The organism is Paenibacillus hamazuiensis, assembly GCF_023276405.1.
In the GTDB taxonomy this organism is placed as follows: Bacteria; Bacillota; Bacilli; order Paenibacillales; family NBRC-103111; genus Paenibacillus_AF; species Paenibacillus_AF hamazuiensis.
In genome coordinates this window covers 1095759-1326444 of record NZ_JALRMO010000001.1, presented here as the reverse complement: position 1 = coordinate 1326444, position 230686 = coordinate 1095759, and the positions used below count along the sequence as shown (strand labels likewise).

General features: G+C 53.2%; 231 protein-coding genes, 2 tRNA genes, 1 riboswitch and 1 other annotated feature (2 of these 235 only partly in view). Of the genes, 104 read left to right on the top strand and 129 right to left on the bottom strand.

Annotated features, from left to right (window positions below; translation table 11 throughout):
* From MYS68_RS05590 to MYS68_RS05575, 4 genes are all read right to left on the bottom strand, one after another.
* Window positions 1-86, bottom strand: the 5' end (the start) of a protein-coding gene (locus MYS68_RS05590; RefSeq protein WP_248924879.1) for a YjfB family protein. It extends 91 nt beyond the left edge of the window; the window shows 86 of its 177 coding nt (coding positions 1-86); it begins with the start codon at window positions 84-86; its stop codon lies off the left edge, out of view.
* Between the two features lie 66 nt (window positions 87-152).
* On the bottom strand, window positions 153-770 hold the full coding sequence (locus MYS68_RS05585) for a class I SAM-dependent methyltransferase (RefSeq protein WP_248924878.1): 618 nt from the start codon (window positions 768-770) through the stop codon (window positions 153-155).
* A gap of 372 nt (window positions 771-1142) precedes the next feature.
* Window positions 1143-1685: an NADPH-dependent FMN reductase gene (locus tag MYS68_RS05580; RefSeq protein ID WP_248924877.1), complete on the bottom strand. Its 543-nt coding sequence runs from the start codon at window positions 1683-1685 to the stop codon at window positions 1143-1145.
* 78 nt (window positions 1686-1763) lie between these two features.
* Entirely contained in the window at window positions 1764-1970 is a 207-nt protein-coding gene (locus tag MYS68_RS05575; RefSeq protein WP_248924876.1) for a DUF3906 family protein, read from the bottom strand.
* 150 nt (window positions 1971-2120) lie between these two features.
* Between MYS68_RS05575 and MYS68_RS05570 the strand changes: the two genes are divergently transcribed.
* Entirely contained in the window at window positions 2121-2576 is a 456-nt protein-coding gene (locus MYS68_RS05570; protein WP_248924875.1) for a peroxiredoxin, read from the top strand.
* A 392-nt stretch (window positions 2577-2968) separates the two neighbouring features.
* Here the strand turns inward: MYS68_RS05570 and pfkA are convergent, their stop codons facing one another.
* The 4 genes from pfkA to MYS68_RS05550 form a co-directional block, all read right to left on the bottom strand.
* Entirely contained in the window at window positions 2969-3937 is a 969-nt protein-coding gene (gene pfkA / locus MYS68_RS05565) for a 6-phosphofructokinase (RefSeq protein WP_248924874.1), read from the bottom strand.
* A 67-nt stretch (window positions 3938-4004) separates the two neighbouring features.
* On the bottom strand, window positions 4005-5030 hold the full coding sequence (locus MYS68_RS05560; protein ID WP_248930825.1) for a tetraprenyl-beta-curcumene synthase family protein: 1026 nt from the start codon (window positions 5028-5030) through the stop codon (window positions 4005-4007).
* Window positions 5031-5070: 40 nt separating this feature from the next.
* Window positions 5071-5676, bottom strand: coding sequence for a hypothetical protein (locus tag MYS68_RS05555; RefSeq protein ID WP_248924873.1), 606 nt, complete (start codon window positions 5674-5676; stop codon window positions 5071-5073).
* Between the two features lie 74 nt (window positions 5677-5750).
* Window positions 5751-6116 (bottom strand): hypothetical protein, encoded by a 366-nt coding sequence (locus tag MYS68_RS05550; RefSeq protein ID WP_275983433.1) that lies wholly within the window; start codon window positions 6114-6116, stop codon window positions 5751-5753.
* A 193-nt stretch (window positions 6117-6309) separates the two neighbouring features.
* Between MYS68_RS05550 and MYS68_RS05545 the strand changes: the two genes are divergently transcribed.
* Both MYS68_RS05545 and MYS68_RS05540 read left to right on the top strand, forming a co-directional pair.
* Window positions 6310-7635, top strand: coding sequence for a multi antimicrobial extrusion protein MatE (locus tag MYS68_RS05545; RefSeq protein WP_248924871.1), 1326 nt, complete (start codon window positions 6310-6312; stop codon window positions 7633-7635).
* A gap of 76 nt (window positions 7636-7711) precedes the next feature.
* Window positions 7712-8872: an MFS transporter gene (locus tag MYS68_RS05540; RefSeq protein ID WP_248924870.1), complete on the top strand. Its 1161-nt coding sequence runs from the start codon at window positions 7712-7714 to the stop codon at window positions 8870-8872.
* 116 nt (window positions 8873-8988) lie between these two features.
* Here the strand turns inward: MYS68_RS05540 and MYS68_RS05535 are convergent, their stop codons facing one another.
* Entirely contained in the window at window positions 8989-9891 is a 903-nt protein-coding gene (locus MYS68_RS05535) for a glycosyltransferase family 2 protein (protein ID WP_248924869.1), read from the bottom strand.
* Window positions 9892-10075: 184 nt separating this feature from the next.
* Between MYS68_RS05535 and MYS68_RS05530 the strand changes: the two genes are divergently transcribed.
* A complete protein-coding gene (locus MYS68_RS05530) occupies window positions 10076-10705 on the top strand; it encodes a DUF1796 family putative cysteine peptidase (RefSeq protein WP_248924868.1) in 630 nt (209 codons plus the stop codon).
* Window positions 10706-10838: 133 nt separating this feature from the next.
* Window positions 10839-11486, top strand: coding sequence for a nitroreductase family protein (locus MYS68_RS05525; protein WP_248924867.1), 648 nt, complete (start codon window positions 10839-10841; stop codon window positions 11484-11486).
* Window positions 11487-11550: 64 nt separating this feature from the next.
* Here the strand turns inward: MYS68_RS05525 and MYS68_RS05520 are convergent, their stop codons facing one another.
* Together MYS68_RS05520 and MYS68_RS05515 are read right to left on the bottom strand one after the other, a co-directional pair.
* Window positions 11551-12876: an ABC transporter substrate-binding protein gene (locus MYS68_RS05520; protein WP_248924866.1), complete on the bottom strand. Its 1326-nt coding sequence runs from the start codon at window positions 12874-12876 to the stop codon at window positions 11551-11553.
* A gap of 193 nt (window positions 12877-13069) precedes the next feature.
* The gene (locus tag MYS68_RS05515) at window positions 13070-13861 is read right to left on the bottom strand and encodes a helix-turn-helix domain-containing protein (protein ID WP_248924865.1); all 792 of its coding nucleotides are present in this window, start codon (window positions 13859-13861) and stop codon (window positions 13070-13072) included.
* Window positions 13862-13990: 129 nt separating this feature from the next.
* Here MYS68_RS05515 and pyk point away from each other — a divergent pair, with 129 nt between their 5' ends.
* Window positions 13991-15040, top strand: coding sequence for a pyruvate kinase (pyk, locus tag MYS68_RS05510; protein ID WP_248924864.1), 1050 nt, complete (start codon window positions 13991-13993; stop codon window positions 15038-15040).
* 387 nt (window positions 15041-15427) lie between these two features.
* Here pyk and MYS68_RS05505 read toward each other — a convergent pair whose 3' ends face one another.
* Complete coding sequence (locus tag MYS68_RS05505; protein WP_248924863.1) at window positions 15428-15625, bottom strand: cold shock domain-containing protein; 198 nt, start codon at window positions 15623-15625, stop codon at window positions 15428-15430.
* 93 nt (window positions 15626-15718) lie between these two features.
* On the bottom strand, window positions 15719-16423 hold the full coding sequence (locus MYS68_RS05500) for a methyltransferase domain-containing protein (protein ID WP_248924862.1): 705 nt from the start codon (window positions 16421-16423) through the stop codon (window positions 15719-15721).
* A gap of 174 nt (window positions 16424-16597) precedes the next feature.
* Here MYS68_RS05500 and MYS68_RS05495 point away from each other — a divergent pair, with 174 nt between their 5' ends.
* Window positions 16598-16831 carry a hypothetical protein gene (locus MYS68_RS05495; RefSeq protein WP_248924861.1) on the top strand — a complete coding sequence of 78 codons (234 nt, stop codon included), beginning with the start codon at window positions 16598-16600 and terminating at the stop codon, window positions 16829-16831.
* Between the two features lie 275 nt (window positions 16832-17106).
* Window positions 17107-17928 carry a YjbE family putative metal transport protein gene (locus MYS68_RS05490; RefSeq protein ID WP_248924860.1) on the top strand — a complete coding sequence of 274 codons (822 nt, stop codon included), beginning with the start codon at window positions 17107-17109 and terminating at the stop codon, window positions 17926-17928.
* 138 nt (window positions 17929-18066) lie between these two features.
* Here MYS68_RS05490 and MYS68_RS05485 read toward each other — a convergent pair whose 3' ends face one another.
* The gene (locus MYS68_RS05485) at window positions 18067-19746 is read right to left on the bottom strand and encodes a thiamine pyrophosphate-binding protein (RefSeq protein ID WP_248924859.1); all 1680 of its coding nucleotides are present in this window, start codon (window positions 19744-19746) and stop codon (window positions 18067-18069) included.
* Between the two features lie 187 nt (window positions 19747-19933).
* On the opposite strand from MYS68_RS05485, the gene MYS68_RS05480 reads away from it, so the two are divergent.
* The gene (locus MYS68_RS05480) at window positions 19934-20113 is read left to right on the top strand and encodes a hypothetical protein (RefSeq protein ID WP_248924858.1); all 180 of its coding nucleotides are present in this window, start codon (window positions 19934-19936) and stop codon (window positions 20111-20113) included.
* A gap of 65 nt (window positions 20114-20178) precedes the next feature.
* Here MYS68_RS05480 and MYS68_RS05475 read toward each other — a convergent pair whose 3' ends face one another.
* Window positions 20179-20439 (bottom strand): hypothetical protein, encoded by a 261-nt coding sequence (locus tag MYS68_RS05475; RefSeq protein WP_248924857.1) that lies wholly within the window; start codon window positions 20437-20439, stop codon window positions 20179-20181.
* Between the two features lie 48 nt (window positions 20440-20487).
* Here MYS68_RS05475 and pepF point away from each other — a divergent pair, with 48 nt between their 5' ends.
* From pepF to MYS68_RS05460, 3 genes are all read left to right on the top strand, one after another.
* Window positions 20488-22275: an oligoendopeptidase F gene (pepF, locus tag MYS68_RS05470; RefSeq protein WP_248924856.1), complete on the top strand. Its 1788-nt coding sequence runs from the start codon at window positions 20488-20490 to the stop codon at window positions 22273-22275.
* A 98-nt stretch (window positions 22276-22373) separates the two neighbouring features.
* Window positions 22374-22700 (top strand): LapA family protein, encoded by a 327-nt coding sequence (locus MYS68_RS05465; RefSeq protein WP_248924855.1) that lies wholly within the window; start codon window positions 22374-22376, stop codon window positions 22698-22700.
* Between the two features lie 566 nt (window positions 22701-23266).
* Window positions 23267-25747, top strand: coding sequence for a beta-propeller domain-containing protein (locus MYS68_RS05460; protein WP_248924854.1), 2481 nt, complete (start codon window positions 23267-23269; stop codon window positions 25745-25747).
* A gap of 73 nt (window positions 25748-25820) precedes the next feature.
* Here the strand turns inward: MYS68_RS05460 and MYS68_RS05455 are convergent, their stop codons facing one another.
* The 3 genes from MYS68_RS05455 to MYS68_RS05445 form a co-directional block, all read right to left on the bottom strand.
* Complete coding sequence (locus MYS68_RS05455; RefSeq protein WP_248924853.1) at window positions 25821-26069, bottom strand: DUF7667 family protein; 249 nt, start codon at window positions 26067-26069, stop codon at window positions 25821-25823.
* A 99-nt stretch (window positions 26070-26168) separates the two neighbouring features.
* A complete protein-coding gene (locus MYS68_RS05450; RefSeq protein ID WP_248924852.1) occupies window positions 26169-26474 on the bottom strand; it encodes a Dabb family protein in 306 nt (101 codons plus the stop codon).
* 254 nt (window positions 26475-26728) lie between these two features.
* The gene (locus tag MYS68_RS05445; protein WP_420852093.1) at window positions 26729-27553 is read right to left on the bottom strand and encodes a DUF92 domain-containing protein; all 825 of its coding nucleotides are present in this window, start codon (window positions 27551-27553) and stop codon (window positions 26729-26731) included.
* Window positions 27554-27676: 123 nt separating this feature from the next.
* Between MYS68_RS05445 and MYS68_RS05440 the strand changes: the two genes are divergently transcribed.
* Entirely contained in the window at window positions 27677-28876 is a 1200-nt protein-coding gene (locus tag MYS68_RS05440; RefSeq protein WP_248924850.1) for an HD domain-containing phosphohydrolase, read from the top strand.
* A 454-nt stretch (window positions 28877-29330) separates the two neighbouring features.
* Here MYS68_RS05440 and MYS68_RS05435 read toward each other — a convergent pair whose 3' ends face one another.
* Complete coding sequence (locus MYS68_RS05435) at window positions 29331-29960, bottom strand: fumarylacetoacetate hydrolase family protein (protein WP_248924849.1); 630 nt, start codon at window positions 29958-29960, stop codon at window positions 29331-29333.
* 44 nt (window positions 29961-30004) lie between these two features.
* Entirely contained in the window at window positions 30005-31282 is a 1278-nt protein-coding gene (locus MYS68_RS05430) for a CapA family protein (protein ID WP_248924848.1), read from the bottom strand.
* 233 nt (window positions 31283-31515) lie between these two features.
* Between MYS68_RS05430 and MYS68_RS05425 the strand changes: the two genes are divergently transcribed.
* The 6 genes from MYS68_RS05425 (at window position 31516) to MYS68_RS05400 (ending at window position 37915) form a co-directional block, all read left to right on the top strand.
* Window positions 31516-32829 carry an ABC transporter substrate-binding protein gene (locus MYS68_RS05425; protein ID WP_248924847.1) on the top strand — a complete coding sequence of 438 codons (1314 nt, stop codon included), beginning with the start codon at window positions 31516-31518 and terminating at the stop codon, window positions 32827-32829.
* A 2-nt stretch (window positions 32830-32831) separates the two neighbouring features.
* Window positions 32832-34523, top strand: coding sequence for a methyl-accepting chemotaxis protein (locus MYS68_RS05420; RefSeq protein WP_248924846.1), 1692 nt, complete (start codon window positions 32832-32834; stop codon window positions 34521-34523).
* 337 nt (window positions 34524-34860) lie between these two features.
* Entirely contained in the window at window positions 34861-35637 is a 777-nt protein-coding gene (locus MYS68_RS05415; protein ID WP_248924845.1) for an ABC transporter permease, read from the top strand.
* On the top strand, window positions 35634-36425 hold the full coding sequence (locus MYS68_RS05410; RefSeq protein ID WP_248924844.1) for an ABC transporter permease: 792 nt from the start codon (window positions 35634-35636) through the stop codon (window positions 36423-36425). Before MYS68_RS05415 ends, MYS68_RS05410 begins: the two co-directional genes overlap by 4 nt.
* Window positions 36426-36465: 40 nt before the next feature.
* A complete protein-coding gene (locus MYS68_RS05405) occupies window positions 36466-37434 on the top strand; it encodes an ABC transporter ATP-binding protein (protein WP_248924843.1) in 969 nt (322 codons plus the stop codon).
* A gap of 22 nt (window positions 37435-37456) precedes the next feature.
* On the top strand, window positions 37457-37915 hold the full coding sequence (locus MYS68_RS05400) for an NUDIX domain-containing protein (RefSeq protein WP_248924842.1): 459 nt from the start codon (window positions 37457-37459) through the stop codon (window positions 37913-37915).
* Between the two features lie 11 nt (window positions 37916-37926).
* Here MYS68_RS05400 and MYS68_RS05395 read toward each other — a convergent pair whose 3' ends face one another.
* Complete coding sequence (locus MYS68_RS05395; RefSeq protein WP_248924841.1) at window positions 37927-38742, bottom strand: DUF6492 family protein; 816 nt, start codon at window positions 38740-38742, stop codon at window positions 37927-37929.
* 258 nt (window positions 38743-39000) lie between these two features.
* On the opposite strand from MYS68_RS05395, the gene MYS68_RS05390 reads away from it, so the two are divergent.
* Window positions 39001-39747 carry a metallophosphoesterase family protein gene (locus MYS68_RS05390; RefSeq protein ID WP_248924840.1) on the top strand — a complete coding sequence of 249 codons (747 nt, stop codon included), beginning with the start codon at window positions 39001-39003 and terminating at the stop codon, window positions 39745-39747.
* A gap of 82 nt (window positions 39748-39829) precedes the next feature.
* Here MYS68_RS05390 and MYS68_RS05385 read toward each other — a convergent pair whose 3' ends face one another.
* Complete coding sequence (locus MYS68_RS05385; protein ID WP_248924839.1) at window positions 39830-40498, bottom strand: spore coat protein; 669 nt, start codon at window positions 40496-40498, stop codon at window positions 39830-39832.
* A gap of 159 nt (window positions 40499-40657) precedes the next feature.
* Here MYS68_RS05385 and MYS68_RS05380 point away from each other — a divergent pair, with 159 nt between their 5' ends.
* The 3 genes from MYS68_RS05380 (at window position 40658) to hisC (ending at window position 43472) form a co-directional block, all read left to right on the top strand.
* Complete coding sequence (locus tag MYS68_RS05380) at window positions 40658-41878, top strand: MFS transporter (RefSeq protein WP_248924838.1); 1221 nt, start codon at window positions 40658-40660, stop codon at window positions 41876-41878.
* 143 nt (window positions 41879-42021) lie between these two features.
* A complete protein-coding gene (locus MYS68_RS05375) occupies window positions 42022-42204 on the top strand; it encodes a hypothetical protein (RefSeq protein ID WP_248924837.1) in 183 nt (60 codons plus the stop codon).
* A 164-nt stretch (window positions 42205-42368) separates the two neighbouring features.
* A complete protein-coding gene (hisC, locus tag MYS68_RS05370) occupies window positions 42369-43472 on the top strand; it encodes a histidinol-phosphate transaminase (protein ID WP_248924836.1) in 1104 nt (367 codons plus the stop codon).
* A gap of 129 nt (window positions 43473-43601) precedes the next feature.
* Here hisC and MYS68_RS05365 read toward each other — a convergent pair whose 3' ends face one another.
* Window positions 43602-44237 (bottom strand): O-methyltransferase, encoded by a 636-nt coding sequence (locus MYS68_RS05365; protein WP_248924835.1) that lies wholly within the window; start codon window positions 44235-44237, stop codon window positions 43602-43604.
* Window positions 44238-44438: 201 nt separating this feature from the next.
* Between MYS68_RS05365 and MYS68_RS05360 the strand changes: the two genes are divergently transcribed.
* A complete protein-coding gene (locus tag MYS68_RS05360; protein WP_248924834.1) occupies window positions 44439-45605 on the top strand; it encodes a THUMP domain-containing class I SAM-dependent RNA methyltransferase in 1167 nt (388 codons plus the stop codon).
* 121 nt (window positions 45606-45726) lie between these two features.
* Here MYS68_RS05360 and MYS68_RS05355 read toward each other — a convergent pair whose 3' ends face one another.
* The 8 genes from MYS68_RS05355 to thrC all read right to left on the bottom strand — a co-directional run bounded on the left by MYS68_RS05355 (window position 45727) and on the right by thrC (window position 52910).
* Entirely contained in the window at window positions 45727-46578 is an 852-nt protein-coding gene (locus MYS68_RS05355; protein ID WP_248924833.1) for a nucleotidyltransferase family protein, read from the bottom strand.
* A gap of 158 nt (window positions 46579-46736) precedes the next feature.
* Window positions 46737-47651, bottom strand: coding sequence for a DHH family phosphoesterase (locus MYS68_RS05350; RefSeq protein ID WP_248924832.1), 915 nt, complete (start codon window positions 47649-47651; stop codon window positions 46737-46739).
* A gap of 169 nt (window positions 47652-47820) precedes the next feature.
* The gene (locus MYS68_RS05345; protein WP_248924831.1) at window positions 47821-48624 is read right to left on the bottom strand and encodes a DUF2935 domain-containing protein; all 804 of its coding nucleotides are present in this window, start codon (window positions 48622-48624) and stop codon (window positions 47821-47823) included.
* Between the two features lie 99 nt (window positions 48625-48723).
* Window positions 48724-49002, bottom strand: coding sequence for a hypothetical protein (locus MYS68_RS05340; RefSeq protein WP_248924830.1), 279 nt, complete (start codon window positions 49000-49002; stop codon window positions 48724-48726).
* Between the two features lie 69 nt (window positions 49003-49071).
* Window positions 49072-49158, bottom strand: a riboswitch (cyclic di-GMP riboswitch).
* A 201-nt stretch (window positions 49159-49359) separates the two neighbouring features.
* Window positions 49360-50853 carry an esterase-like activity of phytase family protein gene (locus MYS68_RS05335; protein ID WP_248924829.1) on the bottom strand — a complete coding sequence of 498 codons (1494 nt, stop codon included), beginning with the start codon at window positions 50851-50853 and terminating at the stop codon, window positions 49360-49362.
* Window positions 50854-51000: 147 nt separating this feature from the next.
* Window positions 51001-51225: a YuzB family protein gene (locus MYS68_RS05330; RefSeq protein ID WP_248924828.1), complete on the bottom strand. Its 225-nt coding sequence runs from the start codon at window positions 51223-51225 to the stop codon at window positions 51001-51003.
* Window position 51226: 1 nt separating this feature from the next.
* Window positions 51227-51529 carry an iron-sulfur cluster assembly accessory protein gene (locus tag MYS68_RS05325; RefSeq protein ID WP_248924827.1) on the bottom strand — a complete coding sequence of 101 codons (303 nt, stop codon included), beginning with the start codon at window positions 51527-51529 and terminating at the stop codon, window positions 51227-51229.
* 103 nt (window positions 51530-51632) lie between these two features.
* Window positions 51633-52910, bottom strand: coding sequence for a threonine synthase (gene thrC / locus MYS68_RS05320; RefSeq protein ID WP_248924826.1), 1278 nt, complete (start codon window positions 52908-52910; stop codon window positions 51633-51635).
* Between the two features lie 125 nt (window positions 52911-53035).
* On the opposite strand from thrC, the gene MYS68_RS05315 reads away from it, so the two are divergent.
* From MYS68_RS05315 to MYS68_RS05300, 4 genes are all read left to right on the top strand, one after another.
* Window positions 53036-53932 carry a LysR family transcriptional regulator gene (locus tag MYS68_RS05315; protein WP_248924825.1) on the top strand — a complete coding sequence of 299 codons (897 nt, stop codon included), beginning with the start codon at window positions 53036-53038 and terminating at the stop codon, window positions 53930-53932.
* Between the two features lie 523 nt (window positions 53933-54455).
* Window positions 54456-54818, top strand: a complete 363-nt coding sequence (locus tag MYS68_RS05310) for a winged helix-turn-helix transcriptional regulator (protein WP_248924824.1) — start codon at window positions 54456-54458, stop codon at window positions 54816-54818.
* A 35-nt stretch (window positions 54819-54853) separates the two neighbouring features.
* A complete protein-coding gene (gene ytvI, locus MYS68_RS05305; protein WP_248924823.1) occupies window positions 54854-55951 on the top strand; it encodes a sporulation integral membrane protein YtvI in 1098 nt (365 codons plus the stop codon).
* 46 nt (window positions 55952-55997) lie between these two features.
* Entirely contained in the window at window positions 55998-56570 is a 573-nt protein-coding gene (locus MYS68_RS05300) for a Uma2 family endonuclease (protein ID WP_248924822.1), read from the top strand.
* Between the two features lie 106 nt (window positions 56571-56676).
* Here MYS68_RS05300 and MYS68_RS05295 read toward each other — a convergent pair whose 3' ends face one another.
* The 6 genes from MYS68_RS05295 to MYS68_RS05270 all read right to left on the bottom strand — a co-directional run bounded on the left by MYS68_RS05295 (window position 56677) and on the right by MYS68_RS05270 (window position 62627).
* Window positions 56677-56913: a hypothetical protein gene (locus tag MYS68_RS05295; RefSeq protein WP_248924821.1), complete on the bottom strand. Its 237-nt coding sequence runs from the start codon at window positions 56911-56913 to the stop codon at window positions 56677-56679.
* 138 nt (window positions 56914-57051) lie between these two features.
* Complete coding sequence (locus MYS68_RS05290; protein ID WP_248924820.1) at window positions 57052-58254, bottom strand: M14 family metallopeptidase; 1203 nt, start codon at window positions 58252-58254, stop codon at window positions 57052-57054.
* Between the two features lie 94 nt (window positions 58255-58348).
* Window positions 58349-59158, bottom strand: coding sequence for a glutamate racemase (gene racE / locus MYS68_RS05285; protein ID WP_248924819.1), 810 nt, complete (start codon window positions 59156-59158; stop codon window positions 58349-58351).
* A 160-nt stretch (window positions 59159-59318) separates the two neighbouring features.
* Window positions 59319-60467, bottom strand: coding sequence for a polysaccharide deacetylase family protein (locus MYS68_RS05280; protein WP_248924818.1), 1149 nt, complete (start codon window positions 60465-60467; stop codon window positions 59319-59321).
* 231 nt (window positions 60468-60698) lie between these two features.
* Window positions 60699-62000 carry an alpha-glucosidase/alpha-galactosidase gene (melA, locus tag MYS68_RS05275; protein ID WP_248924817.1) on the bottom strand — a complete coding sequence of 434 codons (1302 nt, stop codon included), beginning with the start codon at window positions 61998-62000 and terminating at the stop codon, window positions 60699-60701.
* A 198-nt stretch (window positions 62001-62198) separates the two neighbouring features.
* Entirely contained in the window at window positions 62199-62627 is a 429-nt protein-coding gene (locus tag MYS68_RS05270) for a disulfide oxidoreductase (protein WP_248924816.1), read from the bottom strand.
* An 86-nt stretch (window positions 62628-62713) separates the two neighbouring features.
* On the opposite strand from MYS68_RS05270, the gene MYS68_RS05265 reads away from it, so the two are divergent.
* Window positions 62714-63574 (top strand): helix-turn-helix transcriptional regulator, encoded by an 861-nt coding sequence (locus MYS68_RS05265; protein WP_248930824.1) that lies wholly within the window; start codon window positions 62714-62716, stop codon window positions 63572-63574.
* Window positions 63575-64113: 539 nt separating this feature from the next.
* Here the strand turns inward: MYS68_RS05265 and MYS68_RS05260 are convergent.
* The 3 genes from MYS68_RS05260 to MYS68_RS05250 form a co-directional block, all read right to left on the bottom strand.
* The gene (locus tag MYS68_RS05260) at window positions 64114-65556 is read right to left on the bottom strand and encodes a glucose 1-dehydrogenase (protein WP_248924815.1); all 1443 of its coding nucleotides are present in this window, start codon (window positions 65554-65556) and stop codon (window positions 64114-64116) included.
* A complete protein-coding gene (locus tag MYS68_RS05255) occupies window positions 65553-67925 on the bottom strand; it encodes a glycoside hydrolase family 15 protein (RefSeq protein ID WP_248924814.1) in 2373 nt (790 codons plus the stop codon). Before MYS68_RS05255 ends, MYS68_RS05260 begins: the two co-directional genes overlap by 4 nt.
* A 156-nt stretch (window positions 67926-68081) precedes the next feature.
* Window positions 68082-68519: a hypothetical protein gene (locus MYS68_RS05250; RefSeq protein ID WP_248924813.1), complete on the bottom strand. Its 438-nt coding sequence runs from the start codon at window positions 68517-68519 to the stop codon at window positions 68082-68084.
* Between the two features lie 175 nt (window positions 68520-68694).
* Between MYS68_RS05250 and MYS68_RS05245 the strand changes: the two genes are divergently transcribed.
* The 7 genes from MYS68_RS05245 to MYS68_RS05215 all read left to right on the top strand — a co-directional run bounded on the left by MYS68_RS05245 (window position 68695) and on the right by MYS68_RS05215 (window position 76539).
* Window positions 68695-69363 (top strand): helix-turn-helix domain-containing protein, encoded by a 669-nt coding sequence (locus tag MYS68_RS05245; RefSeq protein WP_248924812.1) that lies wholly within the window; start codon window positions 68695-68697, stop codon window positions 69361-69363.
* Window positions 69364-69401: 38 nt separating this feature from the next.
* Complete coding sequence (locus MYS68_RS05240; protein ID WP_248924811.1) at window positions 69402-70049, top strand: hypothetical protein; 648 nt, start codon at window positions 69402-69404, stop codon at window positions 70047-70049.
* A gap of 1148 nt (window positions 70050-71197) precedes the next feature.
* Entirely contained in the window at window positions 71198-71746 is a 549-nt protein-coding gene (locus MYS68_RS05235) for a CPBP family intramembrane glutamic endopeptidase (protein WP_248924810.1), read from the top strand.
* Between the two features lie 785 nt (window positions 71747-72531).
* Complete coding sequence (locus tag MYS68_RS05230) at window positions 72532-73077, top strand: accessory gene regulator B family protein (protein WP_248924809.1); 546 nt, start codon at window positions 72532-72534, stop codon at window positions 73075-73077.
* Between the two features lie 31 nt (window positions 73078-73108).
* Window positions 73109-73234 (top strand): cyclic lactone autoinducer peptide, encoded by a 126-nt coding sequence (locus tag MYS68_RS05225; protein WP_248924808.1) that lies wholly within the window; start codon window positions 73109-73111, stop codon window positions 73232-73234.
* A gap of 229 nt (window positions 73235-73463) precedes the next feature.
* The gene (locus MYS68_RS05220) at window positions 73464-75275 is read left to right on the top strand and encodes an EAL domain-containing protein (protein ID WP_248924807.1); all 1812 of its coding nucleotides are present in this window, start codon (window positions 73464-73466) and stop codon (window positions 75273-75275) included.
* A gap of 100 nt (window positions 75276-75375) precedes the next feature.
* On the top strand, window positions 75376-76539 hold the full coding sequence (locus MYS68_RS05215) for a phosphodiester glycosidase family protein (RefSeq protein WP_248924806.1): 1164 nt from the start codon (window positions 75376-75378) through the stop codon (window positions 76537-76539).
* 86 nt (window positions 76540-76625) lie between these two features.
* Here the strand turns inward: MYS68_RS05215 and MYS68_RS05210 are convergent, their stop codons facing one another.
* Together MYS68_RS05210 and MYS68_RS05205 are read right to left on the bottom strand one after the other, a co-directional pair.
* Window positions 76626-76979: a YtxH domain-containing protein gene (locus MYS68_RS05210; RefSeq protein ID WP_248924805.1), complete on the bottom strand. Its 354-nt coding sequence runs from the start codon at window positions 76977-76979 to the stop codon at window positions 76626-76628.
* Window positions 76980-76981: 2 nt separating this feature from the next.
* On the bottom strand, window positions 76982-77464 hold the full coding sequence (locus MYS68_RS05205) for a DUF948 domain-containing protein (RefSeq protein ID WP_248930823.1): 483 nt from the start codon (window positions 77462-77464) through the stop codon (window positions 76982-76984).
* Window positions 77465-77697: 233 nt separating this feature from the next.
* Here MYS68_RS05205 and MYS68_RS05200 point away from each other — a divergent pair.
* Window positions 77698-79055 (top strand): IS1182 family transposase gene (locus tag MYS68_RS05200; protein ID WP_248924449.1). Its coding sequence is split into 2 segments (ribosomal slippage): window positions 77698-78262 and window positions 78262-79055, totalling 1359 coding nucleotides; the frame shifts between segments, so codons are not numbered across the junction.
* A gap of 99 nt (window positions 79056-79154) precedes the next feature.
* Here MYS68_RS05200 and mnmH read toward each other — a convergent pair.
* Both mnmH and selD read right to left on the bottom strand, forming a co-directional pair.
* The gene (gene mnmH / locus MYS68_RS05195) at window positions 79155-80210 is read right to left on the bottom strand and encodes a tRNA 2-selenouridine(34) synthase MnmH (RefSeq protein WP_248924804.1); all 1056 of its coding nucleotides are present in this window, start codon (window positions 80208-80210) and stop codon (window positions 79155-79157) included.
* Window positions 80211-80242: 32 nt separating this feature from the next.
* Window positions 80243-81301: a selenide, water dikinase SelD gene (gene selD / locus MYS68_RS05190; RefSeq protein ID WP_248924803.1), complete on the bottom strand. Its 1059-nt coding sequence runs from the start codon at window positions 81299-81301 to the stop codon at window positions 80243-80245.
* Between the two features lie 156 nt (window positions 81302-81457).
* Between selD and MYS68_RS05185 the strand changes: the two genes are divergently transcribed.
* A complete protein-coding gene (locus tag MYS68_RS05185; protein ID WP_248924802.1) occupies window positions 81458-82090 on the top strand; it encodes a bifunctional 4-hydroxy-2-oxoglutarate aldolase/2-dehydro-3-deoxy-phosphogluconate aldolase in 633 nt (210 codons plus the stop codon).
* A gap of 144 nt (window positions 82091-82234) precedes the next feature.
* On the opposite strand, the gene MYS68_RS05180 is transcribed toward MYS68_RS05185, so the two are convergent.
* The 5 genes from MYS68_RS05180 to thiD all read right to left on the bottom strand — a co-directional run bounded on the left by MYS68_RS05180 (window position 82235) and on the right by thiD (window position 85630).
* A complete protein-coding gene (locus MYS68_RS05180; protein WP_248924801.1) occupies window positions 82235-82417 on the bottom strand; it encodes a hypothetical protein in 183 nt (60 codons plus the stop codon).
* Between the two features lie 202 nt (window positions 82418-82619).
* Window positions 82620-83345 carry a DUF899 domain-containing protein gene (locus MYS68_RS05175; protein ID WP_248930822.1) on the bottom strand — a complete coding sequence of 242 codons (726 nt, stop codon included), beginning with the start codon at window positions 83343-83345 and terminating at the stop codon, window positions 82620-82622.
* A gap of 174 nt (window positions 83346-83519) precedes the next feature.
* Window positions 83520-84152 carry a helix-turn-helix transcriptional regulator gene (locus MYS68_RS05170; protein WP_248924800.1) on the bottom strand — a complete coding sequence of 211 codons (633 nt, stop codon included), beginning with the start codon at window positions 84150-84152 and terminating at the stop codon, window positions 83520-83522.
* Between the two features lie 117 nt (window positions 84153-84269).
* Window positions 84270-84695, bottom strand: coding sequence for a DUF86 domain-containing protein (locus tag MYS68_RS05165; protein WP_248924799.1), 426 nt, complete (start codon window positions 84693-84695; stop codon window positions 84270-84272).
* Window positions 84696-84823: 128 nt separating this feature from the next.
* Entirely contained in the window at window positions 84824-85630 is an 807-nt protein-coding gene (thiD, locus tag MYS68_RS05160; protein ID WP_248924798.1) for a bifunctional hydroxymethylpyrimidine kinase/phosphomethylpyrimidine kinase, read from the bottom strand.
* Between the two features lie 176 nt (window positions 85631-85806).
* On the opposite strand from thiD, the gene MYS68_RS05155 reads away from it, so the two are divergent.
* Both MYS68_RS05155 and thiO read left to right on the top strand, forming a co-directional pair.
* Window positions 85807-86445 (top strand): thiamine phosphate synthase, encoded by a 639-nt coding sequence (locus MYS68_RS05155; protein WP_248924797.1) that lies wholly within the window; start codon window positions 85807-85809, stop codon window positions 86443-86445.
* Window positions 86442-87542, top strand: a complete 1101-nt coding sequence (thiO, locus tag MYS68_RS05150) for a glycine oxidase ThiO (protein WP_248924796.1) — start codon at window positions 86442-86444, stop codon at window positions 87540-87542. Before MYS68_RS05155 ends, thiO begins: the two co-directional genes overlap by 4 nt.
* A gap of 5 nt (window positions 87543-87547) precedes the next feature.
* Here the strand turns inward: thiO and MYS68_RS05145 are convergent, their stop codons facing one another.
* Both MYS68_RS05145 and MYS68_RS05140 read right to left on the bottom strand, forming a co-directional pair.
* Complete coding sequence (locus MYS68_RS05145; RefSeq protein WP_248924795.1) at window positions 87548-88210, bottom strand: tetratricopeptide repeat protein; 663 nt, start codon at window positions 88208-88210, stop codon at window positions 87548-87550.
* Between the two features lie 63 nt (window positions 88211-88273).
* On the bottom strand, window positions 88274-90721 hold the full coding sequence (locus MYS68_RS05140) for a S9 family peptidase (protein ID WP_248924794.1): 2448 nt from the start codon (window positions 90719-90721) through the stop codon (window positions 88274-88276).
* A gap of 133 nt (window positions 90722-90854) precedes the next feature.
* On the opposite strand from MYS68_RS05140, the gene MYS68_RS05135 reads away from it, so the two are divergent.
* Together MYS68_RS05135 and MYS68_RS05130 are read left to right on the top strand one after the other, a co-directional pair.
* Window positions 90855-90926: transfer RNA gene (locus tag MYS68_RS05135), tRNA-Gln, on the top strand.
* A gap of 99 nt (window positions 90927-91025) precedes the next feature.
* Window positions 91026-91301, top strand: coding sequence for a hypothetical protein (locus MYS68_RS05130; RefSeq protein WP_248924793.1), 276 nt, complete (start codon window positions 91026-91028; stop codon window positions 91299-91301).
* Window positions 91302-91381: 80 nt separating this feature from the next.
* Here MYS68_RS05130 and MYS68_RS05125 read toward each other — a convergent pair whose 3' ends face one another.
* From MYS68_RS05125 to MYS68_RS05115, 3 genes are read right to left on the bottom strand one after another with little or no spacing between them, the layout of a single operon-like run.
* Window positions 91382-91693, bottom strand: coding sequence for an ArsR/SmtB family transcription factor (locus MYS68_RS05125; protein ID WP_248924792.1), 312 nt, complete (start codon window positions 91691-91693; stop codon window positions 91382-91384).
* A 5-nt stretch (window positions 91694-91698) separates the two neighbouring features.
* Window positions 91699-92223, bottom strand: a complete 525-nt coding sequence (locus MYS68_RS05120; protein WP_248924791.1) for an SRPBCC family protein — start codon at window positions 92221-92223, stop codon at window positions 91699-91701.
* Window positions 92224-92242: 19 nt separating this feature from the next.
* Window positions 92243-92722 carry an SRPBCC family protein gene (locus MYS68_RS05115; RefSeq protein ID WP_248924790.1) on the bottom strand — a complete coding sequence of 160 codons (480 nt, stop codon included), beginning with the start codon at window positions 92720-92722 and terminating at the stop codon, window positions 92243-92245.
* Between the two features lie 620 nt (window positions 92723-93342).
* On the opposite strand from MYS68_RS05115, the gene MYS68_RS39040 reads away from it, so the two are divergent.
* From MYS68_RS39040 to MYS68_RS05105, 3 genes are all read left to right on the top strand, one after another.
* Window positions 93343-93546: a DUF6431 domain-containing protein gene (locus MYS68_RS39040; protein ID WP_420852092.1), complete on the top strand. Its 204-nt coding sequence runs from the start codon at window positions 93343-93345 to the stop codon at window positions 93544-93546.
* Between the two features lie 739 nt (window positions 93547-94285).
* A complete protein-coding gene (locus MYS68_RS05110) occupies window positions 94286-95308 on the top strand; it encodes a hypothetical protein (protein WP_248924789.1) in 1023 nt (340 codons plus the stop codon).
* Window positions 95309-95788: 480 nt separating this feature from the next.
* Window positions 95789-96568: a stalk domain-containing protein gene (locus MYS68_RS05105; RefSeq protein WP_248924788.1), complete on the top strand. Its 780-nt coding sequence runs from the start codon at window positions 95789-95791 to the stop codon at window positions 96566-96568.
* 516 nt (window positions 96569-97084) lie between these two features.
* Here the strand turns inward: MYS68_RS05105 and MYS68_RS05100 are convergent.
* Window positions 97085-97366, bottom strand: a complete 282-nt coding sequence (locus tag MYS68_RS05100) for a hypothetical protein (protein ID WP_248924787.1) — start codon at window positions 97364-97366, stop codon at window positions 97085-97087.
* A 140-nt stretch (window positions 97367-97506) separates the two neighbouring features.
* On the opposite strand from MYS68_RS05100, the gene MYS68_RS05095 reads away from it, so the two are divergent.
* Complete coding sequence (locus MYS68_RS05095) at window positions 97507-97761, top strand: hypothetical protein (protein ID WP_248924786.1); 255 nt, start codon at window positions 97507-97509, stop codon at window positions 97759-97761.
* A gap of 102 nt (window positions 97762-97863) precedes the next feature.
* Entirely contained in the window at window positions 97864-98475 is a 612-nt protein-coding gene (sigW, locus tag MYS68_RS05090; RefSeq protein ID WP_248924785.1) for an RNA polymerase sigma factor SigW, read from the top strand.
* 113 nt (window positions 98476-98588) lie between these two features.
* Here sigW and MYS68_RS05085 read toward each other — a convergent pair whose 3' ends face one another.
* Both MYS68_RS05085 and MYS68_RS05080 read right to left on the bottom strand, forming a co-directional pair.
* Window positions 98589-100847 (bottom strand): FAD-dependent oxidoreductase, encoded by a 2259-nt coding sequence (locus tag MYS68_RS05085; RefSeq protein ID WP_248924784.1) that lies wholly within the window; start codon window positions 100845-100847, stop codon window positions 98589-98591.
* Between the two features lie 118 nt (window positions 100848-100965).
* Entirely contained in the window at window positions 100966-101409 is a 444-nt protein-coding gene (locus MYS68_RS05080) for an NUDIX domain-containing protein (protein WP_275983430.1), read from the bottom strand.
* A gap of 279 nt (window positions 101410-101688) precedes the next feature.
* On the opposite strand from MYS68_RS05080, the gene MYS68_RS05075 reads away from it, so the two are divergent.
* Window positions 101689-101895, top strand: a complete 207-nt coding sequence (locus MYS68_RS05075; protein ID WP_248924783.1) for a hypothetical protein — start codon at window positions 101689-101691, stop codon at window positions 101893-101895.
* A 312-nt stretch (window positions 101896-102207) separates the two neighbouring features.
* The gene (locus MYS68_RS05070; RefSeq protein ID WP_248924782.1) at window positions 102208-102942 is read left to right on the top strand and encodes an HAD family hydrolase; all 735 of its coding nucleotides are present in this window, start codon (window positions 102208-102210) and stop codon (window positions 102940-102942) included.
* A gap of 56 nt (window positions 102943-102998) precedes the next feature.
* Here the strand turns inward: MYS68_RS05070 and MYS68_RS05065 are convergent, their stop codons facing one another.
* Window positions 102999-103952 (bottom strand): carbohydrate kinase family protein, encoded by a 954-nt coding sequence (locus tag MYS68_RS05065; protein WP_248924781.1) that lies wholly within the window; start codon window positions 103950-103952, stop codon window positions 102999-103001.
* A 161-nt stretch (window positions 103953-104113) separates the two neighbouring features.
* Between MYS68_RS05065 and MYS68_RS05060 the strand changes: the two genes are divergently transcribed.
* Window positions 104114-104278 carry a hypothetical protein gene (locus MYS68_RS05060; protein ID WP_248924780.1) on the top strand — a complete coding sequence of 55 codons (165 nt, stop codon included), beginning with the start codon at window positions 104114-104116 and terminating at the stop codon, window positions 104276-104278.
* Window positions 104279-104348: 70 nt separating this feature from the next.
* Here the strand turns inward: MYS68_RS05060 and MYS68_RS05055 are convergent, their stop codons facing one another.
* From MYS68_RS05055 to MYS68_RS05045, 3 genes are all read right to left on the bottom strand, one after another.
* Window positions 104349-105740 carry an MFS transporter gene (locus MYS68_RS05055; RefSeq protein WP_248924779.1) on the bottom strand — a complete coding sequence of 464 codons (1392 nt, stop codon included), beginning with the start codon at window positions 105738-105740 and terminating at the stop codon, window positions 104349-104351.
* 74 nt (window positions 105741-105814) lie between these two features.
* Window positions 105815-106450 carry a TetR/AcrR family transcriptional regulator gene (locus tag MYS68_RS05050; protein ID WP_248924778.1) on the bottom strand — a complete coding sequence of 212 codons (636 nt, stop codon included), beginning with the start codon at window positions 106448-106450 and terminating at the stop codon, window positions 105815-105817.
* A 63-nt stretch (window positions 106451-106513) separates the two neighbouring features.
* Window positions 106514-107266 (bottom strand): MerR family transcriptional regulator, encoded by a 753-nt coding sequence (locus tag MYS68_RS05045; RefSeq protein WP_248924777.1) that lies wholly within the window; start codon window positions 107264-107266, stop codon window positions 106514-106516.
* A gap of 140 nt (window positions 107267-107406) precedes the next feature.
* Here MYS68_RS05045 and MYS68_RS05040 point away from each other — a divergent pair, with 140 nt between their 5' ends.
* Together MYS68_RS05040 and MYS68_RS05035 are read left to right on the top strand one after the other, a co-directional pair.
* Entirely contained in the window at window positions 107407-108627 is a 1221-nt protein-coding gene (locus tag MYS68_RS05040) for an MFS transporter (protein ID WP_248924776.1), read from the top strand.
* Window positions 108628-108698: 71 nt separating this feature from the next.
* Window positions 108699-109493, top strand: coding sequence for a DUF6597 domain-containing transcriptional factor (locus MYS68_RS05035; protein WP_248924775.1), 795 nt, complete (start codon window positions 108699-108701; stop codon window positions 109491-109493).
* A 32-nt stretch (window positions 109494-109525) separates the two neighbouring features.
* On the opposite strand, the gene MYS68_RS05030 is transcribed toward MYS68_RS05035, so the two are convergent.
* The 9 genes from MYS68_RS05030 to MYS68_RS04990 form a co-directional block, all read right to left on the bottom strand.
* A complete protein-coding gene (locus MYS68_RS05030; RefSeq protein WP_248924774.1) occupies window positions 109526-111088 on the bottom strand; it encodes a 2-isopropylmalate synthase in 1563 nt (520 codons plus the stop codon).
* Window positions 111089-111181: 93 nt separating this feature from the next.
* Window positions 111182-111412 (bottom strand) — a binding site (T-box leader).
* A gap of 64 nt (window positions 111413-111476) precedes the next feature.
* Window positions 111477-111884 (bottom strand): DoxX family protein, encoded by a 408-nt coding sequence (locus tag MYS68_RS05025; RefSeq protein WP_248924773.1) that lies wholly within the window; start codon window positions 111882-111884, stop codon window positions 111477-111479.
* Window positions 111885-111990: 106 nt separating this feature from the next.
* Complete coding sequence (locus tag MYS68_RS05020; RefSeq protein WP_248924772.1) at window positions 111991-112335, bottom strand: winged helix-turn-helix transcriptional regulator; 345 nt, start codon at window positions 112333-112335, stop codon at window positions 111991-111993.
* Window positions 112336-112591: 256 nt separating this feature from the next.
* Complete coding sequence (locus tag MYS68_RS05015) at window positions 112592-113080, bottom strand: DinB family protein (protein ID WP_248924771.1); 489 nt, start codon at window positions 113078-113080, stop codon at window positions 112592-112594.
* Between the two features lie 124 nt (window positions 113081-113204).
* Window positions 113205-113972, bottom strand: a complete 768-nt coding sequence (locus tag MYS68_RS05010) for an ArsR/SmtB family transcription factor (RefSeq protein WP_248924770.1) — start codon at window positions 113970-113972, stop codon at window positions 113205-113207.
* 204 nt (window positions 113973-114176) lie between these two features.
* A complete protein-coding gene (locus MYS68_RS05005; RefSeq protein ID WP_248924769.1) occupies window positions 114177-114560 on the bottom strand; it encodes a hypothetical protein in 384 nt (127 codons plus the stop codon).
* Between the two features lie 125 nt (window positions 114561-114685).
* Complete coding sequence (locus tag MYS68_RS05000; protein WP_248924768.1) at window positions 114686-115726, bottom strand: FUSC family protein; 1041 nt, start codon at window positions 115724-115726, stop codon at window positions 114686-114688.
* A gap of 132 nt (window positions 115727-115858) precedes the next feature.
* A complete protein-coding gene (locus MYS68_RS04995; protein ID WP_248924767.1) occupies window positions 115859-116245 on the bottom strand; it encodes a YmaF family protein in 387 nt (128 codons plus the stop codon).
* Window positions 116246-116472: 227 nt separating this feature from the next.
* Window positions 116473-116799: an ArsR/SmtB family transcription factor gene (locus tag MYS68_RS04990; protein WP_248924766.1), complete on the bottom strand. Its 327-nt coding sequence runs from the start codon at window positions 116797-116799 to the stop codon at window positions 116473-116475.
* Between the two features lie 103 nt (window positions 116800-116902).
* Between MYS68_RS04990 and MYS68_RS04985 the strand changes: the two genes are divergently transcribed.
* From MYS68_RS04985 to MYS68_RS04970, 4 genes are all read left to right on the top strand, one after another.
* Window positions 116903-118339 carry an MFS transporter gene (locus MYS68_RS04985; RefSeq protein ID WP_248924765.1) on the top strand — a complete coding sequence of 479 codons (1437 nt, stop codon included), beginning with the start codon at window positions 116903-116905 and terminating at the stop codon, window positions 118337-118339.
* Window positions 118340-118599: 260 nt separating this feature from the next.
* Window positions 118600-119466, top strand: a complete 867-nt coding sequence (locus tag MYS68_RS04980) for a LysR family transcriptional regulator (protein ID WP_248924764.1) — start codon at window positions 118600-118602, stop codon at window positions 119464-119466.
* Window positions 119467-119607: 141 nt separating this feature from the next.
* Window positions 119608-120270 (top strand): type 1 glutamine amidotransferase domain-containing protein, encoded by a 663-nt coding sequence (locus MYS68_RS04975; protein ID WP_248924763.1) that lies wholly within the window; start codon window positions 119608-119610, stop codon window positions 120268-120270.
* A gap of 6 nt (window positions 120271-120276) precedes the next feature.
* Window positions 120277-121476 (top strand): MFS transporter, encoded by a 1200-nt coding sequence (locus MYS68_RS04970; protein WP_248924762.1) that lies wholly within the window; start codon window positions 120277-120279, stop codon window positions 121474-121476.
* Between the two features lie 164 nt (window positions 121477-121640).
* Here the strand turns inward: MYS68_RS04970 and MYS68_RS04965 are convergent, their stop codons facing one another.
* On the bottom strand, window positions 121641-122990 hold the full coding sequence (locus MYS68_RS04965) for an aminotransferase-like domain-containing protein (RefSeq protein WP_248924761.1): 1350 nt from the start codon (window positions 122988-122990) through the stop codon (window positions 121641-121643).
* A gap of 168 nt (window positions 122991-123158) precedes the next feature.
* Between MYS68_RS04965 and MYS68_RS04960 the strand changes: the two genes are divergently transcribed.
* The 4 genes from MYS68_RS04960 (at window position 123159) to MYS68_RS04945 (ending at window position 126741) form a co-directional block, all read left to right on the top strand.
* Entirely contained in the window at window positions 123159-124112 is a 954-nt protein-coding gene (locus MYS68_RS04960) for a DMT family transporter (RefSeq protein WP_248924760.1), read from the top strand.
* A gap of 1 nt (window position 124113) precedes the next feature.
* A complete protein-coding gene (locus tag MYS68_RS04955) occupies window positions 124114-124761 on the top strand; it encodes a nitroreductase family protein (protein ID WP_248924759.1) in 648 nt (215 codons plus the stop codon).
* Between the two features lie 282 nt (window positions 124762-125043).
* Window positions 125044-125646, top strand: coding sequence for an NAD(P)H oxidoreductase (locus tag MYS68_RS04950; RefSeq protein ID WP_248924758.1), 603 nt, complete (start codon window positions 125044-125046; stop codon window positions 125644-125646).
* 75 nt (window positions 125647-125721) lie between these two features.
* On the top strand, window positions 125722-126741 hold the full coding sequence (locus MYS68_RS04945) for an NADP-dependent oxidoreductase (protein ID WP_248924757.1): 1020 nt from the start codon (window positions 125722-125724) through the stop codon (window positions 126739-126741).
* Window positions 126742-126819: 78 nt separating this feature from the next.
* On the opposite strand, the gene MYS68_RS04940 is transcribed toward MYS68_RS04945, so the two are convergent.
* Window positions 126820-127680: a DMT family transporter gene (locus MYS68_RS04940; protein WP_248924756.1), complete on the bottom strand. Its 861-nt coding sequence runs from the start codon at window positions 127678-127680 to the stop codon at window positions 126820-126822.
* Window positions 127681-127820: 140 nt separating this feature from the next.
* Here MYS68_RS04940 and MYS68_RS04935 point away from each other — a divergent pair, with 140 nt between their 5' ends.
* Window positions 127821-128273 carry a MarR family winged helix-turn-helix transcriptional regulator gene (locus MYS68_RS04935; RefSeq protein ID WP_248924755.1) on the top strand — a complete coding sequence of 151 codons (453 nt, stop codon included), beginning with the start codon at window positions 127821-127823 and terminating at the stop codon, window positions 128271-128273.
* Window positions 128274-128406: 133 nt separating this feature from the next.
* On the opposite strand, the gene MYS68_RS04930 is transcribed toward MYS68_RS04935, so the two are convergent.
* From MYS68_RS04930 to MYS68_RS04920, 3 genes are all read right to left on the bottom strand, one after another.
* On the bottom strand, window positions 128407-128892 hold the full coding sequence (locus tag MYS68_RS04930; protein ID WP_248924754.1) for a hypothetical protein: 486 nt from the start codon (window positions 128890-128892) through the stop codon (window positions 128407-128409).
* 16 nt (window positions 128893-128908) lie between these two features.
* A complete protein-coding gene (locus MYS68_RS04925; RefSeq protein WP_248924753.1) occupies window positions 128909-129457 on the bottom strand; it encodes a serine hydrolase domain-containing protein in 549 nt (182 codons plus the stop codon).
* Window positions 129458-129715: 258 nt separating this feature from the next.
* The gene (locus MYS68_RS04920; RefSeq protein WP_248924752.1) at window positions 129716-130186 is read right to left on the bottom strand and encodes an Lrp/AsnC family transcriptional regulator; all 471 of its coding nucleotides are present in this window, start codon (window positions 130184-130186) and stop codon (window positions 129716-129718) included.
* A gap of 149 nt (window positions 130187-130335) precedes the next feature.
* Here MYS68_RS04920 and MYS68_RS04915 point away from each other — a divergent pair, with 149 nt between their 5' ends.
* On the top strand, window positions 130336-131355 hold the full coding sequence (locus MYS68_RS04915) for an oxidoreductase (protein ID WP_248924751.1): 1020 nt from the start codon (window positions 130336-130338) through the stop codon (window positions 131353-131355).
* A gap of 159 nt (window positions 131356-131514) precedes the next feature.
* Here MYS68_RS04915 and MYS68_RS04910 read toward each other — a convergent pair whose 3' ends face one another.
* From MYS68_RS04910 to MYS68_RS04880, 7 genes are all read right to left on the bottom strand, one after another.
* Window positions 131515-133284 (bottom strand): S-layer homology domain-containing protein, encoded by a 1770-nt coding sequence (locus MYS68_RS04910; protein ID WP_248924750.1) that lies wholly within the window; start codon window positions 133282-133284, stop codon window positions 131515-131517.
* Window positions 133281-134075, bottom strand: coding sequence for a copper amine oxidase N-terminal domain-containing protein (locus MYS68_RS04905; RefSeq protein ID WP_248924749.1), 795 nt, complete (start codon window positions 134073-134075; stop codon window positions 133281-133283). Before MYS68_RS04905 ends, MYS68_RS04910 begins: the two co-directional genes overlap by 4 nt.
* Window positions 134076-134137: 62 nt before the next feature.
* Window positions 134138-137467 carry an ATP-binding protein gene (locus MYS68_RS04900; RefSeq protein ID WP_248924748.1) on the bottom strand — a complete coding sequence of 1110 codons (3330 nt, stop codon included), beginning with the start codon at window positions 137465-137467 and terminating at the stop codon, window positions 134138-134140.
* 191 nt (window positions 137468-137658) lie between these two features.
* Window positions 137659-140286 carry an S-layer homology domain-containing protein gene (locus tag MYS68_RS04895; protein WP_248924747.1) on the bottom strand — a complete coding sequence of 876 codons (2628 nt, stop codon included), beginning with the start codon at window positions 140284-140286 and terminating at the stop codon, window positions 137659-137661.
* A gap of 148 nt (window positions 140287-140434) precedes the next feature.
* A protein-coding gene (locus MYS68_RS04890; protein WP_248924449.1) for an IS1182 family transposase occupies window positions 140435-141792 on the bottom strand; the annotation gives its coding sequence in 2 pieces (ribosomal slippage) (window positions 140435-141228 and window positions 141228-141792; 1359 coding nt in all).
* A 56-nt stretch (window positions 141793-141848) separates the two neighbouring features.
* The gene (locus MYS68_RS04885) at window positions 141849-143459 is read right to left on the bottom strand and encodes an RCC1 domain-containing protein (protein WP_248924746.1); all 1611 of its coding nucleotides are present in this window, start codon (window positions 143457-143459) and stop codon (window positions 141849-141851) included.
* Between the two features lie 105 nt (window positions 143460-143564).
* On the bottom strand, window positions 143565-145097 hold the full coding sequence (locus MYS68_RS04880; protein ID WP_248924745.1) for an MDR family MFS transporter: 1533 nt from the start codon (window positions 145095-145097) through the stop codon (window positions 143565-143567).
* 170 nt (window positions 145098-145267) lie between these two features.
* On the opposite strand from MYS68_RS04880, the gene MYS68_RS04875 reads away from it, so the two are divergent.
* Together MYS68_RS04875 and MYS68_RS04870 are read left to right on the top strand one after the other, a co-directional pair.
* Entirely contained in the window at window positions 145268-145759 is a 492-nt protein-coding gene (locus MYS68_RS04875) for a MarR family winged helix-turn-helix transcriptional regulator (RefSeq protein WP_248924744.1), read from the top strand.
* 14 nt (window positions 145760-145773) lie between these two features.
* On the top strand, window positions 145774-146628 hold the full coding sequence (locus tag MYS68_RS04870) for a sugar phosphate isomerase/epimerase family protein (protein WP_248924743.1): 855 nt from the start codon (window positions 145774-145776) through the stop codon (window positions 146626-146628).
* A gap of 165 nt (window positions 146629-146793) precedes the next feature.
* Here the strand turns inward: MYS68_RS04870 and MYS68_RS04865 are convergent, their stop codons facing one another.
* The 3 genes from MYS68_RS04865 to MYS68_RS04855 all read right to left on the bottom strand — a co-directional run bounded on the left by MYS68_RS04865 (window position 146794) and on the right by MYS68_RS04855 (window position 148943).
* Window positions 146794-147786, bottom strand: coding sequence for a glycerophosphodiester phosphodiesterase family protein (locus tag MYS68_RS04865; protein WP_248924742.1), 993 nt, complete (start codon window positions 147784-147786; stop codon window positions 146794-146796).
* Complete coding sequence (locus tag MYS68_RS04860) at window positions 147779-148363, bottom strand: TetR/AcrR family transcriptional regulator (RefSeq protein ID WP_248924741.1); 585 nt, start codon at window positions 148361-148363, stop codon at window positions 147779-147781. The genes MYS68_RS04865 and MYS68_RS04860 overlap by 8 nt, the downstream gene beginning before the upstream one ends.
* A gap of 121 nt (window positions 148364-148484) precedes the next feature.
* The gene (locus tag MYS68_RS04855) at window positions 148485-148943 is read right to left on the bottom strand and encodes a winged helix-turn-helix transcriptional regulator (protein ID WP_248924740.1); all 459 of its coding nucleotides are present in this window, start codon (window positions 148941-148943) and stop codon (window positions 148485-148487) included.
* 92 nt (window positions 148944-149035) lie between these two features.
* Here MYS68_RS04855 and MYS68_RS04850 point away from each other — a divergent pair, with 92 nt between their 5' ends.
* From MYS68_RS04850 to MYS68_RS04840, 3 genes are all read left to right on the top strand, one after another.
* Window positions 149036-149530 carry a VOC family protein gene (locus tag MYS68_RS04850; RefSeq protein ID WP_338043551.1) on the top strand — a complete coding sequence of 165 codons (495 nt, stop codon included), beginning with the start codon at window positions 149036-149038 and terminating at the stop codon, window positions 149528-149530.
* Window positions 149531-149548: 18 nt separating this feature from the next.
* Window positions 149549-150112 (top strand): dihydrofolate reductase family protein, encoded by a 564-nt coding sequence (locus MYS68_RS04845; protein ID WP_248924739.1) that lies wholly within the window; start codon window positions 149549-149551, stop codon window positions 150110-150112.
* A 140-nt stretch (window positions 150113-150252) separates the two neighbouring features.
* Entirely contained in the window at window positions 150253-150906 is a 654-nt protein-coding gene (locus MYS68_RS04840) for a transcriptional regulator (protein ID WP_248924738.1), read from the top strand.
* Between the two features lie 278 nt (window positions 150907-151184).
* On the opposite strand, the gene MYS68_RS04835 is transcribed toward MYS68_RS04840, so the two are convergent.
* Together MYS68_RS04835 and nrdR are read right to left on the bottom strand one after the other, a co-directional pair.
* Window positions 151185-151257, bottom strand: a tRNA-Ala gene (locus MYS68_RS04835).
* 71 nt (window positions 151258-151328) lie between these two features.
* Window positions 151329-151808, bottom strand: a complete 480-nt coding sequence (nrdR, locus tag MYS68_RS04830) for a transcriptional regulator NrdR (RefSeq protein WP_248924737.1) — start codon at window positions 151806-151808, stop codon at window positions 151329-151331.
* A 111-nt stretch (window positions 151809-151919) separates the two neighbouring features.
* On the opposite strand from nrdR, the gene MYS68_RS04825 reads away from it, so the two are divergent.
* A complete protein-coding gene (locus MYS68_RS04825; RefSeq protein WP_248924736.1) occupies window positions 151920-152144 on the top strand; it encodes an alpha/beta-type small acid-soluble spore protein in 225 nt (74 codons plus the stop codon).
* 35 nt (window positions 152145-152179) lie between these two features.
* Here the strand turns inward: MYS68_RS04825 and MYS68_RS04820 are convergent, their stop codons facing one another.
* The 5 genes from MYS68_RS04820 to polA all read right to left on the bottom strand — a co-directional run bounded on the left by MYS68_RS04820 (window position 152180) and on the right by polA (window position 157721).
* A complete protein-coding gene (locus tag MYS68_RS04820; RefSeq protein WP_248924735.1) occupies window positions 152180-152806 on the bottom strand; it encodes a lytic transglycosylase domain-containing protein in 627 nt (208 codons plus the stop codon).
* Window positions 152803-153399, bottom strand: coding sequence for a dephospho-CoA kinase (coaE, locus tag MYS68_RS04815; protein WP_248924734.1), 597 nt, complete (start codon window positions 153397-153399; stop codon window positions 152803-152805). Before coaE ends, MYS68_RS04820 begins: the two co-directional genes overlap by 4 nt.
* Window positions 153400-153417: 18 nt before the next feature.
* Window positions 153418-154092 (bottom strand): sporulation membrane protein YtaF, encoded by a 675-nt coding sequence (gene ytaF / locus MYS68_RS04810; protein ID WP_248924733.1) that lies wholly within the window; start codon window positions 154090-154092, stop codon window positions 153418-153420.
* Window positions 154093-154180: 88 nt separating this feature from the next.
* Entirely contained in the window at window positions 154181-155026 is an 846-nt protein-coding gene (mutM, locus tag MYS68_RS04805; protein ID WP_248924732.1) for a DNA-formamidopyrimidine glycosylase, read from the bottom strand.
* 25 nt (window positions 155027-155051) lie between these two features.
* Window positions 155052-157721, bottom strand: a complete 2670-nt coding sequence (gene polA, locus MYS68_RS04800; protein ID WP_248924731.1) for a DNA polymerase I — start codon at window positions 157719-157721, stop codon at window positions 155052-155054.
* Window positions 157722-157866: 145 nt separating this feature from the next.
* On the opposite strand from polA, the gene MYS68_RS04795 reads away from it, so the two are divergent.
* A complete protein-coding gene (locus MYS68_RS04795) occupies window positions 157867-158619 on the top strand; it encodes an HAD family hydrolase (RefSeq protein WP_248924730.1) in 753 nt (250 codons plus the stop codon).
* On the opposite strand, the gene MYS68_RS04790 is transcribed toward MYS68_RS04795, so the two are convergent.
* The 9 genes from MYS68_RS04790 to MYS68_RS04750 all read right to left on the bottom strand — a co-directional run bounded on the left by MYS68_RS04790 (window position 158612) and on the right by MYS68_RS04750 (window position 168879).
* Window positions 158612-160444 (bottom strand): bifunctional diguanylate cyclase/phosphodiesterase, encoded by a 1833-nt coding sequence (locus MYS68_RS04790; RefSeq protein ID WP_248924729.1) that lies wholly within the window; start codon window positions 160442-160444, stop codon window positions 158612-158614. The genes MYS68_RS04795 and MYS68_RS04790 overlap by 8 nt on opposite strands.
* Before the next feature lie 104 nt (window positions 160445-160548).
* Window positions 160549-161085, bottom strand: a complete 537-nt coding sequence (locus MYS68_RS04785; RefSeq protein WP_248924728.1) for a chromate transporter — start codon at window positions 161083-161085, stop codon at window positions 160549-160551.
* Window positions 161086-161224: 139 nt separating this feature from the next.
* Complete coding sequence (locus tag MYS68_RS04780) at window positions 161225-161863, bottom strand: chromate transporter (protein ID WP_248930819.1); 639 nt, start codon at window positions 161861-161863, stop codon at window positions 161225-161227.
* Between the two features lie 621 nt (window positions 161864-162484).
* Window positions 162485-163144, bottom strand: a complete 660-nt coding sequence (phoU, locus tag MYS68_RS04775) for a phosphate signaling complex protein PhoU (protein ID WP_248924727.1) — start codon at window positions 163142-163144, stop codon at window positions 162485-162487.
* A gap of 30 nt (window positions 163145-163174) precedes the next feature.
* Window positions 163175-163951 (bottom strand): phosphate ABC transporter ATP-binding protein PstB, encoded by a 777-nt coding sequence (pstB, locus tag MYS68_RS04770; RefSeq protein ID WP_420852205.1) that lies wholly within the window; start codon window positions 163949-163951, stop codon window positions 163175-163177.
* Window positions 163948-164805 carry a phosphate ABC transporter permease PstA gene (gene pstA / locus MYS68_RS04765; protein WP_248924725.1) on the bottom strand — a complete coding sequence of 286 codons (858 nt, stop codon included), beginning with the start codon at window positions 164803-164805 and terminating at the stop codon, window positions 163948-163950. Before pstA ends, pstB begins: the two co-directional genes overlap by 4 nt.
* The gene (gene pstC, locus MYS68_RS04760) at window positions 164802-165638 is read right to left on the bottom strand and encodes a phosphate ABC transporter permease subunit PstC (RefSeq protein WP_275983743.1); all 837 of its coding nucleotides are present in this window, start codon (window positions 165636-165638) and stop codon (window positions 164802-164804) included. Before pstC ends, pstA begins: the two co-directional genes overlap by 4 nt.
* 308 nt (window positions 165639-165946) lie before the next feature.
* Complete coding sequence (gene ltrA / locus MYS68_RS04755) at window positions 165947-167272, bottom strand: group II intron reverse transcriptase/maturase (RefSeq protein WP_248924450.1); 1326 nt, start codon at window positions 167270-167272, stop codon at window positions 165947-165949.
* Between the two features lie 695 nt (window positions 167273-167967).
* Window positions 167968-168879, bottom strand: a complete 912-nt coding sequence (locus MYS68_RS04750; RefSeq protein WP_248924723.1) for a phosphate ABC transporter substrate-binding protein — start codon at window positions 168877-168879, stop codon at window positions 167968-167970.
* A 224-nt stretch (window positions 168880-169103) separates the two neighbouring features.
* On the opposite strand from MYS68_RS04750, the gene MYS68_RS04745 reads away from it, so the two are divergent.
* Window positions 169104-171155: a methyl-accepting chemotaxis protein gene (locus MYS68_RS04745; RefSeq protein WP_248924722.1), complete on the top strand. Its 2052-nt coding sequence runs from the start codon at window positions 169104-169106 to the stop codon at window positions 171153-171155.
* Window positions 171156-171679: 524 nt separating this feature from the next.
* On the opposite strand, the gene MYS68_RS04740 is transcribed toward MYS68_RS04745, so the two are convergent.
* Window positions 171680-172732 carry an SGNH/GDSL hydrolase family protein gene (locus MYS68_RS04740; RefSeq protein WP_248924721.1) on the bottom strand — a complete coding sequence of 351 codons (1053 nt, stop codon included), beginning with the start codon at window positions 172730-172732 and terminating at the stop codon, window positions 171680-171682.
* Between the two features lie 265 nt (window positions 172733-172997).
* Between MYS68_RS04740 and MYS68_RS04735 the strand changes: the two genes are divergently transcribed.
* The 3 genes from MYS68_RS04735 to MYS68_RS04725 all read left to right on the top strand — a co-directional run bounded on the left by MYS68_RS04735 (window position 172998) and on the right by MYS68_RS04725 (window position 177860).
* A complete protein-coding gene (locus tag MYS68_RS04735; RefSeq protein WP_248924720.1) occupies window positions 172998-175490 on the top strand; it encodes a S1C family serine protease in 2493 nt (830 codons plus the stop codon).
* A gap of 814 nt (window positions 175491-176304) precedes the next feature.
* A complete protein-coding gene (locus tag MYS68_RS04730) occupies window positions 176305-177105 on the top strand; it encodes an SDR family NAD(P)-dependent oxidoreductase (protein WP_248924719.1) in 801 nt (266 codons plus the stop codon).
* 452 nt (window positions 177106-177557) lie between these two features.
* The gene (locus MYS68_RS04725; RefSeq protein ID WP_248924718.1) at window positions 177558-177860 is read left to right on the top strand and encodes a hypothetical protein; all 303 of its coding nucleotides are present in this window, start codon (window positions 177558-177560) and stop codon (window positions 177858-177860) included.
* 17 nt (window positions 177861-177877) lie between these two features.
* Here the strand turns inward: MYS68_RS04725 and MYS68_RS04720 are convergent, their stop codons facing one another.
* The gene (locus MYS68_RS04720) at window positions 177878-178387 is read right to left on the bottom strand and encodes a metallophosphoesterase (protein WP_248924717.1); all 510 of its coding nucleotides are present in this window, start codon (window positions 178385-178387) and stop codon (window positions 177878-177880) included.
* Between the two features lie 173 nt (window positions 178388-178560).
* Here MYS68_RS04720 and MYS68_RS04715 point away from each other — a divergent pair, with 173 nt between their 5' ends.
* Complete coding sequence (locus MYS68_RS04715) at window positions 178561-179340, top strand: ABC transporter ATP-binding protein (protein ID WP_248924716.1); 780 nt, start codon at window positions 178561-178563, stop codon at window positions 179338-179340.
* Between the two features lie 591 nt (window positions 179341-179931).
* On the top strand, window positions 179932-181131 hold the full coding sequence (locus MYS68_RS04710) for an S-layer homology domain-containing protein (protein ID WP_248924715.1): 1200 nt from the start codon (window positions 179932-179934) through the stop codon (window positions 181129-181131).
* A 440-nt stretch (window positions 181132-181571) separates the two neighbouring features.
* Here the strand turns inward: MYS68_RS04710 and MYS68_RS04705 are convergent, their stop codons facing one another.
* Window positions 181572-182255: an SOS response-associated peptidase gene (locus MYS68_RS04705; RefSeq protein ID WP_248924714.1), complete on the bottom strand. Its 684-nt coding sequence runs from the start codon at window positions 182253-182255 to the stop codon at window positions 181572-181574.
* 203 nt (window positions 182256-182458) lie between these two features.
* Here MYS68_RS04705 and MYS68_RS04700 point away from each other — a divergent pair, with 203 nt between their 5' ends.
* Complete coding sequence (locus tag MYS68_RS04700; RefSeq protein WP_275983428.1) at window positions 182459-183721, top strand: DNA polymerase IV; 1263 nt, start codon at window positions 182459-182461, stop codon at window positions 183719-183721.
* A gap of 125 nt (window positions 183722-183846) precedes the next feature.
* On the top strand, window positions 183847-184800 hold the full coding sequence (gene corA / locus MYS68_RS04695) for a magnesium/cobalt transporter CorA (RefSeq protein WP_248924713.1): 954 nt from the start codon (window positions 183847-183849) through the stop codon (window positions 184798-184800).
* Between the two features lie 489 nt (window positions 184801-185289).
* On the opposite strand, the gene MYS68_RS04690 is transcribed toward corA, so the two are convergent.
* Window positions 185290-185631 carry a hypothetical protein gene (locus tag MYS68_RS04690; protein ID WP_248924712.1) on the bottom strand — a complete coding sequence of 114 codons (342 nt, stop codon included), beginning with the start codon at window positions 185629-185631 and terminating at the stop codon, window positions 185290-185292.
* 89 nt (window positions 185632-185720) lie between these two features.
* Window positions 185721-186281, bottom strand: coding sequence for an SLOG family protein (locus tag MYS68_RS04685; RefSeq protein WP_248924711.1), 561 nt, complete (start codon window positions 186279-186281; stop codon window positions 185721-185723).
* A gap of 156 nt (window positions 186282-186437) precedes the next feature.
* Here MYS68_RS04685 and MYS68_RS04680 point away from each other — a divergent pair, with 156 nt between their 5' ends.
* Entirely contained in the window at window positions 186438-186614 is a 177-nt protein-coding gene (locus MYS68_RS04680; protein ID WP_248924710.1) for a hypothetical protein, read from the top strand.
* A 151-nt stretch (window positions 186615-186765) separates the two neighbouring features.
* On the opposite strand, the gene MYS68_RS04675 is transcribed toward MYS68_RS04680, so the two are convergent.
* From MYS68_RS04675 to MYS68_RS04660, 4 genes are all read right to left on the bottom strand, one after another.
* Window positions 186766-187173: a c-type cytochrome gene (locus MYS68_RS04675; RefSeq protein WP_248924709.1), complete on the bottom strand. Its 408-nt coding sequence runs from the start codon at window positions 187171-187173 to the stop codon at window positions 186766-186768.
* Window positions 187174-187243: 70 nt separating this feature from the next.
* Window positions 187244-187465, bottom strand: a complete 222-nt coding sequence (tatA, locus tag MYS68_RS04670) for a twin-arginine translocase TatA/TatE family subunit (RefSeq protein ID WP_248924708.1) — start codon at window positions 187463-187465, stop codon at window positions 187244-187246.
* Window positions 187465-189180 carry a GMC family oxidoreductase gene (locus tag MYS68_RS04665; RefSeq protein WP_248924707.1) on the bottom strand — a complete coding sequence of 572 codons (1716 nt, stop codon included), beginning with the start codon at window positions 189178-189180 and terminating at the stop codon, window positions 187465-187467. The genes tatA and MYS68_RS04665 overlap by 1 nt, the downstream gene beginning before the upstream one ends.
* An 18-nt stretch (window positions 189181-189198) precedes the next feature.
* Window positions 189199-189972, bottom strand: coding sequence for a gluconate 2-dehydrogenase subunit 3 family protein (locus tag MYS68_RS04660; protein WP_248924706.1), 774 nt, complete (start codon window positions 189970-189972; stop codon window positions 189199-189201).
* A 121-nt stretch (window positions 189973-190093) separates the two neighbouring features.
* On the opposite strand from MYS68_RS04660, the gene MYS68_RS04655 reads away from it, so the two are divergent.
* Together MYS68_RS04655 and MYS68_RS04650 are read left to right on the top strand one after the other, a co-directional pair.
* Window positions 190094-190813: a hypothetical protein gene (locus tag MYS68_RS04655; protein WP_248924705.1), complete on the top strand. Its 720-nt coding sequence runs from the start codon at window positions 190094-190096 to the stop codon at window positions 190811-190813.
* 261 nt (window positions 190814-191074) lie between these two features.
* Window positions 191075-191962, top strand: coding sequence for a glycosyltransferase family 2 protein (locus MYS68_RS04650; RefSeq protein WP_248924704.1), 888 nt, complete (start codon window positions 191075-191077; stop codon window positions 191960-191962).
* Window positions 191963-192018: 56 nt separating this feature from the next.
* Here the strand turns inward: MYS68_RS04650 and MYS68_RS04645 are convergent, their stop codons facing one another.
* From MYS68_RS04645 to MYS68_RS04615, 8 genes are all read right to left on the bottom strand, one after another.
* Window positions 192019-192915, bottom strand: coding sequence for an aminoglycoside phosphotransferase family protein (locus MYS68_RS04645; protein ID WP_248924703.1), 897 nt, complete (start codon window positions 192913-192915; stop codon window positions 192019-192021).
* 39 nt (window positions 192916-192954) lie between these two features.
* Window positions 192955-193437, bottom strand: a complete 483-nt coding sequence (locus tag MYS68_RS04640; protein ID WP_248930817.1) for a DUF4214 domain-containing protein — start codon at window positions 193435-193437, stop codon at window positions 192955-192957.
* 154 nt (window positions 193438-193591) lie between these two features.
* Window positions 193592-193921 (bottom strand): DUF1904 family protein, encoded by a 330-nt coding sequence (locus tag MYS68_RS04635; protein ID WP_248930816.1) that lies wholly within the window; start codon window positions 193919-193921, stop codon window positions 193592-193594.
* A gap of 45 nt (window positions 193922-193966) precedes the next feature.
* Window positions 193967-194293 (bottom strand): hypothetical protein, encoded by a 327-nt coding sequence (locus MYS68_RS38810; RefSeq protein ID WP_338043550.1) that lies wholly within the window; start codon window positions 194291-194293, stop codon window positions 193967-193969.
* Between the two features lies 1 nt (window position 194294).
* Window positions 194295-195038 carry a Gfo/Idh/MocA family protein gene (locus tag MYS68_RS04630; protein ID WP_338043549.1) on the bottom strand — a complete coding sequence of 248 codons (744 nt, stop codon included), beginning with the start codon at window positions 195036-195038 and terminating at the stop codon, window positions 194295-194297.
* A gap of 340 nt (window positions 195039-195378) precedes the next feature.
* The gene (locus MYS68_RS04625) at window positions 195379-197142 is read right to left on the bottom strand and encodes a cache domain-containing sensor histidine kinase (protein WP_248924702.1); all 1764 of its coding nucleotides are present in this window, start codon (window positions 197140-197142) and stop codon (window positions 195379-195381) included.
* Entirely contained in the window at window positions 197135-197545 is a 411-nt protein-coding gene (locus MYS68_RS04620; RefSeq protein ID WP_248924701.1) for a helix-turn-helix domain-containing protein, read from the bottom strand. The genes MYS68_RS04625 and MYS68_RS04620 overlap by 8 nt, the downstream gene beginning before the upstream one ends.
* A gap of 2 nt (window positions 197546-197547) precedes the next feature.
* The gene (locus tag MYS68_RS04615; RefSeq protein ID WP_248924700.1) at window positions 197548-197898 is read right to left on the bottom strand and encodes a response regulator; all 351 of its coding nucleotides are present in this window, start codon (window positions 197896-197898) and stop codon (window positions 197548-197550) included.
* Between the two features lie 102 nt (window positions 197899-198000).
* On the opposite strand from MYS68_RS04615, the gene MYS68_RS04610 reads away from it, so the two are divergent.
* From MYS68_RS04610 to MYS68_RS04560, 11 genes are all read left to right on the top strand, one after another.
* Window positions 198001-198621 carry an HD-GYP domain-containing protein gene (locus MYS68_RS04610; RefSeq protein WP_248924699.1) on the top strand — a complete coding sequence of 207 codons (621 nt, stop codon included), beginning with the start codon at window positions 198001-198003 and terminating at the stop codon, window positions 198619-198621.
* 31 nt (window positions 198622-198652) lie between these two features.
* Window positions 198653-198904: a hypothetical protein gene (locus tag MYS68_RS04605; RefSeq protein ID WP_248924698.1), complete on the top strand. Its 252-nt coding sequence runs from the start codon at window positions 198653-198655 to the stop codon at window positions 198902-198904.
* Between the two features lie 120 nt (window positions 198905-199024).
* Window positions 199025-199450, top strand: a complete 426-nt coding sequence (locus MYS68_RS04600) for a MerR family transcriptional regulator (RefSeq protein ID WP_248924697.1) — start codon at window positions 199025-199027, stop codon at window positions 199448-199450.
* A 23-nt stretch (window positions 199451-199473) separates the two neighbouring features.
* On the top strand, window positions 199474-199824 hold the full coding sequence (locus tag MYS68_RS04595; protein WP_248924696.1) for a DUF1904 family protein: 351 nt from the start codon (window positions 199474-199476) through the stop codon (window positions 199822-199824).
* Between the two features lie 32 nt (window positions 199825-199856).
* On the top strand, window positions 199857-200864 hold the full coding sequence (locus MYS68_RS04590) for an LLM class flavin-dependent oxidoreductase (protein ID WP_248924695.1): 1008 nt from the start codon (window positions 199857-199859) through the stop codon (window positions 200862-200864).
* 139 nt (window positions 200865-201003) lie between these two features.
* Complete coding sequence (locus MYS68_RS04585; RefSeq protein WP_248924694.1) at window positions 201004-201627, top strand: GntR family transcriptional regulator; 624 nt, start codon at window positions 201004-201006, stop codon at window positions 201625-201627.
* An 88-nt stretch (window positions 201628-201715) separates the two neighbouring features.
* On the top strand, window positions 201716-202927 hold the full coding sequence (locus MYS68_RS04580; RefSeq protein ID WP_248924693.1) for an MDR family MFS transporter: 1212 nt from the start codon (window positions 201716-201718) through the stop codon (window positions 202925-202927).
* A gap of 141 nt (window positions 202928-203068) precedes the next feature.
* Window positions 203069-204199, top strand: coding sequence for an ABC transporter ATP-binding protein (locus MYS68_RS04575; RefSeq protein WP_248924692.1), 1131 nt, complete (start codon window positions 203069-203071; stop codon window positions 204197-204199).
* The gene (locus tag MYS68_RS04570) at window positions 204196-204849 is read left to right on the top strand and encodes an ABC transporter permease (RefSeq protein WP_248924691.1); all 654 of its coding nucleotides are present in this window, start codon (window positions 204196-204198) and stop codon (window positions 204847-204849) included. The genes MYS68_RS04575 and MYS68_RS04570 overlap by 4 nt, the downstream gene beginning before the upstream one ends.
* Before the next feature lie 31 nt (window positions 204850-204880).
* Complete coding sequence (locus tag MYS68_RS04565) at window positions 204881-205777, top strand: glycine betaine ABC transporter substrate-binding protein (protein ID WP_248924690.1); 897 nt, start codon at window positions 204881-204883, stop codon at window positions 205775-205777.
* 184 nt (window positions 205778-205961) lie between these two features.
* A complete protein-coding gene (locus MYS68_RS04560; protein WP_248924689.1) occupies window positions 205962-207065 on the top strand; it encodes an ATP-binding protein in 1104 nt (367 codons plus the stop codon).
* A gap of 45 nt (window positions 207066-207110) precedes the next feature.
* Here the strand turns inward: MYS68_RS04560 and MYS68_RS04555 are convergent, their stop codons facing one another.
* Entirely contained in the window at window positions 207111-207536 is a 426-nt protein-coding gene (locus MYS68_RS04555) for a universal stress protein (protein WP_248924688.1), read from the bottom strand.
* A 17-nt stretch (window positions 207537-207553) separates the two neighbouring features.
* On the opposite strand from MYS68_RS04555, the gene MYS68_RS04550 reads away from it, so the two are divergent.
* From MYS68_RS04550 to MYS68_RS04540, 3 genes are all read left to right on the top strand, one after another.
* Window positions 207554-208894 (top strand): MFS transporter, encoded by a 1341-nt coding sequence (locus tag MYS68_RS04550; RefSeq protein WP_338043664.1) that lies wholly within the window; start codon window positions 207554-207556, stop codon window positions 208892-208894.
* 95 nt (window positions 208895-208989) lie between these two features.
* Window positions 208990-209778 carry a hypothetical protein gene (locus MYS68_RS04545; RefSeq protein ID WP_248924686.1) on the top strand — a complete coding sequence of 263 codons (789 nt, stop codon included), beginning with the start codon at window positions 208990-208992 and terminating at the stop codon, window positions 209776-209778.
* The gene (locus tag MYS68_RS04540; RefSeq protein ID WP_248924685.1) at window positions 209775-210275 is read left to right on the top strand and encodes a hypothetical protein; all 501 of its coding nucleotides are present in this window, start codon (window positions 209775-209777) and stop codon (window positions 210273-210275) included. Before MYS68_RS04545 ends, MYS68_RS04540 begins: the two co-directional genes overlap by 4 nt.
* A 36-nt stretch (window positions 210276-210311) precedes the next feature.
* On the opposite strand, the gene MYS68_RS04535 is transcribed toward MYS68_RS04540, so the two are convergent.
* Window positions 210312-210608 carry a DUF6509 family protein gene (locus MYS68_RS04535; protein ID WP_248924684.1) on the bottom strand — a complete coding sequence of 99 codons (297 nt, stop codon included), beginning with the start codon at window positions 210606-210608 and terminating at the stop codon, window positions 210312-210314.
* 138 nt (window positions 210609-210746) lie between these two features.
* Complete coding sequence (locus MYS68_RS04530; protein WP_248924683.1) at window positions 210747-212831, bottom strand: LTA synthase family protein; 2085 nt, start codon at window positions 212829-212831, stop codon at window positions 210747-210749.
* Window positions 212832-212982: 151 nt separating this feature from the next.
* Between MYS68_RS04530 and MYS68_RS04525 the strand changes: the two genes are divergently transcribed.
* Complete coding sequence (locus MYS68_RS04525; RefSeq protein WP_248924682.1) at window positions 212983-213849, top strand: hypothetical protein; 867 nt, start codon at window positions 212983-212985, stop codon at window positions 213847-213849.
* 73 nt (window positions 213850-213922) lie between these two features.
* On the opposite strand, the gene MYS68_RS04520 is transcribed toward MYS68_RS04525, so the two are convergent.
* Entirely contained in the window at window positions 213923-214183 is a 261-nt protein-coding gene (locus MYS68_RS04520; RefSeq protein WP_248924681.1) for a hypothetical protein, read from the bottom strand.
* Window positions 214184-214386: 203 nt separating this feature from the next.
* Between MYS68_RS04520 and MYS68_RS04515 the strand changes: the two genes are divergently transcribed.
* The 4 genes from MYS68_RS04515 (at window position 214387) to MYS68_RS04500 (ending at window position 217653) form a co-directional block, all read left to right on the top strand.
* A complete protein-coding gene (locus tag MYS68_RS04515; protein WP_248924680.1) occupies window positions 214387-214572 on the top strand; it encodes a hypothetical protein in 186 nt (61 codons plus the stop codon).
* Between the two features lie 118 nt (window positions 214573-214690).
* Window positions 214691-216133 (top strand): MFS transporter, encoded by a 1443-nt coding sequence (locus MYS68_RS04510; protein ID WP_248924679.1) that lies wholly within the window; start codon window positions 214691-214693, stop codon window positions 216131-216133.
* A 51-nt stretch (window positions 216134-216184) separates the two neighbouring features.
* Complete coding sequence (locus MYS68_RS04505; RefSeq protein ID WP_248924678.1) at window positions 216185-216397, top strand: YrzA family protein; 213 nt, start codon at window positions 216185-216187, stop codon at window positions 216395-216397.
* Between the two features lie 5 nt (window positions 216398-216402).
* A complete protein-coding gene (locus tag MYS68_RS04500) occupies window positions 216403-217653 on the top strand; it encodes a DUF445 domain-containing protein (protein WP_248924677.1) in 1251 nt (416 codons plus the stop codon).
* A gap of 111 nt (window positions 217654-217764) precedes the next feature.
* On the opposite strand, the gene MYS68_RS04495 is transcribed toward MYS68_RS04500, so the two are convergent.
* Entirely contained in the window at window positions 217765-218619 is an 855-nt protein-coding gene (locus tag MYS68_RS04495) for a LysR family transcriptional regulator (RefSeq protein ID WP_248924676.1), read from the bottom strand.
* Window positions 218620-218761: 142 nt separating this feature from the next.
* Between MYS68_RS04495 and MYS68_RS04490 the strand changes: the two genes are divergently transcribed.
* Window positions 218762-219418, top strand: a complete 657-nt coding sequence (locus MYS68_RS04490) for a flavodoxin family protein (protein WP_248924675.1) — start codon at window positions 218762-218764, stop codon at window positions 219416-219418.
* 46 nt (window positions 219419-219464) lie between these two features.
* Here the strand turns inward: MYS68_RS04490 and MYS68_RS04485 are convergent, their stop codons facing one another.
* Window positions 219465-220454: a zinc-dependent alcohol dehydrogenase family protein gene (locus MYS68_RS04485; RefSeq protein ID WP_248924674.1), complete on the bottom strand. Its 990-nt coding sequence runs from the start codon at window positions 220452-220454 to the stop codon at window positions 219465-219467.
* A gap of 93 nt (window positions 220455-220547) precedes the next feature.
* Complete coding sequence (locus MYS68_RS04480; RefSeq protein WP_248924673.1) at window positions 220548-220925, bottom strand: MerR family transcriptional regulator; 378 nt, start codon at window positions 220923-220925, stop codon at window positions 220548-220550.
* A gap of 186 nt (window positions 220926-221111) precedes the next feature.
* Between MYS68_RS04480 and MYS68_RS04475 the strand changes: the two genes are divergently transcribed.
* Both MYS68_RS04475 and MYS68_RS04470 read left to right on the top strand, forming a co-directional pair.
* Window positions 221112-221960: an SDR family oxidoreductase gene (locus MYS68_RS04475; RefSeq protein WP_248924672.1), complete on the top strand. Its 849-nt coding sequence runs from the start codon at window positions 221112-221114 to the stop codon at window positions 221958-221960.
* Between the two features lie 61 nt (window positions 221961-222021).
* Complete coding sequence (locus MYS68_RS04470; RefSeq protein ID WP_248924671.1) at window positions 222022-222966, top strand: alpha/beta hydrolase; 945 nt, start codon at window positions 222022-222024, stop codon at window positions 222964-222966.
* Window positions 222967-223002: 36 nt separating this feature from the next.
* Here the strand turns inward: MYS68_RS04470 and MYS68_RS04465 are convergent, their stop codons facing one another.
* A complete protein-coding gene (locus tag MYS68_RS04465) occupies window positions 223003-225135 on the bottom strand; it encodes a GMC family oxidoreductase (protein WP_248924670.1) in 2133 nt (710 codons plus the stop codon).
* 328 nt (window positions 225136-225463) lie between these two features.
* On the opposite strand from MYS68_RS04465, the gene MYS68_RS04460 reads away from it, so the two are divergent.
* Both MYS68_RS04460 and MYS68_RS04455 read left to right on the top strand, forming a co-directional pair.
* A complete protein-coding gene (locus MYS68_RS04460) occupies window positions 225464-225946 on the top strand; it encodes an NUDIX hydrolase (protein WP_248930815.1) in 483 nt (160 codons plus the stop codon).
* 156 nt (window positions 225947-226102) lie between these two features.
* Window positions 226103-227209 carry a glycoside hydrolase family 88/105 protein gene (locus MYS68_RS04455; RefSeq protein ID WP_248924669.1) on the top strand — a complete coding sequence of 369 codons (1107 nt, stop codon included), beginning with the start codon at window positions 226103-226105 and terminating at the stop codon, window positions 227207-227209.
* A 162-nt stretch (window positions 227210-227371) separates the two neighbouring features.
* Here MYS68_RS04455 and MYS68_RS04450 read toward each other — a convergent pair whose 3' ends face one another.
* The 3 genes in view from MYS68_RS04450 to MYS68_RS04440 are tightly spaced (at most 24 nt apart) and all read right to left on the bottom strand, a layout consistent with a single transcriptional unit that may run on beyond the window.
* Window positions 227372-228697: an ABC transporter substrate-binding protein gene (locus tag MYS68_RS04450; protein WP_248924668.1), complete on the bottom strand. Its 1326-nt coding sequence runs from the start codon at window positions 228695-228697 to the stop codon at window positions 227372-227374.
* 19 nt (window positions 228698-228716) lie between these two features.
* Window positions 228717-229871 (bottom strand): efflux RND transporter periplasmic adaptor subunit, encoded by a 1155-nt coding sequence (locus MYS68_RS04445; RefSeq protein ID WP_248924667.1) that lies wholly within the window; start codon window positions 229869-229871, stop codon window positions 228717-228719.
* 24 nt (window positions 229872-229895) lie between these two features.
* A protein-coding gene (locus MYS68_RS04440; protein ID WP_275983736.1) for a carbohydrate ABC transporter permease crosses the window boundary here: on the bottom strand, window positions 229896-230686 show its 3' portion. Its footprint extends 34 nt past the window's final position; the window shows 791 of its 825 coding nt (coding positions 35-825); its start codon lies off the right edge, out of view; it ends in the stop codon at window positions 229896-229898.

Here is a 230686-nt window from a genome sequence, read left to right as displayed (position 1 = left end):
TCATTCGCCATGCTGAGGAGGCGTATGCCTACGGCATCGCTTAGGCGGCTTATCTGCATTTGCGTGGAAAGCGCTGCGATATCCATTGCTTGTCCTCCGTTTATGTATTTCCCTAAATTATAAGCCATGTCGGCGCTGTGAAGCAATCATTTTCATTTCGTCGCGACAATGCAGTGGAATTCCAGCGAGCCTTTCCGGTTCGTATGCACCTGTACATCCTCGTAATTTGCCTGCTGAAAAAGCCGGGCCACTTCATCCGCATCGTACAGCGTAAAATCGTACTTGGTGAAGCGAAACTTCTCCATGTTTTCCTTCGACCGGATCGCGACAAATAATTTGCCTCCCGGCTTAAGAACGCGCCATATCTCCACGATGCCGGCACGCACATCGGGCCAAAAATAAATCGTGTTGACTGTAAAAACTTTATCGAAGGCTAATTTGGCGTAAGGTATTTGTTCGACGGAAGCAAGCTGAATATCCACGGTGCCTTCCTCGATAAAAGTCCGGTTGCTTTTGATTGCCTCCTGCACCATCGTTTCGGAATAATCGATCCCCGCTACGAGACCGTCTTTCACATGCGGCGCCAGCTCGGCGATATATTTGCCGTTGCCGAAACCGATCTCCAAAATCGATTCCCCCGGCTGCACATCAAGCAAGCCGAGTGTGTACCGATACATCGCATCGTTACCCCGGTTCATCATCCGGCCGACCATTTTACCGATAAAACCGCTAGGCTGCCTTAAATGCTTCGCGAGTAACTTAAAGACCACCAGCATCCCTTCCTTTGCCCGTGCGTAACCGATATAGGAAATAACAGGAATTATTATAGCATATTTTGCTAATTTTCAACAAAAAACACGTGGGAGCGACTGCATGCCTCTTTATGCCGCGTATCTGTATGATTAAGGTGAAAGCGGATATTCCCGCTCTCGGACTGTGCTGCCCGAGCTCAAATGTGCCGAGAGACGGTGTTTCGCTCTCTCGGCGCTCATTTGCTCCTTCCGGCCCGTGCAAATAGGCCCGAGAGCAGCTTTTTTGCGCTCTCGGGCCACGTCATTGATCTTCGGCAGAGCTGAGAGGCGGTTTTTCCCCCTCTCAGCCTACTGCTTTCCAACCGGTAATTCCCAGCCGACATAATACGTTTAAACAGTCGACTTTCTAAAAGTCCGGCTCATTTGCAGGAAATATCCGAGCACTCTATCGATGCGCTGCCGCGTCTTCTCGTCCTCCGGCATGCCGTCCGCGGAGAACCGCCGGGCCTCGCCGCCGATCGAAATCCATTCGGGGCAGTTGATGCCATGCACATTGCGCACGACGGTTTGCAGGTGCGTGAGCGAGCTGACGGCGACTGCGCCGCCGGCCGAGCTGACGGATAAGACGACTTTCCCGTCAAAATAATCAAAGCCGAGGAAGTCGAGCGCATTTTTAAGAACGCCGGATAATGTTCCGTGATACTCGGGCGTTGCCAAAACGACTGCATCCGCTGCCATCACCGTGCTCTTAAGCAGCTTCAGGTTGGCATCCTCGTACTCCAGATCCGGATTATAAAAAGGAAGCGGACGCTCGTAAAGATCGTAAAGCGTCACCTCACAGCCTTGCTCTTGCAAAAGCTTCCCGATATATCGGCACAGCTTCGTGCTGGATGCGTTTTGCCGATTGCTTCCGGCGATCATCGCGATTTTCATATCATCTCACCTTTCCGATTCACACTTTACATACATTTTAGTATCAAATGTATATAAAGTCAAGCGGGTTAATTACAATTATTTTCCGGTTTCAATCACGTATCCGTTGCCTTTGGCCGCCCGTTTTTTCTCAACGATGCTGGCTTCCATCACTTCCGGGTTGTACACGAAATGGCGTACCAAATGCTCCTCCACCGTATCGAACGCCTGGTCGTCATTTTCCGCAAGCACGACCAAATTGACGGTCTGGTCCTTTAAAACAATTTCCAACTTATACAAGTACATATTTCAACATCTCCTCTGCGGAAATTCTTCTCGTAAGGACTCGTTACATAAGCTTACCAAATCCGGCAGCATATTGCACCTTGCCGTTTTACAGGCAGGCACCGGTCCGTTACAATAAAGCTGACACATTAAAAACGGAGTGATTCCTTTATGCTGAGTTTGGGACAGCAAGCCCCGGCCTTTACAGCGGAAAGCACGCAGGGTCAGGTACGCCTGGGCGATTCGCTCGGCAAACGGCCGATCGTGCTTATCTTTTACCCGAAAGACGATACGCCCATATGTACCAGGCAGCTGTGCGCCGTCCGAGATTCCAAAGCGAGATATGCCGCGTACGATGCGCTCGTTCTCGGGATCAATCCGGGAACGCTCGACGAACATCGCCGGTTTTCCGCCAAACACCATTACGATTTCCCACTCGTGTCCGACCCGGATCAAGCGATCCGGCAGAAATACGATGTCGGGGAAACGCTGTTCGGTCTGCTCGGCCAGCAGCGCATCGTCTATGTGATCGACCGGCAAGGGAAAATCGTTTACGCCCGCAAAGGCAACCGGCCGACGGACGAAATCGTAGCGGCGCTGAAATCGGCATGCGCCCCGCGAGGATGAAACCGCCCGCATGCCTGCCCCTCAGGGTAGATCCAATATGCATCGCTCCGCTTGTCCCGGTCCCGGGTTCATAAAGGAACTACAGTGCGCTATAATGAACATTTCGAGCGGTTTGCCAAGATTAAGGGAACTCAGATGCGTTATTTGCATCGTTTTCTAACCCTCACGCCGTGTTTCACCGATTTAGCGCATCTCAGTTCCTCTAATATTGCGGATATGCCCTTTTACCCGAGGATAGCGAACATCAGTTCCTTTATACGCACGAACAACGAACATCAGCCCGGACGGACCTTCGACCCGGACCCGGGGGGCCGGATCCGGCCGCACGCTGCAGTAAAAACAAAACGGAGCTATGTAGAATCCACACGATTCTCCATAGCTCCATTTTTAATTTACTGCGACAAACGCATCGCCAACTGGTACAGACTCAAATCAAAGTCTTTCTTCGAATTGACGACCTTGTCGATATCGGTGACGACGAGCTCGTTGCGGATAACGCCGCACGCTTTGCCGGAATCGCCTTCGATCAGCTTGCGCACGGCGAAGTCGCCGAGGCGGCTGGCGAGAATACGGTCGTTATGCGTCGGCGTGCCGCCGCGCTGAATATGGCCTAGCACGGTGACGCGCGGCTCGATGCCGTTGCGGCGGGTAATTTCTTGGGCGATATCTTCGCCTTTGCCGACGCCTTCGGCTACAAGGATGATGCTGTGGCGCTTGCCTTGGTCGAAGTTGCCTTTCATCCGGCTCGCCACCTCGTCGAGGTCGAATGGCACCTCCGGCACGAGAATCGTTTCCGCCCCACTGGCAAGCCCCGCATACAGCGCGATATCTCCGCAGTGGCGGCCCATCACCTCGACGACCGAAGAACGCTCGTGAGAGCTCATCGTATCGCGCAGCTTGTTGACCGCATCGACCACGATGCTGACCGCCGTATCGAAGCCGATCGTATAGTCGGTGAACGGAATGTCGTTATCGATCGTACCCGGCAGCCCCATCGTCTTGATGCCGAGTTTGCTCAGCTTGTTGGCCCCCTGATAAGAGCCGTCTCCGCCGATGACGACAAGCCCGTCGATGCCGCGCTTGCGCAAATTATCCGCGCCGAGCTGCTGGCCTTCCGGCGTCATGAACTCCTTACAGCGGGCCGTCTGCAAAATCGTGCCGCCGCGCTGAATAATATCGCCGACGCTGCGCAGGTCCATTTGCCGGATGTCGTCGTTGATCAGCCCGGCATAGCCCCGCTGCACCGCATATACCTCCAAGCCGTGAAACAATGCGCTTCTTACGACGGCGCGCACCGCTGCGTTCATCCCCTGGGAATCGCCGCCGCTCGTGAGAACCGCTATCGATTTAACTGCTGACATGTCACTGATCCTCCCATGCTCTAAAAAAAATACATACAGCCATTTTACTTGAAAACCGGCTTGTCCGCTACGAAATTTTTCGTATCCAAATGCTGTTAATAAAGAAGAAGATGCGCATCCACGGACTGTTTTTCATCAGCTGCCGCGAAATGATCCTTACCTCAGGCTGCTTGCGCACCTTCGGATCGGACAAATACAACGCGAGCAGCCCTTCGATGATCATCCGGTGAAAGCCGGCGCCGTCCAGCCGGATGGCCCTTTTGCGCGCCTCTTCGGCAATTTCGGCGATCCGCCTGACGGTCACATCGATATTTTCATAGTAGCTGCAAAAATTCAAATCCCCGCCGATCCGATCCTCTTCCTGATCGATTAAATAATCGAGCAAAATGTGGAGCCCGCATACATACGGAAAATACGCTTCATAAATCTCCTCCGCCGCAGCCTCAGGCAAATCCGGCCCCGCGGCGGCCAAAAACAGCATAAACACACCGAGCGTCGAACCTGTCGCCGCGGCGAACTCGTTCCAGCGTATGTCCGGAAACTTCCCGCTGTGCTGCCGCCACCAGCTGTCGAGCTCCGCCTCCCGCAAATCGTGGCGAATGTGCTTGTACACCTGCAGATCGCAGTACAAGCCGACCAGCTCCCGCACGCGCCGGGCCACCCGCCCGTAAGAGGGCAGCATGCAGATGCACGACTGGCACGTCTTCACGAGGGAGACGAGGTAGCCGCCGTCCTCCTTCTCCTGCCTGAACGCATAATAATCGTGGAGCGGCGCCTCCGGAGCGACCGCATCCAGCATAGACTGGTGCAGCCGGCGAAAATCTTGCGGGTCAAGCGATGTGCTGCGGTCGCACAAGTTGTCCAAATAATCGCTAATGGTCTGAAAAGCGACAATCAGCGGAATGAGCACGTGCCGCATCGGCAAATTGGCAGCGGCGTAAACCGCCCCGCCCTCGCAGTGAAACTGCTTCGTCGTCATGCTGGCGATCGCCTGCTGCCGCAGCTCCGGATCGGGGATCCGCTCCGCCGTCTCACGCCACATGCGGAGCTGGCTGCGCACTTCCGGCAGCACGTAGCGATACACTCTCATCATCAGTCCCAGAGGCCTATTGGGAACGGTTGCCATGCGCGGTTTAGCCGAATTCAAGCGACGTACCTCCACCGATTTGTTCCCAGCAATATTCCAGCAGCAGTCCCATCTCCAGCCGCTGCAGCCGCCGAAGCACCGTTTCCGCCGCGGGATCGCGGGATATGCTCACCTGGTTTTCGACCAAATCCACGAACAAATAAGGATCCCAGGAAGCCCCTTCCACAAGCCGTTCCAGCATGCTCCGCAGGCGGACCGAGGCAATGCCGTTCGCAGCCGCAGCCCCCCCCTGCTCCCAATAACTCCGCACGGCATGCCAAAGACGGCCGTACACCGGATGACTACGGACTTGATGAAACCAATATTTTGCGTTGCTGTAGTCGCCTTCCATCCGGTGCATGATGCCGTGCCAATAGCTGCCTGTCGGCGTTTCGATGCTTTGCGACAGCGTGTGCGAGGCGTCCAGACTGTCGTTCCACAAATGCAGCCCCGCCTTGAACGCAAGCGCAAACGACGCCCCTTGTCCGGATCCGTCCCCGAAAGTCAGCTTTGCGATCCGGATGTCCAGCAGCTCGTCCCATTCCTCGGCCGGATACAGCTCCGGCTCGCGGGAAAGCAGCTTACTTACGATGCTTTGAAGCGCTCCCGACACCGGCGGCACCTCCTTTTCGTTTCTTTTCATTTCATTATAGTATATACGCCGCGCAAGCCCCAATCAAATGCGCTTTAATGATGAGCCGCTCCGGCGGTAATGTCCTGATTGACCCGAAACCATAAATGCAGATCGTTGATCGTGCTGGCCAGTTCCGCGATCTCGCTGTTGAGCCGGCACGACACCGCAAAATTATCCTCCAAGTTCAGCTGCTCCTGCTTGACGATGATGATCCGCTCAAGCGCCTTGATGCGGTCCGGTATCGTACCGCGGATTTCTTCCCAACGCAGCAGGATGTCCGCCCGATCCTCTTCGCTGTAATCCTCCCAGTCGAGCTGAAGCTCGGGCAGCATGATGCCGAGCCGTTCATCCATTACAAAGTCGTAATTCACGAGTCTCTCCCTCCCGGTCAATTGAATCTTTTTCGCCACCGCTCGCATTCACTTTATGGTAACATGAACGCCGGAGCGCCCGCCACATCTTCACCGAAAAAAAATCATCCCATACGCTGTGCCGCGTGGTATAATCGAAAAATGATCATTTCGGAAGAAAGCCCCCTATCATTGATGTGTTGCCCGCGTCGTTCCGGGCGCTTTCGGGGGCGCCGCCGCAATAAAAGAAAGGGTCCTGCATATGTCACACAGCCGAGAGACCCGCGTCTCTTTGAAACAACTGCTGGCTTTCTTTTTGCCGCTGGGCATATCCGCCAGTCTCGTTACGATCTCGCACGTCATTATCAACAGCACGCTGGCCCGCTCCGCTCATCCTGAAATCATTATCGCCAGCTACGCGCTGCCGATGAGCCTGCTCGGCATTACGGAAAGGCCGGCGGTGCTGCTCAGGCAAACCTGCTCCGCGCTCGTCCGCGACCGCGTATCGTTTCGGGCCATGTCCAGGCTCAGCATCTACGTGCTGGCCAGCATCCTGGTCATGGGCCTTATCGTTTCCTATACGCCGATCGGCAAATACTCATTTATGCAGCTGATGGGTGTGGGGCCCGAGCTGATCGATGAGGTGCTGAGCGTTTACCGCGTGCTGATGTTCGTGAGCATCTTCTCCGGCCTGCGCTGCGTTTTTCACGGGGTCATCATCTTTAACATGCGTACGAAGTGGCTGACCATCGGCATGATCGTCCGGCTGCTCGCGATGTACCTGCTTTCGCTCTTTTTTATCCATACGAATTCGGTGACAAGCGGCATGGTGGGAGCGATCATCTTCCTGACCGGCATGACGATCGAGTGCGCGGTCAGCTTCTGGGAGGGACGGTCGCTGCTGAAAAAGGTCATTCCCGAGAAAAAGGAAGACCATCCCATCGAAACGGCAGGGCAAATATTCCGCTTCTACAGGCCGCTGCTGCTGTCCTCGGTCATCGCGGTCGTCATCGGTCCGTCCATCAACGCGGTGCTCGGAAAAACCGACGACGCCCAGCTTGCGATCGCCTCGTTTGCGATTGCTTCCAGCCTGACCCAGCTGGTGCAAAGCTTTTTCAGCTATATTCATCAGATCGTGCTCAACTTTTATAAAAAAGACCGCACCCAGGTCGTCCGTTTCGCGCTGCTCGTCGGCTTTATCCCGACGCTGCTTATCGCAGGACTGACGTACACCCCGCTCGGACCGTGGTTTATGGAAAACGTGATGGGCGTAAACGAGCGTCTGATGAATGCAAGCCTTGAAACGCTTCGCGTATTTATGCTGACGACGCTGATTTTCCCCTGGCTCGATTTTGGAAACGGCATCATCATGCTGCGCGGCGAAACGAAGGTGATGGTTTGGTCCCAGGCCGCCAACGTTTCCGCCACGCTGATTTCGCTGATCGCATGCATTCTCGTCAGCCACGGCTGGAGCGGCGTGATCGGCGCCTTGGCGCAATCGCTCGGCGTCGCGGCCGAAGCCGCCATCATTTTCTATGTGCTTCGCCAGACGCTGCGGGAAAACAAACCGCTGCAAGCTTCCATGTAAACGTGTTCCGTCGCAATTGCCGATTTTATCGGGGCAGCGGCGTCGGGTTCATTTTCAGATAAAGCGAGTGATTCATATGAAGCCAGTCTCTCACGAAAACGTGCTCCGGACGTTTTCGTTTTCTTTTTACATGACGATGGCCGTAGTAACATCGTATTTCCCGCTCTATTTCCAGTCGCGGGGCCTTAGCACGATGCAGATCGGCCTGCTCTATTCGACGGGACCTTTGATCGGCATTTTCTCCAATCTGTTCTGGGGAATCGTCAGCGACAAGTGGCGCACCGTCAAAAAGCTGCTCATTATCGTGCTGGCGGGCCAGCTGCTGATGTCGTTCATCATGTTCCGAAGCGATCATTTTCTCGTGTTGACCGTCATGGCGACGTTGTTTTATTTTTTTCAAACGCCGACGAACTCGTTGACCGACAGTTTGACGTTGCTTACCATCTCCGGCACAAAAAAAAGCTACGCCTCGTTTCGTGTGTTCGGCTCGCTCGGCTTTGCCGTCGCCGCTCTTGTTTTCGGTATGTATTTGAAAAAAACGGGAGCCTCCCAGACGGCAACACTATATCTTGGAGTCGTCGGCATCACCCTGCTCGTGTCTCTTATGCTGCGGGACGCCCGCGGCAGCGTAAAGAAGCTGGAATTTACCGGCCTCCTGAAGGTTATCGCGAGAAAGCGGTTCGTTTTGTTCATGCTGACGGTGCTGGTCGCATCGGTCAGCACCCGGTTTAACGATACGTTCCTCGCCTTGTTTATGCAGCGACTCGGAGCCGACCCGTCACTTGTCGGCTGGTCCTGGATGACATCGGCGGTCAGCGAAATACCGGTGTTTTTTTTCCTTGCCAAATACGGCCACCGGTACAAGGAGCTGCCGCTGCTCGTCATCGCCGGGCTCATGTTCGGTCTGCGCTTTTTGCTTATGGGCTTCGTGAACGACCCGCTGTGGATCATCCCGCTTCAGGCGCTGCACAGCTTGTCGTTCGGCATTTTCCTGCCGACCGTCATCCGCTGCATGCAGCAGTTCGTGCCGGATCAATACCGGGCAACCGGTCAGGCGCTCTACGCAGTCATCTGGTCCGGCGTGTCCGGGCTGATCAGCGGCTCGGCCGGAGGCTGGATTTTTCAGCAAGCCGGCCCCCACTCCGTCTACTTCACGGGCTCCGTGCTCGGCTTTGTCGCGATGGCGGGCTTTTGGGCGCTTCACGTTACGGGCCGGCAAGCCGATACGGAGCCTTAAGAGCCGCGGCAGACCGGTTCATCTTCAAAGGCGATCCCAAAGAGAAAAGAGCGGACGAGGGCAGGCCCTGTCCGCTCTTTGTCTGTAAAGTACCCATATTCGGGGTCATTTCACACTTACTGCTGCAGCCGGGCGGATATTTGAAAACACTCGCCCAAAAAATCCTTTAATTTTTGCGGATGGTAAATACCTCTCCCGGCGTTGGCGTCCATGATCTTGTGAGCCCAGAGCGCTGCTTTCGCGTGCATAACCGGGTCATGAACCTTGATCCGGTACGAAGCAAAATCCAGATGAATGCTAAACTCCTCGGGGGTCGGTTCGATCCCAAGCTCCCGAAGCTGCTCTATGCGGATCAGGTTGGCGACATGATCCTGAAGAGGTTTATGGGCGACCGAAACCTGCGCGGGATGGTCCCGTTTCACGACGAGTACGTCCGGCAAATTCACAAGCCCGCATACTTTGGCGAGCCGGTTCCACAGATCGTAATCTTCCGCGTGAGGATAGGGCTGGTAGCGGATGCCGTACTGATCCAGCACCGATTTTCGCATCATGACGCTAGGATGGGTGAACGCACACCAAAACAGCTGGAAGCATTTGATCTGCTCGTGATCGAGGGGATTTGTCGTTATTCTTCCGGTACCCGTGTAACTGGCCTGTCCCCCGCAAACCCCTATTTCCGGATGAGCCTCCATAAACTCCACCTGCCTTTGCAGCCGGTGCGGCAGGCATACATCGTCCGCATCCATTCTCGCGATATATTTGCCGGTAGCCAGAGACAACCCTTCGTTCAACGAAGCGATTAATCCTCTGTTTGTTTCGTGGACGACGACTTTTATCCTTCCGTCCCTCGCCTGCCATCCCTGAAGCAGCTGCAATGTTCCATCCCGCGAACCATCGTCGATCAAAAGAAATTCAAAGTCAGTGAAAGTTTGTGATAAAACGCTGATTATTGCCTCCTCAATATAAGGAATCCCGTTAAATACAGGCAATAGTACGGTAACTGTTGCCAAAGGATCCACCCCTTTGCTCGGTATTTGTACAAACAGAGTTTGTACAGACAGTGGTTGTACAGACTATTCCGATTTTTTTCCGTTGGTCAGTTGCAATGGCCCATACTGCGATTTTATGTTCCGGAAAGTCCAAGCAAACCTCGTCCCCGGCTAATTTAATATACAAAGAAGCTTTAGGGAGGAATCGATAGCAATGAATTTCCAGCAGCTTGCAGGCACATATGATATTATTTTCAGCCTGGGCCACAATTGTTTGCCGGCCACGCAGTTATCGCGTTACATGATAAGAAAGATCGGCGGCGTTATCGATTGGATGGAGTCTCCGCAGTTATCTTCGGTCAATTATTTGCTTCACAACCGGTTTGCAAATTTTATGGAGCTGCCCCATTTGACGGTGGACGGCATTAATAACGACGCCGGCTGCTACATTGTCAGGGATACGATGTACAACATCTTGTCCCATCACGATTTTCCGGTAGAGAGCAACCAACCTTGGAGCTTGAACAGCTACCCGGAGCTGCGGGAAAAAGTAAACCGGCGCGTTCCCCGGTTTCTGGAAACGCTGCAGCAGGCGGGCCGGATCCTTTTCATCCGAACGGAAGCGACGCCGGAGGAAACGGCGGAACTTCTTGGCGTGTTAAGAGGTCTGGTCAAAAACGAATTCAATGTGCTTGTCGTCAACCATGCCGCTGTTCCCGGGATCATAGAAACTCCTTGGCCTTTCGAGAACGTCTGTGCGCTGCAGATTCCGTGGGTTCCGGATATGTTCAGACAGAACAACTTCTGGTGGGACGTTCTTATGAGCCAATTAAAAGTCTCCTGATCTTTCGGCGGAAAAATGGATTGGCTTTTTGCAGGCAAACGTTTTATAATCGGTATGAACTATTAGTACCAAGTATAAAATTAAAACAATATTCGTAATTTCAAGCCGCAAAAAGCAGCCGGAAGGTGATCGTATGGACTACACGCAATTTAAAGAAATCGTGCTCGAACGCAGGAGCATCCGCAAGTTTACCGATCGGGAAGTAGCCGTGGAGGATATCCGCGAAATCATCGATTGCGCGCGTTATGCTCCGAGCGATACGAATTCGCAGACATGGGCGTTTATCGCCGTGATGAACAAGGAAAAGATCAAAAGGATCGAAGAGATGACGTGGGAGGAGCTGCACAAAAGAGCGGAGGAAGCCGGGCAAAAAGGACTTTCGCGCGAAGGCCGGCTGCTCGTCAAGTCGTTCGGACCTTACGCCACTGCGTTCTCCGACGCTCCGGTGCTGATCGTCTGCCTCGCCACCCCCTACCAATCCAAATTCCGGGAAAAAATATTCGATCCGCTCGAATTTGCGGATGAATCCGTCTGGAAAGAGGAAGGCATCAAGAGCAGCTGCCTCGCCGCGCAAAATCTGATGCTCGCCGCTCACGCGCGCGGCCTCGCGACCTGCCCGATGACCGGGCCGGTACTGCTCGCACAGCAGCAGCTTCGCGACTATTTGCAAATTCCGGAGGAGAGCCAGATCAACATGGTCATCGCGCTCGGCTACCCGGCCGAGCATCCGGGCCGCCTGCCGCGCAAAGAGGTCGACGACATATTGACGATCGTGAAATAATTCAAAAGCAGCCCCATGCATCGGATCGATGCACGGGGCTGTTTTTTCGCTGCCTTCGGTCCGCCTATTTATTTTCCTGAATATATTTGTTGGCCTTCTCCTCCGCTTCCCTAAGAACCGAGTTGATATCCTTCTTCTCATAGGCCATGTTTTTGGCCGCTTCGTTCAGGAACGGATACAACTTCACGTCATATTTGGTTGCTTTCGGCAGAGGAGCCGGCTTGACCGCAAACATCCCTTGCAAGTTTTTCCCCTCATACAGCTTCGTATCGACGGATACTTCTTTTTTGAGTGCGGGATCGTTCAGAACGGTAATTCGCGTCCCCCGGTTCATCGCCCTTTGAAATTCCTCGCTGACCATCGTTTTAATGACGGCATAGGCCGCTTGCTTATTTTTGCTGTTCGGCGTGACCATCGCCAGATGAAAATCGACCTCTCTGCCCAAACCCGGTTTGTCGTCGAATGACGGGAAGGAAACGATGTCCCAGTTGAAGTCTTTGCCGGTTTCCTTCAGTTGGGGCAGACGGGCGGTAATGGCGGAATGCCAGTACGGAAACATCGCCGTTTTCTGATCCTTCAGGAAGTAATCGATGCCGAAGGAATATTTTTTGCCCGGCTCCACGCTCCCCGGAATGCTGTAATTTTGCTCATAAATCCCGAAAACCCGCTTGTAGTCGTCGGTCGTCAGAACGGCCTTTTCCTGCTTTTCATCGACAACGCCGAGCCCGTAAGGCCGGGTGAGCAGCGTCGGATTTTGCAAATCAAGCCCGATATACTGTACGCCCTGATCCTGCTTCGTCACCTTTCTCGCCAGCTCAATCACCTGGCTCCAGGTCATGCCGTCCTTCGGGTAAGGCACCGCAAATTTATCGAAAATATCTTTGTTGTACAGCAGCACTCCGTAGTTCATCGCGTAAGGAATTCCGTAAAATTCCCCTTTTTCGCCAAAGCTTTTCATCACCCGGATCGTTTCCGGCTCGAATTTGGTGAAATCGATATTCTCCCGCTTGATGAAGTCGTTCAAATCCGACCCCAAGCCCAGCTGCAGCAGGTCAAGCAAATAATAGTTGCTGGTCAAAATGACATCCGGAACTTCGCCGGCCGCGATAAGCGTATCCAGCTTGATGTTCGGTCCGGAAACCAGCTTCGGCGTTATATTCGGAAATTTCGCCTGAATCGGCCTCGTGATCAGCGCATCCAGGTCCGCATCGGCCAAAACGCCGGCATTGTGGGAATAAAACGTCAGCGTCACCGGCTCGTTGTTATATGCGTCCGGATTGGCCTGAGCCGGCTTATCCCCGGCAGGAGCTACATCTCCGCAGCCCGCAAGCGCCACCGCGCCAACAATAGACATGCACACGCAAACCGGATTCGCTTTCTTCAAGTTCATGATGGACCCCTCCTCAAAAAAAATAAACCCGGAATGCGGTTCAAGCCGCTTCGTCCGGATGTTATATCCGAAAAGCAAGCATGAACTGACGCACTCGGGTTTCTCCTGGTCTCCGCCCCAGTCATCGTTTACCATCATTATATTTCAGAGGTCCTTTATTCTTGCCAAATTTACAAAATATTTGTACAGACAGTCAAAGCTTTCTCGCTTCCCGGCGCTTCGTGTAATCGGACGGAACCTGACCCAGTTTCATTTTGAAAATCCGGTAAAAATACGACACGTCCGCATACCCGACATATTCGGAAATATCCTCAACGGTCATACCGGACTCCACGAGGAGCGACTGAGCCGCTTTCACCCGCGCTGTATGCACGTAATCGCCGATCGTTTGACCCGTCATTTCGCGGAAGAGGGACGCTGCATAATTCGGGCTTTTGCCGATAAAGGCGCCGATCTCGTGTTTGGTCACTTTTTCCCGGTAATGGTTATGAATATACGATTTCATCAGTTCGGCAAGCTCGCTTTTTGCAGATTTGCGGTCTCTTCCGTCCCATTCCGCCTGCAGCAGCGCGAGCATCTCCAAAAGAATGCCTGCGCATAGCGCCTCCCGGTATGCAAACGGCTCGCCCCAACGCTCATGCATTTCTTTAAACCTCTGCGCCATCAGGCTGATCTGATGCGGTTTCAAAAGCAGGACGCGCTCCGCGCCCAGCATCGGCAGCAGACTGCGGTCCGCCCCCGCGGCTAACGTGAAGCCGGCCGTGTATTTGTCGTGCGTCACCGTAGGGATGCTTTTGCCGTAAAAGAAGGCGTTGTCCGGAATGAGCAGCACATCCCCTTTCTCCGCGATAATTTTGTCCGCACTGATCCGGTACAAGCATTTGCCGTAAGTGACAATAACGACCTGGAACAAGCCGTTCCCCGGCTCCGCCTCCTCAAACCATTCCGCGCCTTTATCGCGCCTCACATATTCGACATGTATCATAACCGCCACTCCGAATCGTACTATTTTTCATATATGTTACTAAATTTCATGGTAAGAAACAACGAGATTCGCTTACAATGAGGCAAAACAGTGCATTTACCAAACGAGCATATAAGAGGAGCGAGCATCATGCGCAAAACGAGCATCGTATGTACTCTCGGACCGGCGATCCGTTCCGAATCCGTATTAGATCAGGTTATCCGCGCGGGAATGAACATTGCCCGCGTCAATTTCGCCCACGGCGAAATGGCCGACCATTTGGCCGCGATCGAGACCGTTCGGCAAGCGGCACGGAAGGTTAACGCCCCCGTCGGCATCTTGCTGGACATCAAGGGACCGGAAATCCGACTCGGCAAGCTGAAGGCCGATTCGTTCGAGCTGGCGGACGGCCAATCGTTCGTACTGACGGCCGAGCAGATCATCGGGGATTCGCAGCGCGCTTCCGTTACGCATCCGAACCTTCCGGCGGAGGTGGCGCCCGGATCGGTCGTGCTGATCGACGACGGGATGCTGGAGCTGATCGTGGAGAAAGTCGAGGGTCAGGACGTCGTCTGCCGCGTCGTGCACGGAGGCAAGCTCAAGCCGAGAAAAGGAATCAATTTGCCCGGCGTACGGACCTCCCTTCCGGGAGTCACGGAGAAAGACCGCGAGCACATTTTGTTCGGCATTCAGCACAATGTCGACTATATCGCGATGTCATTCGTCCGCAAGGCGGAGGACGTCGAGGAAGTCCGGGCCATGCTCATGCGGCATAACGCGGAACGGATTCAAATCATCGCCAAAATCGAAAACGCCGAAGGCATCGACAACCTGGACGCCATCATTGCCGCCGCCGACGGCATCATGGTCGCCCGCGGCGACCTCGGCGTGGAAATTCCGATCGAGGACGTTCCGCTCGCCCAGAAGCGGATGATCGGCAAATGCAGAGCCGCCGGAAAAATGGTCATCACGGCGACGCACATGCTCGAATCGATGCAGTTGAACCCGCGTCCGACCCGCGCGGAAGCTTGCGACGTCGCCAATGCGATATGGGACGGCACCACAGCCGTCATGTTGTCCGGCGAAACCGCGGTCGGGAAATATCCGGTCGAGGCGGTCAGCTGCATGGCGCGCATCTCCGAACGCGCGGAGCTCGCCCTGGCGCAGCATGAGCTGCCGGCGCCGATGGTTGCCGTGTAACGGCACAAATGTCCGGCTTTTACGGAGGAACCGTCCGAGCAGCGACTGAACGGACAAGCGGAAAAACCTGCAGATCCTGCCCCGAGGAGGGCACGACTGCAGGCTTTTTCTATTTGGTATGCAAACGTGGATCAATGAATATCGGGCATTTCGCGGAACAGTTAAAATAACGGGAAGAAAAAAAGGCGATTTCCCGAAACCCGGGAAATCGCCTTGCGCTATGACACTAATATATGAAAAGCTTCTGACCGAAGCCCTTTCGACCAAGATACATTCGTGTCTAAGCGGAAGCTTTTCTTGCGAATCAGACGTTTAACGCCTCCGGCTTATAAATTCTGATTCATTACAAAATCGTCAGCGGCGCCTCAAAGCACCGACCAACCGATCTTATAACTTGATGACGTTAGCTGCTTGAGGACCACGGTTGCCTTGCGTGATGTCGAATTCAACCTGTTGGCCTTCTTCCAAAGTTTTGAAACCTTCGCCTTGGATTGCGGAGAAGTGTACGAATACGTCGTCGCCACCCTCAACTTGAATGAATCCGTAGCCTTTTTCTGCGTTGAACCATTTAACTGTACCTTTCAAGTAAACAACCTCCTAAAAATATCGCCTTCGAGTGCGAATAGTAAAATTATATCACCACTAATAAGATAAATCAACGTTCTAAAAAATATTCGCTCATTTCTTTACAATGAGCAGCAGTTCGTTCGAACCGGGAATAAACGGAAGTCCGGAAGGGATAAACGCCGCCTCGGCTCCAAGCTCCTTCAAATCGTTCATAAGCTGGTCCATATGCGGATAACGGTCCCATTTCAAAGTGAATACCGGGTATATGCGTATCTCTCCGCCGGGGCTGCAGACGCGAAGCATTTCGCGGACGGCGTCCCGGTGGAACGAATAGTCGAACTGCTCATGGTACAAAAATAAAAAATGGCTGCACAGCACAAGACGAAACTGCCCGTCATCAAAAGGAAGCTGCGGCAAACGCCCTGACTTGTATCGTTCTCCCGCGTCCGGCGCCGAATAATCGGCGATAAACGCATTGAGGGAAGCGATACGTCCTTCTTTGTGGCTTACCGGATCACCGTAATAACTCCAATCGAAGTGCTCCTGAAGTTTCTCCAGCTTGGCGGTAGACGTCTCAATCTCCGCACGGCCGTGTTCAAAAATCGCCTCCCGCCCCATATCGTACAGCGGATCGGCGGCCTGTGCCCGAAAGCCGCGGCTGCTGGCTTCCGCCGTAAATGAGGAGGCTCCTCCGGCAATGTCCAGTATGCGCCCTTCTCCAAGCTGCGATTCTTCCAGCGCAAACATGCGCTTATACTCGGCGAACGAACGGCATGTCATCGCCACTCCAACTTGCTCATAACGGGGTTTACTCATCCCACATCTCTCCTCTTCTACGCTCAGACTCGGCTCATCTCCCCAAATGGGAAGAGACGGCATCCTCGATGCCGTAGGAGAATCTTACCATCGATTTTCCTTTTTGACAACCGGAAATATTCAAGGTATCATTCTGGCATAAAGCGAATTCCGATCAGAATGGAGCCGAAAACAATGATCAAAACACACCAGATATACAAAAAAGACAAATGGAACATGATGACCGTCGAAGTCAACGGAAAAACGATCATCCTTCGCGAAATTTCCGATCAATGGGGCGAGGAATGCCATACTTTTCTCAGCCGTCCGGCGATGATGCAATGGGTAAGCGAGCGTTTTCCCAAGGAGAAATACGAAGGCAATGAAGAGGAATGGAACGAAATTATGGACGCCTTCAAGCAGGTTTAGGCAATCGTAAATATGTCCGCTTGACTTCGGGCTTGTCCTCCTACTATAATGTAGATAACTTCATAAGACGTCCTCCAAAGGGGAGTAGCTGATACAGTAAAGTCGTCAATTCGGGTTTTCAGGTTTCCTGTACCCCGGCTTTACTGGCAACGAATGCGTTGTTAGCAAGACCTTTGCCATGCTGATGGTAAAGGTCTTTTCTTGTTCACGGCCTTTACCGACCATCGGTAGAGGCCGTTTTCTATTATCCCTGAAAAAAAAGGAGTGTTACGCGGATGGAGTGGTTTACTGCGGATTGGCTTGCTGCACTATTCAGCATCATTATGATCGATTTGGTTTTGGCCGGGGACAACGCGATTGTCATCGGTCTCGCCGCCCGGAACTTGCCGGGCGAGCTGCAAAAACGCGCCATTTTATGGGGAACGGCGGGAGCTATTCTCATCCGGACGTTGGCGACGCTTGGAGTCGTTTGGCTGCTAAGGATACCGGGCCTTCTCTTTATCGGAGGGCTGCTGCTCGTCTGGATCGCCTACAAGCTGCTGGCGGATAAAAAGGATCACGACATTCCGGCCAAAAACCGCCTCGGTGCCGCAATCTGGACGATTGTGATGGCCGACGCGGTCATGGGCTTCGACAATGTCATTGCCGTTGCCGGCGCCGCTCACGGCGAATTCGCCCTCGTGGTCATCGGGCTGCTTGTCAGCGTGCCGATCGTCGTTTGGGGCAGCAAGCTTTTTATTCACCTGACCGAACGTTACCCCATCATTATATACGTGGGGGCCGGCGTGCTTGGGTTTACAGCCGGCAAAATGCTGACCGGCGATTTGCTGGTGAAGTCGTTTTTCGAAGCTAATCCGATCGCCAAGTGGGGACTCGTCGCGGCGATAACCGCCGGCGTCCTGATTGCCGGGCGGTGGAAGCAGATGCTTGATTCTTTGGCGCGGATCAACGACCAGGGCGAGCTTACGATCCCGAAGCAGCTCGGAGATGCCGCCGGTATTAGGCCCGACGACCGGTTTACCGTACGTACGGATGCGCGAGGACAGCTTGTGCTCGTAAAGCAGGCAGACGACGATTACGCGCAAAACGCTGGGTAAAGGGCGACAGCAAGCGAGCATGCGGGTTAAGCGAGTATATGATCAGGGTACGGAGCTTGCTCCGTTGTTCATACCAAACAGCGCAGCCTTTTTTTCGGGGCTGCGCTGTTTTTTTCAAGCCGGCTGTTTTCATCGTCGTCAAATCTTCGTGTGCGGCACGACGGTATCGGCGGTCGCTACCTGAATCAGCGTCGGTTTTCCCGAGGACAACGCCTCCTTCAGCCGCGCCTCCAGCTCATTCGCGGTGGAAGCCTTCATGCCGACTCCGCCGCAAGCCTCGGCCAGCTTGGCAAAATCGGGATTTCGGATCGAGCTGCCGAGCGGATTCAAACCGGCGAGCTCCATCCGGTTTTTTTCCATCGCGTAAGAGCCGTTGTCCAGCACGAGCAGTACGAGGGGAGCATTCTCCTGCACGGCCGTCTGGAACTCCATGATCGTTTGCACCGCCCCGCCGTCTCCCGCAATTGCGACCACCTGCCGCCCGGGGTGCGACAGCTGTGCCGCGATGGCGGCCGGCAGCGCGAAGCCGAGCGTCCGCCAGCGGCCGGATACCAGAATGTCCTGCCGTTTCGCCTGGAAAATCCGATTGAACCACAGCGTATGGTCCCCGGTATCGACGCAGACGATCGCGTCCTCGGCGAGCTGGTCCGCGATCGTTTTCATGACGCGCTGCGGAGCGATCGGCGAGCTGTCATCGGCCGCTTCCCGCTCGATGCGCGCCTTCCATTCGCCTTTCAGCTGCGCGATCCGCCGCTTCCAGCCGCTGCGGTCCTTGCGGCTGCGCTCCGCCTCCTGCAGCAGCTGCGGCACGATGTGCGTCAAGTCGCCGACGACGCCTTTTTCCACACTGTGGCCGATTCCGATATTGGCCGGGGCCATATCGAACTGCACGATCCGTGCCTGCGCCGGCACGTACTCGCGGGGCCACCATGTCGCACCGAGCATCGCGATCAGGTCGCTTTCCGCAAGCACCGCGCTCGCCGCCTCGCTGCCGCCTTGGCCGAGGCCGCCGGCGTACAGCTCGTGGTCGTTTGGCAGCAGCGGGCGCGCCGGATAGGTCGTGACGACGGCGGCCCCCAGCGTCTCCGCCAACCGGCGCACCGGCTCGGCGGCGGCTGCGGCGCCCCGGCCGAGCAGCAGCACCGGCCGCTCGGCGCCGCACAGCAGCGCGGCGGACTCGGCGATCGCCGGCGGCGGAGACAGCAGCGGCTGGTGCAGATGCGCGCTGTAAGGGGTTACCACGCCGTTCACCTTGGCGTGGTACAAATCTTTCGGGACGCTGAGATGCGTCACCGTCCCTTGCGTTTGCGCTTGCACGAGACACGCGTGCAGCAGCTCCGGCAGCGCGTCCGGATGGGCGAGCAGCTCCGAGGTGTGAACCGCGGCGCCGAGCAGCTGCTGCTGGTTCACATATTGTTTCGCGTGCGTGCCGATTTGCGCGGTGCCGACCTGACCTGTGATCGCGAGCACCGGCGCGCGGTCCATGTATGCATCGGAGAGGCCGTTCAGCAGATTGGCCGCCCCCGGTCCGCTCGTCGCGAGACAGACGGCGACCTTGCCGGTCAGCTTCGCTTCCGCGGAAGCCATCAGAGCGGCGGCTCCTTCGTGGCGGCAGGGCACGTAGCGGATGCGGTTCTGTTTGCCCAGCTCATCCAATAAATATAAAGTAGCGTCGCCGATGACGCCGTATATTCGCTGCACCCCCCACCCGTGAAGCTGCTCCAAAATAAACTGCGCCACATTCAGCCCCGAGGTCGGCGGCCGCTGTCCGGTGTTGATCGGCTCGCTTTTCACCGGCGCAAGCGTAGTCTGGGCCATACATGCACATCCTTTCGATTAAATTCGCTCACGATCGGGAAAATCGTGCAAACAAGGTTATTTTCCCCTCGCCTCCCGTTTGCATTCTTTGGAAAAAATGTTCCGAAAAAAAGGATTTCCGCAATTGCGGGGCGAACTGTTTCAGCATAATCATGCTTACCACCTCCATGTGGAAGGAGTTTCAGTTTTGAACAACGGCGCATCGATTTTGACCTTTATCATCGTTTCGTTTGCCCTCGCTCTTATTTTGATCATGAAAAAAGACTCGCTCCCGAGCAGTATGAAACGCCCGCTGGCGCTGCTCGCTTTGGTTATGATTTCGTTTTCGTTCGGGCTGATCATCTACAGCTTTTTCGGGCTTTCGTAGCGGTTTATTCGCGGTCGCTCATCGCTGAGTGACTTCGGTGGAAGTTTTTCTTAACGATAAAGAATTTAAAAGTTATCAGCGTAGCTGATGAAATTCTTTATCACAAGAAAAACTACCGCTATAACGCGGTCGCTCATCGCCGAGTGACTTCGGTGGAAGTTTTTCTTATAATAGGAAAAAGACGCTGCGGGTAAACTATGGGAATCGAAACCAATCCGAGGAGCGTGAGCTTTTGGATGAAAGTGATTCCCGTCACCGTCGCCTGCAGCATGATATTCTGCTTGCTGGCGTCCGCCGGCGCCGCTCAGGATGTTCAAGATGCTCATAGCCATTACACGCAGAACAAACCAAAATCGTCGACAAGGAGGCTTCCCATGAATCAAGTACAACGCAAGGATGTACCCGCCGAGCACCAATGGAAGCTCGAGGACCTGTTTCCTAACCAGCAGGCTTGGGACAAGGAATTCCAGGAGGTTAAAGAGTCGCTCCAGAAGGTGCGCGGCTTTCAAGGCAAATTAAGCGATCCTCAGGCTCTCAAACAATGCTTCGAACTCGAAGACGATATCTCCTTACATACCGAGAGACTTTACGTGTACGCGAACATGAAGCATCACGAAGATACCGCCGATCCTACATATATGGCCTTATCCGATAAAGCAAAAAAGCTGAGCGTCGAGGTCGGCGAAGCGCTGTCGTTCATCTCCCCGGAAATATTGTCCCTCAGTGACGAGCAGCTTCAGCAGTTCGTAAACCATCCGGATTTGCAGTTTTATAAAAGATCGCTCGAAGAGCTCATCCGCCAGAAGCAGCACGTGCTCAGCCAGCAGGAAGAAGCGCTGCTCGCCCAGGTCGGCAACCTGTCGCAGGCGCCGGGGACGATTTTCGGCATGCTCAACAATGCGGATATGAAGTTCCCGAAAATCAAAAACGATGACGGCGAAGAGGTCGAGCTTACCCACGGCCGCTATATCCAATTCCTTGAAAGCCGCAACCGCGAGGTGCGCAAAAATGCATTCGAAGCGATGTACGCGACCTACGGCAAACAGAAAAACACGATTGCCGCAACACTCGCGGCGAACGTGACGAAAAACGTATTTTATGCCAAGGTGCGCAAGTACCCTTCCGTTCTGGAAATGTCGCTGTTCGGCGACAACATCAAGAAGGAAGTATACACGAACCTGATCGATACGATCCACGATTCCTTGCCGCTGATGCACCGTTACATGGAGCTGCGCAAAAAGCTGCTGAAGCTGGATGAGCTGCACATGTACGATTTGTTCGTTCCGCTTGTCGAGGAATTCGACATGAAAATCACTTACGACGAAGCAAAAAAGACCGTCCTGGACAGCCTGAAGCCGCTCGGCGACGATTACCTGAAGGTGCTGCAGGAAGGCTTTAACGGCCGCTGGATCGACATTTACGAAAACGAAGGCAAGCGCAGCGGAGCCTACAGCTGGGGCGCTTACGGCACACACCCTTACGTGCTGCTCAACCACAAGGACAACCTGAACAGCATGTTCACCTTGACGCATGAGATGGGCCACGCGCTGCATTCGTATTATTCGGACACGAACCAGCCTTACCGTTACGCGCAGTACACGATTTTCCTCGCCGAGGTCGCTTCCACGCTGAACGAGGCGCTGCTGATGGATTACATGCTCAAGAAATCGACCGACCCGAAGGAAAAAATGTACCTGCTCACCTACTACATGGACCAGTTCCGGACAACGGTGTTCCGGCAAACGATGTTCGCCGAGTTCGAAAAGATCATCCACGAGAAGGCGGAAGCGGGCGATTCCCTCACTCCGCAGGAGCTGAGCAAAATTTACTACGACCTGAACGTGCAGTATTACGGCAAAGACATGGTCGTCGACAAAGATATCGAGATGGAGTGGGCGCGCATTCCGCATTTCTATAACAGCTTCTACGTGTACAAATATGCTACCGGCTTCTCGGCGGCGACCAGCTTTGCGAAACAGATTTTGACGGAAGGCCAGCCGGCCGTCGACCGTTACCTCGGCTTCCTGAAGAGCGGCGGCAGCGACTACTCGATCAACATCCTGAAAAAAGCCGGCGTCGACATGTCCACGCCGGAGCCGATCAAGCAGGCGATGAGCGTCTTCAAGAGTTTGCTCGATCAAATGGAGCAGCTGGCGAAATAAATCCTTCTAGGCGAATATGGAAATTTTTTGCCGAAACGCTGAGAATCATGATACCATGGTCTCAGCGTTTTCTTTTTAAGAGAAGGGGCGGTGAATGGATGAAAACACAGTGGATTTTGATCAGTACGCTCGTCTTCGCCTTGGTAACGGCGGTTTTTGCCGTCATTAACGTGGAGAAAGTGCGCGTCAACTTTTTATTTGCGGAAACGGATTTGCCGCTTATTTTGGTCATTCTCGGTTCGACGCTGCTCGGCGGATTGATCGTCGGAACGTTCGGCATCGTACGCCAATTCAAGCTGCAGCGCACGATAAAGCAGTTTGAGAAGCAGCTGCTCGCCTGGCAGAATGCTACCGGTTTAAGCGAGCCCCCATCTCCGGAGACGGACGATCCGCAATCCGCAGAGGCGTCTTCCGCTTCAGTCTAGGCCGGCAAGGCCTGAGTCGAACGGGAACTTGCCCGAGCGCTCCGCGGCTGGGGCAAGGTACCCGGCAGGTATGATTAGACTGGTCGTCTCGTCGGCCGGTTCGGTTCGTACAGGCGAACGGTCGTCTTATAACGCCGGCAAACATGCCGACGCAATCGACGCTGCCTTTATGCGCATATTTTTGCGGCATAAAGGCTTTTCCCTATTACATTCTTAGTCGCACCCCGCTCGCTTCTGTGCGATTAAAGCAACTTCATGGCGTTCGTGCTGTGCCCTCAAAGAGGAACTATTTTCCTCTATTCCGGCAAACCCGGAGCCTCCATGCAGAAAAAATGGGCCAAATAACGAACGCCAGCTCCTCTATTTTTCCTTTGACCTTAAAATCATGATAATAGCGCACCTTAGTTCCTCTAATCCAGTCAGGAACCGCTGCCCCTCCCCCCTCCGTCCCCTCGCACCGGACTCATTTTTTTTCAAATAATCCCTCCAAGCTGAAACAAATTACCGAATCCGTTCGTCAATAGGGTCAAAATCCATTGTTATTTTTTTCATACGGAGGGAATGGGATGAAGAAGATTGCGTTACTAACATCCTTGATCGCCCTTGGCATGGTGCTGAGCCCGTCGGTGCTGCCTCAAGCGACCGTCAAGGCGTCGGAGGAGGTGAAGCTGACCTTGTCCGGACAGCCGCTGACGTTCTCCTTGCAGCCGCGGATGCTCAATGGCACGCTGTTCGTTCCGCTGCGCGAATTGACAACGGCGCTCGGCGCCGATGTATCGTGGAACGAAGACAGCGGCTCGGTCACTGTTTCCAAGTCCGGAACAAGCCTCACCTTTACGGTCGGCAGCCATGTGGCGGTGCGCGGAGACGCGCAAATTCAGATGAGCGCCGCTCCCGTTATGGAGCAAGGGCAGATGCTCGTGCCGCTTCGGCTGATCAGCGAATCGTTCGATTTTAACGTTTATTGGGACGGCGCGAATTTAACGGCGGATATTATGAACGCTGCCGAAAGTCTTCCCACGGTCGGCTCAGCGGACAAGCTGAAGGAGCTGCTGCAGGAGGCGTCTGCCGACAGCCCTGCGTACGTGGGCGACGGGATCGCCGTGCGCGCTATGAAGGTTCCGATATCCGTGGGGATTAAAGAAAAGGCAAAGTCGTCCGCCGATTCCGCGCCGGAGTCCCCGGCGGCTCCCACTGCCTCCGTTGCGGCAAATGCCGAATTCTCCGGCACCCTCAAGGTCATCGATCAAAACGGAGCGCCCGACTACTCCAAAACCAACGTGCAGGTGCAGGTCGTGGACGAAGCGGATGTCATCAAAACGGACGGCAAGTACATTTACCAGGTGAACCGCGGGCGCATCGTCATCGCCGAGGCTTACCCCGCCGATAACATGAACGTCGTCAGCACGCTCCAGTTTGAAAACAGGCAGCTGTCTCCGATCGAAATGTACGTGGACGACAAGTATTTGATCGTGATCGGAAACGCCAGCAAAAACGTCGCTTATCCGGCTGAGGAAGCCCGAAGCGTCGACTCGCCGGTCGGCGCAAAAATTAAAATCGCCGTTGTCCCGGAAAATCCGCAAGTCACGAAAGCGGTGATTTACGACATCAGCGACAAAACCAATTTGCACAAAGTGCGCGAGTTCGAGCTCGAAGGCGGATACGTCACTTCGCGTAAAGTCGGCTCTTCCTTGTATCTTGTCGCCAATAAATACATCAACAGGTACCGCATTTTGCAGCAGCAAGGCGCAGCAGGCGAGCAAGCTCAGGCTGTGGAGACCCCTTCCTACCGGGATTCGCTTGCCGGAGACAGCTACATCAAAATCGGACTGGAGGATGTCCGGTATTTTCCGAAATCGATCGAACCGAACTATCTTCTTGTCGCCGGTCTTAACCTGGATCAGCCCGATCAGAAGCTGGCCGTTCAGTCCTACCTGGGAGCCGGTCAAAACGTGTACGCTTCCCCAAACAACCTGTACGTGACGATGCAAAAGTACGAACCGGTAACCGAGCCGGCCGATGCCGACGGCAGCGGTGCCGAACCTGCCGCCGAGCGTCCGGCTATGCCGATCGTCGCGATGAATACGACCAGCACGATTTACAAATTCGCTTTGGATCAAGGTAAAATCCGCTATTCGGCTAAAGGAACGGTTCCGGGGCGGGTGCTGAATCAGTATTCGATGGACGAACAAAACGGGTACTTCCGCATCGCCACCACAACCGGCGAAGAATGGCGTCAAGACGAGCATACGTCCAAGAACAACCTGTACGTGCTGAACGAAAAACTCGAGCTGTCCGGCAAAATCGAAGATATTGCTCCCGGAGAGCGCATTTATTCCGTCCGTTTTATGGGCAATCGCGCCTATATGGTCACGTACCGTACGGTCGATCCGTTTTTCGTCATCGATTTGGCGGATGTGAAAACTCCAAAAATTCTCGGCCAGCTGAAAATTCCGGGCTACAGTAATTACCTGCATCCGTATGATGAAAATCACATCATCGGCTTCGGCAAGGATACGGAAGAAGTAAGCAATTACGGAGGTTCCGCGGCAAACGGCGCTCCTTCGACGACCGCGTATTATCAAGGCATGAAGCTGGCCGTATTCGATGTGACGAACGTCGGCGAGCCGGTAGAGATGTTCAAGGAGATCATCGGCGATCGCGGCACCGATTCCCCGCTGCTGAACAATCCGAAGGCGCTGCTGTTCTCGAAGGAAAAAGGGCTGCTTGCATTCCCGGTTACCGTGATGGAAATCAAAAACAAATCCGCTTCCCCGACGGCAAAAGAGGTGGCGCAATACGGGCAGTTCGCCTTCCAGGGCGCCTACGTATACCACCTGGATCTGAAGGATGGATTTAAGCTTAGAGGAAAAATCACTCACCTGACCGAGGATGAGCTCGCCAAGGCCGGAAACCGGTATGGCGGAGACCGCAGCATCCAGCGCATTTTGTATATCGGCGACAACCTGTACACATCTTCGCAAAGCATGCTGAAAGCTAACAGGCTGGATACGCTGGAAGAAATTAAATCTATCGAAATTAAATAGCCATGCAAAAAGAACCTCCGCCCGCTGCAAACGGGAACGGAGGTTCTTTCCGCTTTTCTCTCATCGAAAAAGGCTATTGCGAACTGCCGGATATGTGAAGCTGGCTTTCCAATTCCTCGATCTCGCGGCAAATCTCGTGCTGCCACTCCGCATCGCCGATAATCGACGCGGCATATGACCAATTGTGCAGCTCCGCAAGCTTCCTGGCAAAGTTCGCGTTCAGCTGCAGGCAAAGCGACATTTCCTGCTGTTCCGAGCCCGTCAAGGGCCGGTATTGCTGAACGGTCCACAGCTCCGCTAATCTCCAATGGGCACCTAACATATCGGATTACCACCTACTAGATAGAGTCGATATACCCCATTCTTGACCAAATCCCGGATTTTCAATCGTAAGTTTAGGAAAATATCTATTTTTTCGTTTTCATAGTTCAAATGGATAGTCAACGACAACGACGCTGTCCAGCAAACCGTCCAGCATGCGGACGAATTCCTGATGCAGCGGATGGGGCGAATATTGGCGCAGCGCCTCCCGGTCGCTGAACGTCACCCGCAGCCCCAGGTTAAAGCCGTGCCGGTTTTCCGTCTCTTCCGTCACGTTTATTCCCGCGCTGAGCTGGACGATGCCCGGAATACGTCCCTTGAACGATTGCAGCTTGTCCAGGAGCTCCTGCTCCATCTGCGCCGTCACGTTTTCCTTTAGCTTGAAAACAACCAAATGCTCGTACATTAAAAAACCTCCGTTCATGCTAATATAATAGATTTTTTTCTCATAAATCATGTACAATAGGAAGACTGGCGGAAAACGGCGGGAAATTCCGTTTTCCTTGTGGAAATGTAAGGAGGTTAATCCATGGTAGGCATTCTCATTTTTTCTCTTCTGCTCGTGGCGGGTATGCTCTGGCTGCTCATCTGGGTGCTCAAAAAAGCTTACTCCGGGCGAGACAAGGATTCGGCGGACTGATCGCTCTGATCGCTCGCGGCCTACAGCAGCCCTGTCAGCAGCAAGCCGGCAGCACCGCCGACCAGTGAGCCGATGACGTTCACCGTATCGTTCGTGCATAAAGATAAACCGCGAATGCGCACAGCGGGCTGGCCGCAGTGCGATTTTTTTTCGATTTCCTTGCCGCAGGAGCTGCAGCGGTACATGACCTGCCCCGTGGCGCCGATCAGCGAATCGGCTAGCGACCCGGCGAGACCGCCGGCGAGGCCGAGCAGCAGTAAAGCCGCCAGCGAACCTGGCGTTTCCTCCGAAGCGCCGAGCCTCATCAGCGCCCAAGCTGCGGCGCCGATAAATAGCCCACCGGCCGCGGAGGCGGCTAGGCCGAGCGGCGTCACCCCGCCGGAGGTGCCTGCCGGCACCTTGCGGCCGCTCACGATCGAGCGGGGCTGCGCACGGCTTAAGCCGCCTATCTCTGTGGCCCACGTATCCGCGTTGACCGCAGCCATCACGCCGATGAACGCCCCCCATAAGAAAGGGTGCGGCAAGGCTGCGTAAGCCGCGCAAAGCACGGCACCGAGCGCGCCGTTGGCAAATACCTGGCCCGCATCGCGCCGCCCTGTTTTCGCATACCCGCTTTCCGCGGACGCCTTCCGTTTCTTTTTCCACTTGGACCAGAAGGTCGACGATATGAAAAACGCAATCAGCGTTCCGAACCAGGCGAGGCTGCCCAAAGCGTACATGACGGTGCCGACGCCGGCCGCAGCGATTGCGCCGGAAGCGGACAGCGATTTTTTCCAATAGGCGAGTCCCGCAATCGCCAAACTGCAGCCGAATCCTATCAGCCAATCCACCGATGATCCCTCCATCCGACTTTCAGACTAAAACCAATATACTCTTTTCGGAAAAATACGGCAAACCCCGTTTACAGACTAATGGCCTATATAATATGATTTGAATATATTGTTGAGACGCGATGGAGAGTGAGCCCGGTGTACGAAGTAGACGAGTTTCTTACCGCGAAGATCAAGAAAGATCTTGAGCCCGAAGAAATGCTGAAGGTGATTTTTGACTATGCCGCAAGGATAGCCAATGAGCGGAAGCTTGATAATTTGCTCATGCTGATGGCGGATATGGGACGCGAGATGATCGTGGCCGACCGCTGCACCGTATGGCTGCTGGACAGGGCGAAAAACGAGCTGTATTCCACCGTTGCCCATGGCGTGCCGCCGCTTCGTCTGCCGAGCCATCACGGGCTCGTCGGACATGCCGTGACGACAGGCCAGCCGATTTTTATCGACGACGCGTACACGAACCTGGAATTCAAGCCGGTGCTGGAGAACGGCGCGATTAAGATGGACCAGCAAACCGGCTACCGGACGAAGGCGATTCTCGTTATCCCTTTCCGCAACAACGAAGGCGAAATTATGGGCGCTTACCAGGCGATTAACAAAATGACGGACGCCGAGTTATTTTCGCAAAAAGATCTTGAATATTTGACCCTCGCCGCTTCGTATGCCGGAAAATCACTTGAATCGGCGCTGCTCACATACGAGATCGAAGAAACGCAAAAGGAAATTATTTTTACGATGGGCGAAATCGGCGAAAGCCGTTCGAAGGAAACCGGAAACCATGTCAAGCGGGTGGCGGAGTATTCGTATATTTTGGCGCTGGGCCTCGGGATGAGCGAAGATGAGGCGGAAATGCTGCGCATCGCTTCTCCGATGCACGATATCGGCAAAGTCGCTATCCCCGATTCCGTGCTGAAAAAACCGGGCAAGCTGGATGAGGAAGAATTCGCGGTCATGAAGACGCATACAACGATCGGCTACAGCCTGCTTCGCAATTCCAGCCGCCGCCTGCTGAAAATGGCCGCCATCGTCGCCTACGAGCATCACGAAAAATGGAACGGCAAAGGCTACCCGCGCGGCATCGCCGGCGAGGATATTCACATTTACGGCCGCATTACGGCGATTGCCGACGTCTTTGACGCGCTCGGCAGCGACCGGGTGTACAAGAAGGCGTGGGAGCTCGACCGCATATTAAACCTGTTCAAGGAGGAACGCGGCCACCATTTCGACCCGAAGGTTGTCGACGTTTTCATGGAGCAGCTCCCGAAAATATTAAAGGTTCGCGATCAATATTCGGACGCAAATTTGGAGGAGCTTGAGAAGAAGGATCCCCTCGCCTAAAAGCATCCCCCCTAAGGGGGAGCCAGGCGCTCGGGCGCAAAGTTGTCAGGTAACAGGCAAGCACGAAATCGAGAGTTGAACGGTTGAAAAAGACTAAACGACGCTAGAAATTGTTAAGAAGCTTATAAACATAGCGGAACTCACGTTCGTTATTCTCAGAAAAACGGGCACTTCGAAAAAATAGAGGAACTGAGGTGCGCTATATCGTTGGAAAAAGACTTGAGGGTTGGGAAAACCGACAAATAGATCACCTGAGTTCCGCTAATTTTCAAAAAGACCCGAAATTGCCCCACTTAGCGAACCATAGTTCCGCTATGGTCCCGCATGACCCGACAACATTGGCCCGTTCGCCCTGGACCCGTAAAAAAACCTATGCCGGCTCCGCTCCTGCATGCTTTGTTAGATTGAGCAGCTACGACAAAACCCATATTTACAATAAAAAAAGGAGGGGCTGCTACCCCTCCATTTTCACTGTAAATTCCCCGAATTTTTCGCTGCCCCACAGGAGCTCCAGCCGATCGCCGTGCTTCACAGCCGCAACGCCCGCGGGAGTTCCGGTGAAGATGATATCGCCGGCGCCGAGGCCGAAGTTCGCCGCGATATAATCGATAATCACCTGCAGATTGAAAATCAGATCGTTCAAATTGCCGCGCTGCGCCTCCGCTCCGTTTTTACGCAGCACAAACTCCGTTTGCAGCACCTCGTCTTCGCCGGGAAACGGCCTGAACTCCGTGATCGGCGCCGATCCCAGAAACCCTTTGGCCAAAAGCCAGGGGTGCCCCTTCTTTTTCAGCTCGGACTGGACATCGCGAAGCGTAAAATCGATGCCGAGCGCCATCGCGTCCACCAGTTCGTCCACCTGCATGCCGGGGCGGTAGTCCCTCCCGATACGAATGACGAACTCCGTCTCGTAATGCACCTCTCCCCTGCCCGCCGGCAGCTCGATCGGCTGTCCGTTCATCGGGACGAGCGCATGTGTCGGCTTCATGAAAATCATCGGCTTGTCCGGCACCTCATTGCCCAGCTCGGCTGCATGCAAACCGAAATTGCGTCCTACGCAGTAAATGTTGCGAATTGTCGTCATCGTCGTTCATCCTTTCAGCTATAGGTTCGTCTTCACTGTCCCGCTTACCGCGCAGCGACCTTGCCGTTTTCATCCACCCGCGCATTGATTGAGATTTTCGTCAGACGGTTAAACAGCTTCGCGCCGTCCTCCTCGGACATGCGTACGGGCTGCGCCCATTTGGTCTGCACCGGAATAAGCTCCATGCCGCATTCTCTCTGTTTTGTGCAGGCTGCGTTTAATATGACCGTTTCCCAGGTTGCGGGAACGTCGTTGGTCGTAAAAATAAAATTGCCGAGGCTGTACGCGATCCATTTTCCGTTATATTGCTCGAAGCCCTGCATGACGTGCGGATGGCTTGCGACGACAAGATCGGCTCCGCCGTCGATATACTGGTGCGCCAGGTTGACCTGATCCTTGCCCGGCTTATCCTGCCGTTCGACGCCCCAATGCGCCATCACGACGACAAGATCAGCGTCTTCCCTCGCCTTCTTGATCGCTTCCAAGGCCAATGTTGTCGTATACGTTTGTGCAACGCCCGGCTGTTTGACCGTCGCGTACCAGCTTTGGTCCTCCGCGACCCGGCTGAAACCGAGCACCGCGATTTTCATGCCTTTGACTTCCAGGATCGCAGGGCGGTACGCTTCGTGAATATCTCTTCCCGCTCCCGTGTATTTGAGACCCGCTTTGTCGAGCTGATCGAGCGTGTCGACAAGCCCTTCCTTGCCGTAGTCCAAAATGTGATTGTTCGCCAGATTGACGACGTCGAAACCGGCTTTCATAAATTCCGGAAGCGCTTCGGGCGACGAACGGTAAACGTAATCCTTCTTTAAAGGCTTTCCTTTGGCCGTGACGGGCGTTTCCAGATTGGCGAGCGTAATATCCGCCGCCTCCAGGTACGGCTTCACCTCGCGATACGGGAAGTCGAACCCTTTCTCCTTCATGAGCGACTCGACCCTGCTCGCCCACATCACATCCCCGACGATCGCGAGCCTGATCTTATCCGTTTCCGCAGCCGGCTTTGTCTGCTGTGCGGGATCCACGGATGCCGCCGGCATCTGCGCTGCAGGCTGCGCAGACTGCTGCTGCCCAGCCGGCTGATCTTGACCCGCGGAGGAATTGGCCCCGCTTCCGGCCCCCAACCCACCCGGCTTGTCCGCTGCAATGGGGCTTGACGCAGCTTCAGGCGGCTGCGTGAGCGCCTTCTGATCTTCCCGGTTCATCAGCCAATAAAGCAAGGAGCTGAATGCGGCCAAAATCAGCACCGACAAAATGCCTATGGTGATGAACGGGTTCCATTTTTTCTTAACGCGCCGACCGTGTCGGACCGATCTTGATTCCATGGTTCTCCCCCTTTGGCGTAAAATGGAGCGAATGCGGAGGGCAATGAACCCATTATACCAGAATTTCTCGGGTTTGATCATAGGATTAACGCACTATGTCAGAATGGTTGCTGCAAAAAGTCGAATTTTAAGAAAATTTTACTATACTTTTGTCGAGTTTTGAACTAACATATTCGTTGGCATGTTTATGTCAGATAAACGAACACATCGGAGAAAAAGAGGAGAATATCTGGATGAAATTAAGCAATCGACGAAATCTTTTCATCACCCTGGCTTTCACCTTGGCTATAGGAGCCGCAGGCTGCGGCGGCCCCGAGGCGGGAATGAAAACCAAAGAAACCGAAGGGCCGGTCAATTTAAAATTCGCCTGGTGGGGAAATGCCCAGCGTAAAGAGCAGACTTTAAAAGTGATCGAGCTTTTCCAAAAGAAATATCCGAACATCAAAATACAACCTGAAGATTATTCCGGAACCACTGCACTCACGACGCAATTGGCGATGAATGTCGCAGACCAGGCAATCCCCGATCTTATTCAGATGGATTACTCATTCCTTAACCAGTATAGCGACAAAAAACTGATTGCGCCGCTTGATCCCTTTGTGAAACAAGGAATATTGAACTTAAACGACGTCGATCCGGCTTACTTGGATAACGGACGGAGAAACGATCAACTCCTGGGCGTTACATTGGGATTGAACAGCCCTGTCTATGCTTACGACCCTTCCATATTTGAAAAAGCGGGAGTTCCCGTCCCCAAACCCGAATATACGTTCGACGATTTGTATAATACCGCGCGGGAATTAAAAGCAAAAATCAAAGACAAAGATTTTTATCCGATGACCGGTTTCCCTGATTTTGCCTATTATCTTCGCGGCAAAGGCGTCTCCTACTACAATAAGGAAGGCACCGCACTCGGCTACGACAACGACCAATATTTCGCGGAATTCGTATCCATGCAAAAAAAGTGGAAGGAAGAAGGATTGATTGGTACGGACGGTTCGAACGGCAACGGCAATAATGACCTGCTTATTGTCCAGGGGAAAGCCGCTCTGTTTCATACTTCCAGCAATCTGGTGAGCGGGATAAGCCAAAGCGCGAAGCGTCCGATCAAGATCTTACCGGATCCTGCCGTTCCATCCGGCCAAGAGGCCAAGAACCTTAAAGCATCGATGCTCCTGGCGGTTTCCAACTTTTCCGATCATAAGGCGGAAGCTGCGAAATTTATCGATTTCTTTATTAACGACCCGGAAACGAACGATATTTTGCTCGGCGAACGGGGAGTACCGATATCGTCCAAAATAAGGGAAAGACTGATGGGCAAGATCAAAGAGACCGATAAAGACCAGTACCAGCTGGTCGATTACTTAAAAACACATTCCAAACCGATCGATCCTCCCGCCCCCGGCGGCAGCGGCGTTGTGAACAATTTGTTTAAAATCTATTCGGAGCAAGTTATGAGCGGGATGAAAACGCCGGAGTCGGCTGCCAAAGAATTCCGTTCCGAAGCAAACAAAGCCTTGAATCCGCTCGCCCAGGAGGACAACTAATCATGAAAATGACGATCAGCAGGAAGTTGTACGGCGGATTTGCGGCAATATTGATTCTTGCAGTAGCCATAGCTTCGGCTAACTATTACTTCATCGCCAAAGTGAACAGCGGTTATGCGGCCCTCGTGAACGAACGTGCGGCGAAAGTCAGCCTGATCAAAGATCTGAATACTACGATCGGCGATGAGCAGACCAGCGTGAACAGCTACTTGCTTACGGGGAATGAGACCGATTTTAAAAATTATGCCAAAGCCCAAGCAGCATATAAACAAATCAGCAGCAAGCTGGAGCAATCGATTACCGAACCCGACCAGTGGCAGATCCTGCAGGGGCTTGCTTTACTGCAAGGATTATACATAAGCTCTGCGGATCAAATGATCGATGCCAAGAAACAAAACAATATGGAGAAGGCCATCCAAACCGTAACGGCCCAGCAGCCCGTCATCCAAAAATTCAATGCAGCGTCAGATAAACTGGTACAAATCCAGGAAGACCTGATGAAAAAGGAACAACAGGCTATCGATAACATGGTGCTTTCCTCCAAAATATCGTCTGTTGTTATAACTGTCATCGCACTTTTACTCGGCATCGGAATTGCTTACGGAATCAGCCGGGCTATTTCCAAGCCGATCATACTGCTTTGCACATCCGCGGAAAAAATTTCATCCGGAGACCTGTCGGTCAAAGAAATCGCCGTTAAAAACCGCGACGAGATCGGCGATTTGGCCAAAGCTTTCAACCTGATGAAAAACAACCTGCGCCGGATTATTCAGGAGGTCGGACTGAGTGCGCAGCAGGTTGCGGCATCGGCGGAAGAACTTACAGCCGGAGCCGACCAAACGAGCAAAGTGACCGAACATGTGGCAAGTGTTACGGAGGAAGTCGCCACCGGTACGGAACGTCAGGTGAACAGCATTCAGGAAAGTCTGAACTCCGTTCAGGAAATGGATGCGGACGCCCAGGAAATCGCCTTCAAGGCCCAAAACGTATCCGAACACGCCCAGCAAACGTCCCAGATTGCGGCCGATGGAAATGCAGCGGTGGAAACCGCCATGAACCAAATGACCTCGATTCGCTCCACCGTACGCGAAATTGCTGAAGTAGTCCGCGGCCTCGGCGAACGTTCGGAGCAGATCGGTGAAATCATCGGGTTTATTACGGATATCGCCAATCAAACCAACCTGCTGTCGCTTAATGCCGCCATTGAAGCAGCAAGAGCAGGAGAAGCCGGAAAAGGCTTCGCGGTCGTTGCCTCGGAGGTGCGGAAGCTCGCGGAGCAAACCTCCTTATCCGGCCAAAAAATCGCCGAAGTCGTCAGCGGCATCCAGCATGAAGCGGCGGCCACCGTTAAAGCCGTCATGGACGGTTCCAAGGAAGTGGAAGCAGGCATGGATGCGGTGAGCAAGGCCGGGGAAGCTTTCCGTCATATCAATGAAGCGATTCGGGGAGTAACGGAACAAATTCAGGACGTCTCCTCCGCAACCGAATCGATGACGGCGGAAACGAAAATGATGGTCGTCACTTTTGAAACCGTCATGGAAATTGCCAATTTAACCGCTGAAGGGACGCAGAGCGTTTCGGCTTCCGCCGAACAGCAGCTGGCCACTATGCAGGAAATCACCGGTGCCGCGTCCTCTTTGACCAAGATGTCGGAGGAGCTGCTTGAATTGATAGCCAAGTTTAAGCTCGCCTAAATTCTTATCCGAAAAAAGAACATTGGAGCTGCCTCCCGCCTGTTTTGCGATGGGGGCAGCCCTTTTTCATCCGAATTTTTTTCAAAAAAAGATTGCCAAACCGTTCCACTTTTTGGTATGATGTTCTTCGTCTCTCGTTACGCCTCTACGCATTTCACCCAACTTCAAGTCACTTCAAAGCTTCCTTTCAACGCAGATCCGATCTTCACGTTCACCTGTTTTCTGACATTCGGCTAGTCGAAACGATGATTTCGATGCAGCCTTTTTTGGCTGCGCAAAAAAGCTCAGTATCGCTTTCGAAGCAAGTTTTGCTTCGCAAATCTCTCAGGAGGTGCCCATGCTCTTCTTCACGCTTGTAAAAAAAGCGTACGCCCGCAATTTGCAGTACCGGGCTTCGCATGCGATCAACACGTTTGCCAGCATCGTGTTCGGCCTCGTCTACGTCTGCATTTGGAGAGGAATCGGTGAAAATCAGCCGCTCGGCGCCTATGGCCTGCAGGGAATCGTCCACTATGTGGCCTTTAACCAGGTATGTTTGTTTATAACGACGTTTTTGACAAACGGCCTCGGGCTGCAGCAGTCGGTGCGAACCGGGCAAATCTCGCTTGAGCTCATGCGGCCGGTCCATCTGTTTTATCAGCTGATGGCCAAGGAATGGGGCCAAATCGGGTACCAGGCGCTGTACAAATCGCTGCCTATTTATCTGGTTTACGCAGCTATGTTTTCGATGCCGGTGCCGGCAAACCCGATCCGCTGGTTGGAAACGCTTGCAGCGCTTGCTTTGGCCGCTTATATCTCCATTTGCATCAACTATTTGATCGGCGTCGCCGCTTTATGGACGACCGAATCGGGCTGGCTGCATTGGACCAACATTTCCATGTCGATGGTATTCTCCGGCTATCTGATTCCCGTCGAATGGCTGCCGGGTCCGTTCCGGGACATCAGCCGCTTCTCCCCGTATCCGTATATCCAATATTATCCGACCAAAATATTTTTGGGCATGGAGCATGCGGACGTGCTGCCAGGCTCGCTCCTCTGGTGCGCGGTCTTTACGGCGCTCTGCCTTCTCTTTACAGCCATGGTCCGCAGCAAAGTGGAGGTGCAGGGCGGATGAACACCATACGCATGTATGCCATATTGGTCAAAGCCAGCGTACGCAGCCGCATGCAGTACAAGTTCAATTTCTGGTTCAGCTCGCTGCTTGCGTTCGTCATCAACACGATGGAATTTTTGCTGGTGGCGCTGCTGCTGTATCGGTTCGGCAGCATCAAAGGCTGGAGCCTGCACGAAATCGGCTATCTCTATGCGGTTATAACCTTGTCCAAAGCGATTTACCGGACGCTCGCCAACGACGTTCATCACCTGGAAAAATATTTGGTGACCGGCGATCTGGACCAGCTGCTGCTTCGTCCGGTGCCGATCCTGCTCGCGCTGATGTCGCAAAATTTCCGCATCATGATGGGCGAATACATTCAGGGAGGCGTTGTCCTCGTCTGGGCGATCTCGGTTTTGATGGCCTCCGGCCAGCTCACGTGGTGGGTGGTCCCGCAAACGGCGGCCGTAATCCTGACCGGCGCGGTTATTTTATTCTCCATCGGGTTCGGCACAGCCACGTGCGGCTTTTGGCTGACGAGGCTGAGCGAGCTGCAAAATCTGACGGAGGACGCCGCCCATTTTTCCGTCAAATATCCGCTTGAGCTGTACCCGAAGTGGCTGCAGGGCATTTTGCTCACGATCGTACCTGTCGGCGTCGCCAACTACCTGCCCTCTCTGTATGTGCTGAGGGACGAATACGGCGCTTGGCTGCTGGCGGGAACGGCAGGTTTCGCTATCTTTTTCCTATGGCTGATGATGAAATTTTGGATGTTTGGCTTAAGCCGTTATCAGAGCACCGGCAGTTGATGCCAACGCCCCACTTTAATATAGAAAGCGAGGATTCCCTTTGATCGAAGTAAACCATATTCGTAAAACGTTTTATACGGCGGCCCCTGCGGCAGGCCGATTCCACAGCTTAAGAGCGCTGTTTTCGCGGAGCAAAATGGAGAAGGCGGCGGTCGACGACATCAGCTTCCGGGTGGAAAAGGGCGATTTTGTCGGCTATATCGGACCGAACGGCGCAGGCAAATCGACGACGATCAAAATATTGACCGGCATCCTCCACCCGACCTCCGGCGAAGTTAAAATAGGCGGCTACAGCCCGCAAAAACACCGCAGGCACGTCGTCCGCCAGCTCGGCGTCGTGTTCGGACAGCGCAGCCAGCTGTGGTGGGACCTGCCGGTGCGCGATTCGTACGACATCCTCGCAGCGATGTACAACATCGGCGATGCCGACAAACGGCGAAGACTCGCGGATATAAGCGACCTGCTCGCCTTGGACGAATTCATCGATACGCCGGTGCGCAAGCTGTCGCTCGGTCAGCGGATGCGGGCCGATCTGGCCGCTTCGATGCTGCACGATCCGGATATTTTGTTCCTCGACGAACCGACCATCGGCCTTGACGTCGTCGCCAAACGGAGCATCCGCAGTCTGCTCAAAGTACTGAACCGCGAACTCGGCAAAACGATTCTGCTCACCACGCATGACATGGACGATATCGAGGAGCTGTGCGAGCGAGTCATCGTCATCAACCACGGCAGAATCGGGTATGACGGATCGATCCCCGACCTGCGGCAGCGCATCGGCTTGCCGACGGTCATGAAGGTGACCTTCCGCCGCCCCATTGAGCCTCCCGGGACACCGCCCGAATCGTTCCGCATCGTCAGCGTAAGCGGAACCGAGCTCACCGCCCTGTGCAACCGCCAGGAAATCCAGGCGATGGAGGTGCTGCGCCAACTTGACCTTTGGGGCGACATTGAAGACGTCCATATGGAAGAGCCCGATTTTGAAGATGTAATCCATAAGATTTATTAAGAAGAAGGAGAGTGTGATTCGGATGAACTATCATATCCGTATCCGAGCGTGTGCGCTCATTATTGAAAACGATGCCGTACTGCTGATCGAATTTGACGAAAACGGCATTCATTACAATTTGCCCGCCGGCGGCATGGAACCGGGGGAGGCGGTCCGGCGCGAGGCGCGCGAGGAAGCTTCCGTTGACGTGGAAGTCGGCCCCCTCGCTTTCGTTCATGAACGCGCTCCGCATTTGACCCAAATGGATCCTGGCGCACCGCATCAGATCAGCCTGATGTTCGACTGCCGGCTGAAGCCGGGCTCCGTTCCGAGACTGCCGGATCGCCCGGATCCTAACCAGATCGGCGTCAAATGGGTGCCTTTGGATCGGCTGCACGAAGTGAAGCTGTACCCGAATATCGGCAGCCGCATCGTGGAATATGCCCGCGATCGCTCCCGAAACCTGGAGCTGATCGAGCATCATACGCTGCAAAGCTATTAATAACCGGTTTTTTAACCGAACGCGCCTCTTGCGTAAATTTTCCGTTTGTGAAATGAGAGCGACCGGTACTTCTTGGCCAGCGTCTTTGCTCTTGCTTCGGATATCGCGGATGCGCTGGTGCTCAAGCTTTTGTTCAGGCATTTGCGAAAGACGATGCCGCCCGGATCCCGCGTATGAAGATAATTGCCGTAGGTTTCAAATTCGGAAAAACCGAACTGCTTCGTTTTGTCGATGCTGCGGATGATCGCGGAGTACCATGCCTCCTGGTGGCGCTCCTCGATGTCCCTTTTTAGCCGGGCCAGCTTCGTTTTGTCGAACAGCATGTAGTGCGCCACAAACGAACGGCGTGACGACTTCTTCCTTCCCATCAGCTTGGCGTACGTCCGATAATATTCGGGCTGGCTCCAGTCCCGGTAATAAAACACGGTTTTATCTCCCGAACGGAAAATGTGCGGGCGAATCAATACGGTGTCGGCGTCGATAACGAGAAAATAACGCTGCGTGGAGATCCTGTCCCCGCTTAGCTTGAGCAGCTGCTGGTAGAGCCATCCCGAGCGGTTCCATTTCTTCGTCCCGTAGCGGATATGCTTTTTCGTTATCGGCAGCACCCTCGTTTCGTCAACGAAGATGCAGCCCTTTCGGGCACATAACGATTTTATTTTTTCGCTGTTCGGCGAGACGATGAAAATGCGATGGATGGGATGCTTGACCTGCTTTCTCACTCCGTCAATGACAAAAGGAAGCGTGCCGAGATCTTTCTCGATCGCGGGAATAATCACATCTATGGGCGTTCCGCTGCCTGTCGGCGGCCTGCTTGATTCCGGCATACATATATTCATCCCCATCTTTTTCATATGGAATATGGTATGCCGGTGGGCGGGAAATGGAGAGAACAATTTAAGAAAACCGCAAAGAAACAGCTGTATACATGAGACTTTCGATTAAACGGGATAAGGCGATAGCTTCGAAATCAATTCCATGGTCCGTCCACCGATCAATCGACAGTCTCTAAATAGTAGGTAAGATCCGTGCGGAAGTGGTATAATGTGGTATACAAGCCAAAGCCGTAAAGGAGAATGTTTGACATGGACAAAATTGCCGTCATCTCCGATATTCACGGAAATTTGACCGCCCTCGAGGCGGTTGTCCGAAACATCCGCCAGCGCCGGATCAAGCGCATATTGTGCCTGGGCGATCTTGTAGGCAAGGGGCCCCAGCCTGCGGAAGTCGTCGACCGGATCAGGGAGCTGTGCGAAGTGACCGTTCAAGGAAACTGGGACCTCGGCATCAACCGTCCGCAGGACAAGCCGGCCGGACAATGGCAGGCGGAGCGGCTCGGGCAGGAAAGGCTCGACTATTTGCGCACGCTGCCTTTTTCCTGCGAGCTGGAGCTGAGCGGCAAATACATCCGGCTCTTTCACGCATCAGCGGTCAGCGTCGATTACCGCGTTCTGCGCAAAGCGGACAAGAAGGAGAAACGGGCAATGTTCGAGCTTACCGATCGGATAGAAGCGATGTATCCGGAGCGGACGCCCGATGTCGTCATCTACGGCGATATCCACATTCCGTTTATGCAAATGCTTAATGCAAAGCCAAGAACCGGGCTTACGCTCTGGAACGTAGGCAGCGTCGGGCTGCCGTACGACGGCATCGCGGAAGCCTGCTACGGCATCATTGAAGGAAAAACCGGGCCGGACCCGGCGCCGTTCGGGCTTCAGCTCGTACGCGTCCCGTACGATATCGGACAAGCGATCCGCGTCGCAGAGGAAGCGGAGCTCCCCCAGCTGGAGCGTTACCGGACGGAGCTCGAGACCGGACTTGAGTTCGAATAACGTTACTTCGAATTAAAAAAATGCGGTTCTGCAAGCAGTGACTTCTGCTTCGAGACCGCATTTTTGTCTGGACGGGGTGACGTTACTGCTGATATGCCGCCGTCGCGCCTGGCTGCATCATGCCGGATCGCATTCCCTGCATCGTACCCGTTTGCATGCCGCCATGCTGCATGAACGCCTGCGGATACGATTGCGGCTGCATCGGCTGGTAGCTGTGCAGGAATGTTTTGGCCGTATGATCGTTCATCGTCGGCACTTGATACAGCCCTTGCTGATTCATCAGCAGGAACACTTCATACGCTTGATTAGCGCAAGCCAGCGCCCCGTTCACCAGCATTTGCCGAACGTTCGGATCGGCGCATTCGAGCGCCCCCTGCATGTGCAGCTTCGCGGAATTTTTATGACAGGACAGCATCGCGCATAAAATTTGCGGATCGTTCAGACGTCCTTGCATTTCGGGGGCTACCGGCATCGGATGGTGCAGGCCGTATTGGATTTGCTGCGGGTGCATGAAGGCCGTCATATCGCGGTAAGGCGGCAGCTGCCGGTTCGCGGCGCTGTAATCGTGCGTATAAGCCACGAGCTGATCGTAAGCCGCTACGGCGGTTTGCAGGTGACGGTCGATCATCGAGCGGATCTGTTCGTTTTGCGCGAACTGTGCGTACAAAGCGAAATGGTTGATGAGGTTCAACTTTTCATTTAATACTTCATGGACTTCCATCGTTTCATGGGCGCCGAATGGCATGGACATACACATCTCCTTTATTGGGGATAAGTTAACAGGAAATACGGTTCCCGCCCAAAGGAAAAATTATGCAACCTTTTTTCCGTTCGAGAAGATGGCGGCGTTTATGGTACAATGACTTTTATTGGATGAATATAAGCCTTGACAGCAAAGGAGATTGGCGGCGTGGCCAGATGGAAAGTCAACTTGACGGTCTTGTGGTTGGGGCAGTTTTTGGTCATGAGCGGCATGACGATGATCGTCCCGTTTTTGCCTTTTTACATTCAGGAGCTCGGCATTCACGATCAGCATCAGGTCGCCATGTGGGGCGGGTTCATCTTCGCGGCCAATTTCGTAACATCGTTCATTGCACAGCCGATCTGGGGCGGACTTGCCGACCGTTACGGCAGAAAAATCATGCTGCTTCGCTCCGGCTTCGGCATGGCTGTCGTCATGGTGCTGATGGGTTTCGCAACGGCCCCATGGCAATTGCTCGTTCTAAGGATGCTGAACGGCACGATCTCCGGATATATGCCGGCGGCGGTCACACTTGTATCGGCCAACACACCGCGGGAAAAAATGGGCTTCGCCATGGGTACGCTGCAGTCCGGCCAAGTCGGCGGCAGCATTCTCGGCCCGTTGATCGGCGGATTGCTTGCGGAATGGGTCGGCTACCGGCCGATTTTTTACATCACCGGCGCCTGCCTGTTCGTCGCCTCCCTTCTGGCCCTTTTTCTCGTGAAGGAAAAATTCGATGCGGAAAAAGCGACCAAGCAGCCGAAGGAATCGATCATCGCCGGGCTCAAGGAGCTTGGCAAAACCCGGCAGCTTCCCGCTTTGTATACCGTCACTTTCGCCATTCAGTTTGCGATGCTCAGTCCGATGCCGCTCATTCCGCTTTTCGTGCAGGAGCTTCACGGGCAGGACAAGCTGCTGGCGTTTTATGCGGGGATGGTCGGTTCCATCACCGGCTTTTCCAATATGATAGCATCCCCTTTGCTTGGAAAATGGAGCGACCGGATCGGTCCGGAAAAGGTGCTCGGCGTCGCCTTGATCGGAGCGGCGCTAAGCTTTATCCCGCAGGCGTTCGTAAGCAACATTTGGCAGCTGATGGCTTCCCGGTTCTTGCTCGGCATTTTTATGGGCGGGATGCTGCCATGCGTGCAGACGTTGATCCGCAAATACACCCCGAACGGGATGGAAAGCCGTTCCTACAGCTATAACTCGAGCGCGCTGAGCCTCGGCAACATGCTCGGGCCGGTCATCGGCGGCGCTTTATCGGGGTGGCTCGGCATCCGCGGCATTTTCCTGATGACCACCGTGCTTCTGATCGCGAATTCGTTATGGGTTCGCCGGTCGCTGTACGGCAAAGACCGCCGCGAACAAGGAACAGCCGGGCAAATATAATCATTTACCTCTGCACTGCCGAATAATTGTCAAGTTTATCGTTAAAATTTTCTTTAGAATGAATTTGAACTATAGTCAATTTACCTAGAATATGCTATGATCAGGAATAAATTGGCATATCCCTTTTTCGGGAGGGTACATTGTTGAAAATCAATATCAAGCGAACCATTGTTATCGCTATTTGTGCCGAATTGCTTCTCATGTATTGGACGCACATGGAACTCAGAGAAAGCAGGAGACATCAAACCGTTTACAACAAACAGCCGGGCGGGCTGCAGTTAACCGATAACTCGAATTCCGAAGCCGCCGGCAACAGAGAAATGTGAGATTTTTCTTCGACTAAGAATGGAAGTATGCGGGACAATCCCTTATGCAGCGTCATCATTTGCGGGTTGTCCCTTTTGTATAAGAAAATGCTTTACTTAGATAACGCGTTAATGTATTATCTTATTATCGCAACAAAGAAAATAAAAAAAGGAGCGATCCACTTATGCCATCATCTTCATTCGTACCGGCCCGTGAAGCACTAAGAAAGTTAAAACCGTATTCTCCCGGAAAACCGATTTGGGAAGTGCAGCAGGAGCTCGGTTTAACGCATGTCGTTAAGCTGGCTTCCAACGAAAACCCTTTGGGGGCCTCGCCGAAGGCGTTGCAAGCGATCCGCGACAGCCTCGCCGACATTCACCGTTACCCTGACTCCCACACTTCGCTGCTGAAGACGGCTTTATCCGAAAAATACGGCTTCTCCCCAAACCAGTTCATCGCCGGCAACGGAGCGGATGAGCTGATTACGCTTATCTCCGAAACGTTTCTCGAAGCGGGAGACGAAATCGTCGTTCCGGCCCCCTCCTTCAGCGAATACGAATTCGGCGCATTGCTGATGGGCGCCGAACCGATTATCGTTCCGCTTCGCGACGGGTACCGGTACGATGTCGACGATTTGCTGCAGGCGGTCACCCCGCGTACGAAACTCATATACTTGTGCTCGCCTAACAATCCGACAGGCACCTATTTGCCCAAGCCGGAGTTGGAGCGTCTGCTCGGCGCGCTGCCGCCCCGCGTGCTTGTCGTGTACGACAGCGCCTATGCCCATTACGCAACCGAAGCGGATTACTGCGACGGGATGGAATTTGTGCGCCGCGGCTTTCCGCTCATCGTGCTGCAGACGTTCTCGAAAATATACGGGCTGGCCGGCATCCGGGTCGGCTTCGCCGTCGCACCCGAACCGGTCACCTCATCGATCGCGCAGGTCAAGGAGCCGTTTAACGTCAACGCACTCGCTCAAGCTGCTGCGGCGGCGGCTCTTCAGGACGACGCTCACGTCGAAGCGTCGCGCCGGGTCAACGAAGCCGGCCGAACGCAGCTGTATGCCGGACTGCAGAAGCTTGGCGTTCGCTTTACGGAGAGCATGAGCAATTTTGTGCTGGTCGATTTGGAAACGAACGCCAAAAGCATTTATGACAAGCTGATGGCCAAAGGGGTTATTGTCCGTTACGGTGCCATTTGGGGTCTGCCCGATCATCTGCGGATCACCGTTGGAACATTCGAGGAGAACGAAGCGCTGCTTCGTGCGCTGGAAGATGTGCTGGGGTGATGGGTTTGTGCGCCTCCCGTTCACATGAGAGCGCAAAAAGCCGCTTTCGTCGCCGGGGTTCCCCCGGAGCGAAGCGGCCTCGAGGGCCGAGCGGCACTCTCCGCGCCACTCGCCCCTGTTCCCGCCCGCTTACTTCACGCGGGCGATCGCCAGTCCGTCGTATGCCGGCAAAATAACGCTCTCGAGCCGCGGGTCGCCCGCGATCATCGCATTAAACTCGCGCATTTTGACGACCCGGTTCCCCTGCTGAGCCGGGTCCATAATTTGCCCGCGCAGGAGCGTGTTGTCGCCGACAACAACAGCTCCCGGATTGGCCAGCCTGATTGCCCACTCCAAATAATTCGGGTAGTTGCCCTTATCCGCATCGATGAAAAACAGATCGAAGCGCTGCCCTTCCGCCTCCAGCTGCTGCAAGCTGTCCAGCGCTTCTCCGACCCGGTATTCGACCCTGTCGCCTAAACCGGCTTCCTGCAAATGCCGGTGCGCCATCTCCGCGTACTCCTTCATCAATTCCAGTGAGACCAGCTTCCCGCCTTCGCTCAATCCGCGGGCCAGGCATATCCCGCTGTACCCTCCAAGCGCGCCGATTTCCAGCACACGCGACGCGCGCATCATCTTGACAAGCAGCGTTAACAGTCGCCCGTAGCCCGGCTCGATGGATATTTCCGGCATGCCGTGAGCTCGGATGGCTTCGGTTACTTTTTCCAAAACCGGATCGGGTTCGAACAGCGATTCCACATACGTCTCCGCGTTTGGCGTCTCCATGGTTGACTCCTCCTAAGCTTTTTTTGCTTTATCCCTTTTGTATGCGCACCTTTTCCTCAGCGCCATTTGTCAGTCGGGCTGCTTTCGCCTATACTAAGTAATTGTATGGCTTTTCCAAGCCAAGTTGCAAGCCCGCCCGGCAAGCGACTGCCTGGCGGGCTTACCTAACATGCCAATAGCAAAAATGGAGTGAACCCCTCTATGGCCAAAATACAACTGATTGCAACCGCGCCCATGGGCCTCGAAGCGATTGTCGCCGACGAAATCCGGCAGCTCGGATACGATGACGTGACCGTGGAAAACGGCCGCGTCACGTTCGCCGGCGACGAACTTGCCATCTGCAGAGCCAATCTGTGGCTGCGCACCGCCGACCGGGTGCTTATTAAAATGGGCGAATTCGCTGCCCGCACGTTTGACGAGCTGTTCGAAGGAACGAAGGCGCTCCCTTGGCCCGACTGGATTCCCGAGGACGCCGAATTTCCGGTTGACGGCCGTTCGCACAAATCGCAGCTGTCGAGCGTCCCCGCCTGCCAAGGGATCGTCAAGAAAGCGATCGTCGAAAAAATGAAGACGAACTATCATACCGAATGGTTCGAGGAACGGGGACCGCGCTACCGCATCGAAGTGTCGCTTCTGAAGGATATCGCCACATTGACGCTGGATACGACGGGCGTCGGACTGCATAAACGCGGCTACCGCAAGCTGATCACCGAAGCGCCGCTTAAGGAAACGATGGCCGCCGCCATCGTGCTGCTCAGCAAATGGCGGGCGGAGCGCCCGTTCTACGATCCGTTTTGCGGCTCCGGCACGCTGCCGATCGAGGCGGCTATGATCGGCTGGAACATCGCGCCCGGGCTGCGCCGCAGCTTCGCCGCCGAGGATTGGCCGGCGGTGCCGGAGAAGCTGTGGCGCGAGGCGCGCGACGAAGCCTACGATCTCCTGCGGGATGACGTCCCGCTGGAGATCACCGGCAGCGACATCGATCCAGCCGCGATCGATGTCGCCCTCGCCGCCGCGAAGGCGGCCGGGCTCGCAAGCGAGCTGCGCTTCCGCACCGAGCCCGTGGCGAAGATACGCCCGAGCGGCGACTACGGCTGCCTGATCACCAATCCGCCGTACGGCGAGCGGCTCGGCGATCAGCAGGAGGTCGAGCGGGCGCTTCGTCAGCTCGGCGGCATCACAGCGGCGATGCCGACCTGGAGCGTGTTCGTTCTGTCGCCAAGCCGGCAGCTCGAACACTATATGGGCCGCCCCGCGTCGCGCAAGCGCAAGCTGTACAACGGCCGGATCGAATGCCAGCTGTATCAATACTGGGCTGCCGGCGGCGTGTACAGCGTCGCGAAGAAATCGCCGGAGCCGAAGCTATGATGAACGTTTCATCATAGCCTTTTTTTCATGAGAATAAGCACATCACCGCCTTGATGCCCCCGCCGTAAACTCATCGCTGAAGACGCGGGCATCTCCGTTTAATTTAAAGCGATTGTACCGTTTAGCTCGACAGCCTGTTGTTTTTTACCAGCAGATCCGTTTCATGAACCAAATCGTTTAACATGTTTAAGGCCTTCTCCAAGCCGATTTGATCTTCTGCAAGTAAGGTCATGACGTCATTTATTGTATTGGAGTAGCTGCCTGGGACCATGCTGAATGAATCGGCGATGGCGGCAGCTCCTTTTTCGTTCATCCAGTAAGTTTCGTTAAGCGCAAACAAAACTTGATTCAGGCACGAGACTGACCTGAAACAACATCCGGCGATGTAAGATAAATCTTTTTTATATATCGCTTTTTTCCCGATCTCGAGAGAAAACGCCGCTTCCCATAAAAATTTTTGAATGATCGCTTTTTGCAAAAGGTGCGGATACGGTTTTGTTTTGGCTTTCATTTCCTCGATAACACCTGACGGATCCCATAACACCTTGCATAGCGCGATTTCAGCTAAATAAACGGCATTGGTAAATCCATGAGGATGCCCCGGCTGGTAGTCGATTGTGACCTCCCCCATAAGGCATTGGTCCATGACTTTGGACACTTTATTTAGATCGCGGTATATAAAATCGACCGGTGTTTGGTTCACTTGAAGCCAACCGCCGCCATTTATCCACGGTCCCCAGCCACCGATTTCCGTAATTAAGCCGTCCCTGCTATCGTCGTCCAAGCTGGAAGCCGCTCGGCGAAGTTGGGCAATGTCCAACCCGCTGCCCGGGCTATAATAAATTCCAATATCGATATCGGATTTGGGATTTTCAGTCCCCCTGGCTCTTGAACCGCCAAGAACCAGAGCCTGTACACCGCCGATTTGCTTAAGATTTTCGACAATTTTTGAAATAATATGTTGCACATCCATACCGCTCACTCCTTACCGAATATGACCATGAAAGATGCGTCGAGCATTCAAAACGTATATTTGTATTACTTACCATTCCTTATAATATACATTTATTCAAAAAAGCCGCCGGACCTGCGCCCCGAGGCGCAATTCCGAACGGCTTATCTTCCTTGTGATTATCCGTTTTGCTTCATCGTATCGACCAGCTTTTGCAGCACTTCGGCCGCTTGCTCGTACGGCACCTGGCAGGTGCCGGCCGCCTTATGGCCGCCCCCGCCGTTAGTCAGCATCAAAGCGCCCACGTCGGTCTTCGATGTCCGGTTGACGATGCTGTGCCCGCAAGCGAACACGCAGTTTTGTTTGTTCCGGCCGTCGACGATCCAAATGGAAATGTTTTGTTCCGGGTACAAAGCGTAAACCATGAAGCGGTTGCCCGGATAAATCGGGTCCACATCGCGCAGATCGGTAATGATCACATTGCCGTCCACCCGCGTATATTTGGCAAGCATTTCGCGGTATTCCTTGTCCAGCTCGAAATAACGCTTCACGCGCTCCTGAACGTCAGGCAGCTGCATGATCTCTTCGATCGACATCGTCGCGCAATGATCGACGAGTTCCTCCATCAGCTGATAATTGCTGATCCGGTAATCGCGGTAACGCCCCAAGCCGGTGCGGGCGTCCATTATAAAGGAAAGAAGGTCCCAACCCTTCGGATTCAAAATGTCCTCTCTGGAAAACTGTGCGGAATCCGCTTTATCGACGCCTTCCATGATGCTGTCGATATCGCCGAACTTTTCCTTTCCCCCGTAGTAATCATAGACGACGCGGGCAGCGCTCGGAGCGACGCGCACCTCGCCTTTCACGCCAGCCTGTTCGGCGGTTCGCTCGATCTCGCTCGAATGATGATCGAACCAGAGGCCACAGCCCGGTACGTAAGGCACATTCGCCAAAATATCGTTTTCCGTAACCTCAATCAATCCATCCTGCACATCTTTCGGATGGACGAATTTCATCTCGTCGATCATACCCAGTTTCTTGAACAGCATGGCGCATACAAGGCCGTCGAAATCCGAACGTGTAATCAATCGCATGTTGGCTCCCCCTCTTAGTTCCGCGGTACTATGTAATTTCATACTTCTTAATTATAAAGGCATGCCGGTTCATGCGACAATAAAATTTTACTAAATTTTAGGCTTCACTATTTTAAAAAAAACAGTCCCGGACCTGTATTGTCCGGGACGGTGCGATACGAAAAACGGACTACTCCACTCTCGGCTTGCCTGGGTCGCATGCAGGAGCCTTGATCTCCGATACCAGAGACAGCTTCGTCAAGTAATAACATTCTTCGCGGTACATATGGTCGGCCATGAGCGGCGATAAAGTGCCGAGCAGTTCGAGCTTCAAATCCATTTCCTCCAGCTCGCCAAGGAATTGCATGAACAACACCATCTCCAGCTCCACTTCCTTATTGAACCGGGATAAGGCGGGAAACTTGCCAATCTGCGCCCGCAAATATCCGGCAAGCTCCACCGCTTTGAAATAAAAGTCCTGGAAATGCTTCTCGAATGTTTGGCTCATCTCAATAAGCCGCTTCTCCGTAAAATCGAGGCTGCCGGCAATCGAAGCCGCATGACCGACTGCGTCGACCAGCCATACGATATGGTGGTGGGTTTCATGATATAAGGGCGGTAGTTCTCCGGCAACAAGAGCACCGAGAACGCGCAAATACTCCTCTACCTCGTTGACCATATGGTTGACAAACGTAGGCGGCAAGTTAAAATCAAATTGCTCCGTCAAATGGCGGCGCAGCAAATGGAGCTTGAAGGCGCGAATTTCTCCAGCCTTCTCATAGGCCGCCCTGTTTAGCCTGGCTATGTCCGGCGCCGAACCCCGCGCCGCTTCAAGCAGCCTGTCGAACGCTTCGATAAAGCCGGCGGCCCGGGCCGCCTCCGCCTGCTCTTTGACCGGCAGGGCGTTCAGAATGAAACGGGCATGGTCGCCGAGCACTTGCAGCCAAAAACGGTGTTCAAACAATGCGGATTCCAAATAAGCGGTTTGGTCCACGATTTTTCCTCCCAGATTAGGCTTTCTGAACGTATAGCACATTGTATGTGCATTCGCCCAGATAAGTGCCTTACCGGGGGATTACTTTATTTCTTCAAATTAAACCAGATGAGGCTGGGCCAGTCTTTCCTGCAAATAGCCGAACAACTTCAGAAAAAAATCGTGCCCCCGGTCCAAACGTACCGACAGCTTCACCTCGCCCTTCCAATAGATAGTGCATATGAAATGACTTTTACCGATCACCATTTCAAGGTCCCAGCACCTCTCGCGCAGCGGATATACTTCACAATTGATCGTGAGCTGCGGGCCCTCGTCGGAAGGAACGATTCCTATTTCGTCAGAACCCACCTTGGTATATACCGTTTGTTCGAACTGCATGTCCTCATCTCCCTCAAAAATATCATGCATCAACCAAATAAACCGGAGAGGGTCATGCAGCCCTCATCCTTCGGTAGCTGGCTGGCTTTGCGCAGATGCACTTTAGCCCCTGTAGCTTTGCGACGCTGATTTTCATCAGTTCTGCCGTTATCGGGATGACGCGAATGTTGTCGTACTTTGTAAACTTTTCTCCATAATTAGAATAAGGGATGAGGCAGGAAATTGGGATATTTCCAATTACCTATTTTATAAAAAATCAACAGAGCCGAAAGACCCAATTTAATCATCTGGACAGGTAAAAAGGAGAACCCGTGAGCCGGATTCTCCTTGAGACCCTACCATATGCATGCCGCAACTTTATTCATACAGATCTTCGTTCACCTGAATGACGTACATTTGCGTCGGTACATTTTTCACTTGAAGTTTGCCATTGTCGTCGTAACCGTTCACACCGTAATCGTTATCGTTAACAAATGCGATCGTATTTTTATCGATTACCGCAAGCCCTTCGATTTTCTCGTAAGGATAACCGAGCTTCGCGATATCGACAACCAGCTCTTTCGCTACCGGCACGATCCCCTGCTCTTTGAGCTGATCGGCGGAAAGCTTTTCGAAATCCTTTTCACTCGTTTCCGTGCCGAGCAGGTTCGTCGCCTTGGAGAAATCGGCTTTATAAATGCGCTTGAGCTGGACATCCGCTCCGGAATTTTTGTCGCGCTCGTCGACAAGCAGCACGTCGGCAGATACAGCGGCCAGATCGCTGATGACGACATCCTTCTGCGCGACTTTGGCGAACATTCCGGCATTTTCCGCGATGTATAAGTATTCGCCGACCGGTTTTTTGGTCGCCAGATCGATTTTCAAGATGCGTAGGTTACGCGATGCTTCCCCGGTTTTCTTGTCCGGATTGGCGAGCGGGCTTTGGATCGACGTGTACAAATATTTGCCGTCCGGAGTGATGGTGACGCCTTCGAAGCCGCGGTTCGATATCCGCTTGGCATAGACGGCGGGCAATGTATCGAAAATTTCCGTCTGTGCGCCGGCTTTGACCAAAGCGTCCTTCATCCCCTGCGGCACGTAGCGGCCGACGATCGTACCGTCACGTTTTACCTGCAAAATCGAAGGGCGGTATTCGTCGGACAGCCAGAACGTGTCGTCGGCAGGACTATATGCAATGCCTTCCAGATCGAGCCCGTCCGGATCGTAAGCAAGCTGCTTGGAGCCGGTGATGTCGTACGGAACCTCGTCCGGTCCTTCCAGGTTCGGCAGGCCGGTCAGATTGGCATTTTGCGTGACCTTGTCCGTTTTGCCGGCAGGCAGATGCAGCTGGATCGTCTCCAGCACCTCGATCGTTCCGTTCGACGCTTTGATTTTTTGAAGGCGCGGCACGAAGTTTTCCGCAGGGAAGGTGCGGAGCTTGTCCTTACCGAATTCTCCGTTAGGTCCGCGGTCCTCCACAACGTAAAATACGTCGGCAGGATCATTCGGCAGATGAACCATGCCCGAAAATCCTCCGTCTTTAATGCCGGCCGCGAGCTCGGACGGGTTTTTCCACTCGTGAACGGCTGCTACTTTAGGAACATCCTTAAGCCGGATGGACTGCGTCCACTCGTTCCATTCGACCTGCTTGCCGAGCGCTTCGCCGAGAGTGCGAAGCGGCACATAGGTGCTGCCGTCGATGATGACCGGGTCCTTGTCCGTTTTAACTTCCTTCCCGTTCGACCATAAGCCGAATTTGACGCCTACCGCCTTCATGCCGCCTTCCTCCGCACCGGCGATTTGCGCGCCGGCTAACGTCATTGCAGCCAGCGCTGCGATAAGCCATCTGCGTTTTTTAAACCATCTTTTCATTAAATGCCCCTCCCCATCATTATGCGAATGCACTCCAATCAGCATAATTTCGGCATGTTTCGGGAAGATGAGCGGGATATGAAGATTTTGTAAATAAAGCGATACAAGCCGAAAAGCAAAAAGACGCAAAGCCGTAAGCCTGCGTCGTTATTTCACGTATTTCTTCGCCTTCTCGAGCGCCTCGTCTTCGGTTGCCCCGGTGATGTACCGGCCGTTGATGTAAATGAACGCAAACCGCGAGCACGGCCCGCAGTACGATTTGCACGCCACCTTGATGTCCGCGTCCGGAGCCATTTTTTGCAGCTTCGGCAAAAATGTTTTCAGCTTGATGTGCTTGCATTTGTCGCAAATCCGAATGTCGTTTTTAGCCATCTCAGTGATCGCCGTGGTTGCCTTTGCTCGGGTTCGTAATGACGAAGCCTTCCTGCGGCAAATACAAGTAGTCGATTTTGATGCCGTCAAGCAGCGGCTCGCCTTTTTCGACGATGACGTCGATCTGCTTGTCCGTAGAAACGACTTCATCCTTATCCGTCGGGGTATCGAGGCCGAGGCCGTAATGGGCGTGATCGCCATGCTTATGCGTCACGACGACGCGCACCTTCAGCTCCTTGTTTTCTTCTTTTTCCATTTCGGCGAGCAGCACCTTGGCTGCGTTTCTTGTAATTTTAACGTTCATGCGGCATCTCCCATATTCGTAAAATTTGCATTTCCCTCTATTGTAATGAAACCGTAAAAGGAAAGCAACCATACGAACGGTGTTTCGTTGCGGCGGCCGGGGGTCACATTTCGCCGAGATGGCGGCTTACTTCCTCCGGGGTAAGCCGGACGGGCATGATGCGATTAGCGAGCCTCGCTCCGAACGCTTCGTCGATATGGTATTCGCGCAGCGCATCGGTATCCTTCAGCATGTGGCCGGTCAGCAGGCAAACCGCGGTTTCGTCCTTATCGATGCACCGCTCGCGCGCCAGCTTGCGCAGTCCGGCCACCGCCGCCGCGGACGCCGGCTCGCAGCCGATGCCGCTCGCGTCGACATGCGCCTTCGCGTCCATAATCTCCTCGTCGCTGACGGACACGGTCACCCCGTCCGTTTGCTCCAAGACGTAATGGAGCGCCTTTCTCCAACTGGGCGGATGCCCGATGTTGAGCGCGGATGCCCGGGTATGGGGGCGAGGCTCCGGCACAAGCATGCGATCCCCGCGCCGCGCCATCCGGTGAAACGGGCTCGCTCCCTCCGCCTGCACGATCGCCACCCGCGGCAGCTTGCCGATAAAACCGAGCCGGTGCAAATCGGCAAGCCCCTTGCCGAGCGCCGTCGCGTTGCTCAATGCTCCGCCAGGGAGCACGATCCAGTCCGGCAGCTGCCACTTTAGCGTCTGCGCGATTTCGTACACGATGCTTTTTTGCCCCTCGATTCGCACGGGATTGATCGAATTGCACACATACAGTCCCAGTACTTCGCCATGTTCCTCGCAAAATCGGACGCCGTCGTCGTAAGTCCCTTCAATCGTCAGCACCTTGGCTCCATAAGCCAGCGTTTGCAGCACCTTGTTCAAGGAAATGCCCTGCCCCGGCAGCAGCACGTACGATTCCAGCCCGGCGAATGCCGCATACATCGCGAGCGACGAGGAAGTGTTGCCCGTCGACGAGCAGGCAAAGCGGCGATAGCCGAGCGACCGACCGTACGAGACGGCCGCCGTCATCCCGTGATCCTTGAAGGAGCCGCTCGGATTTTCCGAGAGCGCCTTCAGCCATACGGTGCGGATGCCCGCATACCTGCCGATCGCTTCGGAAGCGTATAATCCCGTATTGCCCTCGTATTTGGTCACGATGTGCCGGTCGTCCAGCTCGGGCAAAATCAGCTCCTTGTACCGCCAAACGCCGCTCGCGTACGGACCGTTTCGCTCCGCCAGCCTTTTGGCGAACTGAGCTTTCAGCCGTTCGGTGTCCACACCGGCAAAATCATGCCGGATATCGAGCAGCACACCGCATTCGCAATAATATGCCGCACGGCCGGTTTCCGCATATTGTTTCCCGCAAGTCATGCAAGCCCATTTCATAATGACGCACCGCCTCTTGTTTTATTGGAAGACCTGGTTTTACAATAAGCGGTTTTCGGTTATAAATAAAATATATATTATTTATGTTTTCATCAATTCATTTTATGAATTGCAGGTGACTTCCGATGAATTTGCATGCGCTGCGCATCTTTTACGAAGTGGCGTCACGAGGAGGCGTCACGAAAGCCGCGGAGGCGCTTCATATCAGCCAGCCGGCGGTGAGCGCCCAGCTCCGCAATCTGGAGAAGGAGCTTGGCCTCACGCTGCTCGCTCCTCACGGCCGGGGCGTTCTGCTGACGGACGCCGGCGAGACCGTCTACGCCGAAGCCCGCAGGCTGTTTACGCTGGAGCGGGATATCGAAGGGCGACTCGCGCATTATGCGGCCGGACGGTCCGGCAGGCTGCGCATCGCCGCGACGTATTTGCCCGCGAATTTTTTGCTGCCCGGCTGGCTGGCCCGCTTCACCGCAGCGTACCCGGACGTCGGGCTCGAGGTGACCGCGACGAACTCGCGGGACGCGTACGAGCGGCTGCTCAGGTACGAAGCGGACCTGGCGGTCGTCGGCGGCGCCGCGGCCGCTTTGTCCGGCATCAGCCGCGAAGAGGTGCTCGCCGATCCGGTCTGGTTCGTCGTGCCGCGCGGTCACCGGCTTGCCGGCAAGCATGCGCCGCTCGCCGAGCTGCTGCGCGAACCGTTCGTGATGCGGCAGGCCGGCAGCTCGATGCAGGAGCTGCTGCTCGCGCTGTGCCGCACGCATCAGCTGCCGCCGCCCGCCGCCGCGCTCACGCTCGGCGGGCAAAACGAAACGATCCGCGCCGTCATGGCCGGCTTCGGAGCGTGCCTGTCGTCCGCGCTGGAAGTGCGGACGGAAGTGGAGCGCGGCGACGTCGCGCGGGTGTTCGTGGACGCGGAGCTGCCCGCGAACCCGATCGCGCTCTGCACGCGCGCAGGCGATCCGCTCCAGCCCGCCGCGGCCCGGTTCGCGGAGCTGGCGCGGCAGCAGCTACCCGGCGGCGCGTAGATTGGCGCCTTCCGCGCGTCTTCACCTACCTGAGAGCGCATTTTCACGCTCTCGGCCTCGGGCAGAGGTGGTTTCACGCGCTGTGAGACGCTTTTTCCGTCTCTCGGCACTTCTTCTCCGCCTTCCGCGTGCCTTCTCTCGCCTGAGAGCGCATTTTCACGCTCTCGGCCTCGGGCAGAGGTGGTTTCACGCGCTGTAAGCCGCTTTTTCCGTCTCTCGGCACTCCTACTCCATTTTCCGCGTGCCTTCACTCGCCTGAGAGCGCATTTTCACGCTCTCGGGCTCGCGCGAAGCCCGTTTTGCGCGCTGTAAGCCGCTTTTTTCGCCTCTCGGCACTTTTGGCCTCCCGGCGGCCCCAATCTATTGATATTGCGGTCTTCTTTCTATATCATGGATAGTAGTGAAACGTTTTAAATATTATTTCAATTCGGTTATCTAGTTACCCACGAGTAAGTGGGGGGAACGGATGGCCGATATGACGTTCACTTGATTTGCGGCAGCCATTTTGGAAAGGAAGGGATTCATGATGTCCAAACTTGAAAACGAACGCCCGATGACCGCCAGCAATTACATACCGAAGCAGCCGACGTACATCGAATGCTCGATCGAAAAAACGCTCGATGTGATCGGCGGCAAATGGTCGTTTCTCGTGCTGCGCGAGCTGTTCTGTGGAACGAAGCGGTTCGGAGAGCTGCAGCGCAAAGTGAAAAACATCAGCCCGAAGTCGCTTACCGACACGCTGCGCCACCTGGAGGAGCAAGGGGTGCTGGAGCGCACCGCATACCCGACAGTCCCCGTCACCGTAGAATACAAGCTGACTCCCAAAGGGGAAGATTTGCATCAAATTTTGAAAGAAATGAAGCTGTGGGCGGCCAAATGGACCTAGGTCCGATACCGCTAATCCGACCATGAGGTGCGTACATGATCTCGTTTTATAAAAAATATTACAAAACGGTGTTCGACATTGCTCTGCTCCTGCTGACGGTATATTTGTTTATGCTGCTGTTCAGCTATTTGTATCGCATTGCGACGCCGATTTTTCTCGCATTGATCATCTATTTGATCATCGAGCCGCTGGCCCGCTTTTTCCACAAACGGGGCATGAAAAAGTCGATCGCTTCGGCGATTTCGACCGTCATTTTCATCCTCGTCATTCTGGGCGCATTAACCGGAGCCGCTTTCATCTTTACCTCGCAAATTTTGGCGCTGAAAGAAAAGCTGCCCGACTATATCCGCATCCTGCAGGAGCAAATTTTGCTGAAGTCGGACCTGCTCCAGAACCGTCTCGCCGCTTTGCCCCTGGACGTGCTGGATGAGGCGAAAAATTACATAACGACCATTACGGAAAAAGCATCGAAGCTCGCTACCGGCTTTTTGACCGGCACCTTCAATGCGCTCACTTCGTTTTCCACCTTCGTCGTCAATTTCATCATCGGGATCATTTTGGCTTACTTTCTCAGCATCGAAATCGAATCGTGGAAGAGGCTCGCCCGCGACAACACGCCGAAAACGTTCAAAAACGCTTATTATTTTATGAAGGACAACGTGCTGATCGGCATCGTCGGATATGTGAAGGCGCAGCTGAAGCTGATCAGCCTGACGTTTATCGTCATTTTTGTCGCTTTGCTCGTACTGAACGTACAGAACGCGTTTTCGATCGCTCTTTTGTCGGCGATTTTCGATGTGCTGCCACTGCTGGGCGTATCCACGCTGTTTATCCCATGGATCATTTATTTGTTTGTCGTCGGGCAAACGACGCTGGCGATTTGGCTGACTGTTCTGCTCGGCATCGTCATCTTGGTGCGGCAAATCATGGAACCGAAAATTACCGGCGATTCGCTCGGCGTTTCCGCTTTTACGATGCTGTCGTTTATGATCATCTCGCTGTCCCTGTTCGGGGTCGCGGGGCTGATCCTGTCGCCGGTGTTGATCATCACGATCAAGGCGCTTTACGAGCAAGGGTATCTTCAGCGGTGGATACGGATGCCGCAGGAGGAGTACGAGCCGGAGCAGATTTGATCGGTGATCGGCTGACCTGGTTAAAAAGGTGCGAGGAGATCAATAGATGAGTACGCCTTCGGAAAGTAAATTGTTCACGTACGGGGATTACCTGACTTGGCCGGATGAGATTCGGTGTGAGATTATCGACGGCGTCATTTACGATATGACTCCCGCCCCTTCGACGACTCATCAGAGGCTGCTGGGAAGCTTGTTTAATCGTTTTTTCACATGTTTAGACGGGAAAACATGCGAAGTATTCGCAGCCCCGTTTGACGTACGTCTTCCGAAGCCGAATGAAAAAGATATGGAGACCACAACCGTCGTCCAGCCGGATATCGTCGTCGTTTGCGATCCCGATAAGCTGGACGAACGAGGCTGCAAAGGAGCGCCCGACCTCATCGTCGAAATCATCTCCCCGTCTACCAGCCGTATAGATTTAAAGATAAAATTATTTTTGTACGAGCGTGTGGGAGTCAAAGAGTACTGGATCGTATTTCCGAACGAGAAGGTCGTGCAAGTATATCAGCTGGACGACAACGGGAAATACAGCCAATTCGAAGTATTCGGAGCGGACGATGAAGTCCGGGTGGGCATATTCGAAGATTTGACCATTCGCCTGCATAATGTATTTAAATGAAAAAAACGCTTCAACCTAACACTGCCTCAGGAGTCCGCTTTTCGTCCGAACGAAGCTCCGGACCGCCTCCTGAGGTTTTTTTGCGCCGAAGCTTGTCCGCCCCGAACTACGGCAAATGCTTCCGCTCCATCCACTCTGCGAAAAAGTTCGCAACGATCATCGTCACGGCGATGTCGTCGACAGGCATAAACGGCATCGCATCGGGCAATATCCAGTACAGCAGTACCGGTACAATAAAAAGCAGCTTATACCGCAGCGGAACTTGCGGCGACATCAAAATCCGCAGCACCCGTTCGCCGACACGTTTCCAATGTCTGAGGGACAGCAGCTTTTTCACAGGCATCCTTCCTCTCCGAGCTTGTGTACCGTATAGTATCCGACTCCGGCTTCCATTTTATCCCTTAAGGCAAAACAGACCGGCGCACTGCCGGTCCGCCATTTTCCGCCCATCGATGAGAGCAGCTATTTCGAGCTCGCCTTTCTACACATGAAGCCCCTCAATCATCAATCCGACTACCTCGTCGTAAAGCTGCGGGAACAGCGCGACCGGCAGCGGGTTTGTGCCGAGCCCTACCTCAACCGTAAAACCGGGACGCCGATACTCCTGAATGAACCAATCCTTGTAACCCGCGTCGCTTCCGGTCAGCTTGACCGGCTTGTAACCGCTCGCTTTCCCCAGCCTGCAGGCGATCTCTTCCGCCTCCACCGGCTCCAAGCCGCGATAATTCCAGTATATCTCCTGCCCTTGCGAATGAAAAGCGATCACTCTGCAAAAATCGTGGCAGCGCGTAAACTGGGCGAGCGCAATCGCCTCCGGTTCCGTCAGCGGTGCCAGCCCGGGGTAATCGCGCGGTCCCGGACCCGGGACATCCCGTCGATCCCGTTCGATTTCCCAATGTGCCGGAAATTGATCGTTCAGATCGACGCCGCGGACGTTCGCTTTCCAGCGCTGGAAATGAAACGATCCAAAATTCCATTCGAGCAGCTGCTCATAAAACGGGTGCTGCGGAGTAATCCCTTCCTGGACAAGCTCCACCCCGTCCGGGTTCACCATCGGCACAACCCATAGCGACGTTTTTTCGTATAATTCTTCCATGGAGCGGCCCCTTAAGTTTTCCCCGCAAGCGTAAGCGGATGCATAATCTTCAATGAATTTCATGAGGAGTGGGGTCGTAATCCATTCGTTGGCATGAACGGCGCCATTATAGTGTACCTCCTGCGCGCCGCAGCCGATCCGGATGGCCGGAATCCTTTTGCCCAGCACGCTCACGCCAATATCGCACACTTCAAGGAAAGGGTACGCCGACTTCAAACGCGTGATGTTTTCCACGAGCTCCGCATAACCGTAATCGTCCGCAGTCTGAAAGGCCGTCAACCCTCTGCTTTCCGGCAAAACGATCGTTTGTCCGATACGCAGCCTGCGGTGGTCCACTCCCGGGTTGGCCGTTTGCAAATCGGTCAGCGCGATATTAAACCGGCGGGATAACTCCCGGAGAGTATCCCCCGCCTGAACGACATACAGCGAGTCCGGCCGTTCCGGAATGCGGATGACCTGGCCGGGATACACGTAACCGCTCGTCTGCAGCCCGGGATTTTCGGCATAGATCGACTCAATCCGGACGGCATACCTTCGGGCCAGCCTGTGCAGCGTATCGCCTTTTTGCATAACATAGGTTAGCGCCATTTGGGCCACCTTCCCTTCCCGCATAAGCTGCTACCATTGTATGCCCTGCCCGAAATAAACAGACCGCCCGGAGCGGACGGTCTTAAGGCTCGCTTTATACGATGTGGGGAATCTGCCAATCGAAAGGAGTGACATGGACATTTCGGTGCAGCCACGATTCGGCGATTTTTTGAAACATCCCCGGATCCCCGCTGCAAAAAAAACGATGCTCCGGCATTTCCTTGCCGCCGGCCAAAAGCCCCCGATGTCCGAGGATCGCGCTGGCCTCGCGCGCCGTTTCCTCCGCCGAGCTGATCAGCGTCACGTTCGGCCCCATAATTTCAGCAATGAGCTCGGATAAAAACGGATAATGGGTACACCCCAAAATCAGACAGTCCATCGGCACTTCGCGAAGCGGAGCCAGCGAACGCTCCACGACGTCCCTGGCGTCTTTGCCGCCGAACAGTCCCTTCTCGACGAGCGGCACGAGCAGCGGACAAGCCGTGCTGACCACCTCGATCCCCGGCGAAATGCTTTGCAGCGCATGCTCATAGGCTCCGCTGCGAATCGTACCCAGGGTTCCGATGACTCCCACTTTTCCCGTACGCGTCGTTTTGATGGCGGCTCGGGCTCCCGGATGGATCACGCCCAGCACGGGGACGGACACCTGCGAGCGGATGGTGTCGAGCGCTACCGCAGTCGCCGTATTGCAGGCGATGACGATCATTTTCGGTTGAAACCGGACCAAATAATCAACAATTTGTCTCGTAAAAAGCAAAATCTCGACGGCAGGCCGTGAACCATAAGGCGCGCGCGCCGTATCGCCAAAGTAAACAATCTTTTCCTGAGGAAGCTGCCGCATCACTTCCTTTACAACGGTAAGACCGCCTACTCCGGAATCCAAAATGGCTATCGGTTGCTGCACGTATACTCGCTTCCTTTGCCTGAAGGATAGATGGAAAGTACATATTAAAATATGTCATCTTCAGGCAAAAGGTACCGCGGCAGTGTCCCGCAGGAACGTGTCCGGCACAAACTCGGGCGGCCGCCCCGTCAGCCCGCACGAGGGTATGGCGCCGCTTCGCTTATTGGGTAGGAGATTCGATCTCGCTGATCAAGCCGAACTCATATCCCGCTTCCCGCACTTTTTTAATGATGGAGTCGAGCGCTTCGATGTTTTCCGGCGAGCCTTCATGCATCAAAATGATGTTGCCGTCGTGCAGACCGTTCAAAATATCGTTCAACGGATCTTCAGGACCGTTTTTGCGCGGCAGCCAATCCACCATCGCCGTCGACCAAAACACGGACGTGTATCCCATATCCGAAACGTACTTCAGCAGATGCATGTTGTAGCGGCCATATGGAAAACGGAAATAAGGCGGCACGTCCTTTCCCGTTACTTCCTTGTACAGCTTGGCGAAATCTTCGATTTCTTTCTTCACCTGCTCGTCCGTTTGCAAATTCATATCGGTGTGCGTCATCGTATGGTTGGCGATCAGATGGCCGTCATCCGCCAGCTGCCGGATGAAATCGGGATATTTCTTCATATTGTAACCGGCGATGAAAAAGTTCGCTTTCGCGTCGTTGTCTTTAAGCGATTTGCGCAGCAGCTCCATGTCGCCCATCGGCCCGCCGGCGTCGATCGTCAGATATACTTTTTTTCCCGTTCCGACCCACAGCGCCTTCATATCCGGCGTATATTTTTTCGTTTCAGGCGGAAAATTCGGCACCTCGCCTTTTTTCTTCTTCATGTAATACCAGGACAGCGCGGTACGGTCGGCTTCTATGCCGGATGAAGCGGCCGGCTTCTTCTCATGCTGCTGCATCGAACCACCGGCGGCGTTGTCCGGCTTCGAAACGCTGCCGGCTTTCCCCGCGGCGGTATCCGCCTTGGGAGCTGCCGCGCTCCCCGAAGCTCCGGAAACCGCAGGCGCACCCGGAGCCGCCTCCAATCCGGACGCGGTCGCCGCTTTCCCGCTGTCGCCAGTCAACCTGCTGCCGTCGTCTGCTGCTTGCGCCGCTGCGTCCGCTGGCTTAGCCGGCACGGCGGGCTCTTGCGATGCGCCGTAAACCACCGGGGCCACCTGTCCCGTCTTGGGCGGCAGCTCAGCGGCGACAATGGGGGCAGAAGCCTCCGGCGGTTTGTCCGAACCCGGCGTGCCGGTGCAGGCGGCCAGCATCGTTCCGGCCAGCGCAAAAGTAATCCATGGGGCTTTAGCCCGTCTCCAAGTCATCCGAGTCCCTCTTTTCCCATGAAATGTCGTCCATATATCACCATTATACATGAAATCGGGAACAAATCCCCCAAAAGGGGTGATGTGAACCTTTGCAGCCTATTCCTGGCAATTTTGGGGGAGCCCCCGGTTATTCGCAAAAATAAGCCATGCATAATTTCCTAAGCAGCGAAAAAAAGGCCGTCCGCACCTGAAAGGTACGAACAGCCTTTTACGCTTCCGCGATTCATATTATACAAACTTCGGCAGCCAGTTGCCGTGTGCTTCGATCAGATCGTCGCAAAGCGCCACGATATCGTCGATCGACAGCTCCGCGCTCGTATGCGGGTCGAGCAGCGCCGCGTGGTAAATGTGCTCTTTCTTGCCGGTGATAGCCGCTTCGATCGTCAGCAGCTGCGTGTTGATGTTCGTGCGGTTGAGCGCGGCGAGCTGCGGAGGCAGGTCGCCGATATATGTCGGCTGAATGCCGCTGCGGTCGACGAGGCACGGCACTTCGACGCAAGCTTCCTTCGGAAGGTTCGTGATGAGCCCCGTGTTCATGACGTTGCCGCCGATCTTGAACGGCACGTCGGTCTCCATCGCTTCGAAAATGTAAGACGCATACTCATGCGAGCGCTTATGCTCGAGATTTTTGTTGTTCACGAGCTCTTCGCGCATCGTTTTCCATTTTTCGATTTGACGGACGCAGCGGCGCGGATATTCGTCGAGCGGAATGTTGAATCGGTCGATGAGCTCCGGATAGTTGCGCTTGATGAAATACGGATGGTATTCCGCATTATGCTCGGACGACTCCGTCACATAATAGCCGAAGCGGAACATCAGCTCGAAGCGCACCATATCCTTATGTTTTTCGCGATCCTGAAGCTCGCGCGCGCGGCGTTTGATTTCCGGATACAGGTCGACGCCGTCCTTCGTCGCTTCGAGCAGCCAAGCCATATGGTTGATGCCGGCGATTTTCGTCTTGACGCCTTCGGTTTCCATGCCGAGCGCCTTGAACAGATGCGGCATGCACACCTGCACGCTGTGGCACAGACCGACCGACTTGATGCCGCCGTGCGTGATCATCACGTTCGTCAGCACCGCCATCGGGTTCGTATAGTTGAGGAACCAGGCGTCCGGACAAACCTCCTGCATGTCGCGGGCAAAATCGAGCATCACCGGAATCGTTCTCAGATTGCGGAAAATGCCGCCGATCCCGATCGTATCGGCAATCGTTTGGCGCAGGCCGTATTTTTTCGGAATTTCGAAGTCCGTAATCGTACAAGGATCGTAACCGCCGACCTGGATCGCGTTGACGACGTATTTAGCGCCGCGCAGCGCTTCCTTGCGGTCGGTATACGCTTTCACGACGCACGTGCTGCCGGTTGTCGCTTTCAGGTTGTTCAGCATGTTCTCGGAATCTTTCAAACGCTCGTGGTCGATATCGAACAAGGCGAGCTCGAAACCTTGGAGAGCCGGCGTCATCATCGTATCGCCAAGCACATTTTTCGCAAATACCGTACTGCCTGCACCAAGAAACGTAATTTTGGACATGAATGAATGCCTCCTTAGAGTTTTTTCAATCCCCCAAAAGTAAAGCGAACGTCTGCAGCCGGTCCGCTACTTTTGGAGGAACCCCCGATGAACTTGCCCCGCGGGAATTTCTACAACTAACTATACTCCCGCCCCGCGTCCAAGCATATGGAGACATTCCACTTTCGCATGGAGAAATGTAGTTTGTTCTCAGCGAGCTTACGCCCGGTCGGCCCGCCACATCAAAATTTGCAAAATCGAAATAAGCACAAACGCGACAAGCGCCAAAAAAGGAATCGTCACGAAGCCGAACCAATCGATGTAGTCGACATCGCACGGAATCGGCCCGCACGTCGTGGCCGCCTCTTTGAACCAGGACGTTTTTTGCATCAAGTAATGATAAGCGGAAATGCCCGCTCCCCAAATCGTCATCGGCAGAACGTACATGTACATTTTCGACTCCTTGCGCGCCGCCGCAATCCCCAGTATAATCACCAGTGGATACATCAGGATGCGCTGGTACCAGCACAATTTGCACGGAGCAAACAGCATCACCTCGGAAAAATAGAGGCTGCCGAGCGTCGCCACCAGCGCGATCCCCCATGACAAATGTAGTCCGTTTTCTTTCACCGTTTTTTTCCAGTTCAAAACCGGCAGCTCCTCTCCATCGTACAAGCTATATGATTCTATATTTTACCACTGACCTGAGGAAAGGTCGATGATCCGAAATGACCATGAAAACGCCGACTCATTCCGTCGCCTTTAACCCGTATCCGGGAAAAGGCGAGTTGACCGTCCTGTTCGGCGGTCATGCGCAAACTCCCCCGCTGCATCTTGTCGGCCCGCAGGTGCTCGACTACCATTTGGTGCATTATGTGCTGACCGGGAAAGGCCGCTTCCGCTGCCTCGGCCATGACTACGATCTCGGTCCGGGCTCCAGCTTTACGATTTTCCCCGGCGAACTCGTCAGCTACGTTTCGGACGGAGACGATCCGTGGAGCTACCGGTGGATCGGGTTCAAAGGCAGCGGTGCGGACGAGCTGCTGCACTCCATCGGCATTTCGCAGCACAAACCGGTGACGCAAGCTGCATACAATCGCAAAATTTCCGCCTTGTTCCTGCGCATCGAGCAGTCGCTTCGCGAAGGACTTGTCAGCTGCGATCTGCAGGCCGGGGGCTATATGCGCCTGATCCTTGCCGGGCTGACCGAACATCAGATGACGGCGGAGCCGCCGAAGGAGGAAACCTCGGTCATCCGCCAGCAGGTCGAGCAGGCGGTTCGCTGGCTCACCCTGCAGTACCACCAGCCCATTTCGATCGAAAATATGGCTCAGTCGCTAGGTTATCACCGCACGCATCTGTCCAAAATGTTCAAGCAGTTTACCGGCATGTCGCCGATGAGCTTTCTGCTCAAAATCCGCATGGAACGCGCCAAGCTGTTGCTGCTCGAGCCGCTGACGATCGAGCAGGTTGCGTCGTCGGTCGGTTTTTCCGATGCGCTGTATTTCTCCAAGCAGTTCAAAAAATGGTACGGACGTTCGCCGTCCGAATACCGGCAAGACCATAACGTGAATCCGTACGACTGCGCGACGTAAGTTCCGCGATCTCTCGAGTACTCTATGGGGAGGGGCGGGCGAGCTGCGCAGGAGAACGGCTCCGGTGCGATCGATAAGCGTAAAATGTGGGACTATTTCACCGTTAGCCGAAGAATATTGGTTTATAATCCCAAAAACTTGGATTATTTCGCAACAACATCTTCAAAACAGGGGCCGCGCTTAAAAATTAAACAATTTTTTGCGTTTATGATCCCATTATTCGTCTGCCTGACTGCTAATAGTACCATTTATTGGGCTTATCAACCACGTCTCCCTTTCTTCGCCGCTGCCGCAAAAATAAAGCAGCTTTGCCCTATGGCAAAGCTGCGCGTTGATCCACCCTTATTCCTCATCCCTCTTCAGGCATTCCAATCGACGTTCGATACCGCTGACTGCGGATCCCGTTCAAAAAGCTCACGCGCGAATCCCTGGCGCGCGTTTCGACGCTGCGCGGCTGTCGGTCGAACCTACCTCGCTGCGGGAACAGGAGAATGCTTCGGCGCTCCCCTAAGCTCCTTCGCTTGCTTTTGGATCACACCTTATACGGAGAAGCTGTACTGCACATCCCGGGATGCCCCTTCCTCCGCACCTTCCTGCACGTTAACCAGCTCGCGCCATTTCTCCCGCGGCACCACATCGACGACCGCCTTAATCTCGATGGATGAAAAATCGACCTGAGGCACTTGCTCCATCGTCATACGCTGCGTAATGAAACGACCGAGGAGCCCGGGAAATTTCTCCTCCATCTGCTGAAGCCGGTACAACCCGGTTTCAAAATCTTTTCGCGACGCGTTCACCGATCCGAGCACGCATTTGTTTTCCAGTACCAGCTCCTGGTTGATCGCATCGGACGGCACCTGGATGCTTTTCTTGCCCGGCGTCACGCCGAGCAGCGCCAAAACGCCGTTCGGTCCCAGTACCGTAATCGCCTCAAACGCCAGTGGGCTGTAGCCCGTGCATTCGAAGATGAGGTCGATCGGCTTGCCGAGGCTCGCCGCATATTCGGTAAGCGTCTCCGCCGCCGCGTCCGCCTGGGCCGCCGCGGCTGCCACCCCGCCTGTAGCTGCGGCCGCAGCGCTTGTTCCGGCGCCGTGCTGCACCTGCTCCGCTGCGGCGCCTCGCTCCGCCACTGCTTGCCCGGCAGCGGCACCTGCCTGGCCCGCGCTCTTCGGCTGTGCCGCCGCTGCCCCCCCAGCTCCCGGGCCGCTGCCGCTCGCCGCATTCGCCCGCACCGTTGCGTCTCCACCCGGCGCTGTTGTCCCTGTGCGGCCCGCAGACGTAGCGACCGCCGTTCCCGCCTCGCGGTATACCGCTCCGCACGCCCTCACGAATTCGGCCTGTGCCCCGCTTGCCGGCGATTTGGACCATACGTGCGTCTCGAGCCCGAGGCAGCGGCACGTCATCGCCGCCAGGATGCCGAGCGGGCCGGAGCCGAGAACGAGCGCCGTCTTCGGTTCCCACACGAGCCTTTGCTGCACCCGCTGCACCTGGTCCCACACCTTCTCGACGATGCTCTGCGGCTCCGCCAGCATGCCGTATTCCAAACAAGCGGCCGGGATCTTCACCAAATACGCCGCATCCTCCACATAATATTCGGACAAGTACCCGTCCCTGCCCTTGATGCCGCGCTCGACGTATTCCCCCGTCTCGCAAAAATCCTGCCGGCCGTTGCGGCAGTTCACGCAGGCCGGGTTGCGGCACGGGCGCCTGACGAGCGCCGTGACCAAATCGCCGGGAGCGAGCGCGCTGTCCGCTCCCGCCTCCACGACCACCCCCATCGACTCGTGGCCGATGGTGAGGTCGGTTTCGCCGGCGGGCGGCTGCCCGTAGCCCCCGGCCAAAATCTCCCGGTCGGTGCCGTCCAGCCCGACCGCCAGCACCCGCACGAGCACGTCGCCCGGCTGGCTCCGTGCCGGCTTGTCCACCTCGGCGACAGCAGCCTCCGGCTTCGTCGCCACATGAAGCGCGCGAACCGCCTTCATCGGTTCGCCCCCTTCCTGCGCGCCCGGATGCCCTTGGCGCCGCTTAGCCCCCGCCCTTGCGCGGGTTCCTCCTGCCGCGCGGACCGCCCCCCGGCCGAATCCACCGCATCGCCCGGCTGCGCCTCCAGCCCCAGCTCGGAGGCGAACTCCTCCGCGGACGCTCCCGCCGCTTTCGCATCCGGCGCCGCCACAGGCGCTTCTGGCTCCGCCTCCACAGCAAGCTCAGCCGCTGGCTCCCGGGCCGCTGCCCCAGACCCCGTCGCATCCCGCACCGACCCGGATACGTCTTGCTCCGTTTCCTTCGCGGCTCTTTGCCCCAGCTCGCCGGCAAACTCCACACCCGCCGTCTGCAGCACCTTGCGGTCGCTGACATCTTCCTTCTGCTGAACCTTGCCGGACTTCAGCTCCTTCAGCTTCGCCAAATATTCCTGCGTCACTTTGACGAAGGACGCATGCGACCAGGTCAGCGGCGACACGGACAGCGGCTCGCCCGTGAACGGATGCACCTGCTCCGCCAATATGCCGGACGGCAGCGCGTGAGCCATCGTCCAGCGGATCAGACCTTCCGCTTCCTTCAGATCTTCCTCTTTTTTCGCGCACGCTATCAGCCATTCGGCATACCACAGGGTGCAGATAAACCACGGATTTCCCGGCACACGGCCGATATCCTTGGTCACTTGATGGTAGTAATCGTTCGTATAGCGGGCAATGCCGCCGACTTCGGTATGAACCCACAGCTGCTCGCGAATCGCTTTCATGGTGGAGACGATCCGCGGATCCTCGGGCGGGAACATCTCGAAATCGAACAGCCCGTAAAGGCTCGCATCGAGCGTCAAATCCGGCTCATACCGCCGCTTCTCGTCATTCCAATACAGGGCACGCAAAAACCGTTTCATATTTTCGTCGTAGAGCTGCGCCTCGGCCGCCGCTTTCACCTTGTCCGCCGCCTGCCGGTATATCACGGCGCGGCTCACATCCTTGAAATATTCGGCGAAATTGCCTGCCGCCATCAGTCCCGCATAGACGCTTGCCACGGTAAACGCATGAACGCCGTAGCGCTCCTCCCACAGATCGTAGGAAGGCAGCGGCAAACCCGACGCATCCTTGTACCGCGACATAAAATCGGCCGCAGGGATCACAAAAGCCTCATACTCTTCACGGGCCTGCCCCAGCGTGCCTGAAATCCGGTGATGGTGCCAAAGCGCGTACAGCACCAGAGCGGTTTCGTCTTCCTGAATCGCAAACTGCTTCTCGCCTTTGCCGTTCACCCACGGATGCCAGCTGGAGCCGACCGAGCCGTCCGGATTATATTTATGCAGCAAAAATCCTTCGTCCGAAAGACCTCTGCGGCAAAACTCGTAAAATCTCCTTGTCAGCGCGTGATAACCCGACCGGTCGAGCGCATGCGTGATCAATGCCCCGTCCCTCGGCCACATATACGAATACGTGTCTTTGGCGAACTTCATTATATCTGAGTCGTTCGCTGCAATGACCGCCCCACGGTTGTCCATGTTCGTCCGGATCACCAACAAGCTCCGCTTGTAAAACGAAGCGATATCCTGCGGCAAAAGCCCTAGCTCGTGGCGGTCCTGCGCCAGCCAGCGCACCCAATAATCGTAAGTGCGCTGCAGCATCGCCTGCGGCGTTACGTTTCTCGCCTCATTTTCCAGGCGGAAGATCTCCTTCAAATCTTTGCCGAAGCAGACCCAAAACCAACCTTCCTTGCTGCCCTTGGCCGGCAGCTTCAGCTCCAGCTCGATCGTCCCGTCCACCGATCCTTGCGCGATCGGATTACCGCCGAGATGTCCGTCTTCGGCATCACGCCAAGTTCCCTGCAGACCGTGAATCTCTTTTTGCCCGATCGCAAATCCGCTTGGATAAGCCGACTTGTTGTCCGGAGTATAACACGAAAGCGACATGTAGCGGTGCCCTTTATAAAACACAAGCGACTTCAAATCCGGTTCGTAATACACCGTATCTCCGACCCCATTGCCGTATAAATGAAGGTCCAGATGAAAATACAGCTTAACGACCCGCTCCCGCTCCTGTTCGTTGACCACCTTCACTTTGCGGATGAAAATATTTTCCCGTGCATCCACCCCGTCGCGAATTTGCAGCTTCAATCCAAGCCGTTCATGAACGCAGTCGACATTCGTCACCATCGAATCGTTAAGGTAGGAAGCCTTTTTTTTCAATTCCGGGTAATCGATCCAGAAAAAATCCTCTTCCGTCCAAACCCCGAAATGCGACAAATGATCGAGCGCCTGATTTTCTTGACCTACAAACGGATAATAAATATCCCGCAGATTGTACCCGGCATCAAAATTCACCAGCACATTGCCGTTGCCCAGCGGTAAATCGCGTGCCATTCCTCCACACTCCTTACGCTTCTCTTAGGAAGCTGCTTTTTGCTCTCCCTAATTTCCCCAAGGAATGTGGAAAAATATGCACGAAGCGCCAACTTTGCCCCGATTAAAAACAAAAATGCCGCCTTCACCGGTCAGCATTCTCTCATTTCTATCATATTATTTGCGCTTCCGTCCATGCTTCATAAGCGTCATCCGGCGCGAGTGGCGAAGCCAGGAATAATAAGTTTTCAAATCTCGCAGCTCGATATCTACCGAAAGCTTTCCCAGAAAGGTAATCACAACCATTTTATGCAAAGGATTCCCTGCGATATCCGTTTCACCGTTGATTTCAAAAAACTCTGCTACCATTACCAAATCTTCGTCGATTAAATAGACGTCTTTGGCGCGGGAATAATAGGGTTGTATCTGCTCTTTCTTCAATCGATCCCATAGAAAAGAACATATGTGCTCGATGCTTTGCTGCTGATCATCCACACGCTCCGCCCACCGCGATTGCGCATGGTCCGTGATGACGATATCGGCGATTTTCATGCCGTTGCAATGGACATAGAAGGGCTCGTACGTATTCCAGCGATCCATAGATTTATCTCTCATGACGCTGTCCCCTCCCTATCAACTGCAAAATCTGAATCTCTCTAATAATTCTAATGTATTATGAATATTACAAAGCGTCAAGGACTAGTATAACAGGAAAGTTTTAGATAAAAAAATTGTATTTCTTTTCTAATGAAGGTGTCTTACAATAATGGTAATGAGAGGAGGTCTAATTATGGTATTGCAAGACGATTTCGGTAAATTTTTGGAGAGGCTCCGGGGAAATATGTCGCTGCGCGAGGCCGCCAAAAAAAGCGGGCTTTCCCACGCTTACATAAGAGATTTGGAGCTGGGCAAAAATCGCTCGACAAATGAAAGAATCACCCCTTCCCCGGAGACGCTCAAAAAACTTTCTTCGGCTTACGGGTATTCGTATACGGATCTTATGCAGAAAGCCGGACATCTCGTCGAATCCGACATCAGCTCGGGCTCGCGCAACGTGATCGAATTGGATCTGCAGAACGTCATGTTCATAGAGATTGGACGCAAGGAGATCACCTACTTCACCAACGACTTGAAGGTGATCCAAAGCATCGCTTCGCTGCACGATTTCAACAGCTTTCTGGAGAAGCTGGACATTTTCGATTTCAAAAAGGTCGACGCCGATGTGTACGTAAACTTTAACCAGATCAAGTATTACGATGAGAAAGCAGGCCGTCTTTACTTCGACGAAAACGGTACTGGACCGTTCGTCACCATGTCCGCCATCAGGCAGAAAAAATACCAGGATCAAATTTTGCGTTCGCTCGCCAGAAACAGAAGCACCAGCCTTGAATATACGTTCGGCCGCGGCGCCTTTACCGGCTCCTTCGGCGTAGCCGAACGCGGGACCGGATACGAATAAAGCTTTTCGCAGGTGATATGATGGGGACTTATGCTGCCATGTTCGTCAGTTTGCTGATTGCCTGGTCATCCATGTTTCTGCTTGCCTTGTCGTTGTTCAGAATAAAGCCGGGCCATTATAAGCTCCCTATTGTCATCAGCTCGCTGCTCGCTTCGTCGATCTCAATCTGCATACAATTTTTTCAAGTGCCTTTTTTAACGGCGATCCTGCAGCCAATCGTTATGATTTTATGTTTGATCTTGGCCATTAAGCTGAAAGTGATCCATGCGATGCTGCTCACGGTCATAACGTATAGCTTCGCGATGACCGGTGAGACTGTCTACAATCTGATCTTAGCCGCGCTTAAAAATCAATCTTTTGTCGCTAACCTTCGGGAAAATGTTACCGGTCCTCTTATCGTCACCGGTATAGTCAATCTTGCTGTAGCTTATATACTAAACTGGAGCCGCACCGGTTTTTCTTTCATATCGATCAACGATGTCCAACCTGTGAGCGGCGCTTTCAAAAACTATATGCTGGCTTTTTTGATCATCTCCCTCTTTTTAATGGGCAGTACCAGCTACTCCCTGTATCATTTCGGAGAAGTCGTGATCTTTATACACTCCTTAGTCATTTTGGTTTTGATTATGCTGTTGGAGTGGTCATACCGCAAGGAAATGGCTGAAGCGGGGGCGTCTGAGATTTGAGACTTGTGAGTTACTGCGCCAATTGCAGTAGTTTACGCGCGCCTGCCGGATCCGTTCCGGCTCATTCGCATATTTAATTATAATGCTAGTACAACCGCGAATACGCATTCAAGCCGGGCATCCCGCCGGCTCTTTCTTTTTGTGAAAAAAAACGGAGGGGCATAAACAAAGTAATAGCTTGACGTAACATAAAGTTTTTATTTACAAGCATCTTCGTAGCAACATCCTGACATGGTTTTGCTGAAATCATGGCTAATAAATGCATGAGGTGACTAAATGGCATTATATTTGATATTGTTCATTGGTTTTTATTTGATGTGGAGTTCTATGATACTTATAGCTTTATCGCTTTTCAGAATGAAATTACTCCAGTACTTATTACCTATCGCATTTAGTGCGCTAGTATTATCCACCGTTTCAGTTACTATACATTATTTTCATATTAAATACTTACTGACTATTTTGCAGCCTGTTGTATTGATATTTTGTTTTTTAGCAATTATCAGATTTAGGACTCTGTATGGAGTATTTCTTTCGGCTATCGTTTATTACATAGGAATGGTCGGTGAAATCTTTTTTAATATGTTACTGTCAATATTTGGTCGTAAAGCATTTATTGCCGACCTATACAGTACACCCTACGTAATGTTATTCGCAATCGTTATTTTCAACTATCTTGTATTTATAATAATCAATAAGTGCCGAATTGGATTTTCTTTCATTGCTAGTAATGACTCAGAACCTATAAATAAATCTTTTCGAAAAAAAATAATAATAGCTTTGATTTTTGCCTATATTATAATGAGCTGTACCAGCTATTCATTTTACTGGAATAGAGATTTGTTTTTCATTCTCATATCGATAATTTTCATTATATTTTTTGTGATACTTGAATTATCTTACCGTAAAGAAATAGCCGATATGGAGTCTTCAGATTTATTGATTGAAGAACTACACCGATAATCCGGAGAGTTTAATCTCCAGTCATTACACGGTATTCTATGTATCTCGTTTAAAGGGGATTCAATAAATTGATTTCTATGCATATTGTAGCGCTAATCATATTTTTGTTGTTACCTATTGAGAGTTACCTTACAATTCGGAAATTACGAGAGAGGTCATCGACTAATAAAAGAATTACAACCTACATGAAAACAATGGTTTATTTATGGGGAGCAACTTATGTATTAACATATAATTTTAAAATAACTGATCTTTTATCTACTGATATAAAAGTCGCATTTTCTTGGAGCGGATTCATTGCTTCAATTATTTATCTTTTAATACCTTTTCTAGAATTTATTTTGCTTAAGTACAACAAAGATTTTAGAGAAAAAGGAAAAGAACAATTCGCTCGACGATCGTTTATTTTTCCCCAAAATTTCAAAGAAGAGTTTGTTTTTGTTCTATTAGCTGTTAGTGTCGGCATTACTGAAGAAGTCCTTTATCGATCGTTCTCTCTAATATATTTCACTGGAGCACCTTTTAATCTAGGATTATTTTCAGCTTTTCTGTGCATAAACCTTCTATTTGGCTTGGTTCATTATCTTCAAGGTCCTCAAGGAATTCTTTCTGCATTTCTAAATGGAATGGCCAGTACATATATTTTCCTGATATCAGGCAGCTTAATAATTCCCATGTTAATACATATGCTCTATGATTTAAGAATTATTATATGGGGGCGAATGATTCGATAGATGTCTATTAAAGTTAGTAATATACTTTTCTATTGCTCTGAATCCAACAATTCATTTATACTTAGCTCATGAGAAATTTGTCGAATCGAGGTTATTTGAAATGATTACAGTATATACTATTAAATTTTTACTTTCGATCATCACATTTCTTAGTATAGTTTTGATTTCATTTCAGTTGTTTCGAATACCTATAGATCATCATTACAAATCAATTGGTCTTACAGGTGTTATTCTTGGAAGCTTAGGGTTCTACCTTAATAATATTCTTAAATCAGAATTAACCCCCGTCGTTATTCTTGTCTTTTTTACTCTACTTATTTTTATCATACATAGATATCCGTTTTTCTACTGTCTTCTTATTAGTGTATTCGGTACAATCGTAGGCTTTTTTGTCGATTTTGTAATCTCTATAACTAGTTTAAAATTAAACTTAACTACGTTAGAACAAATGAAAACTTCCTTGTTACATTCGATACTTCTCCATCTCGCAACTTTTTTAACATACTTCTTGATATTCATATTCCTTAACAAAACAAAAATCGGATTTTTTTTCTTAGCGAAACGATTTTATCGAATGGATTATTTAAAATCTTACAATTTTCTTTTTGCTGCCCTTCTGTTGGTTGCAGTTATTACCACACAAATTGTAATGCATTTTGTCAAATTCCCTTCGATCGATCAACTAATTATTGTTCTAGGAATCATGAGTATAGCGATGCTCTTAGCTCTTTGGTATGCATACAAAGATAATAAAAAGTTTATAAGAGAGAGGTATCAAAAAAATAATGATTTCCCTAGACAAAAAAATTGATGGTATCGCGAAATATATTCATAATAATTCTTCCAATCCTTCATCTGTTGAAGTACTTAAATATTCATTAACGATTTTGCTTAATTATCTTTTGGTATTTGTCACGGTTATGATCATTTGCGCGTTTACAGGAAATGTGATGGATGGGTTTATTGCACTCATCCTATTACCTCTTTTACGCACTTTTAGCGGTGGGGTTCACTTAAAAACTGCAAAATCTTGTAATTATTTGTCTACTATTTTGTTACTTATTGCTATCTATACAAAATACAATTATTTTTATATCGGAATTTTTCTAAATATTCTTTCTATTCTGATATTGCTTTTCTATGCGCCAAGTGGTATAAAAAATATAAGTAAACTTGACGAAAAATATCATCCTTTGTTGAAAATCATCTCTATTTTAATAGTATCGGTTAATTTTTTTGTCGAATCTTCGCTGGCTTCGAATGTTTTTTTTATTCAGTCAATAACTTTATTAAAAACATCCCAGAAAATTGTAGAAAAATGTAAATTGTAGATTTTTTTTCATTTTAAGGAGGTGAAGGACAATGAAGACACTGGCAATTAATATTCTGAATAAGGGTCTGACAGCATTGGCGAAAAAATTAGTTTTAACTAATTGCGCTGGTATCTGCCACCGCCCCGAAACCCCTCAGGAGCTCCTTAAAAAGTAAAAAAATGTAACCGCTTCAAAACCTAGCCTTCCTTCAAAGAAGGCTAGGTTTTTTTCATTGGAACAACTTCCACAAATTTTCGACATAATTCTACTTGTTTCTCCACGGTAGGTATATTAAACTTAAATGAAAGTAAACGTTAGTGCAACAGAACTATAATCGAGGACATGCGAATCTTTCGATGCTGCAGTATTTTCTGCTAAACCTTCCCTGCTGGAGCTGGTCTTACATGCAAAAAATCCCCGTTACTAGAGATAGCAAACGTGGGTCCGAAGTTACCATTATTGATTCGTCGGAAGTCATCAAAATCGATAGGTTTAAAGATAAAGAAATTATTATACATACCCGGGACGGTCAATTTTTCCTCGACCTTTCTTTCGACAGCTTGGAAGAATGGCTGTTCGAAGACGGGTTCCGCCTGCTGGACAGCTCAAACATTGTCAATATGAACCATGTGGAAGCATATGATCACAAGAAAGGTTTGGTGTACTTGGGAGGTGCCCAAAACAAGCAAACCAAAACCGCTTCCGCAGCCCGCATTCACAAGGAGCATATTGAGAATGTTATGGAGCTGCTGCGAAACGCCAAGCAAGCTTTGGAAAACGGGGACTACGACGAACAGAAATTCGATCAGCGGTTTGAAGAGCTGATGGAGCAGGCGGATGACCAGTTCTTGAGGTCGTACGCGACCATTCGGGCCGTCACGGAGAAAAAGAAAGCGGAAGCCAAAATCATCCATATGGCATACCACGATTCGCTGACGAATTTGCCCAACCGCACCTTGTTCCACGAAAAGCTGAGCCAATGTTTTGCCGACGCGCAGCTGCACGGGAAAATGTTTGCCGTCGTCTTCTTCGATGTGGATCGGTTTAAAGTCATCAACGATACGCTCGGGCATCACGTCGGAGACAAGCTGCTCAAGCAGCTCGCCAGAAAGCTCAAGGTGTACGTGAAGGAGAAAGATGTCATCGCCCGCTACAGCGGGGACGAGTTTATTTTTCTCATCAACGATATGAAGCATATCGATGAAGCCGTTTCTTTCGCCCGCGGTATACCGCAGCTGCTGAAGCAGCCTTTTCTCGTAGAGGAACACGAATTGTTCGTCACGGCGAGCATCGGGATAAGCCTGTACCCGCAGGACGGAACGGACGAGGAGACGCTGCTGAAGAACGCGGACATTGCGCTGTACCGCTCCAAGGAAAAAGGCGGCAGCATGTATCAGATGTACCATCCGGAGATGAATAAGCGGTCGCTGCATCGTCTCAACCTGGAATTCGACATGCGCAAGGCGCTGGAGCGCGAGGAGTTTACGCTTTATTACCAGCCGTTTGTCGATCTGCAGCAGGGTAAAATGTTCGGTATGGAATGTTTGCTGCGCTGGAATCATCCGACTTGGGGGATGGTTTCCCCCGGCGAGTTTATTCCGCTGGCCGAAGAAACCGGGCTGATCGTCCCTATCGGAAATTGGGTGCTGAAGAAAGCGTGCATGCAAAATAAACGTTGGCAGGATAAAGGTTATCCTCCGCTTTGCATCTCGGTGAATATTTCCGTGAGCCAGTTTCATCAATCGGGTTTCATCCAGGTGGTGGAGGAAGCGCTCGCCGAAAGCGGATTACCCCCTTCCCTGCTTTGCCTGGAGATTACGGAGAATGTAGCCATGCAAAACGTGCCGCATATCATCGAGTCTATGAACAAGCTGCGGGAGCTCGGAGTCCGCATTTCCATCGACGATTTCGGCACAGGCTACTCGTCGCTTAGCTACTTAAAGCGATTCCGCGTGCATACGCTGAAAATCGACCAATCGTTTATCCGCGACGTGACAACCGATGAAGACAACGCCGCCATCGTAACGGCTTTGATCGCGATGTCGCATCGGCTTAAAATCAAATCGCTCGCGGAAGGTGTCGAAACGAAGGAGCAGCTCGACTTCCTCGTGGCGCAGGGCTGTAACGAAATTCAAGGTTATTTGTTCAGCAAACCGGTGCCGGCGGAAGATTTTGAATTATTGATAAAAGAAAATAAGCAGCTCTGTTTACAATAGATTTAGAGGAAGTTTCGGCCATAGCTGAAACTTTTTTCTTTTTTTTTCGTTTATTAATGTAAATAAGGTGCTTTAGGAACCGAATGAAGGGAATCAAACTATGTCGATTCAAACCGGGCCAAACAGAAGTCAGTTAAGAGCAGCGCCTGCCGCCTCGGTGAAACCCGCCAAAAAAAAGAAAAAACGTCTGACCAAAAAAAGCTCGTTTTGGGCAACTTTGTTTTTTTATACGGTTTCCGTTCTTTTTTTCTTCGGTATGGTGTTTAGCGTGTGGTTCTACTTAACCGAATCCGGAACGTATTTTCGCTTTATGATGGCGGATACGCTCATTACGACGCAGCACCGTCATTGGGCTGCTTATTTGATCGGCCAGGAGGAGCTGGACAAGCGGGTCGAGCAGTACTGGAAACGCTTCGAGGATTACAGCGATATCAAAGACCAGCATCTCGTGCAGATCGGCCCTTCTCTTGCAGCGTCTTCCAAGGCCAAGGTGCCCGAAAAGGAGCTCGTGACGATCGAGCCTATCGAAGGCAAAAATTTTAAAGGATACCTGCTCAGCATTTCCGACCCGAAAAAAATCCGCATCGCGGTTCCAGGCAAAGTCGGCAAAGGCGAGAAGGTATCTTCGATGGTACAGCGTCTGGGTGCGATTGCCGGCGTCAATGCCGGCGGTTTTGTCGACCCTGAGTGGAAGGGCAACGGCTTTCAGCCGACCGGCATCGTAATGTCGGGAGGGAAGATTTTTTACAACGACGGCGGCATGAATACCCCCAACCACGTGGTCGGCATCGACAAGGACGGCCTGATGATTACCGGAAAATATTCTCCGGCGGAGCTGCTGAAAATGGGCGTTCAGGAAGCGGTCACGTTCGCTCCGCGTTTTATCGTCAACGGGCAAGGGTTAATTAAAAACCAGGCCGACGGCTGGGGTATCGCCCCAAGAACGTCTATGGCCCAGAAGCAGGACGGCACGATCATGTTCGCCATCATCGACGGCAGACAGCCGGGTTACAGTATCGGTGCGACGCTGTTCGACATTCAAAATATTTTCCTCGAACACGGCGCCGTCACGGCGGCCAATCTCGACGGAGGCTCCTCTACCGTGCTGGTGAAAGACAACAAAATCGTCAATAAGCCGTCCAGCGAATACGGGGAACGTTATTTGCCGACGGCATGGCTCGTGTTCGACGATCCTCATAAGGCGGATATCCGCAATATTTGGGAAGGACTGGACATTCGTAAAATCGATCCTTCCAAGTGGTAATATGCCCGACAAACGAAAACCATCGGAGCGCTCCGTTCATTCAAGGCTTCGGAGCGCCCGATGGTTTTTTTGTCCAGTGCCATGTCTTATTTGTCTTCCTGCTCCAATGCAGCGGCGGCCACTTCATCCGCAGCGGAGTCTTCGACTTTTGCCGCGCCTTTCCACGACTTCACCTTCTCGCCAAGCTGGAGGGCAGCTTCCTTCGTTTTGCCCACGATTTCCGTCGACTGCTCGCTCACCGTTTTGGCGATTTCCTTTGATTTTTCCGCAATTTGACCGGCGATTTCCTGCGTTTTCTCGCTGACGTTGTGGTATTGCTCAGCGATGTCGGCTCTCAGCTCGCGGCCGGATTTAGGCGCAAAGAGCAATGCCGTTACGGCACCGAGAACCCCGCCTACCACTGCGCCTATCAGTAAATCTTTTCCTTTTTGATTCGCCATGTTTACTCAGCTCCTTCTTGAAATGTACTTGCTTCACTTTGCTGCTGTTTGGACCGTCTATGCTCCTGCCACCTTTGCCAAAGCTGATACCCGGCGGTCGTGAGCTCCACCGCTTCGGCAATCGCATCCCGGTGGTTATGTACCGCCTGCTCCACATCCCGCACCGAGCTCGTTACCGTCTTGGACACGGTGCGGACGGTTTGCCCGGCCTGGCGCACACTGGTGCTGAGCTCATCCACCGATGCGAAGAGATGATCCAGCTGCGCCAGCTTGCGCTGTACATCGCGGGTCAGCTCGGTCGATTGCCTGAGCAGCTGCAGCGACTGCTCGGCGTTTTCGTCGAACTTCCTCTGCATTTGCAGGATCGCTTCCTCCGCCCGCACCACCGTCATCCGCGCCGTATGCAGAAGACGCACCGCAAAAGCGACAAGCACCATAAAGGAAATGACCGCTGCGGATATGCCGATGTCCAGAATCACAACCATCACCCCGTTTCAGCCCGGAAAGTGGGGGGCATCTAGACGAATGCCCATTGGATAGTACATTATAAGTAGGAGCGGGCGGTTTTGACACACTTTTTCAGAAAAAAAGAAAAAGACCGCGAATGCGGTGTCAGCCTGTTGAAAAACCCAACAGGCTACTTTTTCGTTCAATATCTTTAACAAATTACCGCGTTAATATGTTATAATGTAAATATACTCTTAAGGCGGTGGATCCTATGCTTCGCTCTAATCCGAATGTCCAAAATGAATATGAATTGGTGTGTATCGAGGAACTGGTTCATCCAGATCATCCTCTTCGTAAAGTACATAAGCATATCGACTTTTCCTTTATTCTCGACTTAGTCCGTCCTTATTACTGCGAGGATAATGGACGTCCCTCGGCAGATCCCATCATGCTTTTCAAGATGCTATTGATCGGGTATCTTGACGGCATTCGCTCCGAACGACGGTTGGAAAGAGAGGTTTTCTCTAATAATGCTTATCGATGGTTTCTGGGGCTTGGGCTCAAGGATCGCGTGCCGGATCATAGCACCCTTAGCTACTTTCGTGAACGTCTTCAAGAAGGCGATGTACTTCAACAAATCTTCGACCGGGTCGTTCTGCTTGCTATTCAACATCGTCTCGTTGCCGGTCGGGTACTTATCACCGACTCAACTCATCTTAAGGCCAATGCGAATAAACGAAAGTTTGTTCAAGAGGAAGTAACCAAGAGTACGAAGGCCTACATGGAAGAACTGGACGAAGCAATTCGTGCCGATCGCGAGGCTCATGGAAAAAAGCTTTAAAGCCACGAGAGGAGGTGGAAGAAACCAAACTAACGAAGGTAAGCACAACCGATCCGGAGAGCGGTTATATGGTGCGGGACGGTAAGCCGGAAGGCTTTTTCTATCTCGATCATCGGACCGTCGACCACAAATACAACATCATCATGGATGTCCACGTCACTGCCGGCAATGTTCACGATTCTGTCCCTTACATAGAGCGTTTGGAACATATCATCAAGAAGTTTAAATTCGAAAAAACACTGGAAGCCGTCGCACTGGATGCAGGTTACTTCACGTCGCACATTTGCAAAAAGCTTCAAGACAAGAAAATATACGCGGTCATCGGAGGTAGAGCCTTTACCCCAGTTAAAGGATTAATGGCTAAGTGGCGATTTAAGTATGATGCGGAGAACAATGTGTATATATGTCCACAAAAACACGAATTGAAATATACGACAACGGATCGCGAAGGCTACAGACAGTATAAGTCGGATCCGAATCATTGTGCGAACTGCCCCATGCTCAAAGAATGTACCCGGTCCCGGAATCACCAAAAAGTCATCACCAGGCATGTATGGCAGGATAGTAAAGAGTGGGTAAAACAAAACGGTAGAAGCAAGTCCGGCAAATATCTCTACCGCTTACGATACCAGACGATTGAGCGAAGCTTCGCGGATGCCAAAGAGCTCCATGGGCTTCGCTACTGCCGGTTCCGCGGCCGAAACAAAGTGCAGCAGCAAGCATTACTGACTGCACTATGTCAAAACATTAAAAAGATCGCCAATATCCTGGCTAAAAGGGCCGGATAAGAGGCGATCTTCTATTTTTAGGGCTAAATTCAAAAAATGATCCTACAAAAGCCCCGAAAAACCGGGGCTTTGTCAACAATCTGACCGCGAATGCGGTCTTTAGTTACGGGCAGTTTGCGGCTTCGGAAACTGCTCTTGCAAAAATTGCTTGATCCGGGAGACGGCGTCGTCAATGTCGCTTACCTGGCAGTGAATCGGCTCATGCTCGTAATTCGTGCCTGCGTGCTCGTAACGCGGATCGTAATAATGCTCCAGCATAAGTCCCACCGCCTCCGAGAAACGGTTCAGCAGCAAATGCTGCTCGATCTCAGCAGCGATGGGCGTATGGATACGCCGTTTGATGTTCTCAAACGCTTGGATGCATTCCAGCTTATGCCGCTCCGGCTCGTAATCCTCGAGGATATGCCGGATCCGCTCCTGCATCGGCATGTCCAGAAACAGCTGGATACCTTTCTCCTTGCCTTCCACCAAAAATTCCGGCATCACGCAGCGCCCGATGCGCTTGCTCTCCGCTTCGAGGAGAATGTATGGACTGTCCTGATACTGGAGAAGCGTCAGCAGCAGCAGCGACTCGAACGTCTTCTGATTGTTCGGCGTAAGGCCGATCTGCCCGAAAATCGAACCGCGGTGGCCGGCCATCCCTTCCAGATCGACCACCGGGTACCCTTCCGCCGCCAGCTTGCGCAAAATGGCCGTTTTGCCGGTGCCGGTGTATCCGTTGATAACGACGCATTTCGGGCGGAGCTGAAAGCTCTCCAGCGTCTCGACCACCCATTTGCGGTAAGCGCGGATGCCGCCAAGCAGCCGGTACACGCGAATGTTCATGAGCGACAGCACGGTCGCCGTCGTCTTGCTGCGCATGCCGCCGCGCCAGCAGTAGACAGCTTTACGGCCGTCGATCGCTTCAAATTGCTTTACGAACGACGGCAGCTTCGCCGAAATAATTTCGAGCCCGCGGTCTTTTGCCGCCTGGATGCTGACCTGTTTGTACATCGTGCCGATTTCCGCACGTTCTTCGTTGGTAAAAAAAGGTATGTTGTCGCTGCCCGGGATCGTAAACTCTTCGTATTCTCCAGGCGAGCGGACGTCGATCAGCTTAAGTTCGCCTTTTCGCTGCAGTTCCAGCAGCTCCTGCACGCTGATGTCTTGGAACAATGCCGGTTCTCTCCTTTACCGTGCCTTCAAAATCAGATCGAGTCCAATACCTCGATCTGCCCCGGGTGATCGGCAACCACTTCGCCGATCATCGCCGCTTCTACGCCCGCCTTAAGCAAATCGCCAAGCAGGGCGTCCGCTTTGTCCGCCGCCACCGAGATGAGCAGGCCCCCCGACGTCACCGCATCGCACAAAATCCACTGCTCGATCTGATCGAGCGACGGAGCGAAGGTGACGCTTCCTTCGAGGTGGGCGTAGTTGTTTTTCGTGCCGCCGGGCACAAAGCCGGCTTCCGCCAGCTCCCTGACGTGCGGCAGCACCGGCACCTGACGGCGGCCGATGCGGATGCCGACGCCGCTGCCCTTGGCCATCTCCGAAGCGTGACCGAGCAGTCCGAAGCCGGTTACGTCCGTGGCGCCATGCACGTCGTAAGGCTCCATAATCTCGGCCGCTTTTTTGTTCAGTGTCGTCATTACCGCGGTGACGCGCTGGATCTCTTCGGGGCTCAAAGCTCCCTTCTTGATCGATGTCGTCATGATGCCGACGCCGATCGGCTTCGTCAAGATCAGCTTGTCGCCGGGTCTTGCCCCTGCGTTCGTTTTCACCCGTGCCGGATGAACAAGCCCGGTAACGGACAGGCCGAACTTCGGCTCATTGTCGTCGATCGAATGGCCGCCGACCAGCGTCGCTCCCGCTTCCTTGACCTTATCCGCCGCTCCGCGCAAAATTTCCGCCAAAATGCGCTTGTCCAGCTTGCTGATCGGGAACGCGACGATGTTCAGCACCGTCAGCGGCTTGCCGCCCATCGCGTACACGTCGCTGAGCGCATTCGCCGCAGCCACCTGCCCGAAGGAGTAAGGGTCATCCACAATCGGCGTGAAAAAGTCGACGGTTTGCACAAGCGCCAAATCGTCGCTGAGGCGGTACACCCCTGCGTCGTCGCTCGTATCCAGTCCGACAAGCAGGTTCGGGTTCGGCTCGGCTGCCGGCAGCTGCCGGAGCACCTGGGATAAATCGGCCGGGCCGATTTTGCAGCCGCAGCCTCCTTTGCTGGATAAAGAGGTCAGTCTGACCGGTTCGAATTCACTCATTCGGATCATTCCCCTTCCGTTATTCTATCTATTTCCATCCGGCATGCAAAAGATGCCGCTTACATATGGATTCCGTCCATTTTAGAGCTTAACATAGTTTGCAACGGAAGAAAAGAATGGCATAATAGACCTATACATAAATGACGAGGTGGAGAAATGAACCGAGAGCAAGGGCTTGCTTTGATTGAAAAAACACGCATTATCGCCATCGTCCGGGGCGTAGAAGACGCGCATATGGACAACCTGGCCAAAGCGCTGTATGACGGCGGCATCCGGGCAATGGAAGTGACGATGAATACGCCGGGGGCGCTGGACATGATCCGCCGCCTGCAGGATCAAATGGGCGAGCAGATGTATATAGGCGCCGGGACGGTTATCGATCTGGACGACGCCAAGAAGGCGATCGCCGCCGGAGCATCGTATCTCGTGACGCCGAACTTGGACGAGGACGTGATCCGTTACGGCGTGGAGCAAGGCGTTCCCGTTTTCCCGGGCGCGATGACGCCGACGGAGATCGTGAAGGCGTGGAAGGCCGGCGCGACCGCCGTGAAAATTTTTCCCGGCGCCAGTCTCGGCATCGGCTATTTGAAGGAGCTGCAAGGGCCGCTGAACCATATCCCGATGGTCGCCGTCGGCGGCGTAAACGAGGACAACATCCGCCAGTTCATCGAAGCGGGATGTTATGGCCTCGGCATTGGCGGCTCGCTTGTGAATTTGAAGGAAATTCACAGCGGCAACTATGCATGGGTTACTGAAAAAGCGAAGCGGCTGCTGGAGCGGATGGTGTAGCGCTGCGCAGGCCCCGACGATAAAAGCAGCGGCAGCCGTGGACGAGATAAAAAGTCCCGGACTGCCGCTGGTTTGTTGAGCTAAACGTTGGTTCAATGATCAAGTTTACCTATCAATTTATGAGGCTCCTTAACGATTCTAAGATCACCAAGGACAAGGTCGGGCGATGCTTCCGCACGTAATAGGCGCACTGGCGAGATTTTGCAAAATAATCTCGCTGTCAACCGGCTTTCTTTCGGGCGTTTGCGCGCCGACCGGAATACACAACATTGCGGAAGCCGCCACACTAAATACAGTCGCTTTGATTACTTTTTTCACGTTTTTCATTTTATTACCTCCTCATTTTTTTCCTGACCGATCAGGATCGTTTTCACAATTCGTATCTTATCAAAGACGGAAGCAGGTCGATATACTTGATTTTTCGAGTATATGATACCTGCCCCTGATCAAAGAGACAGCGGCAGCCCGGAACGCGAAAATAAAGTTCCAGGCTGCCGCTGTATTGTTCAACTAACGCACCCGTTAGAGCTTAACGGACCTCTCCCGAACCGCAGCAGGAGTCCGTGCCCTTAGAGTATTCGTATTTATCATGGTGACGCCACCAAACGTAAGGTGGCGATTGCGGCCAGCCCTGGGGCGAATCCTCCCATGCCTCCTGCCGGCCGAACGGCGTCAGGTCGAGATAATTGAAATTGGCGTTCAGCCTGTCGGTGCCGCGATCCGTCGTAAAGTAGGTGCGATAGATGCTGTCGCCATCGCGGAGGAAAACGCTAAGGCAGGAAACCTCGCCCTTCTCGGTCGATGCCCCGAAATCATAGTTAAAATCGCTTTCATACGAGGAATACCATGGTATCGTCCAGCCCATGCGCTTCTTGAACGGTTCGATTTTATCCAGCGGCGCGCGGGAAATGAGTACCAGCGAGGTATCGCGCGCGCGCAAATGTGCGGGATGGCCTATTCCGTCAACCAGCATCGAGCAGCCCACGCAGCCCTCATTCCAACTCGGCGCGAACATGAAGTGGTATACGATGAGCTGTCTCCGTCCGTCGAAAAGATCAAGCAAGTTCGCCTTGCCCTCCGTACCCTCAAAAACATAATTTTTGTCGATCCGGACCATCGGCAGCCTTCTCCGCGCCGCGGCGAGCGCGTCCAACGCGCGGGTAACCTCCTTTTCCTTCTCCAGCAAATCTTTGCTAGCTGCCTGCCATTCCTCTTCGGAAACAATTTGGGGAAGCGCTAAATTCGTCAAATGAATCCTCCTCTCGTCATTTCGCCTTGTTTGAGTTCGTGCTGTTATGTGCACTTTAAGTTTATCAGTTCTTTCCGGCGCACATTTCTTCCCGATTGCTCATTTATAAACAGCTGTCATGCATCGCAAAGAAAAACCCGCCTTGCATGCTCCGCAATCGACCAAAGCATGCAAAACGGGTTATTTATTATCATGAATGATATAAACGCATTTCGTGCCGCCCTTGGCGAGGCATTCGGTCCTCTCGACGTCCGCTTTCAGCAAATGCTCGAACATCGTCAGCTCGCAGGTGCAGGCATGATTGTACTGGTTCGCCACTTGCGAAATCGGGCAGTTGTGCTCCTTCAGCACGTAATCGCCGCTTTCCCCGCGTTCCCACTGCACCATGTAGCCGTTGGCATTCTGGATCTCGGCGAGTTCGGCCACCCGCTCCTCAAGATCTTTGCCCTCCATGCGGCCCTCGTAACGGCTGATCAGCTTCTCCTTGCGCTTGTCGAAAAGCCGTTCAACCTGCTCCTCCCCGGCTTCCGCCGCCAGTTCCCCCAGCAGATCGAGAGTCAAATGATGATATTTCTTCGGAAACAAGTCGTCCGCCTGCTCGGTTAATGAATACAAATGCGTAGGCCGCCCCATAGCTTGCCGGACGAGCTTCGACTCGATGAGGCCGTCTCTCTCCAGCGTATTCAGATGGCGACGCACGGCCATTTCAGTAATCCCCAGCTCCCTGGCCATATCGTTAACGGTCATGGAAGCTCTCGTTTTCAGCATCGTCAAAATCAGCTTGCGTGTCGAGGAATCCTGCTCCTGGTTCATGCGGTCACCCCTTTGTGTCGAAATATCTGCAGCCTCGAATTATTTTCATTTTACCCGATTCGGACAAATAAGTAAATTAACAAACATATATGTTTCGAAAATACGTAAATTTTGGCGCTACACCATTTCTTTGCGTATAAATACCGGGACCGCTTCGGCAAACCGCTTCAGGACGGCCGGCAGCTTCGGCGTCACCGGTTGAAGCTTTTCCCGCGGAAAACCGATGTACTCCTGCACCATCGGCTTGCGCAGCTTGACTAGCTCCGTCAGCACGCCCGCTACCTCCTGGGTAAAGACGCCCTCACCCGCCAAAATGTCGACAATATCCTCGTAGCTGCTCGCATCGCGCATCATGAAGCCGTCGATCAGAAGACTTCCGACATCGGTGACCGTCTCGATCGCAAGATGCAGCGCCCGCTCCTGGGCGCAGTGCTGAATCGGATCGGTCTCGGACCAGCCGGACGCGAGCTTCTCCAGCACGTCGCAGATCCACGGGATAAACGACAGCCGTTCGTCAATTTGCTGTTGATTAACGTAGTACATGGGTTAAGATCTCCGTTTCCTTTTTTTCCATTTCGCCCAAAGCAGCACGGCGGCAAAAGTGACGATCAGCAAAAAGATCAGCAGCACCGACTGCATCAAATATTCGTAGCTCACCTTATGTCCCTCCGTTACCGCTGCATTTTGCGCCAGTAGGCCCAATGATTCGTCGGCCCGTGTCCGCCGCCGATTCCGAGCTCGTCCCGAATCGCTTCCGTAATAAAAGCTTTGGCCGTCTCCACAGCGGCGGCAAGCGGCTGCCCCTTCGCCAGCCCGGCGGTGATTGCGGCGGAAAATGTGCAGCCCGTGCCGTGCGTGTGGCGCGTCTCATAACGCTCGGCCGTCAGCAGCCGAAACTCGCTGCCGTCGTACATCACGTCGGTCGGCTCGCCTTCCATGTGCCCGCCCTTGACGATGGCCGCGCGCGCTCCGAACTGCTCGACGATGCATTTCGCCGCGTCTTTCATATCGGCGAGGGTCGCGATGCTCTTGCCGGTAATAACCTCCGCCTCGGGAATGTTCGGCGTGACCACCGCAGCCAGCGGCAGCAGCAGCGTGCGCAGCGCATCCTGAGCGCTTTGCGCGAGCAGCGAGGCGCCGCCCTTGGCGACCATCACCGGATCGACGACGAAGCGGCTGACGCCGTATTGCTTGATTTTCGCCGCGACGAGCTCGATCACCTCCGGCTGCGACAGCATGCCGGTTTTCGCAGCGTCGACGCCGATGTCGGTGATGACGGCGTCGAGCTGCTTTTCGATGCCTTCGAGCGGAATATCGTAGATGCCGTGGACGCCGAGCGTATTCTGCGCCGTGATCGCCGTGATCGCGGACATGCCGTACACCTCGAGCATCTGGAACGTTTTCAGATCGGCTTGGATGCCCGCGCCGCCGCCGCTGTCCGAGCCTGCGATCGTCAGCGCTTTATATGGTTGCGTCATTTGCGAAGTCCCCTTTGCGTTTCGTGCTCTTTGCATTCTAAATTCCAGTTTAGCTTGGGCTCTACGCAGCGTCAAGCCGATGAACTTTTTATGAAAGCTCGGCAAACCGCTTTACGAATATATTCCCCGCTTGCTATGATGTAGGCAACATGATTAGACAAGATGGGGAGCTTGGTATGCGTAAACACGCGCTGCATTTGGTGACGACCGGGCGGCAGGAGCTGGAGGAGACGCTTGCCGTCCTTAGCCGCTGCGATTCCGCGCTGATCGACGTCGTGCATATCCGTGAAAAACACCGCACCGCGCGCGACATCATGCGCTGGCACCACGCACTGGCCGAAGCGCTGCCGCACACACGCATCTACATTAACGATCGCGTCGACGCGGCTGCCGCAGTGGATGCGCCCGGGGTGCAGCTCGGCTACGCGAGTGTGCCGCCGGCGACGGCGCGGCGAATGCTTGTGGCCGGCACGCGGATCGGCCGCTCGGTCCACTCCGCGGCCGAGGCGGAAGAGGCGCAGGCCGCCGGCGCCGACTTTGTGATCTTCGGCCACGTCTACGCGACCGGCTCGAAGGAAGGGCTTGCGCCGCGCGGCCCGGAGGCGCTGGCGGACGTCGTACGCGCTGTGGACGTCCCGGTCATCGCGATCGGCGGCATCGAGCCGGACAAGGTCGGCGAAGTGCTGTCCACGGGGGCGGCCGGCATCGCCGTCATGTCATCCGTTTTTTTCCATGCCGATCCGGGGCGGCAGGCGGCCTTATTCCGGGCCGCACTCGATAGCAGCACTCATACACCGAGGAGGCTTTTCACATGAATCGATCTACGTCCGCAATCGTTATAGGCGGCGGCATTATCGGCTGCACCGTCGCCCTGGAGCTGGCGAAGCGCAATATGCACGTGACCGTGCTGGACAAAGGCGCGCTCGGACAGGAGGCGTCCACTGCAGCGGCGGGCATGCTCGGCGCCCAGGTGGAAACTCACCATCCCGGCCCGTTTTACGAGCTGTGCGCAGCCAGCCAGCAAATGTACCGGGAGTGGGCGCGGGAGCTGCAGGAAATCAGCGGCGTATCGCCGCAATACATAGAGCAAGGCATCGTGCGCGTCGCGCTGACGGAAGAAGACGAGGCGGAGCTGAGAAGCCGTCTTCCGTGGATACGGAACGCGGAATGGATCGACGGCGCGGATGCTCGCAGCCTGGAGCCGGCGATCGCCGACGCGGCGCGGGGCGGGCTGTATTTCGGCCGCGACCATCAGGTGCATCCGATCCACCTGATGAACGCGCTGCGCGCCGCCCTGAGCAGGATCGGCTGTGAGGCCCGCGAATGGACGCCGGCGCTGCGCCTCATCGTGCGGGACGGCCGCGTCACCGGCGTCAAAACGACGGACGGCGATCTGTATGCCGACCATACCGTGCTGGCCGCGGGAGCCTGGAGCCCTGCGCTGCTGGAGCCGCTCGCCGTCAAGCTGCCGCTGTTTCCGGTGCGCGGCCAGTGCATCTCGGTGCGAACCGATGCACCGCCGATCGTGCGCACCGTTTTCACAAAAGGCTGCTATATTGTTCCGAAGCAGGACGGCACGCTGCTCATCGGCGCGACGCAGGAGGAAGCCGGGTTCAATAAAAAAACGACCGTATCGGTCGTTAGCGAGCTGCACCGGCGGGCCACCGCCCTGCTTCCGGCCTTAAGCGGCGCTGAATTTGTCTCGACGTGGGCCGGGCTGCGCCCGGGCACGCCGGACGGCCTGCCCTATATGGGGCAGCTGCAGGAAGCGCCCGGCCTGACGTTCGCGACAGGCCACTTCCGCAACGGCATCCTGCTTGCGCCGGTCACCGGCAAGCTGGTCGCAGGGCTGTTGGACGGCGATCAGCCCGCCTTGGACTTATCGCCATTTTCCCCGGAACGGGTGCAATGATGTCATTATTGAAAGCGGGCCAGAAGCGCGTAGCGGCGTTCGGTCCGCTTTTTATATTTCGGCAAGCCCCGATAAATATCGATCGTCTCGCGAAACGCGCGGCGCGCCTCGTCTTCCCGGCCAAGCCGTTTGTACAGCTTGCCGAGCCGGTAATACGCTTCGCACGACGACGAATGCTGCTCGCCGAACTGCTTCAAATAGCGGATCGCCTTCTCCGGGTCGCTGCCCGCAAACGCCTCCCCGAGCCGCAAATACGGCTCTCCGAACTTGACCCGCGGGTTCAGCTCCAGCGCCTTGACGATCAACTGCTCGCCGCGCTCGGCCTCTCCGAGCTTCAAGCAGCATATCCCCAGCTCGCACAGCACATCCGCCGATCCGTCATCGGCATCGGCCAGCTCCTCCAGCAGCTTTTTCGCTTCCGCATACTGCTTCAGCTCCATCCGTACGCGCGCCGCCTCCAGCTTAGCCGACCGGTTGTGCGGATTCAGACTCAGGTCGGTGCGCAGCGCCGACAGCTTGCGCCGCAGCGCAAAGGGCCTGACCACGCTAGGCGTCATCCCGACAAACCTCCTGTCAAGCACATACAGGATGACCAGCAGCACCAGAAGCGCCACAAACGGATTGCCGATCACCCACCACAGCAGCGAAAAAATAAGTACCTTGCTCATTGCAAAATGTTCACCTCGCAAAAAATTAAGAAGTCCGGCGGTTCACCGGACTTCCGGAACGCGTCAATTGCCGTTTTTCAAATGATTGTCCAAAAACTTCAGCAGCGCCGTATAAAAGTCGATGCGGTTATCCAGGCTGCGAAAGCCGTGTCCTTCGCCGTTTTTGATCATATAAGAGGCATCGATGCCGTTTTTCCGCAATGCCATGACCATCTGATCCGACTCTTTTTTGTTCACCCTCGGATCGTCGGCTCCCTGCACAAACAGGATAGGCGCCTTAATATTGTCGACGTGCAGCACCGGAGAATAAGCGTCCATCATCTGCTTATCCTTCTCCGGGTCTCCCACCCGCGCGTACATCACGCCGCGGTCCGGCTCCCAATAAGGCGGCATCGAGTCCAGGAACGTCGTCAAGCTGGAAGGCCCCATATAATCGACTCCCGCCGCATACAAGTCGGGCGTAAAAGTCATGCCCGCGAGCGCTGCATACCCTCCGTACGAAGCTCCGTAGATAGCGATTTTTTTCGGATTGGCGATCCCTTCGCGAATGAGCCACTGAACCCCGTCGGTAATGTCGTTTTGCATAGTTTGTCCCCATTGCTTGTTGCCGGCGTTAAAAAACGCCTTGCCGTACCCGGTCGAGCCGCGGAAGTTCACCTGCAGCACCGCATAGCCGCGGCTTGCGAGCAGCTGCACCTCCGGATCGAAGCCCCACGAGTCCCTCAACCACGGACCGCCATGCGGAAGCATGACGACAGGCAAATTTTTCGGCTCCGCACCTTTCGGTACGGTCAAATATCCGTGGATTGTCAATCCGTCGCGCGACGAGTACGAGACCGCCTTCATTTCCGCCATTTTGCTCTTGTCCAGCCATGGCCTGACATCGGCGATTTTTTCCAGCTCCTTCGTTTTGCGGTTATAAAAATAATAAGTCCCCGCGGAAACGTCGCTGATCGTTTTCAGCTTGACCTTCGTATCAGGCAGCGGGTTGCCCAAAATGACAAATTGCTGTCCGGACAGTTTATCGGAAATTTCCTTATTCAACTCTTCGAACTCTTTGTCGAGATAATGGTAATGAAGCTTATCGGTTTCATATTCCACCGCGAGAATCGTTTTCTTTTTATAGGAAAAAACGAAATCGGTCACGTCCGCGTCTTTGTTTTCGTAAATCGTCTCGATGATCTGTTTCGTATTGAGGCCGAATTTGACCAGAGCGAGCTTATCGCGGCCGATGTTGGAGAGGGCATACAGCTCGCTGCCGTCAAGCGAGAACTGCACCGGAATGAACGAATCTCCGAAGCTAGCCGTTAACAACGGCGTAAAAGGCCCCGTTTCCTTGTCTCTGTACAAAACTTTCGTATCGGTCCCTTCGGTAGCCATGGCGATTCTGACCCTGCCGTAAATATCGGAAAGCCAGCTCGTCACATTGCCCGGATTTTCTACGACCAGCTTGAGCTCCCCCGTTTTCGTGTTCAGGTTGTACACATCGAATAATCGGGACGATATTTTATTCAAGCGGATGAGCAGATCGTCCTCATGGCCGTCCAAATAGGAGATATTGTCCATCAATTCGGCCCGCTTGCCATCAAAAGGAGTCAAGTCCTTATCCTCCGTGCCGTCGGCGTTCACTGAATGGATATGGAAATTTTCCGTGCCGTACAGGTCGGTCATGTAAACGATTCTTTCGTCGCTAAACCAGAAAAACCCGACGATTTCCCGTTTCTCCAAACGCGTTACACGCGTTCCCTCGTCTTCCCCGGCTTTTTTTACATACAGTTGGTTATGGTTGTTGTACGTTTGCACGTATGCGGTCAGCTTGCCGTTCGGCGAAACGTCGTAACCGGTGCGGTCGGAACCGCGCAGGAAGTCTGTGAGCGGTATTTCCTGCCCGTTCTGTTCGCTTTGCGGCATCGCCCGGTTTAAAAACAATACGAGCTGCGCGCGCGTCACCTGATTTTTCGGCATATATTCGGACTGCTCGGTAATGAAATTTTGCTTCAACCGGACGACATCGTCGTAGTGGCTGGAGCCGATCGCCGCTTCATCCTTAAACCAGACGTTGAGGCCGTTGTCCTTAAGCTGGAAAGCGCGCACAAGCAGGCTGGCCATCTGTTCACGGGTCAGTAAGGCGTCCGGCGAGAACTTGCCCTGATCTCCCTGAACAACGCCTTTTTCTTTCAAAGCGTTGACCGCCGGAGCCAGACTGCTGCCGGGAGCAACGTCGGAAAAGCCGTTTAACGAAGCGGGCTTCGGCAGGCTCAGCGCCTTGCTCAGCCATAATGCCGCAACTCCTCGGGTAATCGGCTCGTCGGGCTGAAATACGCCGTCCGCCGTCCCTTCGACGATCCCCTTTTGCGATAATTTGGCGATTTCTTTAGCTGCATAATGGTCGGCCGGCACATCTTTATACCCGGTCGACGCTGCTGCCTGAACGCCGGCAGGCATTGCAAAAACGGCAAGCTGAGCGGTGAGCAGCAGCATTGCGGCGAAAAACTGAAATAAACGTCTCATGAAAAGCTCCCTTTTCCCCCGAGGGATCGATATGCAGAACATGTATATTATAAGTCATTTTAGCAATTATAGGTATTTTCTTTTTTTTTTAAGTACATATTGCTTTAAAAAACGGGTCATACTATGTTTGCGTTGGGAATTAGCCAAGCGGTAAGGCAACGGACTTTGACTCCGTCATGCCTAGGTTCGAATCCTAGATTCCCAGTCATTCAAGGCGCCTTCCTTTTTCGGGGAGGCGCTTTTTCCTTTGCGTCCGTTTATGATATAGTCATATGGTGAAAGGTTTACTTCCGGGGGGATACGTATGAACGAAAAAAAAGCGGCCGTTTGGCGCAAAAGAAGAGAACTGGGCAGAAAAAGATACGTTTTGCTGAACGGGTTGATCACTTGGGGGCTGCTTGCGACAGTGCTGTTCTCCGCCATTGAATGGTTATCGCAGGGCGCCGTGAACTGGCGTTGGGTCGTTGCCCGGCTCGTCGTATTCGGGTTTATCGGCTCCTTCATCACGAATATCAAGTGGAATTCCGCCGAACATCAGCTGACGGAGTATGAACAGCAGACGGCTTCCGGCCGCGGGTAACCGACGGCATAAAGCCACGGGCAGAAGGGCAACCTTCCGCCCATGGCTTCGCTTAAGTCGCGATCATTTACGCGAAACGACTATTCCTCACGATCGAGCAAGGCTTCAAGATCGTCAAGCTTTTCGGACCAGAAATGCCGATACGACTCCAGCCATTGGTCGATTTCCCGAAGCGGCTCCGGTCGTATGGAATAGATGCTTTTTTGAGAAACCGATCGTACTGCAACCAAACCGGCTTCCCGCATGATTCTAAGGTGCTTGGAAACTCCCGGCTGACTTAACCGGCATATGTCCACCAGCTCTCCCACCGAACGCTCGCGAATGCGAAGCAGGTCCAGGATAGTTCGTCTGTGCGGTTCCGCCAAAATTTCAAAAACATTTCTAGGTGTCATTATCTCTACTCCAGCTCACTTGTGCGTCTCGTGAAATTGTCCGTTCGTTTCGTGTACTGCTCTGTCATCGGCTTCTCCAATTGATGCCTCGGAACGACGCCGTACGTAACCCCATGCTCCAAGTAATATTTAAGCAAAGTCAATGCTTCTCCCCATCCGACCGCGCAATCGGCGAACGCCTTCAAGTCCGTGTCGGTTTGTTTATAGCCCGACTCCACTAATGAAACCAAAGTCCCTCCACCGAGTTTTTCCAATTGGAAGGAAATCGTCGTCGTCGATTCGCCCGGTGTCCACTGATAAACGAACTTCTCTTCGGGTACCGCTTCCAAAACCGTTCCGCCATCCTCAAGCGTAATATGGTCGGGTCCGAAATCCTTGAACCGAAAATGAATCGTTCCGCCCGGTCTCGCATCGACGGTCGTACCTTGCGTAAACCACGCATCCCACCCCGTTCCGGTTGCAATCGCATCATACACTTTGTCAGGCGTCGCGTTTATAAACGTGCGATGGTGAATAGAGAGCGTCTCCATCTTTTTCCTCCTCCTGCCTTCAGGTCATAAAAGAAGCATATTTCTCGCGCCATTCCTTCACGCGCTCCCAAGGGAAAACGGTAAACTGATCATTCAGAACGACATCCAGCACTTCAAGATGCACATGCCAGCCCGCCAAAAAATCGGGGACAACGGCGGATTCGAAAAAGGTATGTGTCAGATAAAGAAGACAGCCTTCGCCATCGTCCTTTAATCTCCATCGCACCACGGAGTATCCCGACGTTTGCTCCAGCCATGTGTACTCCAACTCATACGGCGGGTCGACTTTGGTGAACTTGCCCTGTACGAGATCTCCATTTTCCCACCGAAACGCAAGTTGGCCATCCACATTCAAGTCCATCTCCGACTGCGCGGTTAACCATTTGGCAATCTGCTCCGGAGTCGTGAGGGCCCTCCATACTTTTTCCACCGGATGCTTCAAATGCCGCTCGAAGCTAACGACATGGCGCCCGTCAATATGCGAAATTTTTCCGTCCATAACGATCCCCCCGACAATTAGATTTATTCTCGACACTCATTACATTACCATACGTTTATATAACTGTAAAGAAATGAAATGGGCAAGTAAAAAGTCTCTCCTCATTGCAACCGGAGAGACTTCTGAAAAATAAGAAGTCGTTTGAGGAAACGATTCTGTTCAAGTAGGAGCGGCATTATTTCTCTCCGAAAACCTGCTCCTTTCACGCTGCTGGATAGAGTCAGAGGGTTAAAGTTTAATGATGCCATGAGTCAAGTAGGCCTCTCCATGTTAATAGGTTAGTCTATACAACCGATCATCACATTTCCCTCAGCTTCTTGTCAAATCAAGCTCTCGAATGGTTTTTGAAACCATCATAAAAATTACCCATTTCATATTTTACTTGGACAACGATAAAAATGACGTCTAATAAATCGGCGGCCTAGGACAAGCGGCTGCCTTCTCATTTCTGTTGCCACTGGAAGATAATGCCCAATTGCTGGCGGGATTGCCTGTCCGAGAGTTGCTGAATATAATGACCGTATCTCAGAAAAGGAAAAGGATGCTTCCCATGGATAAGGACCTGCGGCAACAGGCTCACGGGATGCATCCCGAACTCAACATGATCATTGTTTCAAAGTATGAGCTGGATGAGAAGTCATCCGGCGTTTTTTGTTCGGTGTGCAGAAGTGGTACCTTCTCCCTGTTGCGGGGAAGAGCTTAGAATCATTGGGAACAGGAAACGGAAGCTTACAAGTGAAGACGGGGAAAGCCGTGTGCTGGTAGTCCGTCGGCTGCGTTGTTCTGGGTGCCGGAGAATTATCGTAATTCTCCCTTTCGCTTAGTCACAAGCGGACGGCTTGTCCGTCACCATCAGGACAACTTAGCCCTTGTTAATCACATTATCTGACGGCGATTTCGGAACCGACAATGACGGTGACGAATCAAAGATAGGAACCGCCATTGGCGTGCCGAATTAACCCTCTTCCGTCCCCCAAAGGGGAAATGCAGCGAGCATGCCCCTGCACCCCATCACTCGCCATGCGGCGACTCCAACATGAATGCTGGGCTTTAATCAGTGTTGGCGCATGGCTCCGGCTGTCAAGGTACAGGGCGTACCTTGACAGACTTACTTGTACGTCATCAGACGATCGTTATTAAGACAAAGACGGTTTTAATTGATTCATATTACCGTCATTCAATAATTGACATTTTGGCGAATTCACCAACAAATAAAATGACATTCAACACCATATCTGTTGATATTCCTCAAACGAAGGATGTTAATGAGAACTTAGAGTTATTGAAACACATGAACCTAAATCCCACAAAACGGTATTATTCTATCTGTTTTAACACACGGAGTGGATTTCTCTAATATCTGTATTCTCTTTCTTGAATCTATAAAGTTGAGCCCTTTTTTTAATTACTATGTTATTCCCCCAAGAGCATGTAAATTGTTTTTCATACATTGATTTTGAGATTGGCGCCAATCTTTCATTCCAGTTAACAGATTATGAGAATGTATCGTAGAAGTAAATGGTAATTCAGTCACCACGAATTGAAGTTTATGGAGGTAACGCTATGGCATCGTTTGTTTATAATGTACCTGCAGCAGCTCGCTCGCCAATTAAAGCACCAAAAGGAAATAGCACTGTATATCAAGGCGGTGGCTATTTGTTCTATTGCGACAATCCAGAAACAATTCGTCCCAGTGATCTGGCGGATGCAGGTAGATACCTTAATCAGGCATACGTCAACGGTGCTGGTCAGGTGTATTTGTGGCACGAGAATGGAACACCAGGAACTATCACTCATTGTCTCCTTATTTATAATCCTAACAATCATTCTATCACTGTATCGTCCAGTAATTATGGAAAAACCAACGGTAATGGACTCAGTGATACACAGGCATGGGCTGATTATTTTGCTGGAAATTCCACATCGATCCAAATAGCTCCCAATCAATGGGGATCATTGTTTTCACAAAATGTCAACTCCGGGCATAACGTTGGCATTGTCGCTCGTACCAACATCACGAATAGTAGTACTGGAGCTGCTAGTACTGCTGTCTTCTATGATTTAGCTTACGTCAGCAATTCCTCGGGTGCTACAGAATTTTCTGATTCCGACGGTACAGGAAGACCAAGAGGAGTAGGTTCGGCCTTTTATCTCACGATTAATCTGGATACCATTGCTCCTACTACTACTGATGGTATTGCTTATGGGATGGCTGCTGGCAACAGCAACGATATTTTCGGCACCAGTGACTTGGTTTGGGTTTCTGGCCAAAATCCTGGTTATATACTTGGAAATTACGGAATCCAACATAGTATCACGATGAAAGTGCGAAATGATTTTAGTCAGGCAAAAAATTTCTATATCTATTTTGGGACCAATGTAATTTCATCACCTGAGTCTTTTGCCTTTCCTGTTGTTAATATGTACGGGTACACAAATCTGGCAAACTGGATCAATGGTGGGAGATATGTAGATTTAATTCAAACCGGTGAAATTAGTCCTGGGAGCACAGCGACAGTATCGTTTTTCATGGTGGTTGGGGCCATTTCCTCCACTCCGTGGTTCATCGGAGCTCGTCCAGTTTAAAAAATCAAAATAATAAAAGATGACCTGTGAGTTGGCACTTTAAAAAGGTGACCTAACACGGGTCATTTTTATTAATGCTGAAAACAGTAAGATGGATGGTTGCCTTGAGAATTAAATCAAATAATAGAATTCAATATGAAAATCTTGTAATAGGCTTTATACGTCTATGGATCGAAAAATCGGGCATAGCCGATAGAAGAAGTCTTCAATATGAACTGTGTTTTTTATTGATTTCCATAACTTGTAACGTTGTTACCTCTAGTAAATCGAGCAAAAGATCAGTAAAATTATTAGGGATTTCTCATTCCCTCTGGTGGATTGGTCGAACATATTTCAATTTTATTAAAGTTCGCATAATCTTTTATGATTTTTCAAATACTATTTTTGTATAGAGCCCAAATTTGATTTTTTTGTGAAACAAAAACTGTTTCGAAAGCGTTATTAATGTTGATCAATTGAAAATCCAAGGAGTGATGGCTTGTGAAAAAATTTGTGATGGGGCTTTTATGCGGGGCTGCTTTATCCATGTCAACGGTCGTTATAGCTTCCGATAGCATTCAAGCTATTTTATTCCCCAGCAAAATTACATTTCAGGTGAAAGGAAATCAAGCTGTCTTAGATACAAGCGAGAATCCTGTTCTGAATTATAATAATAAAACCTATATTCCTCTACGTGCTTTTGCAGAGGCTATGGGCGCTAACGTTGATTTTGTTTCAGGGTCGGAAGCGGCGGATCACTTGAACCTCATAACTGTTTCAAGCAATGAGTATAAGCTAATTCAATATGGACCGGATGATAATATATCCCCTGCTAATGCGGTTTATACTCCCTTAGGCGTGGGATTGGGACTTCCTGATGAGTATCGTCGAAACTCGGACCAACTGAGCATTGAAAATACGAATAACTTTGTTTTTTCTGTGATCAACAGAACAAACGATAACTTGCTTGTAGATCCTTCAACCACTTTGGCCTTGGAGGTATATACAGCACCGGAAGGTGTGGAGGATCAACTTGTATATCGATATGTTATTCCGCAAATTCCAAGACCTATCCCAAGCAGATCAAGTTATACTTTTACCATCCCGTGGAATCAAACTGGTTCAAATGGAAAAAAAATAGAGCCCGGCCGTTACATTGTTAAATTAGCCAAGCCCGAAAACATTAATTATCAGGTTGAAGGAGATAGCGACACGAAATCTGTACCAAGCTATGTGGATATGAGGTATGGACCAAGAAATTATATCGTAAATTACCAATAAAAATTACCAGATTTTAAGCCCATGCTTATGAGCGTTCATAACAAAAGATAGAGGAATTGCCTACTCATTGACTTATGAGAAAGATTCCCAAATAGGAATATGGTTTTTTTTGTTGTTCTCCAGAATCGAATGATAAAGCGTGTTCGGCAAGGAAATTCAGCGTCAGCCGAATCGTGCCGTACAAACGCGGACTTGAAGCGAGTACCTCCTCCTTCGGGCGGGTTCAGGGCGCTTGTGGCGCCTGGGGTCCCCCTTAGGGGGGATTTAGGGGGTGATTTTTAGGGATCTTTACTTTCATGTGCATCCCTCCATACGGTTACCGTACCCCATTTTCGGAAAAATATTTCCGTCCGCACAGTTCGGGCAGCCATAAGAAAAAGACCCGCAATCGCTCGGATCGCAGGTCGTTCAAAGGATATATATTAAAAAAGGGGGTCGAGTTTTATTATAGGCAAGGAACATTAACGGAGCATGAAATTCAAATTACAGTTATGTAACAAATTCAGGAAAAATCCGTCAACCCTGTCGTTTCTTCATAATAAACAGAGCAAAAAAGACGATCACCTCAATATTGACAAAAGCGATCCAAAAGCCGAACAGACCGAACATTCGCTGCACGCCTGTATATAATCCGTTCCACCACAGCGAACCGCCTATGAAAATAACGGCGTCCGCAAGCAGCGAGACCGCGAAGGCAACGGACAGCCTGCCGGTTTTGGCCATTACAACGAGCGCCAGCACGGCCGTTGCCGCAAAGCCGGCCCCGATGATAACCCAGTAAATCATATCGTTCGACAATACATTCACACTCCTGCAGCTTTGCAAAACTATGTTATAATACAGTATACCTTGCAAGCATCCGATAACAAAGCGAAAAACATGACGAATTTATGTCTGAGAGCAGCTTGCGACAGGCTATGAACAGGAGGAACCGAACTATGAGCCAATCGAAAGCGAAAAAGATGCGCCTGAAGCAGATCCGCGAGGGCAGGCCGAATCCGGAAACAAAGCGCGGCGGCTGGAACGGCATCGTGCCGGTCGAGCGGACGTCGCCGACGCTGCAGGAGCAGCAAACCCGTCAATACAATAAACATAAGAGGAAATGGAACCATTCGTACCTGGCGGACGACGGTTCCATTTTTCGTTTTCGGGCCCGCATTCGAATCGGTTTCGAGCAAAATCCTATTTTATAGCAAATTACTTTTCGTAATCGACAAAATACTCTTCTTTCCGCATCCGAAACGTGATATGATCAGAATATAACAAAAATTAAGCCAAGTGCCAGGTGATCTGTCATGAACTATGTGGAAACGAATTTGATCAAACTGTCCCGCCTGGGCGACCGCAATGCGTTTGCCGAACTGGTGGAGCTGTACCAGGAGAAAATCCAGCGGCTCGCATACAAAATGCTGCACAACCGGCTGGATACGGAAGATATCGTACAGGAAACGTTCATTCGCGTTTACCTTAATTTGAATCGGTTCGACGAGTCGCAAAATTTTTCCACATGGATTTATCGGATCGGAAAAAACTTGTGCATCGACCTGCTGCGCAAAAAGAAAAAAAACGTCTATTCGCTCGACGCCGAATTTACCGAAGACGAGGACGCGAACTACTATGCGCGGCTGCATAGCGACGAAGCGACGCCGGAGCACCGCGTCATCGAGAAGGAAACGAAGGCGCAGATGCTGAAGGTGATCGAGAAGCTGTCCGAGAAATACAAAACGATTGTGATTTTGTATTATTTGGAAGGGCTGTCTCTGATCGAAATCGCCGGCAAGCTCGGGCTTCCCGTGACGACGGTCAAGTCCCGCCTGAACCGGGGCCGCGAGCATCTCCGCAAAAAGATGGGACACGGCTTTTTCATCGGCTTGATGATATTTTTCTGCAATTTTATAACGGTTTAAAATAAACGCCAGCCATCCCGGAGACCGGGACGGCTGGCGTTTTTTCGGATCAAGGCCCGGATAGGTATGCATGCAGCGCATCTTGCAAATTTGCGACCGGACTTGCCGCTGCTTTATTCATTGCCGTAAACTCTGATTTCCACCATTTCCGCACGCGGGCAGCCGTTTGTGCTTTCGACGACGACGCGCAGCCTTTCCGCCGTTACCGTCCGGTCCAGGTTATGAACGCGCTTGCGTTTGCGGTTGCTTTTAACTTCGGCCACCGCTTTCCATTCGCCGTCTGCGAACGCTTCCAGCCGGTAGTCCTTCGCCAGCTCGGGAATGATTTCGAACGGGGTAAAATGGTGATGAAGATTGATCAAATCTTCGTTCACGTCATCGTTCCACGTCACATGCACTTCGTTTATGCCGATCGGCTGCCGCCAGCGAAGCTCGACATACTCCTCCCGCCCGAGAGCCATCGGCTCGGATACCCACATATGCGGGCCTCCGTAGGGACGGTTAAAGCCATCTATAACGTTGGCCGCCTCATAAGCTGCGGTTTCTCCGATCAAGCGGAAGCAAAAAGGCTTGCGCACGAACCTCCGCATGCTCCACTGTACGACAGGCTGGCTGATCGATTTCGCCTCAAGCTTATGTTCCTCCTCGGGCTTCGCATTGTTGCCGAACGCGAGGACACCCGTCATCGGCTCAGCCGACGTATACAGGCTCACGTCCGAATTCGCTTCGATCGTGAGGAACGCATTTTGCGGCGTTTCCGGCGTCCACGCCAGCGGCAGCCGCACCCACTGACGCTCCCCGGCGCGAAGCGCTACCCGCACGCGGGCGCGTTCGCCCGCCGGCACGTAGTTTTCCGGGCGGCCGGTGTCGTGCAGCGCCGCCTCGAGCACGGTGTCGCTGCCGGCATCGATCAGCAGCTCGATGCCGTCCAGCGCGCCGTAAGCCGGCAGCAGCAGCCCGGCGGCCTGCGTGAGCGGCACGCGCTCGGCCGGCGTCTCCACGGCAAGCCGGCGGCATACGCTGGACGCGGTCACTGCGGCCTGCCGCGCCAGGTCGAGCGCGTCGGTGCTCGCCAGACCGATGATGGAGGCGTCCGCCTTCAGCATCGTCTGCTGGAGCAGCCCGAGGTGGCTGCGGTACAGCTCGCGCGGCGAGACGCCGAGCTTGACGCCGAGTGCAGCGCCGGTGCCGGCCGCTTCGCCGATAACGGCGCACGTTGCCATGACGCGCGTCGTGCCGAAGGCCACGTGGGAGGCGCTGATGTTGCGTCCGGCGAACATCAGGTTTTGCACGTTGACCGAATACAGCGAGCGGAACGGGATATGGTAAACGCCGTCCGAATACATATGCTTCGAGCCGCTTTCCTGCGCGTACATCCCTTGCGGCGGATGCAGGTCGATCGACCAGCCGCCGAAGGCGATCCGGTCCTCGAACGGCTCCTGGGCGAGAATGTCGTTTTGGTTTAACACGTAGTCGCCGACAAATCGCCGGTATTCTCTTTTCCCCGGTACCGCGCCGACCCACTCCAGCGTCATATTTTCCGCATCCGGGAAGCTTCCGGAATTTTTGATGTAGTCCCAGATGCCGTAAATAGCCGACCACAGCTCGTCGCGGATGCGTTCGTTGTCATGCACCGTATCGAACTCGCCGCCCCATTCGATCCACCAATAATGGCAGCCGGAGTGCCCGCTTTTGATGACGCGGCGCATCGGAATCGACGTCTGCGTAATGTCTTTGGCGAAGCTGGGCTTTACGAAACGCACCGGATGGCCGGCATCCTTCGTATAAAACAAAATCGTGCTGCCGAGCGTAATGTCGTCCGCTGCTTCCGGCGCCCATTCTTCGCCATATTCGTGGCGCGCTTCGCGGCCGATCCGATACTTCGCCCCGGCGAGAAAGCCGACCAGCCCGTCGCCCGTGCAGTCGAGAAACATCGCGCTCTCGAAGCGGATGCGACGCTCCGAGCCCATCATCCATCCGGTCACCGAACGGATTGTCCGCTCCTCTTCGGGGCCGTCCGCCTCCACCTCGTGCACGTCGGTGTTCAAAAACAGCCGGATATTCGGCTCCGCCCGCACGGTCTCCAGCACGACCAGATCCCAAAAATACGGATTGCCGTCCGGATTTTGATACTGGTTTTCCACAAACATTTCGCCCATAATTCCGGTTTCCCGGGCGTACCTTTGCGTGCCGTGCGCAGTTGCGCCGCACACCCAAACGCGCACCTCGCTGCTGGAGTTGCCTCCCAGCACCGGCCGGTTTTGCACAAGCGCGACGGATCTGCCTTGTCTTGCCGCAGCTACGGCCGCACATACGCCGGCCAGACCGCCGCCGATCACAGTGACATCGCTTACAACAGTCTCGTTTTTCAAAATATGTTCTCTCCTTGCATTACGGTTTTTTCATTCCATACCGGAACTTTCACCTTTATCATAGGAGAGGAGACCTGTTTTTTCCATGCACATCGTTGATCCGAGCATATCCAAAATTTCAATCGCCTGCAAACGGGTCCGCAGGCAGCCTGGCTTGCGCCTCATCCAGCGCCTTCGCCATATTTTTCGTCATGAAATGTTCCTTTTCGCCGAAGATTACATAGCGGTAGCCGTCTACCTCGGGAAGCCTTTTTTTGCTGTACGGATGTTCGAAAAATGATGTGCACCGCATCGTTTCCAGCTCCGGAAGCTTCTTTACGATCAGAGCGAACAAATGTAAATCTTTCTGCGGTTTATAAGGGATAACGCCCAGATCGGCTAAATCCGCTTTGTCGGCGTGAAGTCCCGTCTCCTCAAACAACTCCCGCAAGGCGGTTTCCACAGGTGTCTCCCCTGGCTCAGACAAACCTTTGGGCAAGTCGTAAAAGCGGTTTCCAGTGGAATGGCATGCCAAAAAGCGCCGGAGATCCGTAAGAAGGACGCCGACGGATATTTTTTTCAAGCAAAATCACTCTCCGGCTTAATTGATATGGCAGAATTTCATCCGCCGCCATGACGGAGGTATCAGCTCGCCAACTGGTTCTCCTGACTTTCCATTTCTTTGACGATGGATTCAATTTCCCGCCTGATGATTTCGCATTTTTCTTTCGGGATGATTTTTTTCGTATCTTTCATGCGGCTTCCCTTTCTCTGGATGTTTTTTCTCGGTTGTAGAACTTTTTACTATGTAGATGGAGGAAAATACAAATTTATGTCGAATAAAAGCGCGAGGTGACTTTAGTTGAAGAAAAAAACATATCTGGGCTTTAAACCGCTCACGCAAGCCATTCATTTCCATACTGCCGCCATCAACCAAACCCCCGTACTGGCCTTTATGGGAACCGAACTGATCGGAAGCGGCATTATTACGGAAATCACCAACGACGCGATCAAGATTAACGAGGAGTATTATATGCGGGATGTTTGCAGATTCGTATACGCCAGCTGATGTTTTGGCACCTATAAGATTATACTGCATCGTTTCTTTCGCCGCAAATACCCTTCGTTCGAAATGATTCGACAGCAAAAAAACGCCCTTATTCGGGTTTCCGAGGCAGGGCGTTGGTTTTTGGGCCTGACATGTATCAGGCTCTTTTAGAGCAGTTCCTGCAATACTTCCAAAATGGCTGCGATACCGCCGCCGATAACTCCTCCGAGTACAATATGCACCGGGCATCCCTCCGTGAACGTATTAGCTGATATTAGTCTTTACCATGCCTCGCAAAAATATTCATCCATCATCGATCAGGGAGAGTGTACGATGACAAGTCAACCGCCCAAAGCCATTTTGCTGGACATGGACGATACAATCTTAGCGTACGATCATGGCATCGACACCGATGGCTGCTGGATTACGGCGTTCCGCGCTCATCTGCGCGAATCCGACGCCCCGGTTTCGATCGGACAGCTTATGCCGCATTTGAAACAATTCGCCAAATGGTATTGGAGCGACCCGGATAGACATCGTATCGGAAGATTGGATTTGCCTAAAGCGAGAACGGAAATCGTTTCTGCAGTGCTTTCCAAATTTCAACTTGATGATCCCGATATAGCAGCCCGTGTCGCGTTAACTTACGGAGACGAGCGGGACCGGGCGGTTTACGTTTTTCCGGACGCTATCGAAACGATACGCCGGCTTCGGGAAAAAGGAATCAAGCTGGCGCTGCTCACCAACGGCAACGCGAAGCCGCAGCGCTTCAAGGTAGAGCGCTTCGGTCTTGCCGAGCTATTCGACTGCATCCTGATTGAAGGCGAGTTCGGAGCCGGCAAACCTGACGAGCGGATTTACCGGTATGCACTGGAGAAGCTGGACGCCAAGCCAGACGAAACCTGGATGATCGGGGACAATTTCGAATGGGAAATCGCCGCTCCGCAGCGCATCGGAATAAAGGGGATCTGGGTGGATCATAAGGGAGAAGGTGTGCCGGAGCGTTTTGCCCAAGTGAAGCCATACAGGATCATCCGAACGTTAAGTGAGGTGTTGTCTTTTCTTTAGAAACCGATTCGCCCAGCCGTTTAAAGTTGAAAAAGAGCCCCCGTGGGCTCTTTTTCTCATTTCACCAGCAGCTTTTGAAAAATCGCGTCCCGCTGCGTTTTTTCCCGAAGCTCCCGGCAGTTGTTCTCCTTCGATTCAATCGTCCAGCCGGCGACCTTCGTGCCGCAGATGACCGCTTCGCCAAGCGTCAAACCGCGAACAAGGCCCATCACCGTGCCGGAAAAAAACGCATCCCCGGCACCGCTGGAGTCGACGAGCTGCACCGGGAACACAGGCTGGTATCCGGACTGCTTCGTTTTTCCGTCATAATAGATGGAACCGTTTTCCCCCAAGGTGACAACCATCGCTTTCAGCGAGTGGGCATCGACGTAGTTGACTAACGCCGCGATTTTGCCGTCCGTATCCAAGGAGTTAAAGTCGCCGCTTATCAGCTTCTCCGCTTCGACATCGTTGCAGATGAAGCATTCCAGTTCGCCGAGCATTTCCTTATGCTTCAGAATAACGTCCAGATTGCCGGGGATGCCGTATACCGGTTTGTTCCACTGCTTAGCCAGCTCCAGCGCGCGGCTTGAAATTTCCGCGTTCAGGTCGATTTCGAGCACAAGATGGGAGCTGTTTTTAACGATGTCTTCGCCGCGCTGCATAACGAGATTTTGCATCGTCGTGAGGTTCGGCATTTGGGAAATCGAGCCGGCCAAGTCGCCGTTTTCGTTCAGAACGGCGAGCCACATCCCCATCCCTTCGCTGGGCGTGCGCAGCAAATATTCCGTCGATACCCCGGCCGCCTTCAGACGCTTATGAATATCCTCGCCAAGAGCGGTATCGTCCAAGGTAGATACGAATGCGGTGGGCAAACCGAGATTCGCCAAGTTTTCCACAACGTTTCGTCCTACTCCCCCGTGGACGAACTGAATGCTGCCGAGATTGCGCCCAAGCGGATTATAGCTTTCTTTGGCAAAGCCTTTGCAATCGACAAATACCGTGCCAATCACCGAAACAAGAGTTGTCATTTTCCAAAGATCCCCTTACCCGTATTGTAGGATTGCAGCTTTATTATACAACCATTGATTCGTCTTGTCCCCGCATATATGCAAATTTCCGCATCAACCCCGCATAAAAGTGAACGTTTTGACACATGATAATCGGGTCATTCGGCAAAAGGAGGCCTATCATGGAAAACAAAGACGTGTATGCCCCGGTTTCATATAAAAACGAACAATATGACAGCCGGAACATTGTGGAGGACGGGAACGATCCGATCGACGATGCCGCTGAAGACGCGATGGCAGCCATCAAAGGCCATATCGAAAAGCAGGACCAGGAGGGGCAGCAGTAGCCGCTTCCGGCGCTGCATGAAAATCCCCGCCGAACCAAGGGCGGGGATTTTTTTGCAAATATCTCTCAGTTTAAGTTTTATGATGAATGTTTGAAGGGCCGAATGCGGCGGATGTCTTGGCCCCGAAGCGCAAGCTGTAAATCCATAAAATCAGCAGGTGCATCAGAGCCAGAACGAGATAAATATTGCTGAAAACGATGCTGTCCGTATTGAAATTCAGCGGATTCCAGCGCATGGTCGCGCCGAGGTCCACCATCCTGCTGTAAACGCCTGAAGCCATGCCGGCAGCGATAAAATTGAGCAGCGATAAAATTCCCATGCCCACCCCGACGTTCTCCTTGGCCAATGTTGTTGAGATCGTATTGGACATGGCGATAAGAATGAAGGATTGCCCCACATTGCCAAAAATGAAGAAGATGGCGACCCATAAAACCGACGCGCCGGTAAACGTCGACAGCAGGACGAAGCAAACAGTGAGCAGTGCCGATGCGAGCCAAAATACAAACGAATTCCCCCTTGCATCCGCCAGCTTTCCTGCTTTTCTCCCGAGAAAAGCCGATGCCAGCGCAGCGGGAACCATCGCAAAGCCGATCCAGCCGGATGGGAGTCGATGGACATTCGCGAGCAGCAGCGGGCTTAAAAAAGGCAGAGAAGAGCCGATCCCGCTAATGAGAAATACGAGCAGGAGACCTGTCGTATATTTTGAGTTTCCAAACATACGCGGCTGAATAAACGGCTCGGCCGCAGAACGGATGCGTACAATAAAAAACACCAGTACGAGCAGCCCTCCGGCCATAAACAGCCATGCCCCGTAAGTAACGCCGAGCAGCAGCATCGCTACCGTAACGGTCAACAGGCCCCCGCCAAGCCAATCCAAAGATGCCGGCCTGCCTTGTTCATCCCCCAAATATTTGCGGTAAAAAGGGATGGTGATCAAAATAAGCAGAGGAAGACAAAACAACCAGCGCCAATGGACGAAGCTGACGATCAATGAAGAGACGACCGGACCCAGCGCATTCCCCAGCGCCAAACCGACCGCGGCCGTGCCGATCGCCGCCCCTCTGCGCTCCGGAGCGAAATAGCGGACCGGAATCAGATTCGCTGTCGCCGGGACGACTGCCGCCCCCGCCGCTTGCAGGCATCTCCCGACAAGGACCGTCCAATAGGCTTGGGATATGAGCCCGATAAGCGATCCTCCGGCAAAAAGCAGCAGCCCGAACGTCAGCAAATTTTTCAGCTTGAAGCTGTCCGCCAGCTTCCCGTAAACGACCGCACCTATCGCGTAAATGAGGGCGTAAGCCGAAGAAATCCAGCTCACTTCCGCGACCGTAAGATGAAATTCCTCCCTGATCTGAGGCATAACGATGTTGAACATAAACGCGCTCATCGCGGACAAAGTAAGAGTAAACATCAACACGCGCAGCAACTTTTCGGCGGCATACTGCCGGATTTCCGTTTCCATGTTGGATATCTCCTTTCGAATCAAACACATATAAATGAATGCATGCACTTACTTGCATTGGCCGGTTAAAAAAACTAGGGGGTTAACGCCCTAGTGAGCGTCCTTGCGCTCTCTTCGATAAATGCTTCCATTTCGGCAGAAGGAAAAACCGAGTCGTCCGCATTGAGATTGCTTATAAACGCACCGTAGTTCATCCACATGAAGGTCAAAGCCTGCAGCTCCGAATTCGTCGAAATCATTTTCCCTTTTGCCTGCATGGCATTAAAGTAACCGGTCAGCAGTTCTTTCAGCTTCTGCGGGTGTTTGTTCGCTTTTTCCTGAAATTCGGCAAAAATATGGCTTTCTTTGAGAGCGATTTGGATGATTTTCCGGTTGCGGTTCATCGTCTTTTGGTAAGATCTGCTGATCAGAAGCAAGTCCGGATAAAGCTCCCCTACAAGCTCCTCCTGAAACAGCTTCGTCATCACTTCGGAGTAATGAAAATGATGAAATGCCGTCTCCAGCAGCTTCTGCTTGCTTCCGAACTGGCGAAACAACGTCACTTCGTTTACTCCCGCGGCGGCCGCGATTTCCTTGGTGGAAACGCCGTGATAACCTTTCTCCGCCACCAGATCGATGACGGCGCGCAAAAGCCGCTCGCTGCTGCTCTTGGATTGGTTAATTTTTTTGCCCCTCCTTTCTTTATACAGAAAGCTGAGTACGCAATGCAAGCGACTACTTGCATCAATAATATTCCAATTGTTTAAATGTGTCAAGCCGTTCGGTAAAACCGTTCATCGCTCTTCAGCGGCATAAGATTCCGCGGCCGCGGCAAGAAAATAAGCCAGGCCGGTTTGCTGATTTTCGAGCATTTGAAGGTGAAAATCGTCTTGGAGGAAAAGCCGCGTTTGCGCGGCGAAATCTGCGGCAGATATTTGATGGCCCCGCTCGTTCAAAAACGCAAGATGACGGCGAATCGCGGTGCGCACCTGCCCGCCGTCATGTTTGATCTGCGCTCTTAATGCCCGTGCGATATCCTCCATAAATGCCGCCGCTTCCGCCGCTTGTTCATTCATCTCCCGGACATTTACCGGATTATTTCCGATCATGTCATAATCGTAGGTTTGCTTCAAATATTCATTTTGCTCCTCGAGTGCGTCTTTCCACTCCTGCTCCGTTTCAAACCCTTTGAACATGCTTTTCGAGTCCATCGGCTCCCCTTTTGCCGCCGAACGAATCGATGCTTTCAACGTTTGAATGACGGCCAGCAATCGTTCCTTGCGGGCATGAAGAAGCTGCTCCTGCTGCTGCAGCACCGCCAGCCGGTCCGTTTCCCCGGCGAGCAGGTCTTTAATGTTTTCCAGCGGAATATCCAGCTCCCGGTAAAATAAAATTTGCTGCAGCCGCTCCAGTTCCTTCGTTCCGTACAGACGGTATCCGGCTTCGCTGATCTCGCACGGAACAAGCAGGCCGATTTTGTGGTAATGATGCAGCGTTTTAATCGTTACATTGGCAAGCGATGCGACTTCTTTGACCGTATAAAGCATGTTGTCATTCCTCCTTTACCGCAAGTGTAAAGCCTTCCCTTAGGGGAGACTCAAGTGCAGCGCCGAAAAAAATGATTTGACTCTCCCCTTGCAGGAGGCTTTACGCTGTAATTCGTAACGTTTTGCCAAGGAGGGGTACTATGATACGCAAGAACATGCTGTTTCGAAACGGATTTGTGCAAGCCATTCTGATGTCCGGCCTGTTTTCCCAATGCGGGATCTGGGTTCGCAACTTCGCCGTGCTTTTGTATGTAATGGATATATCCGGGGGCGATTCGTTTGCCGTCTCGATGATTTCCGTCGCCGAATATGCGCCTATCTTTCTGTTTTCTTTCATCGGCGGGGTGTTTGCGGACCGGTGGCGTCCGAAGAAAACGATCGTTTGGTGCGAACTGTTAAGCTCTCTGTCGGTGCTGATCGTGTTTTTGCTGCTCGAAACCGGTTCGTGGAAAACGATATTTTTGGCCACGCTCTGTTCCTCGATCTTGTCGCAGTTTGCCCAACCGGCCGGAATGAAGCTGTTCAAGCTTCATGTTCCGGACGAGCAAGCTCCGCTCTGCATGTCTTTACTGCAAACGCTGTTTTCGTTATTTATGGTTGCCGGACCGGTAATGGGCACATTAGTATACCGGCAATTCGGCATTCAGTTCGCCATGCTGTTGACGTGCTTATGTTTTATGTTATCCGCACTCGCCATTCTGTTTATACCGCCCGATCGCAGCGGAAAATCTGCGCACGAATCCGCAAAGTCTGCCGCTCTGCTTCGTGATATGGCGAATGGTCTTCGCTACGTCCGCGAACGTGCCGCGCTGGTGCGGTTAACGGTATGCTTCGCGTTGGTAGGATTGGGCGTAGGGATCTTGTCTCCGCTCAGCATTTTCCTCGTGACGGAACGATTAGGGTTATCCGCCGGGCAGCTGCCCTGGATTTCCGTCCCGTACGGCTTGGGGGAAATCGCCGGCGGTATCGCCACTTTCGCATTGGCTGCGAAAGTGTCCCCTCTGCGGCTGCTTCTGGCGGGGCTGCTCGCCAACGCCTTCGGCATTTTGGTATCCGGCTGGTCGTCCGCGCTTTGGCTGACGATGGCCGCCCAATTCGTCATCGCCCTTTTCCAGCCGGCCATTTTTGCCGGAAATCAGGCGCTTGTCATGAAGCATACCGATCCGGCGTATATCGGCCGGGTAACCGGCATTCGCACGCCGCTGATGACCGGGTCCATGCTGCTTGCGACGGGCTGCGCCGGCGCGCTGAAACATGCGCTGTCCCTCCCGACCGTTTACGGACTCGCCGCGATGTGTTTTCTTGCGGGAAGCCTGGTCATCGTCCGATTGAATCGAAAAAAAACCGGCATGGACGGTTGACCTTTGTTTTTTTGGTATAATGTAAATCATGGCGGAATAACGGACCATTTCCTGGAGAGGAGGCAGCCGCGGTGAAAGGCAGCATGAATCCGAACAAAGGCATATTGAAATACGAAGCCGGGATACGGAAATTTTCCCTCTCGCGGCATGCGCCGTCCGAAGATTTGCGTTTTTTTGTCAAGCATTATTGGCTGCTTCAATGGGATTTGCGCGGTCAAGCTCCGCATACCCAGGAAGTGCTGCAGCACCCGGGAGTAAACGTCGTTATCGAGCATGGCGCCTCCCGGATATGCGGCATAACGAGCGGGAAATCCACCCATGTTCTGCAGGGGAAAGGGCAGATCGTGGGTGTGCTGTTCCGGCCGGGAGCTTTCCGCGGCTTTATCCAATCGCCTGCTTCCGCTCTAACCGATCGCGTTGTCGAAGTCGCCGACTGCTTCGATATCGACACGGCTGCTTTCGAAGAGGCGCTCTTTGCGCTTGAAAACGATGAAGCGAAAATCGCGTTCGTAGAGCGGCTCCTGCGCCGTCACATCCCGGAACGCGACGACACCGTCGATACGCTGAACGAAGTGATCGACTGCATTATCCGCGACCGGCATATTACGAAGGTGGAGCAGCTTGCCGAACAATTCGGCATTACGAAGCGGACGCTGCAGCGATGGTTCAACGAATACGTCGGCGTGAGCCCCAAATGGGTGATCATGCGTTACCGGATGCACGAAGCGGCCGAGCTGATCGAAAGCGGCGCGGACCCGCTTCAGGCGGCAATGGCTCTCGGGTATGCCGATCAGGCCCATTTTTGCAAAGATTTCAAAGCCGCCGTCGGTAAAACCCCGAAACAATTTGCCCGAACGGGAACGTAATCCCCCTGCTGGCTGCAGGGGGTGTTTTCATTTTATCCGCTTACGGACTCCGTTCGGCTTTCTCTGGCAGAATCGGCATCGAGCAAAACCGCATTGATGCCGTTCAGGAAAGCAAGCGCGCTCGCTTTGATGATGTCCGTATCCATAGCCCGGCCGGAGTAAATTTTGCCGTCGTATTCGATGCGGATGTTGACGCGGCCTACGGCCTCTTTGCCTCTGGAAAGGCTGTTGATTTTATAGTCCTTCAGCTGCACGTCGAGTCCTACGAGCGTCCTGATGACGCCGTACAACGCGTCGATCGGACCGTCCCCGACACTGCTGCCTGTCAGCGTCTCGGCCCCCTTTTTCAACTGGACGGTAGCCGTCGGATGCAGATCGTTACTGACGACCTGGAACGACTCCAGCTCGTACAGATGCCTCTCGCTTGTATCGATAGTGCGGTGCTGGGTCACGAGATAAAACACGTCGTGATCGTACACTTCTTTTTTCGCGTCGGCGAGCGCAAGAAACTTCTCGAACAACTGTTCGAAATCCGCCGCATCGCTTGTATCAAAGCCCATTTTCTCCACGGCGTTCTTAAAGGCATGACGGCCGGAGCGGGCGGTCAAAATCAGCTCCATGCTTTCCGCGCCGACTTCTTCGGGAGACAAAATTTCGTACACCTGCTTATCTTTAAGCAGCCCGTCCTGGTGGATGCCGGAAGAGTGGGCGAACGCATTTTCGCCGGTAATCGCCTTGTTCACCTGAACGTCGAGTCCGGTCAAATGGCTTACCAGCCTGGAAGTTCTGAGCAGCTCCTTCGTATTGATGCCGGTATGGCAGCGATAGTGGCTTTCGCGCACCTTGAGTCCCATGACCACTTCCTCCAAAGATGCGTTTCCGGCCCGTTCGCCGAGGCCGTTGATCGTACACTCGATTTTTTCGGCTCCGTTTTTGATCGCGCTCAGCGTATTGGCCGTGGCGAGTCCCAGGTCGTTGTGGCAGTGCACGCTCAGGATCACTTTGTCGTTCAAATTTTTCAACCGTTCGTTGATTCTGCGGATCAGATCGCCGAACTCCTCCGGCACCGCGTAGCCGACTGTATCGGGCACGTTGACGATCGTCGCTCCGGCTTTGACTACAGCTTCGATCGTTTTCCACAAATATTCGAATTCCGATCTCGATGCGTCCTCGGTGGAGTACTGCACATGCGGCAGCAGCGTTTTCGCATATTTGACCGCATCCACGCCCATCTGCAGCACCGCATCCTTGGAACGGTTAAACTTCTTTTCCACGTGAATGTTCGAGGTGCCCAGCACGATATGGATGAGCGGCCGCTGCGCCCATTTGACGCTTTCGTAGACGGCGTCGATGTCGCTTTTGACAGCCCGTGCCAGAGCGGTGACGGATACGGTATCCCCTACGGTGCGCGCAATTTCCTTTACCGCCTGAAAATCTCCCGCGGAAGAAGCGGGAAAACCCGCCTCGATAATATCCACATTCAGACGCTTTAATTGCTGGGCGATTTCGATTTTTTGCTGTATGTTGAGTTTTGCGCCCGGAACCTGCTCTCCGTCGCGCAAAGTGGTGTCGAATACAATGATTTTTCGGTTCATATTCATCTGCCTCCTCGTGGGATTTGCTAATATATATGTGAAGCGGGGTTGATTAAACCCGGACTTTAATCAACAAAAAACCCCGTCTCTACGTATAGAGACGAGGTTGAACCCGCGGTACCACTCTAATTCATTTCATGCGAAATGAGCTCTTTCGATGGCCATCACCATCTATCCCTGTAACGGTGGAACTCCGGCTTACCCTACATGATTCAGGCAGCAGTTCATAGACGAGTTCGAACTGAACGACATTACCGTTTCGCACCGGCCAACGGCTCTCTGAAAAGTCAATTCACTTCTACTATTTCTAATCGCAACTTTTGGATATGAATGTAAAAGTTATTTTATGGCATACCGTTTGCTTTGTCAACCCGCCAAGTGATTTTGCTTACAGATTCGCTCCCTTATTTTGAAAAGGAATGAGATTGCGCACCCGTTCGTCCCTCAGCCACAGCCCGCCCCAAACGAAAACGGCCAAGTAAACCGCAAACAAAATGTTGCTGAACAGCGGAGCGTCCATCCGCACCTGCGAAGCGACCGCCCCTCCAAAATAGGCGGTAAGAAGCAAGGCGCCCAAGACGGATGTGCGCGGAATGGCATAAAGAATCGTGCAAATCAGTCCGATAATTCCAATCGGGACGATATGGTGCTCCGCAAATCCCAACGTCACCGTTCCTTCCACGACCGCCGCCGGCTTCATTAATTTGAATATGCTGTCAAACAGCATAAACAGGATCGCTATTCCGCTCAAAATTCTTGCGGTCCACAGCCGGCCTTTTGAAATTTGTTTCGTCATTGTTTTTCCAGCTCCTTCATCTCCAAATTGTGACAAGATGATAATAGCACAGAAAGGAAATTCGGATTTCTTCTAGGTTGCTATTTTGGGAATGCAGTACAAAACGTTACGTTATCTTGCTTTGCAGCGTCCCTTCCAAATACCGCTCGCCCCACTCGCACATCTGATCGATGATCGGCTTGAGCGATTCTCCGAGCGGACTCAGTTCATAGACCACCTTGGGCGGCACCTGGTTGAACACCGTCCTTACGATGACTCCGTCGTCCTCCAATTCCCTCAGCTGCTGGGTCAGCATTTTTTGCGTAATTTCCGGCATCGCTTTTTTCAGCTCGCTCGTTCGTTTGGGCCCGTAGGTTAAATGGCATAAAATCAGCGTCTTCCATTTCCCCCCAATCACATTTATCGTGGCTTCCGCCGGGATGATATACGTTCGTTCCGAAATCTGCTTCAAGGGAGCTTTCCTCCTGTCGTTTGGCGTCGGTTCGCTTCCGGACCTAAGGTACTATTCGGTATCTATGGTACTTTTCGGTCCGAATGGCACAAGAAAGTGCGTACTTTTCCTTTTTCATTATAGGATACATACTTTCCTAGTACCAGACTTGACGGCAAAAAAATGGAGAAAATCAACTAAGCGCCGAGAGCGGAACACGCAAAAAAGCGCCTCTAAAAGGCGCTTTTTGCTTGCATTTACCGGGCCAATGAGCCGTTCAGCTCTCGTCGGCGCTCGGACCGTATATGGACGGGACCGGGACATCCAGCAGGCGAAGATAAACCGTCAGCTGTCCCCTGTGATGGTACCAGTGATTGAGCATCACCGAACGCACCATCTCGATGCGCGGCACCTCTACGATCGGGACGCCCTCTTGGGTGAGCGTCCAGGTTTCCGCAAGACCGGCTTCACCCCAAGCGGTCAGTTTGTTTACCGCCATTGCCGTATACTGCTCCAAAGCGGCGAAAATCTCATCCGGCGATGCCGCTTCAGGCAGAGGAACGACCGGCACTTCGCGTGTCCGCTCATTCAACAGCTCTGCCACGCCTCCGGGTAAGCCTGCGATATGCAGCGCCAATTGACCGAGCGACATCGACTTTTCATGCGGCTTCCAGGAAAGCTTGTCCGAAGGCACTCTCTCCAGTACTTTTCGCGTCAATTCCGCTTCCTGTTTCAATTCTGCGATCAACCTATCGGTATACCCCATAATATCTCCTCCTCGGTATGGTCAACTGCCACAACCATACCATGAAACGACATGGGACATTTCTCACGGATTGCTAAACTGGAGCGCTTCCTGATCGGGGAGCGGCCGAGTATTTTTCGCAATCTCAGATGCCCGTAAGCGCCGTCCCGGTTTCCAGCAAAGTTTTCATGCCCGACAGGACGATCGGCAGCCCCGCTTCCAAAACATTACCCGTATTCGGTGCAAGCTCGAATGCGTCGTGGATCACGGTGACCAGCGTAACTCCTGCGAACTGCGCGTGCGGCTCGATTTCCCACGTAATGCGGGACGGTTCCTCGTGCGCCGTATCGGAGCGAGAAAGGAGCTGCCAGGTCATTACCAGCCTGCGCGGCGGATCGACGAGCAGAAGCTCGCCTTTGGCCTGCACGTTTCCATCCGGGTTCCATATTTCGTACGATGAGCCGTTTTTCCAGTCCGACCGGATCGAGCCATTGTACCAATATTGGGACGTCATCGACGGGTCGGTCAATGCCTGCCAAATCCGCTCGGGTGTCGATTTGATGGCAATGCGGTTTACGTTTCGCGGTTTTTGCTCCACTTCGGGCTCACTCTCCAGTTCTGTTTTGAGCTGTATCAGTCCCGCTGCCCACGGTTCGGTATATTTGCTTACCCACCGCTCATAGATTTGGCGAATGGGTACCGAATTCAAGTAATGCAGCTTCTCCCTGCCTACCTTCCTCGTCGTAATCAGGCCGGCTTCCTCCAAAATACCCAGATGCTTCATCACGCCGAATCGGGACATGTTCAAATAGTTGCACAGATCGCTCAGCGTGCGTCCGTCGGATTGGTAAAGCAGGTCGAGCAAGGTGCGCCGGCTCGGGTCGGACAATGCTTTGAATACGTCTTTTTCCAACCGGAATCGCTCCTTTCTCCAAAAATCGCCAATAGACCGGCGGTATGCGGCAAATAACTAATTAAATGTGACTCGTTGATCACATTTTAACATATTCCGATTCGGGTTGTCAGCCGGCTCCAGAAACGTATCTCGACTTTCAATCGTTTTTTTGCACGCAAAAGGAAAAAGGAGCCGCGGCGGCTCCTTCGCTTTTTTTCAAACTCACCAGAAAAAGGGGAATGCTGCGATGGCAGCCAGCAAAAACAGCGGAAATATCCACCACCATCCGGCTCCCCAGCCGAAGTTGCCAAATCCCCAACCGAAAGGATATCCTCCGAAGCCAAAACCGCCCCACGCTTTAATTTTCGGCTTCTCGAACTTCATTTGCTTCAGTCGCGGTCCCAGCGACTTTTTCATAGATTTTTTAAAGTTCGCTACGACTGCTTCAGGAACATTTCCGATTGGCCTCATCACAAGATGACCGTCGTGAATCCGGTCGATTATTCCATAAGCAAAGTCCCCGTCACCCGTAATAGCCGCTACCGGACGCCCGACGTAAGGCGTGACCAGATCAGCGGAAACCGGATATTGTGCAAGAAACTGCACCCCAACCATCTCCTTTTCACATCATCGTTTTTGGGCATGAATCGCCGCTAAGTTACTGTATGAATATGGAGATATTTAGGTATGGACGAATGGACCTTATGGCGTTTTAGCATCATGCAAAAATATCAAGGAATCTTGTACGCGGCATGTTCCCGAACAAGCGCTGCGGTTTCCAGATACAAAGCACTGTTATATGAATTCGAGTCCAGCCGTTCCGGAGGACGGACATGCAGCGGAATGTGCTCCTTAAAAATAACGTCGGTTTGTGCAGAGCCGCCGCTTCCTTTAGCCTGCAGCATCTCCGCTTGACGGCGGTAATAAGCCGCGATCTCGCTGAGCTGCCCGGACCAACCTGCCCTGTCCGCCGCTGACATATGTCCGGAGTTGCGCCAGTCGGAGAGCAGATCGGCCATCCTCTCCAAACTGGCTTGTCCATAGCTCCAAAGCTGAAACTGCTTCTTAAAGCCTGCCGCCATATTTTGCTTTTGGGCGAAAAATGGGTAAAACTTCAGGCTCTTGCTTATATCCGTCAAAGTTTTGCGCGTTTGAAGCTCCAGCTCAAGGAGCTGTTTCATTTCCTGCCGCAGCTTTTCCCCTTCTCCGTTATCACAGCCTCGTCCAACCCATGCGGCGGCGGATGTGTACATTTTCGACAGTCGATCGGCAAACGGAGCCGCCGCCTGCTTCATCTCTTTTTTGTAGTTCGGGGGGACTGCGTACAAGATGATAGCGGAAAGCACAACCCCGATCCCTGTATCTCTTAAACGGTCGACGAAATAATGGTCCGATTGATGATCGAGTACAAGCACGAGCAGAACGGTCAATCCCACCTGCTCCGAAACAATCGGATTCCTTCGCAAGCCCTTGGCTATCCATAATCCCACCAGGACAAGGAATCCGATCGTCCAGGCGTGCGGCTCGTTTAAAAATCGGGATACCAATTCTACGAAACATGCGCCTATAATCGTTCCGACCGCGCGATGACCCGAAAACTTCAGGGTCTGCAAAAGCGTGCTTTTCATGCAGAGAATGACCGACACCGGGGCGAGATAAGGATGTGAGGATCCGGAAAGCTTGGCGAGCTGCCACGATACGGCGCATGCGACGGCTATTTTGGCAATCATCATACCCGTTAAGGTACTGCTTTGTTTCTTATTCCGGTTCATGTTCGCCCCCGCCTTTATTTGGTAAAATAATACCTTTAGGGTTTCTATTTTCCGGAAATTTATTATGTATCGTTGTCAGCGATCGCCTATAAAAAGCATCCCCTCCCAAGCAGCGCCGGAGGGGATGAGCCTTCAATCTTCGTTGCCTGTCGCGCCTTTATAATGATGCGTATGCGGCGTTCTCCCGTTTACCGTCGTAAACCCTTCAAAGTAATGAATATGCCCGCCTCCCGGCAGATCGACGGCCGGACCTGTCACCCCTTGGATGACATGGGTATGCCCGTGATTTAACGACGTTACGGTATGATAGCGATGAACGTGCGGGACGCCGGTCGGAGCGGGTTCGGTTACGCCCACATATTGATGAACATGCCCGTCGTCATAGGAAGTTACGCCCGAAAAAGGGTGAACATGATATACGGGGCGACCGTCCCAGGACGTAATGTAGAGACCGTGGGAATGTTCCTTCCCGGAATCCTTGGAGTGAAGGACGAATCCTTTAACCGGAATTTTTTTCAAAGCAGCAGCTCCTTTTTTATGCGTGATTTGGTAACTAAAATATGTCTGCATGCCAGTCTATGTCCTAGGCACCCGTTCCGTCGACAGGCGAAAATAGACGATAGTCCGGGCAAAAACGAAAGGCCTGCAAAACCGTTTGAACAAACGGTCTGCAGGCCTTTTCATTATTTTCTCTGCCGCCAAGGGCTGTCGGTGCAGACGATCCCCTTGGCAGGTCAGGTCGCCGATCAGTTAGTAAAAACGCGAAGCGATTCAACCAAGATTTTGAACCGGTCGGGCTTCAGGAGATAAAAAATCCGTTTCCCCTCCCTGCACTCCTGAATGAAGCCTTCTTCCTTCAGTTCCTTCAGATGATACGACAGCTTAGACGACGAAATATCGCCCAAGCCGAGCTTCAGATCCTCCGGACAGATCGCGTCGGAATATGCCGAACAGACGGGGGACTGGTATATCTCCTGCCTCCCCTCTTTAAGAAGCATTAAAATTTTCAGCCGTATAGGGTCGCTAAGTACTTTGGCCGCTTGGGACAGGGCAATTTCATCATTTTGTCTCATGGAAAAATTATAACATCATTCTCTTGACATTTCAAATATTTTTGAAATATAATCACCTAGAAACGTTTCAAATAAATTTGAAATATAAGGAGTGAAGTTACCGATGTCCACCGATCCACAAGCACGGCTGCGCACCGCTTCGCCTGAGGTCGCTGCTGTCAATAAGCGCGCTATGGGATGGAGCCTGGCTCTGCTCGCATTAGCCCAGCTCATCTATGGGCTCGACATCAATATCGTTTTCGTGGCTTTACCGGAGATCGGTCAAGGTCTTGGCTTCTCGGAGCAGTCGCTGCAATGGGTCGTCAGCGCCTACACCGTTTTCTGCGGAGGCTTCCTGCTTCTTGGCGGGCGTGCCGCCGATTTGCTCGGACAAAAGCGAATGTTTATTTTCGCGCTCATTCTCTATGCGCTTTCGTCACTAATGGGCGGCTTGGCCTGGGAGCCGCTTGTCATCGTGATCGCCCGCGCCATCCAAGGCATTGGGGCGGCGTTCCTTTTTCCGGCCACGTTGTCGCTGATCAACCGGTTATTTGAGGAAGGACCGCGCCGCAATCGCGCGCTGGCCGTATGGGGCGGGGCCGGAGCCAGCGGGCTGACGATCGGCTCGATCTTGGGCGGGGTGCTGACCAATGCGTTTGGTTGGGAGGCGGTATTTTTGGTCAATGTTCCATTAGCGGGATTGGTTGCATTGGCTGCGCTGTTCATAATTCCCCGCGACGAGCGACGGGATCAAAAGCGTCATTTTGATATGCCCGGCGCTGTCACCGTGACCGCGGGTGCCACCCTTCTGGTTTATGTTCTCGTACAAGGACCCGAGTCCGGCTGGAATTCCCCAAATATTATAATATGCGCGGTACTTTCCCTGGTCATTTTATCTATTTTCACCCTCATCGAAGGACGCAGCAAAGCTCCTTTAATGTCGCTGCATCTTTTTCGCAACCGCAGCTTGGTTACGGGGACGCTCATTACCTTTATCTACATGGGAACGTTCGGCGCACTGCCGTACTTCCTGACCACGCTCTTCCAAAACGTGCACGGATACAGCGCCTTGCAGACCGGTCTCGCCTTCATCGTCCCTTCGCTGGCGATTGCGGCGGGTACTCAGCTCGGCGAACGGCTGGCGACCCGGTTGGAGGCACGCAGCACACTGCTTATCGGCATGATCGTCGGCATTGCCGGAACGATACTGATTCCAATAGGCGCTTATACCGGCAGCAGCTACCTCATCATCGTTCCGGGGCTCGTTATTTCCGGCATCGGCCAAGGCATTACGTGGACCGGAATGTGGGTTGCCGCTTCAAGCGGCGTAGCCCGGGAGGATCAAGGCGTAGCGTCCGGAATCGCGTCGACCACATTAAACATCGGCAATGCCGTAGGTCTGGCTATCCTTATTGCCGTCGCCAACTCGGGCATTCAGGGAAAAACGGGCGAATCTCTGCGCGAAGCCGTCGCTGCGGGCGAAAGAACAGCGGTTTATCTGGCGGCGCTTGGTATACTGCTCGGCGCGGTTGTCGCTTTGTTTTTGCCGCGAAAACGGTAGTTTTATCCAAGCAAAAAAAAATTCGGCCAAAATCGCATTTAGAATGAATGCGGTTTTGGCCGGTGCATGAACTTGCCAGGAAGAGAGCCATCATTAAAAGACCTCCGGTTGAAGCTGTTTTCATACTTATCACTCCCGCGTATTTTTCATAAGCTCATTTGCCTACTTTTTATTACGTGCTAACATATTGTTTATAGGAAGTACGCACTTCAAAGTGGTATAGTATGGAAAAAGAAACTGCGGGGGAGTCAACATAAATCATGGTCGATTTTGAATGGTATCGAAGCTTCATTGCCATATACAAGCACAATTCCGTGTCGGAAGCCGCCAAAACGCGGATGATGACGCAGCCGGCGATGAGCCAGCATTTGTCCGCCCTGGAAGCCGAGGTCGGGGAGCCGTTATTTACAAGAACGTCCAGGAAACTGACGCCGACCGAAAGAGGGAAAGAGCTCTATTCCCAGGTTGCCCCGCTGATCGAAAGGCTGGAGGAAACGACGGTGAGCCTGAAAGCGGCGTCCCTGCCTACGCTTAAAGTCATCCGTATCGGTACCGCACACGAATTTTATTGCGAAAACATACTACCCCGGCTGAACGAGCTTAACATGTGTACGGTATCGTATTTCGGAACCGCGGATCAATTGCTGGAAATTTTGAAGGAAGACAAGGCGGACATCATCTTCACTTCCAAAAAGTTCATTGCTCCGGGGATCGAATATGTAAAGCTGTACGACGAGGAGTTTGCGGTCGTCGCTCCCGCGCATATGGAGGTTCCGGATACGGATCGGCCCACGGACATCGAACAATGGCTTTGCGCGCAAAAATGGATCAGCTACGGACTGGAGCTGCCGATCATCAGACGGCTATGGAGGCAGCATTTTCAGAAAAGGCCGCTCATTAAACCCGTCCATGTCATTCCCAATCTGCATATGATTTTGAGGGCGATTGAAAACGGGTCGGGGATCAGCGTGCTGCCAACATACCTGCTGCGTCAACCGAACGAAAAGGCCAAAATCATATTGGAGCAATTGAAAGTAACAAACGAATTGTACATTGCCTACCAAATGAAACATAAGCATTTGCAGGAAATGGGCAGAATTGTGAAGATCATACGCGAAAACGAGTAACGATCAATCGGATTTCCGGTTGATTTTTTTGCATATTATAAATATTTTTATGAATAAATCATTATTTCATAATTTGTATTATAGGTTGGTTGGATTTAGAATAACGTTGAAGCGATCATCCCTTATAGGAGGTTGGAGAAATTGGATAAAAAGAGAATATTGATCGTCGTCACTAACCATACTGAAATTCATGAAGGCAAACGGACGGGCATTTGGCTGTCGGAATTCGCCGAGGCTTATTTGGAGTTCACCGCCCAAGGATACGAGGTCAAGGTGGCAAGCCCGCTCGGGGGACCGGGTCCCGTGGATCCGGGCAGCGTCGATGCCAATACGCCCAAGCATGTTTTGGATACACAGCGGTATCTGGAGGACACGGTGAAATTGGACAGCGTCTCGGCCGAAACGTTCGATGCGATTTTCTTGCCGGGCGGTCACGGAACGATGTACGACCTGCCGAACGATCGCAAGCTGCAGCAGTTGCTGCGCGATTTCTATGAAGCCGGCAAAGTGGTCGCCGCGGTTTGTCACGGACCGGCCGGCCTCGTCGGCGCAACATTGTCAAGCGGCGAGCCGCTCGTCGCCGGCAAACGGGTCAGCGCGTTCACGGATCGCGAGGAAGCGGCAACCACACTTGACCGGCATTTGCCGTTTTTGCTCGAAAGCAAGCTGCGCGATCTGGGGGCTATCTTCGTGGCCGCTCCGAACTGGACCTGCCATTGCGAGGTTGACGGCAGCCTGGTAACCGGGCAGAATCCTCAATCCACCCTTGCGGTAACCAAGGCAGTTATTGAAATATTGGGGTGATTCACGATGAATACAGAAACCATTTCCGGCAAATACGCGGCGTCATCCGGAAGAAGCGCAACCATCGCCATCTACGCTCTTACGCTGGGAGCATTTGCGATCGGGATGACCGAATTCGTCATCATGGGCCTTCTTCCCGAAGTAGCCGCCGATCTTAACGTTTCCATCCCGGCGGCCGGATTGCTGATCACCGGCTATGCGCTCGGGGTCGCCGTCGGCGCTCCGTTCATTACGATATCCACGCATAAGATGCCGCGCAAGGCGCTGCTGCTGCTGCTCATGGGCATCTTCATCGCGGGCAATGCGCTGGCCGCTGTCGCGCCGAACTATGCCGTTTTGATGGCGGCCCGTTTTGTAGCGGCGCTCACCCACGGTTCCTTCTTCGGCGTCGGCTCCGTCGTCGCTGCGGAGCTCGTTCCCAAAGAGAAACGCGCGGGCGCCATCGCCTTGATGTTTACGGGACTTACGCTCGCCAACATCCTCGGCGTACCGTTCGGAACATTCCTCGGCCAGGCTTACGGCTGGAGGTCCACCTTCTGGGTCATTACCGCGATCGGAATCGTGGCGCTTATCGGCGTGATGACGCTCGTTCCGAAGGTAAAAGCCGCCCCGTCGAGCTTATCGCAGGAGCTTGGCGTACTGCGCCGTCCGGCCGTTCACATTGCGCTGCTCATGACCGTATTCGGCTTCGGCGGCGTGTTCACCGCCTTCACGTATATTGCGCCGATATTGACGGACATCACGGGTTTTTCTTCCGGTGCCGTATCCTATATTCTCGTCTTGTTCGGCGTCGGCATCACGATAGGCAACATTTACGGCGGCAAGCTGGCGGACTGGAAGCTGCTGCCCTCGCTGATCGGAACGCTCGTGCTGCTCGCAGTCACGCTCGCTTTGTTCAGCCTGACCGATGCGTATAAGATCCCGGCATTGATCACCATATTCGTACTCGGCGTCGCCTCGTTCGGCACGGTGCCCGGGCTGCAGCTTCACATGCTGAATACGGCCAAGGAAGCGCCGACCCTCGCATCGACGCTGAACATCGCCGCTTTCAACCTGGGCAATGCTTTTGGCGCATATCTGGGCGGTATCGTCATCGATCTGCAAATCGGCGGAGGGCTCCCCGCTGTTCCGCTAACGGCGGCGCTTGTGACGGTCATCGGCATTCTGTTTGCCTTGTGGGGATTACAAATGCGTCAAAAAAGCTGATTTCGTACCGATCTCTCGCCGGACTAAACAGGCAAAAACCGCCGCCGCTATCAAGCGGCGGCGTTCTGTCGTTGCTTAGGAAATTATGTTTGGCTAATTTTTGCGGACAACCGGGGGGCTCCCCCAAAAGTACTAGGAATAGGCAACTTTTGGGGGATTTGTTCTCAATAGAGCGACCTGGCTTCCCGCCTTACTTCCTCAATGATCGCCCTCACGCCTTCCTCGATATGCTCCGGCTGCGCCCTCGCGATGCTGATCCGCAAAAACTTTTCCCGTTCCAAATAATCCGATAAGTAAAACCTTTTGCCGGAGGCGACCGCGATTTCCTTTTCCGCAAGACGCTTGATGAGCCGCTCCAGATTGACCGTTTGCGGAAGCTTGAACTGCACGAACACGCCGGAGCGGACATCCGGTATTTCGATAAGTCCCGCTTCGTTATACCGGCGCACCGCTTCGTTCAAAGAGCGGATCCTGGCCGTATATTGGCTGCTTATTTTGCGCTTGTGCCGCTCGTACATGCCGCTTTTGATATACACTTCAAGCGCCGCCTGGGACAGCTGCGAGGTGTCTGCGTATCTTTTATATTCGCAGAATGTCTCCAGCAGCTTTTCCGGCAAAACGACGGCACCGATCCGCAGCCCCGGGAAGACGATTTTCGAGAAGCTTTTCACATATACGACGTGCGACGCCCCGTTATAGGCGTAAATCGGATCCGCGCCCGAATCTTCGCCGAGGTCAGCCAAGAAATCGTCCTCCACGACGTAAACGTCATATTTTTGGGCCAAACGGGCGATCGCTTTCCTCTCTTCTACACTGTACGAGGTGCCGAGCGGGCTGTGATACCTGGACATGGTATAAAAAAACTTGATTCCGCCATTTCTGAATTTTTCCTCAAGTTCGTGCAAATCGATACCTTCCGCCGTACGGACGATTCCGCATACCGGTATGCCCTCGGCCTCAAGAAAACGCAAATAAATGTCGTAGCTCGGCTGTTCGACCAGAATGGCGGAATTCCCGTTCGGAAACGGCATTTTAGCAAGCAGCTCGAGCGCCGGTTGGGCCCCCGACATAACGATAATCCGTTCCGCTTTGGCAAATATTTGATCCGAGGACAAATGGGAAACGAGCGTATGACGAAGCGTCTTCAGCCCTTTCGAATCGCCGCAGGTGAACAGATCGTATTTGTAAATGTCCAGAGCTTTGTTCAAACAATGCTGGAAATCCAAATACGGAAACACATTCGGATCCGGCGACGTAGAGGCGAAATCGATCCTCTTGCCTGGACTGGCAACGGACCGGTCTCCCGGCTTTTCGACCACGTAAAAGCCGCTTTGGGCGATCGAATAGATGGCATGGCGTTTCTCCAATTCTGCATACGCCCGTGTAATCGTGCTGATGCTGCAGCCGTAATGCTTCGCCGCATGGCGGACGGAAGGCAGCTTTTGGCCCGAGGCGAATTGTCCTACCGCTATTTTTCCTTCCATGTCGGAAAGGATATCCAAATATCTTTTCATTCCGCTCCCTCTCTTTCCACCTATCATTATAATATAAAAGGTTAACTGTATCGATACAGTTCGGAAAATATGTTATTGTTCCGACCCGCATATCGGCTTACTATGTCAAATAACGGATTCAAGTTCGCGAACACGATCCAAACTTTCAAGGGGAGGAAAATTCCAACATTGAACCAAAACGGACTGAAACTCGCTTATGTATGTGCGGTACTGAATGCAGCAATCATCGGTTTTTCCTTTTTATTTACCAAAGTGGCACTGGAATACGCCCCGCCGATGGATACATTGGCATACCGTTTTGCCGTATCGTTTGCGGCCATGTCGATCCCCGTTTTGCTGGGCCGGGTTCGTTTGAGCTATCGCGGCAAACCGCTGTTTAAACCGCTGCTGCTGGCCACGATGTATCCGCTTGGATTTTTCCTGTTTCAAGCGTTCGGGCTGCGGCACGCAACTTCGTCCGAGGGAGGTATCCTGCTTGCCTTCGCTCCCGTTTTGACGGCGCTGCTCGCTTTCGTCTTTTTGAAGGAATCGATGACCGTCCTGCAGCAGCTATCGATCGGCCTGTCGGTTGCCGGCGTTGTGTTCATCTTCGTCATGAAAGGAAACGGCATCGACTGGTCCAGCTTAGGCGGAATATTCCTGCTGTTCCTGTCGTGTCTCGCCTTCGCCGGGTACAGCGTTTTGGCCCGGTCGCTGCTGAAATCCTACGGCCCGACGGAAATCAGCTTTTTGATGCTCGGCATCGGCTTCGTCTTTTTTCTCGCTGCAGCGATTGCGGATCATGCCGTCTCCGGTACGGCCGGAAGTCTGCTGGCTCCACTCGGAAGCGGCACCTTCATCGTATCGATTCTTTACCTGGGGATCCTGTCCTCGCTCGTCACGGCTTTAACCGCAAACTACGCTTTGTCCAAAATAGAAGCTTCGAAAATGAGCGTATTCGCCAATCTGGCGACTGTCGTCTCCATTGCAGCGGGCGCGGTTTTTCTCGGGGAAAACATCGAGGTTTACCACCTTCTCGGCTCGGCGATGATCATAGCGGGAGTCATCGGAACGAATCGTTTCGGACGAACAAGTCCAAAAGTAAAGCAATCCGCTGAAAATTATTCAAAGGAGTCGATTTGAAATGTCATCTACCGTACAAACCGATTTTTTCACCGTCATCCGTGAGCGTCATTCCGTCAGATATTTTGATCCGTCGCACACACTCGGCGAACAAGAGATCAAGGAGCTGCTGGAATTGGCCGGCAGCGCCCCGTCGTCCTGGAATCTTCAGCATTGGAAATTCGTCGCCTTTACCGATCCGGCAGCCAAGGAAAAGCTGCGACCTGTCGCTAACGGCCAAAGGCAAGTCGTCGACGCCTCCGTTACCGTCGCCATACTCGGAGACCTGGAGGCGAACCGGAATGCCGAAGCCGTGTTCAGACCCGTCGTCCAGGCCGGACTTGACGATGCTTACGCCGGTTATTCATCTTACCGGGCCATGATCGAGCAAATCGAGGCTGCTTATGCGAATGCGTCTCCTACCTATCGTCGCGACGAAGCGATTCGCAACGCTTCGCTTGCCGCCATGCAGCTGATGCTCGCGGCAAAAGCGAAAGGTCTCGACTCGGGCCCGATGGTCGGCTTCGATGCCGACGCTTTCGTCAAAGCGTTTAACGTGCCGCCGCGCTACATTCCGGTCCTGCTTGTTGCCATTGGCAAAGCGGTAAAACCCGCCCGGCCCACAACACGCTTCCCCGCGGAGCAGACGGTCGTATGGAACGGGTTTTGAGCCCGACGGCAGCTATCTCATGCATATTTCACCGACCGCTGGCCGCATGCATTTTGAGCCGCACATATTGCCAAGACGTCGCCGCGAAACGCGGTGGCGTCTTTTCTTTTTGCTGTGCAAGGCCGCTAAGGTACTTTTTGGTTCCTATATCACTTTTTAGTTCCAATGATACAAAAAAGTGCCTTCTTCCCATTTTTCATAATATGATACATAATTTTTTCCGAAGCGGCATCGAAAAAACTGCCGTTCCGAAATATTGAAAATAATGGAAGGTGATGTATAATGAAAGTACTGACTGTTGTATCGCACCCGAGAGTTCAATCTTTAACTTTTTCCGTTGCGGAACAATTCACTCAAGGCCTCAAAGATGCAGGCCACGAAACGGAGGTGCTGGATCTTCATCGAAGCGGATTTAATCCCGTATTATGGGAAGCGGACGAACCGGACTGGTCGAACGAACACAAAACCTACTCTCCGGAAGTGCAAGCGGAAATGGAACGAATGAAGAAACACGATGCTCTTGCATATATTTTTCCGATTTGGTGGTACGGCTTGCCGGCCATGTTAAAGGGTTATATCGACCGCGTATGGAATCATGGTTTTGCATACGGTTCGAAAAAGCTGCATCATAAGCGGGTATTGTGGCTCGGTCTCGCCGCCGCTCCGGCTGAACACTTTGAGAAGAGACAATATGACAAAATGATGGCTCAACAGCTTAATATCGGAATGGCCGATTACGTAGGAATCCGCGATAGCAAATTGGAGATCTTATATGACACTCTGGATTCGAAACCGGGCATTCATGAGAAGCTGCTGGAGCGGGCTTATCGGCTCGGTTACGATTATGACGGCATTTCCAGGAATGAAGCGATTGACTTTCGTTAAACTGTAACTTTTTCAATGACAGAAATTATATCGTTTAATTGTCCATCTTAAAATACATGGAAAGGTGTAATGGAAATGGTCGCAATAAATCAACAAATTTTTTTAGCCAAACGTCCGGAAGGATTGCCTGCGGAAGATACATTCGGATTTCGTCACATACCGATCGATAAGCCTGAGCAAGATCAGGTGCTTGTCAAAACCCTCTACCTGTCGGTAGATCCATACATGCGAGGGCGGATGAGCACCGAAAAGTCGTATATTGAACCTTTTGTTTTAAATGAGGCGATTGCCGGATCCATGATCGGCGAAGTGGTTGAATCCCGTTCGGAGCATCTGCAGGCCGGTGACAAGGTTCAAGGCTTCCTGCCTTGGCAGCTTTACAACACCGTCGATGCCTCAGCCGTCACCAAAATAAATCGCTTGGATGTTCCGTTATCCGCTTATTTAAGCGTGCTCGGAATTACCGGTTTAACCGCGTACTTCGGGATGCTGGATATCGGTGCGCCGAAACAGGGAGAAACCGTCGTTGTTTCAAGCGCTGCGGGAGCCGTCGGCTCCATTGCCGGCCAAATTGCGAAAATCAAAGGCGCCCGCGTCGTCGGCATCGCAGGAACGGAAGAGAAAGCCGCATATTTGGAAAAAGAGCTCGGTTTCGATATAGGAATCAACTACAATCAGGTTGATGATTTGCAAAAAGCTCTTGAAGAAGCGTGCCCCGATGGAGTGGACGTTTACTTCGACAATGTCGGCGGCAGCATCTCCGATGCCGTTATCAGTTTGCTGAACGATTTTGCACGAATCCCGTTATGCGGCACGATCTCATCTTATAATAACAAAGACACGGATGTCGGACCCCGCATTCAGCCGAAGCTGTTAAAGACACGTTCGCTGCTCAAAGGATTTATTATAACCGATTACGCAGAGCGGTTTGATGAAGGGCTTGGAGAGCTTGCCGGATGGCTTTCCGAAGGCAAACTCAAGTACAACGAAACCGTTACGACAGGCTTTGAAAATACGCCGAACGCATTTCTCGATTTGTTTAAAGGAAAAAATGTAGGCAAGCTGCTTGTAAAGGTAAGCGACCCTGCAAATTGAACGGGCAACAACGCAGCCTCAACCGGCTGCGTTGTTTTTTTGTAAGCCGGAACGATGTTCAGCCCCCCGCCTTATTCCTTATTGCACGGAAATCATCACGATCCCCGCAAACGTGCAGACGATGCCCGCCCATTGATTCCACGACAGCTTCTCGCCGCCTGCAAGCACGCCCCACAGCAAAGTGACGACGGCGAACAACGATGTTGCCGTAATCACAATGGACGTATCTTCAAGTCCCAGCCCAAGATTGTAGCAAACGAGGGCGGCGGCGTCCAAAACGCCGACAAGAACGATCAGACCGCCGCGTTTGAGATCGGGCCGCACGATTCGCTTCTTGCAGCACGCGTATACGATCGGGAGTAAAATCGTCGCCTGCAGACGGCCGACCCATACCGTTGCCAGACCGCCCAGCGCTGCTTGCGGATAACGAAGCCCAAAGAACGCCGCACCGAGAAATAACGCCGCCAAAATCGCCCACACCGCTCCGCTTTCGAGCTTTTGCCCGGATATGTTCCTCCGCACCCCGGATAAAACCAATGTGGCAAAAATGATGCCTGCCAAAGTGAGCACGATAGCCGCCAGCGAAGCTGCGTCAATGCGTTCTCCGGACATAACGGCCAAAACGACGGTGAATACCGAGAAACTTGACGCGATCGGAGCTACAACCGAAGCTTTGCCGGTAACCAGACCCTGATAAAGAAAAAGAATGCCGATCAGGTCAAGCAGCATCCATAAACCGGCTGCGGCAACGTGCGAATAGGCCAGCAGCAAATGCCACTGCCCTTGCCAGGTTAAAGCTGCCGTAAGAAACAGTAATCCGACAAGCTGCATGTAGAAAAGCGTGGAATATATCCCCGTTTGCCTGCTTGCTTTGCCCGCGAAAAAATCGGCGGTACCGAATGAAAAAGCGGCCACAAGCCCGAAAAGTATCCCGTTCATAGACTATCACCTTCGCCTATATAGTTGCTTAAACAATAATTTCTTGTGCAATTTAAAATATCACAATTTACTTGCTCAGTCAACAATAAATCAAGTATGATGTCTTTATCCGACAATATTGATTCAGGAGGATTTGTCCTATGCACCGACTTGAAGATGATCAGCTTGCCGTTTGGCGTGCGTTCGTAAATGCGCATGCGGCCGTTATCGAACGAATTGAAAAAGACTTGTCCGACCAGCGAAAAGTGCCGCTCACGACGTACGACGTGCTGGTCGCTCTTTACCAATCGCCGGAAAAAAAGCTGCGGATGACCGATCTGGCCAAAAAGGTCGTGTTAACCCGCAGCGGGTTGACCCGGGTCGTCGAGCGGCTGGAACGCGAAGGATATGTTACCAGGGAAAGAACGGAGGAAGACCGGCGGGGAGCTTTTGCCGTACTGACGCGGGAGGGGAAAAAAGCGTTCCTCGCCACTTGGCCGACTTATGCGGACGGCATATGGAACTATTTTCTCAGCGTCCTGGACGAAGAGGAGCGTAAAGCGATCGAAAAAGGGCTATCAAAGGTATATCGCACGCTGCTGGAAGAACGCTGACACGATCTCCCGGCAGCCCCCGGACCCGAACCTGCCCGGCGCGGGCCCGTAGGCCGGAAAGTTCTATGACGCGCGGCGCATCCGGAGCGCCAAACGAAGTTATGGCAGCCGCTTTCATGCCAATCATTCCTTTCTACATAACTTTCGGAATATGATTGGAGCGGCGCCGCACGAAGCGGACCGCGCGAAGGCACACAATCGCCATATTTTGCGCTGATGCCAGCACCAGCCACACGATCACGCTCGGCATCATCATCAATATGCCCTGCCAGCCGATAACGCGGCCGCCCCCGAGCCATGTGATGATTTGGGGGATAAACGCCAGCAGGAGCAGCGGCACCAGCCGGACGGCCAGCAGCAAGATGGAAAGCCATTTCGGACGGCGCCGCCAGGTTTCCTCCCGGTTTCTTATGCGCAAAAAGTCACGGATCCCCGCCATTGCCGTGGCCAAAATGACGATCCCCATACCCGCCTCGATCATGCTGCCGGATAAAACGGAATCGTCCCCGGGATGACCCGTCAATAACCCGGCCAGCCCGTCTACGAAGGCATGATAGTCGACAAACGCGTTCAAGCCGCTGTTGAATAAAACGACGATTCCAAGCTTATCTTCCTGCAAAATGAGCGCCTCCGCTTTATAGGTCCACAGTATTCCGGTATGCCGAATCAGCTTTGTTCCATCCTCCGTTTACAGTCATATCGGGATATGCCGTATCGGTTACACCGCTGGTGTGTTTCATCAACTGCCGTATTGTGATTGCAGAACCGCGGCGATCGTTTAACCGAAACGATTTGACATATCGGGCAAGCGGGGCATCCAAATCAATGAGGCCTTCCTCAGCCAGCTGCATCACGGCGAATGCCGTGAACGACTTGCTTAACGAAGCGACGGCAAACGGAGTATCCGCCGAAACAGGAGTTTGACCGTCCGTTTTCCCGTATCCTTTTGCCAGTACGACCCGGTCGCCGCGGGTAATCGCGACAGATAGTCCGGGTATGCTGTTTTTCTCCATTTTCGCTTGAATAAACCGGTCGATATCCTCATCGGTAACGGCTGCCTGAGCAAGGGCGTTTTGCCCGAAAAAGTTGAAAATAGCGATGCTGACGAACAAAATTATAGCGGATTTGGCGCATGCCGACCTGATCTTTGAGCCATTTCTTGCAAGTTCTCGGTAAATATTCACGTTATCTCCTTTCGCCCTCCGGCCGTCGAATGATTTTTCCTTAGCTGTGTCTGCTCTATTATCGGCAATAAACCATAACAAAATCGAAAGACAACCTTAACAAAAGTTAAAGATTTCGGTGCAGAACAAATCCCCCAAAAGCCCCCGGTTATCCACAATAATGAGCCATGCATAATTTCCTGAGCAGCAAAAAAAAAGACACGACCGGTTTCCCGAATCGTGTCCAGATAAATTGTCGGCCATTCAAATTTATTGCCGTTACAATCCCTTCAGCATAGGCACCGGCTGCATATGCGAAATGGCGGCTGCAGCAACATTTTTATCCTCGAATTGCGTCGTGAGAACCATCAGGGGCAGCGAAAATCCAAGCGGATTGCAGGCATCGAGGAATTTGGCGAACGTTTCATTGTTTTCGGTGAGCACCTTCATCAAATAATTGTACTCTCCGCTGATTCTGTAAAGCTCAACAACTTCCGGTGACGATTCGCAAAAAGCAAGAAAGTCTTTGCAGTTGCTCGATTTAAACAAAACGAACGCGCTCGTAAGCTTGCCCAGCTTGCCGGGCGACAGCTCCGCGCGGTAACCTTTGATAACGCCCTGTTCCTCCAGCTTGCGAAGTCTTTCCGTCACAGCCGGCTGTGACATCGCGATCATCCGGCTGAGCTCGGAAATCGGCATACGGGCGTTTTCGTGCAGTGCCGACAAAATTTTGTAATCGGTTTGGTCCATAAAAGGCACACCTCATTTTCCGAAAGTTTATTGTATGAAAAAAGTGAATATTTAAGTTTTTAAGCTAATCACACCTTAATTATCTTATGTAAATTATACGACATCTCTAATAAAATGTCATTAACGAACTGCAAAGGAGAATGAGAGCGATGACAGTAACATTAACCGATTCTGTTAAGATTGGCGGATTAACTTTAAAAAACCGGCTGATTATGGCGCCGCTGCAGCAGTATATGGGAACCCCCGAAGGTTATGCCACGAACCATCATATCGAATTTTACGGCCGAAGAGCGCGGCATGTCGCCCTCGTCGTTGTGGAATCGACCGCCGTCTCGCCGAACGGCAGACTGTTTCCGAGCGACATCGGCATTTTCACCGACCGGCATGTCGAGCCCTTGCGGAAAATAACGGACGCCGTCCATGCGCAGCATACCCCCGTCTTCGTCCAGCTGTCGCATGGCGGAAGGAAATCTTCCCCCGAAGTGACGAAACGGCTCATCGCACCGAGTGCGATCGCCTTTGACGATAACTACGGGACCCCCGAGGCGCTGTCCCTCACCGATATCGAGAGCGTCGTCATGGAATACCGCTTGGCGGCAAAACGCAGCGTGCAGGCCGGATTTGACGGCATCGAAATTCATGCCGCGCACGGTTTTTTAATCCATCAATTTATGTCGCCGTTGTCCAACAAACGGACGGATGCCTATGGCGGCGCCCCGGAAAACAGAGCCAGATTTTTAAAAGAGGTGCTTCAGGCGATTAGAGAGGAAGTGGGGAGAGATTATCCGGTGACCGTCCGCATTTCCGCCACCGATTATGCCGAAGGCGGGCTAACCCCCGGGGATTGGGCGATCATGCTGAAGCCGCTGGAGTCCGGGCTGGATGCTATCCATGTCTCTACGGGAGGGCTTGTTCCGGTACAGCCTGCCGATGTTTACACCGCTTATCAGCTGCCTCATGCCGCTGCGATCAAACCGCATTTCGGCATTCCGGTCATCGCCGTCGGCAAAATTTATACCCGCAGCCTCGCGGACCGGATCCTCGGTGACCGGCTAGCCGACATGATCGCGATCGGCCGCCCTCTTATCGAGGATCCGGATTATGCGGAACGTTTATTAATGACCCGTGAACGTCAAGATGACGGAGAACGGTTAACGGTTTTAAAATAACGGGTTCCGCTAACGGCGCCAATATCGCAGCTCTAAATGCAAACAACCGATCCGGGAAGGATCGGCTGTTTGCGTTGTCGGGATCAATATGCTTAGCGCATTTCATGCGGCGAAGGTGCGGTCCTTTGGTTGAAGGGCGCGGTCACCGCTCGCGGCTTCCTACTTCTTCCTGCCGGCCTCCAGCATCCGGACGATCGCCGAGGCGGCTTCTGCCCGGGTGGACATCGCCTGCGGGGAAAACTTGCGGTCCGGAAGGCCGCCGACAATGATGATGCCGGTCTCCATCGCTTTGGAGACGGAAGGTTTGGCCCAACCCGGAATTTCCGCGTCGTCGGCGAGACCGGTTTGCTGCGCATTATCCGTCTTGAGGCCGGAAGCTCGTATGACCATCGCAATCATTTCCGCATGGGTGATGTTCGCGTTCGGCCGGAACGTAAAGTCCTCGTAGCCGTTGATGATTTCCAGCTTCACCGCCTCCGCCACGTAAGAGATCGCCCATACCCCGATTTGGTCCAAATCTGCGAAGGTCATCTCCGTGCCGGATACTGTAACCTTCGGCTTCAGCGCCTTGATCAGCATCGTCGCAAACTCGGCGCGGGTTACATTCGCATCGGGACGGAACGTGCCGTCCGGATAACCTCCGATGAACCCGAGAGCGGCAGCAGCGGAAATTTCCGCACCGGCTTTATGACCAGCGATATCCGAAAAGATTGGCATCTCGGCCGGCGGCTCAGGCGATTTGTCCGGCGGTTCCGGCGATGTTTCGCCCTGCGGTTTAGGCGGTTCGCCCGGCATAATCACATGTACCGTGCAAACATCGCTAAGGCTTCCATTCTCCGTTTCCACCGTGATTTTCGCAATGCCCTGCTTTTTGCCCGTCACTTTTCCGTTTGCGTCCACTTCGGCGACCCCGGTGCTGCTGCTGCTCCATTTGATCTTTTGATTTGCCGTATTTGCCGGACTGAACGACGCCGACAACGTTTCGCTTTCGCCCGGTTTCAGCTCCATGGAATTTTTGTTCAGTTTGAGGCTGCTGAAGTCCAATTTATCGAACGCGGAAGCAATGATCGGATACTTTTCTACGATTTTGGAAACATAGTCGATCTTTTTGTTGTCAGATGGGACAATGACGGATACGTCCAAAGGAAGCTTCCATTTATCCAAAGGATTGATCGGCACTTTGCTCTTGGCGATGACGTTGGAGCTCCCCGGCTGAAGATCTTCCGGCAGCTCGTATTTATCGATCACCGCAGATAACGAGTACACATAGATCGTACTTTTGCTTTTGTCCGTCTGATTATCGACATAACTCAGCGGACCGATATGATCCGTCGTATTGTTTGCATAAAATTGTTTGGTGCCGTCGGGACCGTAGCGAATGATCCGGTATGACGATTCCATGTTCGAATTGTCGTTCCATGTCAACGTGATCGTCCCGTCATTGCCGGGAGTCGCGGTGAAATCCGTCGGATCCGCAGGCTGCAGAATCTTGTAGGGGCCGACGGTTTTTTCCGAGTGAGTCCTGGACCCGATGAGCGGGATGAAGTCGGCGCCGACACGGATTAGGGCCGAAGTGATCTGCGGGTCGATGGGCATCCTGATGCATCCTTGAAAGCAATTATTCGAGCCGTCCGATCGGGGCAAATATCTCCAGATCCCGCCGTTATCGATGGAATACTCCGTATAGTCAACCACTTTGGTTGTCGATGCTTTATCGCTGTCATAAAAGATCGCGTATTCCACGCCTGCTATTAAATACGGCTTCTCGCCATCGGAAATGGAAAACCGGGTAATTCGGGCGGCCTCCAGCTCCTTCATCGGCCAAACAACATAAAGCAGCATGAAAGCCATGAAAACAGCCAAAGATTTCTTGGCTGCTATCTCCCAGGACCGCCTGCCTCCAAAGCGTGCCTGACCGGTTTTCCTCATTTGATTCCCGTCTCTCTTGTGCTGCTGCCGGCGGAAGGATCCCCGTTATCGAAATAGGAAGTATCTAAAATTCTCGCATAAATATACGGATTCAAATTCGGGCTTTGCACGTGAATTTTGGCTTTCTCCAAACCTTCCACATTAAATACGAGCCGCTTCACTTCGTCCTTCGGGCTGACGGTATGCTTTTCCAGCACCGTAAGGGCCGTGTTTGCAGCCGCTTCCCCGACGTTATACAGCGAAAATTCCACCTCGTGTTCCCCCGGGCTGATGACGGCGGCATCGAGAACGAGCCGCTTGAATTTGCGGTCAAGCGTGAAAATAACGTCCCCGTATTGATCGATTTTCAGCACTTCCTGGTACTGCTTGTTTTTAACCAGCGTGTCCTTGGCGTCTTTCGACAATATCGCGTAAATATTGTCGATCTCCATCGGCATGGCAAAAATCGCCGTTTTTTCTGCAGGTTTGCCGCCGATGTAAATTTTTTGGTTTTCCTGATCGTAATCGATCGGCGTTTTCAGCGCTTCGGCCAAGGCGCGGACCGGCAAGTAGTTGTTGCCGTTGTAAAATATCGCCGTCAGCGGCTTGCCGTCCTCGTCCTTGGGCTGCCATAATTCGCCTTTCAATACGAACGACACGCCCCGGTTAAAAAAAGCATTGATCGGCTCCAGATTGACTGCTGCATATGCCGACCCGAACGAGCTGGCCAACAGCGCGGCAGCCAATAATCCGATCTTTGCCGCTTTTGATTTTCCCGCATGAATCCGCAAGTGAAACTCCACCTTCCTCATAAAAAATTCACTTCTTCAGATGTATTCTAAAGAAGGGAGCGTTTCAAAAGCGTTTCAATGGGTTACCGGTTCAAATATCGGTCGATTTCTTCCAGCGCTTGGGCCGAAACCTTGCTGCGTCCCGCAGCTTCGGCCGCGATCTGCGGCAGCCGGCGCGCCTCGGCGGCATGGCTGAAGCCGTCAAGCTCGCGGCAGCGATCCAGATATTGCCGCTTGCCCGACTTGCGGTACAGCGCCCGGTTAAGGGCTGCCGCATTGACCCGGCACTCGGACGAATCGGGATTCAGCCGCCACAACGCGAAGCGAATGGCGGCCTGTTCGGGCCCGCGCGGATATTGCGTCAGCATATTTTCCAGCTCCGCAGCCGCGGCACCGGGACTCAGCCACCTCAGCTCCGTCCTTAACTGCAGAAGAAGCGTCCGGAGGCTCGCCTGCATGTCTTTACGCTGCAGCCGGTCGGCCATCCTCAGCGCTTCTTCCGCGCTCTCCATGGCGCTTTCATACTGCTGCCGGCGCTGCTTCAGCAGGCTCATGAAATAGAGCGTTTCGCATGCAAAGTAAGGCGTGTCCAGCAGCCGGAACAGACGAATCGAGCGTTCGAGCGGTAGTTCGGCCTCCTCGAGCCGCTGCTCGGCCAGAAGGTTGCGCCCTTCGAAGCTGAGCATGATGGCCGCGATTCGCCAATCTTTGATCGCTACGGCTTCCTCAAGACAGAAGATGATGCAGGGCGCCGCGTGTGCATAATGCCCGAGATACCAATAATGTTTGCCGAGCATGCCGAGTGCGTTGGCGAAGCCCATCCGGTCTCCGATCGACTTGCTGATCTCCATCTTGTCGACGAGCAGATCGAAAGCCCGGTCCATTTCATCGATGTCCATATACACCATCGCAAGTACGCCCATCGCCTGCTCGACGGAGTACTTGTCGCGGATCTCCGAAGCAAGCCCGATTTGCTTTTTGATCCAATGAATCGCTTGTTCGTATTCGCATTGATCGTAATGCAGATGACCCAAAATGCCGTAAAACCGGCAGTCGTCCCGGGTACTCCTGCCATCGTCCGGCAAGGTCGCGATCCTCTTCGAGATATCAAGCACCTTTGCGAAATTTCCCCGATAATAATGCAGGATGCCGAGCGTTACGTAGACGAACCTCAGGCCGGAGGTGTCCTCCAACATTTCGAAGCAGCGCAGCGCCCGTTCCAAATGAAAACCGGCTTCCTCATATTTCCCCTGCAATCGCAGGCAGTTGCCCAGCGCGACATCACACAAGGATCGTTCGCGAATGTCGGCTGAAGCGCCGGAACGTTCGAGCCAGCGCCGGTAAGTATTTTCCGCTTCGCTCCAGTCCCCCGTCATGATCAAGGCATCTCCGAGTTTCATCAGGATCGGCAGCGTTTGCCCGGGAGGCAGCAGCGCACACAGCTTCCGGTAGTACCGGATCCTCGTTTCATTCGCGTAAATTTCTTCCGCCGCCTTCGCCGCCGCTTCATAATGTTCAGCCGCTTCCTTCGCCATACCCGCATGCTCGTAATGAAAGGCGATTTCCGCTGCCGCTTCCGATTGTCCGGGATGAACAGCGCTTAAGCCATCGGCGATTCGCCTGTGACATCTTCGGCGGCCGCTTTCGTTCATCAGCTTGTAAGCGGCTTCCCTCAGCCGGTCGTGTGTAAAATCGTACTTCCCGTCCCTTCCCTCCTGCAAAATTTTTACCTGAACGAGGTGCCCGATCGGTTCGATGATCTCATCTTCATCCATCTTCATTACCATAGCCATTAACGCCGGAGGTACCGGCCTGCCGACAGCGGCGATCGCCGATGCAACCATGCGGCAGATCGCCGGAAGCTTGCCGATCCGGTTTTCGATGACGGTATCCACGAGCGGCGACAGACGAAACTCGCCGCCACCGCCGGCCGTTTGCCATTCGCGCAGCGTCTCGACAATAAACAGCGGATTTCCTCCGGTCTCCGCATATAATCCGGTCGCATGGCGGCTTGCCAGCTCCTCGCCGACAGCAGCGGCCGCAAGCCGCTTCGTTTCTTCCTCGCTGAGCGGAGCCAGCTCGATTTCCGCCAGCTTCCTGGCGTCCCGAAGTCCGGCGGCAAACGGTTCGAACGATTCGCCCGGATCCTCTTCCGTTCTCATCGTTGCGATAACGAGAAATCCGGATCTGGAGTCGCTGCGGAGAAGAAACGACAGCAGCTGCAGCGTCTCCCCGTCGCACCACTGCAAATCGTCCAGAATAAGCAGGAGCGGCCCGCTTGCGGCCAGCACCCGCTCTATCGCTTCATACCACCTGCCCAGCTGCCATTTTTCCTGAATGGGACTCGGCTGCGGCAAGCCGGGATATTGCTCCAGCAGCTCCGGGAGCAGCCGCGCCAGCTCGGACAGCCAAACCGGACTCAGCGGCGGCATACGCAAACAACGAAGCCAGTCCGTTATCGGGCGGTAGGATAATGCGCTTACCGACGGGTAGCAGCCGGCGAACGCCGTCCGATGTCCCCCGCTCTCCGCCGCCATCCTGAACTCCTGCGCCAGTCTCGTTTTGCCGATGCCCGCCTCCCCCTTCAGGATCAGCATCGCACTTTCGCCGGCAGCCGCCTGCTTCCATGCACTCCAAAGAAACTGCCATTCGGCTATTCGACCGATCAGCCCGGTTTGTGCGCCAGTGGAAGACTCGCCGCCGCCTGTCGAAAGCTTCTCCAGCAGCTGCACCGTTTCTTCCGCAGGAGAAAGTCCCAGTTCGTCCTGCCAAGTGCGATGCATTTGACGGAAAACGAGGGCGGCTCCCGCCATATCATGATTCAGCGCATGCAGCCGCATCAGCGTGCGGTACGTTTCTTCCCGGAACTTATTTTGGATCAGCAGTTTGTTCGCAAAACAAAGGGCGGCCGCGTACTCCCGCCGGCTTTCCAAAATCGCAATGAGCCTGTCAAGCACGCCAAGGTATGTTTGCTCCAGCAGCTCCCGTCTCGCATCCAGCCATTCCGCATAAAATCCGGGTAGAAGCCTCCCCTTGTAGAGCTCTTCGGCCTGGCTCAGCTCGTAAACGGTTTGTCCTTGCGCCATCCGTTCAAACTCGCGCACATCCGAGCGGAGCCCGATTTCATCGTTCCACTGGATGCATGCTGAAGTGATCTTGAGGCAGCGTTCGATTTGCGGAACGTTTTCGCGCAAATCGTGAAGCAGCTTGCGCAAATTGGTCAAAGCTTGCTTCTCTGTGGTATCCGGCCAAAAGTCAAATGCAATCTGCTTTCGGCTAAGCGGCACGTCTGAGGAGAGAATGCAGTAGGCGAGCAGCAGCTTGGCTTTTCCGCCGGGAACAGCCAGCGTCAAGTCTTCTCCGTCGAAAGTTATTTTCAAGCTTCCGAGCAGTTGAAAGCAGCAGTGTGCCATACTATCCCTCCTCCCATCGCAAATGTGGTCATACCCAGTTTATTCTATTTTCGCACCTATATCTCTCCGTCCTTCGTCTCAAAAACAGGAACAAATCACCCAAAAGCCCCCTTTTATCTCACAAAAGTTAGCTTCACATAATGTTTTAAGCACAAAAAACGCAGCCTTCAGCGGCTGCGTTTGCATAACTTCTAATATTTGTTCCCGATCAGTCCGGCTTTCTCCAGCAGCCGCTGAACGATGACTGCCGTTTCCGCTCTGGACATTTCGCGGTTCGGCTGCAAACCGTCAGCGGAGCCGCCGATCAAACCGACTGATATGGCGGCAGCAACCTCCCGCCTGGCCCAGCCTTGCACTTCCCCGCCGTCCGCAAATGGGGATAACAACGCTTCCTCGCTAGCAGCGCCGGTGTTCGCATTCAGTCCCACAAGCTTCATCACACGCGCGATGATCATCATACCTTCTTGACGGGTGATCGTATTTGCCGGCCGGAACGAAAGGTCCTCATATCCTTCGATGATCCCATACTCGTACGCTTTCGCAACCGCGCCGGCATACCAGTCGCCGGCTTTCACATCGGTGAAGACAGCCGGTTCCCCGGTATAGGACAAGCCTAGCGCCCTTACGATGATCGCTGCAAGCTCCGCACGGGTAATCGCGGCATCCGGTCCGAAACGGTTCTCATCCACTCCGTTTATGATCATCCGCGCCCCCATGTCGTTCACCGCAGACTCGGCCCAGTGACCTTCGACATCGGCAAATGCTGCGGGATGCCAAATAAGGGAGTACGTGCCGCTTGTCAAGCCGCGGACGATCGCTTCATACTTCCCGCTTCGCATTGTCATGGAAGTAGGAACATGGCGGATCGATCCGTCCTCTTCCGGCACAATTGCGGTTGTCATTTTTCCCGGATCCGAGTCGTCCGGAAGCGGAATTTGAACCTCCGAATTCGGGTACGCGTTGTTATTGATTGCGTTCACCTTCTTGCCGTTGAACGAGGCAGTCACGGTAAAATCGACCGGCGGAACGACGACGGTGAAACGTTCCCGGACTGCGGCATTTTCCAACCATTTGGCTTTGGCGCTATCTCCTTTGGCAATGTCGACCTTCACCTGGATTTCCCGGAGCTTATCTCCTCCTTCAAGCTGCTTCGATAAGGAATCGATCCGTACTTCCGCCGCGGGTAACACATAGTTGCCTAGAGATGTCCGAATTTCCAAAACGGCCATCTTGCTTTCCAGTGATTTCACCGCATCCCCGGTCAAAACTACCGTCACTTTATCCGCATTTGCCGTCGTTGGAATAACGATCACCGGCTTGTTTCCGGCTTCCGCAAGCTGCGCCGCCAATTGGGCCGCATCGACCTTCACCGTAAATACGGATACTCCTCCCTCCTGCGAAGAGGCGGCCGCAGCGATCCGATCAAATTGTTTGCCGTCGATGAGAATTCGAAGCCGTGTCCAACCGTCCTCAGCGGCGTCACCGCTGGCTGCCCCGCTGCCACCCGGTGATACGGAGCCGCCGTCCGATGATCCGGAATCATCTCCTGATGAACCGTGTCCACCGCCCGACGACGGGGCCTCGCGCGTAACCGTCACCGTGTACGTCTTGGCTGTGTCGTCCTGCGCGGTTACAAGCAGCTTGATCACGTTGCTGCCCGTTTTTAGCGGAAGCGGGGGAGACGCTACGCCGCTCGACAGGAGATGCGGCCCGCTCACCTGCGAGCCGCTGCTGTCGTAAACGCGCGCCTTCACCGTGGCATAGGCCGCGTCGTATACCGATGCCGTTACCGTCACCGCCGATACGCCGCTTGCGACAACCGACGAATAACTTGTCGTACCGGGGGCGAACGCCGGATTCAGCACGGCGCCCGTCAGCTGCAGCGAGGTTAGATCAGCATGGCTGCCGGGCTCGGGCTCCGGCGACAGGGCAATCGTAAACGCAACTTGTTTAACCTGTTCATTGCCGGCGTGGTCGACGGCTGTAAAGCGAACGGTATGGAAACCCGGTGAGTTCACGGATAAGGAGCCGCCGGCGCCATTTATTTTGTTCTCTTCGCCGCCATCCAATCGATATGAGATATACCGGACGCCGGATTGTTCGTCGGAAGCGCTAAACGGCATCGTAACGGGATGTGTATAAGTTTCGCCGTAGGTGACGGAAGCGACCGTAAGGCTTGGCGCCGTATGATCCACTGGAGTTAATCCGACATGAAGATCCGTTACGGCAGGCGGTACGTCGACAATACGGCTGACTGCGGGTTGAAAGCCTGGGCGGCTGACGACGACCCGGTATCGACCCGCTGCCGCATCCCACGCGTAGCGGCCGTCCTCCCCGGTATTCTGCGGGTTGGTAACCGGGGACAGTTTACCCGGATAATCGTCCTCGTTCATTTTGACCCACTCGTTTAACGAAGGATCGTAATATTCCAATATTACCGTAGCGTCCGGCAGCGGCCAGGTCCGTTCGTCCCCGCGCGCCGCATTGTATACAATTCCGCTTGGATCGATCAGCACTATGCCAAACGAACGTACCGGTCCACAGCCAACGATTTCTATCGACAAAAGCGAACCCGTTAATCCCGCAGAGGACGGATTAAACCGATGTGACCAAGCAGCCCCGAAGACCTGCATAAGCTGGCCCGTATATTTCCGCCCGCCGGCATCCGTTGCCGTTAAAGAGGCACCCGAATCGCACGGGCCGTCGATAGCAATCGTAAGCGCGGATGATCTTCCGGCTATCGGCGTACCGTCGCTTCGATACCCGGCAATTCCTCCGAGCGTAACGCCGGGCGGTACGACCGGCGCCAAAGCTTCCATTTGGTAAACGGCAGTTGCAAACGGTACGTTGGCACCTGTCTGGTAGGCATTGACCGTTAACCGGTCAGATTGTTGACAAAGCCCCGGTTTTTCGGGGCTTTTGTAGGATCATTTTTTGAATTTAGCCCTAAAAATAGAAGATCGCCTCTTATCCGGCCCTTTTAGCCAGGATATTGGCGATCTTTTTAATGTTTTGACATAGTGCAGTCAGTAATGCTTGCTGCTGCACTTTGTTTCGGCCGCGGAACCGGCAGTAGCGAAGCCCATGGAGCTCTTTGGCATCCGCGAAGCTTCGCTCAATCGTCTGGTATCGTAAGCGGTAGAGATATTTGCCGGACTTGCTTCTACCGTTTTGTTTTACCCACTCTTTACTATCCTGCCATACATGCCTGGTGATGACTTTTTGGTGATTCCGGGACCGGGTACATTCTTTGAGCATGGGGCAGTTCGCACAATGATTCGGATCCGACTTATACTGTCTGTAGCCTTCGCGATCCGTTGTCGTATATTTCAATTCGTGTTTTTGTGGACATATATACACATTGTTCTCCGCATCATACTTAAATCGCCACTTAGCCATTAATCCTTTAACTGGGGTAAAGGCTCTACCTCCGATGACCGCGTATATTTTCTTGTCTTGAAGCTTTTTGCAAATGTGCGACGTGAAGTAACCTGCATCCAGTGCGACGGCTTCCAGTGTTTTTTCGAATTTAAACTTCTTGATGATATGTTCCAAACGCTCTATGTAAGGGACAGAATCGTGAACATTGCCGGCAGTGACGTGGACATCCATGATGATGTTGTATTTGTGGTCGACGGTCCGATGATCGAGATAGAAAAAGCCTTCCGGCTTACCGTCCCGCACCATATAACCGCTCTCCGGATCGGTTGTGCTTACCTTCGTTAGTTTGGTTTCTTCCACCTCCTCTCGTGGCTTTAAAGCTTTTTTCCATGAGCCTCGCGATCGGCACGAATTGCTTCGTCCAGTTCTTCCATGTAGGCCTTCGTACTCTTGGTTACTTCCTCTTGAACAAACTTTCGTTTATTCGCATTGGCCTTAAGATGAGTTGAGTCGGTGATAAGTACCCGACCGGCAACGAGACGATGTTGAATAGCAAGCAGAACGACCCGGTCGAAGATTTGTTGAAGTACATCGCCTTCTTGAAGACGTTCACGAAAGTAGCTAAGGGTGCTATGATCCGGCACGCGATCCTTGAGCCCAAGCCCCAGAAACCATCGATAAGCATTATTAGAGAAAACCTCTCTTTCCAACCGTCGTTCGGAGCGAATGCCGTCAAGATACCCGATCAATAGCATCTTGAAAAGCATGATGGGATCTGCCGAGGGACGTCCATTATCCTCGCAGTAATAAGGACGGACTAAGTCGAGAATAAAGGAAAAGTCGATATGCTTATGTACTTTACGAAGAGGATGATCTGGATGAACCAGTTCCTCGATACACACCAATTCATATTCATTTTGGACATTCGGATTAGAGCGAAGCATAGGATCCACCGCCTTAAGAGTATATTTACATTATAACATATTAACGCGGTAATTTGTTAAAGATATTGAACGAAAAAGTAGCCTGTTGGGTTTTTCAACAGGCTGACCGTTAACCGGTGAATGCCTTCCGAAGCAAAACGCACTTTCCATACCGTCTGGGCATTCGTTCCGCCGGGCACATTGCCGATAATATGAACGGCATCGCCGTCAACAAGACTCCAGCCTGGGCCCCAAACCAATTCAAGCCTGACGCCCGTAAGCTCGTTCCCCGGGTTATTTAAAACTGCCGTTAAATTTGTCGGTTCGGCGGACCATTCCGAATATAACAAACGCTGCTTGCCCGTCAGCTTCAATGTCGGCGGGCTTACGGTTTCCTTGACGTTAAATCCTTCAACCGGATGAGGCATATTGGACGGCGGGTTATACTCCGGATCCTGAGGCAGCCACGTATCGTATCCGAGCTGACGGGCATAGTTGACTCCCCAAGTCCATACGGTTCCGTCATCTTTTATGGCGATCGAATGAGAAGACCCCGTGCCAATGGCGACAAAAGTGCCCGTCAGATTCGTTTTCGTTGCAACCAACCGTCTCTGAAACGTGCCGTCTCCGAGCTGGCCTTCTTCATTTCTTCCCCATGCCCATACCGTACCGTCGCTTAACAGAACCAGAGAGTATTCGAGAGATGCGGCAACGGTGACAGCCCCATTCACCTCTTGCCTCGGATTAAGGTTATTCAGTACTTTCACCGGGGTTATGCTGGAATTCGTTGTTCCGTCTCCAAGCTCGCCATAGTAATAGCTGCCTCCTCCCCATGCCCATATCGTTCCGTCATTGCCCCGGGCAACGGTATGGGACAAGCCTGCCGCTATGGATTCGATATTGCCGAGGTTCGGCACTTGTCCGGAAGCATAGTTAGGCTTGGAAGTATACGCGTTCGTACCGTATCCGAGTTGAGCATGCCTGTTGCTTCCCCATGTCCATACCGTGCCATCGCTTTTCAAGGCGACCGTATGCCCGGGATCATTTAAACTCCCGGATCCCGCAGCAATGGCCTTAACACCCGTCAGTCCGCTTACTTGCAGCGGCTTAGGATTAAATTCTTCGGTTCCGCCAGGAGTGTCGGTTTCGTATCCGAGTGTTCCGCCGAAGTTGCTCCCCCACGTCCATACCGTACCGTCGTTTTTCAAGGCAACCGTATGGTATGAGCCGGCGGCAACGGCGACAACGTCACTTAGATCGCTTACCCGCATAGGAGCAAGCCTGGGAGCATTTCTTGTCTCGTACGTTCCGCCCCCGAGCTGGCCATATAAGTTGCTCCCCCATGACCACACGGTTCCATCGCTTTTCAGGGCAACGGTATGGTCGGCTCCTGCCGCAACGGCGACGACATCGCACAAGTTTTGCGCTTTTACGGGAAAAACGCCGGCATTTCTCGATCCTTCTCCGAGTTGGCCGCTTTGATTGCCTCCCCACGACCACACCGTTCCGTCGCTTTTCAAAACAACGGTATGGACGATTCCCGCAGCGGCCATCGGCTTGGTTGTAAAGCCTGGAATGCAGCCGGGATCCTGCGCTGATGCGAAACTCGGAACGGATGAGAGGATTAAAGATAATAAAACGACAAGCGAAAAGACAATTTGAATCCTTTTCTTAAGGCGGCATTTCATCGCTGGAACCCTCCAATTGATACAAATTGGATCAACCTACCTTAAGAATTTTAAAAAAGCAAGCGTTTCAAAAACGCTTCGAATTTATAACGCCGATAGGCCGCATCACTGCCTTATCGCCTTTTCGCCCGCACCCTTCGCTTCCCTTGTCACCATGACCCTGTCCCCCGGCATAAGCAAAACGGAGATCGCCGCAAGTGCCGCCGGGACAACCGCCCATAGAAAGGTATGGGAAATCGATGAAGAGAGGGAACGCACGATGATTTCCAGCATATCCGGCGGGATTTGCGCGCGGTGCTCCGGCGTCAATGCCAGACGCGGATCGAGCGGGGTTCCTTCCGGAATTCCGCGACCTCCGAACGCTTCCCCCAAATTGCGGGCGAGGAAGTTCCGCTGAATAATGCCGTAAACCGTGATCCCTACCGTCATCCCGAGCGAGCGCAGGAACACGACGGATGAAGTCGCGGCCCCGCGCTGCCGCATATCGAAATGGTGAACGGCCGCTTGCATCAAAACCGACATGGACATGCCGATTCCCATGCCGGTTACGATCATGAACGCCGTTGTCATGGAGCGCGACGATGCGGGTGACAAGGAGCTGAGCAAAAACATGCCGGCCATAAACAGCAGGACGGAGCCGAGCATCAAACGTCGATAGCTGGTTTTCGTCGTCAGTCTGGCTCCGATTTGGCTGAACAGCACGCCGGCAACCAGCATCGGCATTAAAATCATGCCGGAACCGGTCGCCGACCCGCCGAAAACGCCTTGAATAAAGATAGGAACATACACCGTAGCGGTAACAAAACCTGTTCCGTAAAAAAATGCCGCAGCGACGCTTGCCGCATACAGGCGGGTTTTGAACATGCGAAACGAAACGATCGGCGCTTCCGCTCTCCGTTCCGCGATCACGAATCCCGAAAGAAGAATAATGAATAAAATGAAAAGGCCGATAACGATGCCGGAATTCCACGCATATAGTCTACCGCCCATCTCCATCGCGAACATGAGGCAGACGACCGATCCGACTAGCGTTGCCGCCCCCCACCAATCGATTTTTTGCTTGGAATGAGTCGGTGACTCCTTATAAAACAGCATAATAAGCAGACATGAGACGATGCCGATCGGCACATTGACGTAAAAAATCCAGTTCCATCCGAGATGGTCCGAAATGACGGCGCCGAGCAAAGGACCGAAAATACTCGAAGCGCCGAAAACGGCTCCGGATATTCCGGATATTTTGCCGCGCTGTTCCGGAGGGAACATATCGAACAATATCGTCAGCGCGATGGGCATAATCGCACCGCCGCCAATGCCCTGAAGCGCCCGAAAAACGCTGAGCTGAACGATGCTTGACGACAGCCCGCACAGGATCGAGCCAACGAGAAACAAGAACAATCCAAATACGAAAAACCGTTTGCGCCCATACATATCGGACAACTTCCCGAAAATCGGCGTTCCCGCCATCGAAGTCACCATATAAGACGATGTAACCCAAACAAACTGCTCCATGCCGCCAAGACTCGACACGATCGTCCCCATCGATGCAGCGACGATCGTATTGTCCATCGACGACATCAAAATTCCCAGCATTAAACCGGCAACCGCATAATTGCCGCTTTTGCCCGATTGCTCCGACATTTGCGATCACTCCTCCCAATAGAATTCGTCAGGTTCGTTAAAACTTTCCTTTAGCCGGATCGTGAAGTACAATAAAGTTACAAAGGAAAGATATTATACGTAACCTTATTAATAATTTGCTGAAACTAAGTATACTTAGTATATTTCCGCCCGTCAAGGAGGTATTTTTCATGTCCGGAAAGCCGCTTTCTCCCCAAGATCCGACCTCCCCGGAAGTCGACGTTTTGGACGCGCTTATACGTACCGCCCACTATGTCAAACGCGAGTTCGAATCGCGCCTGTCCGCCATGGACATCCCTGCGTTTTTAACCGGTCCGCGGCTGCGCCTGCTTATCGCCGTTGCCGAATCGCAGCCGGTCCGAATGAGCGATTTGGCCGCGGCTATGGACATAAAAGCTATAACCGTCACCCAATTCGTCGACGCCTTGGAAAAAGAACAACTGCTTGTGCGAATCCCCGATCCGAAGGACCGCCGGGCGACGCTTGTGAAGCTGACCGACAAGGCTCCGCCTCTCATCGAACAAGGGCGTGCAGCCGCGAAACTCGTGAAGGAGGAGCTGCTCAAGCCTTTGCCCCCGGAATCGCGCAGCCAGCTGGTCAATATTTTGTCGCAGCTCGTCGACTTCAAGAACGTTTGCATTTTTGAAACGAAGGAGCCTTAGAAGGGAGGTTACTGATGATGGCATGCGTTCCACGGTTAAACGACGGCTCGGGGAAGCCGCCGCGCTTGGAAATTCACCAGTCCTGGTGGGCGATGACGGGACTCGGGGAAGGCGATCGGGAATGGACGTTGGAGGAAAAGTTTGAGCATATCGCTAAAGCGGGATTTACCGGGATTGTTGCCCGGCTTCCCGCCCCGGACCAAGCGGAACGTTGGCGCAAGCTTTTGGACGATTACGGATTTGCATTCGGCATCCATTCTTTTCCTTATCATCGGAGTGATTTGGAGGCAGCGATCAAGGAAGCCAAAAATTTCGGCGCCGACTACATTAATTCTCAAGTCGCCGATTCGTTTGTGACGGATTCCGCTGCTGTCTCGCTACTTCGCGATCTTGTGGATGCGGCCTCGAAAGCGGGGATTCCTTATTTTGTGGAAACCCACCGCGGCCGGATTACGCAGGATTTGCTCCGTACCGTACAGTATGTCCGCGATGTGCCGGACATTCGGCTCACGATCGACTTTTCGCATTATGTTGTCGCCGGAGAGCTGATCTTGCCGAACGAGAAAGTCGAGGCCTATTTTGACGTCCTTCTCAAGCAAACGGCTTGCTTTCACGGAAGAATTTCCAACGGCCAGCAAATCCAGGTGGATACGGAAATCGGCTCGGATTACATTCCATTTTTTCTAAACTGGTGGAAAAAAGGAATGAACTACTGGCTGCAGAACGCGGCGCCGGGAGATTACTTGCCGTTTGTATGCGAATTGGGACCGCCCCCCTATGCCATAAAAACCGGCGCCGGCCAAGAGATCTCGGATCGATGGACGCAGGCGCTTGAGCTTAAGAAGCTGGCCGAATCGATTCGCGTGTAACGAAAAAACGGCAAAAGCCTTGTCGCTTTTGCCGTGAATCGGCCAAACGATACATAATCAACATGAGCAAGATTGTAATGGTCCTGCAGGTAACAATTAAGATCGCTTGATTTCTAAAAAAATCGTTTTTCGCTCAGGCCCGGCGCGGTCTCCGTCAACAGGAGATTACCCTGGAGGATACCGGTACAACGGAGCAATCCGATCTATCCGGTTCGTCCATATGCCGCCCGAATAGTTATGCGGCAGCCGCTTGATGTCCTCCGGCGTATCGAATCCGCTCGAAAAGTCGCTGCCATCGCCTCCGACGACGATGACGCGATTATCGGCTTGCTCCATCCGATTCAGAAATTTTTCGGGCCAGCCCCACAGCCAGGGTGCTATTTTATCCGGTATATGCAGCTCGGTATGCTCGCACGCGGCAGGTACATACCCGGTCCAACCTACGGCGAGATAAGGAATCAGACAACTTTTCATTGTCGCTTTGGACATGACGCGCATATCGGGCATCTGTTCCTTCAATGCGGCTACAGGCTCGTCTCCCCCGTAGACCGCGAGCAGGTTTTGCTGCCGCTTCGGAAGCTTCGACAAATACCGGGCAAGAAGCTGCCCCTCCGCGGGATCGCTGCTCTTCACATCGATCAAAAACGGCTTATCGGGAAACCGCTCCAAAACTTCCGTCAATGACGGCATCAACCCGACCCCCTTTCCGCGAAATGGGTACGTCGCACCGCCATCGGCCGTATAACCGTATCCTATATCGACTTTTTTTAATTCAGCCATGGAATAGTCCCTGGTCACCCCTTGCACATTGGTGCGGCAATCCAGCGTCCAATCATGAAAAACGGCGAATTGATCGTCTTTCGTCATATGTACGTCGAATTCAACTATATCCGCTCCGGCCTGAAATGCCGCTTCCATCGAGGAAATCGTATTTTCCAAATAGGGATGCTCAGGCTCATAGATGCGCTGGGCGGTACAAGTATCGTTTGTCACACCTTCCATCGTAAAAGTTTGCGCAAGTCCGCGGTGTGCGAGGAGAAGCGGGGGCCCGCTCCGCTGTTTCGCAAACAGCGGGCTGTTATTGAAGTAAACGAAAACGATGAGTACCGCGAAGAATAAAAGGCTTTTCTTTCTCCATATTTTTTGGAGTCTACTCACCGGCCATCCCCTCCCAAACGGCATTGAGATGCTGCTGCAAAATAGCTGCCATCGTTTCTTCATCGGCTGCTCCCGACCAATTAATCAGCGTATGATAAAAAATGGCTGCAAGCACCGAGGCGCTTACACCCGAATCCGTGCCGCTGCGGATTAGGCCGTCGGCTTTGGCCCCCTCCAGCATTTCGCGCAGCGTTTCCTGAAATACGAATAAATTCGTAGAGCTTCCCCCCGGTTCCATCGCCGATTTGATCGTTTCGATCAGGGTCAGGCGCAGCAGGTCGGCATGCCGCAAATAAATATGCAGTAATTCGCGAAAAATATTCATCAGCCGGTCTTGTAAACGCTCTTCCCGATGCTTGAGGACAATCTCTTTCATCAGTTCCCCATAGGAATCGACCAAGTGCAGCAGGACATTTTCTTTCTTGGGAAAATAATTAAAAAACGTTCCTTTGGCGATTCCGCAAATTTGCGTTATTTCATCCACGGTCACATTGTCATATCCCTTTTCTTTAAACAGCCGGATGGCGTGACGTACGATCTTTTCCTTCGTATCTCTTTTTCTGGATTCTCTCCGCATACAATCATCTCCTGCAAAAAATGACCACAGTCATAAATGACTATGGTCATTATATTGCTTTCCGGCTGGTTTGGCAAACCACGCCAGATTTGCGCACGGTCGCCCCTCGTCACCGGGACATCTATAGTTCCAGCATTTTCACAACGCTGTTAGGACCGTTAAAGAAAGAACTGCCGGACCTCACCGCTTCGTACCACAAGTTTATTACTTTTTCTTTACCGTGCTTCAAAGACTGGAACCATACTTCCGGTGCCTCCGGATTAGGGCTGTTTTTCGAACCCCACACGGCGATTTCATAAACAATGGGTATTAACTCCAATCCTTTCTCCGTAAGTGAATAGTTAAATTTCCGCTTGTCGGTGAGGCTCGGCTCCTTGAATATGATCCCTTTCCTCTCCAAGTGGACAAGCCGCTCCGTGAGCACGCTGGGACCGATTCGCTCTTTTGAATCCAGAAATTCGCCGAACGTTTTTTTGCCGAGGGCAAGCATATCCCGCACAATAAGAAGCGACCAAGTGTCGCCCAAGATTTCCACTGTGAAATTAATAGGACATTGTGATTTATTGTCTTCCCGTTTCATAATTGTATCATAGCAAATTTCAATTTGATAATCAAAGTGAAATATGGTATATTCCCGTTAGATCACTATCATTATCAAAGTGAAAAGGAGGATTGAAAGTTCTGAGCATCTTTATGCCCAAAATCACTCCCCATCTATGCTTCGACTATCAAGCTGAGGAAGCGGTTCATTTTTATGTATCCGTTTTTAGAAATTCGGCTATTTTGAATGTCACTCGTTATGGAGAAGGAGAATATGGGCCTGCCGGCTCCGTAAGAACGGTCCGGTTCCACCTCGGCGGTCAGGAAATCATCGCGGTAAACGGCGGACCTGCCTTTCGGTTCAGCGACGGGTTATCGCTTTACGTGAGCTGCGATACGCAGGAAGAGATTGACGAACTGTGGGAAAAGCTTTCGGAGGACGGGACCAAGGAAGAATGCGGTTGGCTAAAAGATAAATACGGCGTATATTGGCAAATCAATCCCAAGATCGCTTGGCAGATGGTTAATGACCCGGATCCCGTCAAATCACGAAGAGTTATGGCCGCAATAGAACGAATGTCGAAGATCGAAATTGATAAATTGATTCAAGCCTACGAAGGATCTTGATAGAAGGAGAAACCGCCCATGGGAAAAATCATATTGACGATGCACACGTCGCTGGACGGCGTCGTTACCAATGAAGATCAATGGATGACATTCAGCGATGAAATTCTTGAAGAATACAAGGAATACTACAACGGTATCGACAGGATCGTCGTCGGGGGAAATACTTATCCGGCTCTGGCCGAATACTGGCAAAATGCGGAACAATCGTCCGAATCCGTTCTCGAGCGCTCGATTGCAAAGAATATTAACGACATTCCGAAAATCGTGATCTCCCGTTCGCGAAAAGACCTTGTTTGGAGAAATTCCGAGCAGATCGTGATCGAAGATCATGAATCATTCGTCCGAGAGATGCAGGCTCTGAAAAATACGGAAAGTAATATTTCCGTCGAGAGCGGATTGAAAACCTGGCAGCTGTTCATTCAAAATGGACTTTTCGACGATCTTTGGATGTTCGTTCATCCTGTGATTGCTTCCCAAGGCGAGAAATTGTTCGAGGCTTCCGGAGATAAGCAAGTTTTGCATTTAACAAAGAACAAATCGTTTGGCAACGGCGTAATCGGTTTGTATTATGAGAAAAAATAGGTTGATTGAATCGACCCGCTATGATAGACTATTTTCAAAATTAAAGGCGTGAAGAACATGCCGCTTTGATCTATGAAGCCTTCGGGGTTTTATGGAACAAAGCGGCATTTTTATTTTACAACGATTGGGGAGGAGTATCATTGAAACGCTTTGAGGCAGCAATGAAGGAGTGGCTTTCCGAGCAAGTGAACAATGAATCAAATCCCAGACGGCGAGAGCTGCTAAGGAAAGGTTTGGGACATGGAACAACAGAATTTCTAAAACAAATATGGTATCCGGCAATTGGGAATTTCAATGATTTGTATCCCGAATGGGAAGTGCGGGATTTGCACAATCGCTATCGTTACCTCGATCTTGCCTATATGCCGGCCGGAGTGAAAGGGTGCATAGAAATTCACGGCTATAGCACCCATGCCAGAGATATCGAAACATGGCGGTTTAAAGACTTATGCATGAAGCAGGCCATGTTGGTTCTTGACGATTGGTCATTCCTTCCTATCGCATATTTATCGATCAAGGAAGATCCTTCGATCTGCAAACAACTTGTTCTCTCTTTTGTCGGGAAGTTTACCTCATTGCCCATTTCACACTCATTGGATTGGATTGAAGCGGAAACTATACGTTTCGCCAGGCGAAAGCTGCGGCCATTTCCTGCAGAGGAACTCGCCTCCCATCTCCATTGCTCCGACAAACATTCTCGGCGTATCCTTAAAAGGCTTACGGAAAAGCATATGTTGACTATTGTAAACGGGAAACAAAGGTATCGTATGTGGCAGCTGGCGGACAGTCGCTAACGGACATAAGGGGACGCCAAACCCGGATTTTAAGATGCTGACCTCGCCTAACGGACATTTTATCCTCTCAGCGTGCCCAATTGGCTATTTTCTACTTAACTATGTCCGCTAAGTGGACAACATGTCCGTAAGAAATACGGAAGTTCAAAAACAGATTGCTAAGGTGATGATATGTCCGTTAAATAAATCTGCGCGGCCCTTCGCCCCTTGGGGCTCGCTCCCTTCGTCGGCTCATAAAAAAAGAAGCCCCACTCTGTCGAGTGAGACTTCTTTATTTATGGAGCCAAGGGGGATCGAACCCCTGACCTCATCGCTGCCAGCGATGCGCTCTCCCAGCTGAGCTATGGCCCCGAAGCGGACAAGTACGATAATAGCACAGCTTTGGAGCCATTGTCAACACTTTCGTCCACAAAAATTTGATCTTATTTTCGCCGATCGTCCGGCTCCTGATGTTTGCTTAAAATATCGGTCAATTCCCGCATGAACATGTTGATATCCTTGAACTGGCGGTATACCGAAGCGAAGCGGATATAGGCGACTTCGTCGACCGGATAAAGCTGTTCCATCACAAACTCGCCGATTTCCCGGCTGTCGACTTCCGCATGCGCCGTATTGCGCAGCTGCTTTTCCACTTCGGAGACGATCGACTCGAGCTTCTCTACGGAAACCGGACGTTTCTCGCAAGCGCGGATCAGGCCGCGCAAAATTTTTTCCCGGCTGAATTCCTCGCGGCTGCCGTCCTTTTTGATCACGATCAGCGGGGTTTCCTCGACCATCTCGAAGGTGGTGAAGCGTTTCGTACATTTTTCGCACTCCCGGCGGCGGCGGATCGATTTGTTTTCATTGGCGGAACGCGAATCCAGCACTTTGGTGCCGGGGTAATCGCAATAAGGACATTTCATAATTTCTGGCCTCCACGACAGCATCTTTATAGGACCTTCCCATTCGTTTCCTCTCATGATCTTTACAAGATCGCACATAATAGGACTACCAACGACAAGGAGGTGAATACAATGGGTGCAGGACAATCCCGCAGCAGCAACGTATTGGTTGTTCCTCAAGCGAACCAGGCTTTGGACCAACTGAAGTACGAGGTAGCTCAAGAGCTGGGTATTGCTATCCCGCAAGATGGTTACTACGGTAACATGGCTACCCGCGACACCGGTGCAATCGGTGGTCACATCACTCGTCGCCTGGTGCAAATCGCTGAGCAAACGCTGGCAGGCCAATTCAAATAATGACTTATTTGTAGCTTAGGAAAAGAAGTGTCGGTTCATGACCCCCTTGAAGGAGTCATGACCGATGCTTCTTTTTTTAACGTATCCCGGACTCCGGAGAAATCGTCTGCATAAATTTTGTGATACTTTTTATAATAATAAAGCACGCGCTGCAAATAATGCCGCGTCTCCCCGTACGGGATTTGCTCGATTTGCTCGAGCGTGCCGTCCCATTCGCCGTTTTGCATCCATTTGGCCACTTTCCCCTGACCGGCATTATAGCCGGCGATGGCCGCGTAATCGTTGCCGTTAAACTGCTTATGCAGCCAGTTTAAATACCACGACCCGATTTCAATGTTCACCTCGGGCTTGTCCAACTGATGGATCCATTCCGGTGAAAACCGGCCTTTTTCCAAAATCCACTCCGCCGTTTCCGGCATAAGCTGCATCAAGCCGTATGCGCCCTTTCGAGACGTCATGTTCGGCTGAAAATTCGTTTCCACGCGGATAATCGCGGCGATCAGAAAAGGATCCATGTCATACTTCGCCGCATTTTGTAAAATTTCCTGCTTATATTTGATCGGATACAGCAGCCTGCTTAAAAACGGGCTGGAATAAAACAAGATGAGCAGAAAGGACAGCAGCAGAACAGCGAAAACGCGTTTTTTCCGCCAAAAACTCATGGAAGCCCCCTTTCACGCCAGAAGGATTCGATCTGCCGTTCCGTATCCTCCCGTGTACCCTGATTGTCGATCACGATATCGGCCAGAGCTTTTTTCTCCTCAATCGGCATTTGCGCCTTTAAACGGTTTTCCGCCTGCTCACCCGTGAGCCCGTCTCTCGCCATCAGCCTTTCCAGCTGAATTTCCCTGGGCACATACACCAGCATGATTTCCGAAAACATCCACTCCAGCTTCGACTCGAACAAAAGCGGCACGTCTACGACAACGAGACGCTGCGGATCTTCCGCTTCGTACCGCTCCATTCTCTCGCGCATCGTAGCGCGGATAGCGGGGTGCAGCAGGTTTTGCAAATCCTCCCTCGCAGCCGGATCGTTAAACACGATTTCCCCCAGCTTCTTGCGGTGAAGCTGTCCGTCCGGCAGCAGCACGGCTTGTCCGAAACGGTCTGCAACCCGGGCCAGTACCGGGCTGCCGGGTTCAACGACTTCTCTGGCGATTTGGTCGGCATCGACCAGAACCGCCCCGCGGCGCACGAGCATGGCCGCCACCGTGCTTTTGCCGCAGGCGATTCCTCCGGTAAGTCCTATATTCATCTTCAAGCTCCTTACGCATTATAACAATTTCATAATACCCATAATGATGAGCACGCATCCCGGCAAAACCGATAATTTTCGTACCCATGACAATTCGGCGTACATAAAACCGACCCGCAGTCCGGCGGCCAAAAACGTTCCGCTCGCCAGCGCAATGACCGCCGACGTCAGCAGCGGAGCAAATCCGATCAGAGCGGCGCCGATGCCGGCTCCGAATGCGTCGAGCGACAAGGCGAGTCCGAGCAGCGTCGCTTCGGAGGCGGAGATGTTGCCGGAGCGGTCCACGTCCGCGATGGACGGCGTACGCAGGATTTGTATGACAAGCCCCAACCGCTTCAGCTCGATGCTGATCACTTGCCGGACGGATGGAACGGCATCCGGCGGGGAAGCTTCTTCAGGGGCCTGCTCTTCGGCCTCCTCTTGCTTTTGCCGGGTAAGCTGATACAGAGCCCAAACGCCGATTCCGATAAGGATGACGGCTCCGGCGACTTTCGCATACACCGGGGGTAAAAACCGGCTCAGATAAACGCCTATCTGCATGGAAGTAAAAATGATCGCACCGGAACAGCAGGAGATGATGGCGACGGACAGCAGCGGTATGCGGATTTTGCGCAGCCCGTACGTCACGCCGACGCCAAATCCGTCAAGACTGACGGCGAATGCCAAAAACAACAAAGACAGCAGCGGCACCAAGGGAGTTCCTCCTTCATACTCTGGATGTCATATCCCTAATATATGGAGCGAAACCTGGGCGCGTGCATAGAATCATGGCGGTTTTAAGTCAGTTTGCCTTTCGGCGTTTAAGCGGCTGGCATTTCGGGCAGAAATGGGTGCCTCGGCCGCCCACTACGGTTTTCACGAGAGGCTTGCCGCAGCGGGTGCACGGCTCGTTTTGCCGTCCGTAGGCGGTGAACCGGTGCTGGAACATGCCGATTTCGCCTTGCCCGTTCACAAACGACTTGATCGACGAGCCGCCGGCCTCCACCGCGCTCTGAAGCGTCTGCACGATCGCTTCGTGAAGCCGCTGCAGCTCGTTTTTCGAAAGCGAATCCGCCTCACGTTCAGGATGAATGCCCGCCAGAAAGAGCGATTCATCCACATAAATATTCCCGAGGCCGACGATATATTCCTGATTGAGCAACAGCGGCTTGATCTTCGTCGAACGTCCGGCGATCGCCTCGCGGAACGCGGTGAACGTAAATCCTTCGTCCAGCGGTTCGATGCCGAGCTTGCCGAGCGGCGGCTCCTCGAGCTCGCGGCCTTTCGGAAACAGATGCATCGTGCCGAACTGGCGCACGTCCTTATAGCGCAGCTCTGTGCCGTCCGTCAGCTCGAAAACGACATGCGTGTGCTTCTCCGGCGGCTCCTCCGCGGGGTAGACGCCGTACCGGCCTTCCATCCGCAGATGCGAGACGAGCGCATAATCGTCCAGCAGGAAGCGCAAAAATTTGCCGCGCCGCTCCACGCTGTGAATCGTCTGTCCCGCAAGCAGCAGCTCAAACTGCCGGATATCGTCCGGCTTTTGAATAATGCGGGGCAGGTGCACGGTCACTTTGCCGATCGTTTTACCTGCCACCAGCTTGTTTAACGTTCTTCTAACGGTTTCTACCTCAGGCAGTTCCGGCATATCTGGATGTCACCTCGTCAAAAGCTTATTTCGCCTCGTACCAGTTGTGTCCCGCGTCGACGTCAACCTTCAGCGGCACGTCGAGCTTCAGCGCGCTTTCCATCACTTCCGGCACGATGCGGCGCATGACCGGCAGCTCCTCCTCCGGTACCTCGAATACGAGTTCGTCGTGCACTTGAAGCAACATGCGGCTCTTCAGCTGCTCGTCCTTCATCCGCTGCGCGAGCTGGACCATGGCGAGCTTGATGATGTCGGCCGCGGTGCCCTGGATCGGCGTGTTCATCGCCGTCCGCTCCGCGAAAGAGCGCAAATTGAAATTGGAAGCCGTAATTTCCGGCAAATAGCGGCGGCGGTGCAGCAGCGTCGTCACGTAGCCGTTCTCGCGCGCCTGCTTCACGATATCGTCCATATATTTGCGAACCCCTTGGAATACGGCAAAATACTGCTCGATAAACTGAGCCGCTTCCTTGCGGGTGATATTCAGGTTTTGCGACAAACCGTAGTCGCTGATGCCGTAAACGATGCCGAAGTTGACGGCCTTCGCCTGGCGGCGCATGTTCGAGTCGACCTCTTCCGGAGCTACGCCGAACACGTCGCTGGCGGTTTTCGTATGAATGTCCATGTCGTTCAGGAACGCATCCTTCAGCCGTTCGTCCTGCGAGATATGGGCGAGCACGCGCAGCTCGATCTGCGAGTAGTCCGCCGTCAAAATCGACCAGCCGGGTTCGGACGGCACGAACACCTTGCGGATTTTGCGCCCTTCCTCGAGGCGGATCGGGATGTTTTGCAGGTTCGGGTATTGGCTGGACAGACGGCCGGTGGCGGCGATCGTTTGCCGGTAATACGTATGCACCTTGCCCGTCTCCGGACGCACCTCTTTCAAGAGCCCCTCGACGTAAGTGGACTGCAGCTTCGCCAGCGACCGGTAATTCAGGATTTGTCCGACGATCGGATGGTGCGGCTCCAGCTTTTCCAGCACTTCGGCGTCGGTCGAATAGCCGGTTTTCGTTTTTTTCCATACCGGCAGGCCGAGCTTTTCGAACAGGATGTCGCCGAGCTGTCTCGGGGAATTGATGTTGAACTCAAGTCCCGCCAGCCCGTAAATCTCCTTCATGATTTTCTCCAGCTGTACGGCGAGCTCCTCGCCGTATTTCTTCAGCCCCTCGATGTCGACGCTGATGCCGTACCGCTCCATGCGGGCGAGCACGGTCGCAAGCGGCAGCTCGAGATCGTAAAAAAGCTCGTGCATGCCGCTCTCCTCGAGCTCGCGCTTCTGCAGCGGCACGAGCTTCGCGATCGTCGCCGCTTTGCGGCACAGGTGCTCGCTGAGCTTGTCCAGCGCGGGCACCTGGAACTTGGCGCCCTTGCCGAACACCGCTTCGTCGGGCGCCAGATGCGGCAGGCCGTATTTCGCGGCCAGGCCGTCCAGAGACAGCGCCGACTCCGTCGGGTCGAGCAAATAGGCGGCGAGCAGCACGTCGAAGTCGAGCCCGCGAGCCGCCACGCCCTGCCATTCGAGCGCCACCTTCGCGCGGTGCAGGTCGTAGACCGGCACCGCCGATTCGGCGCTCTCGAGCCATTCGCGCACGGCGGAGGCTTCAGCGCCGGCCAGCGTGTCCATCGGCACGTAGTAGGCTTTGCCGCCGCCGGTATAAAAAGCGACCCCAAGCACGTCCGACGCGTGCGGGTTGTCGCCGATCACTTCGACGTGCACCGCCTGCACGTCGCCGAGCCGGCCCGCGAGCCGGGCCGCCGTGTCGCTGTCTTTCACGATGACGACGTCGAGGTTTTCCTGCGGCACCGCGTCCTCCGCGCCGTCCCCGGCGCCGGAGAAGTCCATTTTTTCCAGCAGGGACTTGAATTCGAGCTTGCGGAACATCGCCTGCAGCGATTTCGGATCGTAGCCTTCGAAGCGGAGCTTGTCCCATTCGGCGGACAGCTCGGGCACTTCGCGGAAAATCGTCGCCAGCTCCTTGCTCATGATCGCATCCTGCGTATGCTGCTGTATCGTTTCCTTCATCTTGCCTTTGATTTCTTCCACGTGGGCGATGACATTTTCCACCGACCCGTATTCGTGGAGCAGCTTGAGCGCCGTCTTCTCGCCCACCCCCGGAATGCCCGGGATGTTATCTGAGGCGTCGCCCATCAGACCTTTCAGGTCGATGATCTGCTTCGGCACAAGACCGTATTTTTCGTTAATTTGCTCGGGGCCGAGCAGCTCCATGTCGCTGATTCCTTTTTTGATCGTAAGCCCGATCGTTACACGATCCGAAGCGAGCTGAAGCATATCCCGGTCCCCGGTGATGACCAGCACTTCCATCTGCTCCGACTCGTCCGCAAGGCGCGTCAGCGTGCCGATGATGTCGTCGGCCTCATAACCGTCCAGCTCAAATTGCGGTATCTGGAACGCTTTCAGCAGCTCCTTGATCAGCGGAAACTGCTCGCCGAGCTCCGGCGGCGTTTTGGCGCGGCCGCCTTTGTATTCGGTATATTCCTTATGCCGGAACGTCACTTTCCCCGCGTCGAAAGCGACGAGAAAATGCGTCGGCTTCTGCTCTTCGATCAGCTTCAGCAGCATTGTGGTAAAACCGTAAGCCGCATTCGTATGAAGTCCCTGCGAATTGCTCAGCAGCGGCAGCGCATAAAACGCGCGAAACGCAATGCTGTTGCCGTCAATCAATATTAATTTGGGCATGGCCGTTCACCTCATTTTATTCGCATACTTCTTTTCATCATAGCATATGGGGACCTAACAATAAAACAGAGAAAACAGGGGTGATTCCCGGTTGAGCCGCATAAACTGGGTAAAAAGGCGCTCCCACGGAGCGGAGGTGAAAACGATGAAGCCGGGTTTTTCGCCGAACCAGAAAAAAGTGCTGTTTTTCGACGTCAATCAAACGCTCGTCATGCGCACGGCGAGCTTCGAAGATTGCTTCAAGGAAACGTGGAAAGAGTACACGGCCCGCCTTGCGGAAGGCGATGACAGCGAGTGGAATGCCGATCATATATATCGCAAATACCGGACGGCGTGGTTTGCCCGCTCGAAGATGAAGCGGCCCGGCAGCGACAAGCAGGAGCTTCAGGAAAAGGCGCTGAGAGAGGCTGTGCAGGATACCGGCATGGCGGTTTCCAAAACGTTCGCGCGCGCTTTTTTTTCGCAGGTGAGGCAAAAGCAAATGGGCGGAAGGGCGCTGTACCCCGGGGTAAACGAAACGCTCGCGGCGCTTGCCCCCCGGTATCGGCTGGCGATTATTTCGAACAGCCGGCGCGAAGAGGTGGCCGAAGTGATGCGGCACCTCGGGCTCTCCGCCTATTTCCCCGAGGAGATTTGGTTTACCGCAAGCAGGCCGCGCGATAAAAAACCGAATGCGCACCTGTTCAAGGAGGCGATGAAAGCTCTCGGTGCTGCGGCTGCGGAATGCGTGATGATCGGCAACTCGTATCGGCATGATGTTTGCGGCGCCTGGAAAGCCGGTATCGATGCCATCTGGGTGCAGCGCACCGCGCCGAAAAAAGTGCCCGCTCCGGCACGCGGCCGAAAAAAGCTGACGATCGTCCGGCAGCTTGACGAGCTGCTCGAGTGGTTTACTTAAAGCTTTGGCCGGCCGCCTCCGACGATACGTCGGGCCTCAGCTCCTCTATCACGTACACGCTGCCGGGCGACATTTTCGATTTCTTTTTCAGCCGGGCGGCCGCTTCCGAAATATGCTCCAGCGATGCCGGGACGAGCGTTTGGCATACGATGACCGAGAGCGATACGGTGACCCCGCTGCTTTCCACCCGCTGTCCGCTCCGGTCTTCCACGTACGTCCAATCTCCCGGCTCGTAAAACTTCTTCACGCCGGCATCGAACCGGCGAATAATTTCCCGGCACAGCCTGTCCGGATCGGCCGCCGAAGATAACGCGATGAAATCGTCGCCCCCGATATGTCCGACAAAATCGAGCGGGGTGCCGTATTCCGCGATCGCTTGCTGAATGACGTCCGCTGTGAATTGGATCAGCTGGTCTCCTTTTTGAAAACCGTACCTGTCGTTGAACCACTTGAAATAATCCAGATCGGCATAAATGACCGAAAACCGCTTTTTCTCGTTAAGTCTGCGGCTCAGCTCGCGATGGATTTGGATGTTGCCCGGAAGCCCGGTCAGCGGGCTCGCTACTTTGGCCGATTCCATCCGCGCATTTGTGATCGACTCCAGGATGGAACGGATGGAGGCGACCCCCGCCATTTTACCGCCGCTCGTGATGATGACCAGATCGTACAAATTGTCGATGTCCCTTGACGTCGCCAGCTGCGAAACGTGCTCGACCGGCGTCTGCTCGTCGACGATAAGCGGCTGCTTGTCCATCAGTTGATCGACCGAGCGGTTCCAAAACAGCGAAAATCCGTATTGCCCCGCAAGCTGCTGGAACAGCCTCTCCCTCATCACAAGCCCGACCGGCGCCCCGTCCTCCACAACGACAGCCCCGGTAGCCCGCTTGTTCATCTTAAAATAACCGGCCACTTCGGAAATCGGCGTATCCACGGAAAACAGCTGCACCTGCCGTTTCAGGTCGCCGATCGCCCATGCGCTTCCGTCCCCGAAGCCGATTTTCCGGTGCTGAATAATAAGGTTGCGGCATGCCTCCGGGACGCTTTGAAACCGTTCGTCCGGACGGCCGAGCAAGTACCCTTGGCCGAAATGAACCCCCATCCGGGTCAGCTTGACCAGTTCCTCTTCCTCTTCGATGCCTTCCGCGATAATTTCGATGTTCAGCTTTCTTGCGAACGTCACAAGCGTTTCGACGATGTATTCCTTCGTTTTGTTCGTATGTATGGAACGTATGAGCGACCGGTCGATTTTGATAAAATCCGGATTCAGCTCGGCGATCGCCTGGAGGGAGGAATACCCGGCACCGGCGTCGTCGATCGCGATTTTATAACCCTGGTTGCGGTAGTGCTCCAGCACTTTTTTGGCCATCGTAAAATCTTCGATCGAGCTCCGCTCGGTCAGCTCGAGCACCACATTGCCCGGCGCGAGTCCCTGCTCCTCAAGCAATTCCAACGTTTGTCCGGGCACAAACCGCGGGTCCTGCAAAATAGCGGCGGAAATGTTCAGGAAAAGCAGCTGCTTTCTTTGCGGTAAATGCGCCCCTTGAATCGCCCTCTCCCGTGCAATGCGCTCGAGCTGGTACAATAGCCCCTGTTTCTCCGCGTATTCGAACAGGGCCAGCGGAGAGGCGAACACACTTTGTCCCGGTCCGCGGGTCAGCGCTTCATATGCGAAAACGCCGGCGTCGGTCAAGGAGACGATCGGCTGATATACCGAGTATATCCGCTTGCGGTTTAATATATCGAAAAACTGTTCCCTCATATGTCGATCGGGATTTTCGTACGTTGCATCTGCCTTGCTTGCCTCGTTCACGTTAAGATCGGCCAACTTTCATCATCCCTATTTTACCATTTTGTGTTGGATTCATCGTAGCACAGGAAATTTATCGGAATATCAAGGGACGGCGGAAAAGTGTTAACGTTTTGTTAAAATCAGTGAAATACGAGCATGCCGACAATCCCCGACATCGCAATAACCGCAATCGGATGAACGCGGAAGCGCAGTATGCCGATCACCGCGGCGACGACCATGACCGCAAAGACGACCGTCTGCCAGTTCAAGCTTTGCGTATACCCACCGCTGACCGCAAAGCGAATGGCCGCATATGCGACAAGGCCGGTCACTATGGGGCGAAGCCCGTAAAACGAAGCGCGCACGAGTTTGTTCCGCCCGATTTTATAGAAAAACGCGGCCAGCAAAATAATGAGCAGCAGCGACGGGAGGATCATGCCTGCCGTGGCGGCGATCGCTCCCGGTAAGCCGGCGGTGCCGTAGCCGATCAGCGTTGCGCAGTTGGTGGCGATCGGACCGGGCGACATGCCGGCCACCGATACCGCCTCAAGAAACCGTTCGTCCGTCATCCAGCCGTGGGATGCCACCTCCCGCTCAATGACCGGGATCATCGCATACCCTCCGCCGAACGAGATGAAGCCGATTTTTAAAAATGTGATAAACAGCGACCAGACCATGATGTTCCCCCCTGAATGTGATGGCCCGGCAGAGCGCTTCCACTGCAGCCGAGCTTGCCTTTAGGCGGATTTACCGGCTCTCGGCCTCGCGCGCGTCCTTCACGCGGGGCTGTAGGGCCGATTTGCCGGCTTTCGGATTTTATATGCCGTCACCGTAATAATTTTCCAATTGCCTGTAGTCGCCATGCAGATCCGTCTGCGGCAGCGTTTCAAGCGGCACAGGCATTCCCCAATGCTCTTTAACCCGCACGAGCACGATGCCTAGAAACAAACCACCGATGATTAAAAGCATCGGATGAATGTGAAAATCAACGAGCACCAGTACCGTCGCGATAGCCGTCACCAGCGTGGTCTTATCCTGTATCGCGGTGCGTCCCATCTTGTAAGCGGCAACGGCGATTAAGGCGACAATAGCCGCATGAATGCCTTTGAATGCCGAGTCGACAAGCGGATTGTCGCGGATGAGCCCAAGCACCAAGCTGAACGCGAAGATGATCAAAAATGTCGGCAGCCCGATGCCAAGCACCGCAGCGGTTGCCCCCGGGATGCCGCACAGCCGATATCCGATAAAAGCGGCGGTATTTACGCCGATCCCCCCGGGAGCTGAGCCTGCGATCGATACGATGTCCGCCATCTCCTCTTCCTCGACCCAGCCCTTGTTACCGACCACTTCGCGTTCTATGACAGGAAGCATCGCATAACCTCCTCCGAACGTCACCGGTCCCATCTTGAAAAAAGCCCAAAAAATGGAGGCCAGCATTCCCCACCGCCATGTCATGCGCAACTCCGCCCCTCCGTTGAAATTGTTTTCATTATACGATACTTTTTTTCGTATGTCCCCTCCCCTCCCCCCTAAATCCCCCCACTGGGGGGACCCCAGGCGCTCGGGCGCCCTGGACCCGCCCGGTTCGCGTGGTTGCTCGCTTCTAGTGCGCGTTTGTCCGGCATGGATTTATTGCTGTTTGGCAATAAATCCCACGCCGGACACGCTGTACGTTTGGCGCGACGCCATAGGAGCGAGGGTACGTGCTTCTTCCTCGCGCCTTGCCGGGCGTGGACCTGCTTCCGCAGCTCCTACGACTGCCGCGCTTCACTATTTGGTGCGATGCCATAGGAGTGCGGGTACGTGCCTCTTCCTCGCGCCTTGCCGGGCGTGGACCTGCTTCCGCAGCTCCTACGACTGCCGCGCTTCACTATTTGGTGCGACGCCATAGGAGCGAATACGTGCCTCTTCCTCGCGCCTTGCCGGGCGTGGACCAGCTTGCGCAGCTCCTACGTCTGCCGTGCCTCACTTCTGACTTGGCAGCCGCTCCATATCCCCGCCCCATCCACCGGCTCGAGATATTTTTCCCAAAAAGCCAAAAAGAGCCCCGGCAGGGACTCCTTTTTTCGGCATAGATCAAATATTCAAATCTTTTCGCTTGCCGGTCACCATGTAGATGACGCCTTCGCCGATGTTGGTGGTGTGGTCGGCGACGCGTTCGAGGAAATGGGCGACCAGCATCAGGCTGGACAATTGGCGGTTGCGGGCCAAATCCGTGGACATCATGCCGACGATGTCGCTCAGCACCGTGCTGTACAGCTTGTCGACCTCGTCGTCTTTTTCCGCCAGCGCCGCGGCGCGGTGCACGTTCCGTTCCGTATATGCGAGGAGGCTTTCCTTCAGCATCTCTTTCACCATTTCCGCGATGCGCGGGATGTCGATCAGCGGCTTTACGAGCTCCTCGCCCGTGAGGCGAATCGCGATTTTGGCGATGTCCACAGCGTGGTCGGCAATGCGTTCCAGATCCGTCGCGATTTTGATGACCATGCCGATCACGCGCAGATCGCTCGCCATCGGCTGCTGCAGTGCGATAAGCCGCAGGCAGCGCTCCTCGATCTGCAGCATCGCCGCGTCGATGGCGTCGTCGTTTTCGATCGTCCGGCGAGCCATCTGCTCGTCAAGCCGGCTCAGCGATTCGACGGCAGAGTGAATCGCTTGCTCTACGGAAGAGCCCATGTCCAGCAAATCGCTTTGCAGCTCCTCCAGAGAATGATGAAAGTTTAATCGATTGTCCATGAATTCAGCCCCTTGTGCGCATGATTAGTCCTAGCCGAAACGTCCGGTGATGTAATCTTCCGTTCTTTGGTCGGTCGGGTTTGTGAAAATTTTATCGGTTTTATCGGTTTCCACCAAAATGCCGTTGAGGAAAAAGGACGTGTAGTCCGAAATCCGTGCCGCCTGCTGCATGTTGTGCGTCACGATGATGATCGTGTATTTGTCCTTCAGCGTTTGCGTCAACTCCTCGACCTTCAGCGTCGAAATCGGATCGAGCGCCGACGTCGGTTCGTCCATCAGCAGCACATCCGGCTCCACGGCGAGCAGTCTGGCAATGCACAGCCGCTGCTGCTGACCGCCGGAAAGCCCGAGTGCGGACTTGTTCAGCCGGTCCTTCACTTCATCCCACAAAGCGGCCTGCTTCAGGCTCCGTTCGACGATGTCGTCGAGCACCGATTTCTTTTTCGTGCCGTGGATGCGCGGTCCGTAGGCGATGTTGTCGTAAATGCTCATCGGAAACGGGTTCGGCCGCTGAAACACCATGCCGACCCTTTTGCGCAAGGAGACGACGTCCGCCTGGGAATCGTAAATATTTTGACCGTCGACAAAAATATTGCCCGTAATCCGTACGTTGTCGATCAGATCGTTCATCCGGTTCAGCGTCCGCAGAAACGTCGATTTGCCGCAGCCCGACGGACCGATCAGCGCCACGATATGATTGCTTTCGATGTTCAGATCGATATCATGAAGCGCATGGTTGTCCCCATAATATAAATTTAGTTGCTCCACTTTGATTTTATGCTTGGTTGCTGTAGTCGTCACGGTTATTTCCCCCCGGAAAGTCGTTTTTGCAGCAGTCGGCTCGGCACGCCGATCAGCAGGTTAAAGATCAGGACGACGATCAGCAGGAGCGCTGCGCTGCCCTTGGCAATCTGCTTGGCGTCAGGTACGATCGCCTCGGATTGCACGTACCACAAGTGAACGGACAACGTTTCCCCCATCGTCAGAGGATTCCAGTCCGGGAAAAATCTCGATACGGACAAACCTGCCGTATAGATCAAAATCGCGGATTCCCCGAGCGCCCGGCCGGCGACCAGCGTAATTCCCGTGATCAGGCTCGGCATGGCCGCCGGCAGCAGCACCTTGCGAATCGCCTGCCAGCGCGTCGAGCCGAGCGCAAGCGACGCTTCCCAATACGACTCCGGCACCGAGCGGAGCGCTTCCTCCGTCACGCGGACGAGCACCGGCAAATTCAGCAGCGATAGCGTAGCGGCGCCGCCGAGGATGGAGAACTTAAGCCCGAGCAAGTTGGCGAAAATCAGGTAGCCGAACAGCCCGAATACGATGGAAGGAACGGAAGACAATGCTTCGACCGAGATCCGGATCACATCGGTGAACCGGTTTTTTTTCGCATAGATGGCCAGGTAAACGCCCGCCCCGATTCCGATCGGCAGCGAAAACAGCAGCGAAAGGAACAAAATGTAGAAAGAGTTGAACAGCTGCGGCCCTACCCCGCCGCCGGCCATAATCTCCTGAGGTTTGCCGGTGATGAATTTCCATGACAATACCGGCAATCCGTCCCCCAGAATGCGTATAAGAAACCATAAGAGAAGCAATATAATCGTAAAGCCTGTTGCCCAGAAAAATCCGGTTGCAAGCCGGTCGGCGCGTTTGCTGGTCATTTCAGTTCACTCCTTTTGGCGACGATGCGGATGATGAGAATAAGCGACAGCGAGATCAGCAGCAGAAGCAGCGCCATCAGGTACAACGCGTTGTTCCAGGTCGAGCCGTAGTGCGTATTACCCATGTCCTTTACAATCGCCGTCGTCAGCACCGTCGTGGAATCGAGCAGCGATTCCGGCATTTGCGGCGAGTTCCCGATGACCATAAATACCGCCATCGTTTCGCCAATCGCCCGGCCCATGCCGAGGATGATACCCGTCAGTATTCCCGGACGCGCCGCCGGCAGCAGCACCCGCCAAATCGTCTGCCAGCGCGTTGCGCCGAGCGCCAGCGACGCCTCTTCAAATCGCGGCGGCAGCGCGCGGATCGCATCTTCGGAAATCGACAAAATCGTCGGCAAAATCATGATCGCCAAAATGATCGCCGCAGGCAGTATGCCGTAACCGAGGCCATCGTTGAACTTGGCCAAAAACGGCACGATGACGGTCAATCCGATCAATCCGTAGACGACCGAAGGAATGCCGACGAACAGATCGGTCGCCGGACGCAAAATTTCCCGCATCCAGTTCGGCGCGATTTTCGCCATGAAAATAGCTCCCGAAAGCGCCAAAGGCACCGATAATACGACAGAAAGCAGCGTAAGCAGCATCGTGCTGTATAAGAAGGAAAACGCTCCGAATTGATCTTTGCTCGGGGTCCAGTCGGTCGAGAAGAAAAATTCCATCGGGCTTACGCCCTGGAACGTTTTTACCCCCTGCATGCCGACAAAAATCATCACGGAAAAGATGATCGCGGAAACGAGCACCGCACTGCCGACAAATACAAGGCGCATCAAATCGTCCGTCCGGTTTTGCACGCGGCTCCACCTGGTGAGGATCGATTTCTTTTCCTTTTTGTTCGTTACGTTTCCGGCAAGTGTTTCTTCCACTGGTTACTGCCCCCTCTTAAAAATCAAACATACATGCAAGTCTTCCGTCAGTATATTAAACTTTTGTAAGAAGAAAACGTTCGAATTGTTAAGCCAATGTAAAAATTAATGAAAGGCGGAAAATGTCGAAAAAATCGAGTAGGCCCATGAATGAATTCATGGGCCTCTCACAGAACCGGACGTGCGGGTCATCGCATCCGGCTCCTCCGCGCTTATCCCCGCTGGGGATGATGTTCATTATAGATGTCTACGAGAAAAACGAGACCTCTTTCTCTGAACCAATCGTTTGGCATTGCAACACTGGCTGGCTTGGATAGCGAGCTTCTCCATGCGAACATACGCATCTTGGGAAGCTCTCCCCTCCACTTATTCTTTCTTAGTGCCCTGTAGAAGTTCTTCGGCTTTTTCCAGCTCCGCAACTGTACCATCCGGAGCCTTCTCCTTATCCATGCATCGTACTCTCTCATCAGACTTCCTACGTTGCCCCAGCCAAAATAGCTACCCCATCCACGTAAATATGGATTCAACTTCTTTCGGATCAGCTGTTCCACATTCACCGTTTGGTTCCGCCGCGTAATTGCTTTCACGCGTTCTTTAAATTTCTGTTTGGCTTTCGAGGATGGAGTAACCCAAAATCCCGGTTTAAACTCATGACCTAGGAACATAAAGGACTGTTCCAAGTTGTTCACGATCTTGGTTTTCTCCGGGTGTACTTTGAGCCCAAGCTCTTGTTCCAGTAGACGAATAACACCTTGGAGTACCCTCTCTGCCCCCTTTTGGGATTTGCAGCAGATCACAAAATCATCGGCGTACCGTGTTATACGGTGCTTCCGTTCAGTCATGAGCTTATCCAGCGGGTTTAGGTAGATATTCGCCAAAAGCGGACTAATAACCCCACCCTGTGGACTTCCTTGCTCGTTCAGGTGAAAACTTCCGTTCTCCATGACTCCGGACTTTAAGAAGCTTTCTATGAGCTTTAGGACACTACCATCCACCACTTCTTCCTTGACGGCCTTAAGCAACTTGTCATGTGGAATGAGATCGAAATACGATTTCAGGTCGGCGTCGATCACATAAACGTATCCATCCATGAGATCTTTCCGAATGTTCTCCAGCGCCATGTGTGCACTGCGTCCCGGGCGAAACCCAAAACTACACTCCATAAATGTCGCCTCGTAAATCGGTTCGAGGATTCGGCGGGTCGCCGCCTGTACTACGCGATCGCGAATTGCGGGTATCCCGAGCGGCCTTTGACCCCCATTTTCCTTGGAAATGTACATGCGCCTGACCGGCATCGGCTTGTATGCCTTCGCCCGCAGCTCCTGCTGAAGCGTTCTTAAGTTACGCTCCAGTTCACTCTCGAATACCTTTATGGTCACTCCGTCTACTCCCGCTGCTCCCCGGTTGCGCTTGACCTCCCGGAATGCCTCCTCAAGGTTCGGCATCGCCCATATCTTGTCGATGAGGCTGTGCCATCTGCGTTTTCTCGGGACTTCTACTCCCTCACGAAAGCCTACCTCTCCTTTTCCTTCCTTCATGTCTCGTGTTCCTTCCCTTTCAGTTTCCGGACGTATAGCTAATCTTTCAGCCTTTCCGGTTCCCCTTCGGTACTCCGCCCCAGACGGCCTACCCTTTTGTTCAGCCCCGGCTCTTCGCTCTTCTTGGCTCCCCGGCTTCTGTCTGGCACATGACGGCTTCCTAGGTGGTTATGCTTTTCTTCCACGGTTCCGGGCTTCGCACCAAGTCTTTGCCTTTTGGGTCTAAGCTTGCACCGACAACGTTGGTGTCGGTTCACTTGCCATTGCGGCTTTTCCGGCAAGCTTTCTCACTACTATCCCTTCGTATGACTGCTCACCATCCATCATTCTGTCTTAGCCCTATAAGCCTTGAAAAGAGTTTACCGCTATGCGGAAGACGATAAGCCCTCCTTGGGTCACGTCATCGTCTTTCCCCCGAATCCAGTCCTCCTAACTTTCGAAGCCTATGGTGGTATAGGACGTCCCCTTCTCTTGCAGGGTTATCCGGCTTCGCCAGCCAACATGGTTCATGCCGCCTGTTCCGGGTTTTGCCTTCTGATCCTCCGCACCCTCCCTTACGGCCAGAGCACTACCAGTCGGCTATGCGCTTCCGCCACCCCGCGGTGCGCTCGGGACTTTCACCCGTTAGTACGATGCGCTGCCAAGCGCACAAGAAAAGCTGTCCTTGGGAGAACAGCTTTTCATGCACTGCGATGTTATTTTTTCAGCAGGTTGGCCGGCAGGAACTTCAGCTCTTCAACCTTCTTCGTTTGGAATTCGCTTCCCATGATGTAATCGAGGAACGCTTTAACTGCGTCTTTCGCCTCGCCTTTAGTATACATATGCTCTACGCCGTACAGCGGATATTTGCCGTCTTTAATCGCATCCTTGCTGAATGCCACGCCTTCGAATTTCAGCGCCTTGATCGTGTCGTTCAGGTAAGGCGTATCCACGTAACCGATGGAGTTAGCCGTTTGGCCAACAGCCGTAGCAACAGCACCGCTGGATTCTTGAGTTACGCCGTCTTTCGTGAATTCTTGGCCGTCAAGCACGATTTTCTTCACGAGCGCACGGGAACCGGAGCTGTCCGGACGGTGTACGACGACGATTTTCGCATCCGCACCGCCTACGTCTTTCCAGTTGGTGATTTTACCCATGAAAATGTCGGCTGCTTGCTGTTTGGTCAGGTTGTCGACTTTCACATCTTTATGAACGATAAGTGCAAACGGTGCGATTGCTACAACGTGGTCGACCAGGTTTTTGTCTTTGTACTCCGGACCTGCTTCGATATCGGAGTTGCCGATGTCGGACGTGCCGTCCGCCACGTTTTTCAGCCCTGTGCCGGAGCCGCCTGCCGTTACGTTGACAGTGACCTTCGGATTGGCTTTCATGAAATCTTCCGCAGCTTGCTTCACGAGAGGAAGCAGTGCGCTGGAACCGGAAGCCGTTACGGTGCCGCTCAGTTCTTTAGTCGGTTGCGGCGTCGGCGCCGTCGTTTGTGCGGGTGCAGCGCCTGTATTTGTTTTCGGCTGTTCCGCCGTCTTGCTGCCGCACGCTCCAAGTACCCCCATCGATAATACCGCGATCATGGCCAGGCTCAAACTTCTTCTAGACATTTGCTTGAACATTTTCAGTATGTCCTCCTTTAATTTGTTCTCACCTCAACCATCGTAACAGCGTTTTGTTAACTCTGCGCCCACTCTTCGTTAACGGAATGTAAAAGTTTTATTGTGGCGAATTTTGACATTTCCTTAACACAACACATCTCTTCTTTTAATATTATTTTCTTAATATGTAGAATGTAGAGTAATTTTGTAGATAAATAATATACGCCGAATGGGAGGGGCAATTGATGTCGTTAAAAATGAAGCTGATCGCGGGTTTTGCCGGAATGCTGGCCGCTTTCCTGTGTGTCGCCTTGTTTAACCTGAACCAGGTGGAGGCGATTCAAGCTCAGCTTATGTTTCAAAACGAAAAAGTCGAGCTTAAGCAGATGGCTTTAGAGCTTAAGGAGACGGTACAGGAGCTTAACGTCATAGCGTCGGGGCTGGAAATTTCCAAGAAAGTCGAATACATACCTATATATAATGAAAAACGAAAGCAATTCGACCAAATGATCAAGCGGATCGGCGATACCGCGACGACGCCCGATCAGATCGCCTGGCGCAGCAAGCTGATTTCGCTGACCGTCGATTATGCGAACACGTTCGACGTCGCGGCGAAGCTCGTTCAGGAAAACAAGCTGCCGCCCGCGGATATGGACAAGAATATGGAGTATTTGTACAACGAGTCGCAAAAGCAAAAGGATCAAATTTTTACCTATGTCGACAATTTTTACGTCGTCTATTCGGGCGAGGCGCAGGCGGCGATCGAAAGCTCGCAGACGCTGCTCAGCCGCACGGCGACGGTCATGATCACCGCTTTCGGGCTTGTGTTCGTCGCGGCCGGCATCATCGCTTTCACCTTGATCCGCTCGTTCACGAAGCCGATCGGACGCATTCAGCATGCCGTAAGGCGCATTGCGGAAGGCGATTTGCGCCATACGATCGGCAGCCGCTCGAAGGACGAGCTCGGCGAGCTCAGCGCCAGCTTCGACCATATGATCGAACGAGTCCGCGACATGCTGGCGAATACGCAGGCGATCGCCGCTTCATTGTCGGACCATGCGCGCACATTCCACGGGTTCGCGGACGAGACGGCCGCAGCCAATTCCGAAATCGTGCGGGCGATTGAGGAAATATCGCAAGGAGCGGGCGAGCAGGCCGCCCATTCTGAAAAAAGCGTCTATATCATCGCCGAGCTGCAGCAGGAAATGGACGTCATTTCCGGAGCCGCCGGAGCAATGCGCGAGGCCAGCTCCGCGGCCGCTGGCAACACGGAAAACGGCGTCCGCGCGATGGATTCGCTGCAAGCGGCGGCGGCCGAGTCGCAAGCCGTTTTCGCTGCCGTGCTGTCCGCGATGGATTCGCTGCAGGAAAGCTCGCGGCAGATCGGGCGTATCATCGCGTCGATTCAGGAAATTTCCACGCAAACGAACGTGCTGTCGTTAAACGCTTCTATTGAAGCGGCGCGCGCCGGAGTGCACGGCAAAGGCTTTATGGTCATCGCCGATGAGGTGCGGGGGCTTTCCGCGCAAACGTCCCGTTCCGCGAAGATGGTGGAAGACATTATCGGCTCGCTGGAAAGCCGCATCGTCGAGCTGCAGGACGGACTCCAGTCCGCCCGCGGCATGATGAGCGTGCAGTCCGGCAAGCTGGATGAAACGAAAACGGCTTTCGATGCGATCCGCATCTCGGTGGACGAGCTGAGCGGCCATATCCGGCATATCCATGAAAAAATCGCGTTCGCCAAGCAAAAAAACGGGACGCTCGTGGAGTCGGTGCAGTTCGTAGCTTCCATCGCGGAAGAAACGGCCGCCGGCGTCGAGGAGGTGAACTCCGCTTCGCTGACGCAGGACGCGTCGATCCGGCGGATCGTTTCCGAGGCGGACGATATCAGCCTGCTCTCGCAGAAGCTGTTCCGCGAGATCGGCATGTTCCGCATCGACGACGCGGAGCTTGATGCCGGCGGAGGCGCCGGAGCGGCAGCCGGCGTGGCGGACGCCGCGCAGCCGGGCGGGCCGCTCGAGCCGGCGCACGGCTTAACGCGTGGGCGGACGGCGGGGGTCGAAGCCGGCGGCGAGGCGTCAGCGGCGGAGGCCGGCTCGGTGCCCGGCATAGCGGCCGGAGCCGGAGATGCAGGCGACGACGCTGAGGGCGGCCAAGGCGCAGCCACCGGAGCGGGCTCGGAAGCGGCGCCCGGCAATGCCCCGGCGGCGACGTCGAAGCCTGCCCCTGCCGGCGGTCAAGGAAGCGATGGAAACGCCGCCGCTTCGGTTGAAGAGAAGAAGCTCGTTACCGTATAGAAGCCAAAAGGCCGCTGTGCATGTGGATTCTATATGAAAAATCGTATAAAAGTTGCGCAATAATCGTAAAACAGACCATTTTATATGAAAATTCATATACATCCATACCCCGGGACGGTAAAATCGAGCAATATGTATGAAAAATCTGATATAATTTTCATTTTGCGTCAGATCCTACTATAATGTATTTGAAAAATCATACAAATAGCAAATGGACTGGAGGCAAATAAAGATCACATCATAACCGAATCATTATAGTTTTGGAATCATTCTGCACATTGGGAGCCCCCGGTTATCCACAAAATGAGCTGACTAATTTCCTAAAAATCCTAAAAGACAAAAAGGCCGCTGCATGCCCTTTTCGAGCGTGCAACGGCCCTTTGTTCAGTTTCCTGCCTCGTAAAGTGCAGCGTCTCTACTTCCGAACCCATATGTTTCGATCTTTCTTGCAAGCTGCCGCTTGGAAGTACACCTTTAATCATACGAACAAATGCAAATACGGTGATGATGAAAAATTCGTTGCGTCATAAAAGAAAATCCTTCATGCGCTTCGCCAAATTTTCGCCGATTACAATGTGCCCATAATCGGAAGGATGGATCAGATCCGCGGCCAGCGCGCCGAAATCGGGAAGCAGCTCATGCCCTTCGAGCAGATGCACGTTCGGCGAAGCAAGCTCGCGGTGCAAGCCGCGGAGCACATCCGCAAATTCCCGGTTTGCTTTTTTCGCCGCATGGTCTTTCGACATATGATGGTCGGCCGAGTTCGGAAACAGCGTGATCAGGAAAATCGGCTTACCGGGATGAGCTGCGGCCATGCTGCGTACCAAATAGCCCGCCCGCTCCGCGAATTGCTCCGTCGTAAAGAACCCGCGCATATTCACGCCGAGCTCCAGCGTCGCCACGTCCCAGCCCGGATGCGCGGCGAAGAAGTCCGCCGTCTCCTTCTCGCAAAAGCACGAGCCGCCGAGGCCCTTGTTCAGCACGTCGAAGCCGAGACGCCGGGCGGCCTGCTGGATGTAGCTGTTAGGGTTCACCGTCGCCCCGGACCCATGCGTAATCGAAGAGCCGTAAGCGAGCCAGCGAACGGACGGCACCTCATCCGGCGCAGGCGGCCGGACCGGGTGGCCGAACGTTTCCAGATGGTGGTACGCGACCTGAAAGCCGGGGCCCGCGACATAGCGGCGGCTGACGAAGATGCGCCATACGTCCGGCGAAAAACGCCCCGTCTGCAGCGCCTCTTTCGGCACCTCGGCAAACCGGTCGCTTCTCTCCAGCTGCAGCGTTTGGATTTTTCCCGATTCCAGCCTGTGCAGCGAATGAAAAAAATCGCCGTTATATACGACGATGTCCCCCTCCTCCACCGGCGCGGAAAGCGTGATGCGGATGCGGCCGGAGGACGTGACGAAGCGCATTTCGCACCCCGTGGACATCGAGGCCACGTACCGGCCCCGCTCATCGTAACCTTCGCCGAGCCGGTCTCTCACCCGTTTCGGGTACCTTTGTAAAACCCAGCCCGGCATTCCCGTCCGCAGCTCCAGCTCTTCCACATTATGAAAACAGACGTGTTCGTGTATCATTTGGCTGTCCACTCCCTTTTATCGCACAAATGCGGCGACGCGTGTGATACGAATATCTTCTCGGAGAGAAGTCTTATTCCCTGCTATTGGGTAAAACACCGCTCCTATGAAGTGGCCACTCGCGAAGCAAGCGATCGGCGTGCCTGATGAGAAAGGCCGTTTCTCGGTCTTTTTCTTGCGAAAAAATTGTGGACTAAACGGCAAAAAGGTGGTAGTTTCTAGTAGATATCCTATATTTTATTTAGTTCCAAAGGAGAGGGACAACGTGTTCAACCGAAAATTTTGCGGGGAGAAGTTTCTGCATGCGCTTGTTTTAAGCTGCTTGCTTATTGGCGCCGCTCCTACCCTTACCCTCGCCGCCGAAGCCGATCCCGTTCCCGCGGTGATTGAGAAAACGACGCCGTCGGTCGTCGCCATTATCGGCAAGCCGAGTTCCGAAGAGAAAACGATCGACAACAACCGCTTCAATCTGGCGCACGGCACCGGCGTCATCGTCCGCAGCGACGGGTACATCGTGACCAACGCCCATGTGGTAAAAGACATGCGAAACATTATTGTCGTTACGTCCGAAGGAAAATCATACTCCGGCAAAACGACGCATTTTGACGAGGAAAGCGACCTTGCCTTGGTGAAAATCGAAGCGACGGGACTTCCCGCCGCCACTTTTGCCTCAGCGTCGGATATTCAGGTAGGCCAGTCGGTGATCGCGATCGGCACCCCGCTTTCGTTCGCTCTGCGAAACTCCGTCACGGTCGGCATTATCAGCGGCATGGACCGCTCCGTCCAGTCGCAATACCAGCTTATTCAGACCGATGCCGCGATCAATCCCGGCAACAGCGGCGGCGCTCTCGTCAATATGAAGGGGCAGGTGGTCGGCATCAACACGCTGAAGTATGTTTCCGTCGGCGTGGACGGACTCGGCTTTGCGATACCGGTCAATACGGTGCAGTATGTGCTTGACCAATTTTTCAAATACGGGAAAGTGAAGCGCCCTTACCTCGGACTTGAGCTGGAGGAAAGCTGGGAATCCGTCGTCGGTCTTCCTTCCGGGGACGGGTTGAAAGTATCTTACGTCCAGCCGGATTCGCCGGCGGCGAAGGCGGAAATCAAAAAAGGCGATATTTTGCTTTCCGTCGGAAACGCCGCCGTGAGCAATCTGGTCGATTATAATGAAACGTTGAAAAATTATTTGCCCGGGCAGAGCGCTGCCCTGAAGCTGCAAACCGCCTCCGGAATCGTGCAGCGGGACGTTACGTTCGAAGAAGACCCGGCCGGTGCATCGCAGGCCGGCCCCGACCAGGATGGGGCCTACATCGATTCGGACCAGGGCAAAACGCGCATCGGCGACAGCCACTACGGCTGGTCGATGAATTATCCGTCCGGCCTCGTCAAAGCGAAGCAGTCCGATTCCGGCGACAGCATCAGCTTCGGTGACAGCAAGGGCGAATTTGCGATCATCATTTCGGTCAGCGAGAAGCAGAGCGAGGACCTGTCTCCATACGGTCTTCTGCAAAAGCTGACCGGCTACGCGACCGATACCGTGCTGGAGAAGCAGTATGTGGATACGGCGCCGCATCCTTACGCCAAGCTGATCGGAAAAACCGACTCCGACGGATATTATCAGGTTCGCGCTTTTTTGAATAAAGATCGAATCTACTATGTGACACTGTATGTGGATAAAGAAGAGAATTACCAGAACCCTGCCAAGCAAAACAGCTACAACGACCTGCTCGATACGTTCCAGCTCAGCTTCGATGCCGAGGATAACCTGCTCAAGGATGTTTCCGTATATCAAAACAAAAATACGGTTACGACCGAATACGGGCTTTCCCTGGATGTCCCCGGGGAATGGACGCCGAGCTCACTTTCCGCTGATTTGTCCTATACGAGCCAGGACGGGAATCGGTCAATTACACTGAGGGTCACCTCCGCTTCGTCGGGAGATACGCTGAAGGAATGGGCCTCCCGGCAGGAGCTCAAATTCAAGAATAGCTACGTTGAACAATACCGGGAGGTGTCCGGCCTGAAAGAGACGACTGCAGCCGGGGTTCCGGCCTATGTCAACCGTTTCTCCTCCACTATGGGGGATAAATGGACCACGCGCCATGTCGTCTATTTTCTCAAGGATAAGTATAAGTACCGTCTTGAAATCTCGTTCCCGAAAGATACGAACGCGGACGAAGCGGAAACGCTGGTCGCCGATACGCTCAAATCGCTCTCGTTCAACAAGGAATCGCTGAACAAGATGCTCGGCTTCATTCAGGACGACGATGATTTGGTGGATGCCTCAAAGAGCTACACTTACAACAATGCCACCTACAAATATTCGCTTCGCGTGCCGGAAATATGGTTTTCCGGCGGTTATGACCAGGATGGGGCGCCCGACAGCCAGGTCAAAACGTTCTCGTTTTTCGGCGGCAGCTTCACGGTGGAAGCGGACGATCGCACCAGCCTGGAGGATGCGTTGAAAAAGACGTCTCAATCTTATAAGAAAAATGCGGAGGAAGACGCCGACTACCGGTACACCGAAACCGACGAGGAACTGCTCGGCGGCGCCGCGAAAAAATACAGCCTTACCTATAAGTCGAAAAACGTACCGTATACGCAGACGGAGTACGTGTTCAGCCGCGGCGGCATCACCTACACCGTGCGCTACAAGATCAACGAAGCGGTTAAAACGGAAGAGGCTGTGAAACGGATAAACGATTGTTTGGAGTCGATGAGATTTCTACCCCCTAAATCGGGGATCACCCCCTAAATCCCCCTGCAAGGGGGACCCCAGGCGCCCCAAGCGCCCTGGACCCGCCCGCCGGGAGGTCATGCTTGCTTCTAGTTCGCGTCTGCCCGACATAGATTTTTGGGCTTCGCACAAAAATCTTATGCCGGGCACGCTTTACTTTGGGAGCGATGATGTGGGGAGCGAGTGCGTGCCTCGTGCACGCGTTTGTCCGCCATGGGTTTGCTCGCGCAAAACCTATGGCCGACACGCTTTACCTTGGAGCGATGATGTGGGGAGCGGATGCGTGCCTCATGCACGCGTTTGTCCGCCATGGGTTTGCTCGCGCAAAACCTATGGCCGACACGCTTTACCTTGGAGCGATGATGTGGGGAGCGAGTGCGTGCCTCGTGCACGCGTTTGTCCGCCATGGGTTTGCTCGCGCAAAACCTATGGCCGACACGCTTTACCTTGGAGCGATGATGTGGGGAGCGGATGCGTGCCTCATGCACGCGTTTGTCCGCCATGGGTTTGCTCGCGCAAAACCTATGGCCGACACGCTTTACCTTGGAGCGATGATGTGAGGAGCGAGTGCGTGCCTCGTGCACGCGTTTGTCAGCCATGGGTTTGCTCGTGCAAAACCTATGGCCGACACGCTTTACCTTGGAGTGATGCGTTGGAGGTCGCCCTCTCCCCTATGGGCACCTTGCTCGTATACGCAAATGGTTGTGTCGCAGTATCGCGACACAACCATTTGTGCTTTTAACCGTAAGGATTGGAATTACCGCTGTCCGCAGGTCATATTTTTGTTAATGCAGCAAAAAGTTCAAAGAAAGAGTTCACATAGAAAGGAAAGATGAAATTGAAACTGCGGGACAAGTATGTGCTGGTTACAGGGGCAAGCAAGGGAATCGGAAAAGCCATCGCGTTGGGCATGGCAAGAGAAGGGGCGCACGTGGCCGTGAACTATAACAGCGACAAGGCGGGCGCCGACGAGGTTGTGGAGGAAATCGCGGCAATGGGGCGCCAATCGTTTGCTGTTCGCGCGGACATAGCCGACGTAGGACAAATTAAAGAAATGTTCGGAGTGATCGCCGACAAGTTCGGCAGACTGGATGTGCTGATCAATAACGCCGGCATTACCGGTTGGACGGACTTGTTCGAGGTGACGGAAGAAAAATGGGATACTGTGATCAACACTAACTTGAGGGGAACGTTTTTTTGCTCTCTTGAGGCAGCCAAAATGATGAAGGAAGCCGCAGGCGGAAGCATTATCAATATTTCCACCATTTGCGCGGAACTCGGCGTGAAAAATCTTGTTGCCTACGCGAGCAGCAAAGGCGGCATTCATGCCATGACCAAGCAGATGGCGGTGGAACTTGCGCCTTTTAACATAAGAATCAATACGTTTGGGCCGGGGGCAACGAACGTGGATCGCAATCTGCAGGATGATCCAAGCTATAAAACCACTTGGGGTGCGATGGTTCCGCTGGGAAGAACGGCTGAGCCGGAAGATATGGTGGGACCAACCGTATTTTTAGCTTCCGATGATTCCGCTTATATGACCGGACAATTGTTTTTCGTTGACGGCGGTTGGACCGTCAGGGGGAAAATTCCGGAATCGAACATGGATGCGGCGTTGGATAAACATCGTTGAAAATGCAAGCAAAAGCAGCGTATTCCGGAAGTATAAACATTTTTCTAATAAGGATTGCGGTTTGGAGAAATACTCTTTACGGAATAAAACAGGAGGTGAGCGATGAACATGAGCAAAACCAAGGACACTAACAACCCAAAACATGCCACGTCCCGATCGAACGATCCGAACGATCAAGGAAGAACCGGAGTGCAAAAACAATCGAAGTAAAGCTGTTTACGTACCCAGTCGAATACTATCAAAGCATCGACAAGTCCGGTTTCCTTGACCGGGCTCTTTTTTTTGGAATTCTGTAAAATTAGGCCAAAATAGATGGGATTGTCTTCCCAAGTTATGGCAAGGGACAAAACGTTTCGAGCCTCGACTTTTTTCGCTTCCGGCGGCAGGACGTGTGCGAAGGCTTCGCGATTGCTATAATAGCTGTATCAACCATAAAGGACGGCGAACGATAAGTGGCATTCGGAATCAAACGCGAAGAGTTGAACAGATGGAAAGAGGCGGTGAAACGGGGGGAAATCGCCTTTTTGACGCATTATTGGGTGGATTCGCGGTTTCCGGATATCCGTACGGTGACGAAGGTCGGCTGCGCCGATTTGGAGCGGCTGTCCGCGTGGTGCACAGAGCAGGGGCTGAATCCGGCTTATATCCACCGCCGCCCCCCCTTTCCCCACTTCGACCTGATGGGAAGCAGGCAAAAGGAAATTTTGCAGAAGGAGCGGCAGTGGGAGCAGCTTAAGAGATTCGGTCTGCTCTAAAAATGCGGCCCCGGCATTTATTGCTCCTCGTTCGGAACGACCGCCTCGCGGATTGCCTCAAACGAAACCGGCGTATAGTCCCACAGCTCCACGCTGACGTTCACGTACTGGCGGCTTTCATATTGCTGCCCGTGAATATGGCCGTGGATGTTGACGTAAGGCATATGTTTGTTCATGTACATCGGCTCGTGGGATAAAAAGAAAAACCCGTTATACACGATCGGATATTCCGACACCTCGTCAAACCCCGCTTCCAGCCACCAGCTTCTCGGCCTGCCGCGGTCGTGATTGCCTAAAATCAGCGTCTTGCGGCCGTTTAATCCCGCAACGATCTCCTTTGTCTTCGCAAGGTTCAGAAACGAGAAATCGCCAAGATGAAATACTTTATCCTGCGGCCCGACCGCCGCATTCCATTTTTGCATCATGACCTCCGTCATCTCTTCCGCATCGGCAAACGGCCTCGATTCGAAGTCGATAATTTGCCTGTGGCCGAAATGGTGGTCGGATATGACAAATACGTTGGACATACACTCCCGCCTTTCGTTTTTCCCAAATCGTAATTCCGGCTGCTTTGGTTTAAGTATAGCGTATTCCACCTTCCGCGGCGACTCTATGAAAACGGATTGCTCCCAGACGATTTCCAGTATAAAATGAGAGAATTACATTGAATCTCATCAAATCAAAAGAAAAGGTGAATCTCATGGAAACCGTACTGCAGCTGGAAGGAGTTACATGGCGGCGTGGAGAGCAGGAGCTGCTGAAAAACATCAACTGGACGATCCGCAAAAACGAGCATTGGGCCTTGCTCGGATTGAACGGCTCGGGCAAAACGACACTGCTGAACATGATCACCGGCTACCTGTGGCCGACCAAAGGCTCGATCACCGTGCTGGGCGAGCGCTTCGGAGAAATCGACCTGCGCGAACTGCGGCAGTCGATCGGATGGGTCAGCTCCTCTTTGCAGGAAAAATTGTACGGAACGGACAAAGCCCAGTCCGTCGTCATCAGCGGCAAACACGCCACGATCGGCCTGTACGAAAAACCGACGGACGACGATCTCGGCCGGGCCGAAGCGATCATGCGCGCTCTCGGATGCCCGCATCTATGGGACCGCGAATACCGAACGTGCTCGCAGGGAGAGAAGCAGAAACTTCTCATCGGCCGCGGGCTGATGGCGAATCCCAAGCTGCTCATTCTCGACGAGCCGTGCAACGGGCTCGATCTGTTTTCGCGCGAGCGGCTTTTGGACAGCATCCAGGAGCTGGCGCGGCAGGCCGATGCGCCTACATTTATTTACGTGACGCATCACACCGAGGAAATATTGCCGGTGTTCACCCATACCTTGCTGCTGCGGCGGGGAGAAGTGTTTCGCAGCGGAAAAACGGAAGAAACCTTAAGCGAGCAGACGCTGAGCAGCTTTTTCGAAAACCCGGTCAAAGTAAGCTGGGAAGAGCGGCGAGCGTACGTCCGGCTCGCGTAGAGATGCCGATTTTGCATAAATCGTTATCCGCAATCGGCATTTCTGCCCGCTCTCTTTCTCTGGTAAAATGAGCACAGACACAAAATGTTCACATTTTACCCGGAGTGGTGATGGCTATGTATACCGATGTTGCCGTAATTGCGTTTGTGCTTCTCGTTTCCGCAGTGCTGTACTTGCCCGGTTTTATCATGCAAAAAAGGGCGGCGAAGCGGCCGAAGCTCCGCCTTGTAAGCGTTACACGCCCCAAACGGCACAACCCGCCTCCGGCCCAAGCCGATCGGCCGCAGGATCCGCCTGCGCGCTCCCGCCTTTTTTGAGACCGCCCGCAGACTTGAGCCTCGGTCGGTACGGGCGGCCTGTCGGCGAGGAGCGGCAGCGCTTCTGCGGATACCGGCCGGATGATCCGGCAGCCGTGCCTCCCGGCATCTTCGGGCGGATAGACTGGAAAATAAAGTAACAGACTGGCGAGGGTGTAAACTAACTGGCATTTTCATTAGAAATTTCATTGATCACCATATCTCAAATCAAGTTAAGGTAGCCGATATTAAAGTGAAAATCTTACTGACGAATTTAATTTGGAGGGAGTTATGAATGAAAAAAGCCTTAGTTTCCATAACTGCAATGGCTACATTTTTTATTCTAAGTGTTACTTCCTTCATCACAAATGTGGAAGCAGCCAAGGACTCTCCTACCACTGTCTTTGAACAGTTCGTAGACGTTGAAGGACACTGGGCCCAGGATGTTATAGGTAAAGCCTACGAAGCAAAACTTATTTCTGGCTATGAGGATGCAACTTTTCGACCTGATGGCAAGATCACCCGTGCTGAATTTTCTACTATTCTTAGCCGTGCAACGAAGCTTTCTGTTGCCAATGGCAGCAATCCATTTAGTGATGCAAAGGGACACTGGGCTGAATCTGCAATTACGCAAGTAGTGGCTCAAGGGTTTATTAACCCAAGCGATTACCCGAACGGATTTAACCCCAATGCAGAGCTTACTCGCTATGAAATGATGAATTGGATTGCAAACGGCTTGATGAAATCCAATGCATCCTTTAAGCAATCATTCGAGGATACTAAGAACACTTTACTTCCGACACCTGAAGCAGTTAAGGGCGAACTCAGTACAGATGAGGTACCTTACATGGCGTTGGTACGTGGCACTGGAATTATCACTGGCTTTGAAGATGGAACTCTTCGTCCGAAAAGTACCACGACAAGAGCCGAGGTAGCCGCAATTCTCCTGCGTTACATGGATGTCGAAGGAAAGGAAGCAGATTCCTATCAGGATCTCAACGAGATGCGCGAGGTTGGAACCACCGGAACCAATCTTACTTCGATTAGCAATTATAAATACGTCGCCAGCTCTGTAAAAATCTCCGACCTCTCAAATGTCACGTCGAGCGCTGGAGTGCTGAAGATAAATAAACTTATCGTAGTTGATGCACGTACAGACAAACCTAGTGGGATTTACGCACCACTTTTTCTTTCCGGTGGGTATAAGACCGGAGGGTACAGAACCTTTGTTGATGTTACGTTCATATCTAATCTTTCTGAACAAGACTATATTGCAGTTAACCAAGGATTCGCCAATTCTCTTATTACCTTTAACGGATTAGATCAAACGCTTGCGAACGATCACGGTATAGTGACCCTACCTAGTGATCCAACGGAGTTTCTTCAGAAAGGGAAGGAAAGACGATTTTGGATTACTTCCGCTTTAAGGGCATCAGACTGGTCTTATTACCTGAAATCTGATTCAGGAGCGTCGTTCCAAATTCAAAATAAATAATGGTCAGATGAGAGGATAATTCTTTAGACTAGAATATTATCTATGACGGTCGTCGAGTACCTATAAGTATGAACATTCAACGCTTTCATAGAAATACAATTACTAAAGAATATGATTGAATGGTTAATTAAGAATGTATAAACATGATTTAAATGAACAATATCGCCATCCTGGTTAAGCTAAACGAAGACGATAGCGTTCAATAATACAGCGACAGTCTATGATTTTATTTTCTCGTCCAAGCTGTCGCTGTTTCGATTTCTGGGGTCAGTCTAACAATAAAAACGCCGGCTTCTCCCTCGTTTCCCCCTTCGGCCACTACCTTCGGGTTCAATCTTCGCCCGAGCGCGGGTGGCTTTGCCGGTAAAAGCCGATAAGGGTCGTGGCAATCCGCGGCAGCCGGTGATAGCGCGCGCGCTTAAATCAAAAAACTTGGCCCGTTACAAGAGAGATCCCTCCTCCTCAACAAGAAAAGGAGCCTCGTTTTTCACGTTGCCGACCGCTTTCGAGACCGGGTACGCCTCCATCTCCTCCGCCGGGTACGGGCGAAGCAGCGCCTGCAGCGCATCCGTCTGCCGCACTTCCCGGTTCAACCACATCGCCTCGTCCTCGGGACGCAGGATCGCCGGCATCCGGTCATGAATGTCGGCCATCAATTCGTTAGGCTGCGTCGTAATGATCGTGCAGGTGCTGATTTTGTTCCCTTCGGGCGAAATCCACGTATCGTAAAGCCCGGCCATTGCGAACAGCCCGCGGTCCTTCAGCACGATCCGCATCGGCTGCTTGTCTTTGTCCCCCAGCTTCTTCCATTCGTAAAAGCCGTCAGCCGGTATGAGGCACCGCTTCCGCTCGAACGGCAATCTGTATGCCGGCTTCTCCAGCAGCGTCTCCGCCCTCGCGTTGATCATATGGAAAGCGACTTTTTCCTCCTTGGCCCATGACGGGATAAGCCCCCACCTCAGCTCGCCGAGACGGTTTTTCCTGCCGTCGTGAATGATAGCCGGAACGAATTGCCCGGGAGCCACGTTATACCTCGGCTGGTGATAAGGCGGGAAAGATTCGTCGATATAAAAACGGATGAGCAGTTCGTTATAGGTTAAAGTGATCGTATATCTTCCGCACACGGTAAAATCGCCTCCACACCCATTATAACAGGATTCACGACGTATTCGAAAAAGGTGAACCGCGCCGATCCGCCTAAATGATGGATAACTTTTCACATTATGGATGCGCCCGGTTAATTTTTTCGCCAAACCCTTGCATAGAGAACGTATGTTCGTTATATAATAGAACTGCGAACCAATGTTCTGACCTGGGGTGTGATGACTTGAAGCAGGATCGCGTTATTTTTTTGGCCGACTGTCAGTCCTTCTATGCGAGTGTCGAGAAGGCGATGAATCCTTGGATTGAAAATGAACCCGTCGTCGTAGCCGGCGACCCGGAGCGCAGATCGGGCATCGTGCTGGCCGCCTGCCCGATTGCCAAGAAATACGGCGTTACGACGGCCGAGACGCTGCGCGAGGCGCTGGCGAAATGCCCGCAGCTTGTCGTGATCAAGCCGCGGATGCAGCTGTACATCGACGTTTCTTTGCAAATCACGAAAATTTACGAGCGGTTTACCGATCTGGTCGAGCCGTACAGCATCGACGAGCAGTTTCTCGATCTCACCGGAAGCCGCAGGCTGTTCGGAAAGCCGGAGCGCATGGCCCGTACGATTCAGGAAAAGGTCAGGGTCGAAACCGGCGTCAAGGTGCGGATCGGCTACGGCGAGAACAAAATTCTCGCCAAGCTCGCCTGCGATAACTTTGCGAAGAAAAATGCCGCCGGATTTTACCATCTTCGCAAGGAAAATTTGGCTGACGATCTGTGGAAGCTGCCGGTGAGCAAAATGTTTATGGTCGGCTCCCGCATGACCGCACATTTCGGACGGATGGGCATCTATACGATCGGGGAGCTCGCGCAAACGCCGCTGCCGGATTTGAAGCGCAAGCTGCGGGCGAAGCTGGGCCGGCAAAGCGATATTCAGGCCGAGATGTTTTGGCAAATCGCCAACGGCATCGACCATTCGCCGGTCGATCCTTACACTTTGACGGCGGCGGAAAAATCCATCGGTCACCAGATGACGCTGCCCCGCGATTACGGCACCCAGGAGGAGATCGACGTCATTTTGCTCGAGCTGTCGGAGCTTGTCGCCCGCCGGTGCAGGGACAAGGGAATGATGGGCTGGGTCGTCAGCGCGGGAGCGCAGGGGGCGAACTTCGATGCGCCCACCGGCTTTTACCGCCAGATGAAGCTGCCCGATCCGACCAATTTGACCGACGAAATTTACGCCGCGGCTCGCGATTTGTTCCGCCGGCATTGGGACCGGCTGCCGGTAAGAAAAATCGGCGTTTCGCTCTCCCAGCTCGTCAGCGACGATATCGCCCAGCTCGTGCTGTTCAGCGACCGCGAGCGGAAGCGGCAGATCGCCAAAGTGACCGACGATATCAAAACCCGCTTCGGCGATGCGTCGATCATGCGGGCCGCCTCGATTACCGAAGCCGGCCAGGCGCGGGACCGCGCGCATAAAATCGGCGGGCACTACAAATAAACCGGCGTTTCCATCCATTCCGCATGTTCCTTCAAGCCTTACCGTCCCGCCCCTGTTTTCCCGCCATTTGCGATCGCACTGCATTTAACATATGATGGTACAAAACGCTTAAAGGAGAAGGGACATTGTTGCGGATCATGGCTGTAACCCGGGAAGGGGACCTATGCGAGCTGAGCAGTCCGGACGAATTGAGCGGCGCCGGGTTCAGCTGGTTTTGGGCGGATTTTAACGCGCCGACGGAAGAGGAGGCTCTGCTGCTGGAGACGTATTTCCATTTTCACCCGCTGGCCATCGAGGATTGCTTTCATCTTCTGCAGCGCCCCAAGCTGGACCACTACGAGGACGTTCATTTTTTCGTATTGCACGCCTTGAACCACCCTAATTTGGATGCGGATGAAGTGGATATGTTCATCGGAAAAAATTACCTCGTAACGTTCCACCATAACAAACTGCCGGAGGTGGACGATGCGTGGAGCAAGCTTGCGGAACACGGGAACCTGCGGGCCAAAGGCCACCTCTACGCGATGTATCTCGTCGTCGACAAGCTGGTCGACAACTATTTTCCGGCGGTGTACGAGATCGAGGATCAGCTGCTGGAAGTGGAAACCGGCGACAACAGCACCAAAAGCGTGGAAGCTTTGATGAACAACGTATTTAAAATCCGCTCGCGGCTGCTGAAGCTGAGAAAAACGATCGTCCCCATGCGCGACCTGCTCTACCGCATCCTGAATACGGAACGCATCGAGGGGCTGAAGGAACAGCGCGTGTATTTCACGGACATTTACGACCATTTGCTGAAGCTTTCCGAGATGATTGAATCCAACCGCGACATGACGGCGGATATGCGGGACAGCTACATTTCGCTCAGCTCCAACCGCATGAATACGATTATGAAGACGCTGACCGTCATCACGACCATCTTCATGCCGCTTACGTTTATCGCCGGAATCTATGGAATGAACTTTCAAAATATGCCCGAGCTGTCTTGGCGGTGGGGGTATTTTGTCGTGCTCGGCGCGATGTTTCTGATCGGCTTCGGCATGTTCGCCTGGTTCCGGAAAAAAGGGTGGTTTGAGTGACAGACGCCCCCCTAAACTCCCCCCGCCGCGGGGACCCCAGGCTCCCGAAGCCGGCTTTGCTCCGCAAAGCCCTTAAGGCGCTCGGGCGCCCTGGACCCGCCTGGTTTGAGGTATTGCTCGCTTCTTGCCCGCGTTTGCCCGGCACATTTCGGCTGACGCCGAAATGGTGCCGGGCACCCTCCACCAAGTAGGGAAACCGGCTCTGCGGCTCATACGGTACTTGGTGTAACGGTTGCAGGTGAGCTTATTAGCGCCAAAAGGGTGATTCCAGAACGGTAACGGTTGCCAGAGAGGTTATTTGTGAACTTTCATCGTATTATGGGATACAAGATGAGAAATAAGCTCTGCCATAACCGTTACAAAATAAAAATGACGTTTTTGAGCCAAATAAGCTCGGCAGCAACCGTTAAATTTTCCGTATACATGAGGTGCATGCAACTCTTTAGCATAAACAAAGCCCCCTGGTCCAGGGGGCTTCTTACGCATCATCTATTCGATTCCGGCGGTACGCTGCAAAATCAGCTCCACCACAAGCCGCACGTTTTGCAGCTTGTTGCTCCAGTAGTCGCATTCGACCTTATGGCGGTCGACGTCCAGCTTATACTTCAAAACCAGATGCTGCAGCTCGTGGGTATGCTGCCATACTTCGGCGTCGCGCTGCTGCTCGTTTTTGCCGCCGATCATTCCCGAATGAAACAGCTGGCTCTTCTTCACCTGAAGCGAAAACTTCGCATTTTCCAAATCGGCCACAGCCTTATAATACGTTTCCTCCGCTTGCCGCAGCCGCTCCGGCAGCAGCTGAAGCTCGCGCAGCAGCTCGTTTTTGTCCATGGCGCTTCATCCTCCCCGCTCATCTGCTTTTGGCTAATCTATGCCAACAGCATATGCAGCGGAGCTTGTCCAGGTGCATGGTTCCCGCGCTATTCCTCGTAAAAAACATCGGCCCGCTCTTCCTCGACGATGCTTTGCAAATCGTATTCCGTGATGCTGATGATCGGGTAAACCCGGGTGCCCGCCATCCGCTCCGCCTGCTCCTTGATGAACTTCGGCGAGCCGACTTTTTCCTCGTCATACACAAGAAGCAGGCCGTCCGTATTGCGCAGCAAAAACTTGTCCCGTTCCTTGAACTGCCACGGTCCGTCATATTTGCTGTTCGTCACGCTTTTCACATAATCGGCCTGCTGCGTAATACGGCTGTACAATTCTTTCTTCGGGTCGCTCCAGTTCTCTTCCTGGTCCAAAAAAGGAGTAATAACCGCGAGGCGCAGGTTGTCATATTCGGTTTTCAGCTCCACCGTCGCTTCCGCCGCCCACAGCTCGACGCCCCATTGGCCGCTGACGATCACCCACTCCAGCCCGTCGTCGATTAAGGCGGCGATCCGCTTTTTTAGCGCCTTTTTTATAATATCGATGCCCGGGTGCTTCAATGAAAAAATCCCCAGCTCCGACGCTTTATACCCGGTGACGAGCACGCTTTTCATGCGATGACAACAGCTCCCTTATCCGTCCGCCCAACCGGCGTTTCCTTACCGACATTATAGCATGAAATTAATGCGCATATTTCAAAAGTCCGAGTATCAACGCCCCACCTTGCTGCATATAATGTTTTGGTTAGTCTTAAGGAGGAGGTTACGCGCGTGGCAACTGTCATGAAGGAACAAACCGATGAAAAGCAATACGCCATCCAAACTCTCGATGAAATGGGGTTAAACCAGATCGCCAACTGGCTGCGGGTTTTGCCGGAGGATCGCTGGAAAACGATGTTTCTGGCACACTGGCCGACACTCGCCAAAAAATGCGGCGTACGGGCTTGAATCGACCTACATAAACGTTTTTTTTACACGGCACTTCACACCGAAGCCCGTAAACTCGGAAATCCCCCGGTTTTCTAGAACAAATCACCCTGGCACCAAAAAAAAAGCGGAACCTTCAGAGATGCCGAGGTTGCGCTTTTTTTCATTTTCATTATTTTTTGGCGGAGAGCCAGTCGGCAAGCGCGTTGATTTCAACATCGCTCAGCTTTCCTTTAAACGCCATCATGCCGTTGCCGCCGTTGCTGATTTGTGTGACAATCTGGTCTTTGGAGCGTCTGCTTCCGACCTTCTGGAGGTTCGTATTTCCTCCCATCTTGCCTTCGAGGTTGTCCCCATGACACGCTACGCAGTTTTGCTTAAAAACAGCTTGCGCATCGACGGTAACGGTTCCCGCTCCGCCTCCGGCCGTAGTTCCGCCGGCAGGCGCACCGCCGGGCGCCGTACCACCGGTCGTTCCGCCGGTCGTTCCTCCCGCCGTGTTGCCCGGAGCTTTGGTGCCGCAAGCGGCCAAGGAAACGATCAGCACGGCGGCAATCGCAAATAAAACAAGCTTTCTCATCCATCTGCCTCCATCAGTTTGTATTTTCAAGCAGGGCCATGCAGTTTTACGTTTCCCTGTATATGCGGGATCATTCATTTTTCTTTGGCGGGTACACAGCCGGCGGATCCTGCGCAAGCCCCTGCTCCGCGTCAAGATCAACGATCGCCGTCGCCTCCCTGGCGCCTTCCTTCAGCTCCTTCAACGTCCGGCCGAGCGCCCGGCCGAGCTCGGGCAGCTTGCTCGGACCGAACAGCAGCAGAATGAAAAGCAGCACAAGCACCAAATGGCCGGGTGAAATCAGATTACCCATCAGGCCAGCACGCCTCCTTTTTGCCGGTACGTCAAAATGCCTTCCGCGGCCCGGTAAGCGAGCGCCCCGACCGTGCCGGTCGGATTATAACCCGAGTTATGCGGAAACGAACTGGCGCCCACGACGAACAAATTGTCGACGTCCCACATTTGCGAATACGTATTGACGGCCGACGTTTCCGGAGACGCTCCCATAATCACGCCCCCCGTGTTATGCGTCGATTGATACGTCGTAATATCGTACGGCCCCAGCTCCTTCATCGAATCGATGTGATCCGCACCCATCTCCTTTAAAATATCGGCGCATTTTCCGGCCAGCATTTTGGCCAGCTCCCGATCCTGGTCTTCAAAGTCAAATGTGATGCGGATCAGCGGATCGCCGAACGCATCTTTGTAGGTCGGGTCCAGATCCAGATAATGATGCCGGAACGGCATGGAGGAGCCTTGGCTTCCGACGGATATGGCGCGGTTGGCGTATTTGATGGAGTTGGCCTTGAAATCCTTCCCCCACGTAGGCGTTCCCGCCGGAATCGGGTTGTTCAAAATCGGCCGGGCCCCGGTCTGCCCCAAAGAGATCATTCCGCCGTGTATAAACCCAACGCCGGAGTGGTCGAAATTATCGCCGTTAAAGTCGTCCACGACCATGCCGAGCGCCCCCGCGCCGGCGAAATTGTTAAATTGCTTGTTCTCGAAAAAGCCGACCGCGTTCCCTTTGATAACCTGGTAGGCATAGTTTTTGCCGATCACGCCTGTTCCCGATGCCGGGTCGTAAGGGCGTCCGATCTGCGACAGCAGCAGAAGGCGGGTATTGTTGAACACATACCCCGTCAGTACGACGATATCGGCGGGCTGCTCGATTTCCTCGCCCGTCGTCGTATCGACGTACATAACCCCCGTCGCTTTGCCCCCCGTATGCAAAATGCGGCGCACGTTGGAATGCGTGCGAATCTCGAATTTGCCCGTTTTCTTCGCTACCGGAATGACGGTCACGACCGGATCGGCCTTCGCGCCGTATTCGCAGCCGAAACGTTCGCAGAATGCGCAGTACTGGCACGCGGCACGCGCAATGCCGTCGGGGTTCGTGTAATTGTCCGACAAGTTGGCGGACGGCATCGTGTAAGGGTGCAGCTTCAGCCTCTGCGCCGCTTCCGTAAACATCTGCATCGCCGGCGTTTTTTTCATCGGCGGAGTCGGATATGGGCTGGAGCGCTTCCCTGCGAGCGGATTTTCCTCCCCCGAGATGCCGGCCATTTTTTCAAATTTGTCATAATACGGCTCGAGCTGATCGTAAGTAATTCCCCAATCCTGGATCGTCATCTCGGCGGGAATTTTGTCCTTGCCGTATTTGGCGGTCGTCTGGCTGCGAATTTCAAAATCGTACGGAAGGAAACGGAAGGTTTGGCCGTTCCAGTGCACCCCCGCCCCGCCCAGGCCGTCGCCGATCAGAAAGGAGCCGTACTGCCTCATAGGCAAAGCCCGCACTTTTTCGTTGCTGCGGAAGGTGATCGTTTCCTTGGACAAATCCTGCATCAATTCATAGCGGGCCGCGTAACGCAGCTCGTCATGCACCATGAAATAATCTTCGGTCTTTCGTTCCTTCCCTCTCTCCAACCCGACGACGTTAAGTCCCGCCTTGGTCAGCTCCGCGGCGATAATGCCGCCTCCCCACCCGACGCCGATAATCACGACGTCCGTTTTCGGCAATGTCTTTGCCATGCACAGCCCCTCTTTTCGCTAATGAGTCATATGTTCCTGCAAGCTTTGCGGAGGTATCTTCGTAAAATCCTTATCGATGATGTTGGCATAACTCATCTGAGCCCCGGGGAAATTTCTCATCTGCCAGCCCTTCATGTCGATGTTTCCGCCGTATAACGGATCGCTGTAAGCCCCTTCCAGCGTGTTGCTGCGCAGCGTTTTGAAAAACCCGCTCGGCGAAATCGTCGTCAGCTTCACCGTATCGGATTCAAAATCTTTCAGCACGGCGTCCTGCTGCTCGGTGCTCAGCTGCACGAAGCCGGTTTTGTACTGGGTTTGGCTGTAGTTTTCCAGCTCGCGCAGGCCGATTTCGTACATCTCCCGCCGTTTGAGCCGCCCTTGATAACCCTGCACCTTTTCTCCCGCAAAAAAAGGCGGCGACATGTAGTCTCTCGCATTAAATCCGTAATCTCCGGCAAGCTGATGGTCGATAAAAAACGCCACGCCGAGCTCTTTCGCTCCGGGGCCGTTATCGTCGGCCGGGAAAATGCGTTCGACGGCCGCTTCGCAAATCGCGAACTGCTCCGGCGTAAAAAACATCAGCGCCCGGTTGAAGTTTCTCGGCTCCGTTCCCGCGGCCGGTGCCGGCGCCGGCGCCGCTTGCGGCGTTTTCTTCAGGAATACGCCAAGCGCGCCGCCCACAACGGCTCCGCCCAGCACGAGTCCGGTATTGCGGATAAAGCTGCGCCGGGACATGTTTTTCCCGGCTGCGGTCGGCTCCTCGTTTTTCTTCGTTTGTTCTTCTTGCTCCATCGCATTCACCCCGCCATATATGCTGAAATCAATTTTTCATATTATTTTTCCAAAAAGAGGAGATTATACAAACGAAGGGAAAATCTTATCCACTCAAAATTTGAAAACGGAGGGTGCTTTTATGAAAAAGGGGCTCAAGCTTGCCATACCCGCATTTTGCGCCGTTTTGGCGCTCACCGCCTGCCAACGCGGCGCCAATCAAAATGCGGCCGGGAATACGGGTCAGGCAGGGAACACGCAGATGAGCGCGCAATCCGCTGACCATACCCAAGGAATGCACGTCCACGATGCCGGTGTCATTCCCAGCGTGAACAGCCATAAGCTGCGCACCACCAACGAACAAGGAGGAACGTCCTACGGGCTCGGAAGCTCCGTCTACAGCCTGATCGGCAGCTCGGGACTGAACAGCGACGGGTTCTCCTCCCATCTGGAATCGCGGCTGAGCGGCGCGGGGATCGGGGGTGTCAAGGCGTTTGTTTTCGACGATACGGTCATTCTCGCCGCGGAACGCCGGCAAAGCTCCGGTTCTGCGTACGATCCGCTGCAGCAAAAGGTGCTCAGCCCGCACGGCGGGCAATCGGGAAGAGGCCCCGAGCCCGGGAACAATCCCGGAACGATGGGCTCCGGCGGCGCGACCGACGATAATTTGGCGCAGGCGGAGCAGCGCATCAAGGATTTCGTCGGCGGCAACGTGAAGGTGCTTAAAGTGACGGGGACGGACGCGGTGCAAACGATCGAAAGGATGAGAAAGAACGCCGGCTCTCCGTCCGTATCCGCGTCCGCCGTTGCGGACGATTTGCGCAAGCTGCTCAATATGGCGGCGGCGGAGCAGGGAAAATAACGTCGTTTGGCTGCAGCGAGAAAAAAAGCGAAACCTTTGCCGGCGGGGTTTCGCTTTTTTCATGCCGTTATGTTCGCCAGCCAGCCATAGCCCCATAGCCCGTTTGCAACAAATTTTTGCATTGCGCGGCATTCGTCCAACTAGGCCAGTCTTCCTATGCATACATTGAAGAAGGACTTCAAGCCATGCCTGATTTGAGGGTATGTGCTTATACAGGAAGAAGACATCCGTCTGCCTGAATTCATCGCAAGGAGGGTGAATATGGACAATCCGCTGGTCAGCATCATAACGCCATCTTTTCAACAGGCGAGTTTTATTCAAGAGACGATTCAAAGCGTCCTATCGCAGGATTATCCGGCCCTTGAACATATCGTTGTGGACGGAGGCTCTACGGACGGCACTGTCGCTATACTTCAGAAGTATGAGTTTTATGGAAACAAATTTCGCTGGGTATCGGAGAAGGATCGGGGGCAGTCGCACGCCCTGAATAAAGGATTGGCGATGGCCAGAGGCGAGATCATCGGCTGGCTGAACTCCGACGATACGTACGAGCCTCATGCCGTTAGCCGCGCCGTGCAGGCGCTGCAATCGAATCCGAATTGGGGCGTCGTTTACGGAGATGGAAACTATATTGACGCACACAGCGCATTTCTTCGGTCGTATCCGGTAAGACCCTTCGGGTTGGAGCGGTTATACCGCGCCTGCATCATCTGTCAGCCTGCTGCTTTTATCCGCAGAGAGGTATTTGAAAAGGTCGGCCCCTTCGATGAAAGCTTGCAATTTTGCATGGACTACGATATGTGGATGAGAATATGCAAGCATTACGAATTCGGATATATGGATGTCGTTCTCGCTAACTCCAGAATTCACGCCGGCAGCAAGAGTATAACGAAATATGTGGATATCGGTTTGCCGGAAGTTTTCCGGGCAAGCATCAAAAATTTCGGATCCGTTTCAAATATGTGGCTGCTCGAATGGATCTCCTTTCATTTGCATTTGGAACCCGCACTGATCGTCCAATCATTGAAGCAGATGAATGCGATCGACGATATATCCGAATCGAGTCTCTATCAACTGCTTGCAGACGATCCGGTTGCGATTATCGATTGGTTGGAGGAGCACCGGAAAACGGCCCCCAAATGGACGTAAAAGAAAGCAGGCTGCTCGAAAAAGGCAACCTGCTTTCTTTGTTTCTAATGTGGGCTTCAGCTTTGAGAGGCTTGTTCAAGCCAGTTGTGCATAGATTGAATCAAGTCCGGCATATTATGCTCGATGCCGTAAACAATCGTTCTCAGGGCAACCTCCATTTTGTAAAAATAACGGATTCTGCTTACAAACGTCGGATCCGTCGTCATAGGGTAATGGCCGAGCATATCCAAAATGAAATCGTCTCCGTACTCGAAGCACAGCACTCCGAAATCAAAGGCGGGATCGCCGACCATGACTTGTCCGAAATCGATAATTCCTTTTACGTTTCCTTCATCTGCGTCAAAAATAATGTGCGCAGGCTTCACATCGCCATGAAGGAGGCAAGGATGAAATGAAAAATGAAGAGGGTCGTGCAAATACCACTGAAATACATTGGTTACCCAGACTCGGGTACAGTTATCGAGATGAGGAAATACCGTATTTTCCACTTTATTGTAAAAATAAATCCAGGTCAGCCTCCATTCTTCTGCGCTGGTGTTGTACAGCAGATGCTTTCCTGTTTCAAACGAGTGCATTTGTCCCAAAAACATGCCGAGCGTTCCGGCTATTCGGCCTTTCTGCCAGGCGGACAAGGACCGGAGCTTTTCCTTAAGCAGCGGTTCTCCGGAAATGAAGCGATAGCCGGCATAGATGAACGGGTCTTCCGCTTGGGCGACAACCATGTAGTGCGGAATTTGCAAAGATACATGTTTTTCCAGATGCGGCAGCAACCAAAGCTCCGTACACAGTCGGCGCTCTTCGTCCAAGCCAAGCGGAAACCGGAACAGATAGCTCTCCTCAGCAGCGATAACCAGATTCTGGAACCCGCTTCGTTCGACCGTCATCGTCATAGGCCGGATTTCCGGGTGTTTAATCTTGAGAAACCGGATGAGGAACTCTGTATAATCTTCCAACCTCGTTTTCCCCCTTGCTTAAAGATGTTATCAAGACCGCTACCTGACTAAACTGAGATAATGTTGGATAACAACTCTTGCGAAATTTGTCCGGTTCGTCCCGAGCAGCATGGAAAATTCCTCCGACCTCATCACCTCCATCCATGCTTGAAACGGCGTGATACCTTGCCGGAGCAATTGAAGGAAGGAGCCGCATCCGGAAAAATCGGGCTTTCGGCAGAGCAGCTCCGCGAACATTGCTTCGACGAACTCCTCCGGCGGCAAGGTCAGCACGTATCGCAGTTTTCTCGCCGCTGTATGAAACGGATCGGTGACCGGCCCGGCAGGACGGTGATACAGCAAAAAAGCCTCGTGGCTTTGCATGATGTCGATCATCATTTGATGTTTGCTCATCCCCGATTGAAGCAAATACATATAGTAGTTTAATCCGCCTTCGTCCGGCTCTCTGTCAAGAAGCTGCCGGAACAGCTCGGTGACAAAGTCGGCGCCGTTTTTTTGGTGCATTTTGTGCATAATTTGCATGATTAACACTTGAATTTCCCCCTCTCCTGAAACAAGCAGCTTTGTCTCTATAAGCATATGAAACTGCAAGTTTTTAAGCTTGGACATATAAAAAAAACAAACCTCCGTCATCGTCGAAATCCGAAACGATGACAGAGGTTTTGATTGCCCGCGGCTATCCGCACGGCTTGCCGTTGATATAATAAGCGTCTTCCTTGTATACCTTGAAGGCGATCTCCACTTCGGCGACGCCCGCCTGCCGGACATGCCGGGTGAGCGCCTCAGCGAAGCGGTCCCGCACCTCGCCGCCCCGCTCGAACCAGGCGACCTCTATGAACGGGTACGTCTCCGCCGCTTGTCCGCCGAACACGGACGCAACCCGAAGGCAGTCGATCGTAAAGTTATCCGTCCCGCAGCCGCATACGCGTGCAAGCTCCTCGACGAGCGGCTTGCTGATCGAAGCCATCACAGCCTCGCCGATGCCGCGAACCGTTAATTGTGGCATCATGCATCCCTCCTTGTTGGTTGATGCCTCGTTTTTCGTCCCGTTCTACCGGCTCCACGGCTGTCTTACAGCCCGAACCGTCTCCCCGGTCCGAATCGCCTCTTCGATGAGCAGCCCCAAATATTGATCCTGCGACGCTTCGGCGAGGCCGTAAAACTCCGGCCCTCCGGCCGCATAGTCGGCCATATGGCTGAGACAAGTGGCGATAGCGATCTCATCGTCGTACAAGCGGGCGGGGATGTACGGATTTTCATACACCCAGCTTTCCCCGGCGATAATGCCCTGAAGGTAATGGCCTTCCAGATTTTCCTTCTCGCCTTTATTAATCCGCTTCAGGTCGAGATGGAGCGGCGTCGCGAAATCTGCAAGCACATTAAGCCGGTCGTCGAATATTTCCCCCCGCTCGCCGCGGATCGAAATATGGTTGGAGCGGATCCAGGAGCGGTGCTGGTTGTTCGTAAAATCGTAAATGCCGAGCTTGCCGCCGAAATCGATCCACGCCAAATCTCTCTGCGACATGACGATTTTCTCGTCCTTCGGTGGACCGCTCCGGTCGGGGCGGCGACTCGAACCGCATCGCGCGGATTGCGGCCTCCTCGAAGCCGATGCCGAGCATTTTGCGGATCAGGCTGACCGCGTGGTAAAACTGCGATATCGACACGGTCGCCTGCGTAATATTGCCCAGCCTGCCGGACCGAACGATCCGGTAGCGGGCCGCGTGCATCGGCTGGTATTGATACTGCTCGGCGACCTGGATTTTGGCTCCCTTCCGGCCGAGCTTTTCATGAAGCTCGAGCAGTCCCTCAAGCGTCGGGGCCGGCGGCGTCTCGGCCAGCACCGGAATGCCCCGCTCCGCCAAATCCAGCATATAACCGACAGCCGCGTCCTTGCTGACGGAAAGCACGACAAAGTCGGGTTTTCCCGCTTCCAGAAGCTGATCGACGTTCCGGTATGTCGGGATATGCCACTGCCGTTCGAGAGCCCGGCCTTTTTCTTCGTCCCGGACTACCATGCCGTTTACTGTAAACCGGTCGGGAAGCGCCTGAGCGATTCGTAAATAAAACTGCGCCCGAAACCCGCTTCCCCCGATGATTCCGAATACCGCGCGTTTTGCCATGCAGCAGGCCACCTTTCTATGTAGTCCCGTAAATTGTAACACAAATGAAATGTTGCGTTCATCTTCCTTTAATGTAGTCGGGATATATTATAGGTGACCCCCTTTTTTAATATATAAACCTTGACCCGCAGCGGTTTGCTGCGGGTTCTTTTTTTATTTCGCAATCACCGAAAGTACGACAATCTACGACAAATATTTTGGAACTTTTCCGAAGATACATCCTCATTTTCTGAAGAAAGGATACCTTTGTAACAAAATATCTGAATCGCAGCTACCATTTATAACAGTTCGTACCTTTTGCCCGCAATGGTGTTATGCCTATAATACGATCGAAATGACATTATTCGATAGGGTAGGCGATTTCAATAACCGTTCCCCAGTTGATCTTGCTCCAAAGTCTGATGGAAAAACGGCTATCGTACATCAATTTTAATCGGTTATAAACGTTGCTCAGACCGACATGTCCGGAAGGAAATTCGCCGAGTTCAAGCAGCTTTTTGACTTCCTGCAGGCGGCTTGTTCGCATGCCGATTCCATTATCGACGATCGTGATATGTATCATGGAATGCCGTTTGGCGATCTTGACCTTGATGAACCCGGGACCCGCCTTTTCTTTAATCCCGTGATAGAGAGAGTTTTCGATAAGCGGCTGCAGCAGCATTTTGATGACCGGCAGCGGATGGATTTCGGGCGGTACTTTCCATAAGACGTCGAATTTGTCTTGATACCGCACTTTTTGTATTTCGATATAACTTCGGGTTTGGCTGATCTCCTTTTCCATAGGTACGGTCTTTCCGGGCAAATCCAGCGCATACTTCAGGATATTGGACAAGTTCTCGATCATCCGGTTCACTTCGTTCGGACCTCCCGTCAATGCGACGACTTTCCAATAGATGGTGGACAAGGTGTTGAACAGAAAATGGGGATTCATTTGCGATGTTAAAGCCAAATATTGTGCCTGCTGCAGTCGTAGTTTTTTTTCGGACAACATGAGCTTTAATTGATGCTGGGTAATAAACGATTTAATAACGTTGTGAGCGATATAGCCGTACTCGTCGTCCTGAAACGGAACCTGGGCCGCTTGCGGATACTCGTCCTTCTCCGCCGCCCGGACAATCGAAATGAGTTCCTGAACGCGAGCGTGGTTGCGGCGCATGAACACGAACGTGATGGCAAACCCGAGCAGCAAAGAGAGCAGTCCCAGCAACACGGTCAACCGAGTAAGCTCATGGGGCGTCCGATACAGCCGTTTTTCCGGAATGACGGATATATATTTCCATCCCGACCTGGACGAGTTTATATGGGAAACGACGAACGATCTCTTGTTCACCGTAACGGTGGAATAAAAGCCCTCATCGTTAATCTTTGAAAGGAGTGTTCCGGTTTTTTTTGAATCGGCGGAGATGGCCTGGAATAAAAGATTGTTGTCCTGGTCCAGGATGAAAAATTCCTGCTTCCTGTGAGTGTCGATCTTATCCAAAGCTTTAGCGAAATACGATTTGTCGACGTTTAAGACAATAACGCCTATGGGCTGTTCATTTCCGGAGGAATAGATGTTTTGATAAAGGCTTAAGACTTCTGCGGGCTTCCCGGCGGACGAATTGCGGATCGATCTTGATTCGACCCTTACCGTTTTGTCTGACGGATTGTTTTGAAAGCTTTCGTACCAGTCTTTGTCGTAAAACTGATCCAGCTGAACGATACCTCCGCCGGATGATAGAAACTGTCCGTAAGGATTGTCGAAATAGACGTAGATCGAATGAATATACGGTTTGGCTGTCGATTCGGTGTACAGGTAACTGCTGGACACGCTTAAAAACCGGCGGCTTTGGTAGCTGCTTATTTGTTTCGAATTGAGAGCTTCCGTCAGATCGTACTTTACATCGTATGTAACGCCGTAATGCAGATAAAGGGAGTTTATCTCGTCGAGGATCGTTTCGACATTGTTTTGAACCTGGCCGAGGACCGCCAGATTGCTTTTGGTGAAGGACGTTTTCACGTACTTGTTGGTAATGTATTGGGTTAAAGTCCCAAGCAAAATGAGGGGAATGAGAAGCGGGACCGTAAAGATCAGCAGGTTCTTGACAAACAATTTTCTATACATCGTTCATTCCTCGTTTATTTCTGTATTCGCGGGGACTGACCCCGAAAAATTTTTTGAACGTGCGGGTGAAGTTTTTGGTATTGCTGTACCCGATCATTTGACTGACTTCGTAGGTTTTCAACCGGACATCCCCCAGCAGGTCCGCCGCTTTTTTCATTTTGATGGAAAGCAGATAGTCGGAGAAGTTTTCTCCGGTCTTTTCTTTGAAATAAGTACTGACATAGTTCGGGTTCATATGCACGACTTTGGCGACTTTGTCCAGGGTGATGTCCTTATAATGGTTTTCGGTATAATGCTTAATCGTTTCTATCACGTTATTGCCGACGGCGCGGCCGTCGTCCCGATACTTGAACGTCTCCGCATATTTAGGCAGCGAAAATTGGTCGTCGAGCTCTTTTTTCAAACTTAAAAAACATCTCTGATTTCTTCGAAAGAGCTTGGCTTCGTAATAAAACGTGACGCCCCGAGATTGACCGCTTGCCTGGCATATTCAAAATCTTTATGCCCGGTCAGCAAAATGATTTTCGTCGGCCATTTTCTGAGCATAACCGCTTTGGCGAGCTCAAGGCCGGACATGATCGGCATCCGGATATCGCTTAACAGCACGTCGACAGGATGCCACTCCATATATTCCAGCGCTTCCTTTCCGTTTTCCTTTTGCGCGGCAATGTGGAATCCAATTTCACTCCATGGAAAATAATGGGATAGTCCATTTCTTGTTTCATACTCATCGTCCACAAGCAGTATGCGGTACATGTGTTCTCTCCTTCTCTCTAGCAAATTCATTTTTTAGTTAAATGTATCAAAAAAAGTGAAAGATTAGAAACGAAAAATGTCATATTAAGGGGGAACCTGTAAGTGCGGAACGGATTTCAATCCCTATTGACGATGTTGTCGAAGCACGATGGGGATACGTATCGTCATGTTATGCGCGTGGCCGGGTTGGCCCAAATCTGGGCCGCCTCCTGCATGGCGGATCAACCGGAGAAACGGCTCGTTTTTATATTAGGCTGCTGTATGCACGATATCGGGAAGCTGCGTATCCGGGGCGATATTTTGCGGAAGCGCGGCAAGCTGGAGAATGACGAATGGCTTGAAATGAAATCCCATCCCTCGTTCGGGATCGAATTGTTGTTCGAGCACCAAATTATGCATCATCCTTTGCTTGAGGTCGTGATGTATCATCATGAACGTTGGGATGGAAAAGGGTATCCGGTAGGGCTGTCCGGGTACGAAATTCCGGAGCTGGCCCGAATGTGTTCTATTGCGGATGCGTTTGACGCCATGACTACCGACCGTGTGTACAAGCGGGGGATTTCGATCGACGAGGCGAAACGCGAGCTTCTTGCTCAAGCGGGAGCTCAGTTTGACGAATATTACGTCAAGCAATTTTTGGAGCTGCCGAGCGGGCTTCTTCAGCATACGCCGCAAATCGGCCTGAAAGGATTGCTGCAGGAAGCGAGCCGTTATTTTCAATAATATTTCATGTTACCGAATAAGGAGGATTATGATGATGTACAAACGAAACGGGAAACCCGGCCAGGCGGATGAAAATAGCGCCGCGGACGCAGGCCTTGAAGAACGCCATAATATCACAGATCCGGATGTTGAGTTGTTTGTAAGCATGCTGGCAAAGTCTGACGAGGAAATTTTAAACACCTTTTCGTTTACGCTGGACGGAATCGTACTTGACCGGGATGAAGCTTGCCGTTTTATAGCATATATACGAAGCTGGGTAGGAAATAAAAAAACGGTGGTATGACCCCATCACGTTGACGTAAACGTTAACTTTTTCTATAATGAACCATATCATCCGAAAAAACTAAGCTTATGCTTCCGATGCCGGTCTTGGCCGGTGCAAAAACTTTTAGGAGAGAACCGCGTGAAGGAATTAAAAATCGACGATGTCGCCAAGGAAACGGGGCTGACGAAACGAACGATCCGCTACTACGAGGAAATCGGGCTTATTTCCCCGCCGCAGCGAACGGTCGGCGGCGTCCGTTTATACTCGGGCGAAGACGTGGAGCGGATCAAGAAGCTGCTGATCGCCAGAGAGGTTCTCGGTTTTTCCTTGCAGGAGCTCCAGCAATTTGTCAAACTAAGCGATATTATTGAGGAACATAAGAGCAAGTTCTGCACATCATCCGACCGGGAGCAGAGAAAAGCCGATCTCGAGCAAATCGACTGCGGTCTGCGGGAGGAAATCGCGATGATCGAGCTGAAGCTGCGTCGGATGGAAGCCTTTAAGCAGGAATTGCAGCAGCTCCGCGAATGCGTGCGGGACATTTTGAAGCAAGAGGCAGACTAGCTATCGCAGGAAGGAAATGTGGCATGCCGTTTATCCGATTCCATGGGTTTGACGAGGGCTTTCTGAAGTCCTTTTCTCCTTTGCTCAAACAACAATTGTCCGTCATCATGGGGGTTCATGAAAACATCGTCAAAATCGAGCTTGTTTCTTCGCAGCCGATTTCCGATCTTCCGAAGTATGTGGAAATTTTGATGTTCCCGCGTCCCCAGGAGGCGCATGACGTCATTGCAAAATGGCTGAATGACCAGCTGGAGCAGCGCGGTTTTCCGAAGACACATATCTTTTTCGTGCTGCTGGCCCCTTCGCTTTATTACAAGGAAGGCAAACCGCTGGTCAATTATACGTATGCCGAATGGCCGGCTATGAAAACATAACTTTAATTCATACGAATCGGGAGGTGTCCCCATTGATCCGACTCAGCGTGCTCGATCAATCGCATATATCCGAAGGCCGCACGGCCCGGGACGCGTTATCCGAAACGACGCGCCTCGCCCAGGAGGCCGAGAATTCCGGCTATACCCGCTTCTGGGTATCCGAGCATCACGCGTTCAAAGCGCTCGCGCATTCCAGCCCCGAGGTGCTGATCGCCCATTTGGCCGCGCATACGTCGCACATCCGGCTCGGCTCCGGCGGGGTGATGCTCCCGCATTACAGCGCCTACAAGGTCGCTGAAAATTTCCGGCTGCTCGAGGCTCTTCATCCGGGACGTATCGATGTCGGGTTTGGCCGCGCTCCGGGAGGGCTGCCTCTGTCCACGCGTGCTTTGCAGGAAGGCAAATATTCGGACATCGACAATTACCCGGAGCAGGTGACCGATGTAATGGCTTATTTGCATGACGCTCTTCCCGAAGATCATCCGTACGCCAGGCTTAAAGCATCGCCGATGATCGCGACGGCGCCGCCGGTATGGCTGCTCGGATCGAGCAACGAAAGCGCGAGAATCGCCGCCCGTCTGGGCGTCTCCTACGGGTTCGCGCAATTTTTCGGCGTGACGGGCGGCGATGAAGCATTCCGCCTTTACCGCGAAGCATTCCGGCCTTCCCCTTATCAGGAGAAGCCGATGTCCCTTGCCGCCGTGCTCGTCATTTGCGCCGAGACGGACGAGGAGGCGAACCGACTTGCCGCAAGCTCCGATTTGTTTTTCCTGCGGCTGGAGCGCGGTCTGGAGCAGGATTCCCTGCCTTCGGTGGAAACGGCCTATGACTATCCTTACACCGAGCTGGATATGGATATCATCCGCAGGGGCCGCCAGCGCCGCTTTGTCGGCTCGCCCGAAACGGTTAAGGAACAGCTGCTGGCGCTCAGCGAGCGGTTTCGGACAGACGAGCTGATGGTCGTCACTCCCGTTCACGATTTTGCGGCCCGCATCCGTTCCTATCAGCTGCTGGCCGAAGCGTTTGAACTGAAAAAATAACATGTCCGTGCCCTGAACATCCTGCCCCGGCGAGGGTCTGACGACTTGTCCCTCCCCCATTTACCTTGCGCCCAAATAAGAGTATTCTTAGAATATATATTGGCAGTCCATTCGTCGAAACCAAGGGGCACAGATACATATGCAGGAAATGGCCGGCTATAAGTCGATAGCGCTCGATATCGCCCAAAGAATCGTGAGCGGGGAGTTTCCCGTACGCAGTAAAATTTCCGGGCGCACCTTACTCGCAAGCCAATACCGGGTTTCCCCGGAAACGATCCGCAAAGCGGTAGGCTTGCTGAGGGACGAAAATATCGTCTCCGTTTCGCAAGGCAAGGAGATCATTATCGTTTCGGCGCAAAACGCTTACGACTACATCACGAGAAACAACTATTTGAAATCCGTCTACTCGCTGCGCCAGGATCTGGAACAGCTGCTGGAGGCAAAAAAAGACATCGACCGCAAATTCGAGGTGCTGCTGACCGAAATTATCGAAGCGTCCGACCGGCTTAAGAACCTGAAGCCGTATCATCCGGTCGAAATCACGGTTCTGGGCGAATCTCATATCGTCGGGAAAACGATAGCCGAGCTGCAGTTTTGGCAAAATACCGGCGCGACCATCGTCGCCCTGCGCAGAGGCACGAACGTATCGATTTCCCCCGGGCCCCACGTGATCATTTTGGAAAACGATATCCTGGTCGTCGTCGGCGACGATAAGGTGTATCAAAGAACGGAACAATTTATTAACCGTCCCGCCGCTGAGTGAGCGGCCGAACGGGCAGGAAAAAAACAACCGCTGCTTCGGCATTCGGTTGTTTTTTTTAGAGTGTGTTCAAATGGGGGGGAATCGGATCTTGAACGCTTATCATATTTGGCGATCGGCCTCGGGGGAAAGCAAGGTGCTGCTCGTCTCGGTGCTTTGCGTCAATCTGGGCTTTTATTCATTTATTCCATATCTCAGCATCTATTTAACCGGAAGTTTCGGCTGGTCCTTGGCATTGACGGGAGTATTGCTCGGAGTGCGGCAGCTTTCCCAGCAAGGTGTTACGTTTCTCGGAGGTCTGCTCGCCGACCGTCTGGGCTGCAAGCCGACTTTGGTCGCCGGATTGTTCGTGCGCGCGGCCGGCTTCGGATCGTTCGCTGTATGCAGCGAGCTGTGGCAATTTTTTCTCAGCGCGGTGTTGTCCGGACTGGGCGGCGCTTTGTTCGAGCCGGCGTTTCAGGCGGCGTTCGCCAGGCTGACGCCGCAGGAGCTTCGCAAGCCGCTGTTTTCCCTTAAAAACATGCTCGTCAACATCGCGATGATCGCCTCCACGCTGCTCGGAAGCCTGCTTCTGTCGCTCGACTTCCGCTTCCTGTCGCTCGGAACGGGCCTCATTTATTTCGTGCTGGCGCTGTACGTGCTGAAAGGGCTTCGTCCGCTGGAAGTGGACATACACGGCCACAACGTTGCCGAAGATATCGTCTCCATTTTGAAGGACGTCCCGTTTGTGCTGTACACGCTGATTTTGGTCGGTTACTACTTTTTGTACATGCAGCTCTATTTAACGATTCCGCGGGCGGCGGCGATTGCAACCGGAGATCAGACAAGCGTCGCTTACATTTACGCCACGGTCTCGGTTTCCGTAATCGTTCTTCAGCTGCGGGTTACCCGGCTTGCGGAAAAGTTCCCCAGCCGCTTTCTGCCGATCGGCGCGGGCACGTTGTGCATGGGGTTCGGCCTGCTGCTGTTCGGCATGGCGGACGGGCTTGCCGCGATGTGCGCCTGCTCGGTGCTGTTTGCCGTCGGCACGATGATTGCCGCCCCGCTGCTGCTTGATGCGATCCCTTCCTTTGCTCCGCCGGGCAAGCTCGCCTCCTATTACGGCTTTAACGGGTACGCGATGGCCGTCGGCGGAGCGCTCAGCACCTCGCTCGGCGGATGGCTGTACGATACGGGAACCGGGCTCGGAGCGGGCTGGCTGCCGTGGGTCGGCTGCTTCGTCGTCTCCTTGCTGGCGGCCGGGTGCTTTTATTGGTTTTACATGAAAAAGGAAGTTGTCTCCCCGAGCGCCGGACAACCGTGACGGCGACAAATCACGTTTGGAAAATTGATACTAACAACTTATTTCGTTATATTGGGTTGTCAGCTTGGAGTCGGTCTGTTATCATGAATGTAAGGAATTATTCGCTAACTTTAAAACAAAAGAAAAAAGGAGGTCGAAAAGATGCTAACTTTCGATCAGGTCAGCAAGACGTTTCCCGACGGCTCGGCGGCCGTCAAGTCGATGAGCTTTGACATCCAGCAAGGAGAATTCATCGTTTTTATCGGACCGAGCGGCTGCGGAAAAACGACGACGATGAAGATGATCAACCGGCTGATCCCCCATACCGGCGGGACGATCCGCATCAAAGGGAAAGACATCCTCAAGGAGAATCTTGTGGAGCTCAGGCGGAATATCGGCTACGTGATCCAGCAGATCGGCTTGTTCCCCCACTATACGATCGAGGAAAATATAGCGCTCGTCCCTCAATTGAAGGGCTGGAACAAAGCCGCGAGAAAAGAGCGCGCCCGCGAGCTGCTGCGGATGATCGGCCTGGAGCCGTCCGCCTACGCGAGCCGCTACCCCCGCGAGCTGTCCGGCGGGCAGCAGCAAAGAGTCGGCGTCGCCCGGGCGCTTGCGGCCGATCCGGAAATCATCCTGATGGATGAGCCGTTCGGGGCGCTTGATCCGATCACACGGGAGCAGCTGCAGGAGGAGCTTATCCGGCTGCAAAAATCGCTGAACAAAACGATTGTTTTCGTCACACACGATATGGATGAGGCTTTGAAGTTGGCCGACCGGATCGGGGTCATGAAGGACGGAGAGCTGCTGCAGATGGATACGCCGGAAAAGCTGCTGCGCGAGCCCGCCCATGGTTTTGTCGAAACGTTCATCGGAAAAAACCGCATTTATAAAAATCCCGAGTTCATTTCGGTGAAGGAAATCATGCGCGAGAATCCCGCCACCGCTTCTCCTTCCCTCGAACCGGCCCGAGCGTTGTCGCTCATGCGCCAGCGCAAAACCGATACGCTGCTTGTCGGTGACGACGAAGGCAAGCTGAAGGGCATCGTCTCCGCCTACGAGCTGCAGGCTTGTATGGACCGCATCGCGACGATTGATGAAATCATCGCGCCAGCAGACCGCATCCTGGATGAAGACGCAACCGCCCAGGACGCATTGATTGCGATAACCGAAACGCGCTTCGGGGTCATTCCCGTGTTGAATGCGGATATGAGAATCAGCGGGGTCGTGACAAGATCCAGCCTGCTTACCACATTTGCCAATCAATGGGCAGGAAGGAAGGTGGCGTTATGAACCAAAGCTTGTGGGAACAACTGCTGAAGCAGTTCGATATGCGCAGCGGCGATCTTTGGCTTGCGACGCTGCAGCATATCGATCTGGTGCTTATGTCGATGGCGATTGCCGTCTTCGTCGGGATTCCGCTCGGCATAGCGATCACGAGGGTCCCCTCGTTAAGAACCGGCATCCTTGGCGGCGCAGGCGTTCTGCAAACCGTACCGAGCCTGGCACTGCTCGGATTCATGATCCCTTTGTTCGGCATCGGCATGAAAACGGCTATCGCCGCACTTTTTCTGTATTCGCTGCTGCCGATCATCCGCAATACGTGCACCGGAATTATGGAAGTCGACCGTTCGGTCATCGAGGCGGCTCGCGGGATGGGGCTGACGAACCTGCAAATTTTGTTCAAAGTGGAGCTGCCCCTCGCGTTATCCGTCATTATGGCCGGCATCCGCACCGCCACGGTGATCAACGTAGGCACGGCGACGCTGGCGGCGTTCATCGGAGCCGGAGGCCTGGGCGATTTTATTTTTCTCGGCATCACGCGGAATATTGACGCCTTGGTGCTGATAGGTGCCTTGCCGGCGGCGGTGCTCGCGATGGCTCTTGATTTTTTGCTCGGTTCGATGGAACGGTTGAGCACTCCGCGAGGCCTTAAGATATAAAACTTGTAGATTAACCCGGAAGGAGCAACCAATGAGAAAAAAAATAACGACCGTGATTATATCGATCGCATTGTCCCTGACTGCAGCCGGCTGCGGCAGCCCCGCGGCTTCCCAAAGCAAGGAGTCGATCACCGTCGGCTCGAAAAATTTTACCGAAAACATTCTGCTCGCTCACATGATGGCCGACATCATTGAAAGCAGCACCGATTTGAAAGTGGTCCGCAAAGTGAATTTGGGCGGCTCCAACGTCGCATGGAAAGCTTTGCTGAACAACGATATCCAGCTGTATCCGGATTATACAGGCACGATTACGGCCAACTACTACCAGGAAAAAACCGGAACCTCCGAAGAAACGCTTAAGAAAACACAGGAGCTGCTGAAAAAAGATCACCTGGTGTTCCCGAGCAAGTTCGGCTTCAACAACACATATACGCTGTCCGTCACCCAAGAAACGGCGGACAAATATAAGCTGAAAACGTTCAGCGATCTTGCCAAAGTATCGGAAACTCTGGTATTAGGCTGCGAATTCGAATTCAAGGACAGACCCGACGGTTATCCGGGGCTCCAGAACATATACAATCTGAATTTCAAAGACGTCAAAGGCATGGATCACGGCATCATGTACCGCTCGCTCACCGATAAGCAGGTCGATGTGATCGACGCGTTTTCCACCGACGGGCAAATCAAGGTCAACAACCTGGTCATTTTGGAAGACGACAAACACTTCTTCCCTCCGTACGACGCAGGCCCGCTTGTCCGCGAAGATGTTTTGAGCAAGCATCCGGAAATTCAAACCGCCCTGGCCAAGCTGGAAGGCAAAATAACGGAGCAAGACATGCAGGAGCTCAACGCAAAGGTCGATTCCGAAGGGCTTAAGGCGGAAACCGTGGCTCACGATTTCCTGAAAACCAAAGGACTTATTAACTAAGCTTTCTCCTCCTATTTTTTATACCGAGGGCCGCGATGTTCGCGGCCTTCTTTGTTTTCGTTTCTTCGGGAAAACCGCCCGGTTAAGCGAAACGGCAGGAATCCGCCGGAAGATGTCGAATATAACTTCCAGTTAAGTTTCCCCGAAATGACCTCAGAAAACAGCATGTAAGATCGGAGAATCTATGATAGTAAAGGGACAGTTATCGGACATCATCGCTCAGTTATTCGATCTTCCCGGCGGTGTTTCCGTCGCCACGGACATCAACTGCAAAAAAATTGTACATAACGCTGCGGCGGCGAAATTTCTACGCATTAACGTTGGGGAGGATTTTTCCATGTCGGCGGACGTCCCCCCTTCGGTTCGGGCTTTCGATGAACATGGAAGATGGCTGACTGCCGATGAATTAACCATACAAAGAGCGATTTCGGAAGGCAAGGAAAACAAGCAGGTCGTGGAATTGCAATGGCCCGATGGGGTTCGAAAGATTGCCGTTTGGAACAGCAAGCCGATATTCAACGAGCAAGGCAAAATCGTCGGGGCCATATCCATCTCCGAGGATATTACGGATTATATGATGGAAAAACGGCGGCTGCGGAACTCGCAGGAGCAATTAAGGATCGAACTCGAGAAGCTGGATCGATTGAATCATGTGGCTCAGCTCGCGGCGGGAATCAGCCATGAGGTAAGAAATCCGCTAACGACGGTAAAAGGCTTCCTGCAGTTGATGCATACCAACAAACATGCGGTGGACGAATCGATCATCGCCATGATGCTCGAAGAATTGGATCGCGCCAATGAGATCATTTCCGATTTTCTTTCGCTTACCAAAGTGCAAAAGACGAAATTAAGCCAAGATAACATCGTAGATGTCATTGACCGTCTGTTCCCCCTTTTGGAGAACGATGCCTTCATCGCGAGAAAGAAACTCGTGTTGAAGCGAAACCGGGTTTCCGATGTCATGCTCGATTCCAAAGAGGTCAAACAGCTGATTTTGAATTTGGTGCGAAATGCGATGGAAGTTACGTCCGCGGGCGGCCAAGTCTGTATCGAGACGTTTGAAACCGAAAGCTGCGTGGGATTAAGAGTGATCGACGAAGGACCGGGAATTCCCAAGCAAGTGATCGAGAAACTTGGAACGCCCTTTGTTACGACAAAGACGAACGGAACGGGAGTCGGCCTTGCCATTTGCTATGACATCGCCAAACGCCACAACGCGAAAATAGATGTTAAAACCGGTTCAAACGGAACGACATTCAGCATATTATTTCCGAAACCGGAGAAGTAGGAGCTGCCGCGGCGGCTCCTGTTTTCGCTCGTTCGGCGGCATCCCCTACTTTACCACGAGCACCGGCACTTTAGAGTGCTGTACGACATTATGGCTGACGCTGCCGAGCACAAACTCGTTCAAACCCGTCAGCCCCCTGCTCCCCACGACGATCAGATCCGCCCCGATCCGGTCGGCAAGACGCAATATCGTCTTGGCCGGGTTGCCCTCCAAGATGTGAACCTTCGCGCCGCGAAAGTCGGACAACTCCGCATTCACAGCTTCCATCACCTTCTCGTTATGCTCCGCATATCTTTCCCGCGACGCCTCCGGCGCCGGAAAAATACCGTCTCCGATGACGATGACCGGCGAATTCAGCACGTACAGCACCTCGAGCCCGGACTCGTGGCGAACGGCGAGCCGCTCCGCTTGTTTCAGCGCTTTTTTGGATAAATCCGAGCCGTCGAAAGCGACCAATATGTTGGAATACATAGCAACACCCTTTCGAGCTGACATTAACCCATCTTTATAGTTACTATATCCCGAAATGGAAAAAATACGCCGAACGCCGATCGTTTCGTGTTATGATACGAATAGCGCAACAACAAGGAGGCCGCGTCATGAATTTTTCATGGAAACGTAATCTTTTCGTATTATGGGTCGGAGCTTTTTTGGTCAGCATGGCATATTCGGTATCGATACCTTTTATGCCGCTGTTTTTGCATGATGAGCTCGGTGTGAATTCGCACCTTGAAATATGGACGGGAACGATTTTTGCCGTCACCTTTTTGGCCAGCTCGATGATCGCCCCCTTCTGGGGTTCGCTGGCCGACCAATACGGGCGAAAGATGATGATGCTGCGGGCGGGAGTCTGCCTGTCGGGCGCTTATTTTCTGTATTACCTGGTCGACAACCCGTACGAAATGCTGGCTGCCCGGGTACTGGAGGGGCTGCTGGCCGGCTTCATTCCGTCGTCGATCGCGCTCGTCGCGACCAATACGCCGGAGGAACACGCCGGCTACGCGCTCGGCATCATGTCGACCGCAAACGCGACCGCTTCGATCATCGGGCCGCTGGTCGGCGGAGCGGTCAGCCACTGGATAGGGCCGCGCAATACGTTTCTGCTTGCCGGTGTGCTCGTGTTTATCGCATTTCTGATCGCCCTGCTGTGGGTAAAGGAGCCGAATTTCAAGAAATCGGGAGCCAGGCGCTCCAATGTCCTCGGCGATTTGAAGGAAGCGTCCTCAAACCGCTGCCTGATGGTTATTTTGCTGATGGTGTTTATTACGTCCACTTCCACCTTGATTTTGGAGCCGCTGCTGACGATCTATGTGCTGCAGCTCGGTTCGAGCCAAGAATCCGCTTCTTTGTATTCGGGGATCATTTTTTCTTCCGTGGGCATCGCCACGCTTATCGCTGCACCGTTTTGGGGAAAAATCGGGGAAAGGATCGGCTACGGCAGGGTGCTGTTTATCGGTCTGCTCGCCGGAGGCATCGGCAACCTGCTGCAATTTTTCTTCCACAGCCTGATCGGGTTCGGAGCGCTTCGCTTCGGCTACGGTTTATTTTTTGCCGGGGTGTTTCCGGCGCTTAACGCCGCAATTGTGAAAACTACCGATCCGGCCTTTCGGGGCCGCGCCTTTAGTCTCAATCAGACGGCCAACCAGCTCGGGATCATGCTCGGCCCGCTGCTCGGCGGATTGCTGGCGAATCAGCTCTCGATTCCGGTCGTTTTCCTGATTACCGGCTTCCTCATTTTGCTGACGGCTCTCTTAAGCAAATCGCCGAAATTCGCGATCGATCCTGCTCCGCGCCGGACGGCGTCGGTTTCGCCCGAGCTGCCTTCCTGACGATGCCGAGAAAGTACCACTCGGGCGGGATGTTCGTATAAAAAGGAAAATAATTGCAAACAATGTCCCCAAGACCAACGGACAAGGGGACGCCTATGGACAATTTCCGGAATAAATACCGCAGCCGCTATTATTTGGCGAGGGTCAGCCTGTTCGGGACAGTGCAGTTTCATCCGCGAAGCCCCTTGATAATTGCCCTATGGTCCGCAGCGTTCCCCGGCTTCGGACATCTTTTGCTGCACAAGTTTTTGCGGGGTTACTCCTTATTTGTCTGGGAGCTGTACATCAATCAGAAAACGCTGCTCAATACGGCGATGATGTATACGTTTACCGGCAATTTTCAAATGGCGAAAGCCGTTTTAAACGTAAAGCTCGTTTATCTGTATATTCCGGTCTATTTGTTTGCGATTTGGGACAGCTACCGGACGGCGGTCGATGAAAACAAGCTTTATCTTCTGGCCAAACGGGAAAATGCTCCGTTTCCCACCATCACGTTCAACCCGCTCGAAATTAATTATTTGGACAAGAAAAAACCGTGGATTGCCGCCTTTTGGTCGATGACCGTTCCCAGTCTGGGGCAGCTTTACATCCACCGGATCGTTTCGGCCGTCTTTACCCTGGTCATTACGCTCCTCATTGTGATAAACTCCAACTTTATCGAAGGCCTTCATTATTTCTTCATGGGCGATTTCCGCAAATCGGGAGAAATCGTCGGGGCGCAGTGGCTGCTTTACTTTCCTTCGATTTACTTCTTTGGCATCTACGACGCGTACATCAATACGGTGAACTACAACAAACTGTTCGACTATGAGCAGTCCACTTTTTTAAAAAGAAAATACCAGCCCCCGTCATTTGTCATTGAAAAAGGAGAAAAATGTTCGTGAACCAGATTTTCGCAACCTTCGAACAATCCCATTATTTGGAGCTGGCGATCAGCAAATTGGCGGAAAACGAAATCAGGGACATTTACGCCGTTCCACTGGATACCCGCAGCGAAGAGATGAAGCTGATGGATACGATGCACGGCACGGACGGAACCTCTCTGGTCGATCTCGGGCTCTTCATGGCTATGATATGCGGGACCATCGGGGTTTCCAGAGGGTACATTCTCGAATGGGGTCCGATTTTTTGGGGTCTGGCCGGAGCGGTCGGCGGCTTTGCGGTCGGATTCGCCATCGATTTGGCAAAAAACTTGATCAAGCGGAAAAAGATCGTAACGAAAAAAAGCAGGCAGGGCTCCGTCATCCTGATTGTCAAATGCGGCGCGGAGCAAGCCAAATTTGTCGAACAAACCTTGTGGGAGCATAGGGCCATCGGCCTCGCCAAAACGCGTATTCATGGTTCGGACGATCGTAAGCCCCCCGTACCCTCGCGCGGATAATAACCTGCGGGAGCGCGGCTTTCCGCCGCACCCGCATTATTCCTCCGCTTCCTGCCAGTGCTCACTGCAAAAAGCTTCCAGCTCCTTCTCCTCATCCTCTTCCAGATCGAATTCGAGGTAGCGGTCCGTTCCCCGCTCATGAAGGTCGTATTTGACGATTCCGCTGCGGCCTTCCTCGGTGCTGTAAATCGCCCGGATATACAGGCCGTTGTCCGAATAAAGCTCGTCATCCTCCGGCACCTCGATATCGAGCAAAAATTCATACCGTTTTCCCGCCAAAATGCGGAACGGGTCTTTGATCATGTCCACGCTGTAGCCCGTAATCGTAAGCATATCTTCTCTCCTGTCTGCAGCTCGTTATTTCATGCCCGTTCATTGTAACATATGGAAAATGGCAAGAATAGGACGAAGCTGCCGGATTTATGCCGGCCGGGGGCCGTTTCCGCGCCGCCGGAGCTGCGGACCGCATGTTTATTCGCTTGACACGTAAATATTGGACTCGGCAATCGTTTTGTCGCGCGAATCCTTCACGCAAACGCGAATGTTCATCGGCGCCCCCAGCGGCCGGCTTCCGTCGGGAACGACCGCGATTTCACCTGCAGAGCGCCACTTTGCCTGGGCCTGCTTGCCGTCAATCGTCACAACCGAACGGTATGGAAAATTACTTCCCGTCACTGTGAGCACAGACTGGTAGCCGATCTTCTCCGTTCGTACCCCGTCGATCCGCATCGGTCCGAACCCAAGCACCATTGGCTCTTGAGGCGGAGCATCCTTTCGCTCGCCATACGCGAATTGCTCGCCGAACATCGTGTCGTACTGCAGCTTTTCGTAGTTTTTCATCATTTCTTTAATGCCGGCCGCGGCATAGCCGCTCTCGGACGGGAGCAGCGGAGCGCGCCGCCACAGCTCGGTCAAAAAATCCGTATAATAATTGCCCGGCCTTTTCGCGAGCTGAAGAATGTACGGCCCCAGGAACGATGTATTCATCCGGATCGTTTCCCTGCCATCCTGCGGCAAGTAGTTGCTCCAAACGACAAGCGGGACGCGGTGTAGCTTGTCGTAAAATTCGGGATCGTCTTCCTGCACGAATCCGGTTTCCTTATACACCTTGTAATTTTCCCCCAGGCTCGGCAAATGATCGCCAAAAAAAACGAGAATCGTCGGCTCCGCTTTTTTTCCGTAATGCCCGACCAGTCTCCGCAGCATGTCGTCGGCTCCGAGCAGCCCTTGCGCGTACGTTTCCAGCAGCCCTCGCGATTCGCCGGAGACGCCGGATACGGAAATCGTATTTTCCTTGAATTTGCCGGGCAAATAGTTGTAATGATTTTGCATCGTATTGGCGAATACGAAATCCGGCCCGGGCGAAGCTTCCGTCGCTTCAATGATGTTTTTGGCCACTGCGCGGTCGCTCATAAACGGCCCTTCGAAATCCGGTTCGAAAAACTCCTGCGAAATGTATTTCGCAAACCCGAAATGCTCGTACACCTTTTTGCTGTTGAAAAACCAGCTGTGAAACGGGCTGATCGCCGTCGTCTCGTAGCCCTGCCGGGCAAGAATGCTGGCGAGCGACTCGATGTTCCGGTTGATATATTGATTGTACGGCACCGACCCTTGCGGCAAAAATCTCATCGAGTTCCCCGTAAGCACCTCAAACTCGACGTTGGCCGTTCCTCCCCCATACTGCGGAGACTGCATCGTTCCCGACGTAAAGCGCTCCGCCAGCGCATGGAAAAACGGCAGCGGGTCTTTGCTGAAGGAGACGCCCGGGATTTGGGTAGCGTCCCAAAACGATTCGCTGAGCACAAAGATGATGTTTGGCCTCAGACCGTCCCCTTGGGGCACAACGGGTGCTGTCGATGCGGTAATCGCCGAAACGGCGCTGCCGTCATAACCTTCCGGCGGGTGCAAAAACAAAAACTTGACGTTCATCAAGGTCGTCAGCAAAAAACCGTTGGTCCGCACGTTTTCCGAAGGGTCCCAGACCATATTTTGAATGCGGATCAGCCGTTGTAACGAAAGCTTCCCGTCATCGTATACGACGGCCATAAGCACGATCGCCGCAAGCGCCATGACCGCCCTGCGCTTCCGCATCAGCCTGCCGCGGGTCATGCCGAGCGCGCCCAGCAGCGCCATGCTGAGCGGAATAAACACGATGAACCCGGTGATCATCGCGATGTTGAACAAACCCGAGACGTACGCCGTCATGTCTTTCGTCTCGCTCGCCAGCAGGAAATCCCAAGGGGACAACGGCACACCCAAAATGTTCGTCTTGATCCCGTTGACGAGGCCCGCCGCGAGGAAAACCGCGGACAAAATCCAGAACGAACCGCGGATGCGTCCGGTCACTGCCGACAGCAGAAGCAGGAAGCTTAGAACGACAAGTCCGTTGACTATCGTGCAAGGGGAAAATAAAACGAACCAGCGGACGGTTTCCCGCCACCCGCTTCTGCTCATAAGCTCCACCAAAAAGACAATCCATAATGAGGCCGCAAACAAGGACAGCCGCCTTAATGCCAGCAGGCTGCCCCGGCGAATTGCCGACTGCAAACGTTCCATCCGTTTCACCGTATGACCATTTATTGTTCAGAGCACGCATTAGTGTGGCATGTTAGAATTCGATTCATTCAGAAAAACGCCGCCCTTTCCCATACATAAAACGGATTCCTTTGCAAAAAATGAAAGAAAACGATCCGCGGAGGAAATTGCAGTGAGCATCCTGAAACGATTCGTCACCGTTGTCTTCAGTTTATTTTGTATTTTGGCCGTTTTCCCAGAACCGCTATCCGCAAGCCCTTCCCCTTTGCCAAACGAAGAAGCGAGTTCCAAAAAAGAGAGCCCCGCTCTCCCCCGTTACGGCAAACTGATTCCTTGGGAGCAGGCCAAACAGATCATTCCGAATAAAACGAAGTTCTCCGTCATCGATGCCGAAACCGGACTCACTTTTAACGTGCAAAGGAGAGCGGGCAAATATCACGCCGACGTTCAGCCGCTCACCGAGCAAGATACGATGATCATGAAGCAAATTTACGGCGGGGAATGGAGCTGGCGCCGCCGGGCGATTTGGGTCAAAGCCGGCGACGAGCTGCTCGCCGCATCGATGAACGGCATGCCGCACGGCGGCGACGGCATTCCGGGCAACGGTTTTAAAGGACACTTCTGCATCCACTTTCAAGGCAGCGCCACACACAAATCCAAAAGCGTAGATCCCGCGCACCAACTGATGGTGCACAAAGCCGCCGGCAAATTAAACGAATATATCGGCAAAGCATCGCCGGAAATGATTGCGGATATGTTTTTCATCGCGGCCAGCGACAAACAGCCGGACATCCTCGAGCTTCTTTTCGGACAAAATGATCACCCGCAGCTGGCTTATTTTTCGGATGACCGCATCGCGCAAATCCGCCGTATATCCGCCGCACAAGACGCGGTCAGCCCCGAGCTGCTCATATTCCAGCTTCCGGTGAAGGTGAGCGTCGTCCCAAAAGGCAAACGCGAGGAAAAAACGACCTATACGTTCCGGTTGAAACGCACGTCGCCGTTCGATCGTTGGGTCATCGATGCAATCGATTATTGATAACCAGGCCGAACTGCTCATGAAAAATAGCGTACGGGCTCTCCCCGTGGAGTAGCCCGTACGTTAGCGGGATTTATTTTTTCTTTTTGGCTTTGCTTTTTACCCGAAGATTGGAAATTTGCGCCTGGCCTTCGCTTCTATGTCCGCCGCTTACATGGCCCGGCCAGCCGCCATGGCCGTGCCAAGCTCCGCCCTGCCAGCTTCCATACGGCCAATGATGGTGATGGTGATGGTAGTAATATGGATGATACCCGTGATAAAAATACGGCGAATAGGGGTACGGGTGATAACCGTAAGGATAAGGCTGCACGTACACATTCGGATTGTAAGCCATTCTGATCTCCTCCTGAAGTTTTTACATCTGACGATAACAGTCTATTCCATTCCTGCGCATATGGATGCTTGCCCGCCCAACTTGGGCGCATGCATCTTTCCCAGTCAACAAGTTCCTCCCTTTGCAGCAACCGAAGCATACAATTTTCACTTACGGGGTATATTGGAATCATTCCGCAAGACCGGAAACGGAGGTGAACGCTCATGACCGAGGGCACGAAAAAAGGGCAGGTAAAGTTCAAACAGCCGCCTGTCAAGCTGGTGGCGGATATGCCGGAAGACGAAGAGATGCGCGGGCATTTGGAAGAAATGCGGCAAAATGACGGCTTTCCCGGCTCCTGCGGCATTATAGGCGCGAATGCGCAAGACGGCGAGCAGCGGACGACTTAGTCCGCACGCCTTCGGCAAACGGGCGGCACCTGTGCCGTCCGCTTCGGCTTGCTCGCTTTTTCATGCTATAATCATTAAAAATGATCCTAATTCAGGTCTTCCGTAAGGAGTCGGAACAATGAGCAACGGACAACGCGGAGCGGAGGCGGCTTCGCGAACTTACAACCGCTGGGTTGTGCTCGCCAATGTTTCGCTCGGCACGTTCATGTCCACTCTCGACGGCAGCATCGCCAACGTGGCGCTGCCGACGATGGCAAACGAGCTGCGCGTGCCGATTCATTGGGTGCAGTGGGTGCTGACCGCCTATTTGCTGACGATTTGCGCAACGCTGCCGATCATGGGCAAAATTTCCGACCTTGTCGGCCGCAGCAAGGTGTACAATTACGGCTTTATTTTATTCGCCATCGGCTCGGCGTTTTGCGGCATGTCGCATACGCTTGGCCTTCTGATCGCTTCGCGGATCGTTCAGGCGATCGGCGCCGCCTGCCTGATGTCCAACAGCCAGGCGATCGTTGCCGACGTATTCTCACAGGGCGACCGCGGCCGCGCTCTCGGCATCGTCGGCACGGTCGTTTCGCTCGGCTCGCTTACGGGGCCGGGCATCGGCGGGATCCTCGTCGACCGGTTCGGATGGCCGACGATTTTCTGGATCAATATCCCGATCGGGATCATCGGCTTCGTTGCGGGATGGTTTTTGCTGCCGAAGGATAAGGCCAGGGAGCAGCGGGAGCCGTTTGACTTCACCGGCTCGGCGCTGTTTATCGCCGGCATGATCGGGTTTCTTTACACCGTATCGAACGGGCAGGACCTCGGCTGGTCGTCCCCGGCTGTCTTGACCGGCCTGCTCGGCTCGGTCGCACTGCTGGCCGGCTTTTACCTGTGGGAAACGAGGGTCAAACATCCGATGCTCGACTTCAGCCTGTACCGCATCCGCCCGTTCGCGATCGGCAATGTGACCGCGCTGCTCAGCTTCGTTGCGATGTTTTTCACCAATGTGATGATGCCTTTCTACATGCAGGACGTGCTCGGATTCACACCCGAGCGAACGGGTTACACGATGATGATGTATCCGCTGACGATGGCCGTGATCGCTCCGTTTTCCGGCTGGCTGTCGGACAAAATCGGCTCGAACGCCCTGACGACTGCGGGACTGATCGTGAACGCCGCCGGCTTTGCGCTGCTGAATTCGCTTTCCGCACAGGAAAGCGCTTGGGTCGTCGGTGCCCACCTCGCCGTGTTCGGGTTAGGCTCCGGGCTGTTCCAATCGCCCAATAATTCAAGCATCATGGGCTCAGTACCGAGGCCCAAGCTTGGCACCGCCGGCGGCCTTAACGCGCTCGTGCGCAACATCGGCATGGTGCTCGGCATATCCTTTTCCGTTTCGGTGTACACCACGAGGCTGCACCAGCTTTCATCGGGCGGCCAAGGGGCGGCAAGCGACCCAGATGTCATCCTCGGCGCGCTGCATACGGTGTTTTGGACGGCGCTGGCCGTCTGCATGCTGGCGCTAATCGTATCCGTCCGGCGCCTTCGCCGAAAAAGGCTGGAGCAGGCTTCCTGAACTATGTATAATAAAGGGAGCAAGCACTGAGCCGGGAGGGGGGGACAAAGAATGGGGTTCATCCTCGATAAAATCGACACGAAAATCGAGCTGTTCGAAGCGTACGATTTGAGGACGCTCGAGAGGAAGCTGGAGGAGCAGATCGACAACAACAAAGCGCTGCAGCTGGACGTCCACTCCGTTCAGCACCAAGTGACGTTTGACCCGAATGCGGGCAAAATGCTGTACACCGCCGTTGTTCATTTTAAGTTAAAGGAAGCTTAGTACATATGGAGAGCAAAAACAAATATATCGCCGGAATATCGCTGGGAGTGATGGCGGCCGGTTTTGCCGTTACGCTGCCGCTCCCGCAAACCGGCATCGTCCCTTATTTGCAGGGCGCGTTCGAAGCCGGGCTCGTCGGCGGGCTTGCCGACTGGTTCGCCGTTACGGCGCTGTTTCGCCACCCGCTCGGCATACCGGTCCCGCATACGTCGCTTCTCGTTAAGAACCGGGACAAGCTGACCAAAGCGCTTGTTTCCGCCGTGGAAACCGAGCTGCTGAACCAACGCAGCATCACGGAAAAGCTGAAAGGAATTCCGATCGCGGAAAGAATGCTGAACTGGGCCGACAATCAGCTCGGCACGGAGGAAGCGGCTCGCGCCATCACGGCTGCCTGCAGCGCAATTCTGCAGCATTTGCCTTACGAGCGGCTCATTGCCGTCTTGAAACAAGAAGCCCGCGGTTTTGCGGAAGGGATCGACGTTCAGGCGTTATTCGACCGCGCGGCCCAGGAAGCGATTGACCGCGGATGGGACCGCAAGGCGCTCGATTATTTGCTGGACAAGGCCGAATCGTGGATCATCAAGCCGGAGACGCAGCAGCAGCTCGGCGCGATGGCGCTGAAGGCGCTCGGCAACATACAGCTCGGCGGGTTTATGGGGTTTGCCATGGGCGCGTTCAGCGGGTTTATGACTGAGGACAAGCTGGGAGGCATCATTCAGAGCCTGCTGCTGAACGGGACCGCCAATTTGCGCAGAGAAACGTCGGAAGGCCGGCAAAGCCTGCTCACGGAAATCCGCTCCGCCCTGCAAAATGCCCCGCAGCATCCGGAGTTGGCCGAAGGGATTGAAAGCTTGAAGCGGATGGCCGGCGAATACGCCGAAAACAGCGACTTGATCGATTCCATGGTGATGAAGCTGAAGGCGCGCGCGCTGCATGCGGTAGAGCAGCCCGAATTCGCCGGCGAATTCGCCGTGCCGTTTTTGAAACGGCTTATCGCCAGCGTCAGCTCGAACGCCGAGTGGATGGACAAAACGGAAAGCTGGATCAAGCAAAAGCTGCTGCAAATCATCGCCGACAACCACAATAAAATCGGCGTGCTCGTCAAGGAAAACGTCGACAAGCTCGACAACGCCACCTTGATCGCCATGCTGGAGGACAAAATCGGCAAAGATCTGCAGTGGATCCGCGTGAACGGCGCTTTGTGCGGCTTTCTGATCGGCCTGCTGCTGACGGTGATCAAAACGTTCGCAGGCTGAAATCCTGTCTGAGCGCAAACATGAAGCCAGGGTTCCTGCCTCTTGCGGCAAGGAATCCTGGCTTTTCGCTTCACTTAGGCCAATGTCGCCGATAACCGCGAATCCGGCATACTACAGCCCGTTCACGCGGACCATTTCGGCGAACGCCGCAAACGCTTTGCCGCTAAACCGGTCGCTTCGCCGAACCAGACTCGTGCTCGTGAAGCGGAACGGTTCCGGTATCGGGTAAGCCCTGAGCGACCGGTACTCCCCCTTAAGAACGGACGCCGGCAGCAGCGTGCAGGCAAGCCCCGACTTGACACAGCTCATCAGCGTTTCCAGCGAGCCGATTTCAATCACGTTCCTTAGCGAAATTCCTTCGCTGTCAAGCCACTCCTCCAGCACCTTCCGGAATGGGCAGCCCTTCGGGGAAACCGCCCATTTCGCGCTCGATAAATCCGGGTAAACGCCACCCTTTTCGTGGGTTAAAAGCTTAATTTCATCTTTTACCGTATATTCGAAAATGAGCTGTGCGGGCGGAATATCGCCCGTCACGAAAGCACCGTCGAGCCTGCGGTCCATCACCATCGCAAGCAGCTCGGACGAGGTTCCGGTTACCAAGGATAACGACACCTCGGGATAGCTGCTTTGAAAATCCGACAGCGCGTTCATGAAATTGCCGCATGTCACGGTTTCGACCACTCCGATGACGAGAGGACCGCTGGGATGCGGCTTCTCCTGCACCGCTCTGACGGCTTCTTCGGCCAGGCTCAGGATCGTGAGCGCGTAATCGCGAAACTGGGCTCCTTTTTCCGTTAGCGCAACCCCTTTGGGATGTCTATGGAACAATGCGACACCGATTTCCGACTCCAGCTTGCGTATCCGCGCCGTCACGTTGGATTGAACGTACTCCAGCTTCTCCGCCGCACGGGAAATCCCGCCTTCCTCGGCAACGCTCACAAACACTTTAAGGTCCGTCAATTCCACAAATTCATTCCTTTCAAAAATGCATCAATAATAATGATGGATGCATCATTATCAATCATTATACGGTATGCAAATATTGGATTACAATTTGTTTGTGGAAATTGATATGAAGCTTACCTCCGACGAGGAAAGGAGCTAAACGATGAAATCGAAGACAGATTCCCGAAAATTGCTGGTGCTTGTGGGAAGTCCCCGGCGTCAGGGCAATTCCGCCGCCCTGGCCGAGGCCGTTCGGCGCGGTGCGGAGGAAGCCGGAGCTTCAGTGGCGCTGAGGTTCATTGACGATTACATATCGGGTTTTCTGCGCGACTGCCGGACATGCCGGACGCCTGACGGAACATGCTCCATCGCCGACAACTTTCGTTCTTTATTTTTCGACGATTATTTACCCGCTGACGGAGTCGTGTTCTGCTCCCCGGTCTACTGGTACGGCTTGTCCGCCCAAACAAAATCGTTCTTTGACCGCACGTTTTGTTACTATGCCGCTTCCTATCCCGATTCGGCGCAAGTCATCCGGCGCATGTCCGGCAAGCGCATCGGCCTTGTGTTATCTTCCGAGGAGACGTACCCGGGAGCTTCGCTCGGAATCGTCCATCAGCTCCAAGAGTTTTCCCGCTATACTCACTCCGAGTTCGTCGGCGTCGTCCGCGGCGTCGGCAACAGCCGGGGCGAAGTGGCCCGCGACCCGGCTGCCCCCGTGCCGGCTGCAGAGCAGCTCGGCCGCGACCTGTTCGCGCGCAAATATACCGACTATCGCCTGGATACGGAAAGAAGCGGGAAGGTATGGCCGGCGGATTGACCGGCACGGTCATTCGTTCGCAGCCGCCTTTTGCAGGCAGGCCGCCTTAACCGACAAGAAAAACTTTCCCTGCACCCGCACGTCCGGATTCGGCGGCGCTGACCGCCTCGCGCACGTCCTGAAGCCCGAAGCACGGACCCGGCTGCCCAAGCACCAGCTTGCTGCCGTTTATTAGCGCGAGTATGCGGAGGAATGTATCGTGCCATTTTGGCACGGAGACCAGTTCATTCCAATGCCGCAAATGAAACAGCTTGACGTTGATCTTCGTTCTCCGGGCAATCTCCGCCCAATCGACGGGAACTCCGGATAAAAGCCCCAAGGTAAGCAGAGTCCCATGCGGCCGCACGCATTCGGCAAGCGCCCGGCCGTCCGGACCGCCTATCGAATCGATCGCCGCGTTTGCGCCAAGTCCGTCCGTAAGCTCCATTACGGCATGATAAAGAGAGGTCGTCGCCGTATCGACGACATGCGAAGCGCCGAGCTTATGGAGATCTTCCGTATGGCTGCCGTTTCTCGTCACCGCGATCAGCCGAAAACCGAGCAGCTTCGATAGTTGCGCGAAAATCCGGCCAAGGCTCGATCCGCAGGCGTTCACGGCGAGCACGTCGCCCGGCGTCAACTGCAGCGTTTCCGTGCTGACGACCCAAGCCGTGAGCGGATTGATATACAGCTGTGCCGCAGTAAAATCGTCGACGGCTTCGGGAATCGGCACCGCATATCGCGCCGGGGCGGCAACGTATTCCTGCCACGTGCCTTCCCCCCGCAAAGGCAGCACGCGCCGGCCGATCATTTCCCGGGAAACGCCGGGACCGGCGTCCACCACCACGCCTACCCCTTCGTAACCGGGAACCGCAGGCAAAGAAATGCGGTGGGCGTAAGCTCCGCGAATCGGGATCAAGTCCGACGGATTGATCGGACGCGCTTTCATCCGCACGAGAATCTCCCCTTCGCGCGGACGCTCCACCGGCCTGCGTTCCACACGCAGCACGTCCCGGGGATGGCCGAACTTGTCAAAAATGACGCGCTTCGCTTCCATGCGGGGCAATCCTCCTTATGTATCCTTATGTCCATTCCATGCCGGCGCCGCAAGGTTGGAACAGACTCGCCTGTTGCGTTATTCAAGCTCAAATCAGGGCAGCCTCTCAAATTGATTATCTTGGACATCGATTAAAGCCAACTTGTAATTGAGCTTTTCCAGTGTTTTCATTAGAAGCGATATTTGTTCCTCCACTTTGCTTTTCTGGCGTGCCAGCATCTTTTTTCTTTGCTGCAGCGTACTCTCTCCGCGTTTATAAAGCTCCACATATTGTTTGATTTCCGTCAAAGGCAAACCGGTTGAACGCAGGGCTTGCACCATCTCAATACAATCGATGTAATGCTCATTAAACATGCGCACTCCATTCGCATCCCGGTCAACAGTCGGCAATACGCCTTCTTTCTCGTAAAAACGCAGTGTATAAGGAGAAATGCCCGTTTTTTTCGAAATTTCCTTAACCGTATAAGCCATAAAATATCGTTCACCGCCTATAAGGGGGATTAGAGCCACTCTAACCTTATTGTAGGGTCCGAACTTACGTCCCGTCAAATAAACCCTTTATTAATAAGGAGCATATATACGGAGTTGACTTAGAGCCGCTTCCACCCGGTAAGCTAATAAAGAAGCAACAGCAAATGAATTGAAGGAGATGGTTTTATGACAAAAACGGTTTTGATCACCGGGTGTTCGACCGGATTGGGAAATACTGCAGCCAGGAAGTTTGCAGCCGAGGGATGGAATGTCGTGGCAACGATGCGAAAACCGGACGAACGTTTGGCGGCGGAAAATCCCGAGCGGATTTTCGTAACGGCGCTCGATGTTACAGACCCCACCAGCATCGAGGGGGCGATTGCGGCCGGGATCGCCCGATTCGGCCGGATAGACGCCGTTGTGAACAACGCCGGCATCAGCATCGTCTCGATTTTCGAAGCGACACCCATGAATGTCATCCGCGGGATTTTCGAGACCAATGTCTTCGGCGCGATGAACGTCATCAGGGCGATTACGCCGCACTTTCGCGAACAAGGGGGCGGAACCGTCGTGAATATCACTTCGAACATGGGCTTTGCGTCAAACCCGCTTTTGGCGGTGTATGTCGCGACCAAACATGCAGTCGAAGGGCTGTCGGAAGCGTTAATGTACGAGCTTGAATCGCAGAATATTTCCGTAAAAATTGTGGAACCGGGGGCCATGCGAACCACAAACTTCTCGTCGAACACCTTGTCCGCTACTCAAGGCATCCCCATTCCGGAATCGTACAAGCCCTATTTTGATCACATGATGCAATCCATGATGAGTTATCCGTTTGATAATGCGGACGAGAATCAGGTTGCCGCCCAGATTTACGCTGCTGCCTGCGATAAATCCGACCGGCTGCGCTTTCTCGCAGGTCCCGACGTGGAACAAACGGCTAAACTGAGATGGACCGAGTCGGAAGAAAAGTACATCACCGCGATGCGTGACCTGATGGGGCATACGGCATGGGTAAATAATCAGGAAAAGTAAAAATTTACCAAATGAATACAGAAAAACGATTGATGACCACTTGACGAAGGAGAGTCGGTTTATGGAAGAAAAACTAGACCCGGAGCTTAAAAAAATGTTTTCCGATATACCGGAAGTCGTTTATACCCGGGAAAACTTAGGTGCCAAAAGAAAAGAGATGAACGAGATGTTTGCCGGAATGATCGCATCGCTGCCCGTGAATGATGCAGTTCTAACATCGGAGAGATATGTTCCGGGCGATGCGGGGAATCCGGATGTCCGGATCAAAATTTATGAACCGAAAGTAAAGGAGAAAATCTTGCCCGGTGTTCTATATATTCACGGCGGCGGCTATATCCTTGGTTCTGCCGATATGATGGACCCCGCCTTGCAGCAGCTGGTACCGGACCTCCATTGCGTTATCGTTTCGGTGGATTACCGGCTGGCTCCGGAACATCCTTTTCCGGCCCCGCTCGAAGATTGCTATGCTGCGCTCAAATGGTTCTCTGAACATGCCGAAGAACTCGGAGTTGATTCTTCCAGAATCGCAGTGGTCGGTCCCAGCGCCGGCGGTGGATTAACGGCCGCCCTGTCCCTTTTGGCAAGAGATCGAAAAGGCCCTCCTATATTATTCCAGATGCCGCTGTATCCGATGATCGATGACCGGAATATGACCAAGTCCAGCAATGAAATAACGGATGAACGAGTATGGAATAAAGCCAAAAACCAATTAGCATGGAATTTGTATTTGGGAGAAAAAGGCGAAGTATCCCCTTATGCCGCTCCGGCGCGCGCAACCGATTTGTCGGGACTTCCACCTACTTACACCTGCATCGGTGACCTGGATCCATTTCGCGATGAAACAATCGATTATGTATTAAGGCTGACGCAAGCCGGTGTGCCGACAGAGTTTCATTTATACCCCGGATGTTTTCACGGCTTTGAAGAATACTTTCCTGCCGCTGAAATCAGCCAAAGATTTGTCAAAGACTATATGGCGGCTTTAAAGCGCGCCTTACACAAATGATCGGGCTGCTGAAGCCGTGCGAGCCGGTTAAGAACGCTACCCTTGCTTCGCCAGGTTTTCCGCCGTGCGGAAAGCCAAGGCAAGAATCGTAAGTACCGGGTTGACCCCGCCGTTGGTCACGTGTACGGAGCCGTCGCTCACCCAGAGATTGTCGTAGCCGTGGACGCGGCCTAATGGATCGGTCACGGATGTCGAAGGGTCATCGCCCATGCGCAGCGTTCCCGCCTGATGCTGCCCGGCGCTGAGCCCTCCGCCCGGCTGCGTTCGCCAAACCCGGCGCGCTCCGGCAGCCCATAGCCAAGTCTCCGCTTGCCCGGCCAGCATCTCGGCGGCTCGAACGGACTCGGGATGGACGCTTCCCGAGAGCTGAGCCGCCGGTATTCCGAAGCGATCCTTGACGGAGGGCGAAAGCCGCACTCTTGACTCGGCGGTCGGGATCTCCTGGATCGGCCCGTGAATATGACCGGTCCGCAAATAACTTTCTAGCATCGTCTCCTTGCCGGAGACTCCCCACCTTGCCGCATCCGGTGCAAGCGCCCGGTACCAGTGAATCAAGGGCAGCCGAATGAACTCGTTGGCCAGCATGCCGCCTCCGATAATTCCGCCCCCGTTGCCATGGGCAAAGCGGCAGGTGGCAATGCTCACCCCCGGTCCGAGACCGTCCTGCACCGGCTCGTCAAAGAGGGCATAAGCCGCCGAGTAGACATGGCCCTGAAGATTCCTTCCCACTTGTCCGTTCCGATTGCCTATGCCATGCGGCTCGGCGTCGCTTGCCGAGTTCAGAAGCAGGCGTGCGCTTTCGATCGCCCCTGCGGCAACCACCACGTGACCTGCCCGCACCTGCCGACGTTCAAGGGAACCGTTTACTTCCCGCACTAAACGAACCCCGGTGGCGCGTCTTCCCTGCTCCGTGTCGATGCGTTCCACCATCGTATCGCAAATCAGGTCGCAGTTTCCGGTGGCGATGGCCCTTACCAACATCGTGTTGTGGCCGCCGTTCTTGCTGTTGGTCGGGCAGGCAAAACCGACGCACTGGCCGCACCGCCCGCAGGCCGGGCGACCGTCACGTTCGACCGAATTAATGAGAAGAGGAACCGGTCCTGCATCCCACCCCAATTTCGCTGCCGCCCGTGCTAATCGCTCCGCTTCCAGCGTCCTGGGCAAAGCCGGCATCGGGTAAGGACGCCGCCTCGTTCCCCGTCCGGGATGGGCGTTACCGTCGCCCGAGACGCCGACTTCCCACTCCGCCCGATCGTAATAAGGCTCGAGATCATCATAGGTGATCGGCCAGTCGCAGAGCGAACTCCCGTGCGGAATCCCATAGCGGGTTGCCATGCGAAAGTCGTCCGGATGAAACCGCCAGGCCTGTGCCCCGTACACCCGGGTGCCGCCGCCCACCGTCATCGCGTTGTTATGGTAGTCGCCTTCAAAGGGCGCCGTTATCCGCTCCTCTCCACTTGCCAATAGCATTGTGCGGGGATGGCCTTGGAGTTCCGGTCCCGTGTTGTGACCGTATTTGCTCAAACGGTGATTGCGCGTATGATCCCTGCCGATTTCATCGTATCGAAGCCAGCTTCCGCGCTCGACGACGAGAACGCGAAGTCCCGCTTCCGCCAGCACCGCCGCCATCGCCGAGCCCCCTGCCCCCGCTCCGACGACGATAGCATCGTACCGTTCCCGAAGCTGCCCGAAGGTTCGTTTCGGCAGATCATCTTCCGGGGCAGGTGCATGAGTTCCGGGTATAGGCCCCGGACGAAATCCGATCATCTCCCACGATTTTCCTCCGAGATTCCCGCCGGCCTCGGGACTTCCATAGTAACCTTCACTAACCAGACTAAGCAATGTGTGAAAGAAGCGTATAGGCGAAACGGGCCACTCCCGAACACGACCATGCTCAAGATCTTGTAACAGTCCGTCTTGTTCGTCAGCCGACAGTTTCGAAAATGGGCGACGATAGAGAGACGCCGCTTCTGCTTCCAACGCGCGAAGTCCGGGTTCGATCAACTCCGTCCAGGCAGCGGCATCTTCGCTGATGCGACGTTCCAGATAATCCATAACTCCACCCTCAGCTGCCGAGGGCCATGTGTCTTTCGGAATCATCCGGTCCGCGACCGCCTCCAATATAGAGCGCCCCCCGCTCAAACGATACTTGTGTTCGCTGGGTTTCATCCGCGTTCACCACCCCACTATTTGTAGCGCTTACATTCCGGTATCTGTTCGTGCGTAAACGAAAGTCAAGAGAAAAGGGAGATGCATACCCTTCTAACGTTTAGTCTATCACGGGCCCGATGCTTCCGCCAGACATACGCAAAATGTGTGCAAACTCGGCAACGGTTTATGTTGAACCCTATGCTGCGTTTGTTAATCCAAGAACCGGAAATGCGGCGATACGGTTATGATGAAAATGTCAGTTGAATGTTGGTAATTAATATGACGATGAAATGATATTATTTTCCCAAATGAATCCCGAACAATAATTGAAAGGATGTTGTTAACCATGAAAATGCCAACCCATATCGTAGCGGCGGGAGGAATCGTGGAAAACGAACAAGGGCAAATCCTGTTGGTTAAAACCCGGCATGACGGATGGGTATATCCCGGCGGTCAAGTCGAAGTGGGCGAAAACCTTATAGACGCGTTGATTAGAGAAATCAAAGAGGAAAGCGGTATAGACGTGAAGGTTTCCTATCTGCTCGGGGTATTTTCAAATACAGGCATCCATAAATGGCATGACGGTAAAACCGATGTTCCGACCAAAGTCATGTTTGACTTTATGTGCAAACCTGTCGGCGGGGAATTGCGTACATCGGAGGAAACATCGGACTGCCGATGGGTTCAAAAAGAGGAAGTGCTCGATATGATTACGGCCCCGGCCATACGTGCCCGTTTTGAAGCATATCTGCGTTATAACGGAAGACCGTCCTACCTGGAGTATGTGACACACCCGGATTTTGAATTGAAACTAAGCACAATGATATAGTCCTTATGCTATCGTCACTTTATTTCGTTGCTCTGAAGGAAAAAAGAAGGTACAATGTCAAGTGAGCTTGTCTTTTTATTGCTTTTTATTAGGTTAAGCGCTTGCCTTTTCCGAAAATCACACTTAAACCAACATAAACAAAAAGGAGCAAATGACATGCAGGAAACCATCCAAACACAATTAAAGAAAGTCATCGATCAACTGTTACATTTGAAAAGACCCGACAACGAGAGCGATTTAAAGGAATTGGCTGCCGAAGGCAAAGCCTTGGGATACTTTCCGCGCGACTTCGGAATGGACGAATGGGATTGGCCGCAGGGCATTGGCCTGTACGGCTTGAACAAACTGACGAATCAAGAAGGCTTTGACGGATACCGGGACTTTTTCGCGAAGTGGTCGAATGATCAGATCGAGCGCGGGCTGCCCCTCAAAAATGTGAATACGACGGCGCCTTTGCTTACGCTGATGGACCTGCCAAGCGTGGAGAAACTTGCGCTGGAATGGATGGAGTGGGTGGAAAAAGAATGCCCGCGGACGAAGGAGAACGGAATTCAGCATGTAACCTCCGGCAATACTTCGAAGTTCGAATTAAACCTGCACGACCAGGAGATTTGGATCGACACTTTGTTTATGGTTGTGCTTTTCACTGCAAAAATGGGCAAAAAATATAATAATCCGGCATGGATGAACGAAGCGGCCTACCAATTTGCCCTTCATATCAAATATATCTTTAATCCCGGGAATTCCTTGTTTTTCCATGGCTACGATTTCAAAAATCAAAACAATTTCAGTGCAGCGCATTGGTGCCGGGGCAACAGCTGGTTTACACTCGCCGCCCCCGAGTTTTTGGAAATTATGCAGGATTCGATTTCGCCGGAGTCCCGCGACCTCATTTTTGGCACCTATAAGGCCCAGGTCAATAAATTGGTTGAGCTGCAGCATGAAAGCGGGCTTTGGCACACCCTGCTCGACGATGAGACCAGCTATACGGAAGTATCCGGCTCGGCTGCGATTACAGCGGGCATCCTGAAGGGGATCCGCCTCGGCCTGCTGGATTCCAGCTACCTGGCACCTTGCCGTAAAGCGGTTGCCGCGGTGCTGAAGAACATCTCCGAAGACGGTACGGTGTTAAACGTCTCTGCAGGAACGCCGATCTGCGAAAGCAAGGAAGACTATAAAAAGATCGTCTTCGCGCCGACGGCCTATGGACAGGCGCTGGTGATCGTGCTGCTTGCCGAAGCACTGTACCATCCCGAACTGTAAGAGCGAACTTCAACAAACAAGGAGCAGCTGCCGCGGCAAACTGCTCCTTGTTTCATTAATATCGAATCCGCAGAATCATTTCGTGAATACCGACAGTCCGTCGGGCTTCAATCCGGCCGGATATTTTATAACAAGATTCGAACCCGGCTTCATGCCGATTCGCTATTCGTTCAAATAAGTGGTCACCCGGTTCTGGATCAGCTTCGCCGCTTCTTCCGCCGTCTTTTGGCCGCTGAAAAACAATTTGGACTCCTCCTCGACGATGGACAGCACCCTGTTGTCCTTCTTAACAAAGCGATTCGCCGTGTTGATCAGCTGCCTAAGCTCGACAAACGGTTTCTCGGATGTCTTGACGGTTTCTCCGGACGGAAGCTTGTAAGTTCCGCCGGCCGCTTGTTTTTGAACCTCGCCAATCTGCTTGTCATTCACCGATTTGAGCAGGGAGAAGCCTTCATCTCTCGGCAAAGATTGCGCGTCCTCCGACAGCAGGAAAGCGAGAAACTTTTGCGCTTCATCCTTGACCGCCGAATTGGCTCGTATGCCAAGCTGATTCCTGACGAAGAACGCGCTTCCGTCCTTATGACCTTGCGGATGCGGCATTTGCAGCACTTTCGGATTCGGGTAAAACCGGTACGCCCCTTCGGCAACATCCAACGGCGAGAAGAAATAAGTAAAGTAAAACAATTGACTGCCGATTTGGGCTCTATTCGCCGTCAAAATACGGTCGTCGTACATTTTTTTAATCTGCTTCATGTTTTTTACGAATAGAGGCGAATCGAATTGGGCTTTCCGGGTCGTCGGATCGATGAAATCCGTGCTGTTGTTTTCCACCAATTTATTAAGAAATTGCTCCGGCGCGTAATTCGCCAAGGCGTAGCGCTCCCCTCTTCCGTTCGACTGCTGCTTGAATTTCCGCGACACTTCCTCAAATTGCTCCCACGTCCAGCTTTTGTCATCAACTTCGATCGTCTTCTCCAACACGTCTCCATCCCCGACGAACGTCCCCGGATAAAATGCAGGCGGTACCGTATACAAGCCGCCGTTCACCTTCAATGCATCCAATATGTTCATGTGCAGATCGTTTTTGTTTAATTGATCCAGCGTATCCTTCATATCCGCAAGAAGCTTTTTTTCGACGTATTTGCTTATAGGGAAGTCTTCCAAATCGATAATATCCGCGCCTGTTCCCGATAAAAGCGCCGAGTTCGTCGTTTTGATGTACTTTTCAAAATCCGCGCTGCTCCACTCTTCATCGCCTTTCTTATACTCCTGGATTTGCAGGTCGATATCCGGATACTTCTGCTCGAAACCTTTCTCCACCGCCTCAAAGAACGAATCCGAGCCTTTCAAAGATAACGTAACGACGGTCTTTCCGTCTTTGGATTTGCCCTTCTCCTTATTCGCCTCCTCCCCTCCGCCTCCGGTTTGGCATCCGGTCGCAGCCGCCAGCGTCATGCAAGTAAATCCGATAAATAATTGTGTTTTCATCGTACGGTTCCTCTCTTTTTTATTGCAAGCGAACACGATTGCCGTCCTGCAACGGCTCGCTGCTTTCCAAAATAACAAGATCATTCATATTAACGTCGCCCGACTCTATCATCGTTTCTTTGTCGTTGGACTCAGCGGCTCGAACTCTGACCTTCCGGACAATAAACACGTTGCCCAGTGCGCCCTTCCGCTCTTCGATTTTGTAAACGAACTTTTCTTCGCGATCCTGATGAATCGCCTCGTTGGAAATCAATCGCCCCTCTTGTCGCGACCGTTTAACGAGTTTGACAAATGCTTGCTCACCTCCTTTCAGCTCGGGGTCCGTTACTTTTACGCGAACGATCTTTTGCACGATAGTTGCCTGTTTGCCGGATGAGTTATCCGTATGCGCCTCTGCATCGGCTATTTCGTAAACAGTACCGTCGATGATTTTCGGCTGCGGATCGGACAACGCGCGCACTTCCACCTGCAGTTTTTCCTCAGGCGCAATCCCTAGCCTGGTCAACAGTGGCGCATCGATCGGCAGCTCCAACCGGTATCCCCGGCTGTTGTTCGTCAGGACCACATCCGGCTCTCCCGTTGACGCCAGTCCCTCGACGGCGTTCACCTTCGTTACGATACCGTCGAACGGAGCTGCAATCTGCTCGCGGCTGGCCAAACGGTCTCGTAATTCGTTAATTTTACGTTCCTGAACGCCGAGATTGAGCTTGCCCGTTTCGAGATCGCGGCCGGCGCTCCGCAGATTCATCGCGTCCCCCTCCGTCGTAGAGGCAATGTACCGATCCTGAACGCTTTGCAATTCGATCTTTTGCTTTTCCAATTGAGCCATTTCATCCTGAATTTCCCGTTCGGCGGTTTTGCTGTCGTAGGTGACAAGCGTCTGCCCTTTCTTCACGATGTCTCCCTCCTTCACGGCAATCGTGCTCACTTTCCAGCCGGCTGGATTCGTCAGCTTCGCTTCCGCCAGCGGCCGCAATATGCCGCTTCCTTCAAGCTGATGTTCCATACTGCCGAATGTCGGCGTCTCCGTCCTCACCTTCGGCAGTGCCAACGATTGCAGCGTGTTGCTGAATATAGTAAAAATCAATAACAGCCCGATAAACAGACCGAACACGATTTGAATGTTTCGTTTACGGCGCCTTTGCCCAAGTTCCTCGTGCAGTTCCGTCTTCACGTCCTTGCCTCCTAACCGTTGAAGCTATCCCTTGATACCGGACAGCTGGATTCCTTCGATAAAATAAGCTTCCGCATACAGAAACAACAGTACCATCGGAGTCATATAAAGCATCGATGCCGCAAAAGCGACGCCTCGCTCCCCCTCGTTTACTTTCGATAAATAAACCGACAGCGGCTGCTTGAACGGATCGTCCAGAAAAATAAGCGGCTGCTCCACCATGTTCCAATAATCGACGAACAACAATACGATGAGTGCAGCCACACCCGGTTTGACCATCGGAACAATGATCGTACTGAAAATCCGCAAATGTCCGGCTCCGTCGATTTTGGCCGCTTCGATATACGAATATGGAATATGCAGCATGAACTGCCTGAGCATAAACACGCCGAACGCCGCGAAAATACCCGGCCATATAATCGCACCCGCGCTGTTTAACAGTCCCAGTTGATCTGCCATGATGTAATTCGGCACCAGCGTCACCTGGAACGGCATAAGCATCGTCAGCACATAAACGAGAAACAGGTTGTCCCGACCGCGAAATTGCAGCTTCGCAAACGCGTACGCCGCTAACGCCGCTATGAATGCCTGTCCGGCAATAATCGGCGCAACCATAAAGACCGAATTCCAGAACATCATCAAATATCTCGGGCTGCTTACCAAAATTTCGCGATACTGCTCGAGCGACACTTGATCCGGCAGAAGCTTCAGATTGACAAAACCTCCGGCGAATGCATCGTTCATTTTCCCGATCACACCGTAATTGATTTCGATTTCACGCCCGGTCATAAGCGAGTTTGTGAAAGTAATCGCTA

Coding starts and splice junctions, on each gene's coding strand:
- MYS68_RS05465 (WP_248924855.1), top strand. CDS start 22,374: ATGAAAACACAGTGGATTTTGATCAGTACGCTCGTCTTCGCCTTGGTA.
- sigW (WP_248924785.1), top strand. CDS start 97,864: ATGAACTATGTGGAAACGAATTTGATCAAACTGTCCCGCCTGGGCGAC.
- MYS68_RS04740 (WP_248924721.1), bottom strand. CDS start 172,732: ATGATACACGAACACGTCTGTTTTCATAATGTGGAAGAGCTGGAGCTG.
- MYS68_RS05485 (WP_248924859.1), bottom strand. CDS start 19,746: ATGGCCCAGACTACGCTTGCGCCGGTGAAAAGCGAGCCGATCAACACC.
- MYS68_RS04980 (WP_248924764.1), top strand. CDS start 118,600: ATGGTCGATTTTGAATGGTATCGAAGCTTCATTGCCATATACAAGCAC.
- MYS68_RS04910 (WP_248924750.1), bottom strand. CDS start 133,284: ATGAGGAAAACCGGTCAGGCACGCTTTGGAGGCAGGCGGTCCTGGGAG.
- MYS68_RS04720 (WP_248924717.1), bottom strand. CDS start 178,387: ATGTCCAACGTATTTGTCATATCCGACCACCATTTCGGCCACAGGCAA.
- MYS68_RS05445 (WP_420852093.1), bottom strand. CDS start 27,553: ATGGAGGGATCATCGGTGGATTGGCTGATAGGATTCGGCTGCAGTTTG.
- MYS68_RS05185 (WP_248924802.1), top strand. CDS start 81,458: ATGAACCGAGAGCAAGGGCTTGCTTTGATTGAAAAAACACGCATTATC.
- MYS68_RS04490 (WP_248924675.1), top strand. CDS start 218,762: ATGAAATCGAAGACAGATTCCCGAAAATTGCTGGTGCTTGTGGGAAGT.
- MYS68_RS04685 (WP_248924711.1), bottom strand. CDS start 186,281: ATGAAAAGCGTGCTCGTCACCGGGTATAAAGCGTCGGAGCTGGGGATT.
- MYS68_RS04885 (WP_248924746.1), bottom strand. CDS start 143,459: ATGAAATGCCGCCTTAAGAAAAGGATTCAAATTGTCTTTTCGCTTGTC.
- MYS68_RS05265 (WP_248930824.1), top strand. CDS start 62,714: ATGAAAACGCCGACTCATTCCGTCGCCTTTAACCCGTATCCGGGAAAA.
- MYS68_RS05025 (WP_248924773.1), bottom strand. CDS start 111,884: ATGACGAAACAAATTTCAAAAGGCCGGCTGTGGACCGCAAGAATTTTG.
- MYS68_RS04650 (WP_248924704.1), top strand. CDS start 191,075: ATGGACAATCCGCTGGTCAGCATCATAACGCCATCTTTTCAACAGGCG.
- MYS68_RS05545 (WP_248924871.1), top strand. CDS start 6,310: ATGTCACACAGCCGAGAGACCCGCGTCTCTTTGAAACAACTGCTGGCT.
- MYS68_RS05165 (WP_248924799.1), bottom strand. CDS start 84,695: ATGTACTACGTTAATCAACAGCAAATTGACGAACGGCTGTCGTTTATC.
- pepF (WP_248924856.1), top strand. CDS start 20,488: ATGAATCAAGTACAACGCAAGGATGTACCCGCCGAGCACCAATGGAAG.
- MYS68_RS04570 (WP_248924691.1), top strand. CDS start 204,196: ATGAACCAAAGCTTGTGGGAACAACTGCTGAAGCAGTTCGATATGCGC.
- MYS68_RS04935 (WP_248924755.1), top strand. CDS start 127,821: ATGCACCGACTTGAAGATGATCAGCTTGCCGTTTGGCGTGCGTTCGTA.
- MYS68_RS05040 (WP_248924776.1), top strand. CDS start 107,407: ATGATACGCAAGAACATGCTGTTTCGAAACGGATTTGTGCAAGCCATT.
- MYS68_RS05530 (WP_248924868.1), top strand. CDS start 10,076: ATGAATTTCCAGCAGCTTGCAGGCACATATGATATTATTTTCAGCCTG.
- MYS68_RS05280 (WP_248924818.1), bottom strand. CDS start 60,467: ATGACTTGGAGACGGGCTAAAGCCCCATGGATTACTTTTGCGCTGGCC.
- MYS68_RS05325 (WP_248924827.1), bottom strand. CDS start 51,529: ATGAACGTTAAAATTACAAGAAACGCAGCCAAGGTGCTGCTCGCCGAA.
- melA (WP_248924817.1), bottom strand. CDS start 62,000: ATGTCCAAAATTACGTTTCTTGGTGCAGGCAGTACGGTATTTGCGAAA.
- MYS68_RS05070 (WP_248924782.1), top strand. CDS start 102,208: ATGACAAGTCAACCGCCCAAAGCCATTTTGCTGGACATGGACGATACA.
- MYS68_RS05140 (WP_248924794.1), bottom strand. CDS start 90,721: ATGAGACGTTTATTTCAGTTTTTCGCCGCAATGCTGCTGCTCACCGCT.
- thrC (WP_248924826.1), bottom strand. CDS start 52,910: ATGAAATGGGCTTGCATGACTTGCGGGAAACAATATGCGGAAACCGGC.
- MYS68_RS04585 (WP_248924694.1), top strand. CDS start 201,004: ATGCAGGAAATGGCCGGCTATAAGTCGATAGCGCTCGATATCGCCCAA.
- MYS68_RS05120 (WP_248924791.1), bottom strand. CDS start 92,223: ATGGAGACGCTCTCTATTCACCATCGCACGTTTATAAACGCGACGCCT.
- MYS68_RS05255 (WP_248924814.1), bottom strand. CDS start 67,925: ATGGCACGCGATTTACCGCTGGGCAACGGCAATGTGCTGGTGAATTTT.
- MYS68_RS04965 (WP_248924761.1), bottom strand. CDS start 122,990: ATGAAAAGATATTTGGATATCCTTTCCGACATGGAAGGAAAAATAGCG.
- hisC (WP_248924836.1), top strand. CDS start 42,369: ATGCCATCATCTTCATTCGTACCGGCCCGTGAAGCACTAAGAAAGTTA.
- MYS68_RS04950 (WP_248924758.1), top strand. CDS start 125,044: ATGAAAGTACTGACTGTTGTATCGCACCCGAGAGTTCAATCTTTAACT.
- MYS68_RS05560 (WP_248930825.1), bottom strand. CDS start 5,030: ATGATGAGAGTGTATCGCTACGTGCTGCCGGAAGTGCGCAGCCAGCTC.
- MYS68_RS04485 (WP_248924674.1), bottom strand. CDS start 220,454: ATGGAAGCGAAGCGCGTCATTTTTGACAAGTTCGGCCATCCCCGGGAC.
- MYS68_RS05250 (WP_248924813.1), bottom strand. CDS start 68,519: ATGAGAGATAAATCTATGGATCGCTGGAATACGTACGAGCCCTTCTAT.
- MYS68_RS05095 (WP_248924786.1), top strand. CDS start 97,507: ATGAGCCAATCGAAAGCGAAAAAGATGCGCCTGAAGCAGATCCGCGAG.
- MYS68_RS04665 (WP_248924707.1), bottom strand. CDS start 189,180: ATGGCAAAGACATTGCCGAAAACGGACGTCGTGATTATCGGCGTCGGG.
- MYS68_RS04575 (WP_248924692.1), top strand. CDS start 203,069: ATGCTAACTTTCGATCAGGTCAGCAAGACGTTTCCCGACGGCTCGGCG.
- pfkA (WP_248924874.1), bottom strand. CDS start 3,937: ATGTCAGCAGTTAAATCGATAGCGGTTCTCACGAGCGGCGGCGATTCC.
- MYS68_RS05540 (WP_248924870.1), top strand. CDS start 7,712: ATGAAGCCAGTCTCTCACGAAAACGTGCTCCGGACGTTTTCGTTTTCT.
- MYS68_RS05365 (WP_248924835.1), bottom strand. CDS start 44,237: ATGGAGACGCCAAACGCGGAGACGTATGTGGAATCGCTGTTCGAACCC.
- MYS68_RS04460 (WP_248930815.1), top strand. CDS start 225,464: ATGAAAATGCCAACCCATATCGTAGCGGCGGGAGGAATCGTGGAAAAC.
- MYS68_RS05455 (WP_248924853.1), bottom strand. CDS start 26,069: ATGTTAGGTGCCCATTGGAGATTAGCGGAGCTGTGGACCGTTCAGCAA.
- MYS68_RS05410 (WP_248924844.1), top strand. CDS start 35,634: ATGAACACCATACGCATGTATGCCATATTGGTCAAAGCCAGCGTACGC.
- thiO (WP_248924796.1), top strand. CDS start 86,442: ATGAATCGATCTACGTCCGCAATCGTTATAGGCGGCGGCATTATCGGC.
- MYS68_RS05490 (WP_248924860.1), top strand. CDS start 17,107: ATGGAGTGGTTTACTGCGGATTGGCTTGCTGCACTATTCAGCATCATT.
- MYS68_RS04970 (WP_248924762.1), top strand. CDS start 120,277: ATGAATACAGAAACCATTTCCGGCAAATACGCGGCGTCATCCGGAAGA.
- MYS68_RS04795 (WP_248924730.1), top strand. CDS start 157,867: ATGAAGCCGGGTTTTTCGCCGAACCAGAAAAAAGTGCTGTTTTTCGAC.
- MYS68_RS05425 (WP_248924847.1), top strand. CDS start 31,516: ATGAAATTAAGCAATCGACGAAATCTTTTCATCACCCTGGCTTTCACC.
- MYS68_RS05475 (WP_248924857.1), bottom strand. CDS start 20,439: ATGAGCATCTTGAACATCCTGAGCGGCGCCGGCGGACGCCAGCAAGCA.
- MYS68_RS05315 (WP_248924825.1), top strand. CDS start 53,036: ATGAATTTGCATGCGCTGCGCATCTTTTACGAAGTGGCGTCACGAGGA.
- MYS68_RS05360 (WP_248924834.1), top strand. CDS start 44,439: ATGGCCAAAATACAACTGATTGCAACCGCGCCCATGGGCCTCGAAGCG.
- MYS68_RS04855 (WP_248924740.1), bottom strand. CDS start 148,943: ATGAAACGGGAAGACAATAAATCACAATGTCCTATTAATTTCACAGTG.
- MYS68_RS05295 (WP_248924821.1), bottom strand. CDS start 56,913: ATGCCTGTGAAAAAGCTGCTGTCCCTCAGACATTGGAAACGTGTCGGC.
- MYS68_RS04900 (WP_248924748.1), bottom strand. CDS start 137,467: ATGGCACACTGCTGCTTTCAACTGCTCGGAAGCTTGAAAATAACTTTC.
- MYS68_RS04640 (WP_248930817.1), bottom strand. CDS start 193,437: ATGCAAATTATGCACAAAATGCACCAAAAAAACGGCGCCGACTTTGTC.
- MYS68_RS39040 (WP_420852092.1), top strand. CDS start 93,343: ATGAGCTGGATGAGAAGTCATCCGGCGTTTTTTGTTCGGTGTGCAGAA.
- MYS68_RS04905 (WP_248924749.1), bottom strand. CDS start 134,075: ATGAGGAAGGTGGAGTTTCACTTGCGGATTCATGCGGGAAAATCAAAA.
- MYS68_RS05330 (WP_248924828.1), bottom strand. CDS start 51,225: ATGGCTAAAAACGACATTCGGATTTGCGACAAATGCAAGCACATCAAG.
- MYS68_RS05550 (WP_275983433.1), bottom strand. CDS start 6,116: ATGCGAGCGGTGGCGAAAAAGATTCAATTGACCGGGAGGGAGAGACTC.
- MYS68_RS05310 (WP_248924824.1), top strand. CDS start 54,456: ATGATGTCCAAACTTGAAAACGAACGCCCGATGACCGCCAGCAATTAC.
- MYS68_RS05230 (WP_248924809.1), top strand. CDS start 72,532: ATGATTTCCCTAGACAAAAAAATTGATGGTATCGCGAAATATATTCAT.
- MYS68_RS05390 (WP_248924840.1), top strand. CDS start 39,001: ATGGACAAAATTGCCGTCATCTCCGATATTCACGGAAATTTGACCGCC.
- phoU (WP_248924727.1), bottom strand. CDS start 163,144: ATGGACAATCGATTAAACTTTCATCATTCTCTGGAGGAGCTGCAAAGC.
- MYS68_RS05430 (WP_248924848.1), bottom strand. CDS start 31,282: ATGGAATCAAGATCGGTCCGACACGGTCGGCGCGTTAAGAAAAAATGG.
- MYS68_RS04785 (WP_248924728.1), bottom strand. CDS start 161,085: ATGGTCTGGTCGCTGTTTATCACATTTTTAAAAATCGGCTTCATCTCG.
- MYS68_RS04630 (WP_338043549.1), bottom strand. CDS start 195,038: ATGGCAAAACGCGCGGTATTCGGAATCATCGGGGGAAGCGGGTTTCGG.
- MYS68_RS04660 (WP_248924706.1), bottom strand. CDS start 189,972: ATGGAGCAAGAAGAACAAACGAAGAAAAACGAGGAGCCGACCGCAGCC.
- MYS68_RS04655 (WP_248924705.1), top strand. CDS start 190,094: ATGAAAAAGGGGCTCAAGCTTGCCATACCCGCATTTTGCGCCGTTTTG.
- thiD (WP_248924798.1), bottom strand. CDS start 85,630: ATGACGCAACCATATAAAGCGCTGACGATCGCAGGCTCGGACAGCGGC.
- MYS68_RS04560 (WP_248924689.1), top strand. CDS start 205,962: ATGATAGTAAAGGGACAGTTATCGGACATCATCGCTCAGTTATTCGAT.
- MYS68_RS04730 (WP_248924719.1), top strand. CDS start 176,305: ATGAAATTGAAACTGCGGGACAAGTATGTGCTGGTTACAGGGGCAAGC.
- MYS68_RS04530 (WP_248924683.1), bottom strand. CDS start 212,831: ATGGAACGTTTGCAGTCGGCAATTCGCCGGGGCAGCCTGCTGGCATTA.
- MYS68_RS04690 (WP_248924712.1), bottom strand. CDS start 185,631: ATGGACAAAAACGAGCTGCTGCGCGAGCTTCAGCTGCTGCCGGAGCGG.
- MYS68_RS04945 (WP_248924757.1), top strand. CDS start 125,722: ATGGTCGCAATAAATCAACAAATTTTTTTAGCCAAACGTCCGGAAGGA.
- MYS68_RS05170 (WP_248924800.1), bottom strand. CDS start 84,152: ATGAACCAGGAGCAGGATTCCTCGACACGCAAGCTGATTTTGACGATG.
- MYS68_RS05500 (WP_248924862.1), bottom strand. CDS start 16,423: ATGAGTAAACCCCGTTATGAGCAAGTTGGAGTGGCGATGACATGCCGT.
- MYS68_RS04635 (WP_248930816.1), bottom strand. CDS start 193,921: ATGCCACAATTAACGGTTCGCGGCATCGGCGAGGCTGTGATGGCTTCG.
- MYS68_RS05335 (WP_248924829.1), bottom strand. CDS start 50,853: ATGAAAAGATGGTTTAAAAAACGCAGATGGCTTATCGCAGCGCTGGCT.
- MYS68_RS04940 (WP_248924756.1), bottom strand. CDS start 127,680: ATGAACGGGATACTTTTCGGGCTTGTGGCCGCTTTTTCATTCGGTACC.
- MYS68_RS05385 (WP_248924839.1), bottom strand. CDS start 40,498: ATGTCCATGCCATTCGGCGCCCATGAAACGATGGAAGTCCATGAAGTA.
- MYS68_RS04675 (WP_248924709.1), bottom strand. CDS start 187,173: ATGAGAAAGCTTGTTTTATTTGCGATTGCCGCCGTGCTGATCGTTTCC.
- MYS68_RS05460 (WP_248924854.1), top strand. CDS start 23,267: ATGAAGAAGATTGCGTTACTAACATCCTTGATCGCCCTTGGCATGGTG.
- MYS68_RS05125 (WP_248924792.1), bottom strand. CDS start 91,693: ATGACACCTAGAAATGTTTTTGAAATTTTGGCGGAACCGCACAGACGA.
- MYS68_RS05570 (WP_248924875.1), top strand. CDS start 2,121: ATGCTGAGTTTGGGACAGCAAGCCCCGGCCTTTACAGCGGAAAGCACG.
- MYS68_RS04780 (WP_248930819.1), bottom strand. CDS start 161,863: ATGACATGGCGGTGGGGAATGCTGGCCTCCATTTTTTGGGCTTTTTTC.
- MYS68_RS05420 (WP_248924846.1), top strand. CDS start 32,832: ATGAAAATGACGATCAGCAGGAAGTTGTACGGCGGATTTGCGGCAATA.
- MYS68_RS05435 (WP_248924849.1), bottom strand. CDS start 29,960: ATGACGACAATTCGCAACATTTACTGCGTAGGACGCAATTTCGGTTTG.
- MYS68_RS04985 (WP_248924765.1), top strand. CDS start 116,903: ATGTCCACCGATCCACAAGCACGGCTGCGCACCGCTTCGCCTGAGGTC.
- MYS68_RS05520 (WP_248924866.1), bottom strand. CDS start 12,876: ATGAACTTGAAGAAAGCGAATCCGGTTTGCGTGTGCATGTCTATTGTT.
- MYS68_RS05290 (WP_248924820.1), bottom strand. CDS start 58,254: ATGGCGCTAACCTATGTTATGCAAAAAGGCGATACGCTGCACAGGCTG.
- MYS68_RS04870 (WP_248924743.1), top strand. CDS start 145,774: ATGATGGCATGCGTTCCACGGTTAAACGACGGCTCGGGGAAGCCGCCG.
- MYS68_RS05400 (WP_248924842.1), top strand. CDS start 37,457: ATGAACTATCATATCCGTATCCGAGCGTGTGCGCTCATTATTGAAAAC.
- MYS68_RS05350 (WP_248924832.1), bottom strand. CDS start 47,651: ATGCGATTGATTACACGTTCGGATTTCGACGGCCTTGTATGCGCCATG.
- MYS68_RS04860 (WP_248924741.1), bottom strand. CDS start 148,363: ATGCGGAGAGAATCCAGAAAAAGAGATACGAAGGAAAAGATCGTACGT.
- MYS68_RS05060 (WP_248924780.1), top strand. CDS start 104,114: ATGGAAAACAAAGACGTGTATGCCCCGGTTTCATATAAAAACGAACAA.
- MYS68_RS04565 (WP_248924690.1), top strand. CDS start 204,881: ATGAGAAAAAAAATAACGACCGTGATTATATCGATCGCATTGTCCCTG.
- MYS68_RS04955 (WP_248924759.1), top strand. CDS start 124,114: ATGTCATCTACCGTACAAACCGATTTTTTCACCGTCATCCGTGAGCGT.
- MYS68_RS04480 (WP_248924673.1), bottom strand. CDS start 220,925: ATGGCTTATACGGTTAAGGAAATTTCGAAAAAAACGGGCATTTCTCCT.
- MYS68_RS04625 (WP_248924702.1), bottom strand. CDS start 197,142: ATGTATAGAAAATTGTTTGTCAAGAACCTGCTGATCTTTACGGTCCCG.
- MYS68_RS04500 (WP_248924677.1), top strand. CDS start 216,403: ATGGAGAGCAAAAACAAATATATCGCCGGAATATCGCTGGGAGTGATG.
- MYS68_RS04990 (WP_248924766.1), bottom strand. CDS start 116,799: ATGAGACAAAATGATGAAATTGCCCTGTCCCAAGCGGCCAAAGTACTT.
- MYS68_RS05205 (WP_248930823.1), bottom strand. CDS start 77,464: ATGGTTGTGATTCTGGACATCGGCATATCCGCAGCGGTCATTTCCTTT.
- MYS68_RS04875 (WP_248924744.1), top strand. CDS start 145,268: ATGTCCGGAAAGCCGCTTTCTCCCCAAGATCCGACCTCCCCGGAAGTC.
- MYS68_RS05220 (WP_248924807.1), top strand. CDS start 73,464: ATGCAAAAAATCCCCGTTACTAGAGATAGCAAACGTGGGTCCGAAGTT.
- selD (WP_248924803.1), bottom strand. CDS start 81,301: ATGAGTGAATTCGAACCGGTCAGACTGACCTCTTTATCCAGCAAAGGA.
- polA (WP_248924731.1), bottom strand. CDS start 157,721: ATGCCCAAATTAATATTGATTGACGGCAACAGCATTGCGTTTCGCGCG.
- coaE (WP_248924734.1), bottom strand. CDS start 153,399: ATGAATATAGGACTTACCGGAGGAATCGCCTGCGGCAAAAGCACGGTG.
- MYS68_RS05030 (WP_248924774.1), bottom strand. CDS start 111,088: ATGAACCGAAAAATCATTGTATTCGACACCACTTTGCGCGACGGAGAG.
- MYS68_RS04845 (WP_248924739.1), top strand. CDS start 149,549: ATGGGAAAAATCATATTGACGATGCACACGTCGCTGGACGGCGTCGTT.
- MYS68_RS05495 (WP_248924861.1), top strand. CDS start 16,598: ATGATCAAAACACACCAGATATACAAAAAAGACAAATGGAACATGATG.
- MYS68_RS05015 (WP_248924771.1), bottom strand. CDS start 113,080: ATGGGGTATACCGATAGGTTGATCGCAGAATTGAAACAGGAAGCGGAA.
- MYS68_RS05415 (WP_248924845.1), top strand. CDS start 34,861: ATGCTCTTCTTCACGCTTGTAAAAAAAGCGTACGCCCGCAATTTGCAG.
- MYS68_RS05155 (WP_248924797.1), top strand. CDS start 85,807: ATGCGTAAACACGCGCTGCATTTGGTGACGACCGGGCGGCAGGAGCTG.
- MYS68_RS05395 (WP_248924841.1), bottom strand. CDS start 38,742: ATGCCGGAATCAAGCAGGCCGCCGACAGGCAGCGGAACGCCCATAGAT.
- MYS68_RS04880 (WP_248924745.1), bottom strand. CDS start 145,097: ATGTCGGAGCAATCGGGCAAAAGCGGCAATTATGCGGTTGCCGGTTTA.
- MYS68_RS04615 (WP_248924700.1), bottom strand. CDS start 197,898: ATGTACCGCATACTGCTTGTGGACGATGAGTATGAAACAAGAAATGGA.
- MYS68_RS04510 (WP_248924679.1), top strand. CDS start 214,691: ATGAGCAACGGACAACGCGGAGCGGAGGCGGCTTCGCGAACTTACAAC.
- tatA (WP_248924708.1), bottom strand. CDS start 187,465: ATGGGTAATCTGATTTCACCCGGCCATTTGGTGCTTGTGCTGCTTTTC.
- MYS68_RS05240 (WP_248924811.1), top strand. CDS start 69,402: ATGTTCGTCAGTTTGCTGATTGCCTGGTCATCCATGTTTCTGCTTGCC.
- MYS68_RS04715 (WP_248924716.1), top strand. CDS start 178,561: ATGGAAACCGTACTGCAGCTGGAAGGAGTTACATGGCGGCGTGGAGAG.
- MYS68_RS04505 (WP_248924678.1), top strand. CDS start 216,185: ATGGGGTTCATCCTCGATAAAATCGACACGAAAATCGAGCTGTTCGAA.
- MYS68_RS05055 (WP_248924779.1), bottom strand. CDS start 105,740: ATGGAAACGGAAATCCGGCAGTATGCCGCCGAAAAGTTGCTGCGCGTG.
- MYS68_RS04455 (WP_248924669.1), top strand. CDS start 226,103: ATGCAGGAAACCATCCAAACACAATTAAAGAAAGTCATCGATCAACTG.
- MYS68_RS04535 (WP_248924684.1), bottom strand. CDS start 210,608: ATGCTTACGATTACGGGCTACAGCGTGGACATGATCAAAGACCCGTTC.
- MYS68_RS04450 (WP_248924668.1), bottom strand. CDS start 228,697: ATGAAAACACAATTATTTATCGGATTTACTTGCATGACGCTGGCGGCT.
- MYS68_RS04915 (WP_248924751.1), top strand. CDS start 130,336: ATGACAGTAACATTAACCGATTCTGTTAAGATTGGCGGATTAACTTTA.
- MYS68_RS04465 (WP_248924670.1), bottom strand. CDS start 225,135: ATGAAACCCAGCGAACACAAGTATCGTTTGAGCGGGGGGCGCTCTATA.
- pyk (WP_248924864.1), top strand. CDS start 13,991: ATGCGCAAAACGAGCATCGTATGTACTCTCGGACCGGCGATCCGTTCC.
- MYS68_RS05225 (WP_248924808.1), top strand. CDS start 73,109: ATGAAGACACTGGCAATTAATATTCTGAATAAGGGTCTGACAGCATTG.
- MYS68_RS05180 (WP_248924801.1), bottom strand. CDS start 82,417: ATGAAAAACGTGAAAAAAGTAATCAAAGCGACTGTATTTAGTGTGGCG.
- MYS68_RS04515 (WP_248924680.1), top strand. CDS start 214,387: ATGACCGAGGGCACGAAAAAAGGGCAGGTAAAGTTCAAACAGCCGCCT.
- MYS68_RS04750 (WP_248924723.1), bottom strand. CDS start 168,879: ATGTTCAAGCAAATGTCTAGAAGAAGTTTGAGCCTGGCCATGATCGCG.
- MYS68_RS05525 (WP_248924867.1), top strand. CDS start 10,839: ATGGACTACACGCAATTTAAAGAAATCGTGCTCGAACGCAGGAGCATC.
- MYS68_RS05145 (WP_248924795.1), bottom strand. CDS start 88,210: ATGAGCAAGGTACTTATTTTTTCGCTGCTGTGGTGGGTGATCGGCAAT.
- MYS68_RS05045 (WP_248924777.1), bottom strand. CDS start 107,266: ATGCTTTATACGGTCAAAGAAGTCGCATCGCTTGCCAATGTAACGATT.
- MYS68_RS05340 (WP_248924830.1), bottom strand. CDS start 49,002: ATGCAGTTCGAACAAACGGTATATACCAAGGTGGGTTCTGACGAAATA.
- pstC (WP_275983743.1), bottom strand. CDS start 165,638: ATGCGCCTTGTATTTGTCGGCAGTGCGGTGCTCGTTTCCGCGATCATC.
- MYS68_RS04545 (WP_248924686.1), top strand. CDS start 208,990: ATGGACAATTTCCGGAATAAATACCGCAGCCGCTATTATTTGGCGAGG.
- MYS68_RS05450 (WP_248924852.1), bottom strand. CDS start 26,474: ATGTACGAGCATTTGGTTGTTTTCAAGCTAAAGGAAAACGTGACGGCG.
- MYS68_RS05065 (WP_248924781.1), bottom strand. CDS start 103,952: ATGACAACTCTTGTTTCGGTGATTGGCACGGTATTTGTCGATTGCAAA.
- MYS68_RS04605 (WP_248924698.1), top strand. CDS start 198,653: ATGATGTACAAACGAAACGGGAAACCCGGCCAGGCGGATGAAAATAGC.
- MYS68_RS04920 (WP_248924752.1), bottom strand. CDS start 130,186: ATGGACCAAACCGATTACAAAATTTTGTCGGCACTGCACGAAAACGCC.
- pstA (WP_248924725.1), bottom strand. CDS start 164,805: ATGACCAGCAAACGCGCCGACCGGCTTGCAACCGGATTTTTCTGGGCA.
- MYS68_RS05210 (WP_248924805.1), bottom strand. CDS start 76,979: ATGGCGAATCAAAAAGGAAAAGATTTACTGATAGGCGCAGTGGTAGGC.
- MYS68_RS05115 (WP_248924790.1), bottom strand. CDS start 92,722: ATGGACGGAAAAATTTCGCATATTGACGGGCGCCATGTCGTTAGCTTC.
- MYS68_RS04820 (WP_248924735.1), bottom strand. CDS start 152,806: ATGAGTTTTTGGCGGAAAAAACGCGTTTTCGCTGTTCTGCTGCTGTCC.
- MYS68_RS05580 (WP_248924877.1), bottom strand. CDS start 1,685: ATGAAAATCGCGATGATCGCCGGAAGCAATCGGCAAAACGCATCCAGC.
- MYS68_RS05130 (WP_248924793.1), top strand. CDS start 91,026: ATGAACGAAAAAAAAGCGGCCGTTTGGCGCAAAAGAAGAGAACTGGGC.
- MYS68_RS05000 (WP_248924768.1), bottom strand. CDS start 115,726: ATGAACCGGAATAAGAAACAAAGCAGTACCTTAACGGGTATGATGATT.
- MYS68_RS05300 (WP_248924822.1), top strand. CDS start 55,998: ATGAGTACGCCTTCGGAAAGTAAATTGTTCACGTACGGGGATTACCTG.
- MYS68_RS05235 (WP_248924810.1), top strand. CDS start 71,198: ATGAAAACAATGGTTTATTTATGGGGAGCAACTTATGTATTAACATAT.
- MYS68_RS05260 (WP_248924815.1), bottom strand. CDS start 65,556: ATGAAGGCGGTTCGCGCGCTTCATGTGGCGACGAAGCCGGAGGCTGCT.
- MYS68_RS05355 (WP_248924833.1), bottom strand. CDS start 46,578: ATGGATGTGCAACATATTATTTCAAAAATTGTCGAAAATCTTAAGCAA.
- MYS68_RS04555 (WP_248924688.1), bottom strand. CDS start 207,536: ATGTATTCCAACATATTGGTCGCTTTCGACGGCTCGGATTTATCCAAA.
- MYS68_RS04475 (WP_248924672.1), top strand. CDS start 221,112: ATGACAAAAACGGTTTTGATCACCGGGTGTTCGACCGGATTGGGAAAT.
- ltrA (WP_248924450.1), bottom strand. CDS start 167,272: ATGAAGGAAGGAAAAGGAGAGGTAGGCTTTCGTGAGGGAGTAGAAGTC.
- MYS68_RS04745 (WP_248924722.1), top strand. CDS start 169,104: ATGTCGTTAAAAATGAAGCTGATCGCGGGTTTTGCCGGAATGCTGGCC.
- MYS68_RS05245 (WP_248924812.1), top strand. CDS start 68,695: ATGGTATTGCAAGACGATTTCGGTAAATTTTTGGAGAGGCTCCGGGGA.
- MYS68_RS04470 (WP_248924671.1), top strand. CDS start 222,022: ATGGAAGAAAAACTAGACCCGGAGCTTAAAAAAATGTTTTCCGATATA.
- MYS68_RS04520 (WP_248924681.1), bottom strand. CDS start 214,183: ATGGCTTACAATCCGAATGTGTACGTGCAGCCTTATCCTTACGGTTAT.
- mutM (WP_248924732.1), bottom strand. CDS start 155,026: ATGCCGGAACTGCCTGAGGTAGAAACCGTTAGAAGAACGTTAAACAAG.
- MYS68_RS05575 (WP_248924876.1), bottom strand. CDS start 1,970: ATGTACTTGTATAAGTTGGAAATTGTTTTAAAGGACCAGACCGTCAAT.
- MYS68_RS04895 (WP_248924747.1), bottom strand. CDS start 140,286: ATGGAAGCTTTGGCGCCGGTCGTACCGCCCGGCGTTACGCTCGGAGGA.
- MYS68_RS05215 (WP_248924806.1), top strand. CDS start 75,376: ATGTCGATTCAAACCGGGCCAAACAGAAGTCAGTTAAGAGCAGCGCCT.
- MYS68_RS04710 (WP_248924715.1), top strand. CDS start 179,932: ATGAAAAAAGCCTTAGTTTCCATAACTGCAATGGCTACATTTTTTATT.
- MYS68_RS04825 (WP_248924736.1), top strand. CDS start 151,920: ATGGGTGCAGGACAATCCCGCAGCAGCAACGTATTGGTTGTTCCTCAA.
- MYS68_RS05515 (WP_248924865.1), bottom strand. CDS start 13,861: ATGATACATGTCGAATATGTGAGGCGCGATAAAGGCGCGGAATGGTTT.
- MYS68_RS04595 (WP_248924696.1), top strand. CDS start 199,474: ATGCCGTTTATCCGATTCCATGGGTTTGACGAGGGCTTTCTGAAGTCC.
- MYS68_RS05110 (WP_248924789.1), top strand. CDS start 94,286: ATGGCATCGTTTGTTTATAATGTACCTGCAGCAGCTCGCTCGCCAATT.
- nrdR (WP_248924737.1), bottom strand. CDS start 151,808: ATGAAATGTCCTTATTGCGATTACCCCGGCACCAAAGTGCTGGATTCG.
- ytvI (WP_248924823.1), top strand. CDS start 54,854: ATGATCTCGTTTTATAAAAAATATTACAAAACGGTGTTCGACATTGCT.